At 53.6% G+C, this 226,734-nt stretch carries 214 protein-coding genes, 4 tRNA genes and 7 pseudogenes (2 of these 225 running past the window's edge); 124 read left to right on the forward strand and 101 right to left on the reverse strand.

Going from position 1 to position 226,734, the window contains the following annotated elements:
- The 3 genes from tamB to DFO56_RS08180 all read left to right on the forward strand — a co-directional run.
- Positions 1-3,518, forward strand: the 3' portion of a protein-coding gene (tamB, locus tag DFO56_RS08170) for an autotransporter assembly complex protein TamB (protein WP_045513684.1). Its footprint begins 259 nt before the window's first position; 3,518 of the gene's 3,777 nt are visible here — the last part of the coding sequence; its start codon lies beyond the left edge, outside the window; its stop codon occupies positions 3,516-3,518.
- Between the two features lie 2 nt (positions 3,519-3,520).
- Positions 3,521-3,871, forward strand: a complete 351-nt coding sequence (locus DFO56_RS08175) for a gamma-glutamylcyclotransferase (RefSeq protein WP_020456270.1) — start codon at positions 3,521-3,523, stop codon at positions 3,869-3,871.
- 63 nt (positions 3,872-3,934) lie between these two features.
- Positions 3,935-4,387 (forward strand): hypothetical protein, encoded by a 453-nt coding sequence (locus tag DFO56_RS08180; protein WP_045513682.1) that lies wholly within the window; start codon positions 3,935-3,937, stop codon positions 4,385-4,387.
- A gap of 148 nt (positions 4,388-4,535) precedes the next feature.
- Here the strand turns inward: DFO56_RS08180 and ppa are convergent, their stop codons facing one another.
- Positions 4,536-5,066, reverse strand: coding sequence for an inorganic diphosphatase (gene ppa / locus DFO56_RS08185; protein ID WP_020456272.1), 531 nt, complete (start codon positions 5,064-5,066; stop codon positions 4,536-4,538).
- Positions 5,067-5,466: 400 nt separating this feature from the next.
- On the opposite strand from ppa, the gene ytfQ reads away from it, so the two are divergent.
- From ytfQ to DFO56_RS08220, 6 genes are all read left to right on the forward strand, one after another.
- On the forward strand, positions 5,467-6,423 hold the full coding sequence (ytfQ, locus tag DFO56_RS08195) for a galactofuranose ABC transporter substrate-binding protein YtfQ (protein WP_044489552.1): 957 nt from the start codon (positions 5,467-5,469) through the stop codon (positions 6,421-6,423).
- Between the two features lie 54 nt (positions 6,424-6,477).
- Positions 6,478-7,980 carry a galactofuranose ABC transporter, ATP-binding protein YtfR gene (gene ytfR / locus DFO56_RS08200; protein WP_020456275.1) on the forward strand — a complete coding sequence of 501 codons (1,503 nt, stop codon included), beginning with the start codon at positions 6,478-6,480 and terminating at the stop codon, positions 7,978-7,980.
- 10 nt (positions 7,981-7,990) lie between these two features.
- Positions 7,991-9,016: a galactofuranose ABC transporter, ATP-binding protein YtfT gene (gene ytfT, locus DFO56_RS08205; RefSeq protein WP_161796292.1), complete on the forward strand. Its 1,026-nt coding sequence runs from the start codon at positions 7,991-7,993 to the stop codon at positions 9,014-9,016.
- A complete protein-coding gene (yjfF, locus tag DFO56_RS08210; RefSeq protein ID WP_045514226.1) occupies positions 9,003-10,001 on the forward strand; it encodes a galactofuranose ABC transporter, permease protein YjfF in 999 nt (332 codons plus the stop codon). Before ytfT ends, yjfF begins: the two co-directional genes overlap by 14 nt.
- 110 nt (positions 10,002-10,111) lie before the next feature.
- Positions 10,112-11,677, forward strand: a complete 1,566-nt coding sequence (locus DFO56_RS08215; protein ID WP_045514228.1) for a methyl-accepting chemotaxis protein — start codon at positions 10,112-10,114, stop codon at positions 11,675-11,677.
- A 14-nt stretch (positions 11,678-11,691) separates the two neighbouring features.
- Positions 11,692-12,189, forward strand: a complete 498-nt coding sequence (locus tag DFO56_RS08220; RefSeq protein WP_045514230.1) for a DUF2569 domain-containing protein — start codon at positions 11,692-11,694, stop codon at positions 12,187-12,189.
- A gap of 46 nt (positions 12,190-12,235) precedes the next feature.
- Here DFO56_RS08220 and fbp read toward each other — a convergent pair whose 3' ends face one another.
- Entirely contained in the window at positions 12,236-13,234 is a 999-nt protein-coding gene (gene fbp / locus DFO56_RS08225) for a class 1 fructose-bisphosphatase (RefSeq protein ID WP_020456280.1), read from the reverse strand.
- Positions 13,235-13,514: 280 nt separating this feature from the next.
- On the opposite strand from fbp, the gene mpl reads away from it, so the two are divergent.
- Positions 13,515-14,897 carry a UDP-N-acetylmuramate:L-alanyl-gamma-D-glutamyl-meso-diaminopimelate ligase gene (mpl, locus tag DFO56_RS08230; protein WP_045514232.1) on the forward strand — a complete coding sequence of 461 codons (1,383 nt, stop codon included), beginning with the start codon at positions 13,515-13,517 and terminating at the stop codon, positions 14,895-14,897.
- A gap of 62 nt (positions 14,898-14,959) precedes the next feature.
- Here mpl and DFO56_RS08235 read toward each other — a convergent pair whose 3' ends face one another.
- Positions 14,960-16,168 carry an aldose 1-epimerase family protein gene (locus tag DFO56_RS08235; protein ID WP_045514234.1) on the reverse strand — a complete coding sequence of 403 codons (1,209 nt, stop codon included), beginning with the start codon at positions 16,166-16,168 and terminating at the stop codon, positions 14,960-14,962.
- Positions 16,169-16,471: 303 nt separating this feature from the next.
- On the reverse strand, positions 16,472-17,026 hold the full coding sequence (gene yjgA / locus DFO56_RS08240) for a ribosome biogenesis factor YjgA (protein ID WP_017459116.1): 555 nt from the start codon (positions 17,024-17,026) through the stop codon (positions 16,472-16,474).
- A 95-nt stretch (positions 17,027-17,121) separates the two neighbouring features.
- Between yjgA and pmbA the strand changes: the two genes are divergently transcribed.
- Together pmbA and cybC are read left to right on the forward strand one after the other, a co-directional pair.
- Positions 17,122-18,474 carry a metalloprotease PmbA gene (pmbA, locus tag DFO56_RS08245; RefSeq protein WP_045514236.1) on the forward strand — a complete coding sequence of 451 codons (1,353 nt, stop codon included), beginning with the start codon at positions 17,122-17,124 and terminating at the stop codon, positions 18,472-18,474.
- 57 nt (positions 18,475-18,531) lie between these two features.
- A complete protein-coding gene (cybC, locus tag DFO56_RS08250) occupies positions 18,532-18,918 on the forward strand; it encodes a cytochrome b562 (protein ID WP_020456284.1) in 387 nt (128 codons plus the stop codon).
- A 129-nt stretch (positions 18,919-19,047) separates the two neighbouring features.
- On the opposite strand, the gene DFO56_RS08255 is transcribed toward cybC, so the two are convergent.
- Positions 19,048-20,010, reverse strand: a complete 963-nt coding sequence (locus DFO56_RS08255; protein ID WP_052679830.1) for a quinone oxidoreductase — start codon at positions 20,008-20,010, stop codon at positions 19,048-19,050.
- Between the two features lie 109 nt (positions 20,011-20,119).
- Between DFO56_RS08255 and DFO56_RS08260 the strand changes: the two genes are divergently transcribed.
- From DFO56_RS08260 to DFO56_RS08310, 11 genes are all read left to right on the forward strand, one after another.
- On the forward strand, positions 20,120-21,013 hold the full coding sequence (locus DFO56_RS08260) for a LysR family transcriptional regulator (protein WP_045514238.1): 894 nt from the start codon (positions 20,120-20,122) through the stop codon (positions 21,011-21,013).
- 250 nt (positions 21,014-21,263) lie between these two features.
- Positions 21,264-21,599 (forward strand): glycine dehydrogenase, encoded by a 336-nt coding sequence (locus tag DFO56_RS08265; protein ID WP_045514240.1) that lies wholly within the window; start codon positions 21,264-21,266, stop codon positions 21,597-21,599.
- Between the two features lie 10 nt (positions 21,600-21,609).
- Complete coding sequence (locus DFO56_RS08270) at positions 21,610-21,972, forward strand: SFCGS family glycine-rich protein (protein ID WP_020456288.1); 363 nt, start codon at positions 21,610-21,612, stop codon at positions 21,970-21,972.
- A 2-nt stretch (positions 21,973-21,974) separates the two neighbouring features.
- Positions 21,975-22,271, forward strand: coding sequence for a DUF4312 family protein (locus DFO56_RS08275; protein ID WP_020456289.1), 297 nt, complete (start codon positions 21,975-21,977; stop codon positions 22,269-22,271).
- A gap of 51 nt (positions 22,272-22,322) precedes the next feature.
- Positions 22,323-23,099 (forward strand): DUF4311 domain-containing protein, encoded by a 777-nt coding sequence (locus tag DFO56_RS08280; protein WP_017459108.1) that lies wholly within the window; start codon positions 22,323-22,325, stop codon positions 23,097-23,099.
- A gap of 9 nt (positions 23,100-23,108) precedes the next feature.
- On the forward strand, positions 23,109-23,750 hold the full coding sequence (locus DFO56_RS08285) for a DUF4310 family protein (protein WP_020456290.1): 642 nt from the start codon (positions 23,109-23,111) through the stop codon (positions 23,748-23,750).
- Positions 23,751-23,792: 42 nt separating this feature from the next.
- Entirely contained in the window at positions 23,793-24,926 is a 1,134-nt protein-coding gene (locus DFO56_RS08290) for an amidohydrolase/deacetylase family metallohydrolase (RefSeq protein ID WP_045514243.1), read from the forward strand.
- Entirely contained in the window at positions 24,910-26,028 is a 1,119-nt protein-coding gene (locus DFO56_RS08295) for a DgaE family pyridoxal phosphate-dependent ammonia lyase (RefSeq protein ID WP_045514245.1), read from the forward strand. Before DFO56_RS08290 ends, DFO56_RS08295 begins: the two co-directional genes overlap by 17 nt.
- Complete coding sequence (locus tag DFO56_RS08300) at positions 26,025-26,765, forward strand: KDGP aldolase family protein (RefSeq protein WP_045514247.1); 741 nt, start codon at positions 26,025-26,027, stop codon at positions 26,763-26,765. Before DFO56_RS08295 ends, DFO56_RS08300 begins: the two co-directional genes overlap by 4 nt.
- 56 nt (positions 26,766-26,821) lie before the next feature.
- Positions 26,822-27,970, forward strand: coding sequence for a lactonase family protein (locus DFO56_RS08305; protein WP_045514249.1), 1,149 nt, complete (start codon positions 26,822-26,824; stop codon positions 27,968-27,970).
- A 14-nt stretch (positions 27,971-27,984) separates the two neighbouring features.
- Positions 27,985-29,895, forward strand: coding sequence for a transcription antiterminator (locus tag DFO56_RS08310; RefSeq protein WP_045514251.1), 1,911 nt, complete (start codon positions 27,985-27,987; stop codon positions 29,893-29,895).
- Positions 29,896-29,929: 34 nt separating this feature from the next.
- On the opposite strand, the gene DFO56_RS08315 is transcribed toward DFO56_RS08310, so the two are convergent.
- Positions 29,930-30,763: an oxidoreductase gene (locus DFO56_RS08315; RefSeq protein WP_045514253.1), complete on the reverse strand. Its 834-nt coding sequence runs from the start codon at positions 30,761-30,763 to the stop codon at positions 29,930-29,932.
- A 104-nt stretch (positions 30,764-30,867) separates the two neighbouring features.
- Here DFO56_RS08315 and DFO56_RS08320 point away from each other — a divergent pair, with 104 nt between their 5' ends.
- Positions 30,868-31,788, forward strand: a complete 921-nt coding sequence (locus DFO56_RS08320) for an AraC family transcriptional regulator (protein WP_045514255.1) — start codon at positions 30,868-30,870, stop codon at positions 31,786-31,788.
- A 44-nt stretch (positions 31,789-31,832) separates the two neighbouring features.
- On the opposite strand, the gene nrdG is transcribed toward DFO56_RS08320, so the two are convergent.
- The 5 genes from nrdG to treR all read right to left on the reverse strand — a co-directional run bounded on the left by nrdG (position 31,833) and on the right by treR (position 39,273).
- Positions 31,833-32,297 carry an anaerobic ribonucleoside-triphosphate reductase-activating protein gene (gene nrdG, locus DFO56_RS08325; RefSeq protein ID WP_020456298.1) on the reverse strand — a complete coding sequence of 155 codons (465 nt, stop codon included), beginning with the start codon at positions 32,295-32,297 and terminating at the stop codon, positions 31,833-31,835.
- Positions 32,298-32,558: 261 nt separating this feature from the next.
- Positions 32,559-34,694 carry an anaerobic ribonucleoside-triphosphate reductase gene (gene nrdD / locus DFO56_RS08330; protein ID WP_045514257.1) on the reverse strand — a complete coding sequence of 712 codons (2,136 nt, stop codon included), beginning with the start codon at positions 34,692-34,694 and terminating at the stop codon, positions 32,559-32,561.
- A 384-nt stretch (positions 34,695-35,078) separates the two neighbouring features.
- A complete protein-coding gene (gene treC, locus DFO56_RS08335) occupies positions 35,079-36,734 on the reverse strand; it encodes an alpha,alpha-phosphotrehalase (protein ID WP_045514259.1) in 1,656 nt (551 codons plus the stop codon).
- Positions 36,735-36,779: 45 nt separating this feature from the next.
- A complete protein-coding gene (gene treB / locus DFO56_RS08340; protein ID WP_045514261.1) occupies positions 36,780-38,198 on the reverse strand; it encodes a PTS trehalose transporter subunit IIBC in 1,419 nt (472 codons plus the stop codon).
- A gap of 127 nt (positions 38,199-38,325) precedes the next feature.
- Entirely contained in the window at positions 38,326-39,273 is a 948-nt protein-coding gene (treR, locus tag DFO56_RS08345) for a trehalose operon repressor TreR (protein ID WP_045514263.1), read from the reverse strand.
- Between the two features lie 195 nt (positions 39,274-39,468).
- Here treR and mgtL point away from each other — a divergent pair, with 195 nt between their 5' ends.
- The 3 genes from mgtL to DFO56_RS08360 all read left to right on the forward strand — a co-directional run bounded on the left by mgtL (position 39,469) and on the right by DFO56_RS08360 (position 44,910).
- On the forward strand, positions 39,469-39,519 hold the full coding sequence (mgtL, locus tag DFO56_RS25135; protein WP_228007843.1) for a mgtA regulatory leader peptide MgtL: 51 nt from the start codon (positions 39,469-39,471) through the stop codon (positions 39,517-39,519).
- A 139-nt stretch (positions 39,520-39,658) separates the two neighbouring features.
- On the forward strand, positions 39,659-42,367 hold the full coding sequence (mgtA, locus tag DFO56_RS08355) for a magnesium-translocating P-type ATPase (protein WP_045514265.1): 2,709 nt from the start codon (positions 39,659-39,661) through the stop codon (positions 42,365-42,367).
- 158 nt (positions 42,368-42,525) lie between these two features.
- Positions 42,526-44,910 carry a beta-N-acetylhexosaminidase gene (locus DFO56_RS08360; protein WP_045514267.1) on the forward strand — a complete coding sequence of 795 codons (2,385 nt, stop codon included), beginning with the start codon at positions 42,526-42,528 and terminating at the stop codon, positions 44,908-44,910.
- 194 nt (positions 44,911-45,104) lie between these two features.
- Here the strand turns inward: DFO56_RS08360 and ridA are convergent, their stop codons facing one another.
- From ridA to arcA, 9 genes are all read right to left on the reverse strand, one after another.
- Positions 45,105-45,491, reverse strand: a complete 387-nt coding sequence (ridA, locus tag DFO56_RS08365) for a 2-iminobutanoate/2-iminopropanoate deaminase (protein WP_017459089.1) — start codon at positions 45,489-45,491, stop codon at positions 45,105-45,107.
- 74 nt (positions 45,492-45,565) lie between these two features.
- The gene (gene pyrI / locus DFO56_RS08370) at positions 45,566-46,027 is read right to left on the reverse strand and encodes an aspartate carbamoyltransferase regulatory subunit (RefSeq protein ID WP_017459088.1); all 462 of its coding nucleotides are present in this window, start codon (positions 46,025-46,027) and stop codon (positions 45,566-45,568) included.
- Positions 46,028-46,039: 12 nt separating this feature from the next.
- Positions 46,040-46,975, reverse strand: a complete 936-nt coding sequence (pyrB, locus tag DFO56_RS08375; RefSeq protein ID WP_020456306.1) for an aspartate carbamoyltransferase — start codon at positions 46,973-46,975, stop codon at positions 46,040-46,042.
- The gene (locus tag DFO56_RS08380) at positions 46,968-47,114 is read right to left on the reverse strand and encodes a pyrBI operon leader peptide (RefSeq protein ID WP_020456307.1); all 147 of its coding nucleotides are present in this window, start codon (positions 47,112-47,114) and stop codon (positions 46,968-46,970) included. The genes pyrB and DFO56_RS08380 overlap by 8 nt, the downstream gene beginning before the upstream one ends.
- 99 nt (positions 47,115-47,213) lie before the next feature.
- Positions 47,214-47,693 (reverse strand): arginine repressor, encoded by a 480-nt coding sequence (locus DFO56_RS08390; RefSeq protein ID WP_020456308.1) that lies wholly within the window; start codon positions 47,691-47,693, stop codon positions 47,214-47,216.
- Positions 47,694-47,797: 104 nt separating this feature from the next.
- Positions 47,798-49,201 (reverse strand): YfcC family protein, encoded by a 1,404-nt coding sequence (locus DFO56_RS08395; RefSeq protein WP_020456309.1) that lies wholly within the window; start codon positions 49,199-49,201, stop codon positions 47,798-47,800.
- Positions 49,202-49,248: 47 nt separating this feature from the next.
- Positions 49,249-50,253: an ornithine carbamoyltransferase gene (gene argF, locus DFO56_RS08400; RefSeq protein ID WP_045513551.1), complete on the reverse strand. Its 1,005-nt coding sequence runs from the start codon at positions 50,251-50,253 to the stop codon at positions 49,249-49,251.
- 18 nt (positions 50,254-50,271) lie between these two features.
- Positions 50,272-51,183: a carbamate kinase gene (gene arcC, locus DFO56_RS08405; protein WP_020456311.1), complete on the reverse strand. Its 912-nt coding sequence runs from the start codon at positions 51,181-51,183 to the stop codon at positions 50,272-50,274.
- 10 nt (positions 51,184-51,193) lie between these two features.
- Positions 51,194-52,414, reverse strand: coding sequence for an arginine deiminase (gene arcA / locus DFO56_RS08410; RefSeq protein WP_020456312.1), 1,221 nt, complete (start codon positions 52,412-52,414; stop codon positions 51,194-51,196).
- A gap of 674 nt (positions 52,415-53,088) precedes the next feature.
- On the opposite strand from arcA, the gene DFO56_RS08420 reads away from it, so the two are divergent.
- Positions 53,089-53,541 (forward strand): YhcH/YjgK/YiaL family protein, encoded by a 453-nt coding sequence (locus DFO56_RS08420; RefSeq protein ID WP_045513666.1) that lies wholly within the window; start codon positions 53,089-53,091, stop codon positions 53,539-53,541.
- A gap of 40 nt (positions 53,542-53,581) precedes the next feature.
- On the opposite strand, the gene argF (DFO56_RS08425) is transcribed toward DFO56_RS08420, so the two are convergent.
- Positions 53,582-54,586 (reverse strand): ornithine carbamoyltransferase, encoded by a 1,005-nt coding sequence (gene argF, locus DFO56_RS08425; protein WP_045513554.1) that lies wholly within the window; start codon positions 54,584-54,586, stop codon positions 53,582-53,584.
- Positions 54,587-54,749: 163 nt separating this feature from the next.
- Here argF (DFO56_RS08425) and rraB point away from each other — a divergent pair, with 163 nt between their 5' ends.
- Entirely contained in the window at positions 54,750-55,172 is a 423-nt protein-coding gene (gene rraB, locus DFO56_RS08430; RefSeq protein WP_017459078.1) for a ribonuclease E inhibitor RraB, read from the forward strand.
- A gap of 45 nt (positions 55,173-55,217) precedes the next feature.
- The gene (gene miaE, locus DFO56_RS08435; protein WP_045513557.1) at positions 55,218-55,976 is read left to right on the forward strand and encodes a tRNA isopentenyl-2-thiomethyl-A-37 hydroxylase MiaE; all 759 of its coding nucleotides are present in this window, start codon (positions 55,218-55,220) and stop codon (positions 55,974-55,976) included.
- A 20-nt stretch (positions 55,977-55,996) separates the two neighbouring features.
- Here miaE and DFO56_RS08440 read toward each other — a convergent pair whose 3' ends face one another.
- The gene (locus DFO56_RS08440; RefSeq protein ID WP_045513560.1) at positions 55,997-56,500 is read right to left on the reverse strand and encodes a GNAT family N-acetyltransferase; all 504 of its coding nucleotides are present in this window, start codon (positions 56,498-56,500) and stop codon (positions 55,997-55,999) included.
- A 196-nt stretch (positions 56,501-56,696) separates the two neighbouring features.
- On the opposite strand from DFO56_RS08440, the gene DFO56_RS08445 reads away from it, so the two are divergent.
- Positions 56,697-57,899 (forward strand): YjgN family protein, encoded by a 1,203-nt coding sequence (locus DFO56_RS08445; protein WP_045513561.1) that lies wholly within the window; start codon positions 56,697-56,699, stop codon positions 57,897-57,899.
- A 93-nt stretch (positions 57,900-57,992) separates the two neighbouring features.
- Here DFO56_RS08445 and DFO56_RS08450 read toward each other — a convergent pair whose 3' ends face one another.
- The 3 genes from DFO56_RS08450 to pepA all read right to left on the reverse strand — a co-directional run bounded on the left by DFO56_RS08450 (position 57,993) and on the right by pepA (position 63,118).
- Positions 57,993-60,848: a valine--tRNA ligase gene (locus tag DFO56_RS08450; RefSeq protein ID WP_045513564.1), complete on the reverse strand. Its 2,856-nt coding sequence runs from the start codon at positions 60,846-60,848 to the stop codon at positions 57,993-57,995.
- Positions 60,848-61,291, reverse strand: a complete 444-nt coding sequence (gene holC, locus DFO56_RS08455; RefSeq protein WP_020456318.1) for a DNA polymerase III subunit chi — start codon at positions 61,289-61,291, stop codon at positions 60,848-60,850. The genes DFO56_RS08450 and holC overlap by 1 nt, the downstream gene beginning before the upstream one ends.
- A 315-nt stretch (positions 61,292-61,606) precedes the next feature.
- A complete protein-coding gene (gene pepA / locus DFO56_RS08460) occupies positions 61,607-63,118 on the reverse strand; it encodes a leucyl aminopeptidase (protein WP_017459072.1) in 1,512 nt (503 codons plus the stop codon).
- 153 nt (positions 63,119-63,271) lie between these two features.
- On the opposite strand from pepA, the gene DFO56_RS24920 reads away from it, so the two are divergent.
- From DFO56_RS24920 to DFO56_RS08485, 5 genes are all read left to right on the forward strand, one after another.
- Positions 63,272-63,322, forward strand: coding sequence for a hypothetical protein (locus DFO56_RS24920; protein WP_216848985.1), 51 nt, complete (start codon positions 63,272-63,274; stop codon positions 63,320-63,322).
- Between the two features lie 63 nt (positions 63,323-63,385).
- On the forward strand, positions 63,386-64,486 hold the full coding sequence (lptF, locus tag DFO56_RS08470; protein WP_045513567.1) for an LPS export ABC transporter permease LptF: 1,101 nt from the start codon (positions 63,386-63,388) through the stop codon (positions 64,484-64,486).
- Positions 64,486-65,568: an LPS export ABC transporter permease LptG gene (gene lptG / locus DFO56_RS08475; RefSeq protein WP_045513569.1), complete on the forward strand. Its 1,083-nt coding sequence runs from the start codon at positions 64,486-64,488 to the stop codon at positions 65,566-65,568. The genes lptF and lptG overlap by 1 nt, the downstream gene beginning before the upstream one ends.
- A gap of 57 nt (positions 65,569-65,625) precedes the next feature.
- A complete protein-coding gene (locus DFO56_RS08480) occupies positions 65,626-66,108 on the forward strand; it encodes a hypothetical protein (RefSeq protein ID WP_045513572.1) in 483 nt (160 codons plus the stop codon).
- A gap of 86 nt (positions 66,109-66,194) precedes the next feature.
- Positions 66,195-67,832: a dihydroxyacetone kinase subunit DhaK gene (locus DFO56_RS08485; RefSeq protein ID WP_045513575.1), complete on the forward strand. Its 1,638-nt coding sequence runs from the start codon at positions 66,195-66,197 to the stop codon at positions 67,830-67,832.
- Positions 67,833-68,023: 191 nt separating this feature from the next.
- Here DFO56_RS08485 and DFO56_RS08490 read toward each other — a convergent pair whose 3' ends face one another.
- On the reverse strand, positions 68,024-69,043 hold the full coding sequence (locus tag DFO56_RS08490; protein WP_020456322.1) for an NAD(P)-dependent alcohol dehydrogenase: 1,020 nt from the start codon (positions 69,041-69,043) through the stop codon (positions 68,024-68,026).
- Between the two features lie 238 nt (positions 69,044-69,281).
- Here DFO56_RS08490 and DFO56_RS08495 point away from each other — a divergent pair, with 238 nt between their 5' ends.
- The 8 genes from DFO56_RS08495 to DFO56_RS08530 all read left to right on the forward strand — a co-directional run bounded on the left by DFO56_RS08495 (position 69,282) and on the right by DFO56_RS08530 (position 73,751).
- Positions 69,282-69,734: a lysozyme gene (locus DFO56_RS08495; protein WP_045513577.1), complete on the forward strand. Its 453-nt coding sequence runs from the start codon at positions 69,282-69,284 to the stop codon at positions 69,732-69,734.
- A 135-nt stretch (positions 69,735-69,869) separates the two neighbouring features.
- Positions 69,870-70,505, forward strand: a complete 636-nt coding sequence (locus DFO56_RS08500; protein ID WP_045513580.1) for a DUF2589 domain-containing protein — start codon at positions 69,870-69,872, stop codon at positions 70,503-70,505.
- Positions 70,506-70,562: 57 nt separating this feature from the next.
- Complete coding sequence (locus DFO56_RS08505; RefSeq protein ID WP_045513582.1) at positions 70,563-71,246, forward strand: DUF2589 domain-containing protein; 684 nt, start codon at positions 70,563-70,565, stop codon at positions 71,244-71,246.
- Positions 71,239-71,694 (forward strand): lysozyme, encoded by a 456-nt coding sequence (locus tag DFO56_RS08510; RefSeq protein WP_020456325.1) that lies wholly within the window; start codon positions 71,239-71,241, stop codon positions 71,692-71,694. The genes DFO56_RS08505 and DFO56_RS08510 overlap by 8 nt, the downstream gene beginning before the upstream one ends.
- 16 nt (positions 71,695-71,710) lie before the next feature.
- Positions 71,711-72,184 (forward strand): ribonuclease domain-containing protein, encoded by a 474-nt coding sequence (locus DFO56_RS08515; protein WP_045513584.1) that lies wholly within the window; start codon positions 71,711-71,713, stop codon positions 72,182-72,184.
- 56 nt (positions 72,185-72,240) lie between these two features.
- Entirely contained in the window at positions 72,241-72,651 is a 411-nt protein-coding gene (locus DFO56_RS08520) for a hypothetical protein (protein WP_045513587.1), read from the forward strand.
- Positions 72,648-73,064 carry a hypothetical protein gene (locus DFO56_RS24720; RefSeq protein WP_045513590.1) on the forward strand — a complete coding sequence of 139 codons (417 nt, stop codon included), beginning with the start codon at positions 72,648-72,650 and terminating at the stop codon, positions 73,062-73,064. The genes DFO56_RS08520 and DFO56_RS24720 overlap by 4 nt, the downstream gene beginning before the upstream one ends.
- Positions 73,065-73,223: 159 nt before the next feature.
- The gene (locus DFO56_RS08530; protein ID WP_045513593.1) at positions 73,224-73,751 is read left to right on the forward strand and encodes an RNase A-like domain-containing protein; all 528 of its coding nucleotides are present in this window, start codon (positions 73,224-73,226) and stop codon (positions 73,749-73,751) included.
- 96 nt (positions 73,752-73,847) lie between these two features.
- Here the strand turns inward: DFO56_RS08530 and DFO56_RS08535 are convergent, their stop codons facing one another.
- Positions 73,848-74,447 (reverse strand): response regulator transcription factor, encoded by a 600-nt coding sequence (locus tag DFO56_RS08535; RefSeq protein ID WP_045513596.1) that lies wholly within the window; start codon positions 74,445-74,447, stop codon positions 73,848-73,850.
- 572 nt (positions 74,448-75,019) lie between these two features.
- Between DFO56_RS08535 and DFO56_RS08545 the strand changes: the two genes are divergently transcribed.
- Positions 75,020-75,104: transfer RNA gene (locus tag DFO56_RS08545), tRNA-Leu, on the forward strand.
- A 163-nt stretch (positions 75,105-75,267) separates the two neighbouring features.
- Complete coding sequence (locus DFO56_RS08550; protein ID WP_045513603.1) at positions 75,268-76,521, forward strand: integrase arm-type DNA-binding domain-containing protein; 1,254 nt, start codon at positions 75,268-75,270, stop codon at positions 76,519-76,521.
- A gap of 50 nt (positions 76,522-76,571) precedes the next feature.
- Here the strand turns inward: DFO56_RS08550 and DFO56_RS08555 are convergent, their stop codons facing one another.
- The 5 genes from DFO56_RS08555 to DFO56_RS08575 all read right to left on the reverse strand — a co-directional run bounded on the left by DFO56_RS08555 (position 76,572) and on the right by DFO56_RS08575 (position 81,282).
- Positions 76,572-77,237, reverse strand: coding sequence for a DUF2290 domain-containing protein (locus DFO56_RS08555; RefSeq protein WP_045513606.1), 666 nt, complete (start codon positions 77,235-77,237; stop codon positions 76,572-76,574).
- Positions 77,238-77,248: 11 nt separating this feature from the next.
- Positions 77,249-79,405 (reverse strand): DEAD/DEAH box helicase, encoded by a 2,157-nt coding sequence (locus tag DFO56_RS08560; RefSeq protein WP_045513610.1) that lies wholly within the window; start codon positions 79,403-79,405, stop codon positions 77,249-77,251.
- Positions 79,406-79,867: 462 nt separating this feature from the next.
- Positions 79,868-80,278: a phage polarity suppression protein gene (locus DFO56_RS08565; protein WP_045513613.1), complete on the reverse strand. Its 411-nt coding sequence runs from the start codon at positions 80,276-80,278 to the stop codon at positions 79,868-79,870.
- On the reverse strand, positions 80,275-80,481 hold the full coding sequence (locus DFO56_RS08570; RefSeq protein ID WP_072051666.1) for an ogr/Delta-like zinc finger family protein: 207 nt from the start codon (positions 80,479-80,481) through the stop codon (positions 80,275-80,277). Before DFO56_RS08570 ends, DFO56_RS08565 begins: the two co-directional genes overlap by 4 nt.
- A gap of 3 nt (positions 80,482-80,484) precedes the next feature.
- Positions 80,485-81,282 (reverse strand): hypothetical protein, encoded by a 798-nt coding sequence (locus DFO56_RS08575; protein WP_045513616.1) that lies wholly within the window; start codon positions 81,280-81,282, stop codon positions 80,485-80,487.
- Between the two features lie 558 nt (positions 81,283-81,840).
- Here DFO56_RS08575 and DFO56_RS08580 point away from each other — a divergent pair.
- The 8 genes from DFO56_RS08580 to DFO56_RS08620 all read left to right on the forward strand — a co-directional run bounded on the left by DFO56_RS08580 (position 81,841) and on the right by DFO56_RS08620 (position 89,597).
- Entirely contained in the window at positions 81,841-82,107 is a 267-nt protein-coding gene (locus DFO56_RS08580; protein ID WP_045513618.1) for an AlpA family transcriptional regulator, read from the forward strand.
- Complete coding sequence (locus DFO56_RS08585; RefSeq protein ID WP_045513621.1) at positions 82,104-82,652, forward strand: host cell division inhibitor Icd-like protein; 549 nt, start codon at positions 82,104-82,106, stop codon at positions 82,650-82,652. Before DFO56_RS08580 ends, DFO56_RS08585 begins: the two co-directional genes overlap by 4 nt.
- Before the next feature lie 5 nt (positions 82,653-82,657).
- The gene (locus DFO56_RS08590) at positions 82,658-82,882 is read left to right on the forward strand and encodes a hypothetical protein (protein WP_370447802.1); all 225 of its coding nucleotides are present in this window, start codon (positions 82,658-82,660) and stop codon (positions 82,880-82,882) included.
- The gene (locus DFO56_RS08595) at positions 82,879-83,199 is read left to right on the forward strand and encodes a DUF5375 domain-containing protein (protein WP_045513627.1); all 321 of its coding nucleotides are present in this window, start codon (positions 82,879-82,881) and stop codon (positions 83,197-83,199) included. Before DFO56_RS08590 ends, DFO56_RS08595 begins: the two co-directional genes overlap by 4 nt.
- Positions 83,200-83,210: 11 nt before the next feature.
- Positions 83,211-85,544, forward strand: a complete 2,334-nt coding sequence (locus tag DFO56_RS08600) for a primase-helicase zinc-binding domain-containing protein (protein WP_045513629.1) — start codon at positions 83,211-83,213, stop codon at positions 85,542-85,544.
- Between the two features lie 841 nt (positions 85,545-86,385).
- Positions 86,386-87,219: an integrase arm-type DNA-binding domain-containing protein gene (locus DFO56_RS08610; RefSeq protein WP_045513635.1), complete on the forward strand. Its 834-nt coding sequence runs from the start codon at positions 86,386-86,388 to the stop codon at positions 87,217-87,219.
- Entirely contained in the window at positions 87,212-88,225 is a 1,014-nt protein-coding gene (locus DFO56_RS08615) for a hypothetical protein (RefSeq protein ID WP_052679829.1), read from the forward strand. The genes DFO56_RS08610 and DFO56_RS08615 overlap by 8 nt, the downstream gene beginning before the upstream one ends.
- 364 nt (positions 88,226-88,589) lie before the next feature.
- Positions 88,590-89,597 carry a restriction endonuclease gene (locus DFO56_RS08620; RefSeq protein ID WP_045513639.1) on the forward strand — a complete coding sequence of 336 codons (1,008 nt, stop codon included), beginning with the start codon at positions 88,590-88,592 and terminating at the stop codon, positions 89,595-89,597.
- A 48-nt stretch (positions 89,598-89,645) separates the two neighbouring features.
- Here the strand turns inward: DFO56_RS08620 and DFO56_RS08625 are convergent, their stop codons facing one another.
- Together DFO56_RS08625 and DFO56_RS08630 are read right to left on the reverse strand one after the other, a co-directional pair.
- On the reverse strand, positions 89,646-89,942 hold the full coding sequence (locus DFO56_RS08625; protein WP_045513640.1) for a SymE family type I addiction module toxin: 297 nt from the start codon (positions 89,940-89,942) through the stop codon (positions 89,646-89,648).
- A 246-nt stretch (positions 89,943-90,188) separates the two neighbouring features.
- Positions 90,189-90,440 (reverse strand): annotated as a pseudogene (locus DFO56_RS08630) (hypothetical protein); the annotation flags it as partial.
- 194 nt (positions 90,441-90,634) lie between these two features.
- On the opposite strand from DFO56_RS08630, the pseudogene zorD reads away from it, so the two are divergent.
- The 5 genes and pseudogenes from zorD to DFO56_RS08650 all read left to right on the forward strand — a co-directional run bounded on the left by zorD (position 90,635) and on the right by DFO56_RS08650 (position 96,614).
- A pseudogene (gene zorD, locus DFO56_RS08635) lies at positions 90,635-93,880 on the forward strand (type I Zorya anti-phage system protein ZorD).
- A 432-nt stretch (positions 93,881-94,312) separates the two neighbouring features.
- Positions 94,313-94,471 carry an L-alanine exporter AlaE gene (gene alaE / locus DFO56_RS24930; RefSeq protein WP_255419519.1) on the forward strand — a complete coding sequence of 53 codons (159 nt, stop codon included), beginning with the start codon at positions 94,313-94,315 and terminating at the stop codon, positions 94,469-94,471.
- A gap of 700 nt (positions 94,472-95,171) precedes the next feature.
- Positions 95,172-95,297 carry a hypothetical protein gene (locus DFO56_RS25085; RefSeq protein WP_255419520.1) on the forward strand — a complete coding sequence of 42 codons (126 nt, stop codon included), beginning with the start codon at positions 95,172-95,174 and terminating at the stop codon, positions 95,295-95,297.
- 601 nt (positions 95,298-95,898) lie between these two features.
- Positions 95,899-96,084, forward strand: a complete 186-nt coding sequence (locus DFO56_RS24595; protein WP_147271669.1) for a hypothetical protein — start codon at positions 95,899-95,901, stop codon at positions 96,082-96,084.
- 35 nt (positions 96,085-96,119) lie between these two features.
- Positions 96,120-96,614 (forward strand): hypothetical protein, encoded by a 495-nt coding sequence (locus tag DFO56_RS08650; protein WP_045513646.1) that lies wholly within the window; start codon positions 96,120-96,122, stop codon positions 96,612-96,614.
- 85 nt (positions 96,615-96,699) lie between these two features.
- On the opposite strand, the pseudogene DFO56_RS08655 reads toward DFO56_RS08650, so the two are convergent.
- Positions 96,700-96,867 (reverse strand): annotated as a pseudogene (locus DFO56_RS08655) (IS3 family transposase); the annotation flags it as partial.
- A gap of 603 nt (positions 96,868-97,470) precedes the next feature.
- Here DFO56_RS08655 and DFO56_RS08660 point away from each other — a divergent pair.
- The 4 genes from DFO56_RS08660 (at position 97,471) to DFO56_RS08690 (ending at position 101,459) form a co-directional block, all read left to right on the forward strand.
- Positions 97,471-97,740 (forward strand): hypothetical protein, encoded by a 270-nt coding sequence (locus DFO56_RS08660; RefSeq protein WP_045513649.1) that lies wholly within the window; start codon positions 97,471-97,473, stop codon positions 97,738-97,740.
- Between the two features lie 655 nt (positions 97,741-98,395).
- Entirely contained in the window at positions 98,396-98,761 is a 366-nt protein-coding gene (locus DFO56_RS08670) for a hypothetical protein (RefSeq protein WP_045513653.1), read from the forward strand.
- An 827-nt stretch (positions 98,762-99,588) separates the two neighbouring features.
- A complete protein-coding gene (locus tag DFO56_RS08675; RefSeq protein WP_045513656.1) occupies positions 99,589-99,939 on the forward strand; it encodes a hypothetical protein in 351 nt (116 codons plus the stop codon).
- Between the two features lie 1,289 nt (positions 99,940-101,228).
- Positions 101,229-101,459 (forward strand): hypothetical protein, encoded by a 231-nt coding sequence (locus DFO56_RS08690; RefSeq protein WP_072051667.1) that lies wholly within the window; start codon positions 101,229-101,231, stop codon positions 101,457-101,459.
- A 123-nt stretch (positions 101,460-101,582) separates the two neighbouring features.
- On the opposite strand, the pseudogene DFO56_RS24810 reads toward DFO56_RS08690, so the two are convergent.
- Both DFO56_RS24810 and DFO56_RS08695 read right to left on the reverse strand, forming a co-directional pair.
- Positions 101,583-101,722 (reverse strand): annotated as a pseudogene (locus tag DFO56_RS24810) (ArsB/NhaD family transporter); the annotation flags it as partial.
- 66 nt (positions 101,723-101,788) lie between these two features.
- The gene (locus DFO56_RS08695) at positions 101,789-103,750 is read right to left on the reverse strand and encodes a methyl-accepting chemotaxis protein (protein WP_370447801.1); all 1,962 of its coding nucleotides are present in this window, start codon (positions 103,748-103,750) and stop codon (positions 101,789-101,791) included.
- Positions 103,751-104,724: 974 nt separating this feature from the next.
- Here DFO56_RS08695 and DFO56_RS08700 point away from each other — a divergent pair.
- Positions 104,725-105,024, forward strand: a complete 300-nt coding sequence (locus DFO56_RS08700) for a hypothetical protein (RefSeq protein ID WP_045513664.1) — start codon at positions 104,725-104,727, stop codon at positions 105,022-105,024.
- Positions 105,025-105,052: 28 nt separating this feature from the next.
- Here DFO56_RS08700 and DFO56_RS08705 read toward each other — a convergent pair.
- Positions 105,053-105,585 (reverse strand): annotated as a pseudogene (locus DFO56_RS08705) (tyrosine-type recombinase/integrase); the annotation flags it as partial.
- 147 nt (positions 105,586-105,732) lie between these two features.
- Between DFO56_RS08705 and DFO56_RS08710 the strand changes: the two are divergent.
- On the forward strand, positions 105,733-106,224 hold the full coding sequence (locus DFO56_RS08710) for an Imm42 family immunity protein (RefSeq protein ID WP_233500391.1): 492 nt from the start codon (positions 105,733-105,735) through the stop codon (positions 106,222-106,224).
- A gap of 131 nt (positions 106,225-106,355) precedes the next feature.
- Here the strand turns inward: DFO56_RS08710 and DFO56_RS08715 are convergent.
- Positions 106,356-106,629, reverse strand: a pseudogene (locus tag DFO56_RS08715) (transposase); the annotation flags it as partial.
- Positions 106,630-106,660: 31 nt separating this feature from the next.
- Positions 106,661-107,781, reverse strand: a protein-coding gene (locus tag DFO56_RS08720) for an IS3 family transposase (RefSeq protein ID WP_114413856.1) whose coding sequence is annotated in 2 segments (ribosomal slippage) — positions 106,661-107,523 and positions 107,523-107,781 — 1,122 coding nt in all. Because the reading frame shifts where the segments join, the coding sequence is not laid out codon by codon here.
- A gap of 350 nt (positions 107,782-108,131) precedes the next feature.
- On the opposite strand from DFO56_RS08720, the gene DFO56_RS08730 reads away from it, so the two are divergent.
- Both DFO56_RS08730 and DFO56_RS08735 read left to right on the forward strand, forming a co-directional pair.
- Positions 108,132-108,386 (forward strand): hypothetical protein, encoded by a 255-nt coding sequence (locus DFO56_RS08730; protein ID WP_233500392.1) that lies wholly within the window; start codon positions 108,132-108,134, stop codon positions 108,384-108,386.
- A 322-nt stretch (positions 108,387-108,708) separates the two neighbouring features.
- Complete coding sequence (locus DFO56_RS08735; protein WP_045510243.1) at positions 108,709-109,329, forward strand: DapH/DapD/GlmU-related protein; 621 nt, start codon at positions 108,709-108,711, stop codon at positions 109,327-109,329.
- A gap of 5 nt (positions 109,330-109,334) precedes the next feature.
- On the opposite strand, the gene DFO56_RS08740 is transcribed toward DFO56_RS08735, so the two are convergent.
- A complete protein-coding gene (locus DFO56_RS08740; protein ID WP_045510240.1) occupies positions 109,335-110,687 on the reverse strand; it encodes an MFS transporter in 1,353 nt (450 codons plus the stop codon).
- A gap of 129 nt (positions 110,688-110,816) precedes the next feature.
- Between DFO56_RS08740 and DFO56_RS08745 the strand changes: the two genes are divergently transcribed.
- Positions 110,817-111,713, forward strand: coding sequence for a LysR substrate-binding domain-containing protein (locus DFO56_RS08745; protein ID WP_045510238.1), 897 nt, complete (start codon positions 110,817-110,819; stop codon positions 111,711-111,713).
- A 43-nt stretch (positions 111,714-111,756) separates the two neighbouring features.
- On the opposite strand, the gene DFO56_RS08750 is transcribed toward DFO56_RS08745, so the two are convergent.
- The 5 genes from DFO56_RS08750 to DFO56_RS08770 form a co-directional block, all read right to left on the reverse strand.
- Positions 111,757-112,578 carry an HNH endonuclease gene (locus DFO56_RS08750; RefSeq protein ID WP_045510235.1) on the reverse strand — a complete coding sequence of 274 codons (822 nt, stop codon included), beginning with the start codon at positions 112,576-112,578 and terminating at the stop codon, positions 111,757-111,759.
- A 179-nt stretch (positions 112,579-112,757) separates the two neighbouring features.
- On the reverse strand, positions 112,758-113,189 hold the full coding sequence (locus DFO56_RS08755) for a putative T6SS immunity periplasmic lipoprotein (RefSeq protein WP_045510232.1): 432 nt from the start codon (positions 113,187-113,189) through the stop codon (positions 112,758-112,760).
- A gap of 2 nt (positions 113,190-113,191) precedes the next feature.
- Positions 113,192-113,716: a hypothetical protein gene (locus tag DFO56_RS08760; RefSeq protein ID WP_045510229.1), complete on the reverse strand. Its 525-nt coding sequence runs from the start codon at positions 113,714-113,716 to the stop codon at positions 113,192-113,194.
- A gap of 240 nt (positions 113,717-113,956) precedes the next feature.
- Positions 113,957-114,505: a flavodoxin family protein gene (locus tag DFO56_RS08765; RefSeq protein WP_017457750.1), complete on the reverse strand. Its 549-nt coding sequence runs from the start codon at positions 114,503-114,505 to the stop codon at positions 113,957-113,959.
- A 53-nt stretch (positions 114,506-114,558) separates the two neighbouring features.
- A complete protein-coding gene (locus DFO56_RS08770) occupies positions 114,559-114,990 on the reverse strand; it encodes a DoxX family protein (protein WP_020456378.1) in 432 nt (143 codons plus the stop codon).
- Between the two features lie 167 nt (positions 114,991-115,157).
- On the opposite strand from DFO56_RS08770, the gene DFO56_RS08775 reads away from it, so the two are divergent.
- The gene (locus DFO56_RS08775; protein ID WP_020456379.1) at positions 115,158-115,556 is read left to right on the forward strand and encodes a helix-turn-helix domain-containing protein; all 399 of its coding nucleotides are present in this window, start codon (positions 115,158-115,160) and stop codon (positions 115,554-115,556) included.
- Positions 115,557-115,572: 16 nt separating this feature from the next.
- Here the strand turns inward: DFO56_RS08775 and DFO56_RS08780 are convergent, their stop codons facing one another.
- Positions 115,573-116,559: an alpha/beta hydrolase gene (locus tag DFO56_RS08780; RefSeq protein ID WP_370447803.1), complete on the reverse strand. Its 987-nt coding sequence runs from the start codon at positions 116,557-116,559 to the stop codon at positions 115,573-115,575.
- 316 nt (positions 116,560-116,875) lie between these two features.
- Between DFO56_RS08780 and DFO56_RS08785 the strand changes: the two genes are divergently transcribed.
- The 3 genes from DFO56_RS08785 to DFO56_RS08795 are packed head-to-tail and all read left to right on the forward strand — an operon-like array spanning position 116,876 to position 122,827.
- A complete protein-coding gene (locus tag DFO56_RS08785; RefSeq protein WP_045510223.1) occupies positions 116,876-118,234 on the forward strand; it encodes a hypothetical protein in 1,359 nt (452 codons plus the stop codon).
- Positions 118,231-120,123: a hypothetical protein gene (locus tag DFO56_RS08790; RefSeq protein WP_045510220.1), complete on the forward strand. Its 1,893-nt coding sequence runs from the start codon at positions 118,231-118,233 to the stop codon at positions 120,121-120,123. The genes DFO56_RS08785 and DFO56_RS08790 overlap by 4 nt, the downstream gene beginning before the upstream one ends.
- Positions 120,113-122,827, forward strand: coding sequence for a DEAD/DEAH box helicase (locus tag DFO56_RS08795; RefSeq protein ID WP_045510217.1), 2,715 nt, complete (start codon positions 120,113-120,115; stop codon positions 122,825-122,827). Before DFO56_RS08790 ends, DFO56_RS08795 begins: the two co-directional genes overlap by 11 nt.
- A gap of 10 nt (positions 122,828-122,837) precedes the next feature.
- Here DFO56_RS08795 and DFO56_RS08800 read toward each other — a convergent pair whose 3' ends face one another.
- Positions 122,838-123,083, reverse strand: a complete 246-nt coding sequence (locus DFO56_RS08800; protein WP_020456384.1) for a zinc ribbon domain-containing protein — start codon at positions 123,081-123,083, stop codon at positions 122,838-122,840.
- 150 nt (positions 123,084-123,233) lie between these two features.
- Between DFO56_RS08800 and DFO56_RS08805 the strand changes: the two genes are divergently transcribed.
- On the forward strand, positions 123,234-124,271 hold the full coding sequence (locus DFO56_RS08805; RefSeq protein WP_045510214.1) for a hypothetical protein: 1,038 nt from the start codon (positions 123,234-123,236) through the stop codon (positions 124,269-124,271).
- Between the two features lie 78 nt (positions 124,272-124,349).
- Here the strand turns inward: DFO56_RS08805 and DFO56_RS08810 are convergent, their stop codons facing one another.
- From DFO56_RS08810 to DFO56_RS08840, 7 genes are all read right to left on the reverse strand, one after another.
- Complete coding sequence (locus DFO56_RS08810) at positions 124,350-124,625, reverse strand: hypothetical protein (protein ID WP_045510210.1); 276 nt, start codon at positions 124,623-124,625, stop codon at positions 124,350-124,352.
- A 184-nt stretch (positions 124,626-124,809) separates the two neighbouring features.
- Positions 124,810-126,132: an ABC transporter substrate-binding protein gene (locus DFO56_RS08815; protein ID WP_045510207.1), complete on the reverse strand. Its 1,323-nt coding sequence runs from the start codon at positions 126,130-126,132 to the stop codon at positions 124,810-124,812.
- On the reverse strand, positions 126,125-127,198 hold the full coding sequence (locus DFO56_RS08820) for an ABC transporter ATP-binding protein (RefSeq protein ID WP_045510204.1): 1,074 nt from the start codon (positions 127,196-127,198) through the stop codon (positions 126,125-126,127). The genes DFO56_RS08815 and DFO56_RS08820 overlap by 8 nt, the downstream gene beginning before the upstream one ends.
- A gap of 4 nt (positions 127,199-127,202) precedes the next feature.
- Positions 127,203-128,027 carry a phosphodiesterase gene (locus DFO56_RS08825; RefSeq protein WP_045510200.1) on the reverse strand — a complete coding sequence of 275 codons (825 nt, stop codon included), beginning with the start codon at positions 128,025-128,027 and terminating at the stop codon, positions 127,203-127,205.
- An 11-nt stretch (positions 128,028-128,038) separates the two neighbouring features.
- Positions 128,039-128,926, reverse strand: a complete 888-nt coding sequence (locus DFO56_RS08830; protein WP_045510197.1) for a carbohydrate ABC transporter permease — start codon at positions 128,924-128,926, stop codon at positions 128,039-128,041.
- A complete protein-coding gene (locus tag DFO56_RS08835; protein WP_045510194.1) occupies positions 128,916-129,788 on the reverse strand; it encodes a carbohydrate ABC transporter permease in 873 nt (290 codons plus the stop codon). The genes DFO56_RS08830 and DFO56_RS08835 overlap by 11 nt, the downstream gene beginning before the upstream one ends.
- 194 nt (positions 129,789-129,982) lie before the next feature.
- Positions 129,983-132,142 (reverse strand): TonB-dependent siderophore receptor, encoded by a 2,160-nt coding sequence (locus tag DFO56_RS08840; RefSeq protein WP_045510191.1) that lies wholly within the window; start codon positions 132,140-132,142, stop codon positions 129,983-129,985.
- Between the two features lie 432 nt (positions 132,143-132,574).
- Between DFO56_RS08840 and DFO56_RS08845 the strand changes: the two genes are divergently transcribed.
- From DFO56_RS08845 to DFO56_RS08865, 5 genes are read left to right on the forward strand one after another with little or no spacing between them, the layout of a single operon-like run.
- Complete coding sequence (locus DFO56_RS08845; protein ID WP_045510189.1) at positions 132,575-133,402, forward strand: ABC transporter ATP-binding protein; 828 nt, start codon at positions 132,575-132,577, stop codon at positions 133,400-133,402.
- A complete protein-coding gene (locus tag DFO56_RS08850; RefSeq protein ID WP_045510188.1) occupies positions 133,399-134,424 on the forward strand; it encodes an iron ABC transporter permease in 1,026 nt (341 codons plus the stop codon). The genes DFO56_RS08845 and DFO56_RS08850 overlap by 4 nt, the downstream gene beginning before the upstream one ends.
- The gene (locus DFO56_RS08855; protein WP_045510185.1) at positions 134,421-135,473 is read left to right on the forward strand and encodes an iron ABC transporter permease; all 1,053 of its coding nucleotides are present in this window, start codon (positions 134,421-134,423) and stop codon (positions 135,471-135,473) included. The genes DFO56_RS08850 and DFO56_RS08855 overlap by 4 nt, the downstream gene beginning before the upstream one ends.
- Positions 135,474-135,489: 16 nt before the next feature.
- Positions 135,490-136,437 (forward strand): iron-siderophore ABC transporter substrate-binding protein, encoded by a 948-nt coding sequence (locus DFO56_RS08860; RefSeq protein WP_045510182.1) that lies wholly within the window; start codon positions 135,490-135,492, stop codon positions 136,435-136,437.
- Between the two features lie 9 nt (positions 136,438-136,446).
- Positions 136,447-137,340: a MurR/RpiR family transcriptional regulator gene (locus tag DFO56_RS08865; RefSeq protein ID WP_045510179.1), complete on the forward strand. Its 894-nt coding sequence runs from the start codon at positions 136,447-136,449 to the stop codon at positions 137,338-137,340.
- A 271-nt stretch (positions 137,341-137,611) separates the two neighbouring features.
- Here DFO56_RS08865 and DFO56_RS08870 read toward each other — a convergent pair whose 3' ends face one another.
- The 5 genes from DFO56_RS08870 to DFO56_RS08890 form a co-directional block, all read right to left on the reverse strand.
- The gene (locus DFO56_RS08870; RefSeq protein WP_045510176.1) at positions 137,612-138,976 is read right to left on the reverse strand and encodes an efflux transporter outer membrane subunit; all 1,365 of its coding nucleotides are present in this window, start codon (positions 138,974-138,976) and stop codon (positions 137,612-137,614) included.
- 2 nt (positions 138,977-138,978) lie between these two features.
- A complete protein-coding gene (locus DFO56_RS08875) occupies positions 138,979-142,086 on the reverse strand; it encodes an efflux RND transporter permease subunit (RefSeq protein WP_045510174.1) in 3,108 nt (1,035 codons plus the stop codon).
- Entirely contained in the window at positions 142,086-143,207 is a 1,122-nt protein-coding gene (locus DFO56_RS08880) for an efflux RND transporter periplasmic adaptor subunit (RefSeq protein ID WP_072051637.1), read from the reverse strand. Before DFO56_RS08880 ends, DFO56_RS08875 begins: the two co-directional genes overlap by 1 nt.
- 115 nt (positions 143,208-143,322) lie before the next feature.
- On the reverse strand, positions 143,323-143,901 hold the full coding sequence (locus tag DFO56_RS08885) for a TetR/AcrR family transcriptional regulator (RefSeq protein ID WP_045510169.1): 579 nt from the start codon (positions 143,899-143,901) through the stop codon (positions 143,323-143,325).
- A 266-nt stretch (positions 143,902-144,167) separates the two neighbouring features.
- Positions 144,168-144,953, reverse strand: a complete 786-nt coding sequence (locus DFO56_RS08890; RefSeq protein WP_045510165.1) for an NAD(P)H-dependent oxidoreductase — start codon at positions 144,951-144,953, stop codon at positions 144,168-144,170.
- A gap of 87 nt (positions 144,954-145,040) precedes the next feature.
- On the opposite strand from DFO56_RS08890, the gene DFO56_RS08895 reads away from it, so the two are divergent.
- From DFO56_RS08895 to DFO56_RS08905, 3 genes are all read left to right on the forward strand, one after another.
- Positions 145,041-145,961, forward strand: a complete 921-nt coding sequence (locus DFO56_RS08895) for a LysR family transcriptional regulator (protein ID WP_045510162.1) — start codon at positions 145,041-145,043, stop codon at positions 145,959-145,961.
- Positions 145,962-146,078: 117 nt separating this feature from the next.
- On the forward strand, positions 146,079-147,029 hold the full coding sequence (locus DFO56_RS08900) for a helix-turn-helix domain-containing protein (RefSeq protein WP_045510157.1): 951 nt from the start codon (positions 146,079-146,081) through the stop codon (positions 147,027-147,029).
- A 143-nt stretch (positions 147,030-147,172) separates the two neighbouring features.
- Complete coding sequence (locus tag DFO56_RS08905; protein WP_045510154.1) at positions 147,173-149,266, forward strand: TonB-dependent siderophore receptor; 2,094 nt, start codon at positions 147,173-147,175, stop codon at positions 149,264-149,266.
- Positions 149,267-149,308: 42 nt separating this feature from the next.
- Here DFO56_RS08905 and murP read toward each other — a convergent pair whose 3' ends face one another.
- Together murP and murQ are read right to left on the reverse strand one after the other, a co-directional pair.
- Positions 149,309-150,748, reverse strand: coding sequence for a PTS N-acetylmuramic acid transporter subunit IIBC (murP, locus tag DFO56_RS08910; RefSeq protein ID WP_045510151.1), 1,440 nt, complete (start codon positions 150,746-150,748; stop codon positions 149,309-149,311).
- Positions 150,748-151,659 carry an N-acetylmuramic acid 6-phosphate etherase gene (gene murQ, locus DFO56_RS08915; RefSeq protein WP_045510249.1) on the reverse strand — a complete coding sequence of 304 codons (912 nt, stop codon included), beginning with the start codon at positions 151,657-151,659 and terminating at the stop codon, positions 150,748-150,750. Before murQ ends, murP begins: the two co-directional genes overlap by 1 nt.
- Positions 151,660-151,985: 326 nt before the next feature.
- Between murQ and DFO56_RS08920 the strand changes: the two genes are divergently transcribed.
- Positions 151,986-152,675: a hypothetical protein gene (locus tag DFO56_RS08920; RefSeq protein WP_114413857.1), complete on the forward strand. Its 690-nt coding sequence runs from the start codon at positions 151,986-151,988 to the stop codon at positions 152,673-152,675.
- On the opposite strand, the gene DFO56_RS08925 is transcribed toward DFO56_RS08920, so the two are convergent.
- Entirely contained in the window at positions 152,629-153,099 is a 471-nt protein-coding gene (locus DFO56_RS08925; RefSeq protein ID WP_233500393.1) for a hypothetical protein, read from the reverse strand. The two genes, DFO56_RS08920 and DFO56_RS08925, sit on opposite strands and share 47 nt — an antisense overlap.
- Complete coding sequence (locus DFO56_RS08930) at positions 153,071-153,955, reverse strand: winged helix-turn-helix domain-containing protein (RefSeq protein ID WP_045510149.1); 885 nt, start codon at positions 153,953-153,955, stop codon at positions 153,071-153,073. The genes DFO56_RS08925 and DFO56_RS08930 overlap by 29 nt, the downstream gene beginning before the upstream one ends.
- A 402-nt stretch (positions 153,956-154,357) precedes the next feature.
- Between DFO56_RS08930 and DFO56_RS08935 the strand changes: the two genes are divergently transcribed.
- A complete protein-coding gene (locus tag DFO56_RS08935) occupies positions 154,358-155,041 on the forward strand; it encodes a FliA/WhiG family RNA polymerase sigma factor (RefSeq protein ID WP_045510146.1) in 684 nt (227 codons plus the stop codon).
- Between the two features lie 223 nt (positions 155,042-155,264).
- Entirely contained in the window at positions 155,265-155,723 is a 459-nt protein-coding gene (locus tag DFO56_RS08940) for a C40 family peptidase (protein WP_052679808.1), read from the forward strand.
- Positions 155,724-155,725: 2 nt separating this feature from the next.
- Here the strand turns inward: DFO56_RS08940 and DFO56_RS08945 are convergent, their stop codons facing one another.
- The gene (locus DFO56_RS08945) at positions 155,726-157,141 is read right to left on the reverse strand and encodes a PLP-dependent aminotransferase family protein (RefSeq protein WP_020456414.1); all 1,416 of its coding nucleotides are present in this window, start codon (positions 157,139-157,141) and stop codon (positions 155,726-155,728) included.
- 175 nt (positions 157,142-157,316) lie between these two features.
- Between DFO56_RS08945 and DFO56_RS08950 the strand changes: the two genes are divergently transcribed.
- The 7 genes from DFO56_RS08950 (at position 157,317) to DFO56_RS08980 (ending at position 162,535) form a co-directional block, all read left to right on the forward strand.
- Positions 157,317-157,478, forward strand: coding sequence for a DUF1127 domain-containing protein (locus tag DFO56_RS08950; RefSeq protein ID WP_020456415.1), 162 nt, complete (start codon positions 157,317-157,319; stop codon positions 157,476-157,478).
- A gap of 103 nt (positions 157,479-157,581) precedes the next feature.
- A complete protein-coding gene (locus tag DFO56_RS08955; protein ID WP_370447804.1) occupies positions 157,582-158,175 on the forward strand; it encodes an ATP-dependent Clp protease proteolytic subunit in 594 nt (197 codons plus the stop codon).
- A 126-nt stretch (positions 158,176-158,301) separates the two neighbouring features.
- Complete coding sequence (locus DFO56_RS08960; RefSeq protein ID WP_045510137.1) at positions 158,302-159,351, forward strand: DUF1176 domain-containing protein; 1,050 nt, start codon at positions 158,302-158,304, stop codon at positions 159,349-159,351.
- A gap of 77 nt (positions 159,352-159,428) precedes the next feature.
- A complete protein-coding gene (locus tag DFO56_RS08965; RefSeq protein WP_045510135.1) occupies positions 159,429-159,845 on the forward strand; it encodes a FosA family fosfomycin resistance glutathione transferase in 417 nt (138 codons plus the stop codon).
- Between the two features lie 93 nt (positions 159,846-159,938).
- Positions 159,939-160,406 (forward strand): MarR family transcriptional regulator, encoded by a 468-nt coding sequence (locus DFO56_RS08970; RefSeq protein ID WP_020456420.1) that lies wholly within the window; start codon positions 159,939-159,941, stop codon positions 160,404-160,406.
- A gap of 4 nt (positions 160,407-160,410) precedes the next feature.
- Positions 160,411-161,478 carry an HlyD family secretion protein gene (locus tag DFO56_RS08975; protein WP_114413858.1) on the forward strand — a complete coding sequence of 356 codons (1,068 nt, stop codon included), beginning with the start codon at positions 160,411-160,413 and terminating at the stop codon, positions 161,476-161,478.
- On the forward strand, positions 161,468-162,535 hold the full coding sequence (locus DFO56_RS08980; RefSeq protein ID WP_045510130.1) for a DUF2955 domain-containing protein: 1,068 nt from the start codon (positions 161,468-161,470) through the stop codon (positions 162,533-162,535). The genes DFO56_RS08975 and DFO56_RS08980 overlap by 11 nt, the downstream gene beginning before the upstream one ends.
- 87 nt (positions 162,536-162,622) lie before the next feature.
- Here DFO56_RS08980 and DFO56_RS08985 read toward each other — a convergent pair whose 3' ends face one another.
- From DFO56_RS08985 to DFO56_RS09020, 8 genes are all read right to left on the reverse strand, one after another.
- On the reverse strand, positions 162,623-162,859 hold the full coding sequence (locus DFO56_RS08985; RefSeq protein WP_045510128.1) for a DUF3343 domain-containing protein: 237 nt from the start codon (positions 162,857-162,859) through the stop codon (positions 162,623-162,625).
- A complete protein-coding gene (gene yjiL / locus DFO56_RS08990) occupies positions 162,859-163,623 on the reverse strand; it encodes a putative 2-hydroxyacyl-CoA dehydratase activator YjiL (RefSeq protein WP_045510125.1) in 765 nt (254 codons plus the stop codon). Before yjiL ends, DFO56_RS08985 begins: the two co-directional genes overlap by 1 nt.
- A gap of 9 nt (positions 163,624-163,632) precedes the next feature.
- Entirely contained in the window at positions 163,633-164,784 is a 1,152-nt protein-coding gene (locus DFO56_RS08995) for a double-cubane-cluster-containing anaerobic reductase (RefSeq protein WP_045510121.1), read from the reverse strand.
- A 119-nt stretch (positions 164,785-164,903) separates the two neighbouring features.
- Entirely contained in the window at positions 164,904-165,143 is a 240-nt protein-coding gene (locus DFO56_RS09000) for a DUF2164 domain-containing protein (protein ID WP_020456426.1), read from the reverse strand.
- Between the two features lie 16 nt (positions 165,144-165,159).
- Positions 165,160-166,440: a DUF445 domain-containing protein gene (locus tag DFO56_RS09005; RefSeq protein ID WP_017457801.1), complete on the reverse strand. Its 1,281-nt coding sequence runs from the start codon at positions 166,438-166,440 to the stop codon at positions 165,160-165,162.
- Positions 166,441-166,480: 40 nt separating this feature from the next.
- Positions 166,481-167,122: a LysE family translocator gene (locus DFO56_RS09010; protein ID WP_020456428.1), complete on the reverse strand. Its 642-nt coding sequence runs from the start codon at positions 167,120-167,122 to the stop codon at positions 166,481-166,483.
- Between the two features lie 47 nt (positions 167,123-167,169).
- Positions 167,170-167,940, reverse strand: coding sequence for an AraC family transcriptional regulator (locus DFO56_RS09015; protein WP_045510116.1), 771 nt, complete (start codon positions 167,938-167,940; stop codon positions 167,170-167,172).
- A gap of 42 nt (positions 167,941-167,982) precedes the next feature.
- Positions 167,983-168,879, reverse strand: coding sequence for a LysR family transcriptional regulator (locus DFO56_RS09020; RefSeq protein WP_020456430.1), 897 nt, complete (start codon positions 168,877-168,879; stop codon positions 167,983-167,985).
- Positions 168,880-169,256: 377 nt separating this feature from the next.
- Here DFO56_RS09020 and DFO56_RS09025 point away from each other — a divergent pair, with 377 nt between their 5' ends.
- From DFO56_RS09025 to DFO56_RS09035, 3 genes are read left to right on the forward strand one after another with little or no spacing between them, the layout of a single operon-like run.
- On the forward strand, positions 169,257-169,940 hold the full coding sequence (locus DFO56_RS09025; protein ID WP_020456431.1) for a nucleoside recognition domain-containing protein: 684 nt from the start codon (positions 169,257-169,259) through the stop codon (positions 169,938-169,940).
- Positions 169,933-170,400 (forward strand): YjiG family protein, encoded by a 468-nt coding sequence (locus tag DFO56_RS09030; RefSeq protein WP_020456432.1) that lies wholly within the window; start codon positions 169,933-169,935, stop codon positions 170,398-170,400. Before DFO56_RS09025 ends, DFO56_RS09030 begins: the two co-directional genes overlap by 8 nt.
- Before the next feature lie 17 nt (positions 170,401-170,417).
- The gene (locus tag DFO56_RS09035) at positions 170,418-171,521 is read left to right on the forward strand and encodes a M20 peptidase aminoacylase family protein (protein ID WP_045510113.1); all 1,104 of its coding nucleotides are present in this window, start codon (positions 170,418-170,420) and stop codon (positions 171,519-171,521) included.
- Positions 171,522-171,523: 2 nt separating this feature from the next.
- On the opposite strand, the gene DFO56_RS09040 is transcribed toward DFO56_RS09035, so the two are convergent.
- Complete coding sequence (locus DFO56_RS09040) at positions 171,524-172,039, reverse strand: VOC family protein (RefSeq protein WP_045510110.1); 516 nt, start codon at positions 172,037-172,039, stop codon at positions 171,524-171,526.
- Between the two features lie 219 nt (positions 172,040-172,258).
- Positions 172,259-172,360: a SymE family type I addiction module toxin gene (locus DFO56_RS25140; RefSeq protein WP_072051636.1), complete on the reverse strand. Its 102-nt coding sequence runs from the start codon at positions 172,358-172,360 to the stop codon at positions 172,259-172,261.
- A 447-nt stretch (positions 172,361-172,807) separates the two neighbouring features.
- On the opposite strand from DFO56_RS25140, the gene DFO56_RS09050 reads away from it, so the two are divergent.
- Positions 172,808-174,178 (forward strand): NAD-dependent succinate-semialdehyde dehydrogenase, encoded by a 1,371-nt coding sequence (locus DFO56_RS09050; RefSeq protein ID WP_045510107.1) that lies wholly within the window; start codon positions 172,808-172,810, stop codon positions 174,176-174,178.
- Between the two features lie 45 nt (positions 174,179-174,223).
- On the opposite strand, the gene yjiA is transcribed toward DFO56_RS09050, so the two are convergent.
- The 3 genes from yjiA to btsT form a co-directional block, all read right to left on the reverse strand.
- Entirely contained in the window at positions 174,224-175,180 is a 957-nt protein-coding gene (gene yjiA / locus DFO56_RS09055) for a GTPase (RefSeq protein ID WP_045510104.1), read from the reverse strand.
- A gap of 10 nt (positions 175,181-175,190) precedes the next feature.
- The gene (locus DFO56_RS09060; protein WP_007373011.1) at positions 175,191-175,394 is read right to left on the reverse strand and encodes a YbdD/YjiX family protein; all 204 of its coding nucleotides are present in this window, start codon (positions 175,392-175,394) and stop codon (positions 175,191-175,193) included.
- A 179-nt stretch (positions 175,395-175,573) separates the two neighbouring features.
- Positions 175,574-177,727 (reverse strand): pyruvate/proton symporter BtsT, encoded by a 2,154-nt coding sequence (gene btsT / locus DFO56_RS09065; protein WP_020456439.1) that lies wholly within the window; start codon positions 177,725-177,727, stop codon positions 175,574-175,576.
- 349 nt (positions 177,728-178,076) lie between these two features.
- On the opposite strand from btsT, the gene tsr reads away from it, so the two are divergent.
- Together tsr and DFO56_RS09075 are read left to right on the forward strand one after the other, a co-directional pair.
- Positions 178,077-179,747: a methyl-accepting chemotaxis protein gene (gene tsr / locus DFO56_RS09070; protein ID WP_020456440.1), complete on the forward strand. Its 1,671-nt coding sequence runs from the start codon at positions 178,077-178,079 to the stop codon at positions 179,745-179,747.
- 85 nt (positions 179,748-179,832) lie between these two features.
- Positions 179,833-180,645 carry a GNAT family N-acetyltransferase gene (locus DFO56_RS09075; protein WP_045510100.1) on the forward strand — a complete coding sequence of 271 codons (813 nt, stop codon included), beginning with the start codon at positions 179,833-179,835 and terminating at the stop codon, positions 180,643-180,645.
- 3 nt (positions 180,646-180,648) lie between these two features.
- Here DFO56_RS09075 and opgB read toward each other — a convergent pair whose 3' ends face one another.
- The 8 genes from opgB to DFO56_RS09115 all read right to left on the reverse strand — a co-directional run bounded on the left by opgB (position 180,649) and on the right by DFO56_RS09115 (position 187,700).
- The gene (gene opgB / locus DFO56_RS09080; protein ID WP_045510097.1) at positions 180,649-182,937 is read right to left on the reverse strand and encodes a phosphatidylglycerol--membrane-oligosaccharide glycerophosphotransferase; all 2,289 of its coding nucleotides are present in this window, start codon (positions 182,935-182,937) and stop codon (positions 180,649-180,651) included.
- A gap of 223 nt (positions 182,938-183,160) precedes the next feature.
- A complete protein-coding gene (locus DFO56_RS09085; protein ID WP_045510094.1) occupies positions 183,161-183,658 on the reverse strand; it encodes a DUF2501 domain-containing protein in 498 nt (165 codons plus the stop codon).
- Between the two features lie 75 nt (positions 183,659-183,733).
- Positions 183,734-184,471: a DNA replication protein DnaC gene (gene dnaC, locus DFO56_RS09090; RefSeq protein ID WP_045510091.1), complete on the reverse strand. Its 738-nt coding sequence runs from the start codon at positions 184,469-184,471 to the stop codon at positions 183,734-183,736.
- 2 nt (positions 184,472-184,473) lie between these two features.
- Complete coding sequence (dnaT, locus tag DFO56_RS09095) at positions 184,474-185,013, reverse strand: primosomal protein DnaT (protein WP_045510089.1); 540 nt, start codon at positions 185,011-185,013, stop codon at positions 184,474-184,476.
- A gap of 160 nt (positions 185,014-185,173) precedes the next feature.
- A complete protein-coding gene (locus tag DFO56_RS09100) occupies positions 185,174-185,602 on the reverse strand; it encodes an organic hydroperoxide resistance protein (RefSeq protein WP_020456446.1) in 429 nt (142 codons plus the stop codon).
- An 82-nt stretch (positions 185,603-185,684) separates the two neighbouring features.
- A complete protein-coding gene (locus DFO56_RS09105; protein WP_020456447.1) occupies positions 185,685-186,140 on the reverse strand; it encodes a MarR family winged helix-turn-helix transcriptional regulator in 456 nt (151 codons plus the stop codon).
- 319 nt (positions 186,141-186,459) lie between these two features.
- Positions 186,460-186,933, reverse strand: a complete 474-nt coding sequence (locus DFO56_RS09110) for a threonine/serine exporter (RefSeq protein WP_017457822.1) — start codon at positions 186,931-186,933, stop codon at positions 186,460-186,462.
- Positions 186,924-187,700 (reverse strand): threonine/serine exporter ThrE family protein, encoded by a 777-nt coding sequence (locus DFO56_RS09115; protein WP_045510084.1) that lies wholly within the window; start codon positions 187,698-187,700, stop codon positions 186,924-186,926. Before DFO56_RS09115 ends, DFO56_RS09110 begins: the two co-directional genes overlap by 10 nt.
- 533 nt (positions 187,701-188,233) lie before the next feature.
- Between DFO56_RS09115 and DFO56_RS09120 the strand changes: the two genes are divergently transcribed.
- Both DFO56_RS09120 and bglJ read left to right on the forward strand, forming a co-directional pair.
- Positions 188,234-188,956: a response regulator transcription factor gene (locus DFO56_RS09120; protein ID WP_020456449.1), complete on the forward strand. Its 723-nt coding sequence runs from the start codon at positions 188,234-188,236 to the stop codon at positions 188,954-188,956.
- Positions 188,957-188,967: 11 nt separating this feature from the next.
- Entirely contained in the window at positions 188,968-189,588 is a 621-nt protein-coding gene (bglJ, locus tag DFO56_RS09125; protein WP_071925256.1) for a DNA-binding transcriptional activator BglJ, read from the forward strand.
- A gap of 50 nt (positions 189,589-189,638) precedes the next feature.
- On the opposite strand, the gene DFO56_RS09130 is transcribed toward bglJ, so the two are convergent.
- Positions 189,639-190,097, reverse strand: a complete 459-nt coding sequence (locus DFO56_RS09130; RefSeq protein ID WP_045510080.1) for a YbaK/EbsC family protein — start codon at positions 190,095-190,097, stop codon at positions 189,639-189,641.
- Between the two features lie 339 nt (positions 190,098-190,436).
- Between DFO56_RS09130 and DFO56_RS09135 the strand changes: the two genes are divergently transcribed.
- Positions 190,437-191,777: a PTS cellobiose transporter subunit IIC gene (locus DFO56_RS09135; RefSeq protein ID WP_020456453.1), complete on the forward strand. Its 1,341-nt coding sequence runs from the start codon at positions 190,437-190,439 to the stop codon at positions 191,775-191,777.
- A 43-nt stretch (positions 191,778-191,820) separates the two neighbouring features.
- Here the strand turns inward: DFO56_RS09135 and fhuF are convergent, their stop codons facing one another.
- Both fhuF and DFO56_RS09145 read right to left on the reverse strand, forming a co-directional pair.
- Complete coding sequence (fhuF, locus tag DFO56_RS09140) at positions 191,821-192,609, reverse strand: siderophore-iron reductase FhuF (protein WP_045510077.1); 789 nt, start codon at positions 192,607-192,609, stop codon at positions 191,821-191,823.
- A 102-nt stretch (positions 192,610-192,711) separates the two neighbouring features.
- Complete coding sequence (locus DFO56_RS09145) at positions 192,712-193,776, reverse strand: GGDEF domain-containing protein (protein WP_045510074.1); 1,065 nt, start codon at positions 193,774-193,776, stop codon at positions 192,712-192,714.
- A 217-nt stretch (positions 193,777-193,993) separates the two neighbouring features.
- On the opposite strand from DFO56_RS09145, the gene DFO56_RS09150 reads away from it, so the two are divergent.
- The gene (locus tag DFO56_RS09150; RefSeq protein WP_045510071.1) at positions 193,994-194,272 is read left to right on the forward strand and encodes a DUF1435 domain-containing protein; all 279 of its coding nucleotides are present in this window, start codon (positions 193,994-193,996) and stop codon (positions 194,270-194,272) included.
- A gap of 33 nt (positions 194,273-194,305) precedes the next feature.
- Here the strand turns inward: DFO56_RS09150 and DFO56_RS09155 are convergent.
- The 4 genes from DFO56_RS09155 to rsmC form a co-directional block, all read right to left on the reverse strand.
- Positions 194,306-194,392 (reverse strand) — tRNA-Leu (locus DFO56_RS09155).
- Positions 194,393-194,423: 31 nt separating this feature from the next.
- Positions 194,424-194,510 (reverse strand) — tRNA-Leu (locus DFO56_RS09160).
- A gap of 28 nt (positions 194,511-194,538) precedes the next feature.
- Positions 194,539-194,625 (reverse strand) — tRNA-Leu (locus tag DFO56_RS09165).
- Positions 194,626-194,793: 168 nt separating this feature from the next.
- The gene (gene rsmC / locus DFO56_RS09170) at positions 194,794-195,822 is read right to left on the reverse strand and encodes a 16S rRNA (guanine(1207)-N(2))-methyltransferase RsmC (protein ID WP_020456457.1); all 1,029 of its coding nucleotides are present in this window, start codon (positions 195,820-195,822) and stop codon (positions 194,794-194,796) included.
- A gap of 245 nt (positions 195,823-196,067) precedes the next feature.
- Between rsmC and DFO56_RS09175 the strand changes: the two genes are divergently transcribed.
- The 8 genes from DFO56_RS09175 to DFO56_RS09210 all read left to right on the forward strand — a co-directional run bounded on the left by DFO56_RS09175 (position 196,068) and on the right by DFO56_RS09210 (position 202,528).
- Positions 196,068-196,481 carry a DNA polymerase III subunit psi gene (locus tag DFO56_RS09175; RefSeq protein WP_045510067.1) on the forward strand — a complete coding sequence of 138 codons (414 nt, stop codon included), beginning with the start codon at positions 196,068-196,070 and terminating at the stop codon, positions 196,479-196,481.
- Positions 196,450-196,890, forward strand: a complete 441-nt coding sequence (gene rimI, locus DFO56_RS09180; RefSeq protein WP_020456459.1) for a ribosomal protein S18-alanine N-acetyltransferase — start codon at positions 196,450-196,452, stop codon at positions 196,888-196,890. Before DFO56_RS09175 ends, rimI begins: the two co-directional genes overlap by 32 nt.
- Positions 196,891-196,902: 12 nt before the next feature.
- The gene (gene yjjG, locus DFO56_RS09185; protein WP_045510062.1) at positions 196,903-197,580 is read left to right on the forward strand and encodes a pyrimidine 5'-nucleotidase; all 678 of its coding nucleotides are present in this window, start codon (positions 196,903-196,905) and stop codon (positions 197,578-197,580) included.
- A 91-nt stretch (positions 197,581-197,671) separates the two neighbouring features.
- Positions 197,672-199,261: a peptide chain release factor 3 gene (gene prfC, locus DFO56_RS09190; protein ID WP_020456461.1), complete on the forward strand. Its 1,590-nt coding sequence runs from the start codon at positions 197,672-197,674 to the stop codon at positions 199,259-199,261.
- A 384-nt stretch (positions 199,262-199,645) separates the two neighbouring features.
- Positions 199,646-200,263, forward strand: coding sequence for a molecular chaperone OsmY (osmY, locus tag DFO56_RS09195; RefSeq protein WP_020456462.1), 618 nt, complete (start codon positions 199,646-199,648; stop codon positions 200,261-200,263).
- A gap of 130 nt (positions 200,264-200,393) precedes the next feature.
- Positions 200,394-200,555 (forward strand): DUF1328 domain-containing protein, encoded by a 162-nt coding sequence (locus tag DFO56_RS09200; protein ID WP_007373037.1) that lies wholly within the window; start codon positions 200,394-200,396, stop codon positions 200,553-200,555.
- Between the two features lie 120 nt (positions 200,556-200,675).
- Positions 200,676-201,749 (forward strand): patatin family protein, encoded by a 1,074-nt coding sequence (locus DFO56_RS09205; protein WP_045510059.1) that lies wholly within the window; start codon positions 200,676-200,678, stop codon positions 201,747-201,749.
- On the forward strand, positions 201,746-202,528 hold the full coding sequence (locus DFO56_RS09210) for a TatD family hydrolase (protein ID WP_045510057.1): 783 nt from the start codon (positions 201,746-201,748) through the stop codon (positions 202,526-202,528). Before DFO56_RS09205 ends, DFO56_RS09210 begins: the two co-directional genes overlap by 4 nt.
- On the opposite strand, the gene DFO56_RS09215 is transcribed toward DFO56_RS09210, so the two are convergent.
- Together DFO56_RS09215 and DFO56_RS09220 are read right to left on the reverse strand one after the other, a co-directional pair.
- Positions 202,517-203,380: a YjjW family glycine radical enzyme activase gene (locus DFO56_RS09215; protein ID WP_045510054.1), complete on the reverse strand. Its 864-nt coding sequence runs from the start codon at positions 203,378-203,380 to the stop codon at positions 202,517-202,519. The genes DFO56_RS09210 and DFO56_RS09215 overlap by 12 nt on opposite strands.
- A complete protein-coding gene (locus tag DFO56_RS09220) occupies positions 203,352-204,902 on the reverse strand; it encodes a YjjI family glycine radical enzyme (RefSeq protein ID WP_045510051.1) in 1,551 nt (516 codons plus the stop codon). The genes DFO56_RS09215 and DFO56_RS09220 overlap by 29 nt, the downstream gene beginning before the upstream one ends.
- A gap of 255 nt (positions 204,903-205,157) precedes the next feature.
- Between DFO56_RS09220 and deoC the strand changes: the two genes are divergently transcribed.
- The 5 genes from deoC to DFO56_RS09245 all read left to right on the forward strand — a co-directional run bounded on the left by deoC (position 205,158) and on the right by DFO56_RS09245 (position 210,150).
- Complete coding sequence (gene deoC / locus DFO56_RS09225; protein ID WP_045510048.1) at positions 205,158-205,937, forward strand: deoxyribose-phosphate aldolase; 780 nt, start codon at positions 205,158-205,160, stop codon at positions 205,935-205,937.
- A 73-nt stretch (positions 205,938-206,010) separates the two neighbouring features.
- On the forward strand, positions 206,011-207,333 hold the full coding sequence (gene deoA / locus DFO56_RS09230; protein ID WP_045510045.1) for a thymidine phosphorylase: 1,323 nt from the start codon (positions 206,011-206,013) through the stop codon (positions 207,331-207,333).
- 51 nt (positions 207,334-207,384) lie between these two features.
- Positions 207,385-208,608: a phosphopentomutase gene (gene deoB / locus DFO56_RS09235; RefSeq protein WP_020456469.1), complete on the forward strand. Its 1,224-nt coding sequence runs from the start codon at positions 207,385-207,387 to the stop codon at positions 208,606-208,608.
- A 63-nt stretch (positions 208,609-208,671) separates the two neighbouring features.
- Positions 208,672-209,391, forward strand: coding sequence for a purine-nucleoside phosphorylase (gene deoD / locus DFO56_RS09240; protein WP_017457844.1), 720 nt, complete (start codon positions 208,672-208,674; stop codon positions 209,389-209,391).
- Positions 209,392-209,907: 516 nt separating this feature from the next.
- Entirely contained in the window at positions 209,908-210,150 is a 243-nt protein-coding gene (locus tag DFO56_RS09245) for a hypothetical protein (RefSeq protein WP_114413859.1), read from the forward strand.
- A gap of 17 nt (positions 210,151-210,167) precedes the next feature.
- Here the strand turns inward: DFO56_RS09245 and lplA are convergent, their stop codons facing one another.
- Positions 210,168-211,184 carry a lipoate--protein ligase LplA gene (gene lplA, locus DFO56_RS09250; RefSeq protein ID WP_045510041.1) on the reverse strand — a complete coding sequence of 339 codons (1,017 nt, stop codon included), beginning with the start codon at positions 211,182-211,184 and terminating at the stop codon, positions 210,168-210,170.
- 43 nt (positions 211,185-211,227) lie between these two features.
- Positions 211,228-211,878, reverse strand: a complete 651-nt coding sequence (locus tag DFO56_RS09255) for a YtjB family periplasmic protein (protein WP_020456472.1) — start codon at positions 211,876-211,878, stop codon at positions 211,228-211,230.
- 117 nt (positions 211,879-211,995) lie between these two features.
- On the opposite strand from DFO56_RS09255, the gene serB reads away from it, so the two are divergent.
- Genes serB through nadR form a run of 3 tightly spaced genes read left to right on the forward strand, consistent with a single transcriptional unit; the run spans position 211,996 to position 215,615 of the window.
- Complete coding sequence (gene serB, locus DFO56_RS09260; protein ID WP_017457847.1) at positions 211,996-212,967, forward strand: phosphoserine phosphatase; 972 nt, start codon at positions 211,996-211,998, stop codon at positions 212,965-212,967.
- 8 nt (positions 212,968-212,975) lie between these two features.
- Positions 212,976-214,358 (forward strand): DNA repair protein RadA, encoded by a 1,383-nt coding sequence (gene radA, locus DFO56_RS09265; RefSeq protein ID WP_020456473.1) that lies wholly within the window; start codon positions 212,976-212,978, stop codon positions 214,356-214,358.
- A gap of 30 nt (positions 214,359-214,388) precedes the next feature.
- The gene (gene nadR, locus DFO56_RS09270; RefSeq protein WP_020456474.1) at positions 214,389-215,615 is read left to right on the forward strand and encodes a multifunctional transcriptional regulator/nicotinamide-nucleotide adenylyltransferase/ribosylnicotinamide kinase NadR; all 1,227 of its coding nucleotides are present in this window, start codon (positions 214,389-214,391) and stop codon (positions 215,613-215,615) included.
- Between the two features lie 47 nt (positions 215,616-215,662).
- Here the strand turns inward: nadR and DFO56_RS09275 are convergent, their stop codons facing one another.
- Together DFO56_RS09275 and ettA are read right to left on the reverse strand one after the other, a co-directional pair.
- A complete protein-coding gene (locus tag DFO56_RS09275; protein ID WP_020456475.1) occupies positions 215,663-216,157 on the reverse strand; it encodes a hypothetical protein in 495 nt (164 codons plus the stop codon).
- 325 nt (positions 216,158-216,482) lie between these two features.
- Complete coding sequence (ettA, locus tag DFO56_RS09280; RefSeq protein ID WP_071925297.1) at positions 216,483-218,150, reverse strand: energy-dependent translational throttle protein EttA; 1,668 nt, start codon at positions 218,148-218,150, stop codon at positions 216,483-216,485.
- A gap of 214 nt (positions 218,151-218,364) precedes the next feature.
- Between ettA and sltY the strand changes: the two genes are divergently transcribed.
- Together sltY and trpR are read left to right on the forward strand one after the other, a co-directional pair.
- Positions 218,365-220,305 carry a murein transglycosylase gene (gene sltY, locus DFO56_RS09290; protein ID WP_045510038.1) on the forward strand — a complete coding sequence of 647 codons (1,941 nt, stop codon included), beginning with the start codon at positions 218,365-218,367 and terminating at the stop codon, positions 220,303-220,305.
- A 74-nt stretch (positions 220,306-220,379) separates the two neighbouring features.
- Positions 220,380-220,709: a trp operon repressor gene (trpR, locus tag DFO56_RS09295; protein WP_017457853.1), complete on the forward strand. Its 330-nt coding sequence runs from the start codon at positions 220,380-220,382 to the stop codon at positions 220,707-220,709.
- Here the strand turns inward: trpR and yjjX are convergent.
- On the reverse strand, positions 220,700-221,215 hold the full coding sequence (yjjX, locus tag DFO56_RS09300) for an inosine/xanthosine triphosphatase (protein WP_045510035.1): 516 nt from the start codon (positions 221,213-221,215) through the stop codon (positions 220,700-220,702). The two genes, trpR and yjjX, sit on opposite strands and share 10 nt — an antisense overlap.
- Before the next feature lie 98 nt (positions 221,216-221,313).
- Here yjjX and gpmB point away from each other — a divergent pair, with 98 nt between their 5' ends.
- The gene (gene gpmB / locus DFO56_RS09305; protein ID WP_020456479.1) at positions 221,314-221,961 is read left to right on the forward strand and encodes a 2,3-diphosphoglycerate-dependent phosphoglycerate mutase GpmB; all 648 of its coding nucleotides are present in this window, start codon (positions 221,314-221,316) and stop codon (positions 221,959-221,961) included.
- On the opposite strand, the gene robA is transcribed toward gpmB, so the two are convergent.
- Complete coding sequence (gene robA / locus DFO56_RS09310; protein WP_045510033.1) at positions 221,958-222,833, reverse strand: MDR efflux pump AcrAB transcriptional activator RobA; 876 nt, start codon at positions 222,831-222,833, stop codon at positions 221,958-221,960. The genes gpmB and robA overlap by 4 nt on opposite strands.
- Before the next feature lie 214 nt (positions 222,834-223,047).
- On the opposite strand from robA, the gene creA reads away from it, so the two are divergent.
- From creA to creD, 4 genes and pseudogenes are all read left to right on the forward strand, one after another.
- The gene (gene creA, locus DFO56_RS09315; RefSeq protein WP_020456481.1) at positions 223,048-223,521 is read left to right on the forward strand and encodes a protein CreA; all 474 of its coding nucleotides are present in this window, start codon (positions 223,048-223,050) and stop codon (positions 223,519-223,521) included.
- Positions 223,522-223,526: 5 nt separating this feature from the next.
- Positions 223,527-224,222 carry a two-component system response regulator CreB gene (creB, locus tag DFO56_RS09320; protein WP_020456482.1) on the forward strand — a complete coding sequence of 232 codons (696 nt, stop codon included), beginning with the start codon at positions 223,527-223,529 and terminating at the stop codon, positions 224,220-224,222.
- On the forward strand, positions 224,222-225,646 hold the full coding sequence (gene creC / locus DFO56_RS09325) for a two-component system sensor histidine kinase CreC (protein WP_045510030.1): 1,425 nt from the start codon (positions 224,222-224,224) through the stop codon (positions 225,644-225,646). The genes creB and creC overlap by 1 nt, the downstream gene beginning before the upstream one ends.
- 57 nt (positions 225,647-225,703) lie before the next feature.
- A pseudogene (gene creD, locus DFO56_RS09330) lies at positions 225,704-226,734 on the forward strand (cell envelope integrity protein CreD) (it continues 342 nt past the right edge of the window).

Below are 226,734 nucleotides of genomic sequence, written 5' to 3' on the forward strand. Positions count from 1 at the left end.
GCGACAGCAGCCTGTGCGTGAACGATCTGTCACTGAAAGATATCAATGTCGTTATCGACAGCAAAAAAATGCCGCCCGCCGCACCGGTAAAAGAGGAAGAGAGCGGGCCGCTGAACCTCTCCACGCCATACCCGATAACGCTAAGCCGGGTGGCGCTCAACAATGTCAATATCAAAATCGACGACACCACCGTTTCGGTGATGGATTTCAGCACCGGTCTGAACTGGCAGGAGAAAAACCTGACGCTGAAACCGACATCGCTACAAGGGCTGCTGATTGCGCTGCCGAAAGTGGCCGATGTGGCGCAAAAAGAGGTCGTTGAACCGAAAATCCAGAACCCGCAGCCGCAGGAAAAACCGCTCGGCGAAACCCTAAAAGCGCTGTTTGAAAAGCCGCTGCTGCCGGAAATGACCGATGTTCATCTGCCGCTCAATCTCAACATTGAAGAGTTTCGCGGCGAACAACTGCGTCTTACCGGCGATACCGACATTCTGGTGCGCAGCCTGTTGCTGAAAGTAAGCAGTATCGACGGGCAGATGAAGCTTGACGCGCTGGATGTGGATTCCAACCAGGGGCAGGTGCGCGCCACCGGTAGCGCCCAGTTGCGCGATACCTGGCCGGTGGATATTACGCTCAATACCACGCTGAATATCGATCCGCTGAAAGGCGAGAAAGTGAAACTGAAAGTCGGCGGTGAAATGCGTAAGCAACTCGACGTTGGCGTCAATCTCTCCGGGCCGGTCGACATGGATCTGCGGGCGCAAACGCAACTGGCCGAAGCCGGTTTGCCGCTGGATCTGCAGATAACCAGCAAGCAGCTTTACTGGCCGTTTAGCGGGGAAAAACAGTACCAGGCTGATGACCTGAACCTGAAGCTTACCGGCAAAATGACCAACTATGTTTTGTCGTTTCGCACGGCAGTGAAAGGCCAGGATGTACCGCCTGCGACCATTACGCTTGATGGTAAGGGCAACGAACAGCAACTGAACCTCGATAAACTGGTTATTGCGGCGCTGGAAGGCAAAACCGAGTTAAAAGCGCTGCTCGACTGGCAGCAAGCGATTAGCTGGCGCGGTGAATTAACGCTGAAAGATATCGATACCGCGAAAGCCTTCCCGGAGTGGCCATCGAAACTGAATGGCCTGATCAAAACGCGCGGCAGCCTGTATGGCGGCAGCTGGCAAATGGAGGTGCCGGAGCTGAAACTGAGCGGCAACGTGAAGCAGAACAAGGTCAACGTTGACGGGCAGCTAAAAGGCAACAGCTATTTGCAGTGGACGATCCCCGGCCTGCACCTGGAACTGGGGAAAAACAGCGCCGATATTAAAGGCGAACTGGGGGTTAAAGATCTCAACCTTGATGCCACGATTGATGCGCCGGGGTTGAATAACGCGCTGCCAGGTCTGGGCGGCACGGCGAAAGGGCTGGTGAAAATTCGCGGTACGGTGGATGCGCCGCAGGCGCTGGCGGATATTACCGCCAATAACCTGCGCTGGCAGGATCTTTCCGTGGCTCGCGTGCGCGTCGAAGGCGATGTGAAATCCAGCGACCAGATTGGTGGCAAACTGAACGTGCGCGTGGAACGCATTGCCCAGCCTGGCGTGAACCTGAGCCTGGTGACCCTGGCGGCGGACGGCAATGAGCAACAGCATAAACTCCAGTTGCGCGTGCAGGGCGAGCCGGTTTCCGGCCAGCTTAATCTGGCGGGCAGCTTTGACCGCCAGCAGCAGCGCTGGAAAGGGACACTGAGCGATACGCGCTTTGCCACGCCGGTTGGCCCGTGGTCGATTAACCGCCCGGTAACGCTGGATTACCGCAATCAGGAGCAGAAAATCGCTATCGGCCCGCACTGCTGGCTGAACCCGAACGCCGAACTCTGCATTCCGCAAACCATCGACGCAGGCGCAGAAGGGCGCGCGGTCGTGAACCTGAACCGCTTCGACCTGGCGATGCTGAAACCCTTTATGCCGGAAACCACGCAAGCAAGCGGCGTGTTCAGCGGTAAAGCGGATGTCAGCTGGGACACCACCAAAGCGGGGCTGCCACAAGGTGAAGTGACGCTCGCCGGGCGCGGTGTGAAAGTGACGCAGGTGATAAACGACGCGCCGCTGCCGCTCGCGTTTGACACCCTCAATCTCAACGCAAAACTGCGCGATAACCGGGCCGATCTCGGCTGGTTGATCCGCCTGACCAATAACGGCCAGTTCGATGGCCAGGTGCAGGTCACCGATCCGCAAGGGCGGCGTAATCTGGGCGGCAACGTGAATATTCGCAACTTCTCGCTGGCGATGGCGAATGCCATTTTCAGCCGGGGCGAGAAAGCGGCAGGTACGTTGAATGCCAGTTTACGTCTTGGCGGCAACGTGCAAAGCCCGCAGCTGTTCGGGCAACTGGGGCTGAACGGGCTGGACATTGACGGCAACTTTATGCCGTTTGATATGCAGCCCAGCCAGCTGGCGATGAATTTCAACGGCATGAGTTCGACCTTGCAGGGCGTGGTGCGTACCGGGCAGGGGCAGATCAATCTGAGCGGTGATGCTGACTGGAGCCAAATCGATAACTGGCGCGCGCGCGTGGCAGCGAAAGGCAGCAAAGTGCGCATTACCGTGCCGCCGATGGTGCGCCTGGATGTCTCGCCGGATGTGGTGTTTGAGGCGACGCCAAGCCTGTTTACGCTGGATGGCAATGTGGATGTGCCGTGGGCGCGCATTGTGGTGCATGACTTACCGGAAAGCGCGGTGGGCGTCTCCAGTGATGAAGTGATGCTGAATAACGACTTGCAGCCTGAGCAGCCAAAAAGCGCGTCGATTCCGATCAACAGTAACCTGACGGTGCATGTCGGCAACAACGTGCGGCTCAATGCATTCGGCCTGAAAGCGCGGCTGACGGGCGATCTGAAAGTCGCACAGGATAAGCAGGGGCTGGGCCTGAACGGGCAGATCAACATTCCGGAAGGGCGTTTCCATGCTTACGGCCAGGATTTGCTGGTGCGTAAAGGCGAGCTGCTGTTCTCCGGGCCGCCGGATCAGCCGATGCTGAATATCGAAGCGATTCGTAACCCGGAATCGACAGAAAACGATGTGATTGCCGGGGTTCGCGTCACCGGCACCGCCGATGAGCCGAAAGCGGAAATCTTCTCCGATCCGGCGATGTCGCAACAAGAAGCGCTCTCGTACCTGCTGCGTGGTCAGGGGCTGGAGAGCGAACAGAGCGACAGTGCGGCGATGACATCGATGCTGATCGGCTTAGGGGTTGCACAAAGTGGGCAGGTTGTGGGTAAAATCGGCGAGACTTTTGGCGTCAGCAATCTGGCGCTGGACACCCAGGGCGTCGGCGACTCCTCGCAGGTGGTGGTCAGCGGCTATGTGCTACCGGGTCTACAAGTAAAATATGGTGTAGGAATTTTTGACTCACTGGCGACTCTCACGTTACGTTATCGCCTGATGCCTAAGCTGTATCTTGAAGCGGTGTCTGGCGTAGATCAGGCACTAGATTTGCTCTATCAGTTTGAGTTTTAGCAATGCGAATATTTGTCTACGGCAGTTTACGACGCAAGCAGGGCAACAGCCACTGGATGACCAATGCTCAGTGGCTGGGGGACTTTTGTGTCGAAAATCATCAGCTGTATAGTCTGGGGCACTATCCGGGCGCAGTAGCCGGTGAAGGAAGCGTCAAGGGCGAAGTTTATCGTATCGACGCAGCAACGCTCGGTGAGCTGGACGCTCTGCGCACCGCGGGCGGTGAATACAAACGCCAGTTGATCCAGACGCCTTATGGCAGCGCCTGGATGTATGTTTACCAGCGTTCGGTTGAGGGAAAAACCTTGATCGAGAGCGGTAACTGGCTCGACCGCGAGCAGTACCAGAAGTAATCACACTTAGAGAACCGAGCCGCTGGCGCGGTTTTTCTTTTCAGCCGAGTAAGGACGAGAAACATGTTACGTAAGACAGCCTGGGTAGTTGCCGCAGCGCTGCTGCTGGCGGGTCTCTTTAGTTTTGGCTACCTCACTTATTACCCTTTCCTCCACTTTTTCTGGGGGCGTGCCGGGCTGGTAACGACCTCTGTTTCCGCCGCTATGCTGGCGACGCTGATTAACGGTCTGCTGTTCGCTTTTTCTGGCTTGCTGATACTGCTTTTGATGCTACGACAAAATGCCCGGCAGCGTTTTTCCGCGCAGCGGATTGTGGTAGGAAGCTTGGGGGCGGCGCTGGGTAACGTGGCGCTGTTTAGCCTGTTTGTCGCCGGGCATAAATTTCTGCTGGCACCGCAAATACCGCCAGGTGTGAGCGTGAATATCACTCATGACTATTTCCACCCGGAGCGGGTGCTGAGCACGGTTATTGTGCTGGCGTTCTCTGCCTGGCGGCATAAAACCCGGCCAGCGTAAGGTGGCCAACGCGCGTTCCGCTTAATCCGATCTCTGCCCTTTTGTTGCCTGGCTCAGGCAGAGTCATTAAACCGGCAGCTCACAAAGCCTGGACGAAAAAAAGCCCCGGTCGCATTACGCGCACCGGGGCTTTTTTCACTAAAACGGATTACTTCTTCGCTGCGCGCTCGAAAGAGGCAACGATTTCAGCTTTCGCCGCTTCAGCGTTGTCCCAGCCGTCCACTTTCACCCATTTGCCTTTTTCGAGATCTTTGTAGTGCTCGAAGAAGTGGGTGATCTGCGCTTTCAGCAGTTCCGGCAGGTCATTCACATCTTTAATGTGATCGTACTCTTTGCTCAGTTTGGTGTGCGGTACGGCAACCAGTTTGGCATCTTCACCGGATTCGTCGGTCATTTTCAGCACGCCAACCGGACGGCAGCGGATCACAGAACCAGGCTGCAGCGGGTACGGCGTCGGCACCAGTACGTCTACCGGGTCACCATCCAGCGAAAGGGTGTGGTTGATATAACCGTAGTTGCACGGATAGAACATCGCGGTGGACATGAAACGGTCAACGAACAGCGCGCCGCTCTCTTTGTCGACTTCGTATTTGATCGGGTCAGCGTTAGCCGGAATTTCGATAACAACGTAGATATCTTCTGGCAGATCTTTACCCGCCGGGACGTTCAGTAAGCTCATGTTTGTTTCCTTTAAAATGTGTGGCAAACAAGTGCCGGGTATTATAGCCAACTGGCGGTGAATGTCTTGGGCTGTTTTAACTTACTCACACTTTTTCAGACGCTTTCTGACACGCCATTTGTGACCGTTTTATCCATAACCATAGCAGCATCATCAATAATTTTGTGTAACCGATTACAGAGAAATTTCGTTCTAATCCGTACGCAGTAAATTTCTGCAATTTCAATGGATAAATGAGGTGAATTAAAACCGCGCTTTTCGCGCGCCAGATCGCAACTGGTCATCAACAATTCATTCACTTTTCCGATTTGTGATGTAACGCATTCTGTTACATCCTCGATTGTCTATAGTTTTCCCGCAGGTGAAGTTGTAGCCAACAATAACCCTCGAGGATGCTCTTATGTGGAAGCGCTTACTTCTTGTCACAGCAGTTTCGGCAGCCATGTCGTCTATGGCAATGGCCGCCCCGTTAACCGTAGGATTTTCGCAGGTCGGATCTGAATCCGGCTGGCGAGCCGCTGAAACCAACGTCGCCAAAAGCGAAGCCAGCAAGCGCGGCATTACGCTGAAGATTGCTGACGCCCAGCAGAAGCAAGAAAACCAAATCAAAGCGGTACGTTCGTTCATCGCCCAGGGCGTTGACGCCATCTTTATTGCGCCGGTGGTGGCAACAGGCTGGGAGCCGGTATTGAAAGAAGCCAAAGACGCCAAAATCCCGGTGTTCTTGCTCGACCGCTCCATCGATGTCAAAGACAAATCGCTCTACATGACCACGGTGACCGCCGACAACATTCTTGAAGGCAAGCTGATTGGTGACTGGCTGGTAAAAACGGTCGATGGCAAACCTTGTAACGTCGTTGAGCTGCAAGGCACCGTGGGTGCGAGCGTGGCGATCGATCGTAAGAAAGGGTTTGCCGAAGCCATTTCGAAAGCCTCTAACATCAAAATCATCCGTTCTCAGTCTGGCGACTTTACCCGCAGTAAAGGTAAAGAGGTGATGGAGAGCTTTATCAAGGCGGAAAACAACGGCAAAAACATCTGCATGGTTTACGCCCACAACGATGACATGGCGATCGGCGCTATTCAGGCCATCAAAGAAGCGGGTCTGAAACCGGGTAAAGACATTCTTACCGGTTCTATTGACGGTGTGCCGGATATCTACAAAGCGATGATCGACGGCGAAGCGAATGCCAGCGTTGAGCTGACGCCAAATATGGCAGGCCCGGCGTTCGACGCGCTGGAGAAATACAAAAAAGACGGCACCCTGCCGCCGAAGTTGACCATTACCAAATCGACGCTCTATCTGCCGGATACGGCGAAAGAGGAGTTAGAGAAAAAGAAAAACATGGGTTACTGAGTCGCAAAAACCCTCTCCCCGGCGGGGAGAGGGTAAATGTGTAAGGGGTCAACAATGAACGCGGAAGCACACCAGGAAATCCTGCGTACTGAAGGCTTAAGTAAATTTTTTCCCGGCGTAAAAGCGCTCGATAACGTGGATTTCAGCTTACGCCGCGGCGAAATCATGGCCCTGCTTGGGGAGAACGGTGCAGGAAAATCGACGCTGATTAAAGCGTTAACCGGCGTTTACCACGCCGATAAAGGGGCTATCTGGCTGGAAGGCCAGCAAATCAACCCGAAAAATACCGCCCACGCCCAGCAGCTTGGCATCGGGACGGTGTACCAGGAAGTCAACCTGCTACCGAATATGTCGGTGGCGGATAATTTATTCATTGGTCGCGAACCCCGGCGTTTTGGTTTATTGCGTCGTAAAGAGATGGAAAAGCGCGCGACTGAACTGATGGAATCCTACGGCTTTTCACTGGATGTGCGCGAGCCGCTTAACCGCTATTCGGTGGCGATGCAGCAGATTGTGGCAATCTGCCGCGCTATCGATCTCTCCGCCAAGGTGCTGATCCTTGATGAACCCACCGCCAGCCTCGATACCCAGGAAGTGGAGATGCTGTTTACCCTGATGCGCCAGTTGCGCGATCAGGGTGTCAGCTTGATCTTCGTTACCCACTTTCTCGATCAGGTGTATGAAGTCAGCGACCGCATCACCGTGCTGCGTAACGGCGGTTTTGTCGGTTGCAAACCAACCAGTGAGTTGCCGCAAATCGAACTGGTCAAAATGATGCTGGGCCGTGAGCTGGAAAGCAACGCCCTGCAACGTGCCGGGCGCACGCTACTGAGTGAAAAACCGGTGGCGGCGTTCAATGGTTACGGCAAAAAAGGGGTGATCGCGCCGTTCGATCTGGAAGTGCGCCCCGGTGAGATTGTCGGTCTGGCCGGGTTGCTAGGCTCGGGTCGTACCGAAACCGCCGAAGTGATTTTTGGTATTAAACCCGCCGACAGCGGCAGCGCGACCATCAAAGGCAAGTCGCAATCTTTACGTTCGCCACACCAGGCTTCGTGTCTGGGCATCGGTTTTTGCCCGGAAGACCGTAAAACCGACGGCATTATCGCCGCCGCATCGGTGCGGGAAAACATTGTGCTGGCGTTGCAGGCGCAGCGCGGCTGGCTGCGGCCGATCCCGCGCAAAGAGCAGAACGCGATTGCCGAGCGTTTCATTCGCCAGCTTGGCATTCGCACACCGAGCGCCGAGCAACCGATTGAATTTCTTTCCGGCGGCAACCAGCAGAAAGTGCTGCTTTCACGCTGGCTGCTGACGCGCCCGCAATTCCTGATCCTCGATGAGCCAACGCGCGGTATCGATGTGGGGGCGCATGCGGAGATCATTCGCCTGATCGAAACCCTCTGTGCCGATGGTCTCGCGCTGCTGGTTATTTCGTCCGAACTGGAAGAGCTGGTCGGCTATGCGGATCGGGTGATTATCATGCGCGATCGTAAACAGGTGGCGGAGATCCCGCTCGCTGAGTTGTCCGTTCCGGCGATCATGAATGCCATTGCGGCGTAAGGAGTAGAGTGTGATGCCTCAATCACTTGGCCAAACGACGCCGCCAAAGCGCCGTTTTAACTGGCCGACCGGAACGCCGCAGTTGATAGCGCTGCTGCTGGTGTTGGTGGTGGATAGCCTGGTCGCGCCGCATTTTTATCAGGTGGTGTTACAGGATGGTCGCCTGTTCGGTAGCCCGATAGACATTCTTAACCGTGCCGCGCCGGTGGCGCTGCTGGCCATTGGTATGACGCTGGTGATTGCCACCGGCGGTATTGATCTGTCGGTCGGGGCGGTGATGGCGATTGCCGGCGCGACGGCGGCGTCGTTAACGGTCGCCGGACACAGCCTGACGGTGGTACTGCTGGCGGCGATCGGCACCGGTGTGCTGGCCGGTTTATGGAACGGCATTCTGGTGGCGATTTTGAAGATCCAGCCGTTTGTCGCCACGCTGATTTTGATGGTCGCCGGGCGCGGCGTCGCGCAGTTGATCACCTCGGGGCAGATTGTCACCTTTAACGCCCCGTCGCTGGCCTGGCTGGGCAGCGGTTCGCTGCTGCTGTTTCCCACCCCGGTGATTATCGCGCTGGTTACGCTGGTGCTGTTCTGGCTGTTCACGCGCAAAACCGCGCTCGGCATGTTCATTGAAGCGGTGGGCATCAACATTCGCGCAGCGAAAAACGCCGGTGTGAATACCCGTGTTGTGGTGATGCTGACCTATGTGCTGAGCGGCGTGTGCGCGGCGATAGCCGGAGTGATTGTCGCGGCGGATATTCGCGGCGCGGATGCCAACAACGCCGGGCTATGGCTGGAGCTGGACGCGATCCTGGCGGTGGTGATCGGCGGCGGGTCGCTGATGGGCGGGCGCTTCAATCTTGTGCTGTCGGTGGTGGGCGCGCTGATTATTCAGGGTATGAACACCGGCATTTTGCTCTCCGGTTTCCAGCCGGAACTCAACCAGGTGGTGAAAGCGGTGGTGGTGATGTGCGTGCTGATTGTTCAGTCGCCGCGCTTTATCGCGCTGATTAAAGGAGTACGCGGTCATGATAAAACGTAATTTACCGCTGATGATAACGCTGGGCGTGTTTGTGCTCGGCTACCTCTACTGCCTGACGCAGTTTCCCGGTTTCGCGTCGACACGTGTGATTTGCAACATCCTGACGGATAACGCTTTCCTGGGGATTATTGCCGTTGGTATGACCTTCGTGATCCTCTCTGGCGGCATTGATTTGTCCGTCGGCTCGGTGATTGCCTTTACCGGGGTTTTTCTGGCGAAAGCCATTGGCGACTGGGGCATCTCGCCGCTGCTGGCGTTCCCGCTGATTCTGCTGATGGGCACTGCGTTTGGCGCGTTTATGGGGCTTATGATCGACGCGTTAAAAATCCCGGCGTTTATCATCACCCTCGCGGGGATGTTTTTCCTGCGCGGCGTCAGCTACCTGCTGTCGGAAGAGTCGATTCCGATTAATCACCCGGTCTATGATTCGCTCTCCAGCCTGGCGTGGATGATCCCCGGCGGCGGACGTTTGAGCGCGATGGGGCTGCTGATGTTATTCGTGGTGGTGATCGGTATTTTCCTCGCACACCGCACCCGCTTTGGTAACGAAGTCTACGCGATTGGCGGTAATGCCACTTCCGCGAACCTGATGGGTATCTCAACGCGCAGTACCACCATTCGTATCTATATGCTCTCGACTGGTCTTGCGACACTGGCGGGGATTGTCTTCTCCATTTACACCCAGGCCGGTTACGCGCTGGCGGGCGTGGGGGTTGAACTGGATGCTATCGCCTCGGTGGTGATTGGCGGCACGTTGCTTAGCGGCGGCGTCGGCACAGTGTTAGGTACGCTTTTTGGCGTGGGTATTCAGGGACTTATCCAGACCTATATTAACTTCGACGGCACGCTCAGTTCATGGTGGACCAAGATTGCCATTGGCATCCTGTTGTTTATTTTTATCGCGTTGCAACGTGGCTTAACGGTGCTGTGGGAGAACCGCCAAAGCTCACCTGTTACACGCGTTAGCACAACGGCAACAAAGTAATAACATATTGAAATGACTATTTTTCCCTAAAGTAATTCCGGTGGCGGTCGATAACTGACGAATCGGCTTAATTTACGCCAAAAAGTATCGCTGCTACCGGGATTCACATCATGCTTAAAACGCTTTCGATCCGTACTGGTTTACTTTCTTTGCTGGCTGTTATGACGTTTCTCCTGCTGCTGGTTAGCGGCATCGGAGTTTATGCACTCAATAAAAGTTCCTCATCGCTGGAGCGAATTAGCCAGCTTCAGGGCGAAAAGATGGCGCGCCTGAGCGAAGGCTACACGCTGATCCTGCGTGCGCGTAATGAAGCGGGTCAGGCCGTGCGCATGATGGAAGTTGGTTTGCTGGACGATGCCGCCAAATCGGTAAAGATGATCAATGGCGAAATTGAACACGGTGAGCAATCGCTTGCTGGTGTGATTAAGGCGGGCGTCGATGATGAACAAGGTGCTGCACTGCTGGCGGCGTTAGCGAAAAGCTACGGCGACTACGTCAATCAGGGCATTAAACCGATGCAGGATGCGCTCAACCAACAGAGCGCCGATGCCTATTACGATCTGCTGGAAAACAAACTTATCCCTATCTCCCGCCAGTTCGACAACGACATGCAGGCCTTCCAGAAATGGGGCGAAGTGCGCGGGAAAGCGGAAGTGAGCGCCGTTCAGAGCAGCAAAAACGGCGTTATGCTACTGATTCTGGTGGTGGCGTTACTGGTGGCCGGGATCATCGTACTGGCCTGGCTGGCGCTGCGCCATTTACTGCTCAAGCCGCTGGATACGTCTATTCAGCAACTGGAACAGGTAGCGGCAGGGGATTTGACCTACCTGAAAACCGACGTCAGTAGCAAAGAATTTAACCGGCTGAACGCGGCCATCGAAGAGATGCGCCAGTCGCTGGTGGGTTCGGTTACCCGCGTGCGTGATGCCAGCTCGCAAATTGATACCGGCAGCCGTGAACTGGCGGCGGGCAACATCGATTTGTCGCAGCGTACGGAATCGACCGCCACATCGCTGGAGCAAACTGCGGCCAGCATGGAGCAGATCACCGCCACGGTGAAACTGAACGCCGACAACGCCGAACAGGCACACAAACTGGCGAAGACGGTTTCCGATACCGCCGATCGCGGCAGCGAAATGGTCTGCTATGTAATTGAAAAAATGCGCGATATCTCCGCCAGTTCCGATCGCATCGCCGACATTCTTAGCGTGATTGATGCCATTGCTTTCCAGACCAATATTCTGGCGCTAAACGCCGCCGTTGAAGCGGCACGCGCGGGTGAGCAGGGGCGTGGTTTTGCCGTCGTAGCCGGTGAAGTGCGTAACCTTGCCAGCCGCAGCGCCGAATCGGCGAAAGAGATCCGGGCGCTGATCAGCAGCTCGCAGGCGCAGGTCTCTGAAGGCAGCGATCTGGCGATGCAGGCCGGCGAGACGATGGACGAAATCGCCGAAGAAGTGTTGCGCATGACCAAACTGATGCGCGAAATCGCCAATGCGTCGCAGGAGCAGAGCCGCGGTATTGAGCAGGTGAATATCGCCGTCAGCCAGATGGATGAAACCGCGCAGCAAAACGCGGCGCTGGTACAGCAATCTTCTGCGGCGACCCGTTCGCTGGAAGAGCAGTCGCGCGAATTGTTGCAGGCAATGGCATCATTCCGTTTACAGACGCAGGGATAACGAAAGGCAACGACATGGGAATCTGTATTCAATGCGATAAGGAAGCGCTGAAAGAGAGTGATTTCTGCGCGGAGTGCGAGGCGCGCGAGTTTAAAAAAATTCGCGGCTGGCTGTTTGTTCCTGCTATTGGGCTGGTGCTGTCGCTGCTCAGCGTGATTGTCTCTTTCAGCGCGACGCTCAAAGTGGTGATGGAGCATTACAGCGTGCTCGTTGGTGGACAAAAAGGGATGCTCGTTTTCGAACTGGTATTCTACGGGGTGATGTTCGCCTACACGGTCTTCGTCGGGAGCCTGTTCTTTCGCAAGAAACGGCTGCTTCCGCGTTTTTACATTGGTTTTCTGCTGTTATGGATTGCCTTTCATGGCGTAGATGTATGGCTGGCGCATCAGGTGTTTGATGTGCCGTATGTCTACGATACCGTAAGCTCACTGGTTCGTAGCGTAATAAGCGCGGCGATTTGGATCCCCTATTTTGTGGTGTCCGAGCGCGTCAAACGCACCTTCGTACGCTAAAAAAAAGCGCCACAATCGTGGCGCTTTTCTCGTTTTGCCCGGCTGATTACGCGTCCGGGAACTCACGCATATAGCGTTCTACGTCATCCACCATATGCTCGTTGCCGACAAAGAACGGACGGCGCTGATGCAGGCTTTCCGGCTGGATATCCAGAATACGGTTTTTGCCGTCGCTGGCTTTACCGCCTGCTTGTTCCGCGAGGAACGCCATCGGGTTGCATTCGTACAGCAGACGCAGTTTCCCTTCCGGGTGGCTGGCGGTGCTTGGGTAGAGGTAGATGCCGCCTTTCAGCAGGTTACGGTGGAAATCCGCTACCAGCGAGCCGATGTAGCGCGTGGTGTAAGGGCGGTTGGTCGCTTTATCTTCTTCCTGGCAGAACTTCAGGTATTTCTTCACGCCCTGCGGGAATTTGATGTAGTTGCCTTCGTTAATGGAGTACGTGTTGCCACGATCCGGGAAGCGCATACGCTCCTGACACAGGCAGAACACGCCAAGTGACGGATCGTAAGTGAAGGCGTGTACGCCACAGCCGGTGGTGTAAACCAGCATGGTGGACGAACCGTAAACCACATAACCGGCGGCGACTTGTTTGTTGCCCGGTTGCAGGAAATCTTCCATGGTGACCGGCGTGCCGACTGGCGTTACGCGGCGATAGATGGAGAAAATTGTCCCGACGGAGACGTTAACGTCGATGTTGGAGGAACCATCCAGAGGATCCATCAGCACCACATATTTTGCGTGCTCGCAGCCTTCGAAAACGACGATCTCATCTTCTTCTTCAGAGGCGATGCCAGCCACGATATCGCGGGCGCGGAGTGCGGCTTTCAGTTTTTCGTTCGCGAACAGGTCGAGTTTTTGCTGCTGCTCGCCCTGCACGTTTTCAGCACCGCTTGCACCCAGGATATCGACCAGACCGGCCTTATTGATATCGCGATGAATGATCTTGGCGCCCAGTTTTATCGCCGACAGCAAAGCAGTCAGTTCACCCGTTGCATGCGAGAACTCATGCTGCTTTTCGACAATAAATTCACCTAACGTTTTCATAACACTTTCCCTGCATTTTTCATGATGGAGTAAAGCGATTGTAGCCTGTGGTTTTCAGGTTGCTGCTCACAGCAAGTTCCGGATAGTAAACAGCCGACGCCGTAACAGCCAGAGCTTTCGCAAACGAAAACGCGAAGGTCCTGTAACAATACTAACAAACATTCAAAAGCTCGCGCACAGGTGAATCGCGCCAGCTATATGCGGATTATCCTGAAATGCATTTCTCTGTGCGTAAACATATGAGTAAAATGTGCGCCAGTTTAAGAAAGGATAACGACGTATGCGCATTCATATATTGGGGATTTGTGGCACTTTCATGGGCGGGCTGGCAATGCTGGCGCGCTCGCTGGGACACCAGGTAACGGGCTCGGACGACAGTGTCTATCCGCCGATGAGCACGCTGCTTGAGAATCAAGGGATTGAACTGATTGAAGGTTATGACGCCAGCCAGCTCGATCCGGCGCCGGATTTGGTCATCATCGGCAACGTGATGAAGCGCGGTAATCCCTGTGTGGAAGCGGTGCTGGAAAAGAACATTCCGTTTATGTCGGGCCCGCAATGGCTCCATGACTTTGTGCTGCGCGACCGTTGGGTTGTCGCCATTGCCGGTACGCACGGTAAAACCACCACCGCTGGCATGGCGACCTGGATTCTGGAAGCCTGCGGTTACAAACCGGGCTTCGTGATTGGCGGCGTACCGGGCAATTTTGAGGTCTCTGCGCGTCTGGGTGAGAGCCCGTTCTTCGTGATTGAAGCCGATGAATATGACTGCGCCTTCTTCGACAAACGTTCCAAATTTGTCCATTACTGCCCGCGCACGCTGGTGCTCAATAACCTTGAGTTTGACCACGCGGATATTTTCGATGACCTGAAAGCGATTCAGAAACAGTTCCACCACCTGGTGCGCATCGTGCCGGGGCAGGGGAAAATCATCTGGCCGGAAAACGACATCAACCTGAAACAGACGATGGCGATGGGCTGCTGGAGCGAGCAGGAGCTGGTGGGCGAGCAGGGGCACTGGCAGGCGAAAAAAGTGAATACTGACGCCTCCAGTTGGGAAGTGTGGCTGGATAACGAATGCGTAGGCCAGGTGAACTGGGGTCTGGTGGGCGAGCACAACATGCATAACGGCCTGATGGCGATTGCCGCCGCGCGTCATGTTGGTGTTGCCCCGGCAGATGCGGCGAACGCGCTGGGCTCTTTCATCAACGCGCGTCGTCGTCTGGAGCTGCGTGGCGAAGCCAATGGCGTGACCGTGTATGACGATTTTGCCCATCACCCGACGGCAATCCTGGCAACCCTCGCGGCGCTGCGCGGGAAAGTGGGCGGCACCGCGAAAATTATCGCCGTGCTGGAGCCACGCTCGAACACCATGAAAATGGGCATCTGCAAAGCCGATCTGGCTCCGTCGCTGGGACGTGCCGACGAAGTGTACCTGCTGCAGCCGCCGCATATTCCCTGGCAGGTGGCGGAAGTGGCGGATGCCTGCGTACAGCCTGCGTACTGGAGTGCGGATGTAGATACGCTGGCGGAGATGATTGTCAAAAGCGCCCAGCCGGGCGATCACATTCTGGTGATGAGCAACGGCGGGTTTGGCGGTATCCACCAGAAACTGCTGGACGGGCTGGCGAAAAAAGCGCAACTCGCTGCTGAAAGCGCCTGATTAGATTAAGCCGAATAAAAAACCGCGCCTGAAACCTGGCGCGGTTTTTTTATGCCTGCGCGTTACTCTTTCGCCATCGGCGTTTCAATCGACTGCGGGGTTTTGCTGCCCTGAATTTCCTGCACGCGTTTCTCTACTTCAGCCACCTGACCGCTGTTGTGCAGCAAGGTATAGGTTAAATCGAAGCGGGTGCTCTGGCCTGGTTGCAACTGTTTCACGCGTTTTTGTTCACGCTCAATGGTCACCGGGTAGGCGTAGCTGGTGCCCGGCTCGATACCGGTGACGTAGCCCTGTTTTTCCGTGTCGGTATTTTTCCACAGCGTCAGCACCGGCAACTGTTCAGTGTTATAGCTGATCGCCACGCCTTTATCTCCGGCCTTGTTGAGCAGTGCCGCGACAGTCTGTTTACTGGCGTCGGCCAGCGGCTTGATATTAAACACCATTTCGTCGAAGCCCTTGGTTGGCCCGGCGTAGGTTTGCCACTCTTTCAGCCCTTTTTTGGCGTAATCATTGAACGGGCTGACGTTTTCATACGGCGTAATAAAGCGCGCGCCCTGTTCAAGGATCGGTTTGCTGAAGTTGCTGTGGTAGATGATTTGGTAATCGTGCGGATAGTCAGCATGGTTGGTCAGCACGTCATGCAGGCTGAAACTGTTGCTGCCCGGAATGTAGCGCAACTCCATTTCCGTTTGCAGATCCGCTTTTTTGAAGGTGCTCTCTTTCACCAATCCGCGAATGCGAATTTCATAGGGTGCCGTTTCGCTAACATCGACGGAAACCTGCGAAGCGGGCGTGTTACCCACTTTGCCATGCAGGGTGTAAATCTGTCCGTCCGCCGTTACCGGATGGCCGGTCCACTCGTAACCGCAGCGCACCACCATCTCGTTGAAACCTTCCAGCCAGCCGAGTCCGTTGCGGCTTTCCAGATTGATGAATGCCGGGTTAACGACCTCTTTTACCGGTGAATTCCAGCCCATATGCACGCCAAAACCGTCTGCATAGAGTAAATTCATCCCGCGCGTCGGGCTCAGTGCGATAGTCAGGCCGTTTTTACTGCTCAGTTTGATAACTTTGCTGCCCTCTTGTTTGCCACCATGCAGTACCACCTGCTCAATGCTGAACTGCTGATCTTTGATGTTCAGCTGATCGCTGCTGATGCGCCAGTTTCCCTGCTCAACGCCGCCTTCAGCACTTGTCAGCACCCAGGTTTTCGCCATTACCGGAGCAGATACAAGCAGGGCAAGTGCGGAAAGCATTACGGTTTTTTTCATCATTTCGTCCTTTTTAGCTGAATCGATTATTTGCACCACGGCTGAAATCTACGTTTTGCGCAGGGGAGAAAATGTGATCCGTTTCATTTGATGAAAATGAGCGAGGATGAGAATGAAAATAGCTGGTATTGATCGCATTTATCTATGAAATGAAAGATATATGCGAGATGAATATGTGATGAAGAACGTTTTTAGCTTTAACGATTCAGCTAAATTTTGATCGCATTAAGAAGGGAATAAATGAAACAGGAAAAGGGAAGCGGGAAAAGCCCTCTCCCGCAGGAGAGGGATAATGCAGAAAGGTTATTGCTCGCTGGTTTCAGCCAGTTCACGCAGATACTGGAAGATTAAACGCGCGGATTTCGGCGGTTTGTTCCCTTCTTTCTCTTTTTTCGCATTACGGATCAGCGAACGTAACTGCTGGCGGTCAGCATCCGGCCACAGATTCAGCACCTCTGGCACCGCATCATCACCCTCTTCAATCAGGCGATCGCGGATCTGCTCCAGCTTGTGGAAAAAGGCAACTTGCTGGTTGTGGCGGTTTTTCAGCTTATCCAGCGCCTGGCGAATCGGATCGACATCGCGCTGACGCAGCATTTTACCGATCAACTGCAACTGACGGCGGCGACCCTCTTTCTTAATGCGCTGCGCCAGCTCAATAGCGTCGCGCAGATCCTGGTCGAGCGGGAGTTTATCCAGCGCGTTTTTGCCAAGATCGACCATTTCCGCGCCGAGCTGCTTTAACTCTTCAGCATCGCGCTTAATTTCACTCTTACTGACCCAGATGATCTCGTCATCTTCGTCTTCAATATCATCACCGGGCACGTCGTCGAGCCAGTCGTCGGGCTGCTTTGTCATCTCAGGCTCCTTAAAAAAAGAGGCTAATGTTACCAGTTAAGGCGCGCACTGAAAAACGGTTCTCTGTTAGACTTCAAAGAATCTCTCCCTTAATTATGGCATTGGCAATGAAAGTAATCACACAAGTTGCACAACAACGCAAAACGCTGGAAGAGGCGGTTTCCACAGCGCTGGAATTAGCTGCCGGAAAAGCGGACGGTGCGGAAGTGGCTGTCAGCAAAACCACCGGGATCGGCGTGAGCACGCGCTACGGCGAAGTGGAGAATGTCGAATTTAACAGCGATGGCGCGCTGGGAATAACCGTTTATCACCAGAACCGTAAAGGCAGCGCCTCGTCAACCGATCTCAGCCCGGACGCGATTGCCCGCACCGTACAGGCGGCGCTCGATATCGCGCGTTACACTTCGCCGGATCCTTACGCGGGCGTGGCAGATAAAGAGCTGCTGGCGTTTGAGGCACCCGATCTTGACCTGTTCCACCCGGCGGAAGTGACGCCGGATGAAGCCATCGAATGGGCCGCGCGCGCCGAGCAGGCGGCGCTGAAAGCGGATAAACGCATTAATAATACCGAAGGCGGCAGCTTCAATAGCCATTACGGCATAAAAGTCTTCGGTAACAGCCACGGCATGCTGCAAAGCTACTGCTCCACGCGCCACTCGCTGTCGAGCTGCGTGATTGCCGAAGAGAATGGCGACATGGAGCGCGATTACGCGTACACCATCAGCCGTGATATTAACGAACTGCAAACGCCGGAGTGGGTGGGCGAAGAGTGCGCGCGTCGCACGTTGTCCCGCCTGTCGCCGCGCAAGCTGCCAACCATGAAAGCGCCGGTCATTTTCGGCCACGAAGTAGCGACCGGCCTGTTTGGTCACCTGGTGGGGGCGATTGCCGGTGGTTCTGTTTACCGCAAATCGACGTTCCTGCTGGACTATCTTGGCAAGCAGATCCTGCCGGAGTGGCTGACTATTGAAGAGCATCCGCACCTGCTTAAAGGGCTGGCATCTTCACCGTTCGACAGCGAAGGCGTGCGTACCGAACGCCGCGATATCGTGAAAGATGGCGTACTGATGCAGTGGCTGCTGACCAATTATTCCGCGCGTAAGCTGGGGCTGAAAAGCACCGGACATGCGGGCGGTATCCATAACTGGCGCATTGCCGGACGCGGCTTGAGCTTTGAACAGATGCTAAAAGAGATGGGCACCGGGCTTGTGGTCACCGAGCTGATGGGCCAGGGCGTGAGCGGCATTACCGGTGATTATTCGCGCGGTGCGTCCGGTTTTTGGGTAGAAAATGGTGAAATCCAGTATCCGGTGAGCGAAATTACCATTGCAGGAAATTTGAAAGATATGTGGCGTAATATCGTTACCGTTGGTGACGATATCGAACACCGTAGCAATATTCAGTGTGGTTCAGTGTTACTCCCGGAGATGAAAATCGCCGGACAATAACTCCGTGGCGCACAGAGTTGCGCCTTTAGCGTGAATAATAAAAAAAGGAAGTGAGCAATGCGTAAAAACCTGTTAGCGATCCTTGCTGTGTCATCGTTGTTTGTTGGATCGTCGGTGTTCGCCGCCGATCTCGAAGATGATATGGGCACCCTGAATGACAATCTGAAAGTGGTGCAGAAAACCAGCGACGCTGGCGAGATGAAAGATGCATTAACCAAAATGCGTACCGCTGCGCTGGATGCACAAAAAGCGACGCCGCCGAAACTGGAAGGTAAAGCGGCAGATAGTGCGGAGATGAAAGATTATCGTCACGGCTTTGATGTGCTGGTCGGGCAGATTGACGGCGCGCTGAAACTGGCTAACGAAGGCAAAGTGAAAGAGGCGCAGGACGCCGCCAAAGGGTTCATTGACACCCGCAATACGTATCACAAAAAATACCGTTAATTCGGTATCTGATTAAACGAAGCGGGGCAATCGCCCCGCTTTTTACTTCAGCTTCTCGACCGGCATTTCCGGTGTCCGCTTTTTATTATGTGCTTCCCTGGTGCTGTTTCATTTTTAAAACGCGTTATGTCAGGGGATCAAAATTACCTTCCCGCTAAACTCTCTGTTTTCCAGCAAATCATGCGCCTCTTTACCCCGGTAGAGCGGAAAAGATGTCACCTCCGGCAATTTAATATGTCCTGCTTTCAGCAGCGCAAACAGGCGATCGGCGCGGCGCTGCCGCTCTTGCTGCGAGGTCAGATAAGTCCACAGATCGGCACCGATAACGCCGGTGGAACGCAACAAAAACTGCGCCGGATCCGGCGTGGGGATCGTGCCGCCGGACATACCGAACAGCACAACGCGCCCGCCATCTTTCAGGTTGTCCAGACTTTGTTGCAGCGTGCTGCCAACCGAATCAAACACGATATCGCAACCCGGCGTATGCCACGCGCGAACCTGTTCAGGCCATGAGTCGTAATCGGCGGCGGCGTCTGCGCCGTTACGCAGGCAGAGGCGTTGCTTGGCCTGGTTTGAAGCCACGGCGAACACCTGCACCCCCCGGTGTACCAGCATTTGCGTCAGCAGGCTGCCCACGCCGCCAGCGGCGGCCAGCACGGCGACACGCATGCCGGTTAGCACCGGTAACACATCATGCACCAGATAATCTGCGGTTAAGCCTTGTAACAGAATCGACGCGGCCTGCGCTTCAGAAAGCCAGTCGGGAAGGCGAATAGCTTTTTCCTGCGCCACCACAATATGGCTGGCGTGCGCCAGCGGCACATCGGCAAAACCCACGCGATCGCCCGGCTGCCAGCCGCTTACCCCGCTTCCCACGGCAATCACCTGACCGGCGCCTTCATATCCGGCAACCCAGGGGGCGCTTCCTGCCAGCGGGTAACGCCCCTGGCGGCGGTAAATATCCGCAAAATTCAGCCCGGCGGCAGACACGTCAACCAGCAACTCACCCGCGCCGGGCTGCGGCGTAGGGTGATTGTGCAGGTAGAGTACATCCGATGCGCCAAATTCATTGAAAACCAGCGATTGCATCATTAAGAACCCAATAAACGATAATGGCGCTATTATTTCCCGCGTCCTGTTGCGGATAAATGGGGCGTTGTTATCTTCATTTGATACTGTGGGTTTAGAATGCGGGTGGAAAATGGATTATCTCAAATGCGTTGAGTCGTTTGTCAGCACCATCAAGTTCGGCAGTTTTACCGCCGCCGCCGACTCGTTAGGCATCACGCCGGCAATGGTCGGTAAACATGTGCGCGAACTCGAGCGTCGTACCGGTTGCAAGCTGCTGCACCGCACCACGCGCCGCCAGGGGCTAACCGAAGCGGGCCAGCGTTTTTACCAGTACGGTCTGCAAATTCTCGCCACTGTTCGCGAAGCAGACGGGTTAGCCAGTCATCTTTATGAAAATGTCTCTGGCCTGCTGCGCATCAGTGCGCCGGTGGCCTGGGGCAACCATGTCTTAACGCCGATCCTGTCGCGTTTTTTACAGCAATATCCCGGCGTGAATGCGGAAATGGTGCTGGGCGATCGCAAAGTCTCGCTGATTGAGGAGCGTTTCCAGCTCGCTGTGCGCGTCGGTGCTGTCAACGATGAAGGGATGATTGCCATTCCGCTGGCGCCGTACCAGATGATCCTCGCCGCATCGCCAGACTATTTAGCGCGACACGGCACGCCCGAAACCCCGGAAGAGTTGAAACAGCACCACTGCATCAGTTTTAGCCAGTGGCGATCCGATCACAGCTGGCAGCTGCAAGGGCCGGACGGTAAGCAAGAGGTGGCGATTACCCCGCGGCTGATGGTGGATTCCGGCGAGGCGATTCGCCAGGCGGCGCTGGCCGGGCTGGGGATTGTGCAGCACGCCGACATCATGTTGCAGCGGGATATCGACGCAGGTCGCCTGTGTGCCGTACTGCCGGGCTATTTACCGCCGCCGCGCCCGATGCACTTATTACATTTACCCGGCAGGCCGTTGCTGCCGCTGGTGTCGTCATTCACAGATTATCTGTTGCGGGCGCTGAACAACGGGCAGGAATAAGTAAACCTTATTCACCTCACACTTTTCCTCTCCCGCCCGCCGTTTTTTTGTGCTTTTGGGCTGCCGTTTTTCCGCCGCTTTTGGTCAAAATTGTGACCGCAATACAGTGAAAAATCCCTCAGCGGCCTCATTTTGAGGCGCAGATCACTAAAGCCTTCCGCGTTTCCACTTCGAAGTGGAAAACTCCTCGCTACAAACTCTTAACCTGCAACGTTAGTTTTATTCCGAAGCCATTAACGGGGTACGACGAGTGAATAACGGAGCGGTAATAAACGACGCGGAGCAGGCTGCGCAAACGGCAACCCTCGCTGAACGCATGCTGAAGCAGGTGTATGCCTTACTCAGTTCTCAGAACATTACGCCGAACGCGGTGCAGCAACAGATGCTGACCTCTCATGTCCGCGCGATGGCGCACCGGTCGGTAACCGGCGAACCGCTACCGGAAGTGGACGCCAGCCTGTTTGATGAGATCTCGGCGGATTCCATGAAACTTGCCCGTGACGTCGTGGCGGCTTTTGGCAACCTTCCGGAAGAAGAAGCCTGGCTGCTGTCGGTGCATTTCGAAGTGGCGAAAGACAACCTTTAAGGAGCGAACAATGGAACAGATTACCGTAGTGATTGGCGACCGTCTGGGGAAAGGCCAGAAAGTGGCGGCCGGTGTAGAAAAAGCGGGCGGCCGCGCGGTGGTCGTGCCGGGCGTGGCGGCGGATATGAAACTTGGCGACGTGATGAAAGCGGAAAACGCCACCTTTGGCATCTCCTTTTGCGGCAGCGGCGGCGCGGGCGCTATCACCGCGCAAAACAAACATGGCTACAAAGCCAAATATGGCATGCGTTCTGTGGAAGAGGGCGTGACGGCGATTAACGAAGGCTGCAACGTGCTGGGCTTTGGCTTTATGGACAAAGAAGAGTTAGGCGAGCGTCTGGTGCAGGCGTGGCAGAAAAAATACGGCGCATAACCATGAAAGAACAGTTCACCACCACGGTCAGGGTAAAGGGCAAGGGCGATGCGAAAGCGCGCGCCTTCGCCGATGCGCTGAACCATGTTCAGGCCGCGGTGATGAAAACGTCGCCGCACATTTTACTGCGCATTGAGCCACAGGACGTGCAGGTTGTTCAGGCGCAGGAAACGACGCGCAAAGAGGCGTTTTTGTTCCTCTTTCTGCGCCGTATAAGACGCACGTACAGCGTGGAGCTGGACGTCACCGTCAACGTGACCGCCATCAATCTCGATAAAGTGGATTTCGTCACGCAATAACTCACCGCATACCCCAGAAATCACTATCACAGGGTAGAAGAGGGCAGACTGATGTTCTTAATCATACTAATAAAATCGCTCATTATCGGCGGCCTGGTGGGCGTCGGCGTGGGCGCAGGGGCTGCACGCATGTTCCATGCGCCGACCACGCAAGGGATGGGCGCGTTTCGTACACTGGGCGAACTGAACTCCTGCGAAGGGGACCCGGCTTCGCACTTCTCTTTTGGTCTGGGTTTCTTCTTTAACGCCTGGGCGTCATCCGTTGCGGCGGGGTCGTTCACCCAGGACGTTGACCACCGCATTATTCCGAACTGGGGCGCTGCTGCGTTGATGGTGAAAAACCGCAACGTGGGCGAAACCCTGCACGATCCGAAAAAGATGGCTATCGCCTGCGGCTTGATCGGCATGGTGGTCGTCACCTTCCTCAACCTGACTGCTTCCTCCGTTCCGGCGGCGTTGCAGGTGACGGCGGTGAAAGTGCTGGTTCCGGCCGCGAACCTGCTGGTCAACACCGTGATGCCGGTGATTTTCTGGCTGGCGGCAATTGATGCAGGCAAGAAATCCGGTTTCTGGGCGACCGTTTTTGGCGGCGCGGCACAGCTCATTATGGGTAACGCCGTACCGGGTCTGGTGTTGGGCATTTTGATTGGTAAAGGTGTGGAAGAGAGCGGCTGGAACCGCGTCACCAAAGTGATGATGACAGCGATTGTCGCGCTGTTTGTGCTGAGTGCGTTCTTCCGCGGCTTTGATCTGAAAATGATCGAGTCCTTCCACCTGAGCGCGCCGGACTGGCTGTCGCTTATCCACAACTCGCTCAGCGGCAAATAAGGAACCGAGATGGAACAGAATAAAGGCTTTTGGTACGCCGACTGGTCATTCCCGATTTTCGTCGGCCTGCTCTCTTCCGGCGTGTTCGCCGGAACACACATGTACTACCTGTACGGCATTGGCGCGTTTAACGAAGTGGCGTTTGTTTCGATGCTGCGTTCCGGCATGGATACCGGCGTTTACGGCGCGGTGGCGGCATTTGGCGCGAGCTTCCTGTTTGCCCGCATTATCGAAGGTTCGCTGGTCGGTATTCTCGATATCGGCGGCGCTATCCAGACCGGAGTGGGGCTTGGCGTGCCGGCGCTGCTGCTCGGCGCGGGCTTTGTCTTCCCGGTGGCGAACTTTGTGGCTTCGCTGGCTACCGGGCTGATCATCGGCCTGGCGATTGGCTACCTGATTATCCTGGCGCGTAAGTTCACCATCAACCAGAGCGACTCCACCTACGGCGCAGACGTGATGATGGGCGCGGGTAACGCGTCCGGCCGCTTCCTCGGCCCGTTGATTATCCTCAGCGCGATGACCGCTTCCATTCCGATTGGTATTGGTTCGCTGATTGGCGCGCTGCTGTTTTACCTCTGGCAGAAGCCGATCACCGGGGGCGCGATCCTCGGCGCGATGCTGCTGGGCTCCATTTTCCCGGTAGCCCTCTGACACCCACGGGCGCTGCGGCGCCCGTTACTCCTGGAGATACGCATGTTTGATTTACTCCTGCGCCGGGCGCGTCTGGTTGACGACACGGTGACGGATATCGCCATCGCGGCGGGCAAAATCGCGGCGCTTGGCGATATCGACGGCCCGGCGGCGAAAAGCGTGGATTTACGCGGCGAACACTATGTCAGCGCCGGGTGGATCGACTCCCATGTCCACTGTTACCCGAACTCACCCATTTATCACGACGAGCCCGATAGCGTCGGCATTCAGACCGGTGTTACCACGGTGATTGATGCCGGTAGCACCGGCGCGGATGACATCGATGATTTCTATGCCATTACCCGTAAGGCGTCGACGGACGTCTATGCGCTGCTGAATATCTCGCGCGTCGGGCTGATTGCGCAAAACGAGCTGGCGAACCTGAATAATATCGACGCCGACGCTGCGCGTGAGGCCATAAAACGCCACCCGGATTTTATTGTCGGCCTGAAAGCGCGCATGAGCAGCAGCGTGGTCGGCGACAACGGCATCACACCGCTGCAACGCGCCAAAGTCATCCAGCAGGAAAACGGCGATTTGCCATTGATGGTGCATATTGGCAACAACCCGCCAAACCTTGATGAGATTGCTGAGCTGCTGACCTCCGGCGACATCATTACCCATTGCTATAACGGCAAACCGAACCGCATTTTGACGCCTTCCGGCGAGCTGCGCGCCTCGGTGACGCGCGCCATTGCGCGCGGTGTGCGGCTTGATGTCGGGCACGGCAGCGCCAGTTTCAGCTTTGCGGTGGCACAGCAGGCCATCGCGCTGGGTATTTTGCCGCAGACCATCAGCTCCGACATTTACTGCCGCAACCGCATCGATGGCCCGGTGCGCTCGCTGGCGAATGTGATGGCGAAATTCCTCGCCATCGGCATGTCGCTGCCGCAGGTGATCGCCTGTGTGACCGACCACGCCGCTGATGGCCTGCGCCTGCAACATAAAGGGCGTCTTGCCGTGGGTTTCGACGCCGATCTGACCATTTTCGACCTGAAACGCCAGCCGGTGCTGTTCACCGATGCGGAAAACGAGACGTTACAGGCCGAACACATCCTCACGCCGCTTGCCGCCATTCGCGCGGGCAAGGGCTATATGACCGAACAAGGGAGTGCCGAACATGCCTTCGATTTATGATAAGTACCAGCTAAAACAGGTGATTAATGCATCCGGGCGCATGACGGCGCTCGGCGTTTCCACGCCGCGCCCGGAAGTGGTCGACGCTGTAGTCAGCGGCATGAATCACTACTTCGAAATGAAAGACCTGGTGAATAAAACCGGGGAGTACATTGCAAAACTGCTGGATGTCGAAGGCGCGACCGTGGTGTCGTGCGCTTCCGCCGGCATTGCGCAATCCGTCGCCGCCGTGCTGGTGAAAGACAGCGACTGGCTGCTGGAAAACCTGCACAGCACACCGATTGAGAACAATGAAATCGTACTGCCGCGCGGGCACAACGTTAACTTTGGCGCACCGGTAGGCACCATGGTGGCGCTGGGCGGTGGCAAAGTGGTGGAAGCCGGTTACGCCAATGAATGCTCTGCCGATCAACTGGCGGCGGCAATCTCGCCGCGCACGGCAGCGATCCTCTTTATCAAATCTCATCACTGCGTACAAAAAAGCATGCTCAGCGTGGAGCAGGCCGCCGTGGTGGCACGCAAGCACAACCTGCCGCTGATTGTCGATGCCGCAGCCGAAGAGGATTTGCAGTGCTACTACCGCGCCGGAGCCGACCTCGTTATCTACAGCGGCGCAAAAGCGATTGAAGGGCCAACCAGCGGGCTGGTGATCGGCAAAACGCAGTATGTGGAGTGGGTAAAACGCCAGACGGCGGGCATTGGCCGCGCAATGAAAGTGGGCAAGGAGGGCATTCTCGGCCTGACCTGCGCCATTGAACACTATCTTTCTGCCAGCAAAGAGAGCGGGGCGGAGATGGTTGCCAAAATGACACCGTTTATTGAGCAGCTCAACACGCTAAAAGGCGTGAGTGCGCGCGTGGTGTGGGATAGCGCCGGGCGCGATATTGCCCGCAGCGAAATCAAATTTGATGAAGCCGTCACCGGTATCGCTACCGGCGAGCTGGTCAGCGCCCTGAAACAGGGGGAATACGCCATTTATTTCCGTGGTTATAAAGCCAACGAAGGGATTATCGAAGCCGATGTGCGCAGCGTCACCGCCGATCAACTGACGATCATTTATCGCCGCATCGCCGAAGAACTGAACAAGGGAGCAAATGCATGAAACTGACGCCGAATTTTTACCGCGACCGCGTATGCCTGAACGTGCTGGCGGGCAGCAAAGAGAACGCCAGCGCGATTTACGAGGCCGCGGAAGGCCATGTGCTGGTCGGCGTGCTGTCGAAAAACTACCCCGATGTCGCTACTGCCGTCGCGGATATGCGCGACTACGCGGCGCGTATCGATAATGCACTTTCCGTTGGCCTCGGCGCAGGCGATCCAAACCAGTCGGCCATGGTTAGCGCCATCTCCCGTGAAGTTCAACCGCAGCACGTTAACCAGGTGTTCACCGGCGTGGCGACCAGCCGCGCGCTGCTCGGGCGGAACGACACGGTGGTTAATGGCCTGGTCTCGCCAACCGGTACGCCGGGAAGGGTAAAAATTTCCACCGGACCGCTGAGCAGCCAGGCGCCAGACGGCATTGTGCCGGTGGAAACCGCCATTGCACTGCTAAAAGATATGGGCGGCAGCTCCATTAAATACTTCCCGATGGGCGGGCTGAAATGCCGCGACGAATTTATCGCCGTGGCGCAAGCCTGTGCGCGCCATGATTTCTGGCTGGAGCCGACCGGCGGCATCGATCTGGACAACTTCAGTGAAATCCTGCAAATCGCGCTGGATGCGGGTGTCCGCAAGGTGATCCCGCATATTTACAGTTCGATCATTGATAAGGCGAGTGGCGACACGCGCCCGGCGGATGTTCGCCAGTTGCTGGATATGACCAAAGCACTGGTGAAGTAAACGATCTTCCCTCCCGATACGGGAGGGAAACCCCCCTCGTCACGTAAGGAGCCACCATGCTTACCGCTCGTCATCTGCTTACCGTTTCACTTTCTCTGCTGGCAACCAGCGCCATGGCACAAACGCAGTACGCCTGGGTCGGAACCTACAACCCGAACGGCGAAGGGCTTTATCGCTTTACCGTTGATCCGCAATCCGGTGCGCTTGGCAATAAAACGCTGGTCAGCCCGTTGCCGAATGCGGCACAGCTAACGGTGGCGCGGGATGGTAAAACCCTCTACCTCGCCAGCGAAGTGGAAAAGGGCGCGGTGCAGGCGCTGCGTATTGGCGCTAACGGCGAGTTAAGTGTGCTGAACCAGGTGGCGTCCGGCGGTGCCGGACCGGTCTATCTGTCGCTGACGCCGGATGGCCGTTTTCTGCTGGTGGCGAACTATGTCAGCGGGTCGATTGCCGTGCTGCCGGTGAAAGCGGATGGTAGCCTCGGCGAAGCGGTGGATACGCGTCAGGATCAGGGCGAACCGGGGGCCGCGAAACCGGCTGCGGCGGTGGAAGGCAGTTTTGCGATTAGCGATCACAATGGCCCGCATGCGCATATGATCGCCGCCGATCCGAGCGGGAAATTCGTCTTTTCCACCGATCTTGGGCTGGATCGCATTTATCAGTATCAGTTTGATGGCAAAACGGGCGCGTTAACGCCGAATGATCCACCCTTTATTAGCGCCTCTTCGCAAGGTGCCGGGCCGCGCCACTTTGTGTTCACGCCAAAGGGCGATGGCCTGTGGCTGATCAATGAAGAAGCCTCAACGCTTACACACTATGCGCTGAACAAAACCACCGGCACGTTGCAGCCGGGGAAAACCTTTTCGGCGCTGCCGAAAGAGTATAAAGGCACCAGTTTTGCCGCCGGGCTGGTATTAAGTGGTGACGGTAAACAGCTGTATGTCGCCAACCGGTTGCATAACAGCATCGCGCACTTTACGGTGAAAGCCGATGGTTCGCTAACCCATCAGGATGATGTCTGGACGCGCGGCGATTACCCGCGCACGCTAACGCTGGCGGAGAATGGCCGCTGGCTATACGTGATGAACCAGCGCAGCGATAACATCACCCGTTTTCGCGTGGAACGCGACGGTCAATTGCAGTTTGAGCCGGACTACACGCCGGTAGGCAGCCCATCTCAGATGGTTATTTCATCTCACCCCTAAGTCTGGAGAGCGACGTGCGATTCCCGAACCAACGTTTGGCGCAACTGTTCATGATGTTGCAAAACGAGACGCTACCGCAGGATGAGCTGGCACAGCGCTTGTCGGTCTCGACGCGTACCGTTCGGGCCGATATCACCGCACTGAACGCTCTGCTGCACCACCACGGCGCGCAGTTTATTTTGACGCGCGGCAGCGGCTATCAACTGAAAATTGATGACGTCACGCGTTACCAGAGCTTGCAGGCGTCGCGCCCGCGCGCGCTGCGCATTCCGCGTAGCGGGCCGGAGCGGGTGCATTATCTGGTGGTGCGTTTTCTCACCTCCGCCTTCTCGCTCAAGCTGGAAGATCTGGCGGATGAGTGGTTTGTTAGCCGCGCCACGCTGCAAAATGATATGACCGAGGTGCGGGAGTGGTTTTCCCGCTACCGTCTGACGCTGGAAACGCGCCCGCGCCACGGCATGAAACTGTTTGGCAGCGAAATGGCGCTGCGCGCCTGTCTGACGGATCTGTTGTGGGAACTGGCGCAGCAAAATGCCGATAACCCGCTGATCACGGAAGAAGCGCTCAATCCGGGGGTGCCTGAGGCGCTGGCTACTATTCTGCATGACTGTTTTAACCGCCATCATATTCGCCTGACGGATGAGGGCGATCTGTTTATCCGCCTTTACTGCGCGGTGGCGGTTCGCCGCATCAGCGAGGGCTATCCGCTCTCTGAATTCAGCGCCGAAGATGGGGACGAAAATGTCAAAGAGGCGGCGCGGGATATCTCTGCTGCGCTGCAACATCTGGCGGGAAAACCGCTGGCGGCGGCGGAAGAGCACTGGCTGCGGGTGCATATCGCCGGGCGACGCGTGCAGGAGATCGCACCCAGCGCCATCAGCGCCGATGACGACGAAGCGCTGGTCAACTACATCCTTGGCTACATCAACACGCACTATAACTACAACCTGCAAAACGATGACCAGCTACATGCGGATCTGCTCACCCATATCAAAACCATGATCACCCGCGTGCGCTACCAGATAATGATCCCTAACCCGTTGCTGGATAACATTAAACAGCACTACCCCATGGCGTGGGATATGACGCTGGCGGCGGTCTCCAGTTGGGGGAAATACACGCCGTATGTGATCAGCGAAAACGAGATCGGTTTTCTGGTGCTGCATATCGGCGTGGGTCTTGAGCGCCATTACAACGTGGGTTATCAGCGCCAGCCGCGGGTGTTGCTGGTGTGCGATGTCGGAAATGCGATGGTACGGATGATTGAAGCAGTGCTGGCGCGTAAATATCCGCAGATTGTGGTAACACGCACCGTGACGCTGCGTGAGTACGAGCAGTGCGACGGCATCGCGGAAGATTTTGTCATCTCTACCGCGCGGGTAAATGAAAAAGATAAGCCGGTCGTCACCATCGCGCCGTTTCCCAGCGAGTATCAACTGGAGCAGATCGGCAAGCTGGTGCTGGTAGACAGAACGCGGCCGTGGATGCTGGAAAAGTATTTTGATGCCGCGCATTTCCGCATCATTCACGACGCGATGGATCAACAAACGCTGTTCAACACCTTATGCCATCAATTGCAGGATGAAGGCTTTGTCGATGCGGAGTTTCTCGATTCGGTGGTCGAGCGTGAAGCGATTGTCAGCACCCTGCTCGGCGAGGGTATTGCGTTGCCGCACGCCCTCGGGCTGCTGGCGAAAAAAACGGTGGTCTACACCGTGCTGGCTCCGCAGGGGATCGCGTGGGGCGATGAAACCGCGCATGTCATCTTCTTGCTGGCGATCAGCAAGAGCGAGTATGAAGAAGCGATGGCTATCTACGATATTTTCGTCACCTTCCTGCGCGAGCGTGTAACGGCGAGGCTCTGTGCCTGCGCGGATTTCGCGTCGTTTAAAAGCGTGGCGATGGAGTCGCTGAGCCGCTTTTGAGCCCATGCCGGGGCGCTTTCACGCCCCGTGCCTGTTAACCATCGGTAGAGCGGGTCAGTGCCTCCCATGCGTCAATCTCCGCAGTGAGTGCCGCCAGTTTTTCACGCACCAGGCTGAGCGCATCGCTGCCCAGCAGCAGGTGCGCGGGCGGCGTGTCGCTGTTTATTATCGCCAGCATGGCGCGAGCCGCTTTGACGGCATCGCCGGGCTGCTTTCCGCTCTTTTCCTCGCGCGCCTGGCGAATCGGATCGAAAAGCGCATCGTAATCGGCAATGGTGCGCGGGGTGCGGATCATCGAGCGCCCGGCCCACTCGGTACGAAACGATCCCGGCGCTACTGCCGTGACGTGGATACCAAAAGGCTTCACCTCTTTGCCCAGCGTTTCGCTGATCCCTTCCAGCGCGAATTTGCTCCCGCAGTACCAGGCGATCCCCGGCATGGTGATATAACCGCCCATTGAGGTGATATTGATAATGTGCCCGCTGCGGCGCTGGCGCATGCCGGGCAGCACGGCTTTCATCATGGCTGCGGCACCAAATACATTGACGTCGAATTGGTGGCGCATCTCTGCAAGCGAGGACTCTTCCATGATCCCTTCATGGCCGTAACCGGCGTTGTTTACCAGCACGTCGATTGCCCCGATGTGTGATTCAACCTCTGCGACTACGTCATTGATTTGCGCAAAATCAGTGACATCAAGCAAGCGGGCAAACGCCCGATGCGGATGCAGGGCTTCAAATGCCTGCTGCGCGTCGTGGTTGCGCACTGTGCCAATAACGTTGTGGCCCGCCGCCAGTGCTTCCTGCGCCAGCGCGCGACCAAAGCCGCTGCTGACGCCGGTGATGAAAAGTGTTTTTACAGGTGACATAACGTCTACTCCCATGAAAAATGGAAGCTGCATAGTATTCTCAGGTTTGCTGGCTTTTTAGGCCATATCTTCTCTTTTTATTGCCTGATCTTATGAGGTGCGCGATGTCAGATATGATCGCCAGGTTAATGGAACTTGCCCCGCAGGAGGGGTACAACCTGACCGCGCTGGCGGATGTGCGCATTTTGCGTTCCGATCGCCCGCTGGCCCGCACGCCGGTGCTGTACGATCCGGGGATCGTGATTGTCTGCCAGGGCAGCAAGCGAGGGTATTTCGGTCAGCAGATCTATCTTTACGACGAACAGCACTACCTGGCGGTATCGGTTCCTGTGCCTTTTGTAATGGAAACGGATGCATCGGCAGACCACCCGCTGCTGGCGATTTACATGCATCTGGATTTTCAGGTTGCCGCAGATGTGATGCTGCAAATTGAACAGCACGGCTTTCCGCTGTTATCCGCTTCGCCGCAAAGCATGATCTCCAGCCCGATGGACGAGACGCTGAAAAGAGCGGTGCTGCGTTTACTGGAGACGCTCGGTAACCCGCTTGAGGCGGCAATCCTTGGTCCGGCGCGGGTACGGGAACTCTATTTTCGTGTTTTGACCGGCGCACAAGGCAATGCGATGCGCGCCGCGTTAGCCTTGCAGGGGCAGTTCGGTAAAATTGGCAAAACGCTGCGTTACATTCATGCGGCTTATGCTCAACCCTTAACGCTGTCGCAACTGGCTCAGCAATCCGGGATGAGCGTGCCAACATTCCATAGCCATTTCAAAGCGATAACCCGGATGCCGCCAATGCAGTATGTGAAATCGGTACGGCTGCACCAGGCGCGGATGTTAATGGTTCGCCAGCGACTCACTGCCGCAGCGGCCTGTTACGCCGTCGGTTACGAAAGCCCGTCACAGTTTAACCGCGAATTCAAACGGCTCTTCGGTTTACCGCCGGCGGAGGAGGTCAGACGTATGCAAAACAGTTTTGCCGTTCCTCCGGCGCATTCAGCGTCGGAATACATATCGTCGCACTGAAATGAGAATATGCAGGGAAGTATTGTGAAAATTGCGCGAGGAAATCAACGCAAGTGATGCACAACCTGGTTGCTGCTGCCACGCCAGATAAGCATCGGGTCTTTCAGATCCTGAACAAATTTGCCGTCGATTAGCACGTTGATCAACCCGACCACCTCCCGCTGCGCGGCGTTCAGTTCGTCCATTTTGTAGCCGGTCCACACCCAGATATCTTTACCGGGGCACTCGGCGCGGATGCGGGTCACCAGCTTTAAAATATCCGGCACGTTTTGCGGGTGCAGCGGATCGCCGCCGGAGAGCGAAATCCCCTGGCGTTTGATGCGCGTATCGTTGAGATCGGCAATGATCCGATCTTCCATTTCTTCGGTAAACGGCACGCCGGAGTTCAGCCGCCAGGTGCTTTTGTTGTAGCAGCCAGGGCATTCGTGTACGCAGCCGGAGACGAATAGTGTGCAGCGGGTGCCGGGGCCGTTGACGATGTCGACTGGGTAGTATTGGTGGTAATTCATGTTTCCTCGTCGCATTTGGCGCTGTAGCTGCGTTGGCTACTCTCGCGCACCCGGGTCACTTACTTATGAAAGCTCCCCGGGATTTACTCGTTTGCCGCCTTGCTACCACGTCAACTGCTTAGAGAAAACGTAGCAGAGAACAATCGTAGCGGCAGAAAACGTAGGCCCGATAAGCGTAGCGCCATCGGGCAATCAGGTACGGTGAAATCACTGACCGCGTGCCCGGCGCGGGTAAACGCCACTCACCGGGCGACGGAGTTGTTAACCGATTTGCCCGTTGCCGAGGTGTTTCACGCGGCGTTTCACTTCTTCCTGCTTGCCGGCGTTGAACGGACGCGCGTCCGGGCTGCCGAGGTAGCCGCAAACGCGGCGGGTAACGGAGACGCGGGACGCGTCGTGGTTACCGCATTTCGGGCAGGTAAAGCCTTTGCTGGTGCATTCGAACTCGCCGGTAAAACCGCACTCGTAACACTCATCAATTGGCGTGTTGGTGCCGTAATACGGCACGTGCTGATAGCTGTAATCCCAGACATCTTCCAGTGCGCGCAGGTTGTGCTGAATGTTCGGATACTCGCCGTAGCAGATAAAACCACCGCTGGCTAACGGCGGGTACGGCGCTTCGAAATCGATTTTGTCGTACGGGTTCACCTTTTTCTCGACATCAAGGTGGAAGCTGTTGGTGTAGTAACCTTTATCGGTCACACCTTCTATCACGCCGAAATCGGCGGTATCGATACGGCAGAAACGGTCACACAGGTTTTCGCTCGGCGTGCTGTAAAGGCTAAAACCGTAACCGGTCTCTTCTTTCCACTGATCCACCGCCTGGCGCAGGCGTTCCACAATTGCCACGCCTTTGGCGCGCAGTGCTTCGCTGTCGTAGATATGCTTGTTGCCGGACAGCGCGTTGATCGTTTCGTGTATGCCGATATAACCCAGCGAAATCGACGCGCGGCCGTTTTTAAAGATCGGCGCGATATCGTCGTCCGCTTTCAGGCGCACGCCGCAAGCCCCTTCCATATAGAGGATCGGCGCAACGCGGGCTTTCACCCCTTCGAGGCGCGCGATGCGGGTCATCAGCGCTTTTTTCGCCAGTTGTAGGCGGCTGTCCAGCAGTTTCCAGAACGCCGCTTCATCGCCTTTCGCTTCCAGCGCGATGCGCGGCAGGTTAAGGCTGATGACGCCGAGGTTGTTACGCCCGTCATGAATTTGTTCGCCATTCTCTTCATACACGCCAAGGAAGCTGCGGCAGCCCATCGGCGTTTTAAACGAACCGGTCACTTTGACGACCTGATCGTAATTGAGAATATCCGGGTACATGCGCTTGCTCGCGCACTCCAGCGCCAGTTGTTTGATGTCGTAATTCGGATCGTCGAACTTGTGATTCAGACCATCGCGAATGGCGAACACCAGTTTCGGGAACACGGCGGTTTTACGGTTTTTACCCAGACCTGCAATGCGGTTACGCAGGATCGACTGCTGGATCAAGCGGGATTCCCAACTGGTGCCCAGCCCGAAACCGAAGGTGACAAACGGTGTCTGGCCGTTCGCGGTATGCAGGGTGTTAACTTCATATTCCAGCGACTGGAACGCGTCGTAACACTCTTTCTCGGTGCGGCTGCGCGCATAGCCGTCGGCATCCGGGATGTTCCACTCGCTGGCGACTTTGCGGTGTTTCTCGAAGCTGGCGCTGACGAACGGTGCCAGCACTTCATCGATCCGGTTGATGGTGGTGCCGCCATAAATATGGCTGGCGACCTGGGCGATGATCTGCGCGGTAACCGCCGTGGCGGTTGAGATCGATTTTGGCGGTTCAATCTCCGCGTTGCCCATTTTGAAGCCGTGGGTCAGCATGCCTTTCAGATCGATCAGCATACAGTTGAACATCGGGAAGAACGGGGAGTAGTCGAGATCGTGATAGTGGATCTCACCGCGTTCGTGCGCCAGTACCACATCGCGCGGCAACAAGTGCTGGCGCGCGTAGTGTTTGGCGACAATTCCCGCCAGCAGATCGCGCTGAGTCGGGATCACTTTACTGTCTTTGTTGGCGTTCTCATTGAGCAGCGCCGAGTTGGTTTGCTCAACAAGACCGCGAATATCCTGGTTCAGACGGCCGCGTTTTTCACGGGCGATATCGCGATCGTGGCGATACTCAATGTAGGCACGCGCCAGTTGTTTGTACGGCCCGGACATCAACTGGTTTTCGACGGCAGTCTGGATTTCGCTAATATCGACCTGCGATCGGCCCTGCATCTGACGACTAATTACCTCTGCGACGGTGGCGCAATAGTCTGCGTCATCGACTCCCGCTGCTTTAGCTGCACGCAAAATGGCTTCTTGTATGCGCTCTGAGTTGAAAGGCACTTTACAGCCATCTCGTTTCATCACATGCGGTGTCATGATCACTCCATTTTAGAAAACAGGTTATCCACAATATGAGGACGCGCAGACTGGCTGGTTATTCATTACTAAAACCAATAAGTTCGTCCCATCCAGGCCCGTGTTATCCACAGCGTGTATCGCTTTCGCGGTGGTCAGCTTGTTCGAATAGTAGTCGATTAATACAACATATAGGGCCGGGGTGCATTCTAATTTCTATATATAGTGATTTGCATCAAACATGTTTGCGTTTTTATTGACTCAGGACAAAGTAAAAACCGGATAGCGCAGAGGACGGGCGCTCTGAGGAAATGTAAATTCAGGCATTCTTGTTTTGACTAAAAATTCAACAAAAACAGCAGGTTTAAGCCTGCTGTTTTTTTGCGCCAGGGAAGTGAAAAACGCTTATTTTTGATGCCACCACACGGCTTCGAACGGCCGCAGGGTCATTTCACCGGGAACAGGGGAAACTTCCGCATAGTTGCTGATGACCACCTGCCAGTCGCCCGGCAGGGTTTCTGGCCGCCACGGCTGGAACTGATTGCTGAGGTTGGCGATAACCAACAACGTTTCTCCCTGCCACTGACGGCGGTAGCACCATAAATGTGGGTGAGAGGGGAGCAGATCCTGATAATCGCCCCAACTGAGTATCGGCAAGTTTTTACGCAGGCGAATCAACGACTGGTAGGTATAGAACACCGAATCGCGATCGTTGACCGCGTTTTCGACGTTGATTTCCCGATAGTTATCGCACAGACCAATCCACGGATCGGCAGTGGTGAAACCGGCGTTTTTACGCGCGGTCCACTGCATCGGCGTGCGGCTGTTATCGCGCGATTTACTGGCGAGGATCGCCAGCAGCGCTTCCGGCTCGCGCCCTGCGGCACGCAGTTCGGCAAACATATTCTGGCTTTCCACATCGCGGTAGTCGGTAATGCGCGCAAAGTGCGGGTTGGTCATACCGATCTCTTCGCCCTGATAAATGTACGGCGTGCCCTGCATGCCGTGCAGCACCAGCGCCAGCATTTTGGCGGCGGGCACGCGCAGCGCGCCTTCTTCGCCAAAGCGCGACACAATGCGCGGTTGATCGTGGTTACACCAGAACAGCGCGTTCCACGCCACGTTGTGCATCCCTTGCTGCCAGTGGCGGAACAGCGATTTCAATGCCACAAAATCCGGTTTCGCCAGCGACCATTTTTCGCCGTCGGGATAGTCAACTTTCAGATGGTGGAAGTTAAACGTCATCGACAGCTCGCTGCCGTCGAGTGCGCCGTAGCGCTGGCAATGTTCCAGCGTGGTGGATGACATCTCACCGACCGTCATCAATTCGCGCGGGCGAAAAACCTCGCGGCTCATCTCCTGCAAAAACTCATGGGCGCGCGGGCCATCGGTATAAAAACGTCGCCCGTCGCCGCTGTGATCGTCGGGGAAATCCTGCTGTTTGGAGATTAAATTCACCACATCGAGACGCAAACCGTCGACACCGCGATCGGCCCAGAAGGTGCAGACTTTTTTCAGCTCGTCGCGTACCGCCGGGTTTTCCCAGTTGAGATCTGCCTGCTCCGGCGCGAACAGATGCAAATAGTACTGGCCGCTCTGGCTGTGCCAGCGCCATGCGCTGCCGCCGAATTTCGAACGCCAGTTATTCGGCGGCGTTTCTGGTTCGCCGTCGCGCCAGATATAGAAAGAACGGTACGGGCTGTCCGGATCCTGCGATGCCTGGAACCAGGCATGCTGGGTCGAGGTGTGGTTGAACACCATATCCAGCACCAGGCGGATGCCGCGCTGGTGCGCCTGGGCGACCAGTTCATCAAAGTCTGCCAGGGTGCCGTAAAGCGGATCGATGGCGGTGTAATTCGCCACGTCGTAGCCGTTATCCACCTGCGGGGAGATATAAAATGGCGTCAGCCAGATGGCGTCGACGCCGAGGGTTTGTAAGTAGTCGAGGCGCGTAATCACGCCGCGTAAATCACCGGTGCCAGTGCCGGTCGTGTCCTGAAAACTCTTTGGGTAAATCTGGTAGATAACGCCGTTTTGCCACCAGTGGGGAAGGGTATTCATCATGATTTCCTGCGAAAACGAAGGGGCGCAAACGCGCCCCAAAAATTACACAATCTGCAATGTGCCGTGACGGAACTTACGCTGATAAACAAAGGAGGTCAGCACCAGCGGGATGACAACCGCCACCGCTGTAGCCAGTGCGAAGACCTGCCAGAAAGCGGGTTGAATCGAGAGGAAACCCGGCAGGCCCGCCACGCCAATCCCGTTCGCCAGCACGCCGTTAAGGCCGCACAACAACCCGGCAAGGCCGGAACCGATCATCGCGCACAGCATCGGGAAGCGATATTTCAGGTTGATGCCGTACATGGCCGGCTCGGTTACGCCGAGAAACGCGGAGATAGCCGCCGGAACCGAGATTTCACGTTCATTCTCTTTACGGCTGGAGATAATGATGCCCACCACCGCCGAGGCCTGTGCAACGTTTGACAGCGCAATCAACGGCCACACCGGCGTACCGCCCATGTTCTGAATCATCTGCATGTCGATAGCCAGCGTGGTCTGGTGCACACCGGTAATCACCAGCGGTGCGTAGAGGAAACCAAACAGCGTCGCGCCAATCGGGGCGAAGCTGCCTGTCATCAGATGGCGAACCGCCCACGCCACGCCGTCACCAATCATGCGACCGAACGGGCCGATTAGCGCATGCGCCAGGAATACCGCCAGGATCAGCGAACAGACCGGAACAATCACCAGATAGAGGGAGTCCGGTATCAGCTTTTTAAGCCGCGTTTCAATGATGCCGAGCGCCAGGCCCGCCAGCAATGCCGGGATCACCTGCGCCTGATAGCCCACTTTCGCGATGCTGAACAGACCAAAGTTCCACACTTCCGGCACCTGCGAACCCAGTAAATAAGCATTCATTAACTGTGGTGAAACCAGCGTTACGCCGAGGATGATGCCGAGGATTGGCGTTCCGCCCATTTTGCGCACCGCAGACCAGCAAACGCCGACCGGCAGATAGAAGAAGACCGCTTCACCAATCAGCCAGAGAAAGTCATACACGGTTTTCAATGGCGGAAATATCTGCACCAGCGTCTGGCCGTTGCTCATCGGCACATCGCCGACAATGTTGCGAAAACCGAGGATCAAACCGCCGCTAATCAGTGCGGGCAGCAGCGGGAAGAAGATTTCCGCGAAGTGGGAGATTAAGCGCTCGTGCCATTTCATATTTTGTCGCGCTGCCTGTTTGGCCTGCTCTTTATCCGCATGAGCCAGACCGGTGGCGGCGCGCAACGCCTGATAGTAGTCGCCGACGTTGGTGCCGATCACCACCTGGAACTGCCCGGCGTTGGTGAAACAGCCTTTGACCATCGGTAGCTGGTCAATCGCTTTTGGGTCGGCGGCGCCCGGGTTATTTAATACAAAACGCAAGCGGGTAATACAGTGACTGACCGTCGCGATGTTTTCGCGTCCGCCAACCAGCGTAATAAGTTGTTCAATATCTGATGGATTGACTTTGCTCATCCTGGTGCCTCTCGGGGGGAGAAATGATGCGTAACATGACCGAGGCAAAGCGTAACCGCAGGCAAAAAAATTAAAAATGGGAACGTTCCCGAAACTTGGCGAGGATCACAATAAACGATACAGCGGCTTAAACGAGGCGGGCAGGGATCACGATTTGGCGAGGCGTGGCGCGGCCATTAACCTGTTCTATTAATTGCGCGGCGGCCTGGCGACCCGCTTCGGCGTAACCGGGATCAACGGTTACAATTTCCGGGTGCAGAAACTTCATCAGCGGCGTATTGCCGACGCTGGCCAGTTGCAGATTATCAATGCGCTGTTCCTGCAAATATTTACTGGCACCGAGCGCCAGCGTATCGGTCGCGCAGAGCAGCGCGGTGGTGTCAGGGGTTAAAACGTGGGCGACATGTTCATAACCCTGCTTCATGGCAAGGCCCGGTAAGGCGAACGTTGGTTCGAGCCGGTGTTTTTGACAAAACGCCATATAGGCGTCGTGGCGGCGTTTGCCGGTGGTGGCATCGCTGTGCGGGACGCCAATAAAACTGATATGGCGATGCCCACGGGCATAAAGATTTTCCATCAACAGCTGGATTGCGCCGTCATCATCGTAACAGACCGAGGCGAAACCACTGGCGTCGCGCGCCAGCAGCACCAGCGACGACTGCCAGGCAGTAAGCAGGCTTTCGGTGACGCCGGTAAAGCCAAACAGCACCACGCCATCAATATTACGGTGGCTCAGCATCTGCAAATGCTCTTCGACTAACTGCGGCGAGAACTGGCTTTCCATCATAATCGGGTCATAACCCTGTTCGTAAAACGCCGGGAGCATGGTCTGTACGGCAAGGTTTTCCGAGAGCGAATCCAGACGCGAGACGATAATCGCCACCACTTTATCGCTCTGTCCGCGCATGGCGCGCGCGGAGCGGGAAGGGGAGAAACCGTGCTGATTGACCACCGCTTCCACCCGTTCGCGTGTGCGCTGGCTGACGCCGCTTTCGTTATTCAGCACACGGGAAACAGTGGATTTGCCCACGCCGCTTAAGCGTGCGATGTCTTTGATTGTCAGCCGGTTTTGCATACTTCAATCCTTTCCTGATGGGGGCGGGTTGCAGGATAAAGGAGTTTTGCATCCCTTCCAAGCGCCAGCAATGAGCAAAGTCTGGTTTATGCACTTTGTGCTACCAATTGATGGTGTGTATATGTTTGGTTTAATTCAGCGGAGCTATGATACCGCTACGTTATGATTCGCCCTTCACACCTTACCGGAGGCCAGATGGATCCCGATCCCACCCCTCTCCCGCGACGGAGATACTTTTTCCGGTAAGCCTGCTGTTGCTGCCTTACCGGATGCGTAAGGCAGCGACGTCGTTTTCGTCCCTGCCCGATTAAAAACGCCAGCTGGCGCGGCTTTGTTACGCCAGTTGTCAATCGCACCCGCGTGATGCGGGGGCAAGGACACTATCATGCTGAAAAACATTACCCGGCAGCTTTTCGCTCGCCTCAACCGCCATTTACCGCGTCGTCTGGTGCAGCGCGATCCGCTTCCCGGCGTACAACATATCGCCCAGGGTGCTATCCCCGCCTCGATGGGTGAACGCTGTCTGCAGATTGCTGCGATGGAACATGAGCAGCTCTGGCACACTTTTGCCAGCCACCCGGAAGGGCTGAACCCGCAGGAAGTGGAACTGGCGCGGGAAACCCACGGCGAAAACCTGATCCCGGCGCAGAAACCCGCCCCCTGGTGGGTGCATCTGTGGGTGTGCTATCGCAACCCGTTTAACCTGCTGCTGACCTGCTTAGGCATTATTTCCTATGCCTCGGAAGATCTGTTCGCCGCCTGCGTAATTGCGTTGATGGTGGCGATTTCGACGCTGCTCAACTTCCTGCAAGAGGCGCGCTCGACCAAAGCGGCCGATGCGCTGAAAGCAATGGTCAGCAACACCGCGACGGTGCTGCGCGTGGTGAATGAAAAGGGGGAAAATGGCTGGTGCGAATTGCCTATCGACCAACTGGTGCCGGGCGATATCGTCAAGCTGGCCGCAGGAGATATGATCCCGGCGGATCTGCGCGTGTTGCAGGCGCGGGATCTGTTTGTCGCCCAGGCTTCGCTGACCGGCGAATCCTTGCCGGTAGAGAAAGTGGCGACGACGCGCCAGGCCGCGCAGCGCAACCCGCTGGAAGCCGATACGCTGTGCTTTATGGGCACCAATGTGGTGAGCGGCACGGCGCAGGCGATAGTCATCGCCACCGGCGGCAATACCTGGTTTGGCCAACTGGCCGGGCGTGTCAGTGAGCAAGAAACCGAGCAAAACGCATTTCAGAAAGGTATCAGCCGCGTCAGCATGTTGTTGATCCGTTTTATGCTGGTGATGACGCCGATTGTGCTGCTGATCAACGGCTTTACCAAAGGTGACTGGTGGGAAGCGGCGCTGTTTGCGTTGTCGGTTGCCGTGGGGTTGACGCCGGAAATGCTGCCAATGATTGTCACCTCCACGCTGGCGCGCGGTGCGGTGAAACTGTCGAAACAGAAAGTGATCGTTAAACATCTGGACGCCATTCAGAACTTTGGCGCGATGGATATCCTCTGTACCGATAAAACCGGCACCCTGACGCAGGACAAAATCGTGCTGGAAAATCATACGGATATCAGCGGTAAAGTCAGCGAACTGGTGCTGCACAGCGCCTGGCTGAACAGCCACTACCAGACCGGACTGAAAAACCTGCTCGATACCGCCGTACTGGAAGGTGTGGACGCGGAAGCGGCGCAGACGCTGGCGGCGAGCTGGCGCAAAGTGGATGAGATCCCCTTTGATTTCGAGCGCCGCCGCATGTCGGTGGTGGTGGCACAGCAGACGGATGTTCATCAACTGATTTGCAAAGGCGCGTTAACGGAGATCCTCAGCGTCTGCTCGCAGGTGCGCTTCAACGGCGAAATCTTCCCGCTGGATGACACCATGCTGCGCCGCATTGAACGCGTAACCAGCACACTGAACCGCCAGGGGCTGCGCGTGGTTGCGGTGGCGACCAAATATCTGCCGGCGCGTAGCGGTGACTACCAGCGTATTGACGAGTCGGATCTGATCCTCGAAGGCTACATCGCCTTCCTCGATCCGCCGAAAGAGACAACTGCGCCGGCGTTGAAAGCGCTAAAAGCGAGCGGGATCACCGTCAAAATCCTCACCGGCGACAGCGAACTGGTGGCGGCGAAAGTGTGCCACGAGGTGGGGCTGGAAGTGGGCGATGCGCTGATCGGCAGCGAAATTGAGCACATGAGCGATGATGAACTGGCGCAAATGGCGAAGCACATCACGCTCTTTGCCCGCCTGACGCCGATGCATAAAGAACGCATTGTCCGTCTGCTGAAACGCGAAGGGCACGTGGTCGGTTTTATGGGCGATGGCATAAACGACGCCCCGGCGCTGCGCGCGGCGGACATCGGGATTTCCGTCGATGGCGCCGTCGATATCGCCCGCGAAGCGGCCGATATTATTTTGCTGGAAAAGAGCCTGATGGTGCTGGAAGAGGGAGTAATCGAAGGGCGCCGCACTTTCGCCAACATGCTGAAATACATCAAAATCACCGCCAGTTCCAACTTCGGCAACGTCTTCAGTGTGCTGGTGGCGAGCGCGTTTCTGCCGTTTTTGCCCATGTTGCCGCTGCACTTGCTGATCCAGAACCTGGTGTATGACGTCTCGCAGGTGGCGATCCCGTTTGATAACGTCGATGAAGAACAGATCGCCAAACCACAACGCTGGAACCCGGCGGATCTGGGCCGTTTTATGATCTTCTTTGGCCCGATCAGTTCGATCTTCGACATTGTGACGTTTTGCGTGATGTGGTGGGTGTTTAAAGCTAACGTGCCGGAAGCGCAAACCCTGTTCCAGTCCGGCTGGTTTGTCGTCGGTTTGCTGTCGCAAACGCTGATTGTGCATATGATCCGCACTCGCCGCGTGCCGTTTATCCAGAGCCGCGCCGCCTGGCCGCTGGTGGCGATGACGCTGATGGTGATTTGTGTCGGCATCGCGCTGCCATTCTCGCCGCTGGCGCAATACCTGCAATTACAGGCGCTGCCGCTGGCGTACTTCCCGTGGCTGGTGGCGATCCTCGCAGGTTATATGACGCTCACGCAGTGGATGAAAGGCTTCTATAGCCGTCGCTACGGCTGGCAATAAACTTTTGTCTTAAACCCGGTCTGCGCACTCTGTGCAGGCCGGGTATTTCTCTCAATTCCCGCAAGCTGTGATCCCCGTCGCCCGGCGCGCTTGACGCTCCTGAGGGCGCATGTTAACAAAATGTTTTCCCTCGCCTGACCTCGCCTGAAGGAACATTTATGTTGCGTTACAGCCTGTTAACTGCCGGGTTGCTGCTCGGTTCTTCCGCTTTTGCTGCACCCGCAGGTGACTTGCCTCTGATGCCGTGGCCGACAAAGGTTGAACGTCCGGCAACGCAGGGCTCGCTGGTACTGACGGATACGCTCTCTGTCAGCGTCAGCGGCGACGATCTGGGCGACGCCGTTACGCGATTGCGTCAGCGCATCGCCCGGCAAACCGGCTGGACGCTGCAACCGCAGGCCGAAAAACCGCAACATCCCACCATTTCGATAACCATTGCCAAAAAAGTGGCACCGCTGCCGAAGCTGGATAGCGATGAGCATTACACGCTGACCATTGATGCGAATGGCGTGCAGATCGCCGCAAATACCCGCTTTGGCGCACTACGCGCCATGGAAACGTTGCTCCAGTTGATACAAAACAGCACGGAAAAGACCACCTTGCCGTGGGTGACCATTGACGATTCGCCGCGCTTCCCGTGGCGCGGTTTGCTGCTCGATTCCGCCCGCCATTTTATACCGGTTGAGGATATTAAACGGCAGATCGACGGCATGGCGGCGGCGAAACTGAATGTGCTGCACTGGCATTTAACCGACGACCAGGGCTGGCGTTTTAGCTCCAGGCGCTACCCCAAACTGACGCAGCTTGCCAGCGACGGTCTCTTTTACAGCGAAGAACAAATGCGCGATGTGGTGCGTTACGCCATGGCGCGTGGCATTCGCGTGGTGCCGGAAATCGACATGCCGGGACACGCGTCGGCGATTGCCGTTGCCTACCCGGAACTGATGAGCGCGCCGGGGCCGTATGAGATGGAGCGCCACTGGGGCGTGCTGAAACCGGTGCTGGATCCGACAAAAGCGGCAACGTACACCTTTGCTGAAGCGATAGTCAGCGAACTGGCGGCGATCTTCCCGGATGCGTATTTGCATATCGGCGGCGATGAGGTGGACGATACGCAGTGGAAAAATAACCCGGCGATCCAGCAATTTATGCGCGACAACAAACTGGCCGACAGCCACGCGTTGCAGGCCTATTTCAACCGCAAACTGGAGGCGATCCTCGAAAAACATCAGCGCCAGATGGTGGGCTGGGATGAGATCTTCCACCCGGATCTGCCCAAAAGTATTGTCATCCAGTCCTGGCAGGGGCAGGACGCGCTGGGCGAGGTGGCAAAGCAGGGTTACAAAGGCATTCTCTCGACCGGTTTCTACCTCGATCAGCCGCAGTACACCGCCTATCACTACCGCAATGAGATTGTGCCGCAGGGCTTAAATGGTGTGGATGTGATTGCCGATAACGACAGCGCGCAAAGCTGGTCGTTTTCGATGCCGCGGCTGAAAGGCAGCCCGGTGGAAGGGACGTTTACGCTGGTGAAAGGCGAAAGTGGATGGCGCGGATTTATTGATTTCAAAGGCAAATCTCGTCGCGCCGTGCAGCATATCGACTGGCGCAGCGATCGCCAGGTGAGTTTTGTCGTCGATACGTGGATGGGCGAAACCCGCCCGGTCATCACTCTCACCGACGATAAACTTGGCGGTTACTTCCTGCTGGGCAACGCGCGCTACCCCGTCACCGGCACGCGGTTAAACGAGGTGCCGAAAGGCATTGCTCCCGCGGTGCCGGACGCCAGCCAGCAGGCGAATTTACTGGGAGGCGAAGCCGCGCTGTGGGCGGAAAATGTGGTCGCGCCGGTGCTGGATATCAAGCTGTGGCCGCGTGCGTTTGCCGTGGCGGAACGGTTGTGGTCGGCGCAGGATGTGAACGACACCGATAACATGTACAGCCGTTTACAGGCGATGGACAGCTGGTCGACGGTATCGGTCGGCCTGCAGCAGCACAACCAGCAATCGGTGCAGTTCACGCGCCTTGCGAACAGCGCCGATACATTGCCGCTGCAGATCCTCGCCCAGGCTGTCGAACCAGCGCACTACTACACGCGCCAGCATCTGAAATTCCAGGCCGGTAACTATCATCAGTTCGAGCCGCTGAACCGCTTTGCCGATGCGCTGGCACCGGAGAGTAGCACCGTTCGACAGATGAACCAGTGGGTCGACAGGCTGGTGAGCGATGCGGAAGACAACACCAGCGCGGTGGCGCTGCGCCACCTCTTTAGCCGCTGGCAGGGTAACACCAGCGATGCGCTGGCGCTCAGCGACAGCAATTACCAGCTAAAAGCGATGCGCCCGGTGATTTTGCAGGTGGATAAGCTCGCCACTATTGGGCTGCGGCTGACGGATTTGGTGGCGCGTCAGGGGACGCTGGACGATGGCGAGATAGCGTCTATTCAGGGAGAACTGGATAACGCGGCACAAATTCAGGACGAAGTGGTGATAGCTGCGGTCTATCCGCTGGAAAAGTTGCTGCGCGCTACGCGCAATCGGTGAACGCCTGGGTGATAAGCGTACATAAATTGATTCCCTGGAAAGGTGTACCAACTTCTTCGAAAGAAATCTCTGGCAGCCTGTGAGATTTAAATTTAAAGGTAAGCGGGCAGAGCCAAAAACCGGTCGCGTTTTAGTTTTAAGTGGGCAATAAAAAAGGCAGCGTAAGCTGCCTTTTATCTCTCGCTTCTCCGCCATTAACGGCGAACGGCGATGGCTTCAATCTCGATTTTCACGTCTTTTGGCAGACGGGCGACTTCCACGCAGGAACGCGCCGGGAAGCTGGCGTTATGTTCGTTGAAAAAGGCTTCATACGTGGCGTTAACGGTAGCGAAATCGTTGAGATCTTTCACGAAAACGGTGGTTTTCACGATGTCGCCCACTTTCAGACCCGCCGCTTCAACAATCGCTTTCACGTTGTCCAGCGACTGACGCGCCTGCGCCGCCACATCTTCCGGTACGCTACCGGTCTTCGGATCAACCGGGATCTGACCTGAGGTCAGGATCATGTTGCCAAGATCAACAGCTTGAACATAAGGGCCAATCGCTGCTGGCGCGTTTTCCGTGGCGATAACTTTGGTCATAATAACTCCTGAATGACAGCGGTATTGAGGTTCCGCCCCATTATAGGGAGGGAAAAACGCAATACCAACCGCAATTAGTTAGCCAGCACCACATGGTGCGAGAACTCTTTCTCACAATATTTGCACTTCAGCGCGATGTCGCTTTCGCGTTTTTTCACCGCAAAGCTGGAGGCGACCGGCTCTGCATGGCTGATGCAGTTGCTGTTCGGGCACACCAGCACGCCAGTAATGCGCTCCGGCAGGCTCGGGCGCGATTTACCCACCACTTCATACTCATCAATGCGGTTAACGGTGGCCTGGGGGGCGTACAGCGCCAGCTGGTTTACCTGCTCGTCGGTCAGAAATGTGTTCTCGATCTTGATCAAATCTTTGCGCCCCATCTCGCCGGACGGCAAGTTCAGGCCAATGGTGATGCGCTGATCGGTTTCCGTCAGCTTAAACAGCGTCAGCAGTTTAAATCCGACGCGCGCCGGGATGTGGTCAATCACGGTGCCGCGTTTGATGGCTTCGACCTGCAGTTTGTTATCGTGTGTCATTGTCGTTTCTCCTTACAGCGCCAAATCGCGATTGAGAACCAGCGCCAGCAGAGCCTGGCGAGCGAAGATGCCGTTACCGGCCTGCTGGAAATACCAGGCGTGCGGCGTTTTATCCACGTCGGTGGTGATTTCATCCACGCGCGGCAGCGGGTGCAGCACCTTCATATTGCTGCGCGCGTGGGTTAAGTCGCTGGCGCGCAGGACAAATTGAGCTTTGACGTTGGCGTATTCCGACGGGTCCAGACGCTCTTTCTGCACGCGCGTCATATAGAGAATATCCACCTCTGCCATCACCTCTTCGATGCTGGCGTGTACGCTCCAGGCCATGCCTTTTTCGTCCAGCATATCGAGAATGTACTGCGGCATCGCCAGCGCGTCCGGGGCGATAAAGTAAAAGCGGTTGCCGCTGAATTTCGCCAGCGCCTGCGCCAGCGAATGCACGGTGCGGCCATATTTCAGGTCGCCGACCATCGCGATGTTGAGGTTCTCAAGGCGGCCTTGCGTTTCCTGAATCGTGAACAGATCGAGCAGCGTTTGCGTCGGATGCTGGTTAGCCCCGTCGCCAGCGTTGAGTACCGGAATGCCGCCGGAGAACTCGGTGGCCAGACGTGCCGCGCCCTCTTGCGGATGGCGCATCACAATGGCGTCCACATAGGTGCTGATTACCGAAATGGTGTCGGCCAGCGTTTCGCCTTTTTTGCCCAGCGACGTGTTGCTGCTGTCGGAGAAACCGACCACGCTCGCGCCGAGGCGGTGCATGGAGGTTTCAAACGATAAACGCGTGCGGGTGGAGGCTTCAAAGAAGCAACTGGCGATCACTTTATGCTTGAGCAACTCCGGCTGCGGGTTGGCCTTCAGTCGTGCGGCGGTGTGTAGCACCAGTTCGAGTTCTTCGCGGCTGAGATCGTTTATGGAAATGATATGTTTCTGATATAGCGGGTTAGCCATGGTTATCTCCTGACGACTGCGCAAAAAAAAGCCCCTCAATAGAGGGGCTGTGGAATTCGGTGATCAACGGGAAGGAAAACGGCAGGCCAGCGCCTTTTTTCAGACGCGGTAAGACAGTTTGTCGTACACACTGATTCATGCTTCCTCCCGGCAAATTGTCCCGGATTATACGCAGCTGTTTTCGCGGATCAAGCGATTGATGCACATTTTACGCAATGCAAACGGTTCTCTTTGAATATTAATGCGTTCTAAGTAAATAATTAATTTGCTTATGCACCAGCGCCGTATGCTTCACTATTCTCGGCGCGACCCAGACGATACTGCTTCCTGCCACCACGCCGAGGATCTCCGGCAACTGGTGGTAATCCAGAATACGTGCCACTGCGCGGCCATATCCCGCCACGGTGTGAATAAGGATAAATTCGCTATTGTGCTCAACGCTAACCACCATTTCGGAGACGGAGCGGGCGGCGTCCGGCACCGGGCGTGACTGAGGATTCAGCGAATAAATTTTTTGTCCTTTGGCGTTGCGAATTTTGATTACACCGAGCAGTTTCAACAGGCGTGAAACGGTGGACTGGCTGATACTGTCGAAGCCGTGGCGCTGCAAATCGCGGCGGATCTCCTCCTGTGAAAGATAACTTTTTTCGCTAATCAGGCGCTGGCAGACCGCCAGTTGTAGCTGCTCTTTCGGTGAATAATCTCCATATTCCATCATCTCTTTTCCCGTATTGGTTGCCGAAACAAAACGCCCGGCAACGGCATGCTTACCGGGCCTGTATATTAGCCACAGACCGGGTAAGCAAAGCGCCACCCGGTGCGTTACAGCAGAGCGCCAAGGCTGAGCGCCGCCATGATCACCACCGTCAATATCGCCAGCAATGGTGCGACCCACTTCAGGTAGCGCACATAGGGGACATGGGCGATAGCCAGCCCGCCCATCACCACCGCCGACGTAGGCGTCACCAGGTTGACGATGCCGGACGCCGATTGGTACGCGGTAACGACCAGATCGCGGTTGACGTTAGCGAAATCGGCCAGCGGCGCCATAATCGGCATGGTCAGCACCGCAAGGCCAGAGGACGAGGGCACGAGGAACGACAGCACCACTTCCAGCCAGTACATAACGTTGATAAACGCGACGGTGGATAACCCGCTGACCATGCCTTCGGCACTGTGCAAAATAGTATGAGTAATCATACCTTTATCCATGATCACTACGATACCGCGGGCAATGCCGATAATCAGCGCTACGCCCAGCAGATCCCGCGCGCCGTTGATAAATGTTGAGGTCAGCTCCTCTTCGCTCATGCGGGCGATCAAACCCACGATGATGGCGCTTGCCAGAAACACCGCCGAAATCTGCGCCATCCACCAGCCGAGCACCGCCACGCCGTAAATCATCACCACAAAGGCCAGCGCGAAAATAAGCAGGATCAGTTTGCGCACCGGCGTGAATTCGAGCATCTCCGGCGATTTATTGCCGAGGAAAAACGCCCGATCTTCGTCCTGCTTGTCGGCGACGATCGACCGCGCCGGGTTGGCGCGCACGTTGCGGGCGTAGCGCATCACCCACGCAACGCAAATCACCCAGCCAATCACCAGCAGCGCAACACGCAGCAGGATGCCGTGGGTAAACGGGATCCCGGCGGCATTAGCGGCGATCACCGTGGCGAACGGGTTGATGGTCGATCCCAGCGTACCGATCCCCGCGCCGAGCAGCACGGTGGAGGCGGCGACAACCGGATCAAAACGGGCGGCGAGCATCACGGGAACCAGCAGCGTATAAAACGGCAGCGACTCTTCGGCCATACCGTAGATGGTGCCGCCTGCGGCGAACAGCGCCATCAGGATCGGGATCATCCACTCTTCACGGCCACGCAAACGGGTGGTGACGCGCTCTATCCCGGCGTCGATGGCACCGGTTTTGGTGACGATGCCCAGAAACCCGCCGATGATCAGAATAAACAGCGCCACATCAATTGCGCCGGCCTGGCCGGTATCAGGATCGTAAAGGCCGCTTATTGGCGCCATGATCACCGCGATTAACCCCTGAGGATGCGCGGCGACATGCGCGTAAGTACCGGCAATCGGTACTTCTTTACCGAGGGCTGGGTTCATTGCCATCTGGTATTGCCCGGCGGGGATCACCCAACTGAGCGCGGCGACAATGGCAATCAACAAAAAGAGGATGGTGTAAGCGGAAGGGAACTTGAACTTGCCCATGATGTGCTCCTTAACCCCGGCGCACCCGCGGCGCGCCGGGGGAGTGGTTAGTCGCCGAGGGTTGCCACCATCACCGCTTTGATGGTGTGCATCCGGTTTTCTGCTTCATCAAAAACGATAGAGTTAGGCGATTCGAAAACCTCTTCGGTGACTTCCAGCCCTTTCAGGCCATACGCCATTTCGATCTCGCCGCCCACTTTGGTGTGCTCGTTATGAAACGCGGGCAGGCAGTGCATAAATTTCACCTGCGAATTACCGGTGGCTTTCACCACCGCAGCGTTTACCTGGTAGGGTTTCATCAGGCTGACGCGCTCAGACCACGCTTCTTTCGGCTCGCCCATCGACACCCACACATCGGTGTAGAGGAAATCAACGCCATGCACGCCTTCTTCCACATCCTCGGTGAGCATGATGCGCGCGCCGGTTTCACGGGCGATGGCGCGACACTGTTCCACCAGTGCAGCCTCTGGCCAGAAGGATTTCGGTGCCACCAGGCGAATATCCATGCCCATTTTCGCTGCGCCGACCATCAGCGAGTTGCCCATGTTGTTGCGCGCATCGCCCAGATAAGCAAAACGTAATTCCGACAAGCGTTTGCCCGGCGCGTGTTCCAGCATGGTCATCAGATCGGCGAGGATCTGCGTGGGGTGAAATTCATTGGTCAGTCCGTTCCACACCGGCACGCCTGCGTATTGACCCAGCTCTTCTACTATCTGCTGGCCGTAACCGCGATATTCGATGCCGTCATACATGCGTCCCAGCACGCGGGCGGTGTCTTTCATCGACTCTTTGTGGCCAATCTGCGATCCGCTTGGGCCGAGGTAAGTGACCTGCGCGCCCTGATCGAATGCGCCGACTTCAAACGCGCAGCGGGTGCGGGTGGAGGTTTTTTCAAAAATCAGCGCGATGTTTTTGCCGACCAGGGTTTTCTTTTCACGACCTGCTTTTTTGTCTGCTTTGAGCTGAATAGCCAGATCGATCAGGTACTGGATCTCCGCCGGGGTGTAGTCGAGCAGTTTGAGAAAGTTGCGGTTTTTCAGGTTGATGCTCATGAGATTTCCTTTTTTAAATCAGTAACGAATCAATGTGCCTTTGTCCCCGGCGAGAATGGCCGGACCATCCGCCAGCGCGCCGATGCCCGCAATGCCGTGACACTGCTCAACAAACTGGCGGCATGCGGCGACCTTCGGCCCCATCGAGCCTGCGTCAAACTGCATGCCCTGCAGCATGTCCGGGGTGACTTGCGCCAGCGGGCGCTGCGTGGGTTTGCCCCAGTCGAGGTACACCGCGTCGGCGTCGGTAAGAATCAACAGCGCGTCGGCTTCGATTTGCCGCGCCAGCAGTGCCGCCGAGAGATCTTTGTCGATCACCGCTTCGATGCCGTGGTAGCCGTTGGCGTTTTCCACCACCGGCACGCCGCCGCCGCCGTTGCAAATCACCAGGTGATCGCGGTTTATCAGCGCGCTAATGGCGTCGCTTTCGACAATGCGTTTGGGTTGCGGGGAGGGCACAACGCGGCGGAAATAGCGACCATCAGCCTTAAATACCCAGCCTTTCTCCTGCTGCAGCGTCTGGGCTTGCGCCTCGCTGTAAACCGGGCCGATGTATTTGCTCGGGTTGCTGAACGCCGGGTCACTGGCGTCGACTTCCACCTGGGTGAGCAGTACGCTCACTTCGCGCTGTGGCAGGCTGTTTTTCAGCGACTGTTGCAGCATGTAGCCAATCATCCCCTGGCTTTCCGCGCCGAGAATATCGAGTGGGTAGGGGGTAACTTTGTCGTAAGCGCTGTTTTGCAGCGCCAGCAGGCCGACCTGCGGCCCGTTGCCGTGTACCAGCACCACGCGCCACTGCGCGGTCAGCCCGGCTATGGTGCGCGCGGCAAGATCAATGTTCTGGCGCTGGATGTTCGCTTCCAGCGGTTCGCCGCGTTTTAACAGCGCGTTGCCGCCCAGCGCGACAACCAGCGTAGGTTTTCTTTCCATGATGGCTCCTTTAAATGCCGTCGCGTTCCAGTGGGCAGCTCATGCAGCGTGCACCGCCGCGCCCGCGTCCCAGCTCATCTCCGGGAATGGGCAGCACGGTGATCCCGGCTTTGTCATATTTCTCGTTGGTCCAGATATTGCGCTCGTAGCCGACGACCACGCCGGGGCGCAGCGTGAGGACGTTGTTGGCGTCATTCCACTGTTCGCGTTCGGCTTCAAAAGCGTCGCCGCCGGTGGTAATAAGTCGGATCTGGTCTATACCGAGCGCTTTTTCGATGGCGTGCAGCAGGTCGCTTTCCTGCGTACGTTGCAGACCGCCGCGCCCGTCCGGGGTGAGCGTCCAGCACTGGGCGTCTTTGCGCACTACTTCGGGGTAAACGGAAAAAGTGTCGATATCGATATGGGTCATCACCGTGTCGAGGTGCATACAGGAACGGTGTTTTGGCAGTTCAACGACGATAACGCGTTCGGCCTGGCGGTGTTTGAACAGACTATTGGCAAGAAATTCCACGCCCTGCGGTGTGGTTCGTTCAGAGAGGCCAATTAATACCGCGCCGCGACCAATGACTAATACATCGCCGCCCTCTAAGGTGGCGTGGTCGTAATTAATATTCTCGTCGCCAAAATATTTAATAAAATTGCCATCGGCGAACGCGGGGTGCCAGCGATAAATAGCACGCAGATTATTCGTTTCACGCTGGCGGGCCGGTTTAGCCATCGGATTAATCGACACGCCATTATAAATCCAGCACGATGTGTCACGGGTAAATAAATGGTTGGGCAGTGGCTTCATAATAAAATCATTCGCTGTATGGGTATCAACCACCATATTTTTAATAAATGCCGGGATCTCGCCGTAGGTTAATCCACCGCTGAGCCGCCGCGCCAGTTCGCGGTGCGGCATATCCGCCAGCCAGCTGCGCACGTCTGCGGCGAAGGTCGGGCCAAGGCGATAATCAGAGATCTGCATTTCCAGCAGCCAGGCTTTTGCCTCTGCAATATCAAGCGTTTGTGTCAGAAGATCGGTCAACAGCAGGACTTCCACACCCTGCTCGCGCAGTGTGTTTGCGAAGGCGTCATGCTCTTCCCCGGCGCGCTCGACTGATAACACGTCATCGAATAACAGCTCCTGACAATTCGAGGGTGTTAACCGTTTCAGGCTTAAATTGGGACGGTGCAGCATAACGCTACGCAATTGACCTATTTCAGAACCGACGTAGTGCTTTTCCATAATTATTCCTTTAACTTTTTTCAGAATAAAAAGGGGGCGGCAATGAAATGTGATTAATTTCATCGCGCGTTAATAACGATTAATTTCATGGCTCATAGTAGAAGCCGTAAGAATTAATAGTGTGATTGTGCTCACGTCGAATAGGGAATTAAATCGCCGCCGTTCAAATGCTTGATTCGCATCAGAGAATAGACAATTAGCCTAATTATCAGGATGAATGCTTACGCATTAACGGCTGGACTTATTCATGGTTGTTATTGTTTTGTAGCTATACACCTATTTTCGTGAATATGTAACCCATTGATTTATAAATTTTTTAAATGCTGAAAGGAATAGATATGCACAAAAATGAATAGAACGGTGCTGCCGGGCGCAAAAAACGGAAATAACCAGTGAATGAATGCGCAAATTACCAGGCTGCTGAAGTGTGATCGGGAAAGGTTTATTTAAATAAATACTTGTTAATCAGTGAGTAACAACTTTACGCCCGCGCACTGGCGTCGGCTTTATGCATCTATGCTGCATAAAAGCGTAATCGGCCTTAACAGGCATATAACATATTTTCCGATAAACATGCGTTGCAACAAATCTCCCGTAAAAAGTGGTGGTATGGCAGTGTGAATTTTCGTATAAAAGCTGAAAATGAAACGATGTTTTATGTTGAGGGCTACACCATGATCGTTGGCAATATTCACAATTTACAATCCTGGCTACCGGAAGAGCTGCGCCAGGCCATTGAGCACGTTAAGCAGCACGTTACCGATGCCACGCCTGTTGGCAAACATGATATCGACGGCAACCGCCTGTTTTTCCTCGTTTCTGAAGATATGACCCAGCCGTTTGCAGAACGCCGCGCCGAGTATCACGCCCGTTATCTGGATATCCAGATTGTGCTGAAAGGCCAGGAAGGGATGACTTTTAGCACCCAGCCTGCGGGCGCGCCGGACACCGACTGGCTGGCGGATAAAGACATCGCCTTTTTGCCGGAAGGCGCGCAGGAAAAAACCGTGGTACTGAACGAAGGGGATTTTGTGGTGTTCTACCCGGGTGAAGTGCATAAACCGCTGTGTGCGGTAAACGCGCCAGCCCAGGTGCGTAAAGTGGTGGTGAAACTGCTGATGGCGTAAGCGTAATGCCCGGTCGCGCTGCGCAACCGGGCTTATTGCGTTATTTACTGAGGGTGGCGACCATCACTGCTTTGATGGTGTGCATCCGGTTTTCCGCCTGATCAAACACAATACTCGCCGGTGATTCAAACACCTCGTCAGTCACTTCCATGCCGCCGTGCAGGCCAAACTCTTCTGCCATTTTTTTTCCGAGCGTGGTCTTATCGTCATGAAACGCGGGCAGGCAGTGCAGGAATTTCACCTGCGGGTTGCCGGTGAGCGACAACATTTTGCTATTGACCTGGTAAGGCCGCAGCAGCGCGATACGCTCCGCCCATTTCTCTTTCGCTTCGCCCATCGATACCCACACATCGGTGTAAATGAAATCGGCGTCTTTCACTCCGCTCGCGATATCTTCCGTCAGCAGAATGTTGCCGCCGTTTTTCACTGCCAGCGCTTTGCATTCGGCGACCAGGCTCGCGTCCGGCCAGCAGGCTTTTGGCGCGACAAGGCGCAGATTCAAACCCACCAGCGCGGCGGCTTCCAGCATCGAGTTGCCCATGTTGTTACGCGCGTCACCGGCATAAACCAGTTTCATCTGATTAAAAGCTTTGCCCGGCAAGTGCTCGCGCATGGTCAGCAGATCGGCCAGCAACTGGGTCGGGTGAAATTCATTGGTTAAGCCGTTCCACACCGGCACACCGGCGTATTGCGCCAGCGTTTCGACAATCTCCTGGCCATAACCGCGATACTGAATGCCGTCGTACATGCGCCCCAGCACGCGCGCGGTGTCTTTAATTGACTCTTTATGCCCGATTTGGCTGCCGCTTGGGGCGAGATATGTCACGCGAGCACCCTGATCATATGCGGCAACTTCGAAAGAGCATCGTGTGCGGGTTGAGTCTTTTTCGAAGATGAGCGCGATATTTTTCCCGGTAAGTTTCTGGACTTCCTGGCCTTTTTTCTTATCCGCTTTCAGCTGAGCGGCGAGTTGCAGCAGGGTATTGATTTCAGCAGGTGTAAAATCGAGCAGTTTCAAAAAATGCTTTTGATAAAACGCGGACATATTCCCCTCACATGGCGAAGGCCACTTATTGAATTAAAATTCACTTTATATGTATGAATATGCATTTGCAACCCCGGAATATAAATCTTTTCGGCGAGGAGTGGAGGCAATGCCAGCGGTGTGTGACAATAAGTGTATCTGCCACATTGATGAGGAACGAGCCATGGCGAACCCGGAACACCTGGAAGAACAGCGCGAAGAGACGCGTTTGATTATTGAAGAACTGCTCGAAGACGGCAGCGATCCTGATGCGCTGTATACCATTGAGCATCACCTGTCGGCAGATGATTTCGAAACGCTGGAAAAAGCCGCTGTTGAAGCCTTTAAACTGGGCTACGAAGTAACAGAGCCGGAAGAGCTGGAACTGGACGAAGGTGAAGTGGTTATCTGCTGCGATGTGCTGAGCGAAAGCGCGCTGAACGCTGATTTGATCGACGCGCAAGTTGAGCAACTGCTTAACCTGGCTGAGAAATTCGATGTGGAATACGACGGTTGGGGAACCTACTACGAAGACCCGAACGGCGAAGAGGGTGACGATGACGACGAGGATTACGTCGACGAAGAAGATGACGGTGTGCGTCACTGAGTAAATATTGCGGCAGCGCTCGCTGCCGCAATGCAAGGAACCACAATGGATTACCCGCAAATACTCTCCCCGGTTTTAAACTTTCTGCACTGCCCGACACCGCAATCCTGGCTGGACAAAGCACGCGATCCATCAATGCTGCCGCTGCTGCTTACCGATCATATGGTGTGTGAACTGAAAGCGGCGCAAACCGCCATGCTGCTGGTGCGCCGTTATGTGGCGGATAAAAGCGGGTCGGACGCGCTACTGGCGTGGCTGAAACCGTATGAAGAATTTACCTTTCGCGAAGGGCCGGAGCCGGATTTTGTCGCGCTGCATAAGCAGATTGGCAAAAGCGTGATGCCGCAAACGGACGATGCCTGGGGCCAGGCGCTGATTGACAGCATGGTGCTGTTGATCAAAGAGGAGTTGCACCACTTCTGGCAGGTGCGGGAAGCGATGCTCGCCCGTAACATTCCCTACGTGAAAATTACCGCCAGCCGTTATGCAAAAGGGATGCTCAAAGAGGTTCGCACGCATGAACCGCTGACATTGGTCGATAAGTTAATCTGCGGCGCCTATATCGAAGCGCGCTCCTGCGAGCGTTTTGCTGCACTGGCGCCGTGGCTTGACGATGACTTGCAGAAATTTTACCTGTCGTTGCTGCGTTCAGAAGCGCGCCATTATCAGGATTACCTGGCGCTGGCGCAGCAGATTTCGACTACGGATATCAGCCCGCGCGTACGCCATTTCGGCGAAGTGGAAGCGGCGCTTATCTCCACACCGGATGCGGATTTTCGTTTTCACAGCGGCGTACCGGTGTAAAACGCCGGTACGCGTTGGCGTCACAGCGTTTTCAGCATCCGCACTTCGCAGTCTACGTGACCGGTGCAGCCGAGCGGGCCGTCGATATGCTCAAAACCAAGGTGCTCATAAAGCCCAATGGCATCGGTCAGAAATGCGGTGGTTTCCAGATAACAGCGGTTAAAGCCCTGCGTGCGGGCATGTTCCAGCGCCATCAGCGCCAGTTTCTTCGCCAGCCCTTGCCCACGCGCGCTGGGCAGGAAATACATCTTTTGCAGTTCGCAGATATCCGGCTCGCTACATTTCAGCGGCGCGACGCCGCCGCCGCCCACGACTTCGCCGTTTTGCTCCACCACCCAATAGGCGCAACCCGGTCGGTTATAAAGCTGATAGAGCTCATCCAGCTCGGGGTCGGCAACGGTGTAGCCTTTATCGGCAGTGAGACCATATTCCGCAGATACCTGGCGGATCACAGATGCGATTGCTGCGTTGTCGGCGGCAGCAATCCGGCGCATTTTTACCTCTACCGGCGCGGTCACATTCATCTCTGCACTCTGTTTTCGGGGTTATAAGCTGATCCTGCTTAATACCACTACAGGGGCGTTCTGGCAAGACCAGGAATATTGGGCGCTATTTTTTTGACCGGCAGCTATTTAGACTTAATAGTGGAGATAACCATTTCGCAATATTGTTATGGTTGACTGCCTTTTTCCTGGCTTCTTTTTTTCGATAAGGATTGTTATGACTCCCGAAACTCATGGTTCCGTGGCGGTTCCCGTGCGCCGTTTTCTCTTTCAGGGCAGCGGGAAAGGCTATTTCGTGGTTTGGCTGGTTAATATTTTACTGACCTTAATAACGCTGGGGTTATATTTGCCGTGGGCGTTAGTGCGCGCGCGTCGTTATTTTTATGAGAATACTGAACTTAGCGGTGCGCGTTTTTCTTATCACGCGACCGGGCGTTCTATTTTTGTCGGCTGGCTCTGCCTGCTGGTGCTGTATGTGATTTTCTTTATTAATGTGGCCTACCAGAACGTGCTGTTACAGCTCTGTATGATGGGGCTGTTCCTGATTTTCTTCCCGTGGTTGATTACTCAGGGCCTGCGTTATCAAATGCTGATGACAGAGATTAACGGTGTGCGTTTTAATTTCTACGCCAGTCCGTTGCGTGCCTGGTGGGTGATGATGGGATGCCCGTTGCTGGTTATTATTGCCTCGGTGGTGGTGTTCTCCCTCTTTGTGACGTCTGCATTAAGTAGCGGCTCATATGGCGCTATTTCTGTGATAATTGGTATCGGTACATTGGTATTGCTGCTGGGGATTGCCATTATGCAGGGCGTATATGTTGCGCAATGGTTTAGCATGCTGATTAATAATTTGCAGTACGGCAAACTGAAATTCTCCGCTGAAATTTCAATGAAAAAATGCATCACCATTGTGGTGCTATCGATGCTGCTGTTTGTACCGTTTATTTTGCTGGTAATGGTACTGGTTATGCCGTCACTGATGACTCTGCAAGAGAATGCCTACGCAGCAGGTGGCGATCCGGAACAATTAGCGATGATGATGGGGCCGATTTACGGCAAATTGGTGCTGAGCTATTTGATCTATATTGCCGGGGCGATTGTCTGCTTCCTTTTCGCGTTTGTGAAACTGCGCGCCTATATTTACGGGCAACTGGCGCTGGAAGGGAACATTCGTTTCTCCTCGACGGTGGCGATGGGGCGTATGTTCTGGATTTCCATTACCAATATGCTGGTGTGTGGCGTCACGCTGTTCCTGGCATGGCCGTGGGCGAAAGTGCGTATGACCCGTTATCTGCTGGAAAATACCCATGTTCATGGTGACCTGGAAGCGCTGCCGCTGGAAGACCATGGTGTGCAGCCCGCAAAAGATCCGGCGAACCTGCTGGCTCGCGGCCTGTCGTTCTACCCGGCGGTGCTGTAATTCAGGAAAATTTGCCGGATGGCGGTGACGCCTTATCTGGCCTGCAAAAAAAAAGCCGGGCAGCGATGCCCGGCTTTTTCTTATGCGCGGTGATTACAGCGCGGCGATAACCGCCTGCTGCTCAATCAGCTTCGCTTTCGCTTCCGCATAGCCATCCAGCTTCTCGCGCTCTTTGGCAATTACCGCTTCCGGCGCGCGCGCCACAAAGCCTTCGTTGCCCAGTTTGCTTTCGATGCGGCCAATTTCCTGCTCAACTTTCGCCACTTCTTTCGCCAGACGCGCCAGCTCCGCCTCTTTGTCGATAAGACCCAGCATCGGGATCAGCAGCTCTGCGCCATCGACGATTTTGGTTACCGACACCGGGCCTTTATCGTCGGCAGGCAGAATGGTAATGCTCTCCAGACGCGCCAGCGTTTGCAGGAAGCTCAGGTTGTCGTTCACACGGCGCTTCGCGTCCTCGCTCGCGCTACGCAGCAGCAGCTCCAGCGGTTTACCCGGTGCGATGTTCATTTCGGCGCGAATGTTACGTACCGCGATGATCGCCTGCTTCAGCCACTCGGTGTCTGCCAGCGCTTTCTCATCCACCTGCGCCGCGTCGTACTGCGGGAACGGCTGCAGCATGATGGTGTCGGCGGTAATGCCTTTCAGCACTTTCACGCGCTGCCAGATGGTTTCAGTGATAAACGGAATGATCGGATGCGCAAGGCGCAGCAGACCTTCCAGCACGGTGACCAGCGTGTTGCGGGTACCGCGCAGTTCCGCTTCAGCACCACCGTTCATTACCGGTTTGGTCAGCTCCAGATACCAGTCGCAGAACTGGTTCCAGGTGAACTCATACAGAATGCCTGCAGCGATATCGAAGCGGAAGTTATCCAGCGCCTCACGGTAGGCTTTGATGGTCTGGTTGAATTCCGCGAGGATCCAGCGGTCTGCCAGCGACAGCACCATCTCGCCGCCGTTGAAGCCGCAATCCTGATCTTCGGTGTTCATCAGTACAAAGCGGCTGGCGTTCCACAGCTTGTTACAGAAGTTACGGTAACCTTCCAGGCGCTTCATATCCCAGTTGATGTCACGACCGGTTGAAGCCAGCGCCGCGAGGGTGAAGCGCAGGGCGTCGGTGCCGTGCGGTTCAATGCCGTCCGGGAACTGTTTCTCGGTGCGCTTGCGGATTTTCTCCGCCAGCTGCGGCTGCATCATGTTGCCGGTGCGTTTTTCCAGCAGGTCCGCCAGCGAAATGCCGTCAACCATATCCAGCGGGTCAATGACGTTGCCCTTGGATTTGGACATCTTCTGGCCTTCGTCGTCGCGGATAAGACCGGTCATATAGACCGTTTTAAACGGCACCTGCGGCTTGCCATTTTCATCTTTGATGAAGTGCATGGTCATCATGATCATGCGCGCAATCCAGAAGAAGATGATGTCGAAGCCAGAAACCATCACGCTGGTCGGGTGGAACTGGCGCAGCGCGTCGGTGTTTTCCGGCCAGCCGAGGGTCGAGAAGGTCCACAGCGCGGAGGAGAACCAGGTATCCAGCACGTCGTTGTCCTGGCGCAGGGCAACATCGGCGGCCAGATTGTTTTCCTGGCGCACTTCCTCTTCGTTGCGGCCAACATAAACGTTGCCATCGTTGTCGTACCACGCCGGAATACGGTGGCCCCACCACAACTGGCGGGAGATACACCAGTCCTGAATGTCGCGCATCCAGGAGAAATACATGTTTTCGTACTGTTTCGGCACGAACTGGATATCGCCGTTTTCCACCGCTTCTACCGCCGGTTTCGCCAGCACATCCGCACGGACGTACCACTGGTCGGTGAGCATCGGTTCGATAACCACGCCGCCGCGATCGCCGTACGGAACGGTCAGGTCGTGCGGTTTGATCTCTTCCAGCAGGCCAAGCGCGTCCACCGCCGCGACAATCGCTTTACGCGCGGCAAAACGCTCCAGCTTCTGGAACTCCGCCGGGATATCCGCCGGGTAAACGTCGGATTCATTGCCGTTAGTGTCGTAGACCTGCGCGCTTTCACGGATATCGCCGTCAAAGGTCAGGATGTTGATCATCGGCAGCTTGTGGCGACGGCCGACTTCATAGTCGTTAAAGTCGTGCGCCGGGGTGATTTTCACGCAGCCGGTGCCTTTTTCCATGTCGGCGTGTTCGTCGCCGACAATCGGAATACGGCGGTTGACCAGCGGCAGCACCACGAATTTGCCAATCAGATCTTTGTAGCGCGGATCTTCCGGGTTCACCGCCACGCCGGTATCACCGAGCAGGGTTTCCGGACGCGTAGTGGCAACTACCAGATAATCTTTACCGTCGGCGGTTTTCGCGCCGTCAGCCAGCGGGTAGCGGATATGCCACATGGAGCCTTTCGACTCGCGGTTTTCCACTTCCAGATCGGAAATCGCCGTGCGCAGTTTCGGGTCCCAGTTCACCAGGCGTTTGCCGCGGTAAATCAGGTCTTCTTTATACAGGCGGACAAACACTTCTTTTACGGCGTTAGAAAGGCCTTCGTCCATGGTGAAGCGCTCGCGCTCCCAGTCCACGGAGTTGCCGAGACGGCGCATCTGGTTGGTGATGGTGCCGCCCGATTCCGCCTTCCACTGCCAGATTTTGTCGATAAAGGCGTCACGGCCGTAGTCGTGGCGGGTTTTACCTTCTTCCGCGGCAATTTTACGCTCCACCACCATCTGGGTCGCGATACCGGCGTGGTCGGTACCGACCTGCCACAGGGTGTTTTTGCCCTGCATGCGCTGGTAACGGATCATGGTATCCATGATGGTCTGCTGGAAGGCGTGGCCCATATGCAAACTGCCGGTGACGTTCGGCGGCGGGATCATGATGCAGAAGCTTTCCTGGCTTTCATCACCGTTCGGTTTGAAATAGCCCTGCTTTTCCCACTGCTCGTACAGCGGCTGTTCGATATCTTTGGGGTTGTATGTCTTTTCCATTATTTCCAGGTTGCCGTGTTCAGGTTGAAACCAGCCATGCGGTACGCTTTATAGCGTTCGCGCGCCAGTTGTTTCAGAGAATCTTCGTGAGGAACGAAGTCTATCACTTCTGTGAAAGCGGTGGCAAAATCTGCAAATTCCGCGCGCAGGCTGATCAAAATATCGCGCGGGCTGCTGTTGCGTTTTTGGGGCCAGGCCAGCTCCACTGGCGCACCGCCGCGAGGTCCTTCGCCTGCCAGGTTGTGCGGGACAAAGCTTTCCGCCGGGCGTGCCCACAGCGCTTCATCCAGACGAATAGCTTGTTGCTCATCGGCACAGGCGATCAGCACGCGTTTACCGTTACGCCAACGTTCTGCGGCAATTTCACACACCAGTTGTTCGACGGCGCTTAAGCCATCCTGTTGGGTATCATTGTCCAGAAGGTAGAACGTCGCATTTTTCATATATGGGGCTTTTGGTTGAGGATTTAAACGCTATTGCTGTCGGTCTTTCACGCTGCCTCTTTGTTGGCTGCGAATAGTCTGCCCATCCCCGGGCCTCGCCCTCAAGGGGCCGCTACAGGCAGCGTTCAAATCTGCTCCCGGCAGATTTGTGGCGCACCCCGGTCACATAGTTATCTATGCTGCCGGGGATTTGCTCAGTTGCCGCCGCGATGCAACGCGAAATCCATTGGGTATTGAATTCAGCATTGCTGAGGCTCCAGGCCGGATAAGGCGTAGCCGCCATCCGGCAAACACAGCTATCCGGCCTTATGAGGCTTACTCTTCGCCGTTAAACCCGGCGCGGTTCAGCAGGAACTGCGACAGCAACGCCACCGGACGACCGGTTGCGCCTTTGGCTTTACCGGAACGCCATGCAGTACCGGCAATGTCCAGGTGCGCCCAGTTATACTTACGGGCAAAGCGAGAAAGGAAGCAGCCAGCGGTGATTGCCCCGCCGGGACGGCCGCCTATGTTCGCCATATCCGCGAAGTTAGATTCCAGTTGTTCCTGATACTCATCGGCCATCGGCAAACGCCACGCGCGATCGCCCGCCTGCTCGGACGCGCCAATCAGTTCGTGCGCCAGCGGGTTGTGGTTCGACAGCAGTCCGGTGATGTGGTGGCCGAGCGCAATCACACACGCACCGGTCAATGTCGCGACATCGATTACTGCTTCCGGCTCGAAACGCTCAACGTAAGTCAGCACGTCGCACAGTACCAGACGGCCTTCGGCGTCGGTGTTCAGCACTTCTACCGTCTGGCCGGACATAGTGGTCAGCACGTCGCCCGGACGATAAGCGCGCCCGCCAGGCATGTTTTCACAGCCAGCAAGCACGCCAATTACGTTGATCGGCAGTTGCAGTTCAGCAACCATGCGCATCACGCCATACACCGCCGCGGCGCCGCACATGTCGTACTTCATCTCATCCATGCCTTCAGCAGGCTTGATGGAGATACCGCCGGAGTCAAAAGTCAGGCCTTTACCGACCAGCACGATTGGACGCGCGTCTTCCGCCGGGTTGCCTTTGTATTCAATCACCGACATCAGCGATTCGTTTTGCGAACCCTGGCCGACCGCGAGGTACGAGTGCATGCCCAGCTCGCGCATCTGCTGCTCGCCAATCACGCGGGTCACCACATTTTTGCTGTAGGTGTCAGCTAACTGGCGCGCCTGAGACGCGAGGTAGCCCGCGTTACAGATATTTGGCGGCATATTGCCGAGATCTTTCGCCGCTTTGATACCGGCGGCAATCGCCAGACCGTGCTGAATGGCGCGCTCGCCGCTGGTCAGCTCGCGGCGGGTCGGCACGTTGAACACCATTTTACGCAGCGGGCGGCGCGGCTCGCTTTTGTTGGTTTTCAGTTGGTCGAAGCTGTAAAGGGTCTCTTTCGCGGTTTCAACGGCCTGGCGTACTTTCCAGTAAGTATTCCGCCCTTTTACATGCAGTTCGGTCAGGAAGCAGACGGCTTCCATTGAGCCGGTATCATTCAGCGTGTTAATGGTTTTTTGAATCACCTGCTTATACTGGCGCTCGTCCAGTTCACGCTCTTTACCACAGCCAATCAGCAAAATACGTTCGGAGAGGACATTCGGTACGTGGTGCAGCAACAACGTCTGCCCCGGCTTGCCTTCCAGTTCCCCGCGACGCAGCAGCGCACTGATGTAGCCGTCACTGATTTTATCGAGTTGCTCGGCGATCGGAGAGAGCCGGCGCGGTTCAAAGACGCCCACAACGATGCAGGCACTCCGCTGTTTCTCCGGGCTACCGCTTTTTACACTGAACTCCATGCACTACGCTCCTGAATCTTAAAGACAACGGCGGCGGCTACGGATAGAATTGCAAGCTTTCGTAACTCGTGTCCGCTGTTGCGGTGACTTCGTGTTAATCTTAATGTTACTTCGGTTTCGGCACGTCAAAATCGGGTCTTACGCGCGTATCCGCTGAGTATATTAATCTTAGCGATCATTTCGACGACTCAAGAGAATAAATGACGTTTAAGCCATGAAACAAGCTATTTTCCAGCAAAAACACTGGTTTTTACGGGCGTATTTAAAGTGATAATCATAAGATATCTGGTACGGGAGACGCTAAAAAGCCAGCTTGCGATCCTATTCATCCTGCTTCTGATTTTCTTTTGTCAGAAACTGGTCAGGATTTTAGGCGCAGCCGCTGATGGCGAAATCCCGACGAACCTCGTGCTCTCACTGCTGGGGCTGGGCGTGCCGGAAATGGCGCAGCTTATCCTGCCGTTGAGTCTGTTCCTCGGTCTGTTGATGACGCTGGGCAAACTTTATACCGAAAGTGAAATCACCGTGATGCACGCCTGCGGCCTGAGCCGCGCGGTATTGGTGAAAGCGGCGATGATCCTCGCGTTATTCACCGGCATTGTCGCTGCGGTCAACGTTATGTGGGCGGGCCCGTGGTCTTCCCGCCATCAGGATCAGGTGCTTGCCGACGCGAAAGCGAACCCCGGCATGGCGGCGCTGGCACAAGGGCAATTCCAGCAGGCGACGGATGGCAATTCGGTGCTGTTTATCGAAGGCGTTGAGGGCAAAAACTTCAAGAATGTCTTCCTGGCGCAGATTCGTACTAAAGGTTCCGCCCGTCCATCAGTCGTCGTGGCGGATTCCGGCCATCTCTCGCAGCACAAAGATGGCTCTCAGGTGGTGACGCTCAATACCGGTACCCGTTTTGAAGGCACCGCCATGCTGCGCGATTTCCGCATCACTGATTTCCAGAACTATCAGGCGATTATTGGTCACCAGGCGGTGGCGCTCGATCCGTCAGATACCGAGCAGATGGACATGCGCACGCTATTCAAAACCGATACGCCGCGCGCGCGCGCCGAACTGCACTGGCGCTTAACGCTGGTGTTTACGGTCGTTATGATGGCGCTGATGGTAGTGCCGCTGAGCGTGGTCAACCCGCGTCAGGGCCGCGTACTGTCGATGCTCCCCGCCATGCTGCTTTATCTGGTCTTCTTCCTGCTGCAAACCACGCTGCGCTCGAACGGTGCGAAAGGCAAACTCGATCCGTTGGTGTGGATGTGGCTGGTAAACCTGGTCTATTTAGCGCTGGCTGTGGTGCTGAACTTGTGGGATACGGTGCCAATGCGCCGGGTTCGCGCCCGTTTTACGCGTAAAGGAGCGCTATAATGCAGGCTTTTGGCGTACTTGACCGCTATATCGGTAAAACCATTTTCACCACCATCATGATGACGCTGTTCATGCTGGTGTCGCTCTCCGGCATTATCAAGTTTGTCGATCAGCTGAAAAAAGCAGGCCAGGGGAGCTATGACGCGCTGGGCGCCGGGATGTACACCATTCTCAGCATCCCGAAAGATATTCAGATCTTCTTCCCGATGGCGGCGTTGCTTGGCGCGCTGTTAGGGCTGGGCATGCTGGCGCAGCGTAGTGAGCTGGTGGTCATGCAGGCTTCCGGCTACACCCGCATGCAGGTGGCGCTGTCGGTAATGAAAACCGCTATTCCGCTGGTGCTGCTGACCATGGCGATTGGCGAGTGGGTCGCGCCGCAGGGTGAGCAAATGGCGCGTAACCAGCGTGCGCAGTCGATGTATGGCGGCTCGCTGCTCTCCACGCAGTCAGGTTTGTGGGCGAAAGATGATAATAACTTTATCTATATTGAGCGTGTAAAAGGCGACGATGAACTCGGCGGCGTGAGCATTTATGCCTTCAATAAAGAGCGTCGTTTGCAGTCGGTGCGTTATGCCGCGTCGGCGAAGTTCGATCCGCAGGAGAAACTCTGGCGGCTGTCGCAGGTTGATGAATCTAACCTGACGGACCCGAAACAAGTTACCGGTGCGCAAACCGTGAGTGGCACCTGGAAAACGAACCTGACGCCGGACAAACTTGGCGTGGTGGCGCTGGATCCGGACGCGCTCTCGATCAGCGGTTTGCACAACTACGTGAAGTACCTCAAATCGAGTGGCCAGGATTCCGGGCGCTACCAGCTCAATATGTGGAGCAAAATCTTCCAGCCGCTGTCCGTGGCGGTGATGATGCTGATGGCGCTGTCGTTTATCTTCGGGCCGCTGCGTAGTGTGGCGATGGGCGTACGCGTTGTCACCGGTATCAGTTTCGGCTTTGTCTTCTACGTGCTGGATCAGATTTTCGGCCCGTTGACGCTGGTGTACGGCATCCCGCCAGTCGTCGGCGCGCTGTTGCCGAGCGCCAGCTTTTTCCTCATTAGCCTGTGGCTGATGACGCGAAAAAGCTAGTTGATACCTGAAAAGAGAGGCTAAGGCCTCTCTTCTTTTTTCTGCAAGGAGCACCGCATGTTGATACGCGCAGCAACGCATCTTTCAGCCATGATCGTCTCTTGTTTGTTGAGTGCGCTGGTTACCATAGCAATGCTTGGCGCGCAATGGGCGCTTTCCATGCTCAGCGATAGTGCGGTGCTGGTACTTGAACTGCTGGTGGCCATTATTGCGCTGAGCCTGGTACGCTGGCTGATCCAGCGAGCGGATGCGCTGGCGCAGCAGGTTGGCACCGTGCGACGCGGTTCGCCGCAAGAGTCGCAGGCAGACCGGGTGCTCGCCCGTTTTAGCGCGGCGGAAAACACGCTGAGCAGTCTGTGGGTCGTTTTTTCACTTCCGGCCATCGCCGGGTTCTTTCTGCTGGATTCGCATATTGCCAGGTATCTGCACGCTGCGTTGCTGGTACTGGCGATTATCGGCGCGATTGTGCTGGGCAACCGTCTCGACACGCTGCGCAACCTGCGCGGTTACGCGGTGGATTTTGGTCGCAAAGCACCGTAAAACCCATTCAGTAAAATCTGTTCTTTACCCCGTCCCGCACCGCGCGGGCTATGCTTGAGGAACGATTCACAACTTTTTGGAATATTATGTCCAGATTCTTTTTCAATGACCGCAAACAGCTGGTCAATGATGCCATTGAAGGTTTGGTAATTTCTGCACCACACGGCAACCTCGTTCGACTTGATATCGATCCCGCTATTCGTATTGTGGCCCGCGCCGACTGGGATAAAAGCCGCGTCGCGGTGATTTCCGGCGGTGGTTCCGGGCATGAACCGGCGCATGCCGGTTTTGTCGGCAAAGGGATGCTCACCGCCGCCGTCTGTGGTGATGTCTTCGCTTCGCCAAGCGTGGATGCGGTGCTGAACGCGATTGTGGCAGTCACCGGCGATCGCGGCTGTCTGCTGATCGTGAAGAACTACACCGGCGACCGGCTGAACTTCGGCCTCGCGGCAGAGAAAGCCAAGCGCTACGGCCTGAAGGTGGAAATGGTGATTGTCGCAGACGACATCGCCCTGCCGGACAACAAGCAGCCGCGCGGCATCGCTGGTACAGCTCTGGTGCATAAGATTGCGGGTCATGCTGCGGAACATGGTAAGTCGCTGAGCGAAGTGCGCGATATCGCCCAGCAGGCCTGCGACAATGTTTTCAGCCTCGGGCTGGCGATGGAGACCTGCAACCTGCCGGGCGGCGATAGTGAAGAGGGGCGCATTCAGCACGGGAAAGTCGAGCTGGGGCTGGGGATCCACGGCGAACCTGGCGCGACCACTGTTGATACGCACAACAGCAAGGAGCTTATCGATACGCTGGTTAAACCGCTAAAAGCGGCGGTAGGTGATGATCGGGTGGCGGTGCTGATTAACAACCTCGGCGGCGTCTCGGCGCTGGAAATGGCGCTGCTGACTAAAGAACTGGCGCACTCAGCCTTTAAAGAGCAAATCGCCTATCTGATTGGCCCCGCGCCGCTGGTCAGTTCACTGGATATGAAAGGGTTTTCGCTATCCGTCTTGCGCCTGAATGCCACTTTCGAGCGGGCGATTTGCGCCGATGTGCAGACCGTAGGCTGGCAGAAACCGGTGCCGTTCGCGCCGATGAAAACCCAGCCACACAGTGCGGTGTATGACGGACTGGAGATTGAACCATCCGACAACCCGCAGGTGAAAGCGCTGGTCAGTACGGCGGTGAATACATTGATTGGCCTGGAAAATCGGCTTAACGCGCTGGATGCGAAAGTGGGCGATGGCGATACTGGTTCCACCTTTGCTGAAGGGGCGCGGGAAATCAAACAGTTGCTGGAGCAGAATGCCCTGCCGTTGAACAACACCTCGCAACTGCTGCAACTGGTTGGCGAGCGGCTGGCGACAGTGATGGGCGGTTCCAGCGGCGTGCTGATGTCGATTTTCTTCACCGCCGCAGGTCAGGCCGTACACAACGGTACGCCGTTGCCGGCAGCGTTACTGCTGGGGCTGAAGCAGATGAAACATTACGGCGGTGCGGATCTCGGCGATCGGACACTGATCGACGCGCTGCAACCGGCGCTTGAAGCGCTACGCGATAGCGGGCTGGATGCCGCGGTCGCTGCGGCTAAAACTGGTGCGGACAGCACGGCGACAATGCAAAAAGCGGGTGCCGGGCGCTCATCGTATGTGAACAGCGAAAATCTCGACGGGGTAACCGATCCGGGTGCTGTCGCGATTGCGGAAGTGTTTGCTGCTATTAGCAGGTAAAACCTGCCTTGCTGGAAAGCGGCTTTGATTTCGCTTTTGAAGGGTATCCCGAAAACCGTAAAAGAACCGCCAGCCAGGCCAGTCAGAAGTCAAACCAAAGACATTAAGGTAGCCCAAATTCTGGCACTGGTCGCGTTAACGAGACGGGTTAGCGCAATCAAAAAGCCCGGCAATAGCCGGGCTTTTTCACATCAGAAATCCGCTTTTAACACCACGCGGTAACGGGCTTTGCCGTCGCGCACGTGCTGCAACGCTTCGTTAATCTGCGACATCGGGAACATCTCCGTCGTCGGTGCCACTTTCGCGCGTCCGGCGAATTTCATCAGCTTACGCAGTTCATACGGTGTGCCGGTTGCGGAGCCGGAAACGCTGCGATCGCCTGCGATCAGCGTAAAGGCCGGGACTTCGAGCGGCTTCAGCACCGCGCCAACGGTGTGAAAATGCCCGCCGTGGGTGAGTGCCTCAAAGTAGGGCTGCCAGTTCAGATCAACGTTTACCGTGTTGATGATCAGATCGTACTGACCCGCCAGCGCTTTCAGTGCATCCGCATCGCGGCTGTTCACCACGTAATCGGCCCCCATAATGCGTACTTCTGCCTCTTTCGCCGGGTTCGAGCTAAACGCCGTTACTTCGCAGCCCATCGCGTGCAGCAGTTTAATAGCGATATGGCCCAGCCCGCCGATACCGATCACGCCAACGCGGCTGGTGGCGGTGATGTTGTGCATCAGCAGCGGTTTAAACACGGTAATGCCGCCACATAACAGCGGGCCGGCGGTTTCGATATCAATGCTGTCCGGCAGCGGGATAACCCATTGCCAGTCGGCGCGCAGTTTATCGGCAAAACCACCGCGGTTGAGAATGGTTGGCACCGCGCCTTCCTGGCAGTTGATCTGATTGCCATCAATACAGGCATCACAGTGCCCACAACTGCGCGCCGTCCAGCCGATGCCCACGCGTTGTCCGATTTTCAGACCTTTATTTTGTGCCGCGCTGCCCAGATCCACCACGCGGCCAATTACTTCATGCCCGGCGACCAGCGGATACTGGGAGAAGCCCCATTCGTTATCGATCATCGAGAGATCCGAATGGCAGATCCCGCAGTAATCCACCTGCACTTCCACATCTTCCGCCGCCAGTGGGCCAGCGTCATACTCCTGCAGCTCCAGGGCGGCGCCAGCCTGCGGTGCGGCGTAACTTTTAATGATGCTCATCACGGATTCCTTTGATTTAGAGGGAGACGCATGAAGTGTAGGGCATTGGCAGGCTCTGCGGCAGCTTGCGGGTGTACATACCGCCCGTTTCGTTAATGTATGGCGGTATATGGCACGCCGCAGGCCGCTATTTTCGGATTTTCCATACGGCTATTTTGGCGTGGCGACTTTGCAACACGATGTGTCCGAACCATCCTCAAAAGGTGCTGTACCCACCCACAAACCCGGAGCAACCACCATGGCGAATCAACCGCAAAGTACAGGCGCTGGCGGCCTGGCGCTAATTAAATCTTTTGAAGGGCTTAGGCTGGAAAAATACAAAGATGCCGTGGGTAAGTGGACCATTGGCTACGGACATTTGATCTTACCGAATGAAAACTTCTCCCACCCGATTACCGAAGCCGAGGCCGAAGCGCTCCTGCGTACCGATCTGCTGATGACCGAGCGCGGGGTACACAAAGCCGTGACGGTGGATCTCAATCAGAACCAGTTTGATGCGCTGGTGGCATTTACCTTTAACCTTGGCGCAGGCAATTTGCAGAGCTCGACGCTGCTTAAACTGCTCAACCAGGGGGAGTACGCGCAGGCGGCAGACCAGTTTCTGCGCTGGAACAAAGCGGGCGGTAAAGTGCTGGCCGGGCTGACAAGGCGGCGTGAAGCCGAGCGCGCGCTGTTTTTAAAACCTGTTTAACCGGGCACGTGTCTTAGGCCATTTTCCCCGTTTTTTACCGCCATCCAGCCAATATTTTCAGCCTCTTCGCTCTATTACTGTGGGTTTGCGGATTCGCAACGCGATGTTTTCGTATAACCCACAGGAGTATGCATTATGGATTCACAATTTATTGGATCGGTCATTAATGCACTGCCGCTGGAGCACATGATTGGCGGCCCACTGCAGGCAATGATCAAAGCGCAGGTGCAGGCGAGTAAAGCGTACGCCGACTTCCTGCTCTCGGTGTGTATCAAGGACGGTAAGGCGGAGTCGGTGCAGTTTGACTACGACGAAACCGTGGTGGATGACAAGGGCGTTATCCAGGGCGTGGTGAAAAAGACCATGCGCATCCCGCTGCTGGCGGCCATTTCCCACCCTAACATCAGCATCGAAGAGGGCACCATCGACTTCGAGCTGGAAGTCTCCCAGAGCGAAGCCAGCAGCAGCCAGACCGAAGCGGAAGCCTCGCTGGAAGCGTCTGTTGGCTGGGGGCCGTTCAGCGTGAAAATCACCGGTCGCGTCTCGCACAAAGCCCAGCAAACCCGCTCCAGCGATACCCGCGCGAAGTACAGCATCCATACCCAGGTTAAACGTCAGCCACCGCCGGAAGCTCTGATGCGCGTGATTGATTTCCTGACGGATGCCGCAACACGCCCGGCTATCCTGCCGTCAGAGGCGAAAAAGCTGGAATCGAAACAGCTTGATGCCTACCCCGAAACGCCTGCCACAGCGGAAAAAGCGCCGGCGTAATTTTCGCTATCTCCACCCTGAGGCTGCCTGGCAGCCTCATTTCTCACGGAGCGCACTATGTCAATGAAAGACTGGCTTCGCGGCAACCGTGGCGCGGCACCGAAGGTGGATTCCCCCGCGCCGCAGCCTGCGCCGGAGGAGGGGGCCGGGCTGCCACCTGCCGATCCGCCACCCGACGATATCGCCGGATTACCGCCTGCCGATCCACCGCAGGATCCGCCCCCCTCTCCGGGCGACGGTACGCCACCTTCTGCTTCGGGTGTGACGCTGGCCGATATCACCCGCGGCATGCAGCATGCGGCCTCGGCGGCAAACCAGCTTATTGCGCACCAGTACATGCAGGCGCTGGATCCTTTTTTTGAACACAGCGACGACGGGCGGCTGGTGCCGAAGATCATCGAAATGGCACTTGATGATCGCCACCACTTTGAGTTGCCGCTGGTAGCGCTCGCGACGCCGCGCGGGCTGATGCTCGAGAAAATGAAAGTGTTTCTTACCGTGCGTACCGACGCGGTGGAACAGCAGAGCGCAATGTCCGGCACGCCTGACGACGCGGTCAGCCGTTTTCACGTCAGCATGTCGCCACCGAGCCATGGAAGCAGCGGGCGCGACAGCGGGCATGTGGATATCGAAATGCAGTTCACCGTGCTGGAGCCGCCGGAGAGCGTGCTGCGGCTTATCGAAGAGTACACCCGACAAGTTCTTCCTCAAGTAACCGACAGGAGCGATGACAATGGCTAATCAACCCCTGAGCACCGGCGCTGCCGGGCTGACGCTGATTAAATCTTTCGAAGGGCTAAGCCTTGAGAAGTACCGCGACGCGGTAGGCAAATGGACCATCGGCTACGGGCATTTGATTTTGCCCAATGAAAACTTCCCCCAGGCGCTGAGCAAAGTGGAGGCGGAAGATCTGTTGCGCGCCGATCTCGGGATGACCGAACGCGGCATCCACAAGTATGTGACGGTGGATCTTAACCAGAACCAGTTCGACGCGCTGGTCGCCTTCGCCTTTAACGTCGGGCTTGGCAACCTGCAGAACTCAACGCTGCTGCGCCTGCTCAACCAGGGCCAGTATCAGGAGGCGGCCGATCAACTGCCGCGCTGGAACAAAGCTGGCGGCAAGATTCTGGCGGGGCTGACGCGCCGACGTGACGCCGAACGCGCGCTGTTTCTGGCACCGATTAACTGAGCCCAGGAGTGAAGAGATGAAACGATATCTCCCGATAGTCACCTTTGTCGGTCTGCTGCTAACGCAGCCCGCGTGGGCAGAATTGCCGCAGTGCAGCGCGGTGGTGCAGGCGGCTAATCAAGAGCTAGCAAAACTGAATAAGAAAACCGTTCAGGATGACAAAAAACTGACGGCTCTGCTCAAAACCCTGAACCGCGATGACGTGCTGCCAGCCGATTACGTCACGCGCGATCAGGCCATCAAACTGGGCTGGAGCGGCAAGGCGGAGGACTCGCTATGGAGCGTGTGGGCGCTGAACAAGAAGCAGTTGGGCGGCGACCCGTGGAGCGGTAAACCGCTACCGGGCAAAGGCAAGTGGTACAGCGCGGATATCGATAGCGTACGCGGTCTGCGCAGTAACAAGCACCTGATTTACAGCCCGGAAAGCGCGACGCGTTATCTCACTACAGATAACGACGCCACAACCGTCACGCTTCCTCCTTGCCAGTAGTCGCTATTGCGGCCTCATCCCATTCGTTGAGGCCGCCTGTTCAGGAGGGAAATACGATGGCCGCAGATGGGCTGCAATTGCTAAGCCAGGGGCTGGCCGCGCTCGCCGGATTGTTCGGCGGGCTGAGCGTGTCGTTTTTCTGGCAGCCGAAAAAACTGCATCAACACGGGCGCCTGGCCGCCGGGATCATCATTGGCGCGATTAGCGTGAGCACCACTTTCACGCTCGGCGGGTTTATTGCCCGCTGGCTGGGGATGAACTTTAAAGACAGCGATATCGCCATGGGGATCGGCTATTTTGTGGGCGCGATAAGCGTCGGCATGATTGCCTGGCTGGCCAACTTCTTTAACCGCCGCGAAGGACATGACATTTTACAGGTGGCCGGTGAGTTAAAACGCGCAGCTCGCGGCGTGAAAGCCGCACCGCGTCGCCGTGCGCCACGACGCAAACCAGGGGAACCATCATGACGCTTAAACTCCTTTTTTGGGCCATCACGCTGGTGGATGTGGCGATTGCCGCGATCATTTTTATTAGTGCCCTTAGCAGCCGTATGCTTGATATTCCACTGTGGTATCGCATTGGGCTTTTAATTACGGCGTTCGGTTTTACCGTGCAGGGCTGTTTGAATTTACCCTACCTGTTGTTTAACGTGATATTAATGGCTCAGGAGTTACCTTTCTGGATCTTAAAAGATGTTGGTATTGGGATAATCTCAATCTATTATTTTTGGCACACCATGCACAAAGATGATAAATCCAGCAAAGCACCGATACGTAAAAAAACGGCGGGAGTGAAAAAGACGCCGGTCGCTAAAAAAGTCCCTGTTGCTAAAAAAACACCAACCCCACGCGCACCACGTAAGAAGACACCCATTCAATAATTAACGCGGAGTAGTAAATTTGTTTTGCTGCTCCGTGAAGTGGCCCAGGCCATTTATCTCGTCTGTACTGGTCATCTGGCAAATGTTCAGTAATTCACTGCGGCGCTAATTTAATCCTGCGAATTCGCGCTTCCTTTATTTCACTCGCAGGAGATGATTATGTCTGTAAATACTGTTTTTTCACGTAAGGTTAAAACGCGCAGCATTATTTCTGTGGCTGCGGTATCACTATTTTGCTTTTCAACAGCGGCGATGGCAGTTAATGTTGGTCCGGCCTGTAACCTGCCCGGTGCGGGCCTGACTGCCGCGCAATGGGCGCAGAATCAGGATAACGCCGGCGGGCATATGACGACGTGCCATGTCGGTAAAGCCGACGCATGGCTGCAGCAGCGCACTGTTGCCAACCAACCGGGATGCCCGCAAACGAATACCGCTTCGACATGGACGGATGCGAATGTGGCGTGGAATTCGATCGGTAACACCATTCAGGCGTTCTGTGCTGGCGCGGCCAATCATACCGCTGCGGTTAATTTCACCATTGCGCTGGGCGGAGATGGCACTGCGAACGTGGGCAGAGCGTATGGCAATGGTGCTTTTTATAATATCGCCAACGATCGCCACGCGTTTATCCGCTTAGTGAATAACGGTGGACAGTGGCGCGTACAAACAAGTTATCCAAGAAATTAAGTTAAACGACAGGAGCATTATGCCCACGCATAATGCTCCTTTTACGCTCAGGAAAACGAAAATAAGCTAACGTGAATCAAATAACGATAATCAGGACTACTCTTCCGAATACATCATCGCGGCCTGAGTGCGGTTATTCACATTCAGACGGCGGAAAATCGATTCCAGATGCGCTTTCACCGTGCCCGCGCTGATATTTAAATGGCGGCTAATTTGTTTATTTGACTCCCCGGCGGCCAGTAGTTTCAGGATTTCACGCTGGCGTTCACTCAGGCGGGCAAGCGCGCTCTGCCCGTTGTCCAGTAACGTAATGCTCTCCTGTGGCAGACAAAACATGCCAAGCGACGCGGTACGGAGCGTTTGCGCGATGGTTTCCGGGGGAGAATCACGCCTTATAAACGCCATGGCATGATGATTTAAAAAAAGCCGTAATAATGTCGGCTGACATTTATTCATCAGCATCACTACGGGGATATTCGGATGACGACAAGCTAAAATATCCAGCAATTCGAGGCTTGAGGTTTTATTACCATCACCATCGAGCAGAATTAACGATGCCGGAAATTCATTAAGCGTATCATCAATATCTTTTTGATTATTCAGCCCACGAACTTTTACCTCCGGAATATATTGCGATAGTACTGATGCCATTCCTTCAATAAATATTGACTGCTTGTCAATCATGAGTACATGCATACATTATCTCCACGTAATAGCGTTCGCCATTGAGACTGGTAATCATCAAAGTATTCAATGAAATGCAAAAAAAGAAACAGGCTAATTGTCATAGGTCTTTTAACCGATATGACGGTTTAAACATTATTGGATGGTTTAAAGTGATGAAGAAAATATTATATATGAAGAATGGTCGCATTGCTATTTTACGGATTGTTAGCAGGCTTTGTTTTTACAAATATCGGCAGAGTGGCGCGAACGTTTATTTCGCTAGTCGGGTTATTTGCGAGACTGGCAGAAGAAGGGAGAAGGGAAGGTTGAAGTGCTGGCGGATTGTGATGTTGGAAGGGCAGGGGCTGATGTGGAATGTTCAACGATGGGTGCTGGAAGGATGAACGTTATGGATCGAAGGGGGCAGCGGGTAAGGGATTAAGAGGATAAAAGGGGGTTAAGGAGGAAAGGATTTATAAAGAGAGAGGTGATAGCTTGTAGAACGTTGATTTTTTCAGCACTTAGCGGCGTATGACAACATCGTGACTTGCATAGCCGCCCGCGGCAGGTATAATCCAACACGTTTCCGCATCCCCTTCAGTGCCGAAGTGGCGAAATCGGTAGACGCAGTTGATTCAAAATCAACCGTAGAAATACGTGCCGGTTCGAGTCCGGCCTTCGGCACCATTAGTACTTCCAAGACCATCCGAGAAAGTCCAATTTTCCCTTAAAAATCAACGCTTGCAGCGATTTTTACTTCCTGATTCGTCCGAGGTTGTCCGTTGAAATCCGGATGTCATTGGGGGCATAATTGGGGGCATCTCAACTTCGATTAGAAATGTGCCCCCAAATGAAGCTCAACGCCAGACAGGTCGAGACCGCAAAGCCAAAAGACAAAACCTATAAAATGGCCGATGGCGGCGGTTTGTATCTTGAAGTTTCGGCCAAGGGTTCTAAATACTGGCGCATGAAATATAGACGCCCCTCTGACAAAAAAGAGGATCGTCTTGCTTTTGGTGTTTGGCCTACTGTTACGCTTGCTCAGGCTAGAGCAAAGCGTGACGAAGCTAAAAAGTTGTTAGTACAGGGCATCGACCCAAAAGCTGAACAGAAGGAAGCCCAGGCCGAAAACGCTGGGGCATATACTTTTCAAACCATCGCCCTCGAATGGCATGCGAGCAATAAGCGCTGGAGCGAAGACCATCGATCGCGCGTTCTTCGTTACCTTGAACTGTATATCTTTCCTTATATTGGCTCGTCTGATATTCGGCAGCTTAAAACAAGCCACCTGCTAGCCCCGATCAAGAAAGTTGATGCCAGCGGTAAGCATGATGTCGCGCAGCGCCTGCAACAACGTGTCACGGCCATTATGCGTTATGCCGTACAGAATGATTACATCGACTCAAACCCGGCCAGTGATATGGCGGGAGCTTTATCGACAACCAAAGCGCGGCACTATCCCGCTTTACCCTCAAGCCGTTTCCCTGAGTTTCTTGGTCGTATTGCTGCATATCGGGGTCGTGCAATGACACGGATTGCGGTTGAGTTATCGTTGCTGACCTTTGTTCGTTCAAGTGAGCTGCGTTTTGCTCGGTGGGATGAGTTCGACTTTGAAAAAGCAATATGGCGCATACCGGCAAAGCGGGAAGAAATTAAAGGCGTGCGATACTCGTACCGTGGCATGAAGATGAAAGAGGAGCATATTGTTCCTCTAAGCCGGCAGGCTATGGGATTGCTAAAGCAGCTCAGGCAAATCAGCGGTGATAAAGCGCTGCTATTTCCGGGGGATCACGACGCAACGAAGGTCATGAGTGAAAACACGGTAAACAGCGCTTTGCGTGCCATGGGATATGACACGAAAACCGAGGTGTGCGGCCATGGGTTTCGTACGATGGCGCGTGGTGCTTTAGGGGAGTCAGGGTTATGGAGCGATGATGCTATTGAACGGCAATTAAGCCATTCAGAGCGCAATAATGTTCGTGCAGCTTACATTCACACATCAGAGCATTTAGACGAGCGTAGGTTAATGGTGCAATGGTGGGCAGATTACCTCGATGCTAACTTATATACAAAGATTACCCCATTCGAATTCGCTAAAAAATGATAATGAGTGAGATAGCCATATATTTTGACTATCTCATAATAAGGGAGTATTTATCTTACACGAATATGAATTCGATCTTTTTCAAGAGCAGTAGCAGTTTCTTGGAATCTTTTAAATTTTAAATTTATTTTATCAGAAAAATTTAGTAATGCAGTGTTGTAAAAGCTACGAAGAATAAACTCGATGAAAAGCGATGGTGTTATTGGTGAGCATACAGGGATTCTGCAATTTTCGTACTGGCCAAGTGTTAAATGACTTTTGGGATGAACCAAATCTTCAAATGTACCAGGTGTACAGTCATAATCAAACCTAACAGCTACAGGAATAACTCTTTTATCAAGGATTTCGACATAAACACAGTCATCCATATATAACTCACTTTCACTTTGAAATGACTCGAAGTCTGGGGAAGGAAAGTAAGCAAGTTTATGTTTTAAAATGGCATCATTTTTAAATATGTATATCATTTGGATGATGCCACCATCCGCTAAAATAAAGTTATAGAATTTAGCATGTTCAAGTGCAGCATAGAGATCCTTATAAGGTACTTTCTTCAATGCAATGGCCAAATCAGATACGCCAGATATCCCTATTTGTGATATGCCGCCCCCGAATCTTTCGATATTAGGATAGTTTTCTTTATTGCTAAGTCCTACCGAAATAACTTTCTCTGTTACATCAAGTATCTCAGCATGGATCTCTCTTAAAGTAAGCATATATCACCCAGTTATAAACCTAATGCTTTTCTCAAACTTTCAATCACATCCTGTGGCAAGTCTTCTTTATGTATCTCACCTGAAAGCAATTCTTGGACGACCTCTTCCAATTGATTTTGGCGCTTATAAAGTTTGTTCTTCTCTTGCTCGGTCATATCTCGATTTACAATTCTTAAATATTTTCTCTCTTCCGCGGTAGGATATTTAAATTCTAAAACATAGCCATTGTCACGTACCTGTTCAAATTCATTTTGGATCGCTTTCATGTTTTCACCGACACCGAAAACTCTCAACCAAGCTTTAGTGCGGGTCATTGCTGTAAATAAAATATTCCTTTTGGTACCTAGACCCGTGCCCTCTGCACAATACTGAGCATTGATTACATATACCATCGCTGCTTCATTACCTTTGGCCCGATAAATTGAAGTAAACATTACAGAATCTTCTTCAAAGAAGTCATCGGGAGAGCCGCTAACACCTGCCAAAGTTGAAGATATGCCTCTTTTAAAAAGCATATTTCTTGCTTCAGCAACAGCAGTGCGTGTAGTTAAAGGATTCGAGTGGATTACCATTATATCATCAGGCTTAAGCTCATCTTCTTTGATATTTTTCTCAATGGCATTGACTAAGGCAAGGCTCTGTCCATCAGTGTCATTAAAGCATTGGAACTGGATGATTTCATCATGAGAACAATATTTCTCTAGGAGTTCTGGACTTGCTTCCTTACGTCTGCGGATGACTACATCCTTACCCTCTGTTAATTCGCCATCAAGTATCTCATAACCAATTTCTTGCCACAGGGGAGCATAGTCAAACATTTGAACAAGTTGACGTGAAAACTTTGGTTGCCCTTCGGGCGTTAGCCCTGAAAAAATTTCTCTATACACACCGAATCCAAGGGCATGTGCGCTAGTCAGTATAGGTGCAGGGTTTCTGTAGCATTTATCTAAAATAATATCTTTGTCTGGTTCATTAACATTATTTGTCAAAGTAACATACGGTTTGCCATTATCATCTGTACCCCATATTTTTTCTGGAGATGGTAATGAGCTCTCTGTTAAGGTTTGAAGTTCATCATATGCATAAACTAATCTTTTATTCTTATCTAAAAGGTTATAGCAAAGGTTAAGGAATTCAACAGAGAAATCCTGTGCCTCATCAATTAAAATCAAGTCGTACATAGGACGAGGATTGCTAACTTCTTTTAAAAACTCACCACAGGCGTGTGCAAATGCTTTATCGCGGCCAGCGACAGATGATGCTGTGCCAAAGTCTTCATATGTCACGCCATTTTCGAGGCAAGCATTATAATAAATCCCCTCGATCTTAGGGCTTCCCCATGCATGTATAATGTGAATTTTATCCCAATCAGGAAGCTCATTGGTTTGCTCATAAACGAAGCTGGTAATAAGTTTTTTGAATTGATTCTTTAAAGAGCGTGTATTAAAAGTTACAGCAATGCGCCATTCTTTATTTTTTGCATACAAATATGCGATTTTTCTCGCAAGGACAATGGTTTTACCTGAGCCTGCGAGCCCCCTAATTCTTTGGACTCCATTTACTGTTTCAAGAACTGCCTTGCTTTGCTGGCTATCGAGATTAGTTATTGACTGATCTAGCTTGATAAGGATTGCACCTTTAGAGTCGTCCTTAGTTACATTTTCCCGTTTTTTAGCTACTTTAACTCTCGACACTGCTTGAATCACAGATACTAGATGGGGGTAATTTTCTTTTTCATTCCATTCTAATTTATCGATATATTCTATTAAGGAATGTTGGTTCGTAGAAATAGGGTAGTCAGTATCAATTCTATCAAAATCATCTTTCAATACAGGTGCAATTGTAATTACATTGATATTAACTAATAACTTGCGTCTTTCCATGAGTTCTTTATATTGTTTTAATTTTGACTCAAGTAAAGTGAAGCACTCATCTTGTATATCTTCAATAGAATCCGGGAGCTTATTTCCTTCGATAAGGTTGAAAGCCAAAACTCCAAGTTGCGGCGATATTAAAAGAGCATCAATTTCATACGCACCATCCACGGTGCCTATAATCGGATACCCTATGTATAAAGTGCCATCTAAGCCATCTTTAGACGTAAGCCATTCACGCAATGTATGCGATGTTATAGGCTTCTCTGTTGAACCATTAATGACGTTTAACATAGTGTGTATCCCTCCATTTTGATTGAGCTAATAATAACCTGCACTTCATTAAAGAGCCATTGTGTTTATTGGGTGATGTTTACTGCTGATACGCCATGCTCATCCTTAATGTACCCGCCTGGTCATAGCTTTACTCTCTCTTACACTGCCCGCCTATCCTGCGAACGTGCACGGCAGAGGAACACGCTCAGACAAAAAAATTCACAGTATATCCAGCGCGCAGTGCTTTCCCCTCCTCGCCTGCCCGCTTCACGGGTCGGTTTAAATGCAGATGCATGACCGGGCTCAGACCGCGCCGGGACTGGTGCGGGCGGGCATGAGGCGGATGCAGGAATAAATGCAGTTAAATGCAGCATATGCATGCAGGGTATTTTTTAAATAATTAACGGATTTTTTTGGGGATCTTTCAGGGGCGGGAGGGTGCGCCCGGCAGGGGATTACCGGGGCGCATTTTTCGGGGTTTTATTCCTTCTGGCAGTCGGTGCGCGACGCTTTATCGGGTCTGATGCCGATGGCATTCAGCACCGCGCAGCTCTCATGATTAATCCCGTTACCGGCGGCCAGCCAGGAGGCGAGCGCATCGCGCAGGTGGTGCGTTGCCCGGTCGAGCGCCCGGTGTTGCAGGTGCGCCGGGAGGCTGCGGATATGTATCAGCTCCGGGGCAAGAATGGCGGCCAGCTCTGCGCCGTGCTGATGCATGAAGCCATCAAGCCGGTGGCTGATGCTGAGCGCCTGGACGGTCTCATGGGCGCGGATGTACTGCCGTGCGGCCTGTTGGGTTTCTTCCGGGGCGCAGGGCGTTTCCCGGCGGCGCAGCCACACTGCACGGTGGTGCAGGCAGGCCTCTGCGGCCTGCGTCAGGGTGTTGGTCATGGTCTCTCTCCTGCGGTTAAAAGCGCCACGGCGTTTTCCGGCATGGCGGGCTGACGTATCACCCCGTCGAGCATCTCGGAGGTGCGGAACGTGGCCGAACATTCAAGACTGGTGCACTGGTGATAGCGCTGCTTGAGGTTGTCCGACACATACCGGCTGGTGCGGGTATGCGCGGGCTGTCTGCAGTACGGGCAGTGAAACATGGCTCAGCTCTCCGCCTGCTTTTTCCGGGCGGCCAGCTCCGCGGCAAGCTGCATACGTCTGGCAGGGCTTTTATAGAGGGTCATGTCCACGCCGGTCAGCGGCGGGCGGTGCAGGCCGAGCTGAGAGATAACCGGCTCATTGTCCATGTCGAAGGTATAGAACTGTGCCTGTAAGGCAACATGCTGTTGCAGCTCCTCACCCAGCACGTCACCAGGGCGTGACTCACCTTTCAGCTCCAGCTCACGCAGGCGCAGACAGTAAGCGCGTACCAGCGCCGGGCTGATGGTGTTCATCGCTTCTGACCAGGCCGCCTGTGCGCAGACGGTAAGTGCGGTCGCATGTTCATCGACATACTGTCTGCCGGTCGCACACGCCTCAAGCATGGCGCGGGATTTGTCTGTCTCCAGTTCGGCAATCAGGCCGGTGAACTCCTCTGCCAGCTCACGCCCGGCCATGCGGCGGCCGTGTTCGGCTTTCAGCTCCGGTGTCATGGCTCCGCTCAGGCTGCGCAGGCGGGTACGCCAGCTTTTGTCGGCCTCCGCGCTTTCCTCAAGCGCAGTCTGCCGTTCCTTTTCGCTGCGGGTGATGGCTGCGTTGATGTCGTTCAGCGCCATCATGCTGCCGGTGTGGGCGGCTTTCGCCTCTGTAAAGCGGGTGAGCGCTTCACTCACGGCGGCGGCATTGTTCTGTGCCGTCTTTTTACTGGCGACTGCAACGACATTCTCGATAAGGGCGCGGTCGGCGGCAGGCCGGGTGCCGGCAACGGTTTTCATCAGGGCGGTGATAATTTCAGTTTTCATGGCGGGCTCTCTGTTTTCAGTGTGAGGGCATTCTGCCGTGGCCTGCACAACATCACGAGCTGTTGCTGTTGTGACCGGGATGGTACAGAAAGCTGCTAAAAAAACCGGCTCGCCAGAAAGAGGTCGCAGGAAAACCCCTCTCACTGTTTGTTTTTCTGTATTTAACTCTTCACACTGTTCACCAAGAATATAAATATTAAGTAATACAGTAAGTTAAGGGGTGAACAGTTGAAGGTCTGACTGTTCACCCACTGTTCACCACTGTTCACCCGTCGTTTAAATTCTTCCCGACTGTCTGGTTTTTATTTGAATCTTTCTCCCTGTTAATAAAAGGAATTTAATAGGCAGAAGTAAAATCATCTGACTTATTTTTAACCACCACATCACCATTCAACAGTATTCGACACCATTCCACACCCGCCTGTTTTTCAGGCATTTTTGCAGGCGCATCAGGCCGCTTTTGCCCTGTTGCATTGTCTGCTTTTATTCACAAAATAGAGCGCTACCTGACGCCGGAAAGACATGACCGGCACCATACGGACTTTATGAGGTAGCCCGATGCACACCGCTTTTTCTTCCCCGATTTCCGCCCCTGCCGCCCCGTTAATGCCGGGGACTGAGCCCGCTCAGGAGCGCTTTCTGCGCCTGCCCGAGGTGATGCACCTGTGCGGTCTGTCGCGCTCCACCGTTTACGATCTCATCAGCCGGAATGCCTTTCCGCAGCAGGTCTCCCTGGGCGGCAAAAATGTTGCCTGGCTGCACAGCGAAATCACCGCCTGGATGGCTGCCCGCATCGCCGACCGTAACCGGGGCTGTGACGCATGATGATGTCCGTCCTGCAAAAACTGCCTCTTCCTGGCTTGCTTCTTCTGGCCGTTTCCAGGTATAGTTTTCCCGCTGCCGCAAAATCGGCAGCCGGGCGTGAGAACCCGAGTTACTCAGTGGCGACACCGGACGCGCCTTGCGTCTTTTTTTGTGTCTGTGCCTTTGTGCACCTGTTGTTTACGCACCGGCGTTTTAACCGTTGCCGTATCTGCATAATGGTGGCTCAGGCGGGGCAGCCCTCGGGCTGGCCGGTACCCATTGAGGCCGGTTTCTCACCCCCGTCTGGGCTGCCACCCGAGCGTGAGAACTCCGGTGGTGGCGATAACCGCTACTCAATGGAGGCTGCCACTATGGCCACGACCCTCACCCTGTCACACCCGCAGTTTGTCTATGTCTTCGCTGCCGTTCGCCGCGCAGACCGCACACCCCGTATCTGTATGCTCCGCACCGTTGCCGGTGACGAGCGCGCTGCACGCCTTAACCTTATCCGGGACTACATTATCGCCTTTGCCGGACGTCTGCCGGTGGCGGAGGTGTGCGCGTGAAAGACCTGACCCTGACGCTCACCCGTGATGAGCTTGCGTGCCTGGAGCACCTGCGTAACGTCGGCCAGTTCGTGAATGCCATGACGCTGTTAAATGACAGCGTGACGGTCAGCCGGGAACCGGCGCACCAGGCGCAGCTCTCCTCCGTGATTTACCTCATGACCACCCAGCTCGACGATGTGGTGGAGCGCTGCATGCAGCGCTGGCTCACTGAGGAGGTCGGCGTATGAAAACCCCGTTAACGCCCGCGCTGCGCGCCGCGCTTTACCGCCGCGCCGTGGCCTGCGCCTGGCTGACCGTGTGCCATCGTCAGCACCGTTACCCGCACCTCACCCTCGATGCGCTGGAGTCAGCCATTGCCGCCGAGCTGGAGGGCTTCTACCTGCGCCAGCACGGCGAGGAGAAAGGCCGCCTGATTGCCTGTGCCCTGCTGGAAGATTTAATGGATGCCGGTCCCCTGAAAGCCGCCCCGTCGCTGTCCTTTCTCGGTCTGGCCGTGATGGATGAACTCTGCGCCCGCCATATCAGCGTGCCTGTCCTGCACTGAGGAACACACCAATGAAAATGAACGTAACGGACACCGTTAACATGGCGTGCGGCCACTGGCCGCGCATTCTCCCGGCGCTGGGCGTCCCGGTCATCAGAAACCGGCATCAGGCCTGCCCCGTCTGTGGCGGCTCTGACCGCTTCCGTTTTGACGATAAAGAGGGGCGCGGAACGTGGTTCTGTAACCAGTGCGGCGCGGGTGACGGGCTGAAACTGGTTGAAAAGGTGTTCGGTGTGTCTGCATCGGAGGCCGCCGGGAAGGTGAATGCCGTGACCGGCACCCTGCCGCCGGTTGCCCCGGCAGACACCGCGACCGCAGATGCCGGAACGGACGCCGCGCGCAAAGCGGCGGCAGCACTGGCGGCTGAGCTCGTGGCCTCTGCCCGCCCGGCCACCGGTAACGCCTACCTGACCCGCAAGGGGCTGGCTGACCGTGAATGCCTGACCCTCACCACCCCGCACAAAACCGGGGGTGTGAGCTACCGCGCCGGGGATGTGGTTGTCCCCCTGCATGACGACACCGGGGCACTGGTTAACGTCCAGCTTATTAACGCAGACGGAGAAAAGCGAACGCTCAAAGGCGGGGCGGTGAAAGGCGCATGCCATATCATTGAAGGCCAGAAACAGGCGGGAAAACGCCTGTGGATAGCGGAGGGGTATGCCACGGCGCTGACCGTGCATCACCTGACCGGCGAGACCGTGATGGTGGCGCTGTCCTCCGTGAACCTCCCTTCCCTGGCGAGCCTTGCCCGCCGTCAGCACCCGGCCCGCCAGATTATCCTCGCCGCCGACCGTGACCTGAGCGGTGACGGCCAGACAAAAGCCGCCGCGGCCGCAGACGCCTGCAACGGGGTGGTTGCCCTGCCGCCGGTGTTCGGGGACTGGAATGATGCGTTTGCCCTGAACGGGGAGGATGCCACGCGCCGGGCAGTTTACGACGCCATCCGCCCGCCGGTTGCCAGTCCGTTCGACACCATGAGCGAGGCGGAATTTACCGCCATGAGCTCCAGCGATAAAGCCCTGCGGGTGCAGGAGCACTACGGCGAGGCGCTGGCGGTGGATGCGAACGGCCAGCTCCTGTCCCGGTATGAAAACGGTATCTGGAAGGTGATACCACCCTCGGACTTTGCCCGCGACGTGGCCGGGCTGTTTCAGCGCCTGCGCGCCCCGTTCTCGTCGGGGAAAATTACCTCGGTAGTGGAGACCCTGAAGCTGATTATTCCGCAACAGGAGACGCCTGCGCGTCGCCTGATTGGTTTCCGTAACGGGGTGCTGGACACCAAAACCGGCACGTTCAGCCCGCACAGCAAATCGCACTGGCTGCGTACCCTGTGCGACGTGGATTTCACCCCGCCGGTGGCGGGCGAAACGCTGGAGACCCACGCGCCGAACTTCTGGCAGTGGCTCGACCGCGCCGCCGGGGGCAGTGCTGACAAACGCGATGTGATACTGGCCGCGCTGTTTATGGTGCTGGCGAACCGCTATGACTGGCAGCTCTTCCTCGAAGTGACGGGGCCAGGCGGAAGCGGCAAGAGTATTCTGGCCGAGATTGCGACCATGCTCGCAGGCGAGGACAACGCCACGTCGGCAACCATCGAGACGCTGGAATCACCACGCGAGCGCGCCGCGCTGATTGGCTTTTCACTTATTCGCCTGCCTGACCAGGAGAAATGGAGCGGGGACGGGGCAGGACTCAAGGCCATCACCGGGGGCGATGCCGTGTCGGTTGACCCGAAATACCGCGACGCGTATTCCACGCATATTCCGGCGGTGATTCTGGCGGTGAACAATAACCCGATGCGCTTCACCGACCGCAGCGGCGGCGTGTCCCGTCGCCGGGTGATTATTCATTTCCCGGAGCAGATAGCCCCGGCAGAGCGCGACCCGCACCTTAAGGACAAAATCGCCCGCGAACTGGCGGTCATTGTGCGCCAGCTCATGCAGCGCTTCAGCGACCCGATGACCGCCCGCACGCTGCTCCAGTCGCAGCAGAACTCAGACGAGGCGCTGCGCATCAAGCGCGACGCCGACCCGGCCTTTGATTTCTGCGGTTATCTGGAGGCGCTGCCGCAGACTAACGGGATGTTTATGGGTAATGCCAACATCGTGCCGCGCCAGCCCCGTAGCTATCTCTATCACGCCTACCTCGTGTATATGGAGGCAAACGGGTTTAAGCATGTGCTGAGCCTGAAAATGTTCGGAACAGGGCTGCCGATGATGCTGAAAGAGTACGGTATAAACTACGAAAAGCGGCACACAAAACACGGGACGCAGACCAATCTCACGCTCCGGGAAGACAGTAACAGCGACTGGCTGCCGAAGTGCGACGAGCCCGCAGCGACATAACCTCACCAGACCGGCAGCCGCCGGTCTTTTTTTATCTGACATCCCAGGTGGTGAACAGTGCACTGTTCACCCTTCACCTTCTGTTCACCACTCAAGCAACTGAAAGTAAAGGGAAAAAGAGGAGGGTGAACAGTGTGAACAATAAAACCAAAAAAAACTTTTTACCCCCCCTCACTCCACATCCTTATGTGGCATTCCTTTGCCTCAATACGTAAGTCCGCGCAGGGGTGAAGAGTTGAGTGTTCACTCTTCACCAACTCATCACCTTCTATCTTTATGATATTAAATGGAAAATTATCGAGGTGAATAGTGTGAACAGTTAGGTGCAAAAAAACTTTTTTGCATATGATGATGCTGTGCACAAGTATCCCGGTTGTCTGCGTACGCCACATGTCACGATTAAAACCTGAAGAGGGTTATGTAAGGGCGGCTCTGAGATTAATGGAATGTTAATTTTTGTTCCGGTAAGGATCCTGACAGCGGAACCTCACCGGCAGGAAGTACCACCCTTAAAAGGTATAAGCTCCTACCTATTATCAATGCTATGGCATCAAAACGTCTGGGGGCACAAAAGGGGGCATATGTTAATGATAAAAATTAAAAATCTTTATAAATTAGAATGTTAATTCGATATTTGAGTCCGGCCTTCGCACCAAAAGCATGCGAAAGGACCTCAAAAGAGGTCTTTTTTTATGTCTAAAATCCAGTACTTATCAACCTTTCCCGCTATATTAACTCTCTCAAGGTCAACCGACATCAACGTACATCTACCAACACATGTTGGTACAGATGATGGTATTTCCGGTTCGATAATGCTTGTACCAACAGGGAGGGGATAAGCATGGCTCTAACAGATATCAAAGTCAGAACAGCCAAGCCAATGGATAAGCAATATAAGCTGACCGATGGCAGCGGCATGCACCTTCTTGTCCATCCTAATGGTTCTAAGTACTGGCGTTTGCAGTACCGTTTTGACGGCAAGCAAAAGATGCTGGTACTTGGGGTTTATCCTGAAATCACACTGGCGGATGCCAGAGCACGTCGTGATGAACCTCGTAAGCTGCTAGCGAATGGCGTCGATCCGGGAGGCAAAAAGAAAAATGATAAGGTTGAACAGAGTAAAGCACTTACCTTCAAAGAGGTGGCGATCGAGTGGCATGGCACCAATAAAAAGTGGTCTGAAGATCACGCCCATCGTGTGCTTAAAAGTCTGGAAGATAATCTCTTCGTAGCGCTTGGTGAACGTAATATCACTGAGTTAAAAACTCGCGATTTATTAGCATCAATTAAGGCCGTGGAGATGTCTGGACGTCTTGAGGTTGCAGCCCGCCTCCAGCAGCGTGCCACAGCTATCATGCGTTACGCTGTAGGCGATCACGATCCGCGTAAACCTAAATCTGTGAGTGAAAACATGGTGAACAAGGCTCTGTGGATGACGGGCTATGACACGAAAACGGAAGTTTGTTGCCATAGTTTCAGGACGATGGCGTGTAGTAGTTTAATTGAATCGGGATTGGGGGCGAGGGATGCAGTGGAGAAGCAAATGAGCCACCAAGAACGCAACTCTGTGCGGGCGGCGTACATCCATAAGGCGGGGCATTTAGACGAGAGAAGATGGATGTCGCAGTGCTGGGCCGCTTACCTGGATGCGAATCGTGATATAAAAAATGAATAGCATCACCATTGATGCAGGCACGTTGTTTAAAACAACATCGATAGACGGATTGAATATTATGAGTTTCGAGAAAATAAAGAAAAACTACTTTTATATTATATTGTCAGTGTTTTTAATAAGTAATGCTTTCCTTCCGGGAAAGACTCTACCTTTTAAAAGAATATTAATTTTCACCTTGCTGTTTATAACTGTTGTCTCGGCCTTTCTTAATAAAGAGAAAGTTTATGCAATACTTCGGTATTTTATTTATCAAAGCAATGAAAAAACAATCAAGAGAGTATCTGGCGGTGCGTCACTTTTTTCGTGTATTTTTCTCGTTTTGTTTCTTCTTTTATTAAATCTGGGATATTTATGGGCTGCCAGATGTTCTTTTTTATTGTTTATTATTTCTGTGAGTGTTAGCGCTGTATTTGTTTTTTATGAGCTTTGGCATGACAGTGATGTGATTTTACAAAAAATTAAACCAGTCTTTTTGGGTGGAATTTCTTTGCTATATATTATTACGAACGCCTATGCATCCAGTTATTTTTTGGATTTTAGTAATATGGACCTCGGTGATTCACCCTTGCTTGAGCTGGGCTGGAAATCAGCATTTTTTGCAATCTGGTTTTTTGTATTTCTTCAGCCTATATCATATGCATTTTTCCTGTATGCATCGAATAAATTTAAGGGCCACAAATTTCTGGCCGGCATGGGCTTTTTATTTTTAGCCTCATTTTTATCAGCTGCTGCGTTACACTGGGTCAATAATATTATAGTACTTACATTAGACTGGGCAACAAAGAGTGAATGGCACACGTTTGCAACATGTGGCTCGTTAAAGATCAGTGATTCAGCAGAACGTTATTTCGGTTTTAATACAGATAAATATACAGTTTATTATTCTAATCATGATGGGAAATGGGGATTTGATGAAATAAAGTGTATTAAAGATGATAACAATCAAGATGCATTTATACGTGTTGCTGTGAGTCAGTCAGAGATGCCCAAATGGTTCAAAGAATAAAAGTCTTCATAGGTGCCTGATGAATATTCGACTTTGATTCTCAATGTATTTGTTTGTCGTGATTTTAGCCCCTTTCGTAGGGCTGGAGTCTATTTTTATATTGCTGTTATTACCGTGACTTAGAACATACATGCTTATTTCTGCTATATAATCTCGTTGCACATCAAAATAGTACGCTGAGAAAAGTAATCTCTTTCTAACCCTATCTTCTTATGATACTTGCGCAGGTAGGATGCAAAAGGTGGAACTGATATGTGAGAAGAGAGCGGTAAAAAAAGTGGTGTATCTGTCATCAGGCTTTTGACCGTCCAGAAAAGCAGGCTTATGATCCGGCGTGATTTCTTATATTAATTAGGGGACAGTTATGGATAACAAAATGTGGATGATCCGCGGGGATGCGGGAAAGCTCTATGATGACTTTCGCGATAAACAAATCGTTGGTATCGGCTGGTCTCAGCTTGCACCGTTAGTTAAACCGGGCCTCTCTCGCGCGCAATTAACGGCGCTATATCAGGAGGTCGATCCGTTAAGTAAACCGGGTACGGTGCGCTCCGGGGCTTCGCAGATCTGGCGCTTTGTGAATGAAATTAAGAAAGGTGATTGGGTCATTACCTATTCTCCCGCTAACCGTACTTATTTGCTGGGCAAAATTACCTCTGATTTCCAGTATCATCCGGAATGGCAGGAAGAGGGGATGGGCATTGCCCGCCAGGTGAAATGGAACGCGCAAGAAATCGAGCGTGACCGGTTATCCACCACCACCAAAAATACGCTGGGTTCAACCTTAACGGTGTTTTTGCTGCCGGATAGTGCCGCTAAGGAATTGCTCGAAGACAAAAAGCCTGCCGCTGAAGTGCTGGCGCAGCAACCGCTGCTGGCTGAAGACGAAGAGGTGTTATCCGATCCTTTACGGGATATGGAAAGCCTGGCTTTTGAAGCGATTAAAGACCGGATTAATTCCCTGGACTGGGACGACATGCAGGATCTGGTGGCGGGTGTTTTACGCGGCATGAAATATAAAACACAGGTCTCTCCGGCCGGAGCCGATCGCGGGAAAGATATTATTGCCTCGCCCGATGGTTTTGGTTTTGAAAATCCACGCATTATTGTCGAAGTTAAACACCGTCGCGAGCAGATGGGCAGCCAGCAGATCCGCAGCTTTATTGGCGGGCGGCATAAAGACGATCGCGGGCTGTATGTCAGCACCGGCGGGTTTACCAAAGAGGCGCGCTACGAAGCGGACCGCTCAACGATACCGCTGATGCTCTGGACGCTGGACGATCTGGTGCGGGCGCTGATTGAAAACTACGAGAAAGTGGATATCGACACGAAGCTGCTGGTACCGCTGAAAAAAATCTTCCGCCCGGCATAGTTAATTTTTGAAATAAACCGCTCCCGGCGTAAACAGGGAGCGTTGCTTTCAGGCGGTGATACGTTTACCTGCGGCTAACAACGCGCCCAACTCCAGCGAGGTTCTCAGCAGTGGTTTTTCCGGTGGTCGCCTGGTGGTCAGCAAAATGGTGCCCTCCATGACCAGCATATCCACTTTGGTGCCGGTGGTAAAACCCGCCGCCTCCAGCCACAAACCTTTCATCATAATCGCCGGGGTATAAACAAAATCCTTGTAGCGACTCGCATAACTCACGGTCAATTGACGATAACTTACCGCCGGGACTTCTTCCGGCTCACAAACTGCAATACAATCCACGCCAGTCATAATTACTATTCCTCGTAAATAGTGATTGTGATCAGCGGTGCGGGTGTGTTGCCCCACATCCCCACCGCGCTAAAAAACAGCTGTAAAAACAACCATGACAAAAATAAAAGTCCAGCAAAAAACAGACAATAATCGGCACCATCCGGAATAATCAATAAAACGCGCGTGAAATATTTCAAACGCGTTTTAAAATGCCCGAAAAATAAAAACGCACGGCGTTAACCGTGCGCAAAATAATAAAGAGAATTATGCTTTTTTACGTGACGACTTTTTTCCTGTGCTTGCCGCGCGCTCGGCTTTAATTTTTTCCAGCAATGCAGCCGCGCTATTTTCCCCGGAGATCAGATCCGGGTTTTCTGCCCGCCACTGAGCAGTAAGCTCACCGCGAAATGCGTTCGCGAGGATCGACTGAGTGAGGTTGTTCACGCGGGCAAGCGCAGCGTTGACCTGCTTTTCAATTGTATCGGCGTAGGCGAAAAGCTGTTCCACGCGGCGGACGTAACGAAAGACATTCGTGATCAGGAAATACTTAACTTACTTAAACAACTCAATGCTACGGTCAGTGACAAGCGTAATATCGGCGGAGCGCTGCATGTTCGGCTTTCCTCACCTAATGCAGGAGACGTTGAAAAGCTTATCCGCTTAGGTTTTAAACAAAAAAATGGCGATCCACTGACCTTCTGGAGTAAATAATGCTCAAACGCCTGCTCAGTAAATTCAAGGGTAATGATTCATCCTCAGAGAAACTGGTTCGTCACCGTTATCAGGTTGAAGAGTCAGGATTATCGTTTTTATTTAACCTTGCTGATGAGGATGCGCTATGGCCTTTGGTTGCTTATATGGAGCAGCTTGCGGAAGAAGAGTATGTCGTTGAGTTACCCGATCGTTGGCTGCTCAGTTGGGATGAACTGTATCGTCTGGCAACAGATGAGGAGCATCAAACCAGCCTGCCATTATTAGGCATTCCGGAGGTCAAGCCGCTGAAGATTTGTCTTGCGGGTAGCGGAAGCCTAAGTGACGCCGAATTTAGTGTTTATATTCGTGACTGGAAGGAAAATGCTAATGACCGGGTCGTCCAGATTGAAAGAACGGGAGCGATATTTCGCACCCCTGAAGGGCAATTTTTACAAACCAAAGAGAATTGGCAGCTCCTGTCTGCTTTACAGCACTTCCGCGATGAACAGCGGCGCAGCGCGGGAGAAAATACCAACCAGCTTGGCTGGGCAAAAATACGACGCTTAGCTAAAAAGGCACAGGCCGAATTAGACCACTATCTGACAAAGACGATTGTGGTTAAGCCTGAATCATTGAGGCTTAAACTGCGTAAAGCGACCATTCACAACACGCCAGTCATCGAAATAGAACCTGCTTTCGATGACCAGCCGGCGCAATGGTTAAACAGTTTCGATAACAATAAGTTGGTTCAGGATCAGTATCGTGTGTTGGGAGAGGATGGCTCACTCAGCCACGTAATTATTTCTCCTGAAGTTAAAGAAGTACTCTCTTCTGTTCATTCCATTACGGGACGGCGCGTGGCGGGTGATGATGCAATCTCATTTATCCGCAACCCCTACACCTTCATTGGTGAGGATGCCGCCCGAGTTGTACCACCTGAACAGCATGAAGAAGCGTTGCAGGATGCGCATATATTTTTCCATCGTTTCTCTGTCACGCCAGTGCTTGATGATGAAACAAAAAGGATCGCATCCGTTTCCCTTGTTTTAGCGCCTATTGCCGCACGGCCGCAACCCGCGATTACTTTTTCTCTGACAAAAGCACATTAGTTTGACGAATTTATTCAGGAACTGGCTGTAAAACTGGCATCAGGTTTACCTGCGGGTATATGGCAGGGTTATGAACTGGAACTCAGCCAATTAACATTAGAGCAATTAGAACAGTACCAGGCGCTCTTGTTTCGCTGGCAACAGGAGATCGCCGGTGTCGAATTTGATGATGTTTTAGATCTGAATAAATATGGTGATCGCGTTATTGGTATTGGTGAGTTTGAAAAAATTTCCTCTCCCTTTTTAATGAAAGGGGAGAGTGAAGACTGGCTGCCTGAGACCTTAAGTGAAGCTTTGTTGGCGAGTGATTTTTTTGATGGCTGGGAGCAGCAGAGCCAGGAGCAATTATTCGATCTTAAAGAACGAATTGAATCTGCAGAGTTTCACCAAGAAACAACAGTATCAATGCCCTGGAATGAACAATCGCTGCCGATTGATGATGCAAAATTATTATTAAAAAGCTGGCAGAAGAAAATTGAAACGCTGGAGAGTGGCTCTGATAAAGAACTCGGCGAACCAGAAAAAAGAGCCGTGCTGCAAATTGAACAAAATATTGAGCATGCGGCTTATATCAGGCAACGTCGCGAGGCATTGTTGAATGCGAAAGAGGCAGAACCCGTGCTGCCTGTGTTGCTTAAAGAACATATCCATCTGCGTGAGCATCAACGGCAGGGCTTAGCATGGTTGCAGCAGTTATTTCTTAAATCACCGGAAGAGACCTCAGGCTGTTTATTGGCTGATGATATGGGGTTAGGTAAGACGCTGCAAATCCTGGCCTTTATTGTATGGTATATAGAAAAAAATCCAGATGGTTTACCCACGATGATTGTTGCGCCCGTATCGCTGCTGGATAACTGGGAACGCGAGCTGGATAATTTCTTTCATACCGCCAATCTTGAAGTGCTTAAACTTTATGGCAATGCCGTAAAAGCGGTTAAGTTCCATAAGGATGAAATCCCCACAGAACTGAGGGCACAAGGTATTAAAAACCTGTTGCGCCCAGGCTGGGTGGGGAGGGCAAAAATCGTATTAACAACCTACGAAACCTTACGTGATCAAGAGTTCTCTCTCGCACGCCAAAAATGGTCAATTATGGTTTGTGATGAAGCGCAAAAGATAAAGAATCCAGCTGCGCTAATTACCCATGCGGCGAATGCCATTCAGGCACAATTTAAAGTTGCCTGCACAGGAACACCTGTTGAGAACACATTGGTTGATCTCTGGAGTTTGTTCGATTTTGCCCAGCCGGGTCTTCTCGGTGCGCTCAATGATTTTGGCGAAAAATATTTAAAACCTATTGAGGGTATTCCGGAACGAAACCGAGCTGCGCTGGAGTCGTTGCGACGCATTATTGAGACGCAAACATTGCGCAGGACGAAGGAAGAGGTGGCGAAGGATTTGCCTAAAAAAATTGAAGAATTGTCCTGCAAACAACTCACTATGATTCCTCTACAGCGTGACTTGTATATTTCATCGATTGCTTCATATCAAAACAGGCAAAAAATGCAGGATGAATTGGAACAATCGGGGGCTGGAATGCTTGGCTTACTGCATCGGCTAAAATTGATTTGCGCACATCCTTACAGTGTAAAACCGGATAATCGCTTGAGAGAACATTCACCTAAGCTTGCATGGATGATGAAAAGGCTGGATGAAATTAAAGCTAAAAGCGACGACAAGGTTATTATTTTTAGCGAGTTAAGAGATATTCAGCGTGAGTTACAGTACGCTATTCATCAGCGGTTTGGTTTCAAACCGTATGTTATCAATGGCGATACCAGCACAACGAGTTCGAGTGTCAATAGTAGACAAAAACTCATTGATGCCTTTCAGCAACAGCCAGGCTTTGGGATTATTATTCTGTCCACAATTGCGGTTGGTTTTGGCGTTAATGTGCAGAAGGCAAACCATGTCATTCATTTCACCCGTTGCTGGAATCCGGCGAAAGAAGACCAGGCGACAGATCGGGCATATCGTATTGGTCAGACAAAAGATGTATATGTTTATTATCCAACGATAAAAGATGCAAACATGCCGACGTTTGAAGAAACACTGGATGCATTGCTACAAAAACGACGATCACTGGCACGTGATATGCTGTGTACGAAAGGAGATTTAGCCTATGAAGATTTTAATCAACTTCTTCGTTCCTGATTCATTATCAAAATAGCAGAGGATTGTGGCGTAAACCGCATTATGCAGGAGCCTATATGTTGCGCTTTTTAGCACTGTAACGGTAATGGTGGTAAATAGCTACGCAATGCTGAAGAAGATTAAGATTTAAATACTTGCGTCTGATGTAATTCGATAAACGGTTCTGCATGTCATAAGGTTTTATCTTCTGGAAACATAAGTTTTTCTTCGTCGCGATCATAAAAAATCATATATACCGAGTGATGTTCACTGAAACCCGCACTACTTTTCCCCACGCGAAAGCAAATAACGCCCGATTTTGAAATGTGAAAATCTGGGCGCTCCGTAATACCGGTGCCACTCAGCTTGGCCTGCAGGTTAAAATGTGTATCGGGCTCAAGGTCATAGTGGCAACCTTTCAGCAAGGATATCCGGTTTTATGAAGCCATTGCGGTGAGCGGAGCCTCGGGAAGCGGGCTGATAAAAGGGACTTTAGGCGCAGCATTGATGATGCTTTTTCTGGGGCGCCCTTACGGCGCCTTTCTTAACGCGGTGCGTAAGCTGTTTGGCTTACCACCTGGCGGCGACAAACCGATGTCGTTGAACAGTTGAATCTTCTTCTAAGCCTGCGCGAACGTTCCCCGGCGTGTTAATCAATCATCATTTGGCGAGGGTAAATTAGCTGGATTTTCCGGGGGAAGTGAAGCGCATTAGGCACCGCTTGAGAAAATCATGCTGGCTGGCGGCAAACCTGTTAAGGCGGGTTTTCAAAGGAGATGATTAGGGGATCTTATTTATTGTGGTCAATGCTCAATTCATAATACCCTGTTTAGAATTACGAAATGATACATAATATATTTAGATTTTAACTATAGTACTTTTCACAGCGGTTAATCATTTTATTCTGTCATGGCTGGTTAGCCATTTCAGAATGCATTCCCCATATCGTGTGTTTAATCTTATCTTTGAAATCATTAAATCATCCTGCATGAAGTGTTAGTGGATTTTACGCTTTTGGATTTATGTATAACGAAAGGTCGTGACAAAGAATTATCAAATAGCGATGTGGGCTATTGGATTATTGTTAACCCTGACCATTTTATGTTTCTCCAATCGGTTAGGTTACTCTAAATAATGAAGCTGGAATATATCCGGCACTAAAGCTAAATTTTAATAGCTTTTCTCTATTTACGTCCTGAATATTGTTTTTTCATTAAGCCCATAAGAAAATACTTAAAAATGATGATTAAAACTAACCTAACTAAAATTTACTGGTGAGGGTGACATTTATTCTGGTCAGGGACGGGCTAACGTGCGCTATTCAGTGGTGGTGTTATTTTTTGTGACGGCGGCATTGCAGGCTGCGCCATTATCACCGGCGGATCGTGATGCTGTCCGTCAGCAGCAGGAACAACTGCTACGCCAGAACTTGCAGTGATATCGATGCAGGTTCGGGATAAACCATTATTCCTAACGCGTGGTAGTTTAAATAAAGTTGGTTAATAGAGTCAGTCTATTAGTTGTAAATATAACGGCCATAAAATCGAGACCACCGGAGGGCAGACTTACCGCGCGGCTATTCAGCTCAGTTGCAATATTATCGCGAATTTTTGCAGAAATATCAGTAGTGTACTGAATGCTGGTTGTGTCAGCGGGGCGAGCCCAACCTGATCATGTATACTCTTGGTGTCAGAGTACTGGCGGTAGCGTGGCGAAAAAGGCGCTGGCGATGCGACCCATTGCAGCGAACAGGTCAATTGAAGAATACGAAGCAGCAGAGACGTACTGAACAACGTCAGCGTAAGCCGTATTGAACTGGCAGGGCTGAACCTGCCAGTGACCTGCTTTTCGTTGATTAATACATTGCCGATAGTAGTAATGTCTTCATTAGTCACATGAGGACATCATCATGAAGAAGTGTTTTTCCGACGAATGGATCATCACCATTCCCTGAGAGGTAGACGCTGGGGTTTCTGACCGGGGACCCTGCTGCAATCATGCCAATTCAGACGCCACTTTCTACATCCGGAGCAAGAAGTTTGACGGCACAGAAGTACCAGAAGCGGGAAGCCGTGAATAAGTATCCTATAGGCACGACCATTGCTAAAGTTCCATCAAATGGCTCATTGGCTGGTGATACGCTGCGTGGGGATAATATTTTAGACGTTCCTCCTCAGGTAAAACCCATTCAACAAGCGGTTTTGAATGCCACAGAAAAGGCTTGAGTGATAATACGTGATAAAAATGGGAAATTTTATCAATGAAGCAAGATGTGTTTTATTGCAAATCATGGTTTAGGGCAAAAAATAAACCAATAGATATATGGTTAGAAAAGAAAGCATATAAAAAGCATATTGCTGGTGAGTCTTATACAGCACTCATTGGTTCAGATTCTACACCATCATGTTTTATTGAAGTAATTAAAGACAAAGGTTGGGTTGGGGTAAGTTTTCTAAATGAAAAGTTACAAGAGTATTTGCTATATAATTTTAAAATACTTGGCGACGATCGTTTGTTTTTATCAATGGCTATTTATCGAGAGTTTGCTGAGCGTGATGGAGAAGGTGTGGGTATATTGAATGTGTCGCATGGTACTACATATATTTTTAACGAAGACGGTAGCACTGTAGTAAGAGAAGAACAGTTTCATCCCTATAAACTAAAAGAGAGTCTAACAACGGTCGATGTGGCAGGGAATTATGATACATTCCCTGATTTTGGTGAGTATGATTCTTTGATCCGAAAGGAAAGATAAGAAACCGCTAATCTTTAATAGAACCTCTCATTACTATGGATGTTTTTACTATTATCCTGGTGAGTTTTCCCGGCGTGATAAATTAAAGCTTTACCGTATGCATCTCTGCCTCTTCAGCTAGCGTCAGTGGGATGAACTCCGGGCCGTTATCCATAAGCATGACGGGGTATCCCCGGTTAGCTGCAATCCTGTCAAGTGCACGTACTACTCTATGGGGTGGCAGAATCAGATCTGGTTCGATCGACCATGCCTCAGATAAGTTTTATGTTTAAAATAAAATTGCTGGTGGTAGACCGATAGCGGAAAGTTTCAAGAGTGTACCTGGAGTTAAAAATGCGTTCTGATCAGAAAATATATAATGGTATTGGTTCGGTGTTATTAACGCCGTCCCTGTCAGTATATGTAAAATAAGAACACGTGCAAATTTATCCTCTGAAAACTAATATTGCAAATGCGAATTTAAATGTGTAAATAAAAATACAGATCATAGAGATCTATTTTCTACTGGTTTGCAAGCAAGCGATTATTTTCTTTAATGCCTTGTTGAGCTATGATATTTATTTTGTCAAGGACTTCAAATTACCGAATAAGCTATTCTGGCATACTTTCGAAGTAAAGGTGAATGTAGAAACATTCAGAATAAATGTCGATTTTAAGTTCGATCATTGACGGATAACATCCCAATGATGAGAGACAATGTTTTTTGTCGATATTGAATTAGTTTTGGTTTTAGTAAAGCAGTAATTGTAGTTATATATTTTAATGCTCTTTCATTATCAAACCAGAAAATTTTCATGGATTTGGTAAAGGTGCTATCTAAAAATTAGTAAGATAAAATTATTATCATGTGGTACTTATGGGCTCATTTTTTGTTATCGGAAGCAAACCATATAATAATTACACTGGTGACAGAAGCCTTTCAGTAGGGCTTAACAGAACAGCATCAAATGCCATGGAGTCGTTATTTGATGAGGCATTGCAAAAACGCTATCCTACAATACAAGAAAAAGTAATGATGTCTCTACCTATGGATCAGGTATGTTTTGAGGCGTTGAGTAAAGAAGGGTTCAATCAGGCGGTGAAACAGATCCAAGCTAAGACGGGTAGTAAAATCAAATTTAAGTGAAAACTATGCTAAATACCGATGATTATGCAGATCTTAATGAAGCACTAAGAGGACGGACTCTTCAGGCATTTTGGTGGACTACAGAAATATTCTCTGCCGATTATAATTGTCGAATGGAGATTTTTTAGTGTGCTTGTACGCCTTTTAGAGGAAAAGCAAATCAAACTGGCTAAACGGGGAGAATTTCTCAAAGGTAATATTCAACAATAGGTTGAATTTTTTAAGAGGAATTTTCCGCAATCGGAACCAGAAATGGAAAATGGATTCTTATTCTTTAACGAAACATGTCGGGGGGGCTATATGGGGGCTCGACGATGGCTCACTATATTGGACTTGATATACGATTTGGAACACCGGAGAGAATATAATAACATTTCATATTCTTCTTAAGGCTATGAATCTTCACTTTGGGCTCCTCAAGATCTTTGGTTCTCAAATATTTTGGATGTGCCTATCGATGAACTCTGCGTCGATGACATAGTTTATTCAATAAGAAAAGCTGTATCTCTGGATGGACGAATTACACATAATTGACTAAATTGGATATGGTTATCGAAAAAAATTGGGTTTTATCCAGTTGTGAAAATATACATTATAGAAAAGAATAAAATAAAAAATATGCAGTAACGGCATTATACATAAACCAGGAGAAAAAATGAATTACGAACGTGTTACATACCAAGAAATCAAATTTTCGTTTTTAGATAGTTGCTACAGCTATTGTCGCCATAAAGTGAAAGATATTAAGAAAGGAGGGCCAGGATGGGCCGAGGGGGAGCATGAAATAGGGTATGCATATGAGCAGTTTGAAAATGCATACGACTTACCTATTGAAAAACTTATGCTTGAGGTTGTTGCTCTGATTTTTTGGGGAGGGCGTTGTTCCGAGCATTCTTATATTTTACATAAAAAGGCGATTGATCGAATTTTATCTGAAATAAATCTTGATGTATTGGTGTCAATATTAGGTGACGATGAGAGACAAGATTTTCTTGGCGATATTGAATTACTTTTGTTTTAGGAAAACAGTAATTGTTGTTATATATTTTATTTTTCTTTCATCATCAAATTAGAAGATTTTATGGGTTTTGTAAAAAAATGGCTAAAGATCAGCAAGATAAGATTATTATCGTGAGGTAATTATGGGCTGTTTTTTTGTTATTGGAAGCCAACCATGTAATAACAACTATGGTGACTGAGAGCTTTCAGTAGGGCTTAACAGAACAGAATGCCGTGGAGTCGTTATTTGATGAGGCATTGCAGGAACGCTATCCCACAATACATGAAAAATTAATGATGTATCTACCTATGGATTAGATATGTTTTGAGGAGTTGAGTAAAGAAGAATTTAATCTGGCGGTAAAAGAGATTCAGCCTGTATTGACAGCCGAAAAGAACCCAGCGGACCCCTGCCCTCTCAGAAACAAGTGTGGGAGGCAGAAATAGAATCTCTTATTCGGCAGGATGTGAGCTATCAACAATAATGGGTCACCATGGGTTAAACAGACACCTCAGTGTCATTTCAGATGGCTTAAAGAGAGGTGTCTGTGAGCAGTAAACGTTTTTCCTGAGAGTTTAAAGTTAAATCGATAAAATCGGTTGCTGATCGCGGTTAAGCCACTGCCCCCGTCTTGAAAGGATTTTTTTTAAAAATATCTCCATAAGCAATATGTCAAAACGATCCCACCAGGTTTTCTTTAGGTGAACATAGAGAAAAATGAATGGTTTTCCTACACAGAGACCTTTTTATTTTCCCTTCTGATAAAGCAAGTATTCCAGAGAATATTTATGATTGTGAATGAGCCCAAAAATTTATCACTATAATTCCAAAAATGGAGTTAAGAAATAATGTTTATTGAAAGTAGTCCTGATGAATTAGAGCTTATGGCTTTTTTTGAAAACTCCCCTGTTTGTTTGGATAAAGATGCCGTGAGTTTTTTATATGAATATAGCGACGATTATGGCTGTTGTATCCAATTTTCATACAACATTGCTGCCGGTTGGATTCAATATAATATTATAAGTGGTCAGCACGAAAACGCCCACAGTTATATTGAAGGCGTGAGCTCATTTTCGATAAGAAATGACAAGTCGGGAGAGTATTTATATGCAGAAAACAGCCATAGAGAATTTCTTACCAGAATAGAAGTGCGTATAAAGCCCCATGTGGTAGTAAACAGTAGCGTACTAATCATGTGACTTGAAACAAGTCCCAATAAATAAGTGATGCGAAGATAATATTATGCAATATTTTTTTCTGATGCAATACTGCATCGAACTTGCATTCCCATTTTAGGTCGCATATGTTACGTGTGGTAACTCTGTCCATCTACTTTCTGAAAACCGGATAGTCTAAACTGTCAGTAAATAAATAATACAGCGTTTCAGAATAAGGCTGTAGTAATTTTTATTACAGTAAATAAATTTATAAAAATAAATTCGGTTTGGTCCGAATGAACATGTTTTACTGGTGTAATATTAAAGACGATATTAATCGTGAGTCAGAAGTGTATCGATTATTTGTGTTTATTAACAGAGTTTTTCAGAAATCAATTAATGAGGAGCTATGTTATAATATGCAATTGAAAATAGGATTTAAGCCAGTGATAAAGCGTAAGCTATGCATTTCACTAATGCAGATAAAATTGATTATGCAGGTTTAAGGTGAAGATATATGTCAAATAAATTGTCCTTAGCTCGTAAGTACTACACGTAAATATCAACGAAGTTGCGAGGAAAAATTTAAATCTGTCGTAACACTAACAACAGATAAAGAGCGAAAACATGAATAAAATTTTAGATGAGCTTGAAAAAATTCTGGTGGGCAAGATTGAATGAAGTTTTACGCGTGTTATTCCCGGTACAGTAAAAATTGATGGTGTAGAAATTGTATATTTCTCTGATGTTGGGAACAACACACCTAAGGAAAAGTTTGATAATCTCACTGCCTCTGTTTATCCAAGGAATGCTCAGAGCGGGGGCAGAAATGGACGGGGCTGTTCTATCACTATACCTGACGGTCTCACTTTCTACGCGATAGGTTATCATGGCGATATAGAAGGCTGGTGTAAAGATATCGAAATTGATGCTCATAGACATGGCCTATTGCTCGCCCATATCGAAAATGATCGGTTTGTGATCTCTGATGGTCGATCTTTTACATTATCTGAACGTGATGTCAAATTTACATAGTTTTGTCCGGACGATTCGGGCCTTCAATTTTTGAATTTCCATTACATAGAGCTGGCGGTCGAGGCACCTGGCCCCAGCAGCTGCTCTCAGCAATGACAAAGCACGGTACTGATACGCCAGGTCCGTCCGGGGTAACGCATATAATACCTGTTACCGGTTTGATTGTTTGGCTGGTTCTGGTACAGAAATATGCGATCGCCGTCCGGGCGCTCTCCATAAGCAGTGGTGTTATAAATATCCAGCATACTCAATCTGCCAACGAAGGAGATCACTATGCGTAAGCGAGAGGACTAGATATGTTAGAGTATAGCGTAGGTAGTTCATTGGACAGAGATGATCTTTATGCTGAATTATTATTCAATCGAGTTCAGTGGGGAGAAATTTCATTAGCTGAAGATAAAAAATCTTTAAATATGATCATTTACCCTAATAGTAATAGCATTTTTGAGTTTAAATATGATGAATTATTGCTCTTGCTCGAGAAAGCGAAAAAACATCTTCTTAGTCTTGAACCTTTAAGTGAATGATAAAATTCTGAGGCTCATATACCATAATGAATATCTCCTGAACGAAGATGTTGCCAGTATAAAAATAACGATTCGCAGAAGAGTCGATTATTTTTGCCATATAGGAAGTTAGTTCCTGACGTGGCCTTTGTCTGCCAGCATATTCAGCAAACCGGACAGGTGCTCCGCGAGTCCCTGGTTACCCTGCCGTAGGCCACCAGGTACATGCCCAGCGAGAAAATTATGATCAGCCTGGGCGCATCGCGTGACACTTTCCAGACGTTAAACTTTGCGGTAACTGTATGAATCAATTAGAGAAGCTCTGCTGATTTATCAGCAGAGCTTGACCTTCAATGATGGTCGTGTCGGGTGGAGAGCTTCTGCAACACTGTCAGTTGCGCAACTGCTTCTTGCATGGCATCCATACCTGCGGTCAGGGCATGCAGGCTGCTTAGATGTGTAGCGATACTTTCCCGCTCATCATTGGTTTTACTGCTCATGGTCGCAATCGTATCAGCTGCGGAAATAGAGTGCTGTGCCATGTTGCTGGCCGTTTCCACGGTATTGTTCGCCACGTTGCGGATGCGAGAAATCGTGGTGACCGCCTGATTAATGTTTGCGGCGGTGGCATCCGCCTGTTCTTTTGAGGAACGTGCCAACCGCCGCACCTCGCTTGCAACAACGGCAAAACCACGCCCGGCATCGCCAGCCCGCGCTGCTTCTACAGCGGCATTGAGCGCCAGCAAGTTAGTCTGGAATGCAATGTTACTGATACCACTGGTAATTTCATTAATACCTGCAGATATTTTCTCCAGATCGTCCAGCCCTTCAACTAAACGGTTCTGTGCCTGCTGGCTTTGGATAGCGATATCGCTGATAGAGCGAATACTGTTTTCTGCCATCCCCAGGGTTTCATTCTGCGTCTGGGTCGCCGCTTCGAGCATCGGTAATGCCGTCATTAGTGGCCCCAGTTTCTGTTGATAAGCAACCACGCGAGAAATTACCCCACTCTGGAAATCATTCAACGCTTCCCAGCGACGAAGCGCGCGCTGGGCATAATGCCCCGCATAACTGGCATATTCCACCGGGAAATTCGTCATTGCTTTCACATCATGGTTGAAAAAAACCAATGCGGATAACGTCTGGTTAATTGGCACCCCAAGAATTTCCCCAAAGCTGGAAAATCCTGCAGCAGGCAAGCCTTTAAAAAAGTGAGCGTTATGCAGATGGGACTCACTGCCCAGACGACGCAGAATACAGTCGTTCATCAGGACGGCCGCAGGTTTACCAAGCCCCGTAATGAAATGATTCCAGTCCTGTTGTGTCGCCTGTTTAAAATCAGTTTCTTCGAGCAAATGCAGGCGATCACCAAATTCAAGGTCGCAAAAAAAGTGCACACCGTTACTGTCAATGGTCGCGACAGAGCGAATGAAGTATTCATCTCCTACTTTCACCCCGAAGGTGAGCCCTTTAAGTTTTTCGGTTAATTGTTGCTCATTACAGCGTAAATGTTCCGCCAGCGCGCTCGTAAAATGAACCTGCTGACCCTGTTCGTTAAATACGGATGTGACGGTACGGGCGACCGGATCCGCCTGAGCAATCAGCCAGCTTTTATTGCACGGTTTAAAATTCTGGCTTTTGAAAGGAGCGAATGATTTCCCTCTCGACATGGTGCAAAAGACAATCACTGCTTTTCCCTGCATCACCTCACCGCCCACGCTTATCCATGTACCATCGAAAGCGAGTTTTCCTCCTGCCGAACCGCCAATAGCAAGGCAGGGGAAACGACCGCAGTTATACCAGGCCTGCATCAAAAAGCCTTCTGATGCAGAAAGCCCGTCACAGTAAACCATAGCGAAAGTTTTCTCTGAGGAGAGCGGCATACGCACCTGCAGCCTTTCGAGCTCTAGCTGAATCGCTTTGATTCGATCCGGAGCGGTATGCATATCTTTCACATGTAAATCAACGATATGTACTTCGTGCTGTGCAACCAGTGAGTCGGGCAAGAACAGCCAGCTGCCCTGTTGCCCCGCGCCGTCACAATAAGTCGTTTCGCGGCCGCTGCTACTCAACGCGCCACTGGAAGAAAGGGTGATTACGGTTAAGTCGGGAGAGGATAATTGCTGCCATGCCCGGCTGACGTTTGGATAATCGGCATTAGGCGGAACAAATGTCATCAGGATCCCACGGGATTTATTACTTAAGCCTGCCGCCGATAACGATCTGGGCATATTTCGGCAATCATAAATGCCATTCGCTGGCTGGGAACGACTCCGGCGCAATGCTGCGGCTAACAAGCTTTTTATCGACATAGATGACATATCCTCACCATTTTTGAAAAACTAAATTTTTTACAGAATCTAAAGTTAGGACGAATTTATGAGGCTATATATTCTGCTTTCATGACATACTTCAAACGAAGCGTCAGATACAATTTAGAAAAATTGCTTTGATTACTTATTTCTTATCGCCTTGGCGGGCTAAATGTTTAATTATTTTTATCGTCAGACAGGCGCGGCAATTATTAAAATAGTCAAAATAATCAATATATAACGACGCATAGCAGACTATCGATATATCATCCAGTAAAAAATATATACCAATTATGTGATACGTCTCAAAATATGGTGCGTAACTATCCATGGAGTCAAGCCTATATATTTTCAGACCTGACTGTTTCTTAGTTTTACCTTAAGATAACTGTTTGCTTTGAACACTCGGCCCCGAAATCCTGCGCCATTCAGAAATAGAAGGTCACGTTTCATATCAACAAAACGGACCTTGCAGATCTCAAATCAACCCCATCCAATATAATGAAAGTGTGAGAAAAGCAGCTCAACGTAAAAAGCAGCTCAACAGTAAAAAGAAATACACAGACTGCTAAGAAAGCTTGGCGAAGCAGGCGCTCTTGTACTCCTCGGACGTGGGGAAAATGCTAATGACACGCCGCCACCGGACGGGATAGAAGCTAGTTAAAAAACAATACCTTCCTTGTAAAAGGCTCTCACACTCCAAAGCGAGGATTATTCCGGGAAGTTAAATTTATCTCTTGCCCTGCGGAGCTTATCTTCCCCGCGCCGTCACACTTCTGCGTGGTGGTAATGTACATAGACCTGTTTTAGTTCCATGCACTTTTGAGATTTCCGGGCTTTTGATCCCTTCCGAATGTGGATGCCAAGTCAGATAAGAGATCCGGATGTCTCACTAGGTACGAACAGTTATAGTAACGCGCAGGTTCTGTCTCGCGAACAGAATAGAGAAAAATCAAACAAATGAGGTATCGGGAATGACCGCAGCGAAATGGCAATTTAATGATCCGCCAAATTTAGCCGTAATTGTGAACAAGGCAATTATCCTTAAAGGTGATTGGATTGCCTACGTTTCACATGATCTTGATGATGGAGGCTGGCAATTTCATACGGATCAGCCTGAACCAGTTACGCAGGATGATGCTATGTTGGTCAGCTTGAAGAATATCGTTGACCTTGATCCCTCTATTGTAGATCTTGCTGGATTGCCGCCTGGATGGCATGCCTGGCGTGACAGCAAGGAAAGCAAATGGCAGATTTCAGCGCAAAATTTTTGATACCCACAAGCCCTTAGGATTCAATTTTTCAATCAAAATCAATTTTATCCCTGGCCTTGCGCAGTTTATCTTCCCCGCGCCCGTCACACTTCTGCGTGGTGGTGACGCTGGCGTGACCCATTGCATCCTTGGCCGTAATTAAGTCCTCACCATTATCGAGCAGCGCCGTTGCGAAGGTTCTTCTGAGATCATGGGGCGCGCACTTGTCGAGATCGGCCTCTTACTGACGCATCTGCAGAATATGCTACACCGCCAGGTCGGTGAGACGGTCGTTCGTGACACAGTCATGCCGACGGATGCCTGTGAACAGTGGGCCGGGATGTTCGCCACGAATCTGATCGGTCTACAACATTAATCGTTGTCAGGCTCCGGCCGGCACATAGGCCAGTTTTCCTTATTACCTTTGCCAGGCACTTTTAATGCATGCTCACCGGGGAGGGTATCTTCATAGCTCAGCGCCACCGCCTCTGATCGGCGCAGGCCGCAGCCAAGGATCACCGCCAGCAGTGCCGCATCCCTGACGCCTTTGCTGCTGCGGTCGGCTTCACACATAGCGCATAATCTCCATACTATAGATAGTAATGGTTACAAACAGAGATTTTCTCCAGATAATACGGGTGGTTACCATTGGTCAGGTAGTACCGCAAACATAAAAAACAAGCTTGAGCTACCAAATGACGTTAGAGCAGCCTTGAGAAAGCAGGAAGGATGGAAAATAAAATGATTATTGGAAATGCATTGGAAATTGGTATTCAATTAGAATATATTATTGAATTGAGTTCTCCAAGTGGCCTTTTTAATTTTATTATTGATGATCGGTTAATTCCTGGGAAGGGAATAGTCACCGATCTATATGTTGTGATTTCCTCGCTAAAGGATAGTTTGAATAATAAATTAGCTGATGGTGTCATTGATATAGGGGAAATACCATTGGATGATTTGGATTTTTCAAACGGAGCCCCGGAAAATGTGCTTTGGCTTGATGTAAGTGAATTATCAGATTACGGTTGTGTTTTTTGGTTGGGATTTGATAGGGGATTCGAACGTTTGTTTTATTCAACTGATTTTGAAAAAACAATTCAGGAAAAAATATATCCAAAGGGTACAATAGAAAAACTGATTAATAGTTTGCCAGATGCTAAGGATTTTATAATTAGAAGAATTAATAAAGAAGTAACGATTACTGATGTTACTGTTTAGCTATTAAAAATAAGAGTCTTAACCCGCTCGCGTTGGTTAACACACGCTGATAGGCCCGCAGGCTTGAAACCATAGAAAAAGTAGAGCAGCAAAAAATAATAGACTAAGCAAAAAATAATCTTCGGGGTTTTATTCAGGCTCCGGTAGGCCTGACGAATACTGAGTCCGAATGCTGTTATCAGATACGTTACCAGCTTATGCTTAAAGACTGGTTTTAGCGCTTTTTTCGATAACGTCTTTCAGTGCCCGGTTCTCCTCTTCAAGATCCTTTATCTTTTTAATATCAGAAGATTCCATTCCATCGCGTTTAGATTTCCAGTTGCAGTAGGTGGCCTAAGTGTTACCAACCTCCCGGCAGGCATCTTTTACAATACGTCCGACTTCTATCGACTTAATCACGGTGATGCTGACCTGCCCCCGGGATTAGATACAACCTTCAGTTAGTAATATCGGTTGGTTTTTCTTCATATTTCCTGTTTCGCCAGTCCGTTGCGAATTCAGCTGGTGTCTGGTAATCCAGCGATGAATGGGGACGGCACTCGTTATAATCCTGCCGCCAGTCATTAATCGTTTTCCGGGCATGAAGAATATCGCTGAACCAGTGTTCATTCAGACACTCATCGCGAAAACGTCCGTTAAAACTCTCAATAAATCCGTTCTGTGTTGGCTTACCTGGCTGGATAAGCCGTAGTTCCACACTATGCTCAAAGGCCCATTGATCGAGCGCGCGGCAGGTAAATTCCGGGCCCTGATCGGTTCTTATTGTCGTCGGATACCCCAGAAACAACGCGATGCTGTCCAGAATACGCGTGACCTGAACGCCTGAAATACCGAAAGCAACGCTGATCGTCAGACACTCCTTCGTGAAATCATCCACACAGGTCAGGCATTTGATCCTGCGACCGTTGGCCAGTGCGTCCATAACGAAATCCATCGACCATGTCAGGTTCGGTGCATCCGGGCGCAGAAGTGGAAACCGCCCGGTCGCCAGCCCTTTACGGCGCCGTCTGCGTTTTACGCTCAGTCCATTAAGGTGGTAAATACGGTATACCCGCTTGTGGTTGACGTGAAGGCCCTCCCGACGCAATAGCTGCCAGATGCGCCGATAACCAAATCGGTGGCGTTCAAGTACAAGCTCTGTGATGCGCAGAGACAGTTGCGCGTCAGCAGCCGGACGCTGCGCCTCATAACGGCAGGTCGACAGGGACAAACCTGTAAGCCGGCAGGCACGACGTTGCGACAGACCGGTCGCATCACACATCAACACCACGGCTTCCCGCTTCTGGCCTGTCGTCAGTACTTTCGCCCCAGAGCCACCTGAAGCGCCTCCTTATCCAGCATGGCTTCGGCAGGCAGCTTCCTGAGCCTGGCGTTCTCTTCCTCAAGCGACTTCAGGCGCTTCACCTCGGGCACCTCCATACCGCCATACTTCTTACGCCAGGTGTAAAAGGTGGCGTCGGAAATGGCGTGCTTACGGCAGAGCTCACGGGCAGAAACCCCGGCTTCAGCCTCGCGGAGGATACTGATGATCTGTTCGTCGGAAAAACGCTTCTTCATGGGGATGTCCTCATGTGACTTATGAAGACATTACTAACATCGCGGTGTATTAATCAACGGGGAGCAGGTCACAATCCGAAATAAAGAAGGCCGTCCTGTAGGAGCCGTCATTAACGATGTCCAGAAATCCAGACAAGCAGATATACTGGTGCAGGATGATGGGCATTGGGTTATAAAAGGTAACGGAGGAAAGATCCATATTATTGAGCCAAATGGAGAGGTTGTTACTTCTTTCTATAATCCAAAAGCTAACACAGATTCCCGTGTAAATCGGGGAGAATGGAGTTATCCCTCAAATGATCAATTAGAGCAGTTTAGGCAGAAATTCTCTGATTACATCAGGTGGTAAGATGATGGACTTGTTACAGAAAGAATGCATTGCCAGTGTTACGTTATTTCATGTCAGAGCTTCTGAAGGAGAATTAATGGTGTATGAAGGATGTATCGATCACATCCTTAGGCATTGTTCAGATGAAGAGATTTTTCGTATTACTGGCTGTTGTGATAAAGACGAGTTGACTTTTTACAAGGATGAACTGGTTAAATTGATTAAGATGGTTGAAAGGCCTGAGTATTTGCCTGATAAATATAAGAAAAATGGTTAACCTCTTGTTTAAATAAAAAATAGACTCAGACAGTTAATTTGAACGGTCTGAGTCTTTTGGCTCTCAGCCGCATCGTTACAGGCTTCTGAAGGATAAATGGCCCAACGACATTCAACGATATCTGAACAGAGCTAAACCCAGTATTTCCGTCCGGAATGTCCAGTAAAGGCATTCTATAACAGGCATTCTGTGTCGGCTTTCCTCACACCACTTAACTACCACCACATCACCAACACCGTTAAATGCCCCCGGTTCTCCCCCGTCATTTTCCCTACACAGAACCGGCATACAGTAGCGCGATCTGTCATGAGGGAAACCACCGATGAAGCTCGTAAAACTCGCCGAAACCTGGATAGACCCCAGCGTGCGCATACGCGAATGCAAAATTGGTCAGCAGTGTGAAGTGCTGGCCAACAGCCTGATGGAGTACGCCACGCTGGGGGATTTCTCCTACCTGGGGGAATACTGCACCGTCGCCGATGCGCAGATCGGTAAATTTGTGGCGATTGCCAACAACGTGCGTATCGGCGCGCCCAATCATCCGATGGAACGCCCGTCGCAGCATCGCATCACCTACTGCCCGGAGTACTACTCTGCCAGCGCCACGCGCGATCACGACTTTTTTGCGCGTCGCCGTGGCGACAGCGTCATCATTGGCAATGATGTTTGGATAGGCCACGCGGCCATTGTGTTGCCTGGCGTCACCGTGGGCGATGGCGCGGTGATCGCCGCCGGTGCGGTGGTGAGTAAAAATGTCGCGCCTTACACCATCGTCGGCGGTGTCCCGGCAAAAACGATCCGCTTGCGCTTCGCGCCGCACATCGGCCATCAGCTGCAGCAAATTGCCTGGTGGGACTGGCCGCTGGAGACCATCATCGAGCGGCTGGCTGATTTTCAGGATGAACGTATCGACGCGTTTTGCGATAAGTGGAATAAGTCGTAACCGCGCTATTGGTGCTCTCGTGCGCAGAGTGCGATCATCATTCCTGCCACTGCTGCGCCACACAGCAGATGAAACACGGTTGACCACGCGGTTAAATCCGGCTTCGCGCCCAGCAGCACGGAAATGACTGCGAGCATCATAGCCCCGGCGATGTACTGGCTGGTAATCATCAGTGCGCTGGCGCGACCCTGCTGGTGCGCTGGCACTGCCGTTAACCCCACGGCAAACATTGCCGGGTAAATCAGCCCGTGGCCAATACCACTCAGCGCAATGCCGAGTATAAACGCGGGCGAGAGCGGGGTTTCCAGCGACATGGCAAGCAGCCACAGGCCGAGCGCAGCGCTGGCAAACCCTGCCATTAGCACTTTTGCGCTGGCATAATGCGCCGCTAGCCGGGTATAGAGCGCGTTGCCTGCCACAATCAGCAGCGCCAGCGGCGTGAACAGCAGCCCGGTGGCGACGGCATCGAGTCGTAATGTCTGTTGCCACAACAGTGTCAGGGCATAGAACTGGCTGCCGACGCTCGCCATATAACAGGCGCTGCTCAGCCAGCCACTTTGCAAGCCAGGCAGGCTGCGCAAGGCGCGTGATAACAGCGGTTGCGGGGCAAAGCGTTCATGCAAAATAAACAGCAACAACATCGCTGCCGCCAGCCGGTTGGCGAAAAAATCTGCCGCGCCCGTTTCGCCATAGCGCATTAACGCCCATACCAGCGCGCCAGCAGCCGCGCAGCCAACCAGCGCACCCACGCCAGTTCGTGGCGCTTCACTTTGCGGGATCAGATGTTGAAAATCGCGCTTCACCCGCCACAGCGCCAGCAAGCCTGGTGGCAGGTTGATAAAAAAAATGGCCCGCCAGCTTAGCGTTGTCAGTACGCCGCCGAGCACCACGCCCGCCACCAGCCCGAGCGCGCCAATCGCACTCCAGATTGCCAGCGCGCGGCGGTGCGGCTCTCCGTGAAAGCGTTGCCCGATCAGCGCCAGCACTGCTGGTTGCAGCAGCGCGGCGGCGATGCCTTGCCCGGCGCGGGCAATCAGCAACAGTTCGCCACTGTGTGCCAGCCCACCGAGGGCGGACGCCAGTAAAAACAGCGCCATGCCGGCGCTGTAAATGCGCCGAGCGCCAACGCGATCGCACAAATTTCCGCCAAGCAACAGCAGTGCGGCGAAGGTCAGGCCGTAGAGCGACACCACCCACTGCATCGCGCTAAGCGAGAGCTGTAAATCGTGCGCCAGCGTTGGCAGCGCAACGTAGACGATGGCGTAATCCAGCGCGATCAGCGCCTGGGCGATGACGGGAGCCAGCAGCGCAAAATAGCGTGTTGAGGTGGGCGCAGCCAGTGCGTTGAGTTGCGTCATGGGTTTTTCCTGTTAATCTGCAAAGGGTGAGTAATTTTCATGATTACTCTAGATGTACAACAGGCTACGCCTTGCTTGGCAGGTCAGGCAAAGTCATATTTTTCAGCAAAAGATGAGTTAAATTCAGCTATGCGCACGCGTCGTTTACCACCGCTTTCCGCTATTCGCGCTTTTGATGCCGTTGCCCGCCATGCCAGTTTTAAAGCGGCAGCTGAAGAGATTGGCGTGACGCCAACGGCAATCAGTCATCAGATCCGTGTGCTGGAAGCGTCTTTGAATCAACGCTTGTTTAACCGTTCGGCGCGCGGCGTCACGTTAACGCCTGCCGGGGAGATCCTGTTTCGTGCATCAGGGAATATGTTTGCCACGCTGCGTGAAGCGGTTGATACCATTGATAGTGCCAGTCTGCCGGGGGCGTTGACGCTAAGCACCACCTCCAACTTCCTGACCAACTGGCTGGTGCCGCGCCTTCCTTCGCTGCATCAGCGACATCCTGAACTGGAGCTGCGTCTGCACAGCAGCACCGATCTGGTGGATGTGCGCGGTGCAATGGCAGACTGCGCGATCCGTTACAGTATGCAGGCCGACGAGACGCTGGATAACACATTGTTATATCGCGATCGCTTTGTGCTGGTCGCCAGCCCGCAACTGGCGCTCAAGCGCCCGCAAGATCTGGTGGGCTTAACGCTGTTTCATATCGAAAACCGCCATGTCCCGACGCCGGAGCCGGACTGGCAGCACTGGCAAGCGGCGTTTGGCCCGACAGATTTACCGGTGCAATCCGGCATTCGTTTTGATGATGAGACGCACGCGATTCAGGCGGCGATCGCCGGGCAGGGCGTGCTGCTCGCCAGCGAGTTGCTGATCCAGAATGCGCTGGCGCAGAAGCTGCTGCGCATCGCGTTGCCCGGCAACTTACCCGGCGGGAATTATTACTTCGTGACCAGCCGCGAGAAAGCGCAGCGGCAAGATGTGCAGCAGTTTAAACAGTGGGTGCAGGGGGAGTTTGAGGCAGTGGCGGAATAACTTACTGGCAACCTGGTTATCTCGATAATCTCATTCATTATTTTCATGATAGCGCTGCAGCTTTTTTGGCTCTCTTTTTACCAGCAACTCTCAGTACATTTTCGCGATGCCATTTGAGATAAATTTTTGACTGTTCTGTAAAGGAAGGGATTTTTGAAGGAAGCTGGAGTTGTTTAATTACCTCATTGCTCAGTTCCTTGCTAAATAAGAGCCGGCCGTCGTCTTCGAATGACATCCAACCCTGGTCGAAAAGCACATCAATATGTGCTGCCAGCATGAGTCCGTTATAAGGATCGAGACGCTCTTTTCCGGTACTACACGCTGACCAGGGTTTTATGTGGCTGGCCCTTAACATGGGCAGAAAAGCGATCCCGGTTATCGGGCATACAGGGTAAAGTATTAAACACTCCTTCCTGAAATCCCCCTGGCCCAGGCGGGCTGCAACCAACCGCTCCCGTGTGGTTTCGTCGAGATTTTTATCCTTCCAGATATGTTGTACATCCTGCTGTGCTTGCTCAAAGGGATTCGCTGCAATTAACGACAAAACGTGTTGTTTTGCGATGTGCTCTGCTAGTGCATTCATTCGCTCCATAACGCGTTGTGAAGCGGCAGGTAACTTTTTCGGCGTGCCATCACTATTACGCCAGCCTCTGCGTGGGTTTGGCATCCATGAATCAAAGCGGTCTCGGCAGTTTTTAAGACTGTTATAAAACTCTTCTGAAGTTTTTCCGGCACCAAAGCGAGGATAGAAAAGAGCGTAGGCTTCGTTCCATTGATCAACACCAAATACTGGCGGTGGATTGTCCAGACCATACTTCGACATATACCATGCAACCTCCAGTAGCTGCTCTGCTGGCGTACTCATACTCTCTCCAATAAATCGCTGGCATTATGCGCTATCGTTACACGAAGCCATTTATGGTGGAAATGATTTCACTATAAATATTATTAATATTGATAAAAGAAGACACTTGAAAGGTTGATGAATGGAATACAAGTGTTCAGCTCAGAGCTCACCAAAATTGGGCGAGCCCTGTAATCATGCTATTGATAAGATCTCACGCCTTCATTGCTTTGAAGGGGAAGGTTACGAACACCGGTTTTTAATACTTCAATGGCGGCAACGACGCTTCTGACTGGTTTATTTTGCTGGCTGGATTTGAGGACATAACGGACAACATACTGGCCATTCTCAACAAAAGTATAAAGTGCCGGGGGAACACATAGCTGACCATTTTGTACTTTCAAGGCTGGGTTATCACCACGCCACATTTTTTCTGCTGGCTGATCGCGTGGACCAATCGTCACTATGGTAGGTTGATACCCCTCCGCATCAGGGACCAGAAAACAAATATTATTTCCTGATTTTTGTACTGTTGTTATTTCATCTGGTTGCAGCCTATCTCCTTGACCGGGACAGCCTGTCAATATCAACGCACAAGGGAACAGGAGTATAAAAAGGATCCTTTTTTTCATGATCAGCACCATGGGAAGTTTTGTAGCGTTTTTTGATATTGAGGACGAATGACATTTTCTGAAATATCACCATCAAGTGTGATATCGCCCCGTTCTCTCAGTGTGCACCACGCGATATAGCCGTAAGTATGTAGTATGTGCCAGTCGGTAATTATTTGCGCTTGTTGTTCCATCGGATACCTTCTTAACGGGCGGCCATTAAGCGTATAGTGATAACTGACCAGTTTGCTTATTAATCCATTCAATCGCACGTTCATGCCTCTGCCTCGTTGCCATACATGACACATTTCATGGATAAAGATGTGCCGATGAGGAAGGTCAGATACTGAAAAATCATTTGTGTACCATGCGCGGAAGTAGAGTTCTCCATTCGGTGCCATCCCCGCATTTTCGGGCTGAAGGCCGAATGGAAAATAGCTGTCATGGTGTACCCAGACTTTGTGATATTCGATTGAGTCACCGAATACAGCTCTGGCCATTCTTACTTCGCCTGATGTCAGTAAACGTAGTTTCCCTTCTTTTTCCATTAAATATATCCCTGCATTCAAGTAAGAGAATTCGCGATCCTGCAACCCATCGCATTAAATGTTTTCCACTCTTTAATATCGGTGAAATTTTCCAAAAGCAAAATAACCGATATTGAGAAGAGCACGTAGATGCTTACTGCATAGTTATCTTTGTGAAATAAGATTTTTCTTAAACCCAGTGTTTTGCCAAACTACAAAAAAGCCAGGTTTCCCTGGCTCTCTTATTAATTACCAAAAAACTCAGTTAAACCGGCGAGCGATATCCGCGACGCGTTGGCCGAATTTCACTGCGGTATCCAGATCGCCGGAGGCGATTTGGTCTGCGCCGGCATCAGAGGGAGACTGCACCAGCAAGCCAACGGAGCCGCCGAGGTTGTTGATATCCTGGCGCGTTGCGGCCAGCGTATTCGCGGGCAGCAAGCCCAGGCTTACCCAGATGCCGCCATGCTGTGAGGCCAGCGTTTGCAGGTATTGCAAAGACACTTGTTTGTCGCCGTTCAGGCTGGCGCTGTTGCTAAAACCGGCGAAAACTTTATCCTGCCAGGCGCGGGTGAACCATGCTTTTGAACTGGCGTCGGCGAATTTTTTAAATTGCCACGGTACGCCGCCCATATAGGTTGGCGCGCCGAAAATGATCGCTTTTGCGTCATTCAGCAATTGCCAGTCGCTCTCCTGAATATCGCCGTTATTATCAATAACAATAAGCTGTGCGTTGGCGCCTTCTGCCACTTTCTCCGCCACTGCTTTGGTGTGGCCGTAGCCGGAATAATAGATCACAACCGTAGACATAATTTTCCCCTATCGAAGAGAGATGTCGTACAAACCAGTTTGCACGACCACCATCATTTTTCTTTCCCGGCAAACAGGGTGTATTTCCCCGCGCCCAAAAACATAATGCTTAAACCACCCAGGAAATAGAGCGCCTCGCTTTCCAGACCCCAAGCGCCAACATTGGTCAGGGTAAAGAATTTCCCCATGCCGACCAGTAATGTGGCGACCAGAATATTGAAGGCGTAAATAAACGCCGCCTGGCGAGTAAACAGACCAATAATAATCAGCACTGGCGTAATGATTTCGCCAATGAATACGCCGTAAGCAATAAAACCCGGCAAGCCCTGCGCCACCAGCATGTCGGAAATCCAGCCGATGCCATGTTGCACTTTGGCCACGCCGTGGAACAGCATCAACACACCAAATGTCAGACGCAACAGCAGCTTGCCAAATTCCGGGTGCGTGGTGAGACTGAGAAACGCCTTGTTCAGCCGGGTAATCATCCTTTTATTCCTCACTATTGCGCAGGAGAACTTTTGCCATTTCTGGCACCTTAGTATCAAATAGAAACTTAAGCTTTGAGTTATACACATCCGGTTCCGGTTGCGGAAGAAGGCACTCCAGGGGCACTACGTTTCCTCAAGGAAACCTACTACGAGAGTTTGTCGTTATGATTAAGCCGTCCATTCCTTACGATATCTACGATAACCGCTGCCCGACGCGCGATATGCTGGCACGCCTGGCGGATAAATGGGCGCTACTGGTGCTGGCGCGGCTGGAAAATGGCCCGATGCGTTTTAACGGCCTGAAGCGGGATATCCGCATGATCACCCAAAAGGTGCTAACCCAGACGCTGCGCAAACTTGAGCGCGATGGCATTATCGCCCGCCAGGTGTTTTACACCGTGCCGGTGTCGGTGGAGTACAGCCTGACGCCACTGGGCCGCACGCTGACGGAAACCGTCTCCGTGCTGGCGCACTGGGTAGAGCACAATATGGATGCGGTGCTGGCCGCGCAGGCGGCGTATGACGAGGCGAACCCGGCCAAAATAAAAGAACCCACCGCGTAAGGTGGGTTCGTGGGGCTTATTGCAGGTGGGTGCGCAGTTCGTGTGCGGCCTGTGATAAGGCGGTGCGCACGGTGGGTTCTTCGCTGAGTGCGTTCAGCAAGCCGTAGTCGTGGATCATGCCGTTATAGCGGGTGACCGTCACCGGCACGCCTGCAGCATCCAGTTTACGACCAAATGCTTCACCTTCATCACGCAGCACGTCCAGTTCGGCGGTCTGAATCAGCGTCGGCGGCAGGCCTTTCAACTGCGCGCTGCTGGCTTCCAGCGGGGAAGCGAGGATGTTGCGGCGGTCGCTCTCTTTGGTGGTGTAGTTATCCCAGAACCATTTCATCATGTTTTTGCTGAGGAAATAGCCGCTGGAAAACTGGTTATAGGAGCCGGTTTCAAAGCGCGCGTCGGTAACCGGCCAGAACATCACCTGGTAACGAATCGCTGGTGTGTGATGTTCTTTGGCCTGCAAGGCAACGGCAGCGACCATATTGCCGCCCACGCTGTTACCAGCCAGCGCCAGGCGTGAACCATCAACGCCAATCTCTTTGCCATGTTCGGCAACCCAGCGGGTCGCTTCATACGCCTGATTAATCGCTACCGGGAAGTGCGCTTCCGGTGATGGCGTGTAGTTAACAAACACTGCCGCCGCGCCGGATTCAGTCACCAGATCGCGAACTAAACGTTCATGAGTTGGATAGTCGCCCAGCACCCAGCCACCGCCGTGGAAGAACATAAACACCGGCAAGGTTCCGGTTGCGCCTTGTGGTTTAACGATGGTCAGTTTAAGCGGTTGGCCGTTAACGGTGATGGTTTTCTCCGAGACATCGGCTGGCGGCAGTTTCGCGCCCTGCTGGGCGCCAATCAGCACCTGGCGGGCATCGTGCGGGGAAAGTTGTTCAATCGGTTTACCGCCGCTGCTGTTCAGCGCGGAAAGAAATTTCGCCACCCCCGCGGTCGGTGTTGGCGCATCGGTGGCCCAGGCGGTGGAAACGCTGGAGGCAACTAAACTCATGGCAATCAGTAATGAACGTGACATCTTATCTCCCTTGCGATTGTATCGCGTGCTATTTAGTTGGTTGTGTTAGGTGCCGTTGTGTCCGGCTGTGGAGTGCAATTTAAGTAGTGCGCTATTTGATTGCAAGCTAAATTTATAAAATTAATGCGCGATAACGTTTTACTGATTGATTTTTAAAAGATTAAATTTGTAGGAAGATCGGCGTAAGAAGCTGTAGATCGCCCGCCTGCCTGTAAAGTACCAAAGATGAGGATGTCATGGAGCAGGTAAAAAGAGGATAATAACTGCCTGTTTTTCCTTAAATAAAATTTTAATGAATCTTCAGCGTTTTATTACGGAATATGACGAATCACTCAGCGGTGAATTGAATATTGATCCTCTTGGTCAATTGATTGTCTGGTCCTCTTTCGGGCAGCAGATTTTTCGCAACCGTATTAGTTCAGTCGCCAATGATGTTCGTCACTACACACTCAATCTGCTCCACCATTATGTTATTCGCAGCGTTCTCGGCGACGATAAAACACAGCTCGGCGACGCATTACAAAAAATCTATGGCGGCAAAAACGATGTAAAACTGACGCACGCCTGTTTGTTTTTCTTAGAGAATATTTACACCTTATCGATGTGCGATAGCCAGAGCAAAAAGGGTGTTGTCACCACCGGCGTGCTGGGCATCGTTAAAGCCCGCAAACTATTCGCAGATTTTAATAATCCCCCGCTTATTTTCGGCCACGGATCGGATAGTCAACTGCTGACCCAGCAATTATTTCTGGGCACCAACGGGCGTTATAAAACGCCGATGATGAATATGCACTTCTTCGATCAAAAATATCATTATCAGTTGGCAGAAGGCATATCCGCATGGGAACAGGCCGGGCAATTTATTTTGCAAACACCGCAGCTAAAAACGCTTTTTCGCCTGTTATGCGACTGCCTGAAAACGCAGCTTGGCGCGCGACTCAAACGGGATCTGACGCTTCACTTTGCTGATATCGATAAAAAACTCACCCAGGCGTATGTCCAGGCTTTTCGCTCGTCGGAATATGTGGGTAACTACGCCAGGGATTTCTGGTTTGAGATGACCCGCTTACGCGAAGGCGCTAGCGGTGCGCTGTATCACGCCCTTGAACAGGCGTCGGAAAAACTGCCTGCGGCAGATATTTATCACCGGGCGCTACATCTTAGCCATAACGAAGCCGATCGCCGGTTGTTGCGCCATATCGTGCATGTTGAACCTTATCTGGCGGCGATTGATTTGTTATTTGCCGGGATTTGCCAGCGTAAGAAACAGACATTAGAGGATATTCGCCAGTTCTGGGCGCAGCGTGGGCTGGATGATCATACGTTACCGAAACGAGCTGAACAGGTGATAAACGATAAGACGCTGCTGCCCGCACTTTCCGGCACGGCGCATACCCGCCTTGAGCGTTTGTTGCATGTTGCGCAGGCACCTTCTGTTGCTGCGCAAGCCATTGAATTACTCAAATATCATGAGTATGTGATGCAAAGCCGCGGCCAGCTACCATGGATAACGCTTACTGGCGAAACGCTAACGTTGCAGGTTCCTGCGCGTCCGATGCATGAGGATCGCAAGAATGATGACTGGGTGAATGGGTATTACATCCCGCAGTTCCGCTATATGCTGAAAGGGTTGCGTGGAGAAGAAAAGTGAAATTAATCAACGAACTGAAAGCGCAACTGGCGACGCTTGGCGAGATCAAACGGGTTTGGCTGACCAGCTTTAATATCAATATCAGTTTTATTGAAACGCACCTGCTGCCTGCGGTGCTGGGCCTGGAAGAGCCGCCGAAAAACCGCAGCGAGTTTGAACGTCTGCAATTCGATCTCACCCGTAAAAAGATCGATTTTCGCATCTATTGCGATAAGCGTCTGATAACCCAGGAGCAGCATAAGCGCACCTCCATCGCGGTGCTGCCAGTGTCCGTGCGACAGATTGCGCCGCATCTGGATGCCCGCAACAGCCTCTTTCACCCCAAAGTGCTCTATATCGAGGATATCCACGGCGATATTATCCTCGGGGCGGGCAGCGCGAACCTGACACTCAGCGGTTGGGGGCGCAATCAGGAAGCGGTCGATTTTCGCCGTGTCAGTACCAACAAGCAGTACCAGCAGATTAAGTCCTTTTTTACGCTGGTAGACCCGAATATTGTTGTCGACGACGCATTTCCGGTGCGGCGGAAATTTTCCCATGACGATCCTGACTGGGATTTTATTCATTCCCTCTCCGGTCCCTCGTTGCTAAAAGCGTTGGCAAATGGCGATAGTGTCAAAAAGCTCTCCGTCTGGTCGCCCTATCTGGCCGCCGATCTGGGGGGCTTTATCACTTCTTTGTCACAGGCGTTGGGCAACCTGGCGTTAAAAGTCGATCTGGTGCCGGATTTACTTCAAGGCCTATATCTGCGCACGCCCGGCGGCGAAAACGTTGAGGCATTACGAGCGTCGAATCGGCTACTTCTTTGCGAAAACCCGATCGCGCGTGACGAGCGCTCAGAACTCACTCACGCCAAAATCTGGCTGGCGACAGGAAAAACGTCGGCCCGACTGGCGATCGGTTCCTGGAATTTCACCGCGCCGGGTTGTAGCAGTCTGACTGTGGGCAAGCAAAGCAGTCACTGGAATATTGAAGCGGGCATTGTGCACAGCGTTGCGCCAAAAACCACCATTGTCGGTGAACCTCTGAATAAAGACGTCGGGTTTGCCAGCGCGGTGTTGCTTGAGGAAGAAAGGTTACCGGATTTCGAACAGTTACCCTTTGATTTACAGGTGCAATTTGACTGGCGCTCTGCCCGCTATCGTGTCAGTGGAGAGTGGTTCGACGGCAAACCCAGCGAGCAATACTCGCTGCGCTTACCCGGTCTTTTACAAGAGGTTCCCCTGCGCTGGCGCGGTAAGTCACTGGTTGCGTTGCGCGATCTGGTTGCCGATCAGCCGGATGAGGTGTTAACCCAGCATTTTTATACCGTCATCCGCCCCGGCGAGGCGGACTGGCAGGGCATTATTCATGAAGTGGGGCAGGCGTTTCGCCGGGTGAACGGTTTTGACTCGCTGCACGATCTTCTGAACAGCTATATCAGTGATGTTGATCCGCAGGACAACGACGCGGTGCACCTGCGTGAAACACTGCGCGATGGTGATTCGGCAGAGGATGCGCCGCCTGAGGAAAAGCCGCAGGTGCAGACCAGCGCCACCAGCTATTTCCGCCTTTTCTACGCGCTGGAAAAACGCCGCGAACAACTCGAAGCCCTGAACGATGATGCCTCGCTGCACTACTGGCTGTTTACCTGTCCTGGCTGTTTGCTCGAGCTGGTGGAGAAAGTCCGCGAACACCTCGCCGCGCAACCAGGAACGCTGTTTGGCTGGTTTATGGCCAACGAGGTGCAAAGCCTCTGTCAGCTGGCGAAAAAGCGCTACCGCAAAAAGAGCCTCGCCGCCCACGCGTGGCCGAAGCTTGTCATCGACATTCCGCCATTACCGGTGAAAGGAAAACAGCGCCAGCAGTACCTCGACGCAATAAAGCAAAGGTGTGGATATGAAGCCTGATAACTGGAAAGCCATCACGCCGCAGGCGGTGGCGGAAAAGATGAGTTTTGATGCCTCGCAGGACAACTGGCAATACGATGCGCAGGAGTCTTCAATGGCCGCGCGTCAGGCTGAAGGTGTCGCCGGGCTGTGGAACATTCTGGCGAAACGTCGGCTGGCGTTGCTGGCCGATGAAGTGGGGATGGGCAAAACCTTTCAGGCGATTGGTGTGATGCTCCAGCTCTGGCATAAAAAGCCCGATGCGAAAATCCTCATCCTCGCGCCCAATAAAGACATTTGCCTGCACTGGAAACGGGAATATAAAACCTTTTTGCTGCATCACTATCGCGCTAAAAATTCGAAAATTTGTAATGCGCAAAGGGAGCCGGTGCACGAGGCGCGTATTTTCACAAGGTTGCCCGAGCTGGAGCAGGATATCCGCGAATCACGGGGCAATTTTTACCTGACCACCATTCACTCGCTCAGCGGGCTGGTGCCGGAGTGGGAGAAAAAAGAGCAGAACGTGCAGGAGCGCGCCGCGCGCCAGGCCGGGAAAATTCATGCGCAGATTAAAGCCACGCTGGGCGAACAGGGATTTGATCTCATCATCATTGATGAGGCGCACTACTTCCGTAACCGCGATGGCAAATCCCAGCGCGCGGCGGCGGCGAAGCGCTTTTTTGGCGAGGACGATAACCGCTTAGGGCAGCGAACATTGTTACTCACCGCGACGCCGAATCACTCTTCATCGCGTAATGTCGCCGATATTTTGCGTTACTTCGTCGATCCGGACGCGATTAGCCCGGACGGCGACGCCAAAACGCTGTTAAAAACCTTTGCCATTCGCCGCCTGAGACAAATGCAGGGAAAGGGCGTGACCAACAACAAATATAACTACCGCCATGAGCAGGCGACGGCGGCGGATTTTACCGACAACCCGGATGCGGAACTCTTTTTCGCCCTCTACCAGCGCGAACTGGTAAAGACGCTGGGCGCAAAAGGTGAGCGCCGCCAGTTCCAGTATGGCTATCTCGAAGGGTTTGAGTCGACGGGCATTGTGGCAAAAGAGGACAGCGAAAGTGGTGAAGAGAATTCGGACGATATGGCGAAAGACGCCTTTCACCAGGCACCGGACTCACGCTTGCTGGCAGAGCTGACGCAAGCGTTTCAGGATATCTACCACCGCTTTCCGGATCACCCGAAATATGGCGCGCTGGTTAAACAGTGCGTGCCTGAACAGTTGTTTACTGCACCACGCCCGCTGTATCGCGATAAACACCTGGTGTTTGTGCGCCGCATCCCCTCGGTGCGTGAAATCACCCAGCGCGTTAATGCCGAATATGACGAGCTGATGGCGCGGGAGATAATCGCTGCCTGGGGCGTTGAATCGCCGGATGAGACGCTAAAAGCATGGCGCAAAAACGGCTGGTCACGTAAATATTTCAATCGCTTAACGCAGGCGGCGCACGTGCTGCAGGAGGCGTCAGAGTTCCTTGATGACGATGCGGAAAGTAGTGACGACGACGAGGAGCTCAACGAGCGCAAGCAAAATGAGCTGAAGCTCTCATCGAAAATCGCCGATCTGTTTGTCGTGAAAAAAAACGGTGAGAAACGAACCGATTGCACCAACGTGAGCCAGCGTTTTCGCCGGGCCGAAAGCCTGTTCTCCCTGTTTCTGGAGCCTGCGGCGGATTATTGCTGTGCGCAATATGCCACCTATTACCGGCTTACCGATCGCCAGCGCGATAACTTTGGCGATGCGGCGCGCGATGTTCGCCTGCAAACGTGGCCCACCGAGCAGCCTCTTGCGCGTAGCGAAAAGGTGCAAGAAAACCGTTATGAGCAGCCGCTGCAAACGGCCTGGGGGATGATGTTTCCGCTGCTGCCCGCGCATTGCCAGCAGCAGCTTCGCCACTGGCAGGCAAGCAATCCGGCGATCGTGGAAAACCTCGCCAACTACCTGAAAACGGGCTACATCTTCGCCAGCCCGGTAATCATTGAACTCTACTGCTGGTTTATCCGCTTTAGCCGCCAGAGCACCACGTCGGATGTGCAAAAGCGTTACCGTGATTTTACCGCCAGCATTGCCGATAAACTGCCGGGATCGTTACTGCTGCGCTATTTCATCAATGGCATTGAAACCTTCGAGGCGATGTGTGAAAAAATCACCGATCACCCGCTGGCCGACTGGAAGACACCGTGGCGGGAACTGACGAGCCTCTCAAGCCCGGCGTGGTACGCCAGCGGTCAAACCGATAACCGACAACGCTTGATCCTCGGGTTCAACAGCCCTTTTTATCCCAACGTGTTGGTGGCAACGTCCGTGTTCCAGGAAGGGGTGAACCTGCATTTGCAGTGCAACCAGGTACATCATTACGGGATTGCCTGGACACCCGGCGACAACGAGCAGCGCGTAGGGCGCGTCGATCGGCTGTTTGGCCGCGTCAACCATCTGCTAAAAGAGCACGGCACCACCGAACTGCGCATTCACTACCCTTATCTCGCGCAGTCGCTGGATCAGGAGCAGCTCGCTGCATTTATCCAGCACAAACGTAACTTTGAAGCGAAGCTCGATGCCTGCGACTTTGATCAGTTCAGCCGCGAGATCAATCTCAACGACGAAACCGGCGGTTGGGAGGCGGCGCTGCGCAAACCGCAGGCCGACCTGAAACCGGTCGATCCTTATCCGGCGGCATTTGCCGGGGCAACAGACCCGGCAAAGTAAGGGGGAGTTATCAGGCCCTGTCAGCCCAGGCGGGCATTGACGTCAGGTAACGAACGGCGCGTTTACGTGCTTCTTCGTTGCCGACGTGCTGCCAGGAATCCAGGTACTGCGCAAGGCCGGAAACGGCCTCTTCCCAGGATTTCAGCTGGCCTTCGCTGTCGGTACACCAGACACAATATTTATCGCTGGGGCCACGGGCTTCCGGTGCGGATAGCGGCATTCCGCAGGAGTGGCAGTGAGATTCGGTGTGAGACATGGTGTGCTCCTTGTCAGTGAGTTGAGCGATAAAGATACAGAAACGGGTGGCGAGAAACTGTTTAACTGCTCATAAAGGCAGATTATTTTTAGGGTTATGGTGGACGGCATGGTGTTTTACACTTTTCGTTCACTTGGCAGGGAGAATGGCATGACAGATTACTGGTGGAAGGATCTTCGCGATCACAATGAGAGCTGGCAGGGGCTGGAACTGATGGTGCGTGAAGGCGACGGTCAGGCAATGGAGATGCAAAGCGGGCACAACGGGCGCATGGCGTTACAGGTCAACGGCAAGACGTTGTTCTGGGCCACCATGCTCAACGATCACTCCGGTGTCTGGCTGGTGTTTAATGCCGATCATCCGGCTCAGCAACTGCTATTGCCTGCCATCTCTTCTGCCGATGTGGAAAGCGCCAAACGCGCAGGCGAAACGAACTGGACAAGCCACTGGTGTCGTTATTTTGCCCGCCAGTTGATGGAGGCACCCACACCGCTGCTGTCACCGCGCCGCTGGTTGCTGCGCCCAATGGAACAAGTCAAACCGACAGCACCGTATGTGCTGAATAAGCCGCTACCGTTTGCGCAGTGGCGGTTTCATACGCCTGCCAGCAGCGCGCAAATCAGCGTCAACTGGTCGTTGTGGAGTGAGGATTTTCCCGATCTGCAAAACCCGGAAAAGGTGACGTTTGTCGACTGGTGGTGGAACGGTCATCTGCTGCTGGCGCGTTACCCGGTGGAGCCAGACAGCGGGCGCGTAAAGTGGTGGCGCAAGAAATGCCGCGAAGGCGAGCTGCCGCCGATTCTGGTGTGGTTTATCGCCGGGCTGGCGTCGTTTGTCATTCTCGACGGGCACGATCGTTTGCAGGCGGCGCTGGCAGAAGGCATTCAGCCGCAGTTTCTGGTGCTCAGTGAACTCAGCGAACAGCGTTATACGCCCGATGAAGAGACGCGGGAGCGGGTGCTGCGCGCGCTGGCTATCCAGCAGGAGAAGTGCAAAAAAACCGGTGCCAATATTGATGCAATGAACCAGTCGCTGCTGAACCTGTATGACACCCGTTATCTTTACGCCCCGACACACAGCCGCGCGGTACTCGGCGATGGCAAAGGCTGGGAACGCGACGTCACCAGCTATCTGCAGCGTCACCAGTTAGCGGCATATTTAGATAAAATTCTGGCGCGGGAAGAGTAAGGCGGAAACGCCAGCCGTTTTAGTATTCACAGGGGCTGGCGTGTGAGTAAATGCTTACTGGGGCTAGCTCAATACTTATCACCTCTTGCGCTGGCTAATCTGTTTATCCCGATGGGTTTTATACCCGACGCACTCCCCGGTTTGTGGATCGACATAATACCGAATCGGCGAGGGCAAGATTTGCTCATAGAAAGGCGTGCCAGGCGGTGAAGCCAGGTTGGTTTTGATTTCCCAATACTGAACACCGTCGAGCTCTACAAGAGCCGCAAGGTGCATATCATAGTCCCAGGAGTTGATGAAATTTTTTAACGCGTACGCTTTCGCGGATTCAATAGCTGCTTTCTCATCAATCATTGCTGGATAACGCCCTTACCGGTGAAGCAAATTGAACAACATTTTTCACGCGACGCGTGTTGGCGACAAACCGATACCGCAAACGCGTGAACCTTTTGGCTGGTGTTCAAATGATACGGGAAAGACAGAGAAAATCATCGAGGAAAAAGGAGAACTACCCCGCGTCCTTGCGGGGTTGAATGGCTTATTTCACGGCTTGCAGTGCCGTTTTCTCGACGTATGGCTTCATCAAGGTATCGGCTTCTTTCTGCGCAGCTTCGGCGGCGGCTTCCGGGGTGACTTTCTCGTCGTTCACCACGGCGGCGAGCTGGTTTTCCATCGCTTTACGCACCGCGACCGTCTCGTAAGTGGAGTACCACGGATGGGCATATTGCAACTGCTCCAGCGCAATCGCCGCACGCGGATCCTGCTTCAGATACTCCTTCATCTCGGCGGTGTCGTAAGAGGCTTTCAGTGGTGAGAAGTAGCCGGTAAAGCGGCTCCAGGCCCCGTTGACTTCCGGGCTGACGAGGTAGGTCAGGAACTGATAAGCCGCTTTTTTCTGCGCGTCATTAATGCCCTTAAAGCTCACCAGGCTGGCGCCGCCAATCGGCACCGCGCGCTGCTCCTGCGCGGGCATCATCGCCACACCCAGCTCGAAATCTTTGGTGTTCTCACGCATAAAGCCCAGCGCACCAGTGCTCAGCATTGCCATTCCCAGCTTGCCGGAGAAAAACGCAGCGCTGATCTGCTTGGAGTTCAGTACGCCAGAGGGCATAACTTTGTCTTTGTAGATCAGATCCTGCCAGAAGCGCAGCGCGCCAATGGTGGTCGGTGCGTTGTAATAGACTTCGCCGGGATAGTTTTCGTTGAAGTAGTTACCGCCGTTGGCGCGCACCAGCGAGGAGAAAATCCAGCCGCCGTAATCGTCGTTGGTGGAGGGCAGCATAATGCCCCACTGACCTTTGCTCTGGTCGGTGAGTTTCTTCGCGTCGTCCAGCAGCTCCTTCCAGTTCTGCGGCGGCTGTTTGATGCCCGCCTGGTCAAACATCGTTTTGTTGTAGTACAGAATAGGCGTTGAGTTGTGGAACGGGATGGCGTAGGTCACGCCCATTACCTGCGCGTTTTTGTGCATGGCTGGCCAGAACGCATTTTGCAGGAAATCGCCCGCTTTTTTGTCGCCGTATTTGAACAGTTCGTCCATCGGCAGAATTTCATCTTTCAGCGCCAGATCGGTGGTGAAGTTGGCGGACATGATCACCAGCGCAGGGGGCTGGCCCGCTTTCTGCGCGGATTCGGCTTTCATTTTGGTGGTGTCGTAATTGCCGGTGAAAATCCCGCGTACTTCCACGTCTTTTTGCGAATCGTTAAACGCCTTGATGATGCGCGTCATCTCCATCGTCAGTTTGCCGTCCACCGGGGCCGGAAACATGAAATCAATCTTCTCCTGCGCGATAGCAGTGCCGCTAATGGCAAGGGTAATGGCGTAAGTAAGCACTCGCAGCGTCTTTGGCAGAGGCTTAGGCATGGTCTTTCTCCTGGTGTAAGTTAAGCAAGGTTTGCGCATCAAAAAGATGGCTATCAAGGGGTGAAAAACCGACGCGGAGTGTGTCCCCTTTATTGGGCACATCGCCTCTGTGACGGCGGATATAGCGCAGGGTGCCAATTGGCGTGCTGACGTGGAGCTGATAATCGGCTCCCATCAGTTCACGCTGAATCACCGTGGCGGGCAGCACCAACTGGCCCGCTTCCGGCGTATCGGTAATGTGTTCCGGGCGAATGCCCAGCCACACATCGGCGGCATCGCGCGCGTGAGGCGGTAACGGCAGGTGTTGCTCGTCCAGCAGCACGTTGCCACTGGCGCACGGCAGCGAGAGCAGATTCATCGCCGGTGAGCCGATAAACCCGGCGACAAACAGGTTTGCCGGGTGCGCATACAGGTGTTCCGGGCGACCTACTTGCTGCACGTGGCCGCCATTCATTACCACAATGCGATCGGCCATCGACATGGCTTCGGTCTGATCATGCGTGACATAAATGGTGCTGGTTTTGAGCTGTTGGTGCATCGCCATTATGCTGTCTCGCACCTCGGTGCGCAGGCGCGCATCAAGGTTGGAGAGCGGCTCGTCCATCAAAAACAGCTTTGGGTTACGCACAATTGCGCGTGCCATCGCCACGCGCTGGCGCTGGCCGCCGGAGAGTTTGGCCGGTTTTCTGTCCAGCAGCGTGTCGAGCTGCAGCATCTGCGCCACGCGATCGAGGCGCGGTTGCCAGCTCGCTTTCTCTTCCTTGCGCACTTTCATGCCGAAGGTGATGTTGTCGCGCACGGAAAGGTGCGGAAACAGCGCATAGTTCTGGAAGATCATCGCGAAGTTGCGCTCGCGCGGTGAACGCGTGGTGATGTCGTCATTGTCGAGCAGGATCGCGCCGTCGCTGACGCTCTCCAGCCCGGCAATCAGCCGCAGCAACGTACTTTTCCCACAGCCGGAAGGGCCAACCAGCACCACGAATTCACCGTCGTGGATATCCAGCGTCAGCGCGCTGAGCGCCGCTTTGCCATCGAACTGTTTACTGATGTTTTGCAGTCTTAACATGGGCTTAACGCTCATCCACCGGGCAGCTGATGCTTTCGTTGTATAACCACGGGCCAGCGTAATGCGACAGCGGATGCAGGTAGCTGACCCACTGCTCGCCAATCTGGCGGTGCATCAGGCATGACGGCGGCGACATGTCGTAATACGGGCGCGTGTCTTCGTGGCAGTACGGCACCTGGTGCACCGTCGCCGGGATGGTGGCAATCGTCGCCTGGCGATACTGAGTCATGGTCAGGCTGTGGTTGTGGCCGCAGAAAATGCGCGTCAGCGCCGGGAAGCGCTCCACTAATTTCAGTAATTGATGGCCATTTTCGCAGGCGATGCGATCCATCTGCGCGTTACCGAGCGGCAGAGGCGGGTGGTGCATAAAGATAGCGGTGGGTTTGTCCTGGCTTTGGCTAAGCTGCGCTTCCAGCCAGTTCAATGTTTCATTGGTCAGCCAGCCTTTCGATTCCCCGGCGAGGCTTGAATCAATGAACAGCAGGCGAGTGGCGAAATCATCAATCACATAGCGCATGTTTTGCGGATCGCTGCCCAGATGCGGGCACAGCGGATGCAGATATTCGAGAAAGTGGGCTTTGTCATCGTGGTTGCCAGGAATAACAAACAGCGGGTAGTCGAGGCTACCGAGGATCTGGCGCGCCACGCGGTACTCTTCCGGACGGCCGCAGTTAACAATATCGCCGCTGACCACGACCGCATCCGGGCGTTCGCGCAGCGCGTTAAGCTGGCATACCACATCGGCATTTCCGGCGTTGATATCAATAAAGCCGTACAGCTTCTCGTTCTGGCTGCGGAAATGGGTATCTGAAATTTGCGCTAAAAACATCACTCAACTCCTTATTTAATCCCGGAAAAGCCAAAGCTCCGGAGAAACTGCTTTTGAAAAGCGATAAACGCGACCATCAGCGGCAGACAGACCATCAGCGTCCCGGCGCTGATCATCCCCCACTGGCCGCCCGACTCCGCGCCCATGGCGAATGACACCAGGCCGACCGTTAGCACCTGTTTGTCCGGGTCGTTGAGCATCATCAGCGGCCATAAATACTCGTTCCAGTGGTAGGTAATGCTGACGGTGGCGAAGGCCAGCACCGACGGCCACGACATTGGCAACATCACGCGGAACAGCACCTGCCACCAGCGGCAGCCCTCCATCAGTGCCGCTTCTTCGATCTCTTTCGGGATAGCGAGAAACGCCTGGCGCATCAGGAACACGCCAAACGCCGAGGTGAAATAGGGCATCATCACGCCGGTCAGGGTGTTGAGCAGGCCGAAGGTTTTGAGTGTCAGCATGTTGGGGATCATCATCACCACCGGCATGATCATCAGTTGCACCAGAAACAGGATGAACAGTGTTTTCTTGCCGCGAAATTCGTGGCAGGCAAAGACGTAACCGGCGGTGGTGATGGTGAAAAGCTGCACGAAGAAGGTGCCGAAGGCGAAAATCAGCGTGTTGGCGTAGAGGCTCAGCCAGTTGGCGCTGTTCCACGCGTCGCGGAAGTTATCCAGCGTGAGCGGAAAGCGCGGCAGAATCGACGCCATTCCTTCACCAAAGGTGGTGGCGCTGAAAGCAGACGAAAGCATCCAGATAAAGGGGCTCACCCACAGCAGCGCCAGGCACACCATCAGCACCGCAAGCGTTACCGGATGGGAGTAGCGCAGGCGCAGCCACAACGGTCGCGCTACGGTCGTGCTGCGATTGATGGCAGGCGTGATTTCAACGCTCATAATGCGCTCCTCTTTCCAGCAGTTTCAGGTTAACCAGCGAGAAGATGAATAGCCCGACCAGCGTCAAAAACGTGGCGGCGGAGGCTTTGCCCAGATCGTGGGTATCCCAGGCGAGGTTTTGGATGTAATAGAGCAGCACGGTGGTGGCGTTGTCCGGCCCGCCTCGCGTCATCACCGCGACGTGATCGATCTGAGTAATCGAGTAGATGAGTGCGGTGGTAACAACAAAGCTGATGGTCGGGCGCAGCAGCGGTAGCGTCACCCTGAAGAACACCTGTGTTGAGGTTGCCCCTTCCATAACTGCCGCTTCACGCGTGGACGCGGGAATGCCCTGTAACCCGGCCAGAAAGAACAGCATGTAATAACCGGCAAACTTCCAGACACCAATCAGCGCCAGCGCAAACAGCGCGCTGTTGCTGCGCCCCAGCCAGTTGTTGTTCATCGGGCCAAACAGTTGCGCCAGGTAATGATCGAGCATGCCGAGGCCGGGCATAAAGATAAACAGCCACAGCGCGGCGGCGCTGACCATCGGGATAATCATCGGGAAGAAGAAGGCGGTGCGCAGCCAGCGGTTGATGCGGTGGTTTTCCCATAACGCCACTGCCAGTAATAGCGCCAGCGCGACGCCCGGGATCACCGTCAGCAGCAGATAAATCAGGTTATTGAACAGCGATTGCCAGAACACACTGTCATCCAGCAGGCGGGCGAAATTTCCCAGCCCGACATACGGCGCATCCTGCGTTGCCATGCGGGTATCGAACAGGCTGTCGTACACCGAGCGAAATAGCGGAAAGTAGGTAAACAGCGCCAGGAACAGCAGTGACGGCGACAGGATCAGCCAGGGAAGCCAGTATTTTCTCATAAGTTTCTGAAAACGAATTTACGGGGTTCGAAAGCCAGAGAGTCTGTGAAAAAAATGCTGCAATAGGATGGCGCGCAAATGACTGTTTAGTGAACAGGTGTTCACTGTGAGGCGCTGGCGGGAAGGTGAGTGTTATGGGCAAAAAAAGCCCCGCATCCTGCGGGGCACCTTTCTCACCTGTTCACGGGAGGAGATCAGAAATCCATTTTGATGGTGAACTGCACTTCGCGTGGATTGCCAATCTGGTTGCCCAGGTTATTGGTGGCTATTGACGAGGTGTAGTACGTCTTGTCGAAGATATTTTTCAGGTTGACCTGCAACGTTACCGGGTATTGCAGTTTCATTTTGTATGCGGCAAACGCATCGGCAACCGCGTAGCCCGGCAGATAGTAATCCGCGCCGTTGGTAGCAGAGCGGCGGCTAACGCCATGACCGCCGCCGCCGAGAGTCAGTGTATTTCCGGCAAAGACGTTATGAATGTCATAGGTCAGGAACAGTGAACCGGTGTGGCGCGGCACGTTCGGCAACGGTTTACCGGCGTAATCGGGATCTTCCAGCACTTTCGCCGCCGTGTAGCTGTAGCTGGCAATGACATTCATGTTCGGCGTCAACGCACCGGCGAGATCCATTTCCACACCTTGCGAGCGCACGCGACCGGCGGTTTTCGCCACGGTATCACCGGCGATGATCTCGTTGTACAGCACGTTACGCTTATGGATGTCAAACGCCGTAATATTGGCGGTAACGCCGTCGAACAGATCGAATTTTGCACCCACTTCGTAAGAGGTGGAGGTTTCTGGCGGTAAGTCACCGATATAGCTGGCGATGGACGACTGCGGCATAAAGGCTTTCGCTACGTTACCGAACAGCGAAACCGATGGCGTGAGTTTGTAGACCAGGCCAAATTTCGGTGTCCATTTTTCGTCGCTGCTGTCGGTATTGACGTTAAACGGACGGCCTTTCCCGGCGTACTGGGTGTAATACTGGTAGCGCATCCCGGCGACGGCGATCCATTTGTCGGTCAGGTATAACGCATCCTGCGCATAAACCGAGTAGCTCTCCTGCTTGATAGTTTGATCGCTGTCGGACGCGGAAACGGACGTACACTTGCGGGCATTGCCATAGCCTGGGTTGTAAATATTGAAATCCTTGACGTTTTTACAGCGGATCATGTCAGTACGCAGCAGATCGTAATATTCATACGAAACGCCGGTGAGGATCTCATTATAAAAACCGCCAATGTTCACATTACCCTGCAGGTCAGCCCGCGTGGTGTGCATACGCTGCGTGGATCCTTGCGTGGCATCCACACGGCGCGTCAGATTACCGGTGGCGGCATCGTAAGCCATCACGCGTGACTGATTATCGCTGTATTTATCCTGGCTGAAGCCGTACTCCACTTTCCCGGTCCATTCGCTGTTAAAGCGGTACTCGGCGTTCAACTGTGCGATGTCGGATTCACCGTCGGTGATGTTAAACGGCTCATCGAAACGGGTTTTTCTGTCGACATTCACCGCCTGTTTGGTGGAGAGATCGAAGATCGTGCCGCGATCGAACGGTGTCTGGTAATCGCGGTGCGAGTAGAGCACGTTGACGGTGGCGTTATCGCCAAACCACGTCAGCGAGGGCGAAATAAAGGTGCTTTTCTCTTTACCAAAATTGCGCCAGTAATCTTCATTTTGATACTCGCCAATCAGGCGATACGCCAGCCGCGTGCCCTCAATCGGCCCGGTAACATCAAACTGGCCGGTTCCGCCGCCAAAACTTGAAGAGGTGGCGGAAACGGAGCCGCCGAATTGGGCTTCCGGACGTTTCGTGACCACATTGATAAGCCCGCCGGGATCGAGAATGCCGTACAGCGTGGACGCCGGGCCTTTCAGCACTTCAACGCGAGATACGTCGGCATTAAAACTGCGCGGCGCCACGGTGCGCAGGCCGTTGGTCATGATTGAACCGTCGCGGTTGGCACCAAATCCCCGGCGCACAAACGCATCCTGCGTGCCGCCGAGCGTGTTGGTTTGTACCACATTGCTGACGTTGTACAGCGCTTCGTCAAGGCTGGTGGCGTGTTGATCTTCCAGCACTTTATCGCTCACAGTGTTGACCACCTGCGGAATATCCAGCAGCGGCATGGACGTCAGCGTGGCGGTGGACGAGCTGAGCGGCTGGTAGCCGGAAGTCGCCTGTTTATCGGCGGAAGAGGCACCCGCCAGCACGGTAATGGTATCGCCGTCTTTGCTTTGTTCCGGCTTATCTGCCGCATGTGTCAAAGGAGTGAAAGCCGACCCTAAAAAGAGCGCTGAAAACAGCGCGCGCCCTTTCAGCCCGGAAATACAACGAGTTAACTCAGCCATTTATTCTACTTTTCCCGAAAAACCTGAACAACGCAGGAGTGAACGTTTTTATCTTTATTGCCCGATTGCGCGAATCTACCCGTTTGCTGCAATCTACAGCGTCGGATATGTAATTGAGAATCATTCAATCATGAGGCTTTGTAGTAGTAAACGTAAAATGAAAGAAATTTGCTACAGCGGTTTCAGGCGTGAAATACAACTCGATAAGTTGTGATGAATGTTTATTAATTTATTGAAAATAAAATAATTATTTTTAATTCCTGTGGGGCGGTTTTTCTGTAGTAACACAAAATAAAAGGGTGTTGGTTTCGCTTTCTACGGCACTTGACTACTACAGCGGCAAACGGCAATATCGAAAAGAGAATGAGATTTATTTTTGTTTGATGGTTTAGTGCGCGGCTATTTTCATGAGCTTGCGGCGCAGGAGTCAACATGCCACAGCAAGTGGAAAATCAAGCCGCAGGGCAAGGGATCGTGCTGGAAAGCCTGTCGGCGGGCTACCACAGCAAGGTGATTGTCAACGACATTACGCTTTCGATCCCTACGGGGAAAATGACCGTGCTGGTCGGCGCGAACGGCTCCGGCAAATCCACACTGCTCGGCACCATCGCCCGGATGCTCAAACCGCTCGGCGGCAGCGTGCTGCTTGATGGCAAAGCCATTCATCACCAACCCACTAAAGCCGTTTCCCGCCAGTTAGGTATTTTGCCGCAATCGCCGATTGTGCCGGAAGGGCTCACCGTCTTTGAACTGGTGTCGCGCGGGCGTTTTCCGTGGCAGAGCTTTATGCGCCAGTGGTCTGAAGAAGACGAACAGGCAGTCGTTGACGCGCTAAATCTGACCGGCACTGCAGAATTCGCCCATCAAACGGTAGACAGCCTCTCCGGCGGCCAGCGTCAGCGCTGCTGGATAGCAATGGCGCTGGCGCAGCAAACGCCGGTGATCCTGCTCGATGAGCCGACAACGTTTCTCGATCTGCGCTACCAGGTGGAGATCCTCGAACTGCTGCATTCCCTGACTCGCGGTCATGGACGCACCGTGGTTGCGGTATTGCACGATCTCAATTTTGCGGTCAACTACGCCGACACGCTGGTGTTCCTGAAACAGGGGCGCTTACAAGGAGTGATTCACGAAGGCGATGCCTGTACCCCTGAGCTGATCAAACGCGTATTTGATGTTGACGTGCAGATATCGATTAACCCGCTGACCGGTAAGCCCTTTTTTATGCCGTTTCGTAAACCGGACGGAACAAGCGCATGAGTAGTGTCGCGTTTTCTGCCCGCCGTCGTGCCGGGCGCGTGGGTGTGGCCTCACTGCTGCTGACACTGGTAGTGCTGGCGGCATCGGTTGCGCATCTTGGCCTTGGCGCGCGCTATATCGCGCCGCCAACCGTCATCCAGGCGCTGCTGGATTTCGATCCGCGCAACTTTGATCATCGCGTCATTATCAGCCTGCGTTTGTTGCGTCTGGTGGCGGCACTGTTCACCGGTGCCGCGCTTGGCGTGGCCGGGGCGCTGCTGCAATCGGTCATCCGCAACCCTTTAGGCGAGCCGCATATTCTGGGGCTGAATTCCGGTGCCGCGCTGGCGGTCGTGGCCTGCACGGCGCTCGGCATTAGCTCCGGCGATGCCGCATTCAGCCGTCCGTTGATTGCCGCAGGCGGCGCTGCATTGCTCTTTTCGCTAGTGATGGCGCTTTCGGCTGCCGGGCGTTCGGGTTTTACGCCGATGAAGGTGACGCTGTGCGGCGTGGCGCTGTCGGCGTTTGCCTCCTCAATTACCGCCGCGATCCTGATCCTTGATGAGCAAACGCTGCTCACTATGCGCACCTGGCTGGCGGGCGATCTCGCCGGGCTGAATTGGGCACAGATCCAGCATGCGGCAATGGCCGCTGTTATCGGTTTTGCGATAGCGTTATGGCTGGCTCCGGCACTGAACATGCTGGCGCTGGGCGACAACATGGCGCGGGGTTTAGGTGTGTCACTGATGCGAACGCGTGCATTGGCGCTGGTGGCGATTGCGCTGCTGTGCGGTGCGGCGGTGTCGGTCGCCGGGCCGATTGGTTTTATTGGCCTGGTGGTGCCGCATATGGTGCGCCGTCTCGCCGGGGATGATTTACGTGTGGTTGTGCCACTTTCGGCGCTGGGCGGCGCGCTGTTGTTACTGGTGGCAGATATCGCCGCCCGCACGCTGCTGGCGCCGCAGGAACTGGCAACCGGCGTGATGACCGCACTGGTAGGGGCGCCGCTGTTTATAGCGCTGGCGGCGAGGTTTTTCAAATGAGCAGCCCATTGCAGCGCGCCGGATTGCGCAGCTTGCGGGTTGGTGCTTTTTCGCGCCTGCTGCGCCCGCATGCGCTGATGTGGCTTTTGGGGCTCGCCATCGTGGCGCTGGCGTTACTGCTGACGGGCGTGACACAAGGTTCGTTGCCGGTTCCGGCATCTTCTATTGGCCGTGCGTTATTTTTCCCTCAGGCGCTGAGCGGCGAGCAGCAGTACGTGGTGTGGGACATTCGACTGCCGCGCGTGCTGATGGCGCTAATGTGCGGGGCGATGCTCGGCATGGCGGGGGCGGCGATGCAGTCGATCACCCGTAACGGGCTGGCGGATCCTGGCTTGATTGGCGTGAAAGAGGGGGCGAGCGTAGTCGTGCTCACGCTGGTGCTGTGCTTTCCGGCCGTTGGTGTAGTCTGGCGACCGCTGGCCGGTATGGCGGGGGGACTGCTCGCTGCCGGGCTGGTGATGGCGCTGGCGCGCGATGTTTCCCGCCCGCGCTTTGTGCTGCTCGGCATTGGCGTTTCCTGGACCTTCGCCGCCGGGATTGGCGCGTTTATGACCACCGCCGATGTGCGCGATGTGCAAACCGCGATGATGTGGCTGGCGGGCAGTCTGCATGCTGCCACCTGGCCGTTATTGATGGTGGCGCTGTGCTGGGCGGTTCCGGCAACATTGATTTTACTGGTAACCGCGCGCGCGGCGGATGTGGCGTTGCTCGGTAATCAGGCGGCGACCGGTCTGGGCGTGCGCCTTGCGCACCTTCAACTGCTGCGCTTTATCGCGCCGGTGCTGCTCACCGCCGCCAGCGTTTCTTGCGTGGGCAGTATCGGTTTTGTTGGCCTGATTGCCCCGCATATGGCGCGCTTTCTGCTGCGCGGCGGCCAACGTGCGCTGCTGTGGGGAAGCGCAATGCTGGGCGGATTACTGGTATTGCTGGCGGATTCACTCGGACGGCTGGCTTTTGCGCCGCTGCAAATTCCCGCCGGGATTGTTATCTCGCTGATTGGCGGGCCGTTTTTCTTGCTGCTGCTGTGGCAGCGGCGCGATCGTTTATAACGCTTAAGGGTCTTGTATGCGCTTACTTTTTTCGCTGCTAGTGCTGGTTGGTCTGAGTGCCAGCGCCGCGGTACCGACACAGGTTTTCACCGACGATCTCGGGCGCGTGGTGACGGTACCATTGCACCCGAAGCGCATTGTGTCGTTACACGATCTCGATATCACTATTCCGCTGATTGAGCTTGGCGTACCGCCGGTCGCCAGCCACGGACGGACGCGCCCGGACGGCACGCATGTGTTGCGCTCCAGCGGCATGTTGACCGGTGTCGATTTTGACAATTCGGCGATGACATTTATTGGTTCAGCGGATATCGACATTGAAGCGGTGGTGGCGGCAAAACCGGATTTGATCATCACCGAGCCCAGTCGCAACACGCCGGTTGAGCAGTTAGCGAAAATCGCGCCCACCGTCAGCATCGATCATCTGGAAGGCGGTGCGCCGGAGATCTATCGCAAGCTGGCGCAATTGACCGGTACGCAGGCGCGCTTTGCGATCCTTGAGCGCCGTTATCATGAGCAGATCGCTGCGCTGAAAAAAACCATTGATACCAGCAAGATAACCGTGTCGGTTATTCAGGCTAACAACGGGAAAATCAACGCCCTGCACAGTTATCACTCGCTGGGTCGCGTACTGCGTGATGCCGGTTTTCGTTTTCCGCCGCTTATCGACAGCATCCCTGACGGCGGGCGCATCGACGTCAGCGCCGAGCGGTTGCCGGAACTGGATGCCGATTTCGTTTTTGCCACCTGGCGCGGCGATACCGGCGGTAAACCACAGGATGAAATGGCGGCCATGGATGCGGTGATGCCGGGCTGGTGTGATTTCCTCACTGCCTGTCGCCGCGGGCATTACGTGCTGATTTCGCGCGAAGAGGCGATCTCCAACTCGTTTGCCTCACTGAGCCTGATGGTGGCGCAGGTGCAGTCACACATTGCCGGTCGACCGTTACCGGCGGCCAGATAAGGGCGCACGATGCTGAACACCAAAAAAGCGAAAACTCGTGTGGATGTGTATGGGGAACGCTTTCGGGCGCGGGCGCATACGCTGTCGCCGCGTTTGCAGGCGGTGGCGCGGTATATCAATGAAAACCGCGAAGGGGTGCTGGAGCAAACGGCAATGGAGATCGCCGCCGCGACGCAAACCTCCGATGCCACGGTAGTGCGTGCGATTCAGGCGCTCGGTTTCGCCGGGCTTCGCGATTTGAAGCAGACGCTTGAGCACTGGTTCGGCCCGTCGGCCTCCTCGGCGGAAAAGATGAGTACCACGGTGAATGCGCTCTCGTGCGACGTCAATTCCGGCATCGATTTCGTGATCGAAGGGCACCAGCATACCTGCGAAATCCTCTCCGCGCCGGATAACCGCTACGCGATTGCCCAGGCGGTGGCGCTGCTGGTCGAGGCGCGGCAGGTGGCGATTTTCGGCATCGGCGCATCGGGGATCCTCGCCGAGTACGCCGCGCGGTTGTTCAGCCGCATCGGGTTACCCGCATCCCCGCTTAACCGCACCGGCATTGCCCTGTCGGAGCAGCTTATCAATTTGCAGCGCGGCGATGTGCTGGTGATGATGGCGCAGAAATCGGCGCACCGGGAAGGGCTGACCACGCTGAAAGAGACGCGGCGGCTGGGGATCCCGGTGATTTTGTTGACCAACGCTGTTGATTCACGTTTTAGCCAGCAAGCCGATGTGGTGATCCACGTTCCGCGCGGCGGCGAGAAGGGCAAAATCCCGCTACATGGCACCGTGCTGCTGTGTCTGGAAATGATCATCTTGTCGGTGGCGTCCGCCACGTCGCAGCGGGCAATTAAAACGGTAAAACGCATTAATGAGTTTCACCGTGGGTTAAAACCGGGCGGGAAGAAGGGTTAAGCCTGGCAGGCTTTTAGCAGTGCAGCCCAGTCATCCGGCGGGCGATCCAATTGCATTGTTTTGCTTTTCTTCAACCCTGACGACGCCCATACCGATCAATAACCAGCGCGACGCTGGAAGCTATCACAATCGCGAAGCTCATTTTCCACATCGCTTTATCGCCGATGCCGTCAAAGACAAACATCAGCATATCCAGCACGATAGCAACGGCGGGAGAAATCCGTGGCTTAACCGCTCCAAAAAACGCGCCGGGCAGCCCGGCGCAAAAGGGTTAACTGACGCCGCCGCCCAGCGATTGCCAGAGCGTGACGCGGTTTTGCAGATCGGTTTGTTGTAGCGAAATCAGCGACGATTTCGCCGTCCACAGCGCGCGCTGCGCGGTCAGCACCGACAAATAATCGCCGGTTCCGGCGCTGTACTGGCGCTGGGCGATATCCAGCGCTTTCTGCTCGGCGGCGACATACTCACGCTGCGCGTCGAGTTGTTCGTTGAGTGTTTCGCGCCGCGCCAGCGCATCGGCAACATCTTTAAACGCGCTCTGAATGGTTTTCTCATAGGTCGCGATCAGCCCTTTTTTCTCTGCTTCGGCGTAACGCAACTGCGCAACATTTTTACCCCCGGCAAACAGCGGCAGCGAAATGGACGGCGCGAAAGACCACACTTGCAGGCCGTGGCTAAACAAAGAGGAGAGCGAATCGCTGCCTACCCCGGCGCTGGCGGTCAGCGAAATGGTCGGGAAGAAGTTCGCCCGCGCCGCGCCGATGTTAGCGTTCGCGCTTTTCAGGTTATGCTCCGCTTCCTGAATATCCGGGCGGCGCAGCAGCACGGAAGAAGACACGCCCGCCGGTGTCAGCGTAATGCTGTTGTCGGCAAGACTCTCCAGCGTACCCGGCAGCAGCGACTCCGGTACCGTGTCGCCCGCCAGTAAATTGAGCGCGTTTTTATCCTGTGCCACCTGCGTTTGATAGCTGGCGACGCTGGCGCGCGCCTGCTGGAACACCGCCATGGCATCGGCGGTATCACCGGCGGCGGCCACGCCGATCTGCTGTTTGCGTTTAACTATGTTCAGCGAGTTTTGCGCGCTCTCCATCGTCTGTTTCGCAAGTTCAAGATTGCTGTTATCTGCCGCCAGCGTCACCCAGGCGGTGGTGATTTCCGCCACCATGCTCAGGCGCGTGTTTTGCGCGGTGTACTCGCTGGCAAGCCAGGTTTCACGCTCTGCGCGGGTCAGGCTCTGGTTACGGCCAAACAGATCCAGTTCGAAGCTGGAAACCGCGCCATCGGCTTCGGCGCTGCTAGTTACGCCTGTGGCAACGGTGCGGCTGCGGGTGCTGCTGAGCTCAGCGTTTAGCGTCGGGAACAGCGCGGCGCGGTCTTCAGCATACAACGCGCGCGCGGCATCGATGTCGGCAATCGCTTTTTGCACATCGCGGTTATGGGTCAGCGCATTGCTGACGACCTGTTTCAGTCGGCTGTCGTTAACGATCTGCTGCCAGTCGGCGGCCACGGCTTTTGCCTGGCCTTGCGCGCCCGGTAACGTCGCGGGAACGGGGGCCTGCGGGCGCTGGTAAGTCGGGTCGAGAGAGACACAACCGGCACTCAGCAGGGCGAAGAAAAGAACACTGATACGCAACATGATTACTCCTGACGTGCGCGTTTACCGGTGAACAATTTTTTCACCAGTACAAAGAACAGAGGGACAAAGAAGACAGCCAGCAGCGTCGCGGTGAGCGTCCCGCCGATGATGCCGGTGCCAATAGCGATGCGGCTGTTCGCGCCTGCCCCGGTGGCGATGGCCAACGGTGTGACCCCGGCGATAAACGCCAGTGACGTCATCATGATCGGACGCAGGCGAGTTCGCGCGGCACGCAGCGCCGCGCGTGACAAAGAGTTGCCCTGGTGTACTGCCGCTTCGGCGAATTCAACAATCAGGATGGCGTTTTTCGACGACAGGCCAATAGTGGTCAGCAGTGCGACCTGGAAGTAAACGTCATTACTTAACCCGCGCATCCACGCCGCCAGCGCCGCGCCCAGCAAGCCCAGCGGGATAACGAGGATCACCGAAAGCGGTACGGACCAGCTCTCATACAGCGCCGCAAGGCACAGGAACACCACCATAATTGAGATGGCGTACAGGCTCATGGCCTGGCCGCTGGCGAGTTTTTCCTGCAATGACAAGCCGCTCCACGCCCAGGTTGTCCCGGCGGGTAAGGCATTAGCGAGGTTTTCCATTTTGGTCATCGCCACGCCGGAGCTGAAGCCACTGGCATTCTCGCCCTGAATCTCATACGCGGCGGAACCGTTGTAACGCACCAGCGTTTCCGGGCCGTATTCCCAGTGCGTGGTGGCGAAGGCTGAAAACGGGGTCATGTCGTTATTGCTGCCGCGCACAAACCATTTATCCAAATCCGAAGGTGAGGCGCGGGAATCGCTTTCCCCCTGGATATAGACCTTTTTCACGCGTCCGCGATCGATAAAGTCATTCACATAGGTGCCACCCCAGGCGCTGGAGAGCGTGTTGCTGACATCGCTCAGTGACAGTCCCAGCGCCACCGCTTTGTTGCTGTCGATATCGACTTGTAATTGCGGCGTTTCCGGCAGCGCGTTGGCGCGCACGGCGGTAAGTTCGCTGCTCTGATTAGCGTTCGCCAGCAACTGATTGCGCAGTTTCAGCAACTGGTCGCGATCGGTGCTGCCGCTGGCGAGCAATTCAAAGGTGAAGCCGTTGCTTTGACCGAGGCCGTCCACCGAAGGCGGCGTCATGGCGAAGATTCTGGCGTCGCGGATGCTGCTTAACTCGCGGCTGGCGCGTTGGGCAATCGCCTGTGCGGTATTTTCCGCACCTTTACGTTGCGACCAGTTTTTCAGTGAAACGAAGGCCATCCCGGCGTTTTGCCCGCTGCCGCTAAAGCTAAAACCGGTCACGGTGAAGATGGCTTCGGTGTTGGCTTTCTCCGTGTTGAGGAACCAGTCGGTCACTTTGCTGGCCACCGCGTCGGTACGCGTGGCAGTCGCCCCGGCGGGCAGGGTGAACTGCACCATGATTTCGCCCTGGTCTTCTGTCGGCAGGAAACTGCCAGGCAGACGCCACATCACAAATGCCATGGCCGCGCAAAGTACAGCGTACGTGCCGACCACGGTAACCGAGCGGCGCAGCACGCGTAATACACCGTGTTGATACTTGTGCTCGGTATTGTTGTAAAAGCGGTTAAACGCGCCGAAGAACCCTTTTTTATGTGGCGTGCTGTGTTGCATTATCGAGCCGCAGAGCGCTGGCGTTAAGGTCAGCGCAACGATGACCGACAGCGTCATTGCCGAGATAATGGTGACGGAGAACTGGCGGTAAATTACCCCGGTGGAACCCCCAAAAAAGGCCATCGGCAGGAAGACGGCGGAGAGCACCAGCGCAATCGCGATCAGCGCCCCGGAGATTTCACCCATCGATTTGATGGTGGCTTCGCGGGCGGGCAGGCCTTCGTCGCGCATGATGCGCTCGACGTTCTCCACCACCACAATGGCGTCATCCACCAGCAGGCCGATTGCCAGCACCATAGCGAACAGCGTCAGGGTGTTGATCGAGTAGCCAAACAGCGCCAGCACGCCAAACGTCCCCAATAACACCACCGGCACTGCCAGCGCCGGAATAAGCGTGGCGCGGATATTTTGCAAAAACAGGTACATCACGCAGACCACCAGAATGATGGCTTCAATCAGCGTTTGCACCACGTCTTCAATCGAGATCTTAATAAATTCGGTGCTGTCTTTCGGGTACGCCACATCGTAACCCTGCGGCATGCTGTGGCGGTATTCGGCGATTTTATCTTTCACGCGTGTCGCGGTATCCAGCGCGTTCGCGCCAGGGGCCAGCATTACCGCCAGACCGGCAGCCGGGTGGCCGTTCAGCTTCGCTGAAGCGACATAATCTTCGCTGCCCATTTCAACACGCGCGACATCTTTCACCCGCACGACAGCGCCGCTGCTCTCGCTTTTGATGATAATGTCCTGGAATTGCGCCACAGTTTGCAGACGCGACTGGGCGCGCACCGTGGCGGTGAGCTGCTGCTGACCGGAAGAGGGTAGTGCACCGATTTTACCGGCAGAAACCTGTACGTTTTGCGCTTCAATCGCCGATTGCACATCGGATGGCATCAGCGAGTACGAGGCGAGTTTGTCAGGATCCAGCCAGATTCGCATCGCGTATTCCGCGCCGAACACCTGCAAGCTACCGACACCGTTCACGCGCGCCAGCGGATCCTGCATGTTACTCACCAGCCAGTCGGCGATGTCGGAACTGGTGGCGCGGTCGGTTTTATCGTACAGCCCCATGATCAACAGGAAGTTGCTCTGGGATTTCACCACCGTCACGCCGGATTGGGTGACTTCCGTCGGTAAGCGGGATTCCGCCTGCTGCACTTTGTTTTGCACCTGCACCTGCGCGGTATCCGGGTCGGTGCCCTGCTCAAAGGTGACGGTAATATCCACCTGGCCATCGGAGCTGCTGGTAGAGGTGAAATAGAGCAGGTTATCCAGCCCGGTAAGCTGTTGTTCGATAACCTGGGTGACGCTGTTTTCCAGCGTCTGTGCCGATGCGCCGGTATAGGTGGCGCTAATTTTGATTGCAGGCGGCGCAACATCCGGGTACTGCGCTACCGGCAAGGTGCGGATCGCCAGAATACCGGCCATCATGATAAGGATGGCGATCACCCAGGCGAAAACCGGACGGCGCACAAAGAAGCTGGAGAACATCAGGCTTTTCCTCCATTGTCTTGCGGGATCTCAACGGCTTTCACAGTCGATCCCGCAGCGACTTTGTCGGTACCTTCAACAATCAGCTTGTCGCCGTTTTCCAGACCTTTCAGGACTAACCATTTATCGCCATAGGTATCGCCGGTTTCGATGTTGCGCTGCTCAACCTGATTCTGCGCATTGACCACCAGCGCAGTGGCATTGCCTTTCGCATCACGCGTGACGCCTTGCTGCGGCGCGAGGATCGCGTTTGCCATCACCCCTTCTTCCACACGGGCGCGCACAAACATCCCCGGCAGCAGTTGCTGATGTGGGTTCGGGAACACCGCGCGCAGCGTGACGGAGCCGGTGGATTCATCGACGGCGACTTCGGTCAGCGCCAGGCGGCCTTTTTCGCTGTAGGTGCTGCCATCTTCCAGCGTCAGCGTGACGGCGAGCGTGTTGCTGTCGCTGGCCAGCGCTTGCTGGCGCAGGCGCAGCAGATCGACGCTTGAGCGGGTGAGATCGACATACATGGTGTCGAGCCCGCGTACGGTCGCCAAAGCCGTGGTTTGTTCCGCCGTGACCAGCGCGCCAGGTGTGACGGACGAGATGCCAATGCGCCCGCTGATCGGTGAAGTGACGGTGGTCCAGTTCAGGTTGATGCGCGCGCTTTCCAGCGCCGCTTTCTTCGCGCTCACGCTGGCTTTGTCCTGCGCGCAGGTGGACTGCGCATCGTCAGCGTCCTGGCGCGAGACGCCATCCTCTTTCACCAGTTGTGCGTAGCGGGTGGCTTTCTGGCAATCGGACGTCACCAGCGCCTGCGCCTGTTTCAGCGCGGCGTCGGCTTCATCAAACGTGGCGCGGTAACTGGAAGGATCGATCTGGTAAAGCGCCTGCCCGGCCTTTACCGTATCGCCTTCTGTAAACAGGCGTTTTTGAATAATGCCGCCAACTTGTGGCCGTACTTCTGCGGAGAGTGACGCGGTGGTACGCCCGGTTAACAGGCTGGTCACGGCGAGCGGCTGGCTTTTCAGGGTGACGACGCCGACTTCCTGAGTGGGGTGTTGTGCAGGTGGTGTGGCGTTATCGCATCCAACCAGCGCGAATGCGGCCATCAACGTTGTAGTTATTAACTTCATGACTATTTTCCTGGCATAAGCGAAGCCTGCCCGTTATTAAAACGGGATAATAAGCAGGCGAGTTGGCGCTTATTTCCGGCGGTCTGGAAATAAGCGCGGATTTATATTTGTCGGGTTATTTCTTTGGCAGAAATATCATGGTGATAATTTCCTGATACAGATCTTTTAACTGCGCCGGGTCGCATTTTTGCGGCGTTAAACGGCGCAATGTCGCACCTTCCATCAGGCCAGCCAGCAGCTCAACGCAGCAGCGCACCTGTTCGGCGCTTAACTGCGGATGTCGGCTCTGCATATGGTTGCAGGCATTGTTAAACATGCGGGCGTCGGCTTCGACCATCATCGCCTGAACCTGCGGATTACGCGTCGCTTCGGCAGACATCTCCAGCATTAACGCGTCGTCATCCGGGCTAAGCGTTTGCCGCCAGGCCAGCACCTCCGGCAGGTGCGTGGTTTCGGCTTTGTTTTCCATTTCGGCGATGCGGTAGTCGATGATTCGGCGAACAATCTCCTCAATAATGGCGTCTTTACTGCTGAAATAGCGGTAGATCTGCCCGACGCTCAGCTGGGCTTCAAGGGCGATTTGCGACATGCTGGCGGCGTGAAAGCCGCTCACGCGAAAACGCCGACGGGCGGCGGCGATAATCTCATCTTTACGCTGCTGATGGCGTTGTTCCTGCGTGGTTTTCGGCGGCATCGGGAACCCTCGATTGATTGATTTTTGAGAGTGATCGTTCTCAACTATCAAATAGATTAAACGAAGTTATATTTTTCGCGTAAACATTTCCTGCGCAAATTATTGGAATTTACAAAACTTGATATTATGAAGAAATAATGAAAAACAATGGAGAAATGCGCCAGAAAATAATAGCGAAGAACGTTGCTATTAATTTGAAGAGATTGTGATGGATTGCAAATAGAGAAAACCGGCGCCATTTATCGACGCCGGTTATTTTTATGCGTTTATTCTTTTCTTTGCTGATGAATGGCCAGCCCACTTTCGCCCGGCGCAATCTCCGGGCGCAAGGTTAACGCCGGAATGGTGTAATCCCCGCCGTTTTGCTGACGGAACGGCAGCGGTGGCGTCTGCCATAACGTATCCAGCCGCTGTGCCAGTTCTTCACGGTGGGCGGCGAATCGCGCGTCATCAACGCGGCTGGTGCGATAAATCACCAGCGGCGGCAACACCTCGAAACCCGGATAAAACAGCATGCCGTGCTGGATCGGAAACAGAATGTCGTCGATAGGACCGTTGATGCCGCGCGGGCTGTAGTGCGATTCCCAACCGCCAGCGGTAACCAGCAGCATGGCGCGCTTACCGGCCAGGCTGCCTTCACCGTAGCGATCGCCCCAGTGCGTGTCGCTGTGCTCGCCGACGCCGTAGGCAAAACCGCAGGCGTAAACGCGGTCGAACCAGCCTTTCATGATGGCGGGCATCGAAAACCACCACAGTGGAAACTGGAAAATCACCGCGTCGGCCCACAGCAGTTTGGCCTGTTCGGCGGCGATATCCGCAGATTGTCGGCCCTGCTCGAAGGCGTGTTTCGAATCTGCCGATGGATTGAAAACGTCGCCAACGGGCGCATCGAGGCTGTCGTTTGCGTCGAGCGGTGCTTTCCACTGCATGGCGTACAGGTCGGAAACCTCGACGTGGTGACCTGCTTTTTCAAGATGCTGTACGGCGAATTCTTTCAGCGCGCCATTCAAGGAATGCGGCTGCGGATGGGCATAAACAATCAAGACATTCATAACAACTCCCGGCAATAAGATTGAAGCTGCAGGGTAGGTGAAGCGCAGATATAGTAGAAATTAATTGCTGATATCACAGGTATAGCCATGATTAATCTCAACCGCCTGGATCTGAACCTGCTGCTGACGCTTGATGTCCTGCTCCGTGAACACAATGTCACGCGCGCGGCGCAGTGGCTGAATCTTTCCCAGCCTTCGGTGAGCGTGCAACTGGCGCGGTTGCGTGAGATCTTTGACGATCCGCTGTTGCTGCCCGGCCCGCGCGGTATGCAGCCGACAGCACGGGCGGACGAGTTGCGCGAACCGTTACGCCAGGCGCTGGAAGCGCTGGAGCGCGCGGTGTCGCCAGTCAACGCGTTTGACCCCGCCCGCGCCAGTGTGACCTGGCGCATTGCTGCGACGGATTACACTGAATCGGCGGTGCTGCTGCCGCTGCTTGGCACTTTGCGTCGCGACGCGCCCGCCAGCCGCCTCGCGGTGTTTGAGCTTAACCCCGGCCAGATTAAGCGCCAGGCCGAGCAGGGCGATATCGATCTGTTCTTCCATTTGCGTGAAGGCGCGCCAGCGTCGCTGCACCAGCGGTTATTGTTCACTGAGCGCTATGTGCTGGCTGGCCGTTTAGGCCATCCGGCGCTTAAACGTCGCCCGTCGCTCAAACAGTTCTGCCAGCTGGAGCATGTGATTGTCTCGCCGGAGGGCGGTGGTTTTCAGGCGGCAACGGACGACGCGCTGGCGGCTCGCGGGTTAACGCGCAATGTGGTGCTTTCGGTGCCGCACTTCCTGTTTATGCTGGATGCGCTGGCGCGCACGGATTTGGTCGCCGTGCTACCGGAGCGGCTTGTCGCCACCACTGGCGCGTTGCAGGTGGTTGATCCACCTGTTGATCTGCCGGGCTTCGACATGCTGATGCTCTGGCATGAGCGGCTGCACCGCGATCCCGGACATAAATGGTTGCGCCAGCAGGTTCTCGCTGCGTTGGCAAACGCCGACCGTATTAACCCTCGTTAATGCGTATGTGAGAATAATTCTCAACATTATTGAAGCGCATCAGGGCGAATGGTAAGGTGTAGGCCGTTTCGCCCGCGCGTGGGTTGAGGGTTCGACAGATAGCGATGGCTGCCGTCTATGCAAAAAAGACACTTTTCAGTAGAAGATTTTATCGGTTTTGGCGAGCGTTATGGGATTGATTACCGCTTCCCGTCGCTGACAACCGGTCTTTTCAGTCAGGCGCAGCGCATTGTGATTCAGGGCGACGTTGAAGAGATGACGCTCTCTTCTGGTATCAACCTTACCCGTTCTGACATTCGCGTTCTGCAACCTTATGAAACGACCTCGCTGCACAGTTGCCCGCTCTACATGCTGGTGGTGCTGGAAGGCAGCGTGATGCTGCGCCTGAACGGGGAAGAGTTTGTCGTGCGCGCCGGGATGGCGTTCACCTCGCGCCTGAGCGAGCACCAGGTGATGAACGCCAGCCATCTGGCGGATTGCCATCTGCGCACATTATCACTTGGCGTCGATCCGGCAAGCTGCTGGCAATCACCGCTCCTCAGCGCACTTTTACAACAGTGGGAAGCGCATGGTGCCCCGACCTTTTTATGGCAGGTGCCGGGCTTTTTATTGTCTGGTTTACAGCAAACGCAGCAAGCCTCACTGCCTGCGCTCTCCCGCCAACTGATGCTGGAAGGCGTGATGCTGCAACTGCTGGGCAACGCGCTGTCGCAGCGCATACAGGGGCAGGAGAGACGCCGCCCGGTTCAATGTGGTGCACAGCAGCGGCTGGAAAACGTACGCCGTTTGCTGGAACAGCACCCCGAAAAAGAGTACACCCTGGCAGCACTGGCGCAGCTGGCGGCGATGAGCGCCAGCAGCCTGCGCGTGAAGTTCCGCCAGGCGTACGGCCACTCTGTGTTTGATTATCTGCGTGACTGCCGTCTTGAACTGGCGCGTCGCTATCTGGCGGAAGGCTACAGCGTACAGCAGGCCGCGTGGATGTCCGGTTATCAGCACGCCACCAACTTTTCTACCGCGTTTCGCCGCCGCTATGGTATGGCACCCAGCGAAATCCGCGCCTCCTGATTTTCTCCTGTGTAGACCAGCGTTGCCGATGCGTGCGCGATTTTATCATCGCGCATACGTGAATCATCACTGCGCATAGCTATCGGCGAATTCAAAAGGGTAATAATTCTTATTTACAATAATAATGGCTTCTGGAGATTTTCATGTTCGCAAAAACGCGACTGGCGCTGATGATTGGCTGCATAACCGGCGGGATGAGCGTAACGGTGATGGCGCAAGAGACCCCCCCCGGCAACGATACCGTGGTAGTGACTTCACAAATGCAAAGTGGCGCGACCAAGCTGGAGACGCCGGATATCGAAACACCGCAGGCGGTATCGATTGTCACCCGCCAGCAGTATGAAGAGCAGGGGGCAATCAGCGTGCGTCAGGCGGTGAGCTATACGCCGGGTGTCTACAGCAACCAGATTGGCGCATCCAACCGTTTTGACTATATCGTGCTGCGTGGTTTTTCTGACGGTAGCCTGGATAACGTCTATCTTGACGGGCTGAAAATGATGGGTGACACCAACTCTCACAGCTCGTTAGTTATCGATCCGTGGTTCCTGGATAGCGTGGAAGTGGTGCGCGGCCCGGCATCGGTGCTGTACGGGCGCTCATCGCCAGGCGGTATTGTGGCGCTGAATTCGCGCAAACCATCGTTTGATCCCGGCGGCGAAGTGAAGCTGTTTGCCGGAAATAACAACCAGCGCGGCGCGGCGTTTGATGTCACCGGCCCGGTGGATGATAACGACCGGGTGGCGGTGCGTTTAACCGGTATGACGCGCTATGCCGATTCGCAGTTTGACCACCTGAAAGAGCAGCGTTACGCCATTGCGCCGAGCCTGACCTGGCGTATTACCGATCACACGCGCCTGGAGCTGATGGCTTACCTGCATCGCGATCCCGAAGGTGGCAGCCACTCCGGTTTGCCGTATGAAGGCACCGTGGTGCCGCACGCGGGCAAGAAAATTTCCAACACTTTCTTTGAAGGCGAAGACGATTACGACAACTACGATCGCCGCGAAAATATGGTCGGTTATAACGTTGAACACGCCTTCGACAGCGGCTGGTCGGTGCGCCAGAAATTGCGCTACCTGCACACCACTGTCGATCTGAACCAGGTGTATGCCTCAGGCTGGCTGAACGATAGCGAGCTGAAGCGGGGTTACTCCGGCTCGGATGAATCGCTCTCAGCGGTGACGCTGGATAACCAGATCGATGGCAGCATTGATACTGGCGTTATCAACCATCGCTTGCTGTTTGGCGTGGATTATCAGCGTCGCAGCAATAATGTCACCGCCTCTACGGGCGACTTCCCGGCGATCGATGCTTTCCACCCGGTTTATGGTGCCGATCCACTGTCGATCAGCGTTTATAGCCGCGAAAAGCACAAACTTGAGCAGACCGGGATCTACATCCAGGATCAGATGTCACTCGACAGATGGCGTCTGACGCTCGGCGGTCGTCACGATCAGGTGAAGATCACCAACGTCAATAAGATCAACGACACCAGCGATACGCTGGATAAGAACCACTTCAGCAGCCGTGCGGCGCTGATGTACCTGTTTGATAGCGGTTTTGCGCCCTATGTCAGCTACTCAACCGCGTTCACGCCGACCAGCTTTACCGACGAGTACGGCAAGATCCTGCAACCGATGAAGGGCAAACAGTGGGAAGCGGGGCTGAAGTTCCAGCCGGAAGGCTCGCAAACCATGTACAGCGCGTCGGTGTATCGCATCAATCAGGAGAACATCGCCACCAAAGTGGAGCCGACCGATCCCTACCGTTCCATTGGCGAGATCGAATCCGAAGGTGTGGAACTGGAAGCGGTGGGGCAACTGACGGATAACCTGCGTTTGCAGGCTGCTTACACTTACAACGACATTCGCTACAAGAAGAGCAGCGCGCAGGAGCAGGGCAACCGCGCGGTGTACGCGCCGCGTAATCAGGCCAGTGCGTGGCTTAGCTATGACGTGAAAGACGGTGTACTGAACGGGCTGACCGTCGGTTCCGGCGTGCGTTATGTTAATGGCATCACCTCCGATCGTCAGAACACGCACACGCTGCCGTCTTACACGCTGGTCGATCTGGCGGTGGGTTATGACCTGAGCCATGTGGGTCTGAAAGGGCTGAGTGCGCAGGTTAACGTTAACAACCTGACCGACAAACGCTATGTCGCAGCGTGTAACTCCCTCTCTTACTGCTACTTCGGTGCTGAACGCAGCATCGTCGGCAGCCTCTCCTACCGCTTCTGATGTCCTGATTTCACCCGGCTTTACGCCGGGTGAAAACGGATGTTAGCTCAAATCCACGTTTTTGTGACCAAAGAACCAGGTCGCGAGAAAACCGCACACGTAAGCGACGACCACACCTGCTGCATAGACCGCCATTCCCGTGTAGATCCCCTGTCCGGAGGTCATCAACGGCAGCGCCACCAGGCCTGAAGGGCCAAACACGGTGTTGAGCCCAACCGGCAAACCGAACCAGGCAAAAGTGCCAATAAAGAAACCGCCGCAGGCCCCGCCGATACAGGCCGTGACAAACGGTTTTACGCGCGGCAGCGTGACGGCGTAAATCAATGGTTCGCCCACCCCGAGCAGGCCGGGAATGATCGCACCACGGATCTGATTACGCAGAATCGACTCGCGCGCCGAGCGGAAATAAAGCGCCAGCGCCGCGCCCACCTGGCCGCCGCCCGCCATCGCCAGGATCGGGAACAGCGAGTTAAAGCCCTGCGCATCCATCAGCGCGAAATAGACCGGAATAAAACCCTGATGCACGCCAAACACGACGGCAATCAGGAACAGCCCGGCCAGCACCGCGCAGCCGAACGGGTTGCCGTTAAGGTGCAGGAATAGCCACGACATGCCTTTAAACAGCTCAACGCCGATCGGCATGATCACCGTGAAGGTTAATGCGCCGGTAATCAGGAGCGTGAGCAACGAGGTGAGGATCATGTCGAGGTTATCCGGCATGAATTTACGGATCTGCCGCTCGATCCATGCCCCCATGATCGCTGCGATCAGCACGCCAATAATGTTGCCGCGCGGATCAATACCCATACCGAAAAAGTTATCGATGCCGGAAAAATAGCCCACTGTCGCTTTCGGATCGTAACCGAGCACAAAGAGCGCGGCGATAATTGCGCCATTCACGCCGCTGCCGCCAAAGGCTTTCTGTGCGTTGTAGCCAATCAAAATCGGCAGGAAGGTGAACAGTCCTTTGCCGAAAACTTTCATATAACCAACGATATGGACGAGCGTGGCATTTTTTTCGACGGCATTGATAATCAGGCTTTGCTCAATCAGGGTAGCGAAGCCGAGCAGCATCCCGGCGGCGATAAAGCCAGGGATTAACGGGGTGAAAATGGTCGAAAACTTCGCCAGAAACTGATGCACGCCGCTGGTCTGTTTCGCTTTCATCTGTTGCTTGGTATCGCTGGCGATACTTTTCAGCGACGCCGCTTCCACAGGCGCGCTGGCACCGCCTGTCATCGCGCTCATCATTTCTGCCGCCGTTTGCGCTTTGCCGGGGCCAACGATGATTTGCAACTGATCCTCGCTATTGACCACGCCAAGAACACCAGGCAGCGCTTTAAGTCCGGCGTTATCAACCAGAGCATCGTTGTTTAACGTCAGACGCAGCCGCGTCATGCAGTTGCCGCAGGTTTTAATATTCTCTTTGCCACCCACCAATTGCAGGACTGTGGCAATAAACTGCTCGCTGATTTTGGCCATTAGTTGACTCCCGTGTGAGCCAGCGCCTGGCGAATAAACCCACCGTTGTCGGCTAACAGACGCGCTGCCTGATCAGCGCTCAGCCCGCCTAACACCATGACGATGGCGGTTTTACAGTGCCCGTCGCAGGCTTTCAGCGCCTGAGTTGCGGTTTCGCTATCGCAATCAGTCGCTTCCATCACGATATTGATTTGCCGCTGCACCAGCTTCTGGTTGGTGGCTTCCACATCGACCATTAAGTTGCCGTAGACTTTGCCGCTGCGGATCATCGCGCCGGTCGTTAGCATATTCAGCACCAGTTTCTGCGCTGTTCCGGCTTTCATTCGCGACGAGCCGGTAACGACTTCTGCGCCCACCACCGGAACGATGGCGATATCGGCGATTTGCGCCATCTCACTGCCTGCATTACAGGTCAGCGCCACGGTGGTCGCACCGAGTTTTTGTGCATACTGCATCGCCGCAATGACATATGGCGTACGACCGCTGGCGGCGATGCCGACCAGGATGTCGTTAGCGTTAAAATTAAGCGCTTTAAGATCGTCAACGCCAAGCGTCAGGCTGTCTTCGGCGTTTTCTACTGCCTGCAAAATGGCGCGATGGCCGCCTGCTATCAGACCAACCACCTGCTCGCGCGGGGTGCCATAGGTCGGCGGGCATTCGCTGGCATCAAGGATCCCAAGGCGCCCGGAGGTGCCGGCACCGCAGTAAATCAAGCGTCCACCTTTCTGAAAAGCCGCCACAATCGCGTCCACCGCCTGGGCGATCGCCGGGATCGTTTTTTCCACCGCCAACGCCACTTTTTGATCTTCACGGTTGATAACCCTCAACATCGCTTCGGTATCAAGCATGTCAATGTCAGCGCTGGCGGTATTGCGGCCTTCGGTAGTCAGTCTGGAGAGATCAATGTTCATCAACGTTTCGCTCAACTCGGTTTTGCTGTTATTTGCCTGCTGCACTGTGGCTCAGGCACCTGTTATGGAATAATATATTACTCATAAAATGTTTAATAAGAATAATTTATTCTTATTTGCTTATTACGCCAGAAATGTGACGCCGTTCATACGGCAATAGTGCAGACAGATTTTACTTACTGGTATGTTTTTTAAGACTTAATTATTTAATGTCATTGATTGATGGGACTTTTCAACCTGTCTGCGTTAAAAGACCCTCCGGCTTTATCAATCTGTGGTCAGTCACAAATACCATTATGACGCCTGTTATCTGCAAGGATGATGCTATGCATAAAGTGAATTACGCCGCTAATTTCCCTCTCTGGCAGAGCCCGCAACTGTCGTTGCGTTGCAATTTACAGTGGCGCAGTTTTGCAAAGGTAGCGGTGCTCTTTAATGCGCAGGATAAGGCATTGCTCGGTGCGCAATGTGCAGCGTTAAGCCAGGCAGGTATAAGCGCGGAACAACTCTGGCCCGTTGCCAGAGCGTCGGGCAGCGATGGCAGACTGGCTGAATTACAGACACAGTGCATGGTATTGAGCGAAGCGCAACGGCAAGGGTGGAACAATGTCCTGCTGTTCGATGCCGACTTTCAACTGGTGCAGGATGAAAGGGTGTTCGCGCAGGCGAATCGTATCTTTGCGAGCCTTAATCGACTGGACTGGCATGCATTGCTGTTGGGGGGGCATTATCAGCATTCCTCGCCGCTGCTGACGCTACCTGGTATCGCTCGTGTACATCACGCCGTGAGCGCTGCAGCCTATGCGGTTAACGCCAGCTATTACCCTGTGTTATTAAATGCTTACCATCGTGCGATAGAGCATGCCGCCAGCCTTAATGATATTTGGCCATTACTAATGGGAAAACATTGCTGGCTGGCGGTGAATCCTGGTCTGGTAAGCTGGCGTGATAACAGCCCTAAGCCTTTCCCTACTTGTCGTCCAGCGGGTAGAGAAAGATCATTCCGTTTTGCATAGTGACCAGCGGCACGCCATCTGGCCAAAGTTGCTGCATACGCACTTGCGAATGCATCAGTAAATCAATGTTGCTGGCAAGCAACGGGGTGTCCGGAGAGGGGGCGAAATGAACAGGTGTGTAGGTAAAAAAGCGTTTCTCACCCGCCTGTTTTTTCTGCACGAAACTCCCTTTGAGCCTGAACTGAGGGTTATTCGGACTGCTGACATGGCTTACGATCGTCTCTCCAACGGTGGACAACTGGACGTCATAGAGCTCTTTTTGCTGCTGCGGCAAATCGTAAAAACCGAATTGCTGCGTTATGTTGCTGCCCGGTTTTAATGCCGGCTGCGAACGATGCCAAAAATAGCCACAGGCAGCGACAATCAGCGTCGTGAGCAACAGCATTACGCCGTACTTATGCGGTCTTGCAAGGCACCATTTCATCGAGTTTTCTCCGCGTTTCTTCAAGTATCAATTCATTAAGCGAAGCTAAATTGGCCCGCCACTGGTAGATCTGCATCGCCAGAATATTCTGCCCACAGGTGCTGTGTAAGCGCAGGGTGAAGTTCAGCGTTTGGTTATTACTTCGTGAATAGATGCTCAGGTTGATGGATTTCTTTTTTATCTGCTCATTTAAAAGGTGATAGGTGTCTTTGAGCCGGTTGTAGACTGTGGCTTGATCCTGCAGACGCTCGCCGGGTTCAACAAGCGTATACAGACGAATATTGCTATACGCGTTTTTTGCCAGCTCTTCAGCTTTCATCGTCTGACCGCGATCGATTGTCAAATAACCGATAAAGGCGATAAAAAGTACTGCAACCAGCAATAGCGATACGAAGGCTCCCCGGGGATAGCGTGTTGATTGCTCAGGCGTTTCATAAACCACGTCAGAAGAGAGCGGCTGCGTATTGGCGGTGCTCACTTCTGTGAGAGATTTCTCATTATTTAATGAAATATCTTCTTGTGGGCTTTCAACCTGCTGGCAATATTCTGCATCCAGTACATAGCCCCGTTTAGGCACGGTGCGAATAATGCGTTGCTGTTTGCCGTCATCTTCCAGCGCCGCGCGCAGGGCGTGAATTGCGTTTGGCAGGCTGTTATTACCGATAACCCGCCCCTCCCAGACTTGGTTGGTCAGCTCTTCCCGTGTAAAAACCTTACCCGGGTTCTGTTGCAACAGATCCAGCAGTTTGAGCTGATACGCGCCCAGCCGCTTATGTTCTCCGGTGACTAAATGAATAATTGAGCCGGAAGGCAAATCAATTATCCAATTGTTAATGGCACAACAATGTTTTTTCATAACGAATTTCAAGTAGCTCCATCATGGAACAAGTGATTATTAAGGTTATGTACTGTAATTGAGAATTAATTAACGTGAAGGCGCGTGAGCAAATCTTCTGGCCCCAGTAATCATTCCATATGAGATATTAATAATACTACTGTGCGATAGATGAATTACACGCAAATTCATTAATTGCCGCTTTTCGGGGAATTAAGAATAGGGGATGTGATGTATCTTTTTACACCAGTTAAGGTGGGAAACCGTGCAGTCCCGCTTATTGTGATTGTGTGATGTTAATTTATTGTTGTTTATTTAATTAATCTTTTTACCCATTGAACTAATGAGAAACGTCAGCCTAAAGAATGCAAAAGCAGCATCCGTCTGTTTTTATGTAATAAATCTAGTCTGCGCCATTTAATAATGATGAGTGTAATTTCCTCTGAAACGATAACGTTTCCCGATGAAGCGCGCTATGTCCGCGATTATTTGCCGCTGGTGCATAAAGTGGTGAAACAATTCTCCTGGCAGACCAGCAGCGTCATGGATAAAGACGATATGCGGCAAGTCGCCCTGACGGGTTTGCTCTTTTCATTGCGTCGTTATGGACAACCTGATGCGCAATTTGCCGGTTACGCCATCCAGCGCATTCGTGGGGCAATTCTTGACGAGCTACGCCAGCAGGACTGGCGTCCACGGCGGCTGCGCCAAAAGATGTACAAGCTCAACGACGCCATTCGTGAGCTGGCGCGTGAACTTGGCTATGTGCCGAATTTTAATGAATTAAGCGAACGGCTTTCTATTACACCAGAGGAGTATCAGCACTATTTATTACTCGACTCCGCCAGTGAGCTGGAGAGTCTGGATAACGATCTCCATTCCCACGCGCTGGAAAGCCGCCCGCTTGAAGCGGAAGTCGTGAATAGCCGCGCACTAAAAAGCGCGATAGCAAGCCTGACCCGGCGTGAACAGACGATTCTGGGGTTGTATTACCACCATGAATTAAGTCTGAAAGAGATTGCCTCAATGCTTGGACTGACAGAAGCCCGTATTTGTCAGCTTAATAAAGTAATAGTGCAAAAGTTACGGGCGTTTTTTGACGAATAAGTACGTTTCTCCTTCCGCTAAGGAATGAAAAATGTATTTAAGATTTTAACCCTTTATTTTTATTAGTATTAATATTGTGAAATATTTAACTGTATCATCCATCGTTGCCCCCAGGCAGAGCGTGCTCCGCGGGTTTTTGGGGCTTTTTTTTCTTATTTTGCTTTCTGTGTTCCTGACCGGTTGCGCGCAGTCTAAACCGGTTAGCCGTACACAGGGGCCAACAATGCTTGCCGAACAGCGCAAGATCAGCCATGAAGAGACACTGGCGGCGACGCGTAAGTCAAAAGTTGACAAGGTTGTGCAGCACCTTAAAAAACAGTTGGGTAAACCTTATGTCTATGGCGGTGTCTCGCCAGCGCGCGGTTTCGACTGTAGTGGGCTGGTGTTCTATGCCTACAACAAAGTGCTGAGTAATAAATTACCCCGCACCACCAAAGCCATGTTCCATGACAAGCGCTTAATGCGGGTAAAAACCGCGAACTTGCGCCAGGGCGATTTGCTGTTTTTTCGCAGCAAATTACGCGGTCCGGTCGATCATGTCGGTGTCTATCTGGGGCATAACCGCTTTATCGAAGCGCCGCGCCGCGGGTTGAATATCCGTATCAGCCATTTTCTTGATGACTACTGGCAGGATCACTACCTCGGCGCGCGCCGTATCCTGACAGGCAAACGCGTGCTCTGAATTCACGCCTCCAGCGCGTTATGAATTGCCTCGCCCAACTGTTTGATCACCTCGCGATTGGCGTCGGTCAGTGGCAGGGCGCAATTCAGACGCAGGCAGTTACGGTACTTGCCAGACGCGGAAAATAACGAGCCGGGCGCAATCTGGATTTTCAGGCGGCACAGCGCGCGGGAAACACAGACCATATCGACGGTTTCCGGCAACTCGACCCACAGTAAATAACCGCCTTGCGGGCGTGTCACGCAGATACCGCAGGGAAAATACTGGCGTACCCAGCAGGTGTAAGTTTCCAGTTGCTGCTGATAAACCTGGCGCATACGCCGCACATGCCGATGGTAATGACCGTCGCGAATAAACGCCGCAACGGCCAGTTGTGTTCCTGGCACATTGGTGCCGATGGCGGCATATTTTTTATGCAGCACCCGATCCAGATAACGCCCTGGCGCAATCCAGCCGACGCGCAGTCCCGGCGCCACGGTTTTGGTGATAGAGCTGCACAGCAGCACGCGGCCATCAATATCATAGGATTTTATCGTGCTGGGACGCGGGTATTCGGCTGCCAGCTCGCCGTAAATATCGTCTTCAAAAATCACGATGTCGTGGCGCTGCGCCAGCGCCAGCACGGCCTTTTTCCGCGCGTCCGGCATGATAAAGCCGAGCGGGTTATTGCAGTTCGGCACCAGAATCACGCCCTTAATGGGCCACTGTTCCAGCGCCAGCTCCAGGGCTTCCACGCTGATGCCGGTTTCGGGATCGGTCGGAATTTCAATGGCTTTAATATCCAAACCACGCAGCAATTGCATCGTGCCGTAATACGAGGGGGATTCAACGGCGACAATATCCCCCGGCTGACACACCGCCAGCAAAGCGAGCGCCAGCGCCGGATGGCAACCGCTGGCGATGACAATATCGTCGGCGCTGACCGATGCGCCGCCGTCCAGCATCAGCCGGGCGATTTGTTCACGCAGTTCAAGGCGGCCCGGCAGCGTGTCGTAGCTTAACGCCTCCATCACCTGGTGCTGGGCGATACGGCTCATCTCGCGCCACAGCGGTTTAAGCGTGGGCTGGGTGATATCCGGCGCGCCGCCACCAAACGCAGCAATCGCTTTATCGGTGCGTGCGTCGAGCAGCGTCAGCACTTCATCCCACTGCGTGACTTCCACTGGCCGTTGTACCGGGCGCGACATCGCGGGCACTGGCGGTTTTGCCTTTCGCGGCGCAACAAAGTAGCCGGAACGCGGCTGAGGCGTTATCAGTTGCAGGCTTTCCAGCACCTGGTAAGCCTGCTGCACGGTGCTGATACTCACGCCGTGCTCCTGACTCAGGCTGCGCACTGACGGCAGTTTTTCGCCGTGACGATACAATCCCTGTTCAATGCGTTCTGCCAGCAGCGTGGCCAGATGTTGGTAACGTGTCATGCTGTATCCTTAAAATTCACCATACAGATTTAATAACCAGTACAGATTAGGGTGAAATTCGCGATTCAGACCTTGTTTTAAGCGATCTGTATGTTAAAGAAAAGTGATTTCTGAATCTGTATTGTAATGGGCGAGAACGGCGAAGATAGAGCTCTTTTCAGGCGAGGAGAGCATCATGGAATTTTTTGAAAATCGACCCAACCGCCCGTTTTTAGGGTTTGTTTTACTCTGGCGCAAACTGCAACGGCTGCGTGAGCGCGTAAAAACGCGGCGGCTGCTGCGCGCATTAAGCGACGAGCAGCTAAAAGACCTGGGGTTACGCCGCAGTGAACTGTGATAAGTGCGATAACGCGCGGAGATAACATCTTGTTATTTCCGCCCAACCGGCGTTGGGCTATGCTTAGCTCCACAACCTGAAGGGGAGAAAGCGCATGCACTTTATGAACGAAGACGACGAGAAAAAAGAGAAAGAGACCGGTAACGTCTCGCAACTGATGCAGCAAAAACTGCTGGATGCCCGCTCGATCATTATCTCTGGCGAGATCAACCAGGCGCTGACAGAAAAAGTAGTCACTCAGTTACTGCTGTTGCAGGGTATCAGCGATGCGCCGATTAAGATCTATCTCAACAGCCAGGGCGGTCATGTTGAAGCGGCAGATACCATTCATGACATGATTAAATTCATCACCCCGGAAGTGCACATCATCGGCACCGGTTGGGTGGCAAGCGCCGGGATCACCATCCTTCTGGCGGCGAAAAAAGAGCACCGTTATTCGCTGCCGAACACCCGCTTTATGATCCATCAACCGCTGGGCGGCGTTCGCGGTCAGGCAAGCGACATTGAAATCGAAGCGAAAGAGATCATCCGCACGCTGGAGCGCGTTAACCGCATGATCGCTGAAGCGACCGGCCAGCCGGTAGACAAAGTGAAGCAGGATACCGACCGTAACTACTGGATGAACACCAAAGAAGCCATTGATTACGGCATCGTTTCCCGCGTGGTGAAATCCTACGGCGAACTGAATCTGGATTAAGTTTGTTAGCGACCTTGAGGCGAGAATTTTTTCTCGCCTTTTTTCTCTTCACGCCCGCCAAAATACACTTCTCCCTGACACATAATTTCTGCACACTGTGCGCATTTCTCATTATGGAGTGATGGCATGAAAAGCAGTATCAAAGCGGCGCTGGTGATGACAGCAACGCTAAGTGCGCCCGTGCTGGCGGAGCAAAGCGGCGTCTCGTTTGACCATAAAGACTGGGAAGTGGTGTGCGATAACACTCTGACCTGCCGTGCCGCAGGTTACAGCGCGGAAGAAGAGTCCAGCGGTTCGGTGTTGATTACGCGAAAAGCCGGTCCTGACACGCCGGTGACCGTTGATGTGGTGCTGGCAGAAATGGACGCCGATGAAACCACGCAACAGGCAGCGCTCAGCCTGTGGATCGATGGTAAATCACAGGGCGAGATCGCTACCGAGGATAACGATAGCTGGCGTTTATCTGATGCGCAGGCGCGCAGCATGATCGATGCCGTGAAAGGTAGCGGTAAAGTTGAATTCAAAGGCGGCGCGAAACCGTTTGTGCTCTCCGGCGACGGCGCATACGCCGTGTTGCTGAAATTTGATGACGTGCAAGGGCGCGTGGGCACACCTGGCGCGCTGAGTAAAAAGGGCGATAAAGCGGAGAGTTCGGTGACGCCTGCGGTTGCTGCACCGGTGATCCAGGCGGTGGAAGTGAAAGGCGGCGAAGATCGCACGCTCACCAAAGCCGAAACCGCAGCGCTGAAACCGCGTTTGCTGGCGGCACTCACCAGCGGTAACGAGTGTGACCGCCTTGTCTCCCCGCAGGAACCGGTTATCGACGGTGATAACGACATTACCCTGACACCGCTGGATGGCAAACAGGTGCTGATCTCCACTCTTTGCTGGCGCGGGGCGTACAACGAAGGTTATGGCTACTGGGTGGTGGATAAAGCGCTGAAGGGAACGCCGCAATTTATAACTAACTCCGCGTCTGACTACAGCGATGGCGTGATCTCGTTGGGCCAGCGTGGTCGCGGCATTGGCGACTGCTGGGCTTCGGCAGAGTGGGTCTGGGACGGTGAAACCTTCCGCAAGAGCAGCGAATCCACCTCCGGCATGTGCCGCTATGTGCGTGCGGGCGGCACCTGGGACTTACCAGAATTCGTTTCGGAAGTGAAAGAGGCGAAGTAATTCGCAGCCCGATAAACGCTGCATTCAGCACTTTTGCCAGGTGCAGCGTTTTTCTTTTTCAGGCCGGAGTGCAAAGCATGTTAAACAGCCTTAACCACCTGACCCTGGCGGTTAGCGACCTTGCCCGCAGCGTCGATTTTTATCATCAACTTCTTGGTCTGAAACTCCATGCGCGCTGGGATAATGGCGCTTATCTCACCTGTGGCGAGTTGTGGCTTTGCTTATCTGTCGACGCGCAGCGTCAGTATGTACCGCCAACACAAAGTGACTACACCCATTATGCGTTCAGCGTTGATGAGCGCGATTTCGTCCGCTTTGTCACCCGCCTTGAGCAGGCTGGCGTGGTGAGCTGGAAAGTGAACAAAAGCGAAGGAGACTCCTGGTATTTCCTCGATCCCGACGGGCACAAGCTCGAAGCACATGTCGGCAACCTTGCCCGGCGGTTGAAGGCGTGCCGTGAGAAACCGTACAAGGGGATGGTGTTTTTTGATTAGGCTTTCGCAATCTATGCTCTTTGCCATCCTCGTTTCTTGATACTTACCATGATAACTATTATCGTACCCCGCCTGTGAAACGAGGGGATCGGGATGACTGAAGATGAACTGTTCGCCCGCCGACCGCTGGGTATGCGCATGGCGATGGTTGTGCGTCAGTGGCGTGCCACTATCGATCACGCATTGAGCGACACGGGCATCACGCAGTCGGGCTGGACGGTACTGATGCAGCTTCACCAGTTAGGGGATAACGTCTCCGTCAGCGAACTGGCGGAAGTGCAGGGCATTGAGCTGCCGCCGCTGATGCGCACGCTGACACAGCTGGAAAAACAGGGGCTGATTGTGCGTACGACATCGCCGTACGACAAACGCATTCGACTGCTGGCGCTCACCGCCGGGGGGACGCATATGCTGGGTAAAATCACGCAAGTGATCGAAGCCTGCCAGTTGCGGGCTGCGGAAAATATTCCGCCAGCAGAGCTGCTCGCCTTTAGCGACACATTGAATCAAATCGCCTGTAATTTGCGTACGATGCGCGAAGAAGACAACCAAACCGAATAAGAAAATCATGACGCCAGAACAAAAGTTTGCCCGCTGGGTAAGGGTGAGTATTGCCTCTTTCCTGCTGATGTTTGTCTATTTTATCGTTGCCGATATCTGGATCCCGCTGACCCCGGACTCCACCGTGATGCGCGTGGTCACGCCGGTTTCCGCCCGCGTTTCCGGTTATGTCGCGCAAGTGTACGTACAAAATAACAGCCTGGTGAAGAAGGGCGATCTGCTGTTCGAACTGGATGCCACGCCGTTTAACAACCAGGTGGAAGCCGCGCAAATCGCGCTGGCGCAAGCAAAGCTCACTAATCAACAACTGGATGCGCAAATCGTTGCCGCGCAGGCCAGCCTGAAGACGGCGCAGCTTACCGCGCAAAACGATCGGGTGACCTTTGAGCGCTATCAGAACCTGAGTGCTACTCACAATGTTTCGCAGTCTGACCTTGATAAAGTGCGCACCACCTGGCAGAGCAGCGTGCAGTCGGTGAACAATCTGAATGCCTCGATTAATGCACTAAATATTGAACGCGGCGATCGCGATGACGCCCGCAACGTGACGCTGCAAAAATACCGCAATGCCCTGCAACAGGCACAACTGAATCAGGGCTGGACGCAGGTTCGCGCCGAAGCCGATGGCACCGTAAGTAACCTGCAATTAAGCCCCGGATTTTATGCCGTGACCGGAAATGCCGCACTGGCACTGGTGCATGATAAAACCGATATCGTGGCGGATTTTCGTGAGAAGAGCCTGCGTCATACGCGCGTTGGCACCGATGCGGCGGTGGTGTTTGATGCGCTGCCGGGCCATGTATTCAAAGCGCATGTCACCAGCAGCGATGCCGGGGTACTGGCCGGACAACAGGCGGTGAACGGCGAGCTTTCAGAGCCGCAAACCTCTAACCGCTGGGTGCGTGACGCACAGCGTATGCGCATCCACGTCGCACTGGATGAATCGTTGCCGAAAGAACTCCCGACCGGTGCGCGCGCCACGGTACAGTTGTATAACAGCGAAGGGGTGTTTGCGCGCTTCTTCTCGGGCCTGCAAATCCATCTCGTGAGCCTGTTGCACTATGTCTATTAATACGCTGGCGCGGGTTTTCACGCCCCACGGCAATATCGTTTACACGGCGAATGACTTTCGCCAGACGCTGCGCATCGTTTTTGCCGGGATGATAGCGCTCAGCGTATCGAGTTTTTATAACACCCAGTACGGTGTGTTTTATGTCGTCTATCCGGTGATGTTGCTGTCACTGGTGCCAGTATTTAATCGGCATGTGGCGAAACAGTTCATCTTCAGCGCAGTGATTAATTGTATCGAAATGGTGTTTATCATCGGCTATTTGTCACGTTGGCCGGTGATCATGACACTGGTGGTGTTTGCGCTGTACGTGATGCGTTTTCGCTTTATGAGCAAAGGTGCGCTATTTCTGTTTGGCTCGGCGGGCGTGGTTTGTCAGAGTACGATGCTCAACTTTATGAGCTACCCCTCAAGCGACTGGCACACGCTACTGTTTTCCAATATTGAAGCCAGCATCATGGCGGTGGCGCTGAGTGCGCTGATGAACTATTTGATCCCGGATGTCGAGCCGCGCACCCGTCCGCCGATGATCGAGAAAAACGCCGCGCGCGTGCGCCACGAATCGCTGCTCTCCGGCACTGTGGCGACGATGATCTTTGTGGTTTTTCAACTGAGCGATCTGAGCGATTCGTTATCCGCGCTGATGGCCGGGATCTTGATCCTGTTCCCGATGCATTATCGCGGCGCGGTGATGAGCTCTGTGTGGCGCGTGGTCGGCGTGGTGCTCGCCTGTCTCTATATCCTGCTGGTGCAGTTGATCCTCTACAACCACAGTAGCCATATGCTGCTGATGATGCCGTTGATTGGCCTCGGGCTGGCGTTCAGCGCGCGGCTGCATGTGATGGAGAAAGTTGGCGCGGGCGTCGGTTTTGCCAGTGTAACCACCATCGGCATCATGTTTGGACAGAACCTGCACCCGGATACGGATTTAGTGTTCAGCGATCTCTATCGCATCGCTTCCGTGACGGTGGCGCTGCTGGCGACGCTAACGATGATCTATCTGGTACACCTGATCCTGAATCGCTTCGACGCCACACGGTTTGTGATTGAGGAACAGTAAGCGGGAATGCGCCCAAAAATGCGGTGGTTATCGGGCCTAAGCCACTGTGCAGACTCGGTTTTACAGGTCGTCTGCAGCGCCCGCTCGTTATCCCACTCGCGTGAATTCGTCACCGTCACAGCGATAAACCGCCTCGGTGACATTCGGTATCAGCCACTGATTAACCACATCCGCTTCGCTGTGAAAACGGATGCATAATCCGCAGCCGCCTTTGAGCTGGCGCGGAATATCCTGCACGCGAAAAGCGATCCCCGCCGACTGCATCGCTTTGCGCGTTTGCAGCACGCCGGGTGTGGTGTGGAACAGCAATAGGTATTCCGCCATTAGCGTTTCCTCTGCCGCTGGCCGATTAACGCCGCGCCCAACGCGCCCGCGTACTGGGCGTCGTTATGCGTAAAAACATCGCTGGCCAGATGCCCGGCCAGCATGCGGCGGAAAGTGGTGCAGTGGCTGACGCCACCGGTAAACAGCAATGGCCCTTGCGTGGAAAGCCGCGAGATGAAATGCGCACTGCGGCGCGCCATGGCGTTGATCACCCCGGCGAGAATCGCTTCCGGTGCGATACCTGCCGAACGCAGGCTGATCACTTCGGATTCGGCAAACACCGTACACATGCTGGTTAGCGGATGCGGCTCCACGCCGTCGGTGATGGCGTCCAGGTGCTCCACCTGCGTACCCAGCGTGCGCGAGATAACGTCCAGAAAACGCCCGGTTCCGGCGGCGCATTTGTCATTCATCAGAAAATCGGTGAGATTGCCCTGTTCATCCAGCGCGATCACTTTGCTGTCCTGACCGCCGATGTCGATCACCGTACGTGTTTGCGCGAGCAACAAACGTGCGCCGAGGCCGTGGCAGGAGATTTCGGTAACCTGTTTATCGGCGAAATCGACCAGTTGCCGCCCGTAACCGGTCAGCGTCAGAAAGGGTTTTTCACCCAGCCCTTCGCACAGGGTTTCCCATGCCTCGACAATTGATGTCGCCGGGCGAAACGAGGTCGGGCACAGGAAGCGCCGCACAATCGTCTCGCCCTGGAGCAAAATGCCTTTGGTGGTGGTCGAGCCGGAATCAATACCCACGGTAAACGTCACGCCCGCTCCTTATAACATCTCGATAAACGCGGCGACGCGGGTGCTGAGCTGCCCGATATCCGCTGTCGAATAATCCGTTTCAATGGCCATATAGGGAATGTTGTGCTGCTGACGGACATGGCGTTTGATCGCCAGCGACTCCACCGCGTAGGTGTGGCAGGCCTGCAAAATCACATCGATAACGCCATCGGCCTGGTATTCGTCGACCATCTGGCTGAGCAGTTTCAGGCGCTCATCATTAGGGGATATACAGGAGCAGCCGATTGCCAGATATTTGTCGGTCAGCGCGTCGTAAACATCGCCGCTCTCCTCGACGCAGCGCTCGGTGGCTTTTGCGCCGGTACAGTTTTCGTACCCCACCACCCAGCCGCCGTTCTCTTCAATGGCGCGCACCACTTTTTCCGCCGCGCCGCCAATCGGGCAACCGGTGATTAAAATACGCGGGCGAGGATCCAGCCGTTTACCTGCTTGCCACTCCTCGCGGATCCGCGCCGCTGTGGTGTTCAGTTCATCGATCAGCGCCGATTTATCAAAGCGGAAGGTCGCGCCATACACCACTTTCAGAATATCCGCGCCGCTGATCGCTGGTGGATTGAGCTGCCCGACGCGGTAGAAATTCGCCAGCGCCTGGCGCTCGCGGTTTTTCAGCGCGATGGCCTCGCGCAGCGCTGCTTCGCTAATCGGCTGACCAAAACGTTGCTCAATCGCCTGCTGTAAGCGCAGGATCTCGGCTTTCCACAACGCGCGGGAAGCGGCGTCTGCTGCGCTGTTCGGCAACTGCATGACATGGACGGCTTTGAATTCCGTCATGTATTCATACATTTTCTTTTTGCCGTCGCAGGTGGTTTCACCCACCACCAGATCGGAAAAGTAGAAGTAGGGGCATTTGTCGGTTTTGCCAAAGCCGTAGCTGCTTTTGATCAGCGGACAGAGGTTGCGCGGCAGGTCTTTTTCCGCTTCTTCAATGGTTTCATCATTGGTGGAACAGAGGGAAACCACTACCGCGCCGGCGGCCATGGCAATCTCTTGTGGCATAAAGGTGCAGTAGGTACCAACCAGCGGGATCCCTTGCTCTTTGAGATCCATCACGGTGAGAAAACCTTTCTGGCGGGCTTCAGAAAACTGTTCAAAAACATCTGGCAGGGCGGTGATAAGCGACATGATTTTCCTTCCCCGTGACACGGGAGAGTTTGAAAAGAGGCCGCATTATAGGCATGCAAAAAGTGTGGAAATATTGATCTCCGGCGGATGAAAAGGGGAAAAAACTATTTTCAGCAAGGTCAGATTATTTTTTTGAGATCCATCTCTTCCTGAATGCGCTCGCTGTAGAGCGCATGTGTGCGAATCGCTTCGTCGATGCCTGCGTTATAAAAAGCCGGGCCAATCTGTTCGGCAATGAAATCGATAAAGAATTCGGCGTCAAACTGCTCCAGTTCCAGCTCAAAATTCTGCTCACAATAGGTCTGCAATTTTTTGCGTAACTGCTCGCGTTCGCTGGTGGTGAGGGTAATGTCGGCCATCGTTTCTCCTGGCAAATTAGAAAGCGCTAACGTGCAGCAGCGCGGGCAACTGCGACAGTAAATAGAGAATAAGGCCGATCGTTCCGCCGACGAGCGTGCCGTTGATGCGGATAAATTGCAGATCTTTGCCGATATTCAGCTCGATTTGCTGCGACATATCCCGCGCGTCCCAGCTTTTCACCGTGTCGCTGATATGGCGGGTGAGAAACGCGGCGAACTCCGGCGCCACGCGGTGCGCGGCTTGTTCCAGATGTTCATTTAACGAGGCGCGCAGCGCGCCATCCGCCAGCAGCGTTTCGCCGAACCACAGGCCCGCGTCGGTGATGCGTTTTTGCATACGCGAATCGTCAGATTGCATATCCGCTTTCATCCAGTTACGCAGATCCGCCCACATTTCGCCGACATAGCGGTTAAACGTCTCATCGTTTTTCAAATACTCTTTGATGTTTTCTGCGCGCTCGGCCATTTCCGGATCGCTTTTCAGACTGGCGATCAGCTTCATCGTCGCGCGATCGAAAGCCTGGCGGATCTGATGCGTGCTGTCGGCATTGACATCATCGAGCAGCGAATTGACCGCCTCGGAAACCCAGTCGGCACTCTGCTCGCCCAGCCATTCAGTAGGCAGGATCTTCGCTTTCATCGGGTGATCGGTTTTCAGCCAGCGCACAATCTGGCGGGCAATAAAATCGCGGCTACTTTGCCGTTGCAGCAGGGCGATCAATTGCGCAATGACGGTATCCAGTAATTTCTGGTGACGATTATTGCGGGTCAGGCTTTCCAGTAGCAGCGCGCTGGTTTCGGTGAGATCCACTTTGTCGATGGCTTTGTGCACCGCGCGGCGTAACAGACGCTGGATGCGGCTATCGTCAGCCATCTCCAGAAAGCCGCTCATCACCTGCAACAGATGCACGCCCACTCGCTGGGCGTTTTCGGGCTGGCTGAACCAGACGCCAATCATCTGCGCAGGCTGGTGGCGATGAATTAACGCCACCAGCGATTGCGTGTCCAGAAATTTTTCCTGCACGAACTGGCCGAGATTGTCGCCGATCCGCTCTTTATTACGCGGGATAATCGCCGTATGGCGGGCAATAAACGGGAACGGCACGCGGTGAAACAGCGCGACCACCGCGAACCAGTCCGCCAGCGCGCCGACCATCGCCGCTTCGGCAATGGCTTTCACCCCGCTTACCCAGAAGTTGGGCGGCAGGAACAGTGTGGTGATAAACGTCGCGGCCGCAACCAGCAACAACGACAGCGCCAGACGCTTGGCGCGCTTAAGTTCTGCGAATTTATTCATGGTTTAAGCATATAACCCAACGCCGGGTTCTTGCAAAAGGTTAAATCCTAAGCAGATTACGCAGCATGCTCCACAAAATCGACGTCCCGAACACCATTAACACCGCGCCTGCGACGCGCTCGATCCACCACACACTTTGCCTCAGCCGCTTTTGCACGGCGGGCTGGCCAATCAACGATACCACGGCCAGATCCCACACTAATACGACCATCACCATCCACAGGCCGCTCACCGACTGCTGGAGCAGCGTGACGTCCGGGCCGAGCAGGGCGGTCATCAGCGCAAGGTAAAACAGCGCGTTTTTGGGATTGAGCAGCGCGGAGCCAAGCCCGAGTAAAAACTGTTTCCGCAGGCTCGGGCACGGCTGACGGGTTTCATTGACGCTAAGCGTCTGCGCGCGGCTGTGCAGCAGGTGCCAGCCAATCCACAGCAAATAGATCGCGCCCAGCAGTTCAATGGCGCTAAAGAGCCCCGTGAACTGGCGCAGCGCGCTCGCCCCGATAATCACTATCAGGATATAAAACGCATTACCTGCGGCGATGCCCGCGCACAGCCCGGCGCTGCCGCGCAGGCGATAGCGGATCGCAAACCCCATTAACAGAAAGAAATCCGGGCCGGGGCTGAGCAGGGCGACAAAGTGCGCCAGTGCCAGTGCCGGAAACGCGGTGGGAAACAACGCCATAGTGACCTCCACAAAAAAATGAAGTTCACCTTAGCGGCGCGTCGGCGCTATTTATTGTCGGATATTGATCGGCCAAACGCGTACTGGCGCGGTGTGGCAGCGGTGTAGTTCACAAAGGTCCGGTGGAAATGGCTCTGATCGGCAAATCCGCTCTGGTAGCCGACATCCGCCAGGGGATCGCCCGCGCGCAGGCGGCTTTTGGCAAACTCAACGCGCGCGATATTCAAAAAGCTGCCCGGCGTCAGGCCGGTGTCCTGCCTGAAGGTGCGGATGAGCGTTTCTTTGCGCAGGGAAAAAGCGCTGGCCAGCGCATCAAGCGTGGGCGGTTGCTGCAAATCGTGGGTTAACGCTGCCAGCACCTGCTGGCTTACGGGTCGCAGCGGCGCACAGTGATGCGAACCGCGAGGTAAGGCGCTGAGCAGGGCATATAGTGCGGCGGGCAATGGCAGCGAGTCGTCACGCTCAATTAACGCCACGATACGCATGTACAACTGAAATAACACAGGGTCGCGAATGACCTGCTGCTGGCTGTTTTCATGCGGCAGGTAGAGCATATGGTAGCTGCGTGGTTGCCCGGCGAAGGGGTTACAACTGTGAGGCGCGTGCGGTGGAATGACCATCAGATCGCCCGGCTGGAGCAGGTATTCCTGCCCGTTGCAGAGGCAGCGGGTTTGCCCCTCAACAATTGCTCCGATTGAAAGCTCAGCATGGCGATGGCGCTTATAGGCTTGCCGGCTACGCCAGGTGCTGCGCAGCTCAACGCCGGGTAATGCCTGCGGGCGGCAAAATGATTGCTGTATATCGCGCGTCATCGACATGTTTTGCCTCGTCTGGTCGGCTTTCTGGTATACCACACCCCTTTATTTATCGCGAAAGGCATTATGCAATAGCCGCCACATATGGTGGGCGGCTGGCGTAAAACGCCGGTCGGAGCTGCGCAACAGGTGGCACTGAGCGCTACTGGCGACAGGATGATCGAGCGGTACAGCGACCAGCGCACCAAGACGAATGGGATCGGCGGCGGCATAAGCGGTCATAAACGAGATGCCCAGCCCCGCCTGGCTTAGCCCCATCGCGGTGGAGAACTGGTTACAGCGATATGCCGGATGAAATTGCAAACCCTGGCTTTTGAACATGGCATTCATATGGCGTTGCAGGCCGAAATTTTCCGTCAGGGCTATTAATGGATAGTCGACCAGCTCTTCAATGGTGATGCTTTGCCGCTGCGCGATAGGGTGCTGTGGCGAGACCACGGCGCAAATCGGCCCCCACTGAAAGCTGTGGCGCTTGAGTTCCGGCGAACCGATTGGGCCAAAGGCCAGCGCCATATCCGCTTCGCCGCTGACGATGTCATTGAGCATCTCCTGCATGCTGCCCACCACAATATCGACAAAAACCTGCGGGTACGACTTGGCAAACTCACGCATCACCCCTTCGATAAAGGCGGTGATCAGCCCACCGCCAATGCGCACCGAGATGGTGCCGCCGCGCATATGGCGCAGATCTTTTAACTGGCTTTCCAGCTTTTCGCGTCGCTGGCGGCTGGCAAAATAGTCTTCCGCCAGCAGGCGTCCCGCTTCGGTTAATACCACGTTACGCCCGCGCCGCTCCAGCAACGGAAGTTGTAGCGCACGCTCCAGTTGCGCGATCTGGCGGCTGACCACGGACGGGTTAACACCCAGGATATCCGCCGCGCGACGGATCCCGCCCTGGTTACCCACTTCATATAAATAACCCACCTGCTTGTCCTGGAACATTCGCCACATTCCTTCTCAACTGTTGACCTGAAAGCAACAATAACATCAATAAGCGGATATTTATCATCCAGATTGAATAGTGATAATCAAATTAACCGCCCTGTTTTGTGAGTGAAAGAAAATGAAAAACTGAATCTGCATTTCTGCACCAAAAGGGTGCCCGATAACGGTGAGAAATTATTTTATTAGGATGTTCTTAATGCTTAATTAAATAATTTTTTAGTTACTTTGCTTTTAATTCTCGGTATTTCACGGGAAGGTTTTTTGTTGCGTAATAATTCGCAGTAAAAGGTTTTTATTTTAGCGTCGGGCTATTCAGGCACGGATCCTGCTTAGTAATAAGTCATTGTCATCTGATTATTTCAAAGAGAGATGTTATGAGTGAATCGAAAACGCTGGAGCAACCCGCGAAAGAGCACGCGGAAGAGTGGAAAGTCGGGCCTGGCGCCTGGATTTCGTTAGTGATTGTTCTGCTGGTTTTTTCCGGCTTCTTTTTCAAAGTCGAGGGGATGGCGTGGCTGGGCGCGTTTGACTTCACCACGCTGGGCGGCACGTTCGGCACGATGAAGACACCGGAAACTAACACCTTTATCGGCAGCGGCGGCATCAGCGCGAAGGCCGGTTTCCTGTTCGCGCTGTCGCTGGTGCCAACGGTCATGCTGGCGCTGGGGTTGCTGGAGATTTTTACCCATTACGGCGCGATCCGCGCGGCGCATAAATTGCTGACACCCTTGCTTAAACCGCTGCTGGGTATTCCGGGCTATACGGGGCTGGCGCTGATTACCGATCTGCAAAGTACCGATGCCGGGGCGGCTTTAACCAAAGAATTATACGACAGCGATAAAATTACCCGTAAAGACGTGGTAATTATGGGGTCGTGGCAATATTCCGGCGCGGGCTTAATCAATAACTATTTTTCGATTGGCTCAGCGATGTTCGCGTCATTAACCATCCCGATTATTGTTCCGCTGGTTTTAATGTTTGTCCTTAAATTCGTGGGCGCAGCCGTGGTTCGTCTGGCATTAAATACTGTTTATAAGCGAGATTTCGACAATGAATAATTCCGCAAAAGTCTCTGGTAATCCGTTCGATATTTTCGTTATTGGTGCGCGTAAAGGTTTTAATATCGCCATTAATAATCTGATGCCGAATGTATTAATGGCCTACGTAATCGCCGAAATGCTCAATTTACTCGGCGTGATGCAGATTATTGGCCATCTTTGCGCGCCGTTAATGGGGCTGTTCGGCCTGCCGGGAGAAGCGATTACCGTGTTGCTCACCGCCTGGCTTTCGTCTTCTGCGGGAACCGGCGTGGCGGTCAGCCTGCTGAGCAAAGGCCAGCTTGATATGGGGCAAATCACCATTCTCGCGCCCGCCATCTTTTTAATGGGTTCGCAACTACAGTATATGGGCCGCCTGTTGGGCGTTGCCGATGTGCCGAAGAAGTACTGGCCGTTACTGATGGCGGTCAGCATTCTCAATGCCGTAATCGCCATGCTGATTATGCGCGTTATTGCCTGAGTACCAAGGAGTAAGACGTGTCACGCACACTTGAGCATTTTAATTACCTGCATCAGATCCCGGAACTCGGGTTCGAAGAGTATAAAACCTCCGCTTATATCGCCGGGGTACTGGAGGCGGCGGGCTATCAGGTCACGCGCCAGGTCAATAACACGACCGGCATTGTCGCGGTGCTGGACAGCGGTAAACCGGGGCCAGTGCTGGCGCTGCGCGCCGATATGGATGCGCTCGGGCATATTATTGACGGTGAGCATGTCGCGCGCCACACCTGTGGGCACGATGGGCACTCCACGGTGGTGTTGACCACCGCGCAGGAAGTGATCGCCGAAGGAGTAGTAAAAAAAGGCAAGCTGAAGTTCATCTTCCAGCCCGCGGAGGAACTGGGTACCGGGGCGATTGCGCTGACGGAGGCTGGCGTGCTGGACGATGTCGACATGCTGCTTGGTTTCCACCTGCGTCCGCTGGAAGAGTGCCCGATGGGCCAGGCGGTGCCAGCCATGTATTACTCGGCGTCTGCCACGGTGGAAGTGGTGTTCCACGGCAAAGCGGCACATGCGGCGCGGCCCCACTTAGGTGTGAACGCGCTGGACGCCGCCGCCCACGCAGTGCAGGCAGTAAACGGCATTCATCTTGCGCCATCGCTCACCTGGAGCGCCAAAGCGACACGGTTTCTCTGTGACGCCGGGGTGACCAACTCAATTCCTGATAAAGCAGTTGTGTGCTGGGATTTGCGTGCGGCGGAAAACGACGCCATGGCTGCGCTAAAACCGCAGGTATTGCGCGCGATTGAAAGCAGTGCGGCGGCATACGGCGCACGGGCTGAGATCCGCATTCTGAAAGAGATGCCTGCGGCGATCATTGATGACGAGGCAACCGGGGTGGTTTCCCGCGCGATTCGCAGCGTGTTTGGCGATGCGGGGCTGACCGCGCCAAAATCCACACCCGGCAGCGAAGACTTTTTCCACTACCTGCGCCTGCGCCCACAGGTGAAAGGCGGTTTCTGGGGGCTCGGTGCCAACCTGCTGCCGGGTCTGCATCACCCGGAGATGCACTTTGACCGCGACGCGCTGGCGCTCGGCGTGAAAGTGTTTAAAGCCTGCGTGCAGGATGTGCTGGGCTGATTTTATGGCTTCCAGCGGCGCAGCGTGGTCTCCTGTTCATAGGGCATCGGCGTGGGCCAGGTAATAAACTCGACGATGCTGCCCCAGGGCGTGCGGCCATAGCAAAAGCAGTTTCCTGCGCCTTTCTCCATGGGAAAACCTAGCGGCTGCGGCGTGGTAAATACCTCGCCGCCCGCTGTATCAAAGCGTTGCAGCGCAGCGCCGATATCATCGCTGTAGACCGCAAAATGTTGCAGACCAAAATCGCTGGCCCGCAGCGGCTCGCGCTGGTCTGGCCCGTGCATTTCGAAGAGTTCGATGCCGGGGCCGTGCTGAAGTTTGAGCATGCGTATGGATGTGATCGTCGTACCCGGCACCAGGCGTAACGTTTTTTGCTGCGCCTCGTTATCAAGGTTCTTATCTTCTGGCGCGACGGATTGATAAATCAGCTCCGCGCCCAGCGCGTCAATCAGAAAACGGGTCGCCTCTTCAATATCCGGAACGGTGATACCAATATGATCGATGCCGCGAATGCTCATGTTCCCTCCTGTTAATGGCTCTTTTTAAAGCATAGAACAGATGCGTGGAGTGTTTCTGCTGGTTAGTCGTGAAAAACATTTCGGTGGTAGTTATTTTTTTAATTTATTGCATCAATAAAGATAGAGAGTCGCGGTATTTACCGATATCGGCACTGATACTGGATTGTTTGAATAATATTGCTCAATATAATCAGGGTCCCGATTAGATGCTCGGGGGGATTATTTTGCGGCGATAGTAATACAGCCGTTCGTCACCTTAATACCTACCTTCGCATCGATTTTAAAACCCGCTTTCTCCAGCCAGTCATCCACTAAACGAATTGCCGGAGATTACAATGTTTTTTTGGATGAGTTATCACTTAACCGACTGTTAAATCTATTTTTTAAAGGGGGGTGATTCAACATAAACCATAGAGACTGCAAAACAGTCATGGTCGCTGTCCTTGTCAATAGAGATTGTGATTAGCGGTGCGGATGTGCGCCAACGCATTCACACTCAAAACAGGTACCAAACACCAGGAAATAAAGTCGAAATCCACATGTAAATAGACTGAAAAGTAATGAAATGAAGTCCGAAAAAATAAAGTGAAGATGTTCATTTTTTATTATAACTAATGCTTCTGCAGCTTTAATGTTAGTGCCATTTATAAAAGCACTATTTACTTTTTATTTTCTGTATCAGAAACGTCTGTATATACCCAACTTTACTTTCAGGCCCGGTCGTTTTTACTACCCTTATTACCCTAAGCGGTAAATAAGGAGACAAATATGGCTTACCAGACAGTGAATCCTTTTAACAACCAGCTCATTAAAGAGTATCCCAATCATAGCGACGCCGATATCGAGGTCGCGCTGCGCCAGGCCGATGCGCTGTATCACTCGTCCTGGTCTAAGGGAAATATTGAACAGCGGTTGCCGATACTGCATAAACTTGCCGATCTGCTGGAAAACCAGCAGGAAGAACTGGCGAAAATCGCCAGCCGGGAGATGGGCAAGTTAATTGAGCAGAGCCGCAGCGAAGTGAAGATTTGCGCGCAGATAGCCCGTTACTACGCGGATAACGCGAAACAATTCCTGGCGCCCGTTAAGTATGAAACGGCGCTGGGAGAGGCGTGGGTGGAGCATCATCCGATCGGCGTGATCATGGCGGTGGAACCGTGGAACTTCCCTTATTACCAGCTGATGCGTGTACTGGCACCAAATCTGGCTGCTGGTAACCCGGTTATCTGTAAACATGCCAGCATCGTGCCGCAGTGCGCAGAAACCTTTGCGCAGCTGGTGCGCGAAGCGGGCGCGCCGGAAGGTGCGTGGACGAACCTGTTTATCTCGTCCGATCAGGTTTCGGCAATCATTGCCGATCCGCGTGTGCAAGGTGCAGCGTTGACCGGATCGGAAAAAGCCGGTAGCGCGGTGGCGGCTCAGGCGGCGAAACACATCAAGAAATCGACGCTGGAGCTTGGCGGTAACGACGTATTTATCGTGCTGGACGATGCGGATCTGGAAAACGCGGTTGAGACTGGTGTGCAAGCGCGTCTGGCGAATGCCGGGCAGGTCTGTACCGCCGCGAAACGCTTTATTATTCATCAGGATATTGCCGATCAGTTCCTGCGTAAGTTCACCGAGGCTTTCCAGCAGGTGAAAATGGGCGATCCGCTGGATGAAAGCACCACACTTGGTCCGCTCTCCTCGAAAGAGGCGCTCAATACATTGAGCAAACAGGTGAGTGAAGCGGTACAAAACGGGGCAAAACTGCACTTCGGCGGCAAACCAGCGAACAGCGAAGGCAACTTCTTCGAACCCACGATTTTGACGCACATTACGCGCGACAACCCGGCCTATTATGACGAGTTCTTTGGCCCGGTGGCGCAAATTTATGTGGTGAATAATGATGAAGAAGCGGTACGCCTGGCTAACGATTCACACTATGGCCTTGGCGGAGCCATCTTCAGCCGCAACATTCAGCGCGCCAAACAGATGGCGTCACGCATTGAAACCGGCATGGTCTATATCAACTGGCTGACGGATACCGCCGCTGAGTTGCCATTCGGCGGGGTGAAACGCTCCGGGTTTGGTCGCGAGCTGTCTGATTTAGGCATCAAAGAATTTGTAAATCAGAAGCTGGTGGTGGTACGCCAGTAATATTTAATCTTTCTTCCCCCTCGCCGGAGGGGGAAGCCGCAGGCGTTATTTCTTCAAACCTGCAAATGCTGCTCTGATCTCATCTTCCGGTAGCTGTACGCCAATAAACACCAGCGTGCTGTGCGGTGTTTCGTCGCCCCACGGGCGATCCCAGTCCGCGCTGTAAAGGCGCTGTACGCCCTGGAACAGTAAGCGGTTTGGCTCGCCATCGATCCACAACATACCTTTATAGCGCAGCAATTTTTCGGCAAAGCTCAGTAACAGGTTTTCCATTACGCGGGAGACGTCGCTGATATCCACCGGGTAATCCAGCTCGACCACTATTGAGTTGATGTCGTTTTGCTTGTCGCCGATAAAGTGAAAGCGCGGTTTTGCCGCCACCACGTTCTCTTCCAGCATAAAACCATTGGTATTAAACAGTTGCGCAAGCTCGATATCGCCATGCGTCACGGTATAAACCGGCGCGCGGGCGTTGATTCGGCTTAAGCGTTCGCGCAGTTTTTCACACTCGCCTGCGACATCCGTTTTGGTCAGCAGAATACGGTCGGCATAACCCACTTGCGACTGTGCCAGCGTGAACTGATTCATCTGCTCATCGGCATGTACCGCATCGACCAGCGCAATGACGCCATCCAGCAGATAGCGCTGGCAAAGGATCTCATGGGCGAAAAAGGTTTGAATGATCGGCCCCGGATCGGCCATACCGGTGCACTCAATTACCAGCCGATCAAAGGCGATATCGCCGCGATCGAGGCTGTCGAGCAGATCCAGCAGCGCATCTTCCAGCTCATTGGATCGGCTACAGCAGATACAGCCATTGGTCAGGGTTTTTATTTGCGTGGCGCGATCGCCAATCAGTTGATCGTCAACAGACACTTCGCCGAATTCATTTTCGATAACGGCAATTTTGTAGCCGTGTTGCTCATTGAGGATATGGCGTAAGAGGGTGGTTTTGCCGGCGCCGAGAAAACCGGTCAACAAGGTTACTGCAATCGGGGTCATAGATTCTCCTTTAGCAACAGCGGACACCGCCCTTGCCGTCTCCGCCGTAACGCGCCTGCTGGCGTTCGCGGAAGAACTCTTCGTAAGTCATGTACGGCTTATCCGGATGGTTGGTTTTCATATGATCAACGTAGTTGTCATAGTCCGGGATGCCAATCAGCATCTTTGCCGCCTGACCGAGGTATTTTTTGGCTTCGCCTAAGTTACCAAACATCATTCATCTCAGATATATGTGAAGCCCGCAGAGGCAGGCTATTTTGCTTGCCATTTTGAACGGGCAGTGTTCAACCTGGCTGCGCCAATGAAGGCTGCGAAACAGATGTAACCACCCTCAACGGTGGTTACATCATCACGCGTTATATGCCGGATGCGTAGCGTCATCCGGCAACTGGTTTAGTGGTGTGAAGAGGTTTTCACACCGCCTTCCGGCACCGGTACATACGGCGTTTCTTTGTCGGTACGCACGGTGTTGTTACGCACCTGCAACCAGGTTTTGATGCCATAGAAGATGATGCTGTACACCACCACCAGGAACAGAATACTCAACCCGGCGTTGGTGTAGTTGTTCACCACGATATGGTTCATGTTGGCAATCTGCTGCGCGGTCAGATCTCCGCCACCGGCGGCAATCTTCTCTTTGTACTGGTTAGCCATATACAGGAAGCCTTCCAGTTGTGGGTTGGTGCTGAACAGTTTCAGACCCAGCGCCCAGGTGGTGCACAGCAGCAGCCACATGGCAGGAACCACGGTGACCCAGATGTATTTGGTACGCTGCATTTTTACCAGCACCACGGTGCCCAGCATCAGCGCGACGGCCGCGAGCATCTGGTTAGAGATACCGAACAGCGGCCACAGGCTTTTCACGCCGCCCAGCGGATCAACCACGCCCTGGTACAACAGATAACCCCACAGACCCACGCAGCCCGCAGTACCAATGACGCCGGCTACCAGCGAGTCGGTTTTTTTCAGGAACGGCACGAAGTTACCCAGCAGATCCTGCAGCATAAAGCGGCCCGCACGCGTACCGGCATCCAGTGCGGTGAGGATGAACAGCGCTTCAAACAGAATACCGAAGTGGTACCAGAAGCCCATGTCCGCCATCGGGATGATTTTGTGGAACACGTGCGCGATACCAACGGCCAGCGTCGGTGCGCCACCAGCGCGGTTCAGTACGGACGGCTCGCCGATATCTTTCGCGGTTTGCAGGATCTGCTCCGGCGAAATCACAAAGCCCCAGGAGCTGACGGTCGCCGCTGCGTGCGCGGTGACATCTTTCAGCTGCGCCAGAATCATCGGCGCGTTATCACCACCCAGCTCATGCAGGTTCGGCATGGTAATGCCCAGCCCTGCTGGCGGTGTGTTCATGGCGAAGTAGAGACCTGGTTCGATAATGGAGGCGGCAACCAGCGCCATCACTGCAACGAAGGATTCCATCAGCATTGCGCCGTAACCGATAAAGCGTGCGTCGGTTTCGTTAGCCAGCAGTTTCGGCGTGGTACCGGACGCGATCAGTGCATGGAAGCCAGATACCGCGCCGCAGGCGATGGTAATAAACAGGAACGGGAACAGCGCACCTTTCCACAGTGGCCCAGTACCGTCGATGTACTGCGTCACCGCAGGCATTTTCAGTTCCGGGTTGAGGATCACGATGCCCAGCGCCAGACCGACGATCACGCCGATTTTCAGGAAGGTCGCCAGGTAGTCGCGCGGGGCAAGGATCAGCCACACCGGCAAAAGTGCAGAGACAAAGGCGTAACCCACCAGCGCAAAGGTGATGGTGGTGTCTTTGAAGGTCAGCGCCGGGCCCCAGTAAGGATCGTGCGCGATAACGCCACCAAACCAGATGGAGGCCACCAGCAGCACAATACCGATAACCGAGACTTCACCAACGCGTCCCGGGCGCAGGAAGCGCATATAAATACCCATAAACAGGGCAATCGGCACGGTGGAGCAGACAGTGAAGACACCCCACGGGCTTTCCGCCAGCGCTTTCACCACAATCAGCGCCAGCACCGCGAGGATGATGATCATAATCAGGAAGCAGCCAAACAGCGCGATGGTCCCCGGCACGCGGCCCATCTCTTCTTTCACCATCTCACCAAGAGACGCGCCGTTACGGCGTGAAGAGATAAACAGCACCATAAAGTCCTGCACCGCACCGGCCAGCACCACGCCCGCCAGCAGCCACAACGTACCCGGCAGGTAGCCCATTTGCGCGGCCAGTACCGGACCTACCAGCGGGCCTGCGCCGGCGATAGCGGCAAAGTGGTGACCAAACAGCACGTAGCGGTTGGTTGGCACATAGTTGAGGCCGTCGTTATTGATTACCGCCGGCGTGGAACGGGTTGGATCGAGTTTCATCACCTTCTGGGCGATGTAAAGGCTGTAGTAGCGGTAGGCCACAAGGTAAACGGAAACGGACGCAACCACGATCCACAGCGCGCTGACATGCTCGCCACGGCGTAATGCGACAACGGATAAACAAAAAGCACCGATTATCCCGAGGATGACCCAGGGTATGTGCTTGAGTAGTTTTTTAGTATCCATATCAGACCTGGTTTTTAACAGAAACAGTGAATGGGATTTGAAATGTTGAATTGGCTGAAATGCTGGCATTCATGATGGCAAATTACGCGCGCGAATCGGCAGCGATTTGACTGAGTGGTTAGAAAAAGGCGGTGAGCGGTAACGGATGCGTCATAAGCGGTTTTGAGGGCGGGAAAACGCTGGCTGAACTGTGATGTATGTCACGCTAAGTCGTTGTCTTGCAAGGAAGGGAGCGAATTCTGCCGGGTTGTAATCCATGTATAACTGGCGAAAAAATAGCACGTTAAACCATAAAGTTTTCCTATGCCAGGCCGAAAACCTGGTATCTGTTTATAGGGAAAGAGAAAACATGTTGACTCGTATTAAACTTGTGACCAGTTTGTTGCTGGTATTGGCATTATTTGGCTTGTTACAACTCACTTCCGGCGGCTTGTTCTTCAACGCGCTGAAACAGGACAAAGAAAACTTCACCGTCTTACAAACCATTCGCCAGCAGCAATCCACGCTGAACGGTAGCTGGGTTGCGCTGCTGCAAACCCGTAACACCCTTAACCGCGCGGGTATCCGCTACATGATGGATCAGAGCAATATCGGCAGCGGCGCAACCGTGTCGGATCTGATGCAGATTGCCAGCACCTCGCTGAAACAGGCGGAAGCGAACTGGAACGCTTACCAGGCGCTGCCGCGCGATCCGCGCCAGAGCGAAGAAGCCGCAGCAGAGATCAAACGTAACTACGATATCTACCACAACGCGCTGGCGGAGCTGATCCAGTTGCTGGGTGCCGGTAAGATCAATGACTTCTTTGACCAGCCGACCCAGAGTTATCAGGATGGTTTTGAGAAACAATACGTTAACTACTTGAAGCAGAATGACAGCCTGTATGAACAAGCGGTTCGCGACAGCGAAAGCTCCTACGGTTCTGCGGTGTGGGTGATTATCACCGTATTAATCGTGGTACTGGCGGTGATCGTCTGTGTCTGGGTGGGGATTAAAGGGGCGCTGATTAAGCCGCTCAACCACTTGATCGACAATATCCGCCATATTGCCGGTGGCGATCTGGTGCAGCGCATTGAAGTACAGGGTTCCAATGAAATGGGCGTGCTGGCAGACAGCCTGCGCCATATGCAAAGCGAACTGGTGCGCACCGTTAGCGATGTCCGTAACGGTGCCAACGCCATTTACAGCGGTGCCAGCGAAATTTCCGTAGGTAACAACGACCTTTCGTCCCGTACGGAACAGCAGGCCGCTTCTCTGGAAGAGACTGCAGCCAGCATGGAAGAGCTGACCGCTACGGTGAAACAGAACGCCGAAAACGCCCGTCAGGCAAGCCACCTGGCGCTGAGCGCGTCCGAGACCGCGCAAAAAGGCGGTAAAGTGGTGGATAACGTGGTGCAGACAATGCGCGACATTACCGCCAGTTCGCAGAAAATCGCAGATATTATCAGCGTGATCGACGGCATTGCCTTCCAGACTAACATTCTGGCGCTTAACGCTGCGGTCGAAGCGGCGCGTGCGGGTGAACAGGGTCGCGGCTTTGCGGTAGTTGCGGGTGAAGTACGTAACCTTGCACAGCGCAGCGCCCAGGCTGCCCGCGAAATTAAGAGCCTGATTGAAGACTCAGTGGGTCGCGTTGAAGTGGGTTCCACGCTGGTGGAAAGCGCCGGTGAAACCATGGATGAGATCGTTAACGCCGTTACGCGTGTTACCGACATCATGGGCGAAATTGCCTCTGCCTCCGATGAGCAGAGCCGCGGCATTGACCAGGTTGGTCTGGCCGTTGCTGAAATGGATCGCGTTACCCAGCAGAACGCCTCTCTGGTGGAAGAGTCTGCCGCCGCTGCGGCAGCGCTGGAAGAACAAGCCAGCCGCCTGACGCAGGCCGTTTCTGTGTTCCGCATCATGCAGGACCAGCGTAAAAACGCTGGCGCAACGCCAACCAGTTTTGTGAAAGCGGAACCTGCAACCGCGCTGCCGCGTAAAGCCGCGACCGACGCGGGCGAGAACTGGGAAACCTTCTAATCGTTATTTGCGCCCTGTCACACAGGGCGCATTTTCTCCCGCTTCACCGTGCTATGCTCATTGCATCATGTCGCGGAGAAGCCTTATGAACCTTGTCGCTGTTCCTGCCATCCACTATAGTTGCGAAGCGCTGACCACTATCACCGGTGCCTGTTTTGAAGGCTATCGCGTTCCGTTTTCTCTGCCGCCCGATGTTTTTGCACAACGCTTTCTTGCCGAAGGTTTAAGCCTCGTCGATTCCTGCGTCTGGCTGGCGGGCGATACGCCTGCCGCTGTGGCTTTGATCGCCCGGCGTGGTGATTGTGCCCGACTGGCGGCCTTTGCGATTTGCCCGCCATTTCGCGGCCAGGGCGTGGGCAGACAAATATTGCCGTCGTTGATGGCGGGGCTGCGTGCGAAAGGTGTTCGCCAGATGTGGCTGGAAGTTATGAGCGATAATCATGCCGGTATCGCCCTTTATCATGCGCTGGGGTTTGCTACCGTTCAGCCGCTGTTTGGCTACCAGGGCCGTGAGGATGTAGCTGAAGAGAACTGCACGTTACAGGCGCGCGATCCGCTGGAAGTGGTGCGCAGCTCCATAAGTGAATGCCATGACCGGCTGCCGTGGCAGGTGGATCCGCTCACTGCGGTATCGCTGCCGGCGCGGGCGTTCGAGTACCGCAAACATGCTTATGCGCTGGTTTCCACCCTCGGTGGTAAACCCCTGCTGCGGTTTATTTATGTGGAGTCAGAGTACCGGCGCAAAGGGTTTGCCTGCGAGTTGCTGCAGGCGTTGAACCAGCACTTTCCGTCGCTTGGCACCACCGTGGCGGTGCCAGAGCGTTTTTCATCCCTGTTCCAGCGCGCGGGCTACGCCACCATGGCCATCAGCCAGTACGAGATGAAAGCGGAACTGTAGCGGTCAGCCTTCACGGTTCACCACTTTGATTTCCACCAGACCAATACCCAGTTTACGCGGCGAATGACCAAGAATATTGCCTTCATTGGTCGATTGCGGTTCCGGCGGCACAATGACCAGCCGGTTGCTGTGAGACGGATTGCTAAAGTGCAGCGTGGTGGTGCTGAGCTCATTACCCAGCGTCAGCGATTGTTGTTGATCGCCAACGCGCACCGGAATCGGCCGGTTGGCATTCGGGCCAAAGGCTTTGGCGGTGATCACCAGCTCGAACTGTTCCGGTAGCGGTTGGTTATATTCGATCGCCACTTCTTCGCCCAGATTGGCATTCGACCAGCGCCCCCAGCTTTCCGGACGAGAGAGGCCGCTAAACTGTTTTATCTCCTCCGGCGCGCCTGCCACGTTAAAGACAAAACTTTCGGCCTTGTAACGAATGCTATCGTCGAGGATCTTCAGGGTATCGACGTTTTTCTGGTAGCGATCGCTACTGATCACCGTTTGTTTAAACGCGGTTTTCCCTTTCCACTGCGCGTTGTCGACACGCTGGACCTGCTGTTCGCCGCCCAGTTGCCCCTGCGAGACGCACCAGTCGGTAGAAAGCGCCAGTTCCGGCGACCATAAACGCGCCATTTTGTAGCATTGGTCGATCCAGACGAAGTTATCGCGCGGGGCGAAATCCGCCAGCTGGAAGCGCAGCGGTGCGGAATACTCACTTTCCGGCAGCGGTTCAACTTTATCCGATACCCGCACCAGCAACGGCAAACGGAACTGGCTGCCAGAGAACGCCACCATCTGTTTATCTGTATCGATGGTGAAGTCTTTCATCTCTTTCGGGAAATTCCACAGCCGGATAATGTCCGGTTTCCACGCCAGCATTTTCGCTTTCATATTGAGGAAAATACCCGACAGCGACTGCCCGGAGAGGCTGCTGCGGCCAAGGCCGAGGAAATTATCGCCGCCGAGAATATCTAGCACGGTTGCGCCGTTATCAAGAGTGCTGCGCTTAATACCGGAGATATCCTGCTGCGGTTCATCGCCGCGCAGCACAAAGAACAGGTTGCTGCGATCGTGCTTGTTGAGGTATTTCCACGCGGTGTTATTCATCGCCAGATGATCCGATGACACCACGATCACCGTGTCTTTAAACCACGGCGACGCTTTGATTTTGTTGATAAGCGCGGCGATATTTTGCTGGCTGCAGGTTACCGCGCTAAATGACTGGTTCGGCTTGCCATCGTAGGCATAACTTTTACGTTCGCAGCCGCGCGAGATAAAACCGTCCGGGTGGTGGGTATCCACCGTCAGCGCAAACAGCGAAAAGCGTTTACCTGAACGGGAGAGTTCCTCGTACTGTTTCCACACGGTATCCAGCACCGTATCGTCATAAAAACCCCAGTCGTTACGGTAATGCGGGTCCGCGACCTCGTTTTTCAGCTCTTCTGCACCGGTCAGGTAATCAAAGCCGTGGGATTTTAAAAACACATCTTTTCCGGCGAAACGCAGGTTAGCGCCCTGAATAAAGTGGTTTTCGTAGCCGGAATTTTTCAGGATGTCGCCAAGGCAAAGATTCTGCGGAAAGAAGCTGGAAACGGAGGCCGACGCGTTGCCTTCGAACGGCGCGAACAGCGGGATGCCGCACTGCGAAGAGACCATGCCGGCGATGGTGTAATCGGTGCCGGGTAGCTGTTCGGTATGGCTAAAATCAATGCCTTCTTCTTTTAGCGCGCCCAATTCCGGCGTCAGGCCGGGGAACGCCTCCTCGTTAAAATAGGTGCGCTCAAGACTTTCACCGTAGATGTAAACGAGGTTCAGTTTGGGGTTGGGGATCTGCTTTGTCGGTACTTTATAGAAAGTGGCGAAGTCAGGGTCGCCTTCACGCGTCTGGGATTTTACCAGCTCGGTTATCTGGCGGAACGCCGGGCTGGCGTCCACCGAACCGAGCGCCAGTGCGAGCGCCAGTAAGCTATAGCCGAAATGGTGTGGCAGATGGCGACGACGGCGCAGCACCCAGCCGAGCGCGCAAAACACCGCTACCAGCGCTAATACTAACCCCGCGCCGGGAAGCATATATTTACCGACCCCCGCGCCTGTCAGGCTGTTGGTCAGGGTGTATAACACCGCGTCGTTGATGCCGTCGCCAGTAAAATAATTGCTGGCGTAAAGGGTGATATTCAGGATGACAAAAAGACCCAGCACCAGCAGGGTGGCGCTAAACCACCAGGTATTACGGCCCGCTTTCCAGGCGTAGATAGCCACAGAGGCAAGAAACAGCGCGATAGAGAGCAACTCGGACAACCGTTATTCCTCATCAACGCCAGGCATATTGCTGGCCATTAATTTTTGTAACAGGGCGTATAATTTAATGTTCATGTCACATATCTGCAATTGTAGTGTCACTCTGTGGCGTACTTATTCAGAATTGGTTTAGAAAGGCGTAATAGTGATAGCCGTCGCACTGGCGGCGTTTCGGTAAAGCGGGGAAGGATAACGCCGCGCTCTGACTGAACGCGGCGGGATATCAGGAGAGGAAGTTAACGCCCTGCTTGAGGACGATATCGCAGGCTTTGGATTTCACTTTTTCCGCCAGTGGCGTACTACCGATGTTGCTCAGATTCAGCTGTTCCCCGTTTTTGGTGTTCAGCATGCCCTGGATCCCTTCCAGATAATTGGTGTCCTGTTTCTGCTGAGCGGCACCCAGACCCAGTTTATCCAGCACCTGGTTTTTCACATTTTCGGTGTTGGTCAGGCTGGAGAGCTTATTTTTCGCACACCAGCTCATCACGCCCGCCGCATTGTTCATGGTGCCAGCGCTGAGCGCCTGGTTACCGCCATTAAGCAGACCCGTCAGGGAGGAGAGTGAAAGACCCCCTTGCTGGGATTGAGATGTAGTCGATTTCTGGCTGAGTTCGCTGGCGGCGCTGGAAAGCGTATCCTGCCAGGAGGCGGCTTGCGCGAAGCCGGTAAGCAGTGCGCTACCGAGTGCGGCGCTGCAAAGGAGGTGTTGGAGGAATTTCATCGAGAGCAGATCCTGGTATCAACAAAGGCGGCCAGTATACACCCGGGCGCGGGCGCGCCACGGATGGGAAAACTCTCAATACTCTTTACCGGTGACGCGGCTGCGGTAACTTTCCCAGTTGAAGATCACCCACAGGCTGTTGCCGAGACGCATCCTGTCCATCACGCGTTCGCCCAACAGTTTATTCATATCTTCCAGGTTGCTGTTGGTCAGCATGCCTGTCGGGCGTTTGGACGAAGAGCGGCGATCGACAATCTGGTTGATAATCACTTTTTCGTAGCGGGATTCCGTCTGCATACCGATTTCATCAATCACCAGCAGGTCAACGCTGCTTAAGTCATTGAGCAACTGCTCTTCGCTGTTTTCCTTGTTGCCAAAAGTTTCTTTCATGGCCGACATAATGTCGGCAACGGTAATAATCAGCACCGATTTCCCCCGCAACAGCAGCTCATTACAGATAGCTGCTGCCAGATGGTTTTTGCCGGTTCCGGGTTTGCCTGAAAAGATAAAACTGGCGATGTTACCGTCGAACTCTTCTACATATTGCCGTGCCTGGCTCAGCGCCCGCATCTGGCCTTCCGTTTCAACACGATAGTTATCGAAAGAGCAGTTCTGGTGCAGGGGACGAATGCCGGAACGGTTGAAGGTGCGTTGCATTTTCATGGCGCGGTTTTCGCGCTCCAGCGCCGCCGAACGGATTTCGCCTTGTTGCTTCTGCCATGCCATCAACTCTTCGCCGGTTTTAAAAGCAGGCTTGGTGTTGGCAGGCATCATTTTTTGCAGTCGCTTCATCAATTCGCCGACGTTTTTCATCGTTATCCTCTAAAACCTGGTGGGATTTGATTATCCGGTTCGGACAGGGCGTTAATATCCCGCTTTGCCGCGCCGTTCTGGCTGCTACGGCCCATTTGCAGGCTGCGCGCCAGTTTTTGCTGCCACTGGACGTGATGGAAAACTTTGCCTTCGGCCTGCCAGTAAGCCACGAACGAGGCCAGCTCTTCCGGCGTGGCGGGATGCGCCAGCGCAATGCCCCACATCGCCGCCAGGCGCTGAAAGTCAGCATCCGGCTGCCAGCCCGCATACATGGCGAATTTGCCCATTGGCACATTTACCGGCGCGGCGGCTGGTTCTTCATAGAATTGTGCATCGAGCGAAATGTCGCTCATCGGGCGCGCAAGCTGTGCTTCGAGCGCCAGAAGTTGTTCAAGGCGCTGCGGCGTAATAGCGTAAAACGCGGGGCTATTATTGGCAAAAACGGCGATGGCGCCGCCTTCCGTGCGTGCCAGCACGCAGGCAGGATCGCGCACAAATTCATCAATACCAATGACATTCGGCGTCAGGATTCTGGAAGACATAACGCGTTCTCAAACAGGATTACTACGGATACGGCGCACTGTGTTTTTTTCACACAGGCATAATCACACATAGTAACACAGTGAGCACAAAGGGCAGAACAGCGTGAAAAAGCCGGGTTTCCCCGGCTTGTGATTTTCCAATAACGTTGGCTTTTTTGCGTTACGCAATGATATTCAGCGTAACGTCGATGTTGCCACGCGTGGCGTTGGAATAGGGGCAAACAATGTGTGCTGCATCGACCAGTTTTTTGGCTTCAGCGGCATCCATCCCCGGCAGGTGGATATTCAGTTTTGCTTCAATACCAAAGCCGGTCGGCAAAGGGCCGATACCCACTTCGCCTTCGATAAACGCATCTTTCGGCATGGCGATTTTGTCGCGACCGGCGACAAATTTCATCGCTCCGAGGAAGCAGGCAGAGTAACCCGCAGCAAACAGCTGTTCTGGGTTAGTAACTTCACCGCCAGCGCCGCCCATTTCTTTCGGCACGCCCAGTTTGACATCCAGTACGCCGTCGGAAGAGGTTGCGCGACCATCACGGCCTCCGGTTGCTTTGGCTTTGGCGGTGTAAACAACTTTTTCTAAAGACATGGCAGGTTCCTTATTATTTGAGGTGTTTGCTATAAAATAGCGTGCTATTTTTTACTGAGAATAAACTCCCTATAAAGGGAGATTATGCCCGTTGAAATTGTTGGCGAAGCCGTTCCAGTTGCTGCTTGATATCGGCAAGCGTTGCGCTATCACAAGCCATTGCACAGCCGATTGCTTCCGGAATCGACGTCGCTTGTTGCTGTAAGTCACGCCCGCTTTCGCTTAGGGTGATCACCACCTGGCGTTCATCCTGGCGCGAACGTTGACGACGAATCAGCCCGGCGCTTTCCAGACGCTTCAACAGCGGCGTCAGCGTGGCGGAGTCGAGAAACAGGCGCTCGCCAATTTCCGACACCGTGATGTCATCTTTCTCCCACAGCACCAGCATCACCAGATATTGCGGGTAAGTGAGATTCATCGGCGCCAGGAGCTGCCGGTAGAGCTTATGCAGCGCCAGATTTGTTGAGTACAGTGCAAAACAAAACTGGTTATCTAACGCGAGCTGCGCATTCGCGGTTGGAGTCGATGTCTTCTTCATGAGACTGAATATAGATAGCACGCGATTTTATTGCAAGTTATTTTTTCGAAAAAGTATGCGCACAAAAATTTGCCTGCTGTTTCAGCATCATAATGGCGCTTCGCGACCAGAGCCGGGATTTTTGCAAAAGTAATGCGAAGGGGCCTGGATCGTTGCTCACTGCGTGTTTGGTAAATCGCTGCCTTGAAAAATTACATTTCCATCAAAAAGTTATTCCGCACGTTACGCAATCGCAATAAGTTTCCCTGCCCCAAAATTTGCCGCCGCGCAATTCCACCCGTCAGGGCGGCGGTAATTCCGCGGCGACAGAGAACCGACCTTATACGCGGGGGCGTTTGCGATAAATCCACAGCCCAGGAATCGACAGGCCAATAGAGAGTGCACCGACAATCGATGATGCTTTCAGGAAGTTCGTTAACAGCAAAATCATCAGTTCTTCGCTGTAGCCAAAATGGCCGATCTTGACCGCCGAAATCATTGCAGTATAGGCGGAAATGCCCGGAAACATAGGGATCACTGCCGCCACGGTAAAGACTTTCGGGTGCGCCAGATACCAGCGTGACCAGTGGATGCCAATCGAGCCGACCAGCATTGAGGCGGCAAAAGTCGACCATTCGATATTGAATCCCCAGTGCACCATAGCGAAGCGCGAACCATGGCCAATCGCGCCAAGCAGCGCGCACCACGGTAGAGCGCGGTGCGGCACGTTAAATACCATGGCAAAGCCAACGGCAGGGATGGCCGCCAGTAACATATCCTGCGCCAGCGCCAGGATGAATAAAATCACATCCATCCGCGTAATCCCCACAATGTCATTGCCATTACCACACCAATACAGGTGGCAAGCGTTAATAAGCTGGCGATAGCCCAGCGTGCAAGGCCCGTATTGATATGTCCTTTAAACATATCGGCAACCGAATTAATCAGCGGAAACCCCGGTACTAGAAGTAAAACGCTGGCGGCCATCGCAACGGTGGATGATCGCAGAAAAACGGGCAGCGTCAGCATCAAGCCGGAAACCGTAGTGGCAACAAAAGCGGTGATACAAAAGTTGATTTGCGGGTGTAAGTGGCGGCCTGCCAGCACAAGGCGGACATACATCGCGACACTACTGGCGCAGAAAGTGATAAAAGCACCATCCCAGCCGCCGTTATTGAGCTTGCAAAAGCAGGCACAAGAGAGACCCACCATCAGAGTGACCAGCCAGCGCGGGTAGCGTAAGGGTTTGACCTGAGCGAAGCGCTTCTCGACGTCTTTGCAATCCAATAACTTATGTTCAGTGAGAATGACAATATGCTGAACTTCCGTCACCACGTGCATATTAATGCCGCGATCGCTATTTTTACGGGTTGATGTCAGGCACATTCCGTCTTTAATCGTGGTAAGAACAATGGCATTGGAAGATATCGAGCTTTCAACACTGTCCATACCCAGCGCCAGTCCCAGACGCGTTGAAAGCTCCTCAACCAGCGCGCTCTCTGCGCCGTGCTGTAACAAAAAAAGGCCACACTGAATGCACAGCCGCGTAATGGCCCGCTGTGATGACTGGTCTGTTTGCATGATTACCCTGGTATTGTTGCACTGGCGCTCACGAAGGGTGGAGCGGAAAGCCTATTTTTAGCACAGGACACTGGCTGGATGGCGCTAAGAAAGATCAAGAATTGTGCATTAAATCACGCTTGTTCATGTTCAAAAGGAGAGCTTATCGCATGTTAAGAATGAAGTAATAACAGAAAAGAAACAGCTGATTTTTTTCTGTTTAGCTGAGAATAATGATGAAGTTAGCGTTAATAAGATCTTATATATTATTTAAGATGATTGCTTTTATCTTATCTCAATATGTGCCGACTGTTTTAAATTTCTTATTTTATTATTAATAATGTATCGGATGTTTTAATGCGCATTGTGTAATGTTGACACGCTACTTGTGGATATTATAATTCAGTACATTATATTTATTTCCATTCATAAACTGTGCCAATTTTATGGCGGCTCCATCAAAACGGTGCTGCTACTTTACGCAATATGAGTATTAACTGAGTAAATACTTATAAATAAGGTTGATAGAACGCGCAAATGGAAGCGGAGGCTTTATGCTATCGAGAGACGGCAATCAGGGGATTATCATCAGCAAAACGCCGATACTTAGGGTCGGGATTGGCGGCATTCTTGAGCGACATTTCCCGGAATATGCACTCAATTATTATTCATCAGTGGAAGAGGTTGCACTGCTTAAATTAAAATGCGCCAGATTGATAATCACTGACTTATCAGGGGAGCAACGTTATGCAAGAAAAAGCTGTCAGCAATATTATTCACTGTTTCCTCAATGCGATAACGCACGCTGGCTATTCTTCGTTTCGCGCAGCCTCTACCCTGTGGCTGCTGAGCTTCTTATGCAGCCCCAAACGACCTTGCTGGCCGATGTCGAACCGATAGAGGGTGTAATTGACGCCATTCGTAATGGGCATAAGAATGTTGAGAATATAAGCCAAACCTTATTGACTTCAGGATGGCATAAACACACCGACAATTCTTTTTCGAACGCAATGTTAACGTTGTCTGAGCGCAAAGTGTTACGCCTCCTTGGAAAAGGATGGGGGATTAATCAAATTGCCACGCTGCTTAAAAAAAGTAATAAAACAGTTAGTGCGCAGAAAAATAGCGCAATGCGGCGGTTATCACTACGTAGTAATGCAGATTTGTATACATGGATTAATAGCAGTCAGGGAATGAAACAGCTGGATTTTGGTACGGCGGACGGAGAGCATAATGAATGGAAAATACCAGGAAGAAGGGAAATGTTGCCATCATAGAAAAATGCATAATGAGCGGGGAGGGCCTACGACATTTATTTGATGAATCTGCTATTAATCACTATCAATTTTATTTTTTTAAAGATCATTCGGCGTTTCGGCAGGCGCTGAAACAGACTTCGTTTTTTTCCGTCATCTATTCCCTTTTTGGTCAACGGAAAGAACGGCTGGAATGCCTGATGTGTCTGCATTTACTCTCCCTTTCCCATCCAGGAATGCAACGCATTGTATTAGCGGGAGATAACCGTGAAGCGCGGCTGGTTGGGCATCTCTCCCCCTCACGGTTGCACGGGATATTAAGTAAATCATCCCCCCTTGCTGTGCTACTGGAGGAGTTAGTCACGTTGTTTGGGGAGACGCGGCGCATTAACGAAAACATGATTAACCATTGGTATGTGAGCCAGTGTCGTATGCTCAGCCCGACAGAAAGGGAAATTCTGAACTACATGACGCGGGGGTTTTCTGTTGCCGAAATTGCATCGCAGCTGGATCGTAATGTGAAAACTATTCGGGCGCATAAATTCAACGCAATGGCAAAGCTGGGGGTCACATCAGATGTCGGTTTGCTTGATGCGGCGGATATTCTGACATGGAAGCCGCCCTGCGCGCGGGCCGCATCGGAGTTAATGTAAACGTTTTTTTGGGAACTGCGCCAGGCTATCCCTGGCGCTTTGTTAGGCAACTACAGACACACATCAATCCATTTCGCGTGTGTTAATTCCGCCATTCTGTCGGGAGAAATACGAATTGCGCTGTGAATTGCTCCCGCGGCCGGTAACACTTCCTGATAGCGTTTTAACGACACGTCACAATATACCTGCAACGGGTTTTCCAGACCAAACGGGCAGACACCACCGACTGGATGTCCGGTAATGGTGACGACCTCATCACTGCTTAGCATTCGGGCTTTCGCGCCAAAGGTATTTTTTAGTTTTTTATTATCAAGGCGTGCATCACCTTTCGCGACGACCAATATCACTTCGTTCTTCACTTTTAACGACAGTGTCTTTGCGATTTGCCCTGGTTCGACATTATGCGCTGCGGCGGCGAGTGCCACGGTTGCTGTACTTTGGTTAAGTTCAATAATATCGATGTCGGGGGCGTTATCGGCAAAGAACTGCCGTACGGACTGCAAACTCATGATGTTCTCCAGCAAATGACCGCCATTAATCTGTCACAAGCCTGTTATGCGTGTAAATAACCGGGCATAACAAACATCTTACTGCCAGATTCTCGATCCTCTTCACAATCGCGGAAACCGGTTACAGTAACCGGTTGCAGTGTTAACAAGCCGGGTTAATACTCATTTTGTCATTTCCCTCTGTTCATAAAATTAAAAAAGAGCCGTCTATGAAACCTACTCAACTTTGCTGTAATGCTGGTTCGAAAACCTGCATGGTTTCACGTCAAAAACATGGATCGCTGCACGGCAGAACGGTTGCTGATGCGCTTACTTTGTTAGCCTGATAGGAGATCTACTATGTCTGCCAACCATGCTGCGTTTAATCTTATTTTCCGGTTTATAGAAAATTATGTCAGTCCGGTAGCCGGACGCATCTCTTCCCAGCGTCATGTTATGGCGATTCGCGACGGTTTTATCTCCGCGATGCCGTTTATGATAGTGGGCTCATTCTTGCTGGTATTTGCATACCCTCCATTTTCGCCAGATACGACCTGGGGTTTTGCCCGGACATGGCTGGACCTGGCGAAGCAGTATGAAGGGCGGATCCTTACGCCTTTTGATATGACGATGGGCATTATGTCTATCTATATCTGTGCGGCGATTGCTTACAATCTCGGTAAACATTATGTGAAGTCGCATCAGCTGGATCCGTTTATGTGCGCGATGCTGTCGCTGATGGCTTTTTTACTGGTTGCAGCACCGAAAACCAACGGCACATTGCCAGTTGATAGTCTGGGTGGTACCGGTATTTTTACCGCGATCCTGGTGGCTGTTTATTGCGTTGAAATGATGCGTTTTCTGAAAGCGCACAATATAGGCATCCGTTTGCCAGACCAGGTGCCGCCAATGATCAAAAACTCTTTTGATTTGCTGATCCCAGTTTTGGTCGTGGTGCTTACCCTTTATCCGCTGAGCCTGCTTATCCAGACGCAGTTCAACATGTTAATTCCGCAAGCCATTATGGCCCTATTCAAACCACTGGTGGCGGCGGCGGACTCGCTACCTGCGATTTTGCTGGCGGTGATCATCGGCCATTTATTGTGGTTTGCGGGTATTCATGGTGCGGCGATTGTTTCCGGGATGCTGCAGATGTTCTGGTTAACGAACCTCGGGCTTAACCAGAGTGCGCTGGCGCAAGGTGCACCGTTACCGCATATCTTTATGGAAGCGTTCTGGACATTCTTTATTGTGATTGGCGGATCCGGGGCGACCATGGGACTGGTGTTCTGCTACTTGCGTAGCCGCTCGGTGCATTTGCGTTCGATCGGGCGTTTGAGCGTGGTACCGAGTTTGTTCAACATCAACGAGCCGGTTATTTTCGGTACCCCCATCGTCATGAACCCTGTGTTCTTTATCCCATTCCTGCTGGCTCCGACTCTTAATGCGATTATTGCCTGGGCGGCAATGAAACTGGATCTGATTGGCCGCGTCATCTCGGTCGTACCCTGGACAGCGCCAGCGCCGATTGGCGGTGCATGGGCGTTAGGTTGGGATTTCCGCGCGGCGATCCTTGTCGTTCTGCTGGCCTGTGTGTCTGCGATAATTTACTACCCGTTCTTCAAAGTGTATGAGAAACAGTTGCTGGAACAGGAAGCTGAAGAGGCACAACGCGCCGAGGAAGATAAGCAGGTTGCGTGATGGTGTCGAATAAAAACGAAGAGGGCGATTTATCGCCCTCTGCTTATTTCAGCGTACAGTCACCGCACTGCTGAACATCGGGCAGGCGATAGCGCTGGCAGCAAGTGCGACGCACCAGAGCGCCGTCGCGCAGAACAACTGTGCGCCACAAAGGGTTATCACTGCCGTCAGCGAGTTGCTTTTCGAAAAAGCAAAGCTGGCGAAGTGCGGCAACACGCGTTTCACCTAGTTTTGGGATGAGTTCCCCCAGGCACCAGTTAATCAGATAGCCGGTATTGCTCCAGATAAGTTTACCGTTGATATCGCCGGTGGCTTCCAGCGCCTGAACTACCGGGAGGATCGCCTGCGTCGTTAATGCGCATATACGCTGCGCGTCGTCGCATGACGACAACTTATTATCCCGTTGCACATCAATCCAGAAACACGCGGCGCGGCCGGTTTCATGGAACTCGGCATGAAAATGTTCCGGGGAGAGACTAATGGCGCTTTTTTGCGTCAGCAACGTTAATAATAGTGGCGGTACCAGCAGCCCGAGATACCACTGTGCCCATAACGACAGCAACGGTTTGTTTTCACGCTGCTGCGTCAATTGGTTGCGGTAAATATGATCGGAGTAGGTGGCGATAAGTGACTGTAATGCGGCAGGGTGCGCCCACTCAGCCAGTGTCATTGCTTGGTACGGTGCGGGTTCATTCAGACGAATAAAATCGAGCAAATACTCACGGGTGCTGGCGATGGTTTCCCGCATGGCATTTGCCAGCGAATCACGCTCATCAGTGAGTCGGCTTCGCCAGATAATGTTTTCGGTGATCGATGCGGTGCGATAGGTCATAGCGCCAGCCGATAGCAAATCTAAATGATAATGATTGCTAATCCTAGCCAGAGGTAAAATCGATAGCAACATTTTTATCGAAAAGTTAGCGCTGAGCGCGCCTCAGGCGACTCGCAGCTCGCCACTCACCAGAATGTTATTACGGCCTAAATGTTTGGCTTCATATAACGCTTTATCGGCGAGCGAAAGCGCCGCATCAATATCGTGATCGACAAGTGGCGCAATCCCGATACTGATCGTGACGTTTGTGGCGACGCTTTCGTTAAACATATGCGGGATTTTTAAATCGTACACTTTCTGGCGGATGCGCTCTCCGGTAAGGCGAGCCTGCTCAACATCAACGTTATTCAGCAGGATCATAAACTCTTCGCCGCCAAAGCGCGCGACGATATCACGGGAACGCACGGCGTCGCGTAAAGCAGCGGAAACACGGATAAGCGCCTGATCGCCCATCATGTGTCCGTAGTGGTCGTTGTAGGCTTTGAAGTGGTCAATATCGAGCAGCAGGACGAAACGCGAACTCTCATCAACGGCCAGCAAGTTATCAAGTTTGTGTTGCAAACCACGACGGTTGTACAGGCCGGTTAGTGGGTCAAGCATGCTCAGATCGTTTAGCGTTTTACGCTCCTGCATCAGGCGGTTCATCAGCGCAAGGGCAAAACTATCGTTACGTTTTTGGATCGCATGCTGGATAGAGATCCCCAACACTGGCAGCGCAAAGGTGTAAATAAGCCTGATTGCGCTTTCCCCTTCGCTAAACCACAGACATGTCACGAAGACCGGCAAGGAGTGCAGCAAAAAGGCGACAATGTTATTTGAAAAAGCGATTGAGCCGATAAAAAGCACGCTCAGCAAGGCTATAAGCAGGTAGGTAGAGGCGTCGTCATTAAGTAACCTGACTTTGGTTATCACATGCCATGCCCACAGGCAGCCAAATATAAGTGAGATGAATGTGATATTGATTTTTGTTTTTGGATAACACTTTTGCCAGACGGGCAGCACAATGCTCGCCGCAAAGATAGCGCACACGGGAAACGTGAACGCGCGCTGATTGTAGAACGGCAGAGCAATAGAGAACAAAGCTGAGATTGCGTTGAGCAGTAAAAAGAGTCGTAGGGACAATCGATATCTCTTATTACATAGAGATTGCCAGGTTTGTAATGTCATACCTAAAAATCGTTATTTATCCGCAATATACTACTGCGCTATGAGTCAAAGGAAAAAAGAAGTAACGCAATGAAACTGTCATTGCGAAAAATTAGTGATTTGGATTTAGATTTAAGCAGCGCTTAATTTATCACCTTCCTGAATGACTGTCATTAGATGATGAGTAATCTTCATACGACCGTATGACCGCCGGCTGACAATTGAGAAAAGATATCATATGATATTGGTTATCATTATCGATTTGAGAGATGAAACCATGTTGCAGCGAGCGCTGGGAAGTGGCTGGGGAATTGTGGTGCCTGGAGTGATTGTTGCTGTGCTGATGCTGGCGGATTTATCAGCCAATGCGTGGCGAATGGTGATTGTTCTGGGCTTATTACTGACACCCGCCATGCTTTACCATAAGCGTTTACGCCATTTTATTTTATTGCCTTCAGGCGTTGCTCTGGTTGGCGCAATGATGCTGATGCTATTGAATCTAAAGATGATGATGTAACAGGGGAGCAATACAGGGAGAGAATAAGATATCTGGTGCGAGGGGGGGGACTTGAACCCCCACGTCCGTAAGGACACTAACACCTGAAGCTAGCGCGTCTACCAATTCCGCCACCTTCGCACAGTCATCTTACTTTTTGATATCGCCTCGTTGGTGCGAGGGGGGGGACTTGAACCCCCACGTCCGTAAGAACACTAACACCTGAAGCTAGCGCGTCTACCAATTCCGCCACCTTCGCACAGTGCGAGCGATATCAACGTGGTTTATGGTGCGAGGGGGGGGACTTGAACCCCCACGTCCGTAAGGACACTAACACCTGAAGCTAGCGCGTCTACCAATTCCGCCACCTTCGCATACCATCGATACTCTTGAAGTATCGTTACCACGGAGGCGCATTCTAGATGTTTTCAACTTTTCGTCAATAGTTAATTGCACAGACTGAGGCTGATCGCTGTAAAAATGGGCGCGTCGTGACGAGGTGGTGAAATTTGCCCGATGAAGGATTCCACCGGGCCTGCGGGTTATTTTAACGCCTGGCGCGTCATTACCGTACGGTACACTTTGAATCTGCCTGTCTGCGCAATGACTTCATGGAAACCGAACGTTTGATCCAGCACATCCGGGTAAGGCAGGAAGGCGTTCGCAACAATTCGCAGCTCGCCACCGCTGTTCAGATGGCGTACCGCACCGCGAATCAGCGTTTGTGCGGCTTCCTGGCTGGTTTGCAAACCATCATGGAATGGCGGATTGGAGATGATCATGTCAAAGCGACCCGTGACTTCGGAGAAGACATTGCTGGCGAAAACGTCACCTTCAAAACCGTTCGCCGCAAGCGTTGCGCGGCTGGCTTCTACCGCCGGGGCGGAAACATCGCACAGCGTCAGGCGCACTTTCGGCGAATGGCTGGCCAGGACCGTTGCGAGCACACCCGCGCCACAGCCCACATCCAACACTTTCCCCTTGGTATGCGGCGTAAGCGTCGACAGCAGAAGCTGGCTACCGACATCCAGACCGTCGCGACTGAATACGCCCGGCAGGGTTTTAATCGTCAGGTTATCCAGTATGTATTCGCCCCAGAAACTGTTCGCATCGAACTGCGGCTGCTTCTCAAGACGACCGTGGTACAGCCCACAGCGACGGGCGCTATCGACTTTATTCAGCGGACAAAACTCAGCCAGCATCTGTTCGGCACTGCGCACACCGCTACGGTTTTCGCCCACCACAAAAATGTCGCTGCCCACTGGCAGTAGCGACAGCAGGTTCATCAACTGAAACAGGGCTTCCGGTTTATTTTTCGGCCAGTAGTAAATAAGCGTGTCGCTGTTACCGACGGTCTCGCTATCGGCCACCAGGCTATAACGGGCGTGTTCACCCATCTGCGGGCTTAAGGTCTGCCACTGATGGAATTGTTGCGTCCAGGCACGGCTTTCAGCGGTGTCCAGGCGAGCGGGCAGGTCATCCTGCAAATCGCCGGCAAATAAAATACGGCTTGGTTCGAAATCATCACTGTGGCGCAGCAAGACTTCACTTGCCGGGGTATAAGCAGACATGAATGGTTCCTCTTTAAATTCAGGCGGCGATTATACACGTTATCCTTCAAACTGCCTCTTTGTTGGCTGCGTCTTCATCCCCCGGTTAATCTCCACGGGAGCCTCATTCTTGCCGCCTCGGCGTAGTATGAATGATTTTGTGTATGCCCGTTATCTTACGCGTTGCGTCTTTACTGGCTGCGTGTTGATGGCGCAATTTCGTCGAGTTTGTTATATTTGCGCGCCTGATACAGGAGTGTTTCACCATGACTTCCCGACGCGACTGGCAATTACAGCAACTGGGCATTACCCAGTGGACCTTGCGACGCCCGGCGGCGCTGCAGGGGGAAATTGCTATTTCGCTGCCCGCGCATATCCGGTTGGTGATGGTTTCACCAACTTTGCCGACGCTGAGCGATCCGTTGGTCAGCGATGTGCTGCGCGCGCTAACCGTGACAGAAGATCAAGTCCTCCAGTTGACGCCCGATCGTGTCGCCATGCTACCGCCCGAAAGCCAGTGCAACAGCTGGTGGTTGGGTGTTGAAGCGCAGCAGGCGCTGGCGGGTGCTCAGGTTGCGACGCCGTCGGTTGATGAGCTACGCACAAATCCTGCGGCTCGCGCCGCGTTATGGCAACAAATCTGCGAACATGAACACGATTTCTTCCCTCAGCACGGCTGATTTAGCCCGCGCATACCAAATAGAAACACGGGCGCATGCCTTCCCCTGGAGCGAAAAAACGCTGGCCAGTAATCAGGGCGAACGCTATCTCAACTACCGGTTGATGGTCGGGAATGAAATGGCCGCATTTGCCATTACCCAGGTGGTGCTTGATGAAGCCACGCTGTTTAACATCGCCGTTGATCCGGCCTGGCAGCGTAAAGGGTTGGGGCGTCAGTTGCTGGAACATCTGATTCATGAACTGGAAGCACGCGACGTGCTGACGCTGTGGCTGGAAGTCCGCGCCTCTAACGTTGGCGCTATCGCACTGTACGAAAGTTTAGGTTTTAACGAAGCGACCATTCGCCGTAACTATTACCCCACTGCCAATGGGCGTGAAGACGCGATAGTGATGGCTTTAGCAATTTAAAAAGGTGATGTAATGAAATGGGACTGGATACTCTTTGATGCTGACGAAACGCTGTTTACCTTTGATGCGTTTGGCGGCTTACAACGGATGTTTCTTGACTATAGCGTGACATTCACCGATCAGGATTTTGCAGAATATCAAGCTGTTAACAAACCGCTATGGGTGGATTACCAGAACGGTGCTATCAGCGCATTGCAGTTGCAGACCCAGCGCTTTCAGAGCTGGTCTGAACGCCTGAACGTCCCTGCTGGTTCGCTTAACGACGCATTTCTGAATGCGATGGCCGAAATCTGCGCACCACTGCCAGGCGCAGTATCATTACTGAACAGCCTGAAAGGCAAAGCGAAACTCGGCATCATCACTAACGGTTTCACCGCCTTGCAGCAAATTCGCCTGGAACGTACCGGTCTTCGCGACTATTTTGATTTATTAGTGATTTCCGAAGAAGTCGGTGTGGCGAAGCCCGATGCGAAGATTTTTGATTACGCGCTGCAAAAAGCAGGTAACCCGGATCGCGCCCGCGTGTTGATGGTTGGCGATACGGCGGAATCCGACATCCTCGGCGGCATTAACGCCGGGCTTTCGACCTGCTGGTTGAATGCGCACGATCGCGCGCTTCCTGAAGGTATCAACCCGACCTGGACCGTCACGTCCCTGAACGAACTGGAGCAACTCCTGTGTAAACATTGATTGTCTGCACTCCGCCGTTGAGTACAATAGCCGCATTTTTCGTATTTCATCGCGAGGCCTCAGGCCGCGCAATTACACAGAAGATTTCATTATGACGTTGTCTCCTTATTTACAAGAGGTAGCAAAGCGCCGCACGTTCGCTATCATCTCGCACCCTGATGCCGGTAAAACCACCATCACTGAAAAGGTGCTGCTGTTCGGACAGGCGATTCAAACCGCCGGTACGGTAAAAGGCCGCGGCTCCAGCCAGCACGCAAAATCCGACTGGATGGAGATGGAAAAGCAGCGTGGTATCTCTATTACCACCTCCGTGATGCAGTTCCCGTATAAAACCAGCCTGGTCAATTTGCTGGATACCCCGGGGCATGAAGACTTCTCCGAAGATACCTACCGCACTCTGACGGCGGTGGACTGCTGCCTGATGGTTATCGATGCGGCAAAAGGGGTTGAAGATCGGACCCGTAAGCTGATGGAAGTCACTCGTCTGCGCGATACGCCGATCCTGACCTTTATGAACAAACTCGACCGTGACATCCGCGATCCGATGGAGCTGCTGGATGAAGTGGAAAACGAGCTGAAGATCGCCTGTGCGCCGATTACCTGGCCGATTGGCTGCGGTAAGTTGTTCAAGGGTGTTTATCACCTTTATAAAGATGAAACCTACCTGTATCAGACAGGGCAGGGGCACACCATTCAGGAAGTGCGCATCGTTAAAGGCCTGAACAACCCGGATCTGGATAAAGCCGTGGGCGAAGATCTGGCACAGCAGCTGCGCGATGAGCTGGAGCTGGTGCAGGGCGCATCGAACGAGTTCGATAAAGAGCTGTTCCTGAGCGGCGAAATCACGCCGGTCTTCTTTGGTACCGCACTGGGTAACTTCGGCGTCGATCATATGCTGGATGGTCTGGTGGAATGGGCGCCTGCGCCAATGCCACGTAAAACCGACACCCGCGAAGTGAAAGCAGATGATGACAAATTCACCGGCTTCGTCTTTAAAATTCAGGCCAACATGGACCCGAAACACCGCGACCGCGTGGCGTTTATGCGAGTGGTTTCTGGCCGTTATGAAAAGGGCATGAAGCTGCGCCAGGTGCGCACCGGCAAAGATGTGATTATCTCGGATGCCCTGACCTTTATGGCTGGCGATCGCTCGCATGTAGAAGAAGCCTACCCGGGTGACATTATTGGTCTGCATAACCACGGGACGATCCAGATTGGTGACACCTTCACCCAGGGCGAAATGATGAAGTTCACCGGTATTCCGAACTTCGCACCGGAGTTGTTCCGCCGTATTCGCCTGCGTGACCCGCTGAAGCAGAAACAGTTACTCAAAGGTCTGGTTCAGCTTTCAGAAGAGGGCGCGGTGCAGGTGTTCCGTCCTATCGCCAACAACGATCTGATTGTCGGCGCAGTGGGTGTGCTGCAGTTTGACGTGGTGGTTTCCCGTCTGAAGAGCGAATACAACGTGGAAGCGGTGTACGAGTCTGTGAACGTGGCGACAGCGCGCTGGGTTGAAAGCACTGACGTGAAGAAATTCGAGGAATTCAAACGCAAGAACGAAATCCAGCTTGCGCTCGATGGCGGTGATAACCTGACCTACATCGCCCCAACGATGGTAAACCTGAATCTGACACAGGAACGCTATCCGGAAGTGACTTTCCACAAAACTCGCGAGCATTAATCCTTCTGCAGAGCACGGTAGACGCCGTGCTCTGTCACTTCTCCTGTCTAATTAGCCCCTTGCGGATTGTTCTTAAAACCCGTCATTTCGCCTCCATTTGTTCGTTTTTTACCCACCCGGCCATGATTTTTGTCGATTGTGATCTATATTTAACAAAGTGATGACAAATCGGGTGGATAAAAGTCCTGTTCAATGCGTGAAGTAGAGTCTTTTATCCACTCATTTCTTCACAAAGGAATATTAACAACTGCTTTAGCACGATGTGCGACAGGATTGTAAACGCGCCATCAGTTGCTGAATTGGGTGGTTTTCACCACAGCAGTAGAGCGGCACACGTTGCTGCTTGTGGCCCAAATAGTGGGCAAACCAACAGGAAGAACATCGATGACTATGAAAAAACTGACTATTTCCAAAACTCTGCTGGCCGTAATGCTGGGCTCTGTTCTGGCAAGTGGTTCCGCATTCGCTGCGGAGACTACCACCGACAAAGCGCAAAATGCTGCTTCCAGTGCAGGGGAATCAATCGATAGCTCAATGAATAAAGTCGGTGGTTTCATGGATGACAGCACCATCACCGCGAAAGTCAAAGCGGCGCTGGTGGATCATGAAGACATTAAAAGTACGGACATCTCCGTTAAAACGGACAAAAAAGTGGTCACGCTGAGCGGCTTCGTTGAAAGCCAGGCGCAGGCAGAAAAAGCCGTCTCCGTCGCAAAAGGCGTCGAGGGCGTGGCTTCTGTGAGCGATAAGCTGCATGTGCGTGACGGCAAAAACAAGACCATGAAAGGTTATGCGGGTGATACCGCTACCACCAGTGAAATCAAAGCAAAACTGCTGGCCGACGATGTTGTCCCTTCCCGTAAGGTGAAGGTCGAAACCACCGATGGCGTGGTGCAGTTGTCCGGTACCGTAGATTCACAGGCACAAAGTGAACGCGCTGAAAGTATCGCCAAAGCAATCGACGGCGTTAAAAGCGTGAAGAACGATCTCAAAGTGAAGTAACTAATCCTGAAAACGTCACTACCCGGTGCAAGCCGGGTATGACAAGCACGTACCAGGAAAAACATCGCCGGTGGGCATCCTGAGCGCTCATCTTAAGCGGTTGAAATTAACTATGGTAAAGGAGAGTTTTATGTTTCGTTGGGGCATTATATTTCTGGTTATCGCGTTAATTGCCGCCGCACTGGGCTTTGGTGGTCTTGCGGGTACGGCAGCAGGGGCCGCGAAAATTGTCTTTATCGTCGGTATTATCCTGTTCCTCGTCAGCCTGTTTATGGGGCGTCGGCGTCCATAGCGTATTACACGCTTAAATTTCGGTTACATTAAAGCCAGTCCTTGTGACTGGCTTTGCTGTTTCGGCTGCGGGAAAAGTGCGCTACTTTGAGATATTCAGCGCATCAATAAGGAAAGCAGAGTGGGCCAGCATATTCCCGTTACGCTCGGCAACATCGCGCCGCTGGCGTTAAAACCCTTTCGTCCGGGTCGGCTCGCGCTCGTATGCGAGGGCGGTGGACAGCGAGGTATTTTTACCGCTGGCGTTCTGGACGAGTTTATGCGTGCGGAATTTAATCCTTTCGATCTCTATTTCGGCAGCTCTGCCGGTGCGCAAAACCTTTCCGCTTATGTCTGCAATCAACCTGGCTACGCACGCAAAGTGATCATGCGCTACACCACGTCGCGGGAATTTTTCAATCCGGTGCGCTTTGTGCGCGGCGGCAACCTTATCGATCTCGACTGGCTGGTTGAATCGACCTCAAGCCAGATGCCGCTGGCCATGGACTACGCCGCGCGGATTTTCGATGCGGGCAAAGAGTTTTACATGTGCGCCTGTCGGCAGGATGATTACTCCGCAGCCTATTTCTCTCCTACTCATCAGACATGGCTTGATTTGATTCGTGCTTCCAGCGCGATCCCCGGCTTTTATCGTCCGGGCGTGATGCTTGATGGCATTAATTATCTCGACGGCGGTGTCAGCGATGCCATTCCGGTGCAGGAGGCGGCAAAACGCGGCGCGAACACGATTGTGGTGATCCGTACCGTACCGTCACAGATGTACTATACGCCCCAGTGGTTTAAACGGATGGAACGCTGGCTGGGAGAGAGCAGCCTGCAATCCTTAATCAATCTGGTGCAGCACCATGAGAAAAGTTACCTGGCGATCCAACGCTTTATCGAAGCGCCGCCGGGTAAACTGCGTATTTTTGAAATTTATCCACCTAAGTTGTTGAAGAGCATGGCGCTGGGTAGCCGTTTACCGGCGCTGCGCGAGGATTATAAAATCGGGCGTTTATGCGGGCGCTATTTCCTGGCGACGGTGGGCAAATTGCTGGCGGAAACCCCGCCGCTGGTGCGCCACTCGCCGATTATCGCGCCTGCGACGCGTGTTGTTCCACCGGCTGCGGTGGCTAACGACGCGCTGGATACGCCGCTGGTCAGCAGCGTCGTGCAGGCCAACGATTTACCCATCAATAAAGAGGATACGGCGTGAGTTTCCGCTTTACCGATACCCACTGTCATTTCGATTTCCCGCCGTTTGCCGGCGATGAAACAGCGAGTATCGCCCGTGCGGGCGACGCTGGCGTGGAGCGCATTATTGTTCCGGCGATCGCCGCCCGTTATTTTGATCGCGTTTGCCACTTAGCACGCCAGCATACCGCACTCTATGCCGCGCTGGGGCTACACCCGATTGTGATTGAAGAGCACAGCGAGGAAAGCCTGCAACGGCTTGAACAGATGCTCGCGGCAAAGCCAGAGAAAGTGGTGGCGATAGGGGAAATTGGCCTCGATCTTTACCGCGACGATCCGCAGTTTGAGCGCCAGCAGCAGGTGTTAGACGCGCAACTAAAATTGGCAAAACGCTTTGATCTGCCGGTGATCCTCCATTCACGCCGCACGCATGACAAACTGGCGATGCATTTAAAAAAACATGATTTACCTCGCCGTGGCGTGGTGCATGGTTTCGCCGGTAGCCTGCAACAGGCGCAGCGCTTTGTTGAACTGGGCTATTACATCGGCGTGGGCGGCACCATTACCTACCCGCGCGCCAGTAAAACCCGTGACGTAATGGCGCAGTTGCCGCTTTCTGCATTACTGCTGGAAACGGATGCGCCGGACATGCCGCTCAATGGTTTTCAGGGCCAGCCCAATCGGCCAGAGCGTGCCGCGCAGGTGTTCGATACGTTGTGCGAGCTACGCCGCGAAGCGCCGGATGTCATCGCACACGCACTGCTGGAAAACACGCAGAGGCTCTTTGCGCTACAGATATAGCGCCGGGCGCAGCACGCTTTTCACACCGCGCTCCAGTAGCGCCTGCGCCAGCGGCTCCACATCCTCCGGCGTAGCGCTGCGCCATGTCTGCGCCTCACCGTACACGCCATGCGCATGAAAGGCATTAAGCCGCACTGGCACCTCGCCGAGTTGATGAATAAAGGCGGCCAGCGCATCGATATGTACCAGATAATCGCTCTGTTCCGGGATCACCAGCAGGCGCAACTCCGCTAATTTCTTCTCTGCTGCCAGTAGCCGCAGGCTGGCTTTCACCTGCACGTTATCCCGTCCGGTGAGAAAACGGTGCCGCGCATTGCCCCAGGCTTTGAGATCGATCATCGCGCCGTCGCAGACCGGCAATAGCTTGCGCCAGCCGGTTTCGCTGAGCAACCCGTTACTGTCCACCAGACAATTCAGATGGCGCAGTTGTGCGTCATCGCATAATACGGAGAACAGCGCGTGCAAAAAGGGCAGTTGCAGCGTTGCTTCGCCGCCGCTGACGGTGATGCCTTCAATAAACAGCGCCACTTTGCGAATCTGCGCCACAACCTGTTCAACCGTCATGCTCTGCGCCATCGGCGTGGCGTGCTGCGGGCACATGCGCAGGCAAGTGTCGCACTGCTCGCAACGCGCAGCGTTCCATTCCACTTGCCCTCTATTAATGGAGAGCGCGTGCTGTGGGCAACCCGCTACACAATCGCCGCAGTGGTTGCAGTGGCCAATGGTCCACGGGTTATGGCAGTTTTTACAGCGCATATTGCAGCCCTGTAAAAACAGTGCCAGCCGGCTGCCTGGCCCGTCCACGCAGGAGAAAGGGAGGATTTTACTGACGAAAGCGCATCTGCTGTTCATGGCTGACCACGCGGGGTTGTCGTTCCAGAATATGCGTGTTACGCGCTGCCTCTTCACCCAGCCAGGTGGTATTGGTGCGTGAGCCTTCGGCCCGGAATTTCCTGAGATCTGACAGGCGCACCATATAACCAGTGACGCGGACCAGATCGTTACCGGCTACGTTAGCGGTGAACTCGCGCATGCCGGCTTTAAACGCACCAAGGCAGAGCTGGACAACGGCTTGCGGGTTGCGTTTCACCGTTTCATCGAGGGTCAAAATATCGCTGATCCCGGCCTGATACCACGCATGATGCGGTGCGACGGCGAGCAGATGGGTAATCGGATCCGGCTCGTCGCCATAAGGCAGCCGCGCGCCTGGCGTGGTGTCGGTGTCAGAGCTAATACCCGATTGCGCATGGAGCATGGCGCGCTGCCGCCAGCCGTGTTTTACCGGCGTGTTTGCCACAAAGCTCGCCAGTTGTTCACTGATGCGATAACCAAGTGCGTTGGCTTGTTCATCTTTGCCGTAGCGCGCGGCGAGACCGGCTTTTTCACAAAGCGTATTGACCGCTTCGGCCAGCCCATACATACCAAACATGGGCACAAAACGGTCGGCAGAAATCAGCCCTTCCTGCACAAGGAAGCTATGCTCAAAGAAGCCGGATTGCTGATACAGAAAATCGCAGCGGGCATCGATAATTGCCATTTGCTGCTGGCAATAGTGTGGCAATTGATGGGTGAAAAAATCCTCCAGCGACGCGCTGCGTTCCGCGATCGCTTTCAGATTGAGGCGTACCAGCGTACTGCCGCCGCCGCCCAGCGGCAGGGAATTATAGCAACTCACAATGCCATAACCGCCTTTTGTGAAAATATTATCATGCACCGGGCCGTTGGCGATGTGCGGTTTGCTGCACTCGCAGATATTACGCGCCACCTCCAGTAGCAGATCATCCGGCGTAATATCCGGGTCATAGATAAAGGTTAAGTTTGGCGCAACCTGCTTCAGCTCTGCATCGGCGCGTAAAATAGCACGCGTAACCGGAGTGTCGAATGGGCCAATATTGGCATGCATAAAGGCGTCTGGCAGCGTTCTGTCGAGGTAGCGCCAGAAACGTTTTATGCGGATATCGATCTCCTGTTGTGTTAGAATTCTCACATATGGTTGTAGCAGGGCATCAAGCTGGCCGAGATAAACAGGCATTGATGTCACTGATGGAACATGGTGGTAGAGGATCGTCAGCAACGAGAGGGCGTCATCAAGATCTTTTGCCCCTTCCAGCTCCAGCCAGGCGGAACCGTTAGCAAGAAATTTAGCGTAATCCGGCAGCACATAACGCGGTTTGTAAGGGGCGTGCCCTTCAAACATATCGCAGATGGCGCCCTCATCAAGTGCTGCGCGTGCCGCTTGCGGCAACGCCGGATAGGGCAGGGCGTTTTCCGCTTCCAGCGCCAGGAAGTGGCGTTTTTGTTCCGGTGTGAGTGTTGGGCTGGTAACAATCTGCTGGCAGCGTGACAGCAATAAAGGATCAACAGACGGGGACATCATCGTTCCTCTTATTTCCTTGAGTGATGGCGATGAGTGTACGGAGCCAGCTGTTGGTCGCTTTTGATCCCGTCCCCTGTCAGCGCAATCATTACTGATGTGAATTTAAAAGTTTGATCAATGTCCCATTATGGTTTTGCAAACGTGAATTTAACTTTCATTAACTGTGATGGGTGTCGAAGTGTGAATGTGGGTTGATGTTAAAATACTAACAAACCCGAACAGAAAACCGGCATTACGCCGTCGGAGAGAATTATGAGTGATTTAACGACAAGTAGCCTGCGTGCGCTGAAACTGATGGACCTGACCACCCTGAACGACGATGACACCAACGAGAAAGTCATCGCCCTGTGTCATCAGGCAAAAACCCCGGTGGGCAACACTGCCGCCATCTGTATCTACCCGCGTTTTATCCCGATTGCGCGCAAAACCCTGAACGCGCAAGGTACGCCGGATGTGCGTATCGCAACCGTGACCAACTTCCCGCATGGTAACGACGATATCGACATCGCGCTGGCTGAAACGCGCGCCGCCATTGCTTACGGTGCTGATGAAGTTGATGTGGTGTTCCCGTACCGTGCGCTGATCGCCGGTAACGAGCAGGTAGGTTTCGAGCTGGTGAAAGCCTGTAAAGAGGCTTGCGCGGCGGCGAACGTGCTGCTGAAAGTGATTATTGAAACCGGTGAGCTGAAAACGGAAGCATTGATCCGTAAAGCGTCTGAAATCGCCATTAAAGCCGGTGCAGATTTCATTAAAACGTCGACCGGTAAAGTGCCGGTAAACGCGACCCCGGAAAGCGCACGTATCATGATGGAAGTGATTCGCGATATGGGCGTTGAGAAAACCGTTGGTTTTAAACCGGCTGGTGGCGTACGTAGCGCGGAAGATGCGCAGCAGTATCTCGCCATTGCTGACGACCTGTTTGGCGCCGATTGGGCCGATGCCCGTCATTACCGTTTTGGCGCCTCCAGCCTGCTGGCAAGCCTGCTGAAAGCGTTGGGCCACGGCGACGGTAAGAGCGCAAGCAGCTATTAATTAGTCATTGCCGGGTAGCGCATTGTTACCCGGCCTCAATGGATTTTCCGGCTTTATTCCTCAGGGGGTTACCTTGTTTCTCGCTCAAGAAATTATTCGAAAAAAACGCGATGGTCTCGCGCTGAGTGATGAAGAAATCCGTTTCTTTATCAACGGAATACGCGATAACACCGTTTCTGAAGGGCAGATTGCTGCTCTGGCAATGACCATTTTCTTCCACGACATGACGATGCCGGAGCGTGTTTCGCTGACCATGGCGATGCGAGATTCAGGCACCGTTCTGGACTGGAAACCGCTCGATCTTAACGGCCCGGTGGTGGACAAACACTCGACCGGCGGCGTGGGCGATGTCACCTCGTTGATGCTTGGCCCGATGGTGGCGGCCTGCGGCGGCTATATTCCGATGATTTCCGGGCGTGGCCTTGGCCATACTGGCGGCACGCTCGACAAACTGGAAGCGATCCCGGGGTTTGATATCTTCCCGGAAGATAACCGTTTTCGCGAGATTATTAAGGATGTTGGTGTGGCGATTATCGGCCAGACCAATTCGCTGGCTCCGGCGGATAAACGTTTCTACGCCACCCGCGATATCACCGCGACGGTGGACTCTATTCCGTTAATCACCGCTTCTATCCTCGCCAAAAAACTGGCCGAGGGGCTTGATGCGCTGGTGATGGACGTCAAAGTGGGTAGCGGGGCATTTATGCCGACTTACGCCCTCTCTGAACAACTGGCGGAAGCGATTGTTGGCGTTGCCAACGGCGCGGGCGTGCGGACTACCGCACTGCTGACCGATATGAACCAGGTGCTGGCTTCCAGCGCGGGCAACGCAGTGGAAGTGCGCGAAGCGGTGCAGTTCCTCACTGGTGAATACCGCAATCCGCGCTTGTTTGACGTCACCATGGCGCTGTGCGTGGAGATGCTGATCTCCGGCAAACTGGCGAAAGATGACGCCGACGCACGAGCGAAGCTGCAAGCGGTGCTGGATAACGGTAAAGCGGCTGAGATTTTTGGTCGTATGGTTGCGGCGCAAAAAGGGCCGCACGATTTTGTGGAAAACTACGCCAAATACCTGCCTACCGCGACGCTGAGTAAAGCGGTATACGCCGATGATGAAGGCTTTATCACGGCGATGGATACGCGCGCGCTGGGCATGGCGGTGGTGTCGATGGGCGGTGGTCGTCGCCAGGCGTCGGACACTATTGATTACAGCGTGGGCTTTACCGAGATGGTGCGTCTGGGCGAACGCGTTGATGGTCAGCGCCCGCTGGCGGTTATCCACGCTAAAGACGAAGCCAGCTGGCAAGAGGCTGCGCAGGCGGTGAAAGCGGCCATTGCGATGGGCGACAGCGCACCAAAAGAGACACCGACGGTCTATCGCCGCATTACTGAATAGCGGTATACTGATCTGATCGCTTTTTTACAAAGCACAAGGTACGGAGAACATATGAAACGTGCATTTATTATGGTGCTGGACTCTTTCGGCATCGGCGCGACCGAAGACGCGGAGCGCTTTGGCGACGTGGGTTCCGATACCCTCGGTCACATCGCTGAAGTTTGCGCGAAAGGTGAAGCCGACACCGGGCGCAAAGGCCCGCTGAATTTACCCAATCTGACCCGTCTGGGTCTGGCGAAGGCGCACGAAGGCGCAACAGGTTTTATTCCTGCCGGGATGGACGCTAACGCGGAAATCACCGGTGCTTACGCATGGGCGCATGAGCTCTCTTCCGGGAAAGATACGCCGTCAGGACACTGGGAAATCGCCGGTGTGCCGGTGCTGTTCGACTGGGGCTACTTTAGCGACACCGAGAACAGCTTCCCGCAGGAACTGCTGGATAAGCTGGTGAAACGCGCTAATCTGCCGGGTTATCTTGGCAACTGCCACTCGTCCGGTACGGTGATCCTTGATCAGCTCGGCGAAGAGCACATGAAAACCGGCAAACCGATTTTCTACACCTCTGCCGATTCGGTGTTCCAGATTGCCTGCCACGAAGAGACCTTTGGTCTGGATAAGCTGTATGAGCTGTGCGAAATCGCACGTGAAGAGCTGACCGAAGGCGGCTACAACATTGGCCGCGTGATTGCGCGTCCATTTGTTGGCGATAAAGCAGGTAATTTCCAGCGTACCGGTAACCGCCATGACCTGGCCGTTGAACCACCGTCAGCCACCGTGCTGCAAAAGCTGGTCGAAGAGAAAGATGGCCACGTGGTTTCGGTCGGTAAAATTGCCGATATCTATGCCAACTGCGGCATCACCAAAAAAGTGAAAGCCACCGGCCTGGATGCGCTGTTTGACGCCACCATCAAAGAGATGAAAGAAGCCGGTGATAAGACCATCGTCTTTACTAACTTCGTCGATTTTGACTCATCATGGGGCCATCGTCGCGATGTGGCGGGTTATGCGGCCGGGCTTGAGTTGTTTGACCGTCGCCTGCCGGAACTGATGGAATTGGTTGGCGAAGACGACATCCTGATCCTTACCGCCGATCACGGCTGCGATCCGACCTGGAAAGGCACTGACCACACCCGCGAGCATATTCCGGTGCTGGTCTACGGCCCGAAAGTGAAACCGGGCTCGCTGGGTCACCGTGACACCTTTGCGGATATTGGTCAGACGATTGCGAAGTACTTCGGCGTCTCTGATATGGAATATGGCAAGGCCATGTTCTGATGATTTTGGGCGGGAGCTTCCCGCCCTTTCTGTTTCAACGACAACGACATAAAGGAATTGACGATGGCTACCCCACATATTAATGCCGAAATGGGCGATTTCGCTGACGTAGTGTTGATGCCGGGCGACCCGCTGCGTGCAAAACATATTGCGGAAACTTTCCTCGAAGACTACCGCGAAGTGAACAACGTGCGCGGCATGCTGGGTTACACCGGCACCTACAAAGGCCGCAAAATTTCTGTTATGGGCCACGGTATGGGGATCCCGTCCTGCTCCATCTACACCAAAGAGCTGATCACCGATTTCGGCGTGAAAAAAATCATTCGTGTCGGCTCCTGCGGCGCGGTGCGTATGGACGTGCAACTGCGTGACATCGTGATTGGGATGGGTGCCTGCACCGACTCCAAAGTGAACCGTATGCGTTTCAAAGATCACGATTTCGCAGCGATTGCGGATTTCGATATGGTGCGTAACGCGGTTGATGCGGCAAAAGCACTGGGCGTAGACGCGCGTGTGGGTAACCTGTTCTCCGCCGATCTGTTCTACTCCCCGGACGGTGAAATGTTCGACGTGATGGAAAAATACGGCATCCTGGGCGTGGAAATGGAAGCGGCAGGCATTTACGGCGTAGCGGCGGAATTCGGTGCGAAAGCGCTGACCATCTGCACCGTTTCCGACCATATTCGTACGCACGAGCAGACCACTTCCGCTGAGCGTCAGACCACGTTCAACGACATGATCAAAATTGCGCTGGAATCTGTCCTGCTGGGCGATAAAGCGTAAGTATCTTTTCTAAGGGCAGGTTCTCTGCCCTTTTTATCAATTCATTTTAATGTCCATAGTTTTTATTATTCCCTTTTAATTCAGAGGAATAGAGCTATAAATTTATTCAAGTATCTATTCATAAATCTATTCACTGATGAGTTCGCTTACCGATCTTCTGTAACAAGGGCCCCAGCCCGCGATGGTGTTGCGTAAGGCATTAAAGATTAGTAGGCCACGTTTTCACGGCTGGTTGCCACCGAGCCACAGGTGCTGCAATTTGGTAAAGCACGTGCAACGCGCTATGCCTTGTTACGCCCTGTACGCAGTGTTGAACGGTTTGCACTACGCCGAATTAATGAACAACGTCATGTTTACAAGTGGGGCGAATTACACACATGTTGGCCCCAGGGCCGCTGTCTGGTCACATTAGAAGAAGGGGGCTGGCAGTGGTTTGACGGTCTGCCATGGTATCTCACCGAGCTGCGACCTCAGGATTTTTAGGACGGTCATGGGGTCGAAACATCGCGCGCCAGTTTGGCCTGCCTACGATATGTTGCCAATGGCATTTGCCCCCGTCAGTTCGGGAGCAATGCTATTGAACTGGCGCTGGATACCTCGGTCAGCAAGGCAGCGTGGAATTTCGCTATCCCACCGGCGCAAACATTCAGGCAGACAGTGGCGGCAGATTATCGCATCAGTGAGGCGTTTCGCCATATCGCCCGGCAAATGGGTGATAAAGCCGCCCAACTGGAACAGATAGCGCAACGGATGGCGTAGTCGGCCACTCAGAGAGGCTAACGTACTGCGCTTGCAATCCATGCGGAAAGCTCGCGAAGTTCTTGTTCCTGCTCCGGAAAATCGACTAACAGTGCATCACACTCCTGCGCCAGCATATCCGCGCGGTAGAGACAGCCCTGCAAACGTGCCGCCAGCGCTTCTAACGGCGCGGGGTTCAGGCTGTCGGTAAACACCTGTGTGCGGGTGATGTGACCTTTTTCCACATCAAAATGGAGCTCCACGCCGCCCCAGGTAAAACGTTCATCCAACAGATGGCTGAATGCCGGGGCCAGGCCGAAATTCCACTCCCAGCTGCTCTGGCGGGCAAAGGTTTCGGCAAAATTGGGCAAGTCCGGGGTTTTATCCGGCGAGATAACCTCCGCCGTAACCCGTTCGCCATAGTGGGCGAAGAAGGCTTCGGTGATCGCTTCACAGATTTGCTGATGGGTAATGCCCGGCAGCAACTCCACCAGATTCGCCACGCGCCCACGCACCGACGTAATGCCTTTGGCTTGCAGCTTTTTCTTGTCCGGATTGAGGTAATTGGCCAGGCGGCTGAGATCGGCATTCAGCAGCAACGTGCCATGGTGGAAGCCACGATCTTTGGTTTCCCGGTAGGCAGAACCGGACACCTTACGATCGCCTTCCGCCGTTTTCACCACCAGGTCGTTGCGCCCGGAAGCTTCTGCGGTAACGCCTAGTGAATTCAGAGCATTAAGCACAATCGACGTGGAGATGGTTTTGTCGTATTCCGGCTTTCCCGCCATGAAAGTGAAACAGGTATTGCCGAGGTCGTGGAACACCGCGCCGCCGCCGCTACTGCGCCTTGCCAGCCGCACGTTATCTTCTTCCATGCGGCGGGTATTACACTCTTTCCACGGGTTTTGCGCCCGGCCAATCACCACCGTGTCCGCGTTGCGCCATAAGAACAGTACGCGTTGCGTGGCGGGCATCTGGCGGAAAATGCACTCTTCCACCGCCAGGTTGAACCAGGGATCGTACGAGTCAGAGATAAGCAGACGAAGCGTCGACATAGCAGATTTCCTTTCTGTAACCTGTAATTTTTACCGGTAGCGGTCAGAGCGACTCTTTCTTTTGCTGCTCTTCTTCTTCCGGTACGGATTTGTTGGCCGTCAGCAAAAACGGCGACTGCTGCCAGCGCGTGCGTTTGCCCTGCAACAGGGTGCGCGTCAGCACTACGCCAATGGCCAGCGACAGCAGCAACATCAGGCGCAGAATATTGGTGGTGTTATCCACCTGTTTGGCTTCTGTCGCCAGCGTGTGCGTATCCAGCGTAAGGCGCAGGTAGCCCAGCGGGCCGCTCTTTCCCTGAATCGGCTCAACAATTTGTTGGTTGAAATAGCCGCCTGCTTTTTTGCCGTCCAGCGCCAGCCTGTCGCGCACATCAATACTTTCGCCGGAGCGCGCGATCAGATCGCCTTGCGCATCGTACACCCCTGCATCCAGAATGCGGCTCTCTTCGGTGAGCTGGCGCAGCACGACGTTGATCCGTTTTTCGTCCGGGGTTTCTGTGCGCATTAGCGGCGTGAGATTCAGCGTCACCTGGCGCGCCAGCGTTCTCGCCAGCTCTTCAAACTGCGGATTGCGCTGACGCTGATGGCTTTGGCTGAACCAGGATGCGCCCTGCATCAGCGCGACCAGCAGTGCCAGACAGATGAGGACGATTACGGCGCGATGCAGCCGAAATTTAAGTTTTGCGCGAGCCATATTCCACCTGTTGAAAATTTGAGGCTTAATGTTGCCAGAAGCGCTGGTTACAAGGTAGCCTCATGCGTTATTTTCCCCTCCATGCTTTCTGGCGCGAACGTTTTTACAGGAGCTTTAATGCCTAATAGTTTGACCTGGTGCGATCTGCCCGATGATGTTTCTCAGTGGCCGGGATTGCCGCTCTCTTTAAGTGGTGATGAGGTAATGCCTCTGGACTATCACGCTGGTCGCAGCGGCTGGCTACTGTACGCACGTAATCTGGATAAGCAACGTCTGACGACCTATCAGCGCAAATTGGGTGCAGCAATGGTGATTGTTGCCGCGTGGAGCGTTGACGATTATCAGGTTCTTCGTCTGGCGGGTTCGTTGACGCCGCGCGCGACGCGCCTGGCCCACGACGAAGGTATGGACGTCGCCCCGCTGGGGAAAATCCCGCATCTGCGCTCGCCAGGGCTGCTGGTGATGGACATGGACTCCACCGCCATTCAAATCGAGTGCATTGATGAAATCGCTAAACTTGCCGGCACCGGCGAAATGGTGGCGGAAGTGACCGAACGGGCGATGCGCGGCGAACTCGATTTTGCTGCCAGCCTGCGCAGCCGTGTGGCGACGCTGAAAGGCGCGGACGCCAATATTCTGCTGCAAGTACGCGAAAAACTGCCGTTAATGCCGGGCCTTGTGCAACTGGTGTTGAAGCTGGAAACATTGGGCTGGAAAGTAGCCATCGCCTCGGGCGGCTTTACTTTCTTTGCCGATTACCTGCGCGACAAGCTGCATTTAACGGCGGCAGTTGCCAACGAACTTGAGATCATGGACGGTAAATTCACCGGCCAGGTATTGGGCGATATCGTGGATGCGCAGTTCAAAGCCAACACGCTGAAGCAACTGGCTGAAAAGTATGAAATCGCGCCGGAGCAAACGGTGGCGATTGGCGATGGCGCGAACGATTTGCCGATGATCAAAGCCGCCGGGCTTGGCATCGCGTTTCATGCCAAACCCAAAGTGAATGAGAAGGCGGAAGTCACTATTCGCCACGCCGATCTGATGGGCGTATTTTGTATTCTTTCCGGCAGCATTAATAAGAAGTAGAGGTTATTGTGGCGAAAGCTCCCAAACGCGCGTTTGTCTGTAATGAATGCGGTGCGGATTATCCGCGCTGGCAGGGGCAGTGCAGCGCCTGTCACGCATGGAACACCATTACGGAAGTGCGTGTTGCCGCTTCGCCCACCGTGGCGCGTAATGAGCGTCTTTCCGGTTATGCGGGGAGCGCTGGCGTATCAAAAGTGCAGAAGCTGGCGGATATCAGCCTCGAAGAGCTACCGCGTTTTTCCACCGGTTTTAAAGAGTTTGACCGCGTGCTCGGCGGCGGTGTTGTGCCCGGTAGCGCGATTCTGATTGGCGGCAACCCCGGCGCGGGGAAATCCACGTTGCTGTTGCAGACGTTGTGTAAGCTCGCCGAGCAGATGAAAACGTTGTATGTCACCGGCGAAGAGTCATTACAGCAGGTGGCGATGCGCGCGCACCGTCTGGGGCTGCCGACCGGCAATCTCAATATGCTGTCGGAAACCAGCATCGAACAAATCTGCATGATCGCCGAAGAGGAACAACCGAAGCTGATGGTGATCGACTCGATTCAGGTCATGCACATGGCCGACATTCAGTCGTCGCCCGGCAGTGTGGCGCAGGTGCGTGAAACGGCGGCCTATCTGACGCGCTTTGCGAAAACGCGCGGTGTGGCGATTGTGATGGTCGGCCACGTCACCAAAGATGGCTCGCTGGCGGGACCAAAGGTGCTCGAACACTGTATTGACTGCTCGGTGCTGCTCGACGGCGATGCGGATTCGCGTTTTCGCACCTTGCGCAGCCATAAAAACCGTTTCGGCGCGGTTAACGAACTCGGCGTATTCGCCATGACCGAGCAGGGGCTGCGTGAAGTCAGCAACCCGTCGGCGATTTTCTTAAGTCGCGGCGATGAAGTCACCTCCGGCAGTTCGGTGATGGTGGTGTGGGAAGGCACACGCCCGCTGTTAGTTGAAATTCAGGCGCTGGTGGATCATTCGATGATGTCAAACCCGCGCCGTGTGGCGGTGGGACTGGAGCAAAACCGTCTGGCGATTCTGTTGGCGGTGCTGCATCGCCACGGCGGCTTGCAGATGGCGGATCAGGATGTGTTCGTCAACGTGGTCGGCGGGGTCAAAGTGACCGAAACCAGCGCCGATTTAGCGCTGTTGCTGGCGATGGTTTCCAGCCTGCGTGACCGGCCGTTACCGCAGGATTTAGTGGTGTTTGGCGAAGTCGGGCTGGCGGGCGAAATTCGCCCGGTACCCAGCGGCCAGGAGCGCATTTCGGAGGCCGCGAAGCATGGCTTCCGTCGCGCGATTGTTCCGGCAGCGAATGTGCCGAAAAAAGTGCCTGAAGGAATGCAAATTTTCGGCGTGAAGAAGCTCGCGGATGCGCTAAGTGTCTTTGACGACTTATAATTGGCTAATGTTTTTTTGCAGGAGGCAACAATGTCGTCATTCGACTACTTAAAAACCGCGATTCGCCAGAAAGGCTGCACGTTACAGCAGGTAGCCGATGCCAGCGGTATGACCAAAGGCTATTTAAGCCAGCTGCTGAATGCCAAAATTAAGAGCCCCAGTGCGCAAAAACTTGAGGCTCTGCACCGCTTTCTCGATCTTGAGTTTCCCCGTCGGCAGAAAAGCATTGGCGTGGTTTTCGGCAAGTTTTACCCGCTGCACACTGGTCATATCTACTTGATCCAGCGCGCCTGTAGCCAGGTGGATGAACTGCATATCATCCTTGGTTATGACGAAACCCGCGATCGCGAGTTGTTTGAAGACAGCGCGATGTCCCAACAGCCGACGGTAAGTGATCGCTTGCGTTGGCTGCTACAGACCTTTAAATACCAGAAAAATATCCGTATTCATGCCTTTAACGAAGAGGGGATGGAGCCGTATCCGCACGGCTGGGATGTCTGGAGTAAAGGCATCAAAGCGTTTATGACCGAAAAAGGCATCACGCCAAACTGGATTTACACCTCCGAAGAGGCTGATGCGCCGCAGTATCGGCAACATCTGGGAATTGAAGCGGTGCTGGTCGATCCAAAGCGCACCTTTATGAATATCAGCGGTTCGCAAATCCGCGAGAACCCTTTCCGTTACTGGGATTATATTCCGACTGAGGTAAAGCCCTTTTTTGTGCGCACGGTGGCGATTCTGGGCGGAGAATCCAGCGGTAAATCAACATTGGTAAATAAGCTCGCCAATATCTTCAATACCACCAGCGCATGGGAATATGGCCGCGATTACGTCTTTTCTCATCTGGGTGGTGACGAAATTGCGCTGCAATATTCCGATTATGACAAAATTGCCCTCGGACATGCGCAGTACATCGATTTTGCCGTGAAGTACGCCAATAAAGTGGCGTTTATCGATACGGATTTTGTCACCACGCAGGCGTTCTGCAAAAAATATGAAGGCCGCGAGCACCCTTTTGTTCAGGCTTTAATTGATGAATATCGTTTTGATCTGGTGATCCTGCTGGAAAATAATACGCCGTGGGTGAATGATGGCCTGAGAAGCCTCGGCAGTTCAGTCGATCGCAAGGAGTTTCAGGATTTATTGGTGTCGATGCTGCGGGAAAATAATATCGAGTATGTACGTGTTGAAGCCGCAGATTATGACTCGCGTTTTTTACAGTGCGTCGAACTGGTTAAACAGTTAATGGGGCCGTAGTCTGAAATGGCAGGCCGGTCTGGTATATTCCGCGGCCTGTATATCGGTTAGTTTGCAGGTTGGTTGCGAAAATTTTTCCAGCGGTTATGTACCTGCGTCAGCGTAGCGATTGATGGCTGATTCACCTTTCTCAACATATTATATTTATGCGTACTGACCGTTTTTATATCCAGCCCGCTGTGGATTAGCATACTTTTCTTTTTACCTGCGCTAATGATATGGCTAAGCAGCAGTCTCTCTTTTCGCGTTAGCGTTATTCTGCACTCGTGGTCTTGTTTCTTCCGCCAGGATTTATAATTTAATATGCGGAATATTTCGGTTAATTTTGTGTTTTTCTTAATTTTTAAAAATGAATGTAATAAGTAACATTCAAATGGATTGTCGCTTTTTATTATTCTGTTTAGTGTCGATAATGTCGTGATAATAAGAAAGTTGTTATCAAAGTCTAAAATAACATCATTATTATCCAGTGTTATTTCTTTTTGCTTAATAAATGTTTGTAATCCGTTTTTAAGAAAAACATCTTCCGTGATGATATGCATTAATTATAACCATGCGTTCATTTATTAACTAAGGTAGTGCGTATCATGTTAGCGTTTGGTCTTAGCGTTAAGCAATCCAGGGACAAAATGGCGAATGCTAAAAGCATTAATCTATGGCGATGAGATTGCTGGAGATTTATTCTTTGATGTGACTTTTATTCAGGATTTTAGTTTTAGATTATTTCTGCAATGAATGCATCTGCCTCTGAATCGCGGCAAAGATAGTATAAAAACAAAAAAACTTTTTTATGCGTTTATTGTAGAGGAATTCACTGAGCATTTGGGAGTGAAGCGAATGGGTTTCCCCATTCGCTTTTGTGTCGGCTTATTTGGCGATACGTTTGTACTTAATACGCTTCGGCTCCAGCGCATCTGCGCCCAGCGTGCGTTTCTTATACTCTTCGTATTCGGTGAAGTTGCCTTCGAAAAACTCCACTTTGCCCTCATCCTGGTAATCCAGAATGTGGGTGGCGATACGGTCGAGGAACCAGCGGTCGTGCGAGATAACCATCGCGCAGCCCGGGAATTCAAGCAGGGCGTTTTCCAGCGCGCGCAGGGTCTCGATATCCAGGTCGTTGGTCGGTTCATCAAGCAGCAGCATGTTGCCGCCAACCTGTAACAGTTTTGCCAGATGCAGACGACCGCGCTCACCGCCGGACAACTCGCCCACGCGTTTACCCTGGTCGGTGCCTTTAAAGTTGAAGCGGCCAACGTACGCGCGGCTCGGCATTTCGGTGTTACCGATGCGCATAATGTCCAGCCCGCCGGAAACTTCTTCCCACACGGTTTTGCTGTTATCCATCGCGTCGCGGAACTGATCAACCGAGGCCAGTTTGACGGTTTCACCCAGTGTAATGGTGCCGCCATCAGGCTGCTCCTGACCAGACATCATGCGGAACAGCGTCGATTTACCGGCGCCGTTCGGCCCGATAATGCCGACAATCGCGCCTTTCGGCACGGAGAAGGACAGGCCATCAATCAGCTGGCGATCGCCGTAAGACTTGCTGAGGTTGCTGACTTCAACCACTTTATCGCCCAGGCGAGGTCCCGGTGGAATAAACAGTTCGTTGGTTTCGTTACGTTTCTGGTATTCAGTGCTGTTGAGCTCTTCAAAGCGCGCCAGACGGGCTTTGCCCTTAGATTGACGGCCTTTCGCGCCCTGACGCACCCACTCCAGCTCTTTCTCAATGGATTTACGACGCGCCGCTTCCTGAGAGGCTTCCTGCGCCAGACGCTGATCTTTCTGTTCCAGCCAGGAAGAGTAGTTGCCTTCCCACGGAATACCTTCACCGCGGTCAAGTTCGAGGATCCAACCGGCGACGTTATCGAGGAAGTAACGGTCGTGGGTAATCGCCACCACGGTGCCTTCGAAGTCGTGCAGGAAGCGCTCCAGCCAGGCAACGGATTCGGCGTCCAGGTGGTTGGTCGGTTCGTCGAGCAGCAGCATATCTGGCTTTTCCAGCAGCAGACGGCACAGCGCGACGCGGCGGCGTTCACCACCAGAAAGATTGGCAATCTTTGCGTCCCAGTCCGGCAGGCGCAGCGCGTCGGCGGCGCGTTCCAGTTGCACATTCAGGTTATGACCGTCATGCGCCTGGATAATCTCTTCCAGCTTGCCTTGTTCTGCCGCCAGCTTGTCGAAATCCGCTTCTGGATCGGCATACAGCGCATACACTTCATCCAGACGTTTCAGGGCCCCGACCACTTCGGATACGGCTTCTTCGACCGATTCACGTACGGTCTGCTCCGGGTTCAACTGCGGTTCCTGCGGCAGGTAACCGATCTTAATGCCTGGCTGCGGGCGGGCTTCACCTTCGATGTCTTTATCGATGCCGGCCATGATGCGCAGCAGGGTAGACTTACCGGCACCGTTAAGACCCAGCACGCCGATTTTTGCGCCCGGGAAGAAGCTTAGCGAGATATTTTTCAGAATATGACGTTTCGGCGGGACAACTTTGCCGACACGATGCATGGTATATACGAATTGAGCCACGTTGGACTTCGCCTCTTTGTAATGAGAGTGGTATTCAACAGCGGAGTGTAGCCGTTTTCGTTGCTTAATCCCAGCCAGCCGCGCCAGGTGTGTTAAATCACGCCAGAAAGGTAAAAAAGTGTGCGCAACGTGGCGCGTTACGAGTTGCGCGGTTAGCATTAACGCATTACGCGGCATGACGCTGTAAAAACGTGACAGATAAGAGGAAAGAGCTGTGCAGAGAGCTAAACATGTCGCCTTGCGATTCGCGGCGGCCTGCGTTTGTTTGCTGTCCCTCAGCAATGTAGCGCGAGCAGATTCACTGGATGAACAACGTAACCGTTACGCGCAGATAAAAACCGCATGGGACAACAAACAGATGGACGTGGTGCAGCAATTACTGCCCACGCTACAAACGTATCCGCTTTACCCATACCTGCAATATCGTCAGATTACCGACGATCTGATGAATCAACCCGCAATTACGGTGACCAACTTTGTGCAGGCCAACCCGACGCTTCCGGCGGCGCGCACGCTGAAATCTCGCTTTGTTAATGAACTGGCCCGGCGGCAAGACTGGCGCGGGCTGCTGGCGTTCAGCCCGGAGAAACCTGCGACTACCGAAGCACAATGTAACTACTACTTTGCCAAGTGGAATACCGGTCAGGCAGACGAAGCCTGGGCAGGTGCGAAAGAGCTGTGGTTAAGCGGTAAAAGCCAGCCCAACGCGTGCGATCAGCTGTTTGGCGCATGGCGCGCTTCCGGGAAACAGGATCCGCTGGCGTTTCTGGAGCGTATTCGCCTGGCGATGAAAGCGGGTAATACCAAACTGGTGACACTGCTGGCCGGGCAGATGCCGCCTGATTATCAAACCATTTCGGCGGCTATCATTAACCTTGCCAATAATCCATTGAGCGTAATGTCCTTTGCCACCACCACCGGCGCAACGGATTTTACCCGTCAGATGGCCGCGGAAGCCTTTGAAAGCGTTGCGCGTCAGGATGTGGAAAATGCTCGCTTAATGATCCCGTCGCTGGTGCAAGCACAACAGTTGAATGAGGAACAAACCCAGACGCTGCGCGATATTGTCGCATGGCGATTGATGGGCAATGACGTCACCAGCGATCAGGCGCGCTGGCGTGATGATGCAATCATGCGCTCGCAATCGGTCTCTTTGCTGGAGCGCCGGGTGCGTATGGCGATTGGCAACGGCGATCGTCGTGGGCTGAATACCTGGCTTTCGCGTTTGCCGATGGACGCAAAAGAGAAAGACGAGTGGCGCTACTGGCAGGCGGATTTGTTGCTGGAGCGCGGACGTGAGGATGAAGCTAAAGAGATCCTCCACGCCCTGATGAAGCAGCGCGGTTTTTACCCGATGGCCGCCGCCCAGCGGTTGGGGGAAGATTACTCGATGCAGATAGACAAAGCGCAGGGAAATGTCTCCCCAACGCTGACGCAGGGCGCAGAAATGGCACGCGTTCGTGAGCTGATGTACTGGGGGCTTGATAACACCGCGCGCAGTGAGTGGGCGAATCTGGTGACCAGCCGCACCCAGCAAGAGCAGGCGCAGCTGGCGCGTTATGCATTTAATCAGCACTGGTGGGATCTGAGCGTGCAGGCCACGATTGCCGGCAAACTGTGGGATCAACTTGAAGAGCGTTTCCCGCTGGCGTATAGCGATCTTTATGCCCGCTACACCAGTGGAAAAGGGATTTCGCAAAGCTATGCGATGGCGATATCGCGCCAGGAGAGTGCCTGGAACCCAACGGCGCGCTCCCCGGTTGGCGCGGCAGGTTTAATGCAGATTATGCCGGGTACCGCCACGCACACGGTGAAGATGTTTAATATTCCCGGCTACAGCAACTCGGGCCAATTGTTTGATCCGGAAACGAATATCAACATCGGCACCAGCTATCTGCAATATGTTTATCAGCAGTTTGGCAATAATCGTATTTTCTCGTCGGCAGCCTATAACGCCGGGCCGGGAAGGGTGCGCAGCTGGCTGAACAACAGCGGCGGCAAACTGGATGCGGTGGCGTTTATTGAGAGCATCCCGTTCTCGGAAACGCGCAGCTATGTGAAAAACGTGCTGGCTTATGATGCCTATTACCGCTATTTCCTGAGCGGAGATAAGCCGGTTGTCTTTAATGATGCTGAATGGCAGCGCCGTTATTGATTTCCGTGGTTTATGCTATGATGTGTACTCGCTAAAGAGTACGCATCAGTAAACCTTTAACATGGCGGCAAATTATGACTCAGCAATCACCCTATTCCGCAGCGATGGCCGAACAGCGCGATCAGGAGTGGCAACGCTTCGTTGATCTGGTTCGGCAATCTTATGAAAAGGATCTGCACATTCCGTTGCTTAATCTGATGCTTACGCCAGATGAGCGCGAGTCGTTGGGCACAAGAGTGCGGATCATTGAAGAACTGTTGCGCGGCGAGATGAGCCAGCGCGAGCTGAAAAGCGAGCTGGGGGCAGGTATCGCGACCATTACTCGTGGTTCAAACAGCCTGAAAGCTGCGCCTGCTGATTTACGTTTATGGCTGGAGCAGACGCTGCTGAATACTCAGCGATAAATCGCGTTGTGAAAGGGGCTGAGCGCCAGAATCACCGCCTGGTGGTAAACGCTTTCGCGCGTGAGTTTACCGGCAGTGAAAACGCCGATGGCACCCTCTTTGCGGCCAATCTCATCAATTCCGCTATACCGCGACATTACTGGCCCGAGCGCTTCACCGGCGCGCACTTTCTGCAAAATGATCTCCGGTAGCGGCAGCGTTGCCGAGCGGGCTTCACCTTTCTGATGATTGCTTTCAATAACCACCCAACTAAACGTACTGCCCTCGTCGATCCCGGCTTCGATAGCTACCCAGAAATCCGCTTCGGGGCGCGCATGGCGGGCATTGGCCACGCGATTTCGTGCGCCAGTACGCGTTTCTTCACTGCCAAACGGCTGTTCCGGTACGCCGCTATCGACGGAAACGGCGTCTATATGGCAGGATCCTTCGCCAAAGATCTCGTTAAAAGCGTGCAGAATCGCCCGAATTTTCGCGGGATTGGTGGTAGCTGAGACAACATGGTGCATAATCAATAACGGTATGTTCGGAATGAGACGCGTTCTTTACCCCGGACAGAGACCTTCCTCAGATAATAAATTCATCGCAGTATAATGGATAAAAAAGCATGTTACAGGTATACCTTGTTCGCCACGGTGAAACGCAGTGGAACGCCGAGCGTCGTATTCAAGGCCAGTCAGACAGTCCGTTAACCGAAAAAGGGGAGAAGCAGGCGTGGCAGGTGGCTGAGCGCGCAAAAGCGCTGGGCATTACCCACGTTATTGCCAGCGACCTGGGCCGAACCCGCCGGACGGCTGAGATCATCGCTGAAGTCTGCGGTTGCGATATCACCTTTGAGCCGCGTTTACGCGAGCTGGACATGGGCGTGCTGGAACGCCGTCATATCGATTCCCTGACTGAAGAAGAAGAGAGCTGGCGTCGCCAACTGGTGAATGGCACGGCCGATGGCCGCATTCCCGATGGTGAATCGATGCAGGAGTTAAGCGACCGTATGCACGCGGCGCTGGCAACCTGCCTGGAGCTTCCCGAAGGAAGCCGCCCGTTGCTGGTTAGCCACGGTATGGCGCTGGGCTGCCTGGTGAGCACGATCCTTGGGCTGCCGGCTTATGCTGAACGCCGCCTGCGCCTGCGCAACTGCTCCATTTCCCGTATTGATTATCAACAAAGTCCGTGGCTGGCTTCCGGCTGGGTGGTGGAAACCGCAGGAGACGTCTCGCATCTGGACGCCCCTGCGCTGGATGAGTTGCAGCGTTAACGGCGAATGGGCACCAGATACTCGCAGCGGATGTGCGCTGGCGGCTCGCCGTCTTCGCGCGGCTCTTCATGCTGCGGGTAAAAATGCTCAATATCCTGGCCTTTACGGCGCGTGAGATTAAGCATCGGCATGCACGTTCCGTAAACGGTCAGGATGAAATCCTGAAAACCGTGCGGTGAACCTTCATAGGCGAAGGAGATGTAGTCGCCGCCTTCCAGCAACACCGGCTGCGCGTTGTTCAGATAGCCGTTCGCCATCTCCGGCGTTAGCGCTGTGGTGTAAAACACTTCCTGTTCGTCATCTTTTTCCAGACTCGGGCGCGGCTCGTGCAGGCCATACATTTCCGGTGGAATTTTCGGTGAATTGCTCAAAAATTCCCGCCAGAACTGAATGCGCATTTGATTACGAAAATCGGAGATCTCCTCCAGCGCGCAGGTGTAGCTCTGGGTGGTGCCAATAAGATGCATTGGTGGCAGGGTGACAAAATCATGTTTTGGCATGGTAAATTCGCCAAGACGCATCGGCGGGCGAATGCCAAACGCGCTCCAGTCTGGTGAACGGCGATAGAGCGCAGGGGTGACAGCAAACTGTTTCTTGAAAGCGCGGGTGAAGGTCTGTTGCGAATCAAAGCGGTATTGCAGTGCAATATCCAGAATGGGACGGGCAGTCAGGCGCAGAGCAACGGCGGATTTTGACAGACGACGCGCGCGAATGTAAGCGCCGATGGCATGACCGGTCACGTCTTTAAACATCCTTTGCAGGTGCCACTTGGAATAGCCTGCTTTTGCCGCCACATTATCCAAAGCGAGCGGCTGATCCAGATGGCTTTCCAGCCAGGAAAGTAAGTCGCGAATGATCCCAGCCTGATCCATACAATATCCTCTTCCTTAAAACAGCATTAACGCCTGATACCAGGCAACGGATAATAACGGGTTTTGAGGTGTTTAGCATTCGGTGTTTTTTTTGTGCACAAATACGCATTGTGACTGATTTTCATCATAAATTTTGTAAATTAGTGATCTGCAAACAGTTTCTCATTTAAAAGCTGAATAGTTGCTCAACGTAATATTCAAAAATGGTAACAATATGAAATATACAAAGTTAATCCTTCCTGCATTAGTGTTGGCCACGCTGGGCTCTGCACATGCAGAACAAATTGGTTCCGTGGATACCGTGTTTAAAATGTTTGGGCCGGATCACAAAATTGTGGTCGAAGCGTTTGATGATCCTGATGTGAAAAATGTCACCTGTTACATCAGCCGGGCGAAAACCGGTGGTATCAAGGGTGGGCTGGGGCTGGCGGAAGATACGTCCGACGCGGCTATCTCTTGCCAGCAGGTTGGTCCGGTTGAGTTGAGCGATAAAATCAAAAACGGTAAGGCGCAGGGCGATGTGGTTTTCCAGAAACGAACATCATTAGTCTTCAAGAAATTGCAGGTGGTGCGTTTCTATGACGCGAAACGTAACACTCTGGCATATTTAGCTTATTCCGATAAAGTGGTCGAAGGATCGCCGAAAAACGCCTTAAGCGCGGTACCCATTATTCCCTGGAGTAAATAAGCCCAATGTCTACGCCGCAACCGCAGATCTGGCTGGTAGAGGATGAAGCCAGCATCGCTGAAACGTTGATTTACATGTTGCAGCAGGACGGTTTTGCCGTCACCGCGTTTGAGCGAGGTTTGCCGGTGCTGGATGCGGCGCAGCATCGTCTGCCTGAGCTGGCGATTCTGGACGTCGGCCTGCCGGATATCAGCGGTTTTGAACTTTGTCGTCGGCTACTGGCGCGCGCGCCCGCGTTGCCGGTGCTGTTTCTTACCGCGCGCAGCGATGAAGTCGACAAGCTGCTGGGGCTGGAGATGGGCGCGGATGATTACATTGCCAAGCCCTTCTCACCGCGTGAAGTATGCGCCAGGGTGCGCACGGTGTTGCGCAGGTTGCAAAAGGCATCTCTTCACAACGAAATGCGGCGAATCGGCCAGTTTGAGTTGGACGAGGATGCCGCGATTATTCGCTGGTGCGGCGAAACGCTGCTGCTGACCCGTTACGAATTTCTGTTGTTGAAAACCTTACTGTTGGCACCAGGACGTGTTTTTTCTCGCCAGCAATTGATGGATCAAGTCTGGAGCGATGCTCAGGAGAGTTTCGATCGCACCGTCGATACTCATATCAAGACCTTGCGCGCCAAGCTACGCGCCATCAATGCTGAACTTACTCCTATCAATACGCATCGCGGTATGGGCTACAGCCTGGGGATCCGCTGATGCGCATTGGCATGCGCCTGTTGCTGGGGTATTTCCTGATCGTGGCGGTTGCCGCATGGTTCGTGCTGTCGATCTTTGTTCAGGAGATCAAACCCGGTGTACGACGCGCCACCGAAGGGACACTTATTGATACCGCGACGCTGCTGGCGGAGCTGGCTCGCGAAGATTTACGCTCTGGTCACGCGCAGGATGGGCGCCTGGCGCAGGCTTTCTCGACGTTAAATCACCAGCCAATCAATGCGCATATCAGCGGGATCCATAAAGTGCGCAATGAGTATCATGTCTACATGACCGACAGCACCGGGCGCGTGGTGTTTGATTCGTCAGGAAAGGCGCTGGGTCAGGATTACTCACGCTGGAATGATGTCTGGCTGACGCTGCGCGGGAATTACGGTGCACGTAGCTCGCTGGCGGATGCCAGTAACCCGCAGAGTACGGTGATGTATGTTGCCGCCCCGGTGACCGATCAAGGCCGCATTATCGGTGTAATCAGCGTGGGTAAGCCAAACAGCGCGATGGATCCGGTGATTAAACGCAGCGAGCGACGCATCTTATGGGCCGGCGGCGCGCTGCTGGGCATTGCGTTGCTCATTGGTGCAGTCATGGTCTGGTGGATCAATCGCTCCATTGGCAAGCTGGCGCGCTACGCTGATTCCGTTACCGAAAACCGTCCGGTTCCTTTACCCGATTTAGGAAGCAGTGAGCTGCGTAAACTGGCGCAGGCGCTGGAAAGTATGCGTGTGAAACTGGAAGGCAAAAATTATATCGAACAGTATGTTTACGCCCTGACGCATGAACTGAAAAGCCCGCTGGCAGCCATTCGCGGCGCGGCGGAGATCCTGCGTGAAGGGCCGCCGCCAGAGGCCGTGGCGCGTTTTACCGACAACATTCTTACGCAAAATAGCCGCATGCAGAATCTGGTTGAGAAGTTGTTACACCAGGCGAAACTGGAAAACCGGCTGGAAATTGCGTTTGCGGCAGTGGATGTCGGTATGCTTTTTCGCCAGCTACAGGAGCAACGCAGTGTGGTGTTGTCGGCGAAAGGCTTAACTCTGCAGATTGACGCTGCTGATGCTGTGGCAGCAGGGGATAGTGAACTGCTGACCCAGGCGTTGGGTAATTTACTCGATAACGCCATTGATTTTACGCCGCCTGGCGGTGTGGTGGCGTTATGCGCCAGCCAGGAAGCTGACGCGCTGGTGTTAACGGTCAGCGACAGCGGTTCAGGTATCCCGGATTACGCATTGCAGCGCGTTTTTGAACGCTTCTACTCGCTGCCGCGAGCCGACGGGCAAAAAAGCAGTGGGCTGGGGCTGGCGTTTGTCCAGGAAGTCGCGCGGCTGCATCATGGTGATATTCGCGTTCTGAACCGCCCGCAAGGGGGTTGCGAAGCCCGGCTGTCACTTCACCCACACTTCACATAACTTCAAATCCTTCACACATAGCCTCACTACTCTGCGCACATCACTAAGGAGAAGGCTATGTTGAAATCCCCCCTGTTCTGGAAAATGGTAACGCTGTCAGGTTGTCTTTGTGTTCTGCTTATCCCGCTGACGCTGCTGAGCGGCTTAATTGGCGAACGCGCGAATTATCGTAACGATGTGACGGATACGCTGCGCCAGAGCAGCGCTGGCAGTCAAAAATTGGTCGGGCCGTTGATCGCCATCCCGGTGACTGAAACGGTGGTTTCCCTGGAAAAAGCCAACGACAACGAGGCCCCCAAAGAGGTGCGGCATAAACAAAGTTTTCTTCGTTTTTGGTTGCCAGAATCGCTGATGGTTAACGGCAAACAACAGGTCGAAACCCGCAAGATCGGCATTTATGATGGACAAATCTGGCACAACGACATTGAGATCAACGCGGAATTCGACCCAAAGCGGCTGGATATCAAAGCCGATGAAAATATCTCCCTCGGCGAGCCATTTCTAGTTTTAGCGTTGAGTGATTCGCGCGGTATTGGCCAGTTGCGTACCACCAGGTTGAATGGCGAGACACTCAGCGTTGAACCAGGAACCGGGCTGGCAAGCGATCTGCAGGGTGTGCATATGCCGTTGTCGACGGCGAATTTGCAGCAATCGCTAAAGCTGACTATGGCGTTTAGTTTGAGCGGAACGGGTGATTTTTCCGTGGTGCCGCTGGGGCGAAATAGCGAGATGACACTGAATGGCGACTGGCCGCATCCGGGTTTTATGGGCGATTTTCTGCCGGAAAAACGCACGGTGAGTGCCAATGGTTTTCAGGCGCACTGGCAAAGTAGCTGGTTTGCCAACAATCTGGACAGCAAATGCGTACTGCCGGGGGGCTGTCTGCCAGCAAAAGTTGGGAATTGCCTGCTTTCAGCGTCGACATCGCCACACCTGCCGATCAGTACCAGTTGACCGACAGAGCGGTTAAATACGCAATTTTGCTGATCGTATTGACTTATCTGGCGTTTTTCGTTTTTGAGAGTTTATCTGCGCGGCAGATGCATCCGATGCAATATTTGCTGGTGGGATTATCGCTGGTGATGTTC

The organism is Kosakonia sp. AG348 (assembly GCF_003337365.1).
Lineage (GTDB): Bacteria > Pseudomonadota > Gammaproteobacteria > Enterobacterales > Enterobacteriaceae > Kosakonia.

What these genes read in the sequence shown, in the direction of transcription:
- DFO56_RS08175 (WP_020456270.1), top strand. Translation starts at nt 3,521, where the DNA reads ATGCGAATATTTGTCTACGGCAGTTTACGACGCAAGCAGGGCAACAGC.
- DFO56_RS08180 (WP_045513682.1), top strand. Translation starts at nt 3,935, where the DNA reads ATGTTACGTAAGACAGCCTGGGTAGTTGCCGCAGCGCTGCTGCTGGCG.
- ppa (WP_020456272.1), bottom strand. Translation starts at nt 5,066, where the DNA reads ATGAGCTTACTGAACGTCCCGGCGGGTAAAGATCTGCCAGAAGATATC.
- ytfQ (WP_044489552.1), top strand. Translation starts at nt 5,467, where the DNA reads ATGTGGAAGCGCTTACTTCTTGTCACAGCAGTTTCGGCAGCCATGTCG.
- ytfR (WP_020456275.1), top strand. Translation starts at nt 6,478, where the DNA reads ATGAACGCGGAAGCACACCAGGAAATCCTGCGTACTGAAGGCTTAAGT.
- yjfF (WP_045514226.1), top strand. Translation starts at nt 9,003, where the DNA reads ATGATAAAACGTAATTTACCGCTGATGATAACGCTGGGCGTGTTTGTG.
- DFO56_RS08215 (WP_045514228.1), top strand. Translation starts at nt 10,112, where the DNA reads ATGCTTAAAACGCTTTCGATCCGTACTGGTTTACTTTCTTTGCTGGCT.
- DFO56_RS08220 (WP_045514230.1), top strand. Translation starts at nt 11,692, where the DNA reads ATGGGAATCTGTATTCAATGCGATAAGGAAGCGCTGAAAGAGAGTGAT.
- fbp (WP_020456280.1), bottom strand. Translation starts at nt 13,234, where the DNA reads ATGAAAACGTTAGGTGAATTTATTGTCGAAAAGCAGCATGAGTTCTCG.
- mpl (WP_045514232.1), top strand. Translation starts at nt 13,515, where the DNA reads ATGCGCATTCATATATTGGGGATTTGTGGCACTTTCATGGGCGGGCTG.
- DFO56_RS08235 (WP_045514234.1), bottom strand. Translation starts at nt 16,168, where the DNA reads ATGAAAAAAACCGTAATGCTTTCCGCACTTGCCCTGCTTGTATCTGCT.
- yjgA (WP_017459116.1), bottom strand. Translation starts at nt 17,026, where the DNA reads ATGACAAAGCAGCCCGACGACTGGCTCGACGACGTGCCCGGTGATGAT.
- pmbA (WP_045514236.1), top strand. Translation starts at nt 17,122, where the DNA reads ATGGCATTGGCAATGAAAGTAATCACACAAGTTGCACAACAACGCAAA.
- cybC (WP_020456284.1), top strand. Translation starts at nt 18,532, where the DNA reads ATGCGTAAAAACCTGTTAGCGATCCTTGCTGTGTCATCGTTGTTTGTT.
- DFO56_RS08255 (WP_052679830.1), bottom strand. Translation starts at nt 20,010, where the DNA reads ATGATGCAATCGCTGGTTTTCAATGAATTTGGCGCATCGGATGTACTC.
- DFO56_RS08260 (WP_045514238.1), top strand. Translation starts at nt 20,120, where the DNA reads ATGGATTATCTCAAATGCGTTGAGTCGTTTGTCAGCACCATCAAGTTC.
- DFO56_RS08270 (WP_020456288.1), top strand. Translation starts at nt 21,610, where the DNA reads ATGGAACAGATTACCGTAGTGATTGGCGACCGTCTGGGGAAAGGCCAG.
- DFO56_RS08275 (WP_020456289.1), top strand. Translation starts at nt 21,975, where the DNA reads ATGAAAGAACAGTTCACCACCACGGTCAGGGTAAAGGGCAAGGGCGAT.
- DFO56_RS08280 (WP_017459108.1), top strand. Translation starts at nt 22,323, where the DNA reads ATGTTCTTAATCATACTAATAAAATCGCTCATTATCGGCGGCCTGGTG.
- DFO56_RS08285 (WP_020456290.1), top strand. Translation starts at nt 23,109, where the DNA reads ATGGAACAGAATAAAGGCTTTTGGTACGCCGACTGGTCATTCCCGATT.
- DFO56_RS08290 (WP_045514243.1), top strand. Translation starts at nt 23,793, where the DNA reads ATGTTTGATTTACTCCTGCGCCGGGCGCGTCTGGTTGACGACACGGTG.
- DFO56_RS08295 (WP_045514245.1), top strand. Translation starts at nt 24,910, where the DNA reads ATGCCTTCGATTTATGATAAGTACCAGCTAAAACAGGTGATTAATGCA.
- DFO56_RS08300 (WP_045514247.1), top strand. Translation starts at nt 26,025, where the DNA reads ATGAAACTGACGCCGAATTTTTACCGCGACCGCGTATGCCTGAACGTG.
- DFO56_RS08305 (WP_045514249.1), top strand. Translation starts at nt 26,822, where the DNA reads ATGCTTACCGCTCGTCATCTGCTTACCGTTTCACTTTCTCTGCTGGCA.
- DFO56_RS08315 (WP_045514253.1), bottom strand. Translation starts at nt 30,763, where the DNA reads ATGTCACCTGTAAAAACACTTTTCATCACCGGCGTCAGCAGCGGCTTT.
- DFO56_RS08320 (WP_045514255.1), top strand. Translation starts at nt 30,868, where the DNA reads ATGTCAGATATGATCGCCAGGTTAATGGAACTTGCCCCGCAGGAGGGG.
- nrdG (WP_020456298.1), bottom strand. Translation starts at nt 32,297, where the DNA reads ATGAATTACCACCAATACTACCCAGTCGACATCGTCAACGGCCCCGGC.
- nrdD (WP_045514257.1), bottom strand. Translation starts at nt 34,694, where the DNA reads ATGACACCGCATGTGATGAAACGAGATGGCTGTAAAGTGCCTTTCAAC.
- treC (WP_045514259.1), bottom strand. Translation starts at nt 36,734, where the DNA reads ATGAATACCCTTCCCCACTGGTGGCAAAACGGCGTTATCTACCAGATT.
- treB (WP_045514261.1), bottom strand. Translation starts at nt 38,198, where the DNA reads ATGAGCAAAGTCAATCCATCAGATATTGAACAACTTATTACGCTGGTT.
- treR (WP_045514263.1), bottom strand. Translation starts at nt 39,273, where the DNA reads ATGCAAAACCGGCTGACAATCAAAGACATCGCACGCTTAAGCGGCGTG.
- mgtA (WP_045514265.1), top strand. Translation starts at nt 39,659, where the DNA reads ATGCTGAAAAACATTACCCGGCAGCTTTTCGCTCGCCTCAACCGCCAT.
- DFO56_RS08360 (WP_045514267.1), top strand. Translation starts at nt 42,526, where the DNA reads ATGTTGCGTTACAGCCTGTTAACTGCCGGGTTGCTGCTCGGTTCTTCC.
- ridA (WP_017459089.1), bottom strand. Translation starts at nt 45,491, where the DNA reads ATGACCAAAGTTATCGCCACGGAAAACGCGCCAGCAGCGATTGGCCCT.
- pyrI (WP_017459088.1), bottom strand. Translation starts at nt 46,027, where the DNA reads ATGACACACGATAACAAACTGCAGGTCGAAGCCATCAAACGCGGCACC.
- pyrB (WP_020456306.1), bottom strand. Translation starts at nt 46,975, where the DNA reads ATGGCTAACCCGCTATATCAGAAACATATCATTTCCATAAACGATCTC.
- DFO56_RS08380 (WP_020456307.1), bottom strand. Translation starts at nt 47,114, where the DNA reads ATGAATCAGTGTGTACGACAAACTGTCTTACCGCGTCTGAAAAAAGGC.
- DFO56_RS08390 (WP_020456308.1), bottom strand. Translation starts at nt 47,693, where the DNA reads ATGATGGAATATGGAGATTATTCACCGAAAGAGCAGCTACAACTGGCG.
- DFO56_RS08395 (WP_020456309.1), bottom strand. Translation starts at nt 49,201, where the DNA reads ATGGGCAAGTTCAAGTTCCCTTCCGCTTACACCATCCTCTTTTTGTTG.
- argF (WP_045513551.1), bottom strand. Translation starts at nt 50,253, where the DNA reads ATGAGCATCAACCTGAAAAACCGCAACTTTCTCAAACTGCTCGACTAC.
- arcC (WP_020456311.1), bottom strand. Translation starts at nt 51,183, where the DNA reads ATGGAAAGAAAACCTACGCTGGTTGTCGCGCTGGGCGGCAACGCGCTG.
- arcA (WP_020456312.1), bottom strand. Translation starts at nt 52,414, where the DNA reads ATGGAAAAGCACTACGTCGGTTCTGAAATAGGTCAATTGCGTAGCGTT.
- DFO56_RS08420 (WP_045513666.1), top strand. Translation starts at nt 53,089, where the DNA reads ATGATCGTTGGCAATATTCACAATTTACAATCCTGGCTACCGGAAGAG.
- argF (WP_045513554.1), bottom strand. Translation starts at nt 54,586, where the DNA reads ATGTCCGCGTTTTATCAAAAGCATTTTTTGAAACTGCTCGATTTTACA.
- rraB (WP_017459078.1), top strand. Translation starts at nt 54,750, where the DNA reads ATGGCGAACCCGGAACACCTGGAAGAACAGCGCGAAGAGACGCGTTTG.
- miaE (WP_045513557.1), top strand. Translation starts at nt 55,218, where the DNA reads ATGGATTACCCGCAAATACTCTCCCCGGTTTTAAACTTTCTGCACTGC.
- DFO56_RS08440 (WP_045513560.1), bottom strand. Translation starts at nt 56,500, where the DNA reads ATGAATGTGACCGCGCCGGTAGAGGTAAAAATGCGCCGGATTGCTGCC.
- DFO56_RS08445 (WP_045513561.1), top strand. Translation starts at nt 56,697, where the DNA reads ATGACTCCCGAAACTCATGGTTCCGTGGCGGTTCCCGTGCGCCGTTTT.
- DFO56_RS08450 (WP_045513564.1), bottom strand. Translation starts at nt 60,848, where the DNA reads ATGGAAAAGACATACAACCCCAAAGATATCGAACAGCCGCTGTACGAG.
- holC (WP_020456318.1), bottom strand. Translation starts at nt 61,291, where the DNA reads ATGAAAAATGCGACGTTCTACCTTCTGGACAATGATACCCAACAGGAT.
- pepA (WP_017459072.1), bottom strand. Translation starts at nt 63,118, where the DNA reads ATGGAGTTCAGTGTAAAAAGCGGTAGCCCGGAGAAACAGCGGAGTGCC.
- lptG (WP_045513569.1), top strand. Translation starts at nt 64,486, where the DNA reads ATGCAGGCTTTTGGCGTACTTGACCGCTATATCGGTAAAACCATTTTC.
- DFO56_RS08480 (WP_045513572.1), top strand. Translation starts at nt 65,626, where the DNA reads ATGTTGATACGCGCAGCAACGCATCTTTCAGCCATGATCGTCTCTTGT.
- DFO56_RS08485 (WP_045513575.1), top strand. Translation starts at nt 66,195, where the DNA reads ATGTCCAGATTCTTTTTCAATGACCGCAAACAGCTGGTCAATGATGCC.
- DFO56_RS08490 (WP_020456322.1), bottom strand. Translation starts at nt 69,043, where the DNA reads ATGAGCATCATTAAAAGTTACGCCGCACCGCAGGCTGGCGCCGCCCTG.
- DFO56_RS08495 (WP_045513577.1), top strand. Translation starts at nt 69,282, where the DNA reads ATGGCGAATCAACCGCAAAGTACAGGCGCTGGCGGCCTGGCGCTAATT.
- DFO56_RS08500 (WP_045513580.1), top strand. Translation starts at nt 69,870, where the DNA reads ATGGATTCACAATTTATTGGATCGGTCATTAATGCACTGCCGCTGGAG.
- DFO56_RS08505 (WP_045513582.1), top strand. Translation starts at nt 70,563, where the DNA reads ATGTCAATGAAAGACTGGCTTCGCGGCAACCGTGGCGCGGCACCGAAG.
- DFO56_RS08510 (WP_020456325.1), top strand. Translation starts at nt 71,239, where the DNA reads ATGGCTAATCAACCCCTGAGCACCGGCGCTGCCGGGCTGACGCTGATT.
- DFO56_RS08515 (WP_045513584.1), top strand. Translation starts at nt 71,711, where the DNA reads ATGAAACGATATCTCCCGATAGTCACCTTTGTCGGTCTGCTGCTAACG.
- DFO56_RS08520 (WP_045513587.1), top strand. Translation starts at nt 72,241, where the DNA reads ATGGCCGCAGATGGGCTGCAATTGCTAAGCCAGGGGCTGGCCGCGCTC.
- DFO56_RS24720 (WP_045513590.1), top strand. Translation starts at nt 72,648, where the DNA reads ATGACGCTTAAACTCCTTTTTTGGGCCATCACGCTGGTGGATGTGGCG.
- DFO56_RS08530 (WP_045513593.1), top strand. Translation starts at nt 73,224, where the DNA reads ATGTCTGTAAATACTGTTTTTTCACGTAAGGTTAAAACGCGCAGCATT.
- DFO56_RS08535 (WP_045513596.1), bottom strand. Translation starts at nt 74,447, where the DNA reads ATGCATGTACTCATGATTGACAAGCAGTCAATATTTATTGAAGGAATG.
- DFO56_RS08550 (WP_045513603.1), top strand. Translation starts at nt 75,268, where the DNA reads ATGAAGCTCAACGCCAGACAGGTCGAGACCGCAAAGCCAAAAGACAAA.
- DFO56_RS08555 (WP_045513606.1), bottom strand. Translation starts at nt 77,237, where the DNA reads ATGCTTACTTTAAGAGAGATCCATGCTGAGATACTTGATGTAACAGAG.
- DFO56_RS08560 (WP_045513610.1), bottom strand. Translation starts at nt 79,405, where the DNA reads ATGTTAAACGTCATTAATGGTTCAACAGAGAAGCCTATAACATCGCAT.
- DFO56_RS08565 (WP_045513613.1), bottom strand. Translation starts at nt 80,278, where the DNA reads ATGACCAACACCCTGACGCAGGCCGCAGAGGCCTGCCTGCACCACCGT.
- DFO56_RS08570 (WP_072051666.1), bottom strand. Translation starts at nt 80,481, where the DNA reads ATGTTTCACTGCCCGTACTGCAGACAGCCCGCGCATACCCGCACCAGC.
- DFO56_RS08575 (WP_045513616.1), bottom strand. Translation starts at nt 81,282, where the DNA reads ATGAAAACTGAAATTATCACCGCCCTGATGAAAACCGTTGCCGGCACC.
- DFO56_RS08580 (WP_045513618.1), top strand. Translation starts at nt 81,841, where the DNA reads ATGCACACCGCTTTTTCTTCCCCGATTTCCGCCCCTGCCGCCCCGTTA.
- DFO56_RS08585 (WP_045513621.1), top strand. Translation starts at nt 82,104, where the DNA reads ATGATGATGTCCGTCCTGCAAAAACTGCCTCTTCCTGGCTTGCTTCTT.
- DFO56_RS08595 (WP_045513627.1), top strand. Translation starts at nt 82,879, where the DNA reads ATGAAAACCCCGTTAACGCCCGCGCTGCGCGCCGCGCTTTACCGCCGC.
- DFO56_RS08600 (WP_045513629.1), top strand. Translation starts at nt 83,211, where the DNA reads ATGAAAATGAACGTAACGGACACCGTTAACATGGCGTGCGGCCACTGG.
- DFO56_RS08610 (WP_045513635.1), top strand. Translation starts at nt 86,386, where the DNA reads ATGGCTCTAACAGATATCAAAGTCAGAACAGCCAAGCCAATGGATAAG.
- DFO56_RS08615 (WP_052679829.1), top strand. Translation starts at nt 87,212, where the DNA reads ATGAATAGCATCACCATTGATGCAGGCACGTTGTTTAAAACAACATCG.
- DFO56_RS08620 (WP_045513639.1), top strand. Translation starts at nt 88,590, where the DNA reads ATGGATAACAAAATGTGGATGATCCGCGGGGATGCGGGAAAGCTCTAT.
- DFO56_RS08625 (WP_045513640.1), bottom strand. Translation starts at nt 89,942, where the DNA reads ATGACTGGCGTGGATTGTATTGCAGTTTGTGAGCCGGAAGAAGTCCCG.
- DFO56_RS08650 (WP_045513646.1), top strand. Translation starts at nt 96,120, where the DNA reads ATGAAGCAAGATGTGTTTTATTGCAAATCATGGTTTAGGGCAAAAAAT.
- DFO56_RS08660 (WP_045513649.1), top strand. Translation starts at nt 97,471, where the DNA reads ATGGGCTCATTTTTTGTTATCGGAAGCAAACCATATAATAATTACACT.
- DFO56_RS08670 (WP_045513653.1), top strand. Translation starts at nt 98,396, where the DNA reads ATGAATTACGAACGTGTTACATACCAAGAAATCAAATTTTCGTTTTTA.
- DFO56_RS08675 (WP_045513656.1), top strand. Translation starts at nt 99,589, where the DNA reads ATGTTTATTGAAAGTAGTCCTGATGAATTAGAGCTTATGGCTTTTTTT.
- DFO56_RS08690 (WP_072051667.1), top strand. Translation starts at nt 101,229, where the DNA reads ATGTTAGAGTATAGCGTAGGTAGTTCATTGGACAGAGATGATCTTTAT.
- DFO56_RS08695 (WP_370447801.1), bottom strand. Translation starts at nt 103,750, where the DNA reads ATGTCGATAAAAAGCTTGTTAGCCGCAGCATTGCGCCGGAGTCGTTCC.
- DFO56_RS08700 (WP_045513664.1), top strand. Translation starts at nt 104,725, where the DNA reads ATGACCGCAGCGAAATGGCAATTTAATGATCCGCCAAATTTAGCCGTA.
- DFO56_RS08710 (WP_233500391.1), top strand. Translation starts at nt 105,733, where the DNA reads ATGGAAAATAAAATGATTATTGGAAATGCATTGGAAATTGGTATTCAA.
- DFO56_RS08730 (WP_233500392.1), top strand. Translation starts at nt 108,132, where the DNA reads ATGATGGACTTGTTACAGAAAGAATGCATTGCCAGTGTTACGTTATTT.
- DFO56_RS08735 (WP_045510243.1), top strand. Translation starts at nt 108,709, where the DNA reads ATGAAGCTCGTAAAACTCGCCGAAACCTGGATAGACCCCAGCGTGCGC.
- DFO56_RS08740 (WP_045510240.1), bottom strand. Translation starts at nt 110,687, where the DNA reads ATGACGCAACTCAACGCACTGGCTGCGCCCACCTCAACACGCTATTTT.
- DFO56_RS08745 (WP_045510238.1), top strand. Translation starts at nt 110,817, where the DNA reads ATGCGCACGCGTCGTTTACCACCGCTTTCCGCTATTCGCGCTTTTGAT.
- DFO56_RS08750 (WP_045510235.1), bottom strand. Translation starts at nt 112,578, where the DNA reads ATGAGTACGCCAGCAGAGCAGCTACTGGAGGTTGCATGGTATATGTCG.
- DFO56_RS08755 (WP_045510232.1), bottom strand. Translation starts at nt 113,189, where the DNA reads ATGAAAAAAAGGATCCTTTTTATACTCCTGTTCCCTTGTGCGTTGATA.
- DFO56_RS08760 (WP_045510229.1), bottom strand. Translation starts at nt 113,716, where the DNA reads ATGGAAAAAGAAGGGAAACTACGTTTACTGACATCAGGCGAAGTAAGA.
- DFO56_RS08765 (WP_017457750.1), bottom strand. Translation starts at nt 114,505, where the DNA reads ATGTCTACGGTTGTGATCTATTATTCCGGCTACGGCCACACCAAAGCA.
- DFO56_RS08770 (WP_020456378.1), bottom strand. Translation starts at nt 114,990, where the DNA reads ATGATTACCCGGCTGAACAAGGCGTTTCTCAGTCTCACCACGCACCCG.
- DFO56_RS08775 (WP_020456379.1), top strand. Translation starts at nt 115,158, where the DNA reads ATGATTAAGCCGTCCATTCCTTACGATATCTACGATAACCGCTGCCCG.
- DFO56_RS08780 (WP_370447803.1), bottom strand. Translation starts at nt 116,559, where the DNA reads ATGAGTTTAGTTGCCTCCAGCGTTTCCACCGCCTGGGCCACCGATGCG.
- DFO56_RS08785 (WP_045510223.1), top strand. Translation starts at nt 116,876, where the DNA reads ATGAATCTTCAGCGTTTTATTACGGAATATGACGAATCACTCAGCGGT.
- DFO56_RS08795 (WP_045510217.1), top strand. Translation starts at nt 120,113, where the DNA reads ATGAAGCCTGATAACTGGAAAGCCATCACGCCGCAGGCGGTGGCGGAA.
- DFO56_RS08800 (WP_020456384.1), bottom strand. Translation starts at nt 123,083, where the DNA reads ATGTCTCACACCGAATCTCACTGCCACTCCTGCGGAATGCCGCTATCC.
- DFO56_RS08805 (WP_045510214.1), top strand. Translation starts at nt 123,234, where the DNA reads ATGACAGATTACTGGTGGAAGGATCTTCGCGATCACAATGAGAGCTGG.
- DFO56_RS08810 (WP_045510210.1), bottom strand. Translation starts at nt 124,625, where the DNA reads ATGATTGATGAGAAAGCAGCTATTGAATCCGCGAAAGCGTACGCGTTA.
- DFO56_RS08815 (WP_045510207.1), bottom strand. Translation starts at nt 126,132, where the DNA reads ATGCCTAAGCCTCTGCCAAAGACGCTGCGAGTGCTTACTTACGCCATT.
- DFO56_RS08820 (WP_045510204.1), bottom strand. Translation starts at nt 127,198, where the DNA reads ATGTTAAGACTGCAAAACATCAGTAAACAGTTCGATGGCAAAGCGGCG.
- DFO56_RS08825 (WP_045510200.1), bottom strand. Translation starts at nt 128,027, where the DNA reads ATGTTTTTAGCGCAAATTTCAGATACCCATTTCCGCAGCCAGAACGAG.
- DFO56_RS08830 (WP_045510197.1), bottom strand. Translation starts at nt 128,926, where the DNA reads ATGAGCGTTGAAATCACGCCTGCCATCAATCGCAGCACGACCGTAGCG.
- DFO56_RS08835 (WP_045510194.1), bottom strand. Translation starts at nt 129,788, where the DNA reads ATGAGAAAATACTGGCTTCCCTGGCTGATCCTGTCGCCGTCACTGCTG.
- DFO56_RS08840 (WP_045510191.1), bottom strand. Translation starts at nt 132,142, where the DNA reads ATGGCTGAGTTAACTCGTTGTATTTCCGGGCTGAAAGGGCGCGCGCTG.
- DFO56_RS08845 (WP_045510189.1), top strand. Translation starts at nt 132,575, where the DNA reads ATGCCACAGCAAGTGGAAAATCAAGCCGCAGGGCAAGGGATCGTGCTG.
- DFO56_RS08850 (WP_045510188.1), top strand. Translation starts at nt 133,399, where the DNA reads ATGAGTAGTGTCGCGTTTTCTGCCCGCCGTCGTGCCGGGCGCGTGGGT.
- DFO56_RS08855 (WP_045510185.1), top strand. Translation starts at nt 134,421, where the DNA reads ATGAGCAGCCCATTGCAGCGCGCCGGATTGCGCAGCTTGCGGGTTGGT.
- DFO56_RS08860 (WP_045510182.1), top strand. Translation starts at nt 135,490, where the DNA reads ATGCGCTTACTTTTTTCGCTGCTAGTGCTGGTTGGTCTGAGTGCCAGC.
- DFO56_RS08865 (WP_045510179.1), top strand. Translation starts at nt 136,447, where the DNA reads ATGCTGAACACCAAAAAAGCGAAAACTCGTGTGGATGTGTATGGGGAA.
- DFO56_RS08870 (WP_045510176.1), bottom strand. Translation starts at nt 138,976, where the DNA reads ATGTTGCGTATCAGTGTTCTTTTCTTCGCCCTGCTGAGTGCCGGTTGT.
- DFO56_RS08875 (WP_045510174.1), bottom strand. Translation starts at nt 142,086, where the DNA reads ATGTTCTCCAGCTTCTTTGTGCGCCGTCCGGTTTTCGCCTGGGTGATC.
- DFO56_RS08880 (WP_072051637.1), bottom strand. Translation starts at nt 143,207, where the DNA reads ATGAAGTTAATAACTACAACGTTGATGGCCGCATTCGCGCTGGTTGGA.
- DFO56_RS08885 (WP_045510169.1), bottom strand. Translation starts at nt 143,901, where the DNA reads ATGCCGCCGAAAACCACGCAGGAACAACGCCATCAGCAGCGTAAAGAT.
- DFO56_RS08890 (WP_045510165.1), bottom strand. Translation starts at nt 144,953, where the DNA reads ATGAATGTCTTGATTGTTTATGCCCATCCGCAGCCGCATTCCTTGAAT.
- DFO56_RS08895 (WP_045510162.1), top strand. Translation starts at nt 145,041, where the DNA reads ATGATTAATCTCAACCGCCTGGATCTGAACCTGCTGCTGACGCTTGAT.
- DFO56_RS08900 (WP_045510157.1), top strand. Translation starts at nt 146,079, where the DNA reads ATGCAAAAAAGACACTTTTCAGTAGAAGATTTTATCGGTTTTGGCGAG.
- DFO56_RS08905 (WP_045510154.1), top strand. Translation starts at nt 147,173, where the DNA reads ATGTTCGCAAAAACGCGACTGGCGCTGATGATTGGCTGCATAACCGGC.
- murP (WP_045510151.1), bottom strand. Translation starts at nt 150,748, where the DNA reads ATGGCCAAAATCAGCGAGCAGTTTATTGCCACAGTCCTGCAATTGGTG.
- murQ (WP_045510249.1), bottom strand. Translation starts at nt 151,659, where the DNA reads ATGAACATTGATCTCTCCAGACTGACTACCGAAGGCCGCAATACCGCC.
- DFO56_RS08920 (WP_114413857.1), top strand. Translation starts at nt 151,986, where the DNA reads ATGCATAAAGTGAATTACGCCGCTAATTTCCCTCTCTGGCAGAGCCCG.
- DFO56_RS08925 (WP_233500393.1), bottom strand. Translation starts at nt 153,099, where the DNA reads ATGAAATGGTGCCTTGCAAGACCGCATAAGTACGGCGTAATGCTGTTG.
- DFO56_RS08930 (WP_045510149.1), bottom strand. Translation starts at nt 153,955, where the DNA reads ATGAAAAAACATTGTTGTGCCATTAACAATTGGATAATTGATTTGCCT.
- DFO56_RS08935 (WP_045510146.1), top strand. Translation starts at nt 154,358, where the DNA reads ATGATGAGTGTAATTTCCTCTGAAACGATAACGTTTCCCGATGAAGCG.
- DFO56_RS08940 (WP_052679808.1), top strand. Translation starts at nt 155,265, where the DNA reads ATGCTTGCCGAACAGCGCAAGATCAGCCATGAAGAGACACTGGCGGCG.
- DFO56_RS08945 (WP_020456414.1), bottom strand. Translation starts at nt 157,141, where the DNA reads ATGACACGTTACCAACATCTGGCCACGCTGCTGGCAGAACGCATTGAA.
- DFO56_RS08950 (WP_020456415.1), top strand. Translation starts at nt 157,317, where the DNA reads ATGGAATTTTTTGAAAATCGACCCAACCGCCCGTTTTTAGGGTTTGTT.
- DFO56_RS08955 (WP_370447804.1), top strand. Translation starts at nt 157,582, where the DNA reads ATGAACGAAGACGACGAGAAAAAAGAGAAAGAGACCGGTAACGTCTCG.
- DFO56_RS08960 (WP_045510137.1), top strand. Translation starts at nt 158,302, where the DNA reads ATGAAAAGCAGTATCAAAGCGGCGCTGGTGATGACAGCAACGCTAAGT.
- DFO56_RS08965 (WP_045510135.1), top strand. Translation starts at nt 159,429, where the DNA reads ATGTTAAACAGCCTTAACCACCTGACCCTGGCGGTTAGCGACCTTGCC.
- DFO56_RS08970 (WP_020456420.1), top strand. Translation starts at nt 159,939, where the DNA reads ATGACTGAAGATGAACTGTTCGCCCGCCGACCGCTGGGTATGCGCATG.
- DFO56_RS08980 (WP_045510130.1), top strand. Translation starts at nt 161,468, where the DNA reads ATGTCTATTAATACGCTGGCGCGGGTTTTCACGCCCCACGGCAATATC.
- DFO56_RS08985 (WP_045510128.1), bottom strand. Translation starts at nt 162,859, where the DNA reads ATGGCGGAATACCTATTGCTGTTCCACACCACACCCGGCGTGCTGCAA.
- DFO56_RS08995 (WP_045510121.1), bottom strand. Translation starts at nt 164,784, where the DNA reads ATGTCGCTTATCACCGCCCTGCCAGATGTTTTTGAACAGTTTTCTGAA.
- DFO56_RS09000 (WP_020456426.1), bottom strand. Translation starts at nt 165,143, where the DNA reads ATGGCCGACATTACCCTCACCACCAGCGAACGCGAGCAGTTACGCAAA.
- DFO56_RS09005 (WP_017457801.1), bottom strand. Translation starts at nt 166,440, where the DNA reads ATGAATAAATTCGCAGAACTTAAGCGCGCCAAGCGTCTGGCGCTGTCG.
- DFO56_RS09010 (WP_020456428.1), bottom strand. Translation starts at nt 167,122, where the DNA reads ATGGCGTTGTTTCCCACCGCGTTTCCGGCACTGGCACTGGCGCACTTT.
- DFO56_RS09015 (WP_045510116.1), bottom strand. Translation starts at nt 167,940, where the DNA reads ATGTCGATGACGCGCGATATACAGCAATCATTTTGCCGCCCGCAGGCA.
- DFO56_RS09020 (WP_020456430.1), bottom strand. Translation starts at nt 168,879, where the DNA reads ATGTTCCAGGACAAGCAGGTGGGTTATTTATATGAAGTGGGTAACCAG.
- DFO56_RS09025 (WP_020456431.1), top strand. Translation starts at nt 169,257, where the DNA reads ATGAGTGAATCGAAAACGCTGGAGCAACCCGCGAAAGAGCACGCGGAA.
- DFO56_RS09030 (WP_020456432.1), top strand. Translation starts at nt 169,933, where the DNA reads ATGAATAATTCCGCAAAAGTCTCTGGTAATCCGTTCGATATTTTCGTT.
- DFO56_RS09040 (WP_045510110.1), bottom strand. Translation starts at nt 172,039, where the DNA reads ATGAGCATTCGCGGCATCGATCATATTGGTATCACCGTTCCGGATATT.
- DFO56_RS09050 (WP_045510107.1), top strand. Translation starts at nt 172,808, where the DNA reads ATGGCTTACCAGACAGTGAATCCTTTTAACAACCAGCTCATTAAAGAG.
- yjiA (WP_045510104.1), bottom strand. Translation starts at nt 175,180, where the DNA reads ATGACCCCGATTGCAGTAACCTTGTTGACCGGTTTTCTCGGCGCCGGC.
- DFO56_RS09060 (WP_007373011.1), bottom strand. Translation starts at nt 175,394, where the DNA reads ATGTTTGGTAACTTAGGCGAAGCCAAAAAATACCTCGGTCAGGCGGCA.
- btsT (WP_020456439.1), bottom strand. Translation starts at nt 177,727, where the DNA reads ATGGATACTAAAAAACTACTCAAGCACATACCCTGGGTCATCCTCGGG.
- tsr (WP_020456440.1), top strand. Translation starts at nt 178,077, where the DNA reads ATGTTGACTCGTATTAAACTTGTGACCAGTTTGTTGCTGGTATTGGCA.
- DFO56_RS09075 (WP_045510100.1), top strand. Translation starts at nt 179,833, where the DNA reads ATGAACCTTGTCGCTGTTCCTGCCATCCACTATAGTTGCGAAGCGCTG.
- DFO56_RS09085 (WP_045510094.1), bottom strand. Translation starts at nt 183,658, where the DNA reads ATGAAATTCCTCCAACACCTCCTTTGCAGCGCCGCACTCGGTAGCGCA.
- dnaC (WP_045510091.1), bottom strand. Translation starts at nt 184,471, where the DNA reads ATGAAAAACGTCGGCGAATTGATGAAGCGACTGCAAAAAATGATGCCT.
- dnaT (WP_045510089.1), bottom strand. Translation starts at nt 185,013, where the DNA reads ATGTCTTCCAGAATCCTGACGCCGAATGTCATTGGTATTGATGAATTT.
- DFO56_RS09100 (WP_020456446.1), bottom strand. Translation starts at nt 185,602, where the DNA reads ATGTCTTTAGAAAAAGTTGTTTACACCGCCAAAGCCAAAGCAACCGGA.
- DFO56_RS09105 (WP_020456447.1), bottom strand. Translation starts at nt 186,140, where the DNA reads ATGAAGAAGACATCGACTCCAACCGCGAATGCGCAGCTCGCGTTAGAT.
- DFO56_RS09110 (WP_017457822.1), bottom strand. Translation starts at nt 186,933, where the DNA reads ATGGATGTGATTTTATTCATCCTGGCGCTGGCGCAGGATATGTTACTG.
- DFO56_RS09115 (WP_045510084.1), bottom strand. Translation starts at nt 187,700, where the DNA reads ATGCAAACAGACCAGTCATCACAGCGGGCCATTACGCGGCTGTGCATT.
- DFO56_RS09120 (WP_020456449.1), top strand. Translation starts at nt 188,234, where the DNA reads ATGCTATCGAGAGACGGCAATCAGGGGATTATCATCAGCAAAACGCCG.
- bglJ (WP_071925256.1), top strand. Translation starts at nt 188,968, where the DNA reads ATGAGCGGGGAGGGCCTACGACATTTATTTGATGAATCTGCTATTAAT.
- DFO56_RS09130 (WP_045510080.1), bottom strand. Translation starts at nt 190,097, where the DNA reads ATGAGTTTGCAGTCCGTACGGCAGTTCTTTGCCGATAACGCCCCCGAC.
- DFO56_RS09135 (WP_020456453.1), top strand. Translation starts at nt 190,437, where the DNA reads ATGTCTGCCAACCATGCTGCGTTTAATCTTATTTTCCGGTTTATAGAA.
- fhuF (WP_045510077.1), bottom strand. Translation starts at nt 192,609, where the DNA reads ATGACCTATCGCACCGCATCGATCACCGAAAACATTATCTGGCGAAGC.
- DFO56_RS09145 (WP_045510074.1), bottom strand. Translation starts at nt 193,776, where the DNA reads ATGACATTACAAACCTGGCAATCTCTATGTAATAAGAGATATCGATTG.
- DFO56_RS09150 (WP_045510071.1), top strand. Translation starts at nt 193,994, where the DNA reads ATGATATTGGTTATCATTATCGATTTGAGAGATGAAACCATGTTGCAG.
- rsmC (WP_020456457.1), bottom strand. Translation starts at nt 195,822, where the DNA reads ATGTCTGCTTATACCCCGGCAAGTGAAGTCTTGCTGCGCCACAGTGAT.
- DFO56_RS09175 (WP_045510067.1), top strand. Translation starts at nt 196,068, where the DNA reads ATGACTTCCCGACGCGACTGGCAATTACAGCAACTGGGCATTACCCAG.
- rimI (WP_020456459.1), top strand. Translation starts at nt 196,450, where the DNA reads ATGAACACGATTTCTTCCCTCAGCACGGCTGATTTAGCCCGCGCATAC.
- yjjG (WP_045510062.1), top strand. Translation starts at nt 196,903, where the DNA reads ATGAAATGGGACTGGATACTCTTTGATGCTGACGAAACGCTGTTTACC.
- prfC (WP_020456461.1), top strand. Translation starts at nt 197,672, where the DNA reads ATGACGTTGTCTCCTTATTTACAAGAGGTAGCAAAGCGCCGCACGTTC.
- osmY (WP_020456462.1), top strand. Translation starts at nt 199,646, where the DNA reads ATGACTATGAAAAAACTGACTATTTCCAAAACTCTGCTGGCCGTAATG.
- DFO56_RS09200 (WP_007373037.1), top strand. Translation starts at nt 200,394, where the DNA reads ATGTTTCGTTGGGGCATTATATTTCTGGTTATCGCGTTAATTGCCGCC.
- DFO56_RS09215 (WP_045510054.1), bottom strand. Translation starts at nt 203,380, where the DNA reads ATGAACAGCAGATGCGCTTTCGTCAGTAAAATCCTCCCTTTCTCCTGC.
- DFO56_RS09220 (WP_045510051.1), bottom strand. Translation starts at nt 204,902, where the DNA reads ATGTCCCCGTCTGTTGATCCTTTATTGCTGTCACGCTGCCAGCAGATT.
- deoC (WP_045510048.1), top strand. Translation starts at nt 205,158, where the DNA reads ATGAGTGATTTAACGACAAGTAGCCTGCGTGCGCTGAAACTGATGGAC.
- deoB (WP_020456469.1), top strand. Translation starts at nt 207,385, where the DNA reads ATGAAACGTGCATTTATTATGGTGCTGGACTCTTTCGGCATCGGCGCG.
- deoD (WP_017457844.1), top strand. Translation starts at nt 208,672, where the DNA reads ATGGCTACCCCACATATTAATGCCGAAATGGGCGATTTCGCTGACGTA.
- lplA (WP_045510041.1), bottom strand. Translation starts at nt 211,184, where the DNA reads ATGTCGACGCTTCGTCTGCTTATCTCTGACTCGTACGATCCCTGGTTC.
- DFO56_RS09255 (WP_020456472.1), bottom strand. Translation starts at nt 211,878, where the DNA reads ATGGCTCGCGCAAAACTTAAATTTCGGCTGCATCGCGCCGTAATCGTC.
- serB (WP_017457847.1), top strand. Translation starts at nt 211,996, where the DNA reads ATGCCTAATAGTTTGACCTGGTGCGATCTGCCCGATGATGTTTCTCAG.
- nadR (WP_020456474.1), top strand. Translation starts at nt 214,389, where the DNA reads ATGTCGTCATTCGACTACTTAAAAACCGCGATTCGCCAGAAAGGCTGC.
- DFO56_RS09275 (WP_020456475.1), bottom strand. Translation starts at nt 216,157, where the DNA reads ATGCATATCATCACGGAAGATGTTTTTCTTAAAAACGGATTACAAACA.
- trpR (WP_017457853.1), top strand. Translation starts at nt 220,380, where the DNA reads ATGACTCAGCAATCACCCTATTCCGCAGCGATGGCCGAACAGCGCGAT.
- yjjX (WP_045510035.1), bottom strand. Translation starts at nt 221,215, where the DNA reads ATGCACCATGTTGTCTCAGCTACCACCAATCCCGCGAAAATTCGGGCG.
- gpmB (WP_020456479.1), top strand. Translation starts at nt 221,314, where the DNA reads ATGTTACAGGTATACCTTGTTCGCCACGGTGAAACGCAGTGGAACGCC.
- robA (WP_045510033.1), bottom strand. Translation starts at nt 222,833, where the DNA reads ATGGATCAGGCTGGGATCATTCGCGACTTACTTTCCTGGCTGGAAAGC.
- creA (WP_020456481.1), top strand. Translation starts at nt 223,048, where the DNA reads ATGAAATATACAAAGTTAATCCTTCCTGCATTAGTGTTGGCCACGCTG.
- creB (WP_020456482.1), top strand. Translation starts at nt 223,527, where the DNA reads ATGTCTACGCCGCAACCGCAGATCTGGCTGGTAGAGGATGAAGCCAGC.
- creC (WP_045510030.1), top strand. Translation starts at nt 224,222, where the DNA reads ATGCGCATTGGCATGCGCCTGTTGCTGGGGTATTTCCTGATCGTGGCG.